General features: G+C 65.3%; 132 protein-coding genes and 1 pseudogene (1 of these 133 cut by a window edge). 67 read left to right on the forward strand and 66 right to left on the reverse strand.

Annotated features, from left to right (window positions below; all coding sequences use genetic code 11):
* Window positions 1-2,529: the 3' portion of a glycoside hydrolase family 97 N-terminal domain-containing protein gene (locus ABXH26_RS03255; RefSeq protein WP_353565600.1), read on the forward strand. The gene continues 1,170 nt to the left of window position 1, outside the view; 2,529 of the gene's 3,699 nt are visible here — the last part of the coding sequence; the start codon falls outside the window, past its left edge; it ends in the stop codon at window positions 2,527-2,529.
* A gap of 62 nt (window positions 2,530-2,591) precedes the next feature.
* On the opposite strand, the gene ABXH26_RS03260 is transcribed toward ABXH26_RS03255, so the two are convergent.
* On the reverse strand, window positions 2,592-3,293 hold the full coding sequence (locus ABXH26_RS03260; RefSeq protein WP_353565601.1) for a fibronectin type III domain-containing protein: 702 nt from the start codon (window positions 3,291-3,293) through the stop codon (window positions 2,592-2,594).
* A gap of 205 nt (window positions 3,294-3,498) precedes the next feature.
* Between ABXH26_RS03260 and ABXH26_RS03265 the strand changes: the two genes are divergently transcribed.
* Window positions 3,499-4,134, forward strand: a complete 636-nt coding sequence (locus ABXH26_RS03265; protein WP_353565602.1) for a peroxiredoxin — start codon at window positions 3,499-3,501, stop codon at window positions 4,132-4,134.
* Between the two features lie 88 nt (window positions 4,135-4,222).
* Here the strand turns inward: ABXH26_RS03265 and ABXH26_RS03270 are convergent, their stop codons facing one another.
* From ABXH26_RS03270 to ABXH26_RS03310, 9 genes are all read right to left on the reverse strand, one after another.
* Complete coding sequence (locus tag ABXH26_RS03270) at window positions 4,223-4,576, reverse strand: hypothetical protein (protein ID WP_353565603.1); 354 nt, start codon at window positions 4,574-4,576, stop codon at window positions 4,223-4,225.
* Window positions 4,577-4,788: 212 nt separating this feature from the next.
* Complete coding sequence (locus ABXH26_RS03275; protein WP_353565604.1) at window positions 4,789-6,822, reverse strand: discoidin domain-containing protein; 2,034 nt, start codon at window positions 6,820-6,822, stop codon at window positions 4,789-4,791.
* A gap of 88 nt (window positions 6,823-6,910) precedes the next feature.
* Window positions 6,911-8,257 carry a hypothetical protein gene (locus ABXH26_RS03280; RefSeq protein ID WP_353565605.1) on the reverse strand — a complete coding sequence of 449 codons (1,347 nt, stop codon included), beginning with the start codon at window positions 8,255-8,257 and terminating at the stop codon, window positions 6,911-6,913.
* A gap of 71 nt (window positions 8,258-8,328) precedes the next feature.
* Window positions 8,329-9,639: a Fe-S cluster assembly protein SufD gene (sufD, locus tag ABXH26_RS03285; protein ID WP_353565606.1), complete on the reverse strand. Its 1,311-nt coding sequence runs from the start codon at window positions 9,637-9,639 to the stop codon at window positions 8,329-8,331.
* Window positions 9,640-9,660: 21 nt separating this feature from the next.
* Complete coding sequence (locus tag ABXH26_RS03290; RefSeq protein WP_353565607.1) at window positions 9,661-10,116, reverse strand: nucleotidyltransferase; 456 nt, start codon at window positions 10,114-10,116, stop codon at window positions 9,661-9,663.
* 165 nt (window positions 10,117-10,281) lie between these two features.
* On the reverse strand, window positions 10,282-11,718 hold the full coding sequence (sufB, locus tag ABXH26_RS03295) for a Fe-S cluster assembly protein SufB (RefSeq protein WP_353565731.1): 1,437 nt from the start codon (window positions 11,716-11,718) through the stop codon (window positions 10,282-10,284).
* A gap of 47 nt (window positions 11,719-11,765) precedes the next feature.
* The gene (gene sufC, locus ABXH26_RS03300) at window positions 11,766-12,518 is read right to left on the reverse strand and encodes a Fe-S cluster assembly ATPase SufC (RefSeq protein ID WP_353565608.1); all 753 of its coding nucleotides are present in this window, start codon (window positions 12,516-12,518) and stop codon (window positions 11,766-11,768) included.
* Between the two features lie 34 nt (window positions 12,519-12,552).
* Entirely contained in the window at window positions 12,553-12,987 is a 435-nt protein-coding gene (locus tag ABXH26_RS03305) for a Fur family transcriptional regulator (protein ID WP_353565609.1), read from the reverse strand.
* 105 nt (window positions 12,988-13,092) lie between these two features.
* Entirely contained in the window at window positions 13,093-14,514 is a 1,422-nt protein-coding gene (locus ABXH26_RS03310) for a PQQ-dependent sugar dehydrogenase (protein WP_353565610.1), read from the reverse strand.
* A 116-nt stretch (window positions 14,515-14,630) separates the two neighbouring features.
* Between ABXH26_RS03310 and ABXH26_RS03315 the strand changes: the two genes are divergently transcribed.
* A complete protein-coding gene (locus ABXH26_RS03315; RefSeq protein ID WP_353565611.1) occupies window positions 14,631-15,905 on the forward strand; it encodes a hypothetical protein in 1,275 nt (424 codons plus the stop codon).
* Between the two features lie 6 nt (window positions 15,906-15,911).
* Entirely contained in the window at window positions 15,912-17,192 is a 1,281-nt protein-coding gene (locus ABXH26_RS03320; RefSeq protein ID WP_353565612.1) for a hypothetical protein, read from the forward strand.
* On the opposite strand, the gene ABXH26_RS03325 is transcribed toward ABXH26_RS03320, so the two are convergent.
* The 4 genes from ABXH26_RS03325 to ABXH26_RS03340 form a co-directional block, all read right to left on the reverse strand.
* Window positions 17,193-18,614 carry a PQQ-dependent sugar dehydrogenase gene (locus tag ABXH26_RS03325; protein WP_353565613.1) on the reverse strand — a complete coding sequence of 474 codons (1,422 nt, stop codon included), beginning with the start codon at window positions 18,612-18,614 and terminating at the stop codon, window positions 17,193-17,195. It lies immediately after the preceding gene.
* A gap of 47 nt (window positions 18,615-18,661) precedes the next feature.
* Window positions 18,662-20,692, reverse strand: a complete 2,031-nt coding sequence (locus ABXH26_RS03330; protein WP_353565614.1) for a TonB-dependent receptor — start codon at window positions 20,690-20,692, stop codon at window positions 18,662-18,664.
* Window positions 20,692-21,309, reverse strand: a complete 618-nt coding sequence (locus ABXH26_RS03335) for a hypothetical protein (protein ID WP_353565615.1) — start codon at window positions 21,307-21,309, stop codon at window positions 20,692-20,694. The genes ABXH26_RS03330 and ABXH26_RS03335 overlap by 1 nt, the downstream gene beginning before the upstream one ends.
* A gap of 94 nt (window positions 21,310-21,403) precedes the next feature.
* The gene (locus ABXH26_RS03340; protein ID WP_353565616.1) at window positions 21,404-21,859 is read right to left on the reverse strand and encodes a DUF5069 domain-containing protein; all 456 of its coding nucleotides are present in this window, start codon (window positions 21,857-21,859) and stop codon (window positions 21,404-21,406) included.
* Between the two features lie 82 nt (window positions 21,860-21,941).
* Between ABXH26_RS03340 and ABXH26_RS03345 the strand changes: the two genes are divergently transcribed.
* Window positions 21,942-23,372, forward strand: coding sequence for an SDR family oxidoreductase (locus tag ABXH26_RS03345; protein ID WP_353565617.1), 1,431 nt, complete (start codon window positions 21,942-21,944; stop codon window positions 23,370-23,372).
* 5 nt (window positions 23,373-23,377) lie between these two features.
* On the opposite strand, the gene ABXH26_RS03350 is transcribed toward ABXH26_RS03345, so the two are convergent.
* Together ABXH26_RS03350 and ABXH26_RS20585 are read right to left on the reverse strand one after the other, a co-directional pair.
* Entirely contained in the window at window positions 23,378-23,551 is a 174-nt protein-coding gene (locus ABXH26_RS03350) for a hypothetical protein (RefSeq protein ID WP_434783418.1), read from the reverse strand.
* Window positions 23,552-23,605 (reverse strand): annotated as a pseudogene (locus ABXH26_RS20585) (hypothetical protein); the annotation flags it as partial.
* Between the two features lie 112 nt (window positions 23,606-23,717).
* Here ABXH26_RS20585 and ABXH26_RS03355 point away from each other — a divergent pair.
* Window positions 23,718-23,942 (forward strand): hypothetical protein, encoded by a 225-nt coding sequence (locus ABXH26_RS03355; RefSeq protein WP_353565619.1) that lies wholly within the window; start codon window positions 23,718-23,720, stop codon window positions 23,940-23,942.
* 6 nt (window positions 23,943-23,948) lie between these two features.
* Here ABXH26_RS03355 and ABXH26_RS03360 read toward each other — a convergent pair whose 3' ends face one another.
* Complete coding sequence (locus tag ABXH26_RS03360; RefSeq protein WP_353565620.1) at window positions 23,949-24,932, reverse strand: alpha/beta hydrolase family protein; 984 nt, start codon at window positions 24,930-24,932, stop codon at window positions 23,949-23,951.
* Window positions 24,933-25,034: 102 nt separating this feature from the next.
* Here ABXH26_RS03360 and ABXH26_RS03365 point away from each other — a divergent pair, with 102 nt between their 5' ends.
* The 6 genes from ABXH26_RS03365 to ABXH26_RS03390 all read left to right on the forward strand — a co-directional run bounded on the left by ABXH26_RS03365 (window position 25,035) and on the right by ABXH26_RS03390 (window position 30,749).
* Window positions 25,035-27,359 carry an NPCBM/NEW2 domain-containing protein gene (locus ABXH26_RS03365; protein WP_353565621.1) on the forward strand — a complete coding sequence of 775 codons (2,325 nt, stop codon included), beginning with the start codon at window positions 25,035-25,037 and terminating at the stop codon, window positions 27,357-27,359.
* Window positions 27,360-27,526: 167 nt separating this feature from the next.
* Window positions 27,527-27,904 (forward strand): GntR family transcriptional regulator, encoded by a 378-nt coding sequence (locus tag ABXH26_RS03370; RefSeq protein ID WP_353565622.1) that lies wholly within the window; start codon window positions 27,527-27,529, stop codon window positions 27,902-27,904.
* Window positions 27,905-27,910: 6 nt separating this feature from the next.
* The gene (locus ABXH26_RS03375; protein ID WP_353565623.1) at window positions 27,911-28,816 is read left to right on the forward strand and encodes an ABC transporter ATP-binding protein; all 906 of its coding nucleotides are present in this window, start codon (window positions 27,911-27,913) and stop codon (window positions 28,814-28,816) included.
* Window positions 28,817-28,827: 11 nt separating this feature from the next.
* Window positions 28,828-29,838 carry a hypothetical protein gene (locus ABXH26_RS03380; RefSeq protein ID WP_353565624.1) on the forward strand — a complete coding sequence of 337 codons (1,011 nt, stop codon included), beginning with the start codon at window positions 28,828-28,830 and terminating at the stop codon, window positions 29,836-29,838.
* 147 nt (window positions 29,839-29,985) lie between these two features.
* Entirely contained in the window at window positions 29,986-30,114 is a 129-nt protein-coding gene (locus ABXH26_RS03385; protein WP_353565625.1) for a hypothetical protein, read from the forward strand.
* Window positions 30,111-30,749, forward strand: a complete 639-nt coding sequence (locus tag ABXH26_RS03390) for a DUF3109 family protein (protein ID WP_353565626.1) — start codon at window positions 30,111-30,113, stop codon at window positions 30,747-30,749. The genes ABXH26_RS03385 and ABXH26_RS03390 overlap by 4 nt, the downstream gene beginning before the upstream one ends.
* Here the strand turns inward: ABXH26_RS03390 and ABXH26_RS03395 are convergent.
* Window positions 30,715-32,253 (reverse strand): hypothetical protein, encoded by a 1,539-nt coding sequence (locus ABXH26_RS03395; protein WP_353565627.1) that lies wholly within the window; start codon window positions 32,251-32,253, stop codon window positions 30,715-30,717. The two genes, ABXH26_RS03390 and ABXH26_RS03395, sit on opposite strands and share 35 nt — an antisense overlap.
* Window positions 32,254-32,462: 209 nt before the next feature.
* Here ABXH26_RS03395 and ABXH26_RS03400 point away from each other — a divergent pair, with 209 nt between their 5' ends.
* The 3 genes from ABXH26_RS03400 to ABXH26_RS03410 all read left to right on the forward strand — a co-directional run bounded on the left by ABXH26_RS03400 (window position 32,463) and on the right by ABXH26_RS03410 (window position 40,434).
* Complete coding sequence (locus ABXH26_RS03400; protein ID WP_353565628.1) at window positions 32,463-37,463, forward strand: hypothetical protein; 5,001 nt, start codon at window positions 32,463-32,465, stop codon at window positions 37,461-37,463.
* A 101-nt stretch (window positions 37,464-37,564) separates the two neighbouring features.
* Window positions 37,565-39,349 (forward strand): alpha-L-rhamnosidase-related protein, encoded by a 1,785-nt coding sequence (locus ABXH26_RS03405; protein ID WP_353565629.1) that lies wholly within the window; start codon window positions 37,565-37,567, stop codon window positions 39,347-39,349.
* A gap of 287 nt (window positions 39,350-39,636) precedes the next feature.
* Window positions 39,637-40,434 (forward strand): glycoside hydrolase family 16 protein, encoded by a 798-nt coding sequence (locus tag ABXH26_RS03410; protein ID WP_353565630.1) that lies wholly within the window; start codon window positions 39,637-39,639, stop codon window positions 40,432-40,434.
* A gap of 6 nt (window positions 40,435-40,440) precedes the next feature.
* Here the strand turns inward: ABXH26_RS03410 and ABXH26_RS03415 are convergent, their stop codons facing one another.
* A complete protein-coding gene (locus ABXH26_RS03415; RefSeq protein WP_353565631.1) occupies window positions 40,441-42,246 on the reverse strand; it encodes a GAF domain-containing protein in 1,806 nt (601 codons plus the stop codon).
* A gap of 60 nt (window positions 42,247-42,306) precedes the next feature.
* On the opposite strand from ABXH26_RS03415, the gene ABXH26_RS03420 reads away from it, so the two are divergent.
* Window positions 42,307-42,894 carry a biliverdin-producing heme oxygenase gene (locus ABXH26_RS03420; RefSeq protein WP_353565632.1) on the forward strand — a complete coding sequence of 196 codons (588 nt, stop codon included), beginning with the start codon at window positions 42,307-42,309 and terminating at the stop codon, window positions 42,892-42,894.
* Between the two features lie 61 nt (window positions 42,895-42,955).
* On the opposite strand, the gene ABXH26_RS03425 is transcribed toward ABXH26_RS03420, so the two are convergent.
* Together ABXH26_RS03425 and ABXH26_RS03430 are read right to left on the reverse strand one after the other, a co-directional pair.
* Window positions 42,956-43,591, reverse strand: coding sequence for an AraC family transcriptional regulator (locus ABXH26_RS03425; RefSeq protein ID WP_353565633.1), 636 nt, complete (start codon window positions 43,589-43,591; stop codon window positions 42,956-42,958).
* A 124-nt stretch (window positions 43,592-43,715) separates the two neighbouring features.
* Window positions 43,716-44,336, reverse strand: a complete 621-nt coding sequence (locus ABXH26_RS03430) for an AraC family transcriptional regulator (RefSeq protein ID WP_353565634.1) — start codon at window positions 44,334-44,336, stop codon at window positions 43,716-43,718.
* A gap of 118 nt (window positions 44,337-44,454) precedes the next feature.
* On the opposite strand from ABXH26_RS03430, the gene ABXH26_RS03435 reads away from it, so the two are divergent.
* Window positions 44,455-44,859: a hypothetical protein gene (locus ABXH26_RS03435; RefSeq protein ID WP_353565635.1), complete on the forward strand. Its 405-nt coding sequence runs from the start codon at window positions 44,455-44,457 to the stop codon at window positions 44,857-44,859.
* On the opposite strand, the gene ABXH26_RS03440 is transcribed toward ABXH26_RS03435, so the two are convergent.
* From ABXH26_RS03440 to ABXH26_RS03460, 5 genes are all read right to left on the reverse strand, one after another.
* Window positions 44,782-45,411, reverse strand: a complete 630-nt coding sequence (locus tag ABXH26_RS03440; RefSeq protein ID WP_353565636.1) for a nitroreductase family protein — start codon at window positions 45,409-45,411, stop codon at window positions 44,782-44,784. The genes ABXH26_RS03435 and ABXH26_RS03440 overlap by 78 nt on opposite strands.
* A gap of 153 nt (window positions 45,412-45,564) precedes the next feature.
* Window positions 45,565-46,206 carry a ligase-associated DNA damage response endonuclease PdeM gene (gene pdeM, locus ABXH26_RS03445; protein ID WP_353565637.1) on the reverse strand — a complete coding sequence of 214 codons (642 nt, stop codon included), beginning with the start codon at window positions 46,204-46,206 and terminating at the stop codon, window positions 45,565-45,567.
* A gap of 14 nt (window positions 46,207-46,220) precedes the next feature.
* The gene (locus tag ABXH26_RS03450) at window positions 46,221-48,686 is read right to left on the reverse strand and encodes a ligase-associated DNA damage response DEXH box helicase (protein ID WP_353565638.1); all 2,466 of its coding nucleotides are present in this window, start codon (window positions 48,684-48,686) and stop codon (window positions 46,221-46,223) included.
* Window positions 48,687-48,742: 56 nt separating this feature from the next.
* A complete protein-coding gene (locus tag ABXH26_RS03455; RefSeq protein WP_353565639.1) occupies window positions 48,743-49,315 on the reverse strand; it encodes a PEP-CTERM sorting domain-containing protein in 573 nt (190 codons plus the stop codon).
* A complete protein-coding gene (locus ABXH26_RS03460) occupies window positions 49,312-49,479 on the reverse strand; it encodes a hypothetical protein (protein ID WP_353565640.1) in 168 nt (55 codons plus the stop codon). The genes ABXH26_RS03455 and ABXH26_RS03460 overlap by 4 nt, the downstream gene beginning before the upstream one ends.
* On the opposite strand from ABXH26_RS03460, the gene ABXH26_RS03465 reads away from it, so the two are divergent.
* The 3 genes from ABXH26_RS03465 (at window position 49,478) to ABXH26_RS03475 (ending at window position 51,200) form a co-directional block, all read left to right on the forward strand.
* Entirely contained in the window at window positions 49,478-49,768 is a 291-nt protein-coding gene (locus ABXH26_RS03465; RefSeq protein ID WP_353565641.1) for a DMT family protein, read from the forward strand. The genes ABXH26_RS03460 and ABXH26_RS03465 overlap by 2 nt on opposite strands.
* A gap of 200 nt (window positions 49,769-49,968) precedes the next feature.
* Complete coding sequence (locus ABXH26_RS03470) at window positions 49,969-50,343, forward strand: ArsR/SmtB family transcription factor (protein WP_353565642.1); 375 nt, start codon at window positions 49,969-49,971, stop codon at window positions 50,341-50,343.
* Between the two features lie 80 nt (window positions 50,344-50,423).
* Entirely contained in the window at window positions 50,424-51,200 is a 777-nt protein-coding gene (locus ABXH26_RS03475; RefSeq protein WP_353565643.1) for a 3-keto-disaccharide hydrolase, read from the forward strand.
* Window positions 51,201-51,210: 10 nt separating this feature from the next.
* On the opposite strand, the gene ABXH26_RS03480 is transcribed toward ABXH26_RS03475, so the two are convergent.
* A complete protein-coding gene (locus ABXH26_RS03480; protein WP_353565644.1) occupies window positions 51,211-52,362 on the reverse strand; it encodes a glycerate kinase in 1,152 nt (383 codons plus the stop codon).
* Window positions 52,363-52,572: 210 nt separating this feature from the next.
* Here ABXH26_RS03480 and ABXH26_RS03485 point away from each other — a divergent pair, with 210 nt between their 5' ends.
* Window positions 52,573-55,653 (forward strand): PVC-type heme-binding CxxCH protein, encoded by a 3,081-nt coding sequence (locus ABXH26_RS03485; protein ID WP_353565645.1) that lies wholly within the window; start codon window positions 52,573-52,575, stop codon window positions 55,651-55,653.
* Here ABXH26_RS03485 and ABXH26_RS03490 read toward each other — a convergent pair whose 3' ends face one another.
* The 5 genes from ABXH26_RS03490 to ABXH26_RS03510 form a co-directional block, all read right to left on the reverse strand.
* The gene (locus ABXH26_RS03490; RefSeq protein ID WP_353565646.1) at window positions 55,654-55,959 is read right to left on the reverse strand and encodes a DUF4235 domain-containing protein; all 306 of its coding nucleotides are present in this window, start codon (window positions 55,957-55,959) and stop codon (window positions 55,654-55,656) included.
* 47 nt (window positions 55,960-56,006) lie between these two features.
* Window positions 56,007-56,192: a YqaE/Pmp3 family membrane protein gene (locus ABXH26_RS03495; protein ID WP_353565647.1), complete on the reverse strand. Its 186-nt coding sequence runs from the start codon at window positions 56,190-56,192 to the stop codon at window positions 56,007-56,009.
* A 12-nt stretch (window positions 56,193-56,204) separates the two neighbouring features.
* On the reverse strand, window positions 56,205-56,489 hold the full coding sequence (locus tag ABXH26_RS03500; protein WP_353565648.1) for a hypothetical protein: 285 nt from the start codon (window positions 56,487-56,489) through the stop codon (window positions 56,205-56,207).
* A gap of 176 nt (window positions 56,490-56,665) precedes the next feature.
* Complete coding sequence (gene cls, locus ABXH26_RS03505; RefSeq protein ID WP_353565649.1) at window positions 56,666-58,195, reverse strand: cardiolipin synthase; 1,530 nt, start codon at window positions 58,193-58,195, stop codon at window positions 56,666-56,668.
* 85 nt (window positions 58,196-58,280) lie between these two features.
* Complete coding sequence (locus tag ABXH26_RS03510) at window positions 58,281-59,093, reverse strand: PP2C family protein-serine/threonine phosphatase (RefSeq protein ID WP_353565650.1); 813 nt, start codon at window positions 59,091-59,093, stop codon at window positions 58,281-58,283.
* A gap of 185 nt (window positions 59,094-59,278) precedes the next feature.
* Between ABXH26_RS03510 and ABXH26_RS03515 the strand changes: the two genes are divergently transcribed.
* Window positions 59,279-60,292: a glutamine synthetase beta-grasp domain-containing protein gene (locus ABXH26_RS03515; RefSeq protein ID WP_353565651.1), complete on the forward strand. Its 1,014-nt coding sequence runs from the start codon at window positions 59,279-59,281 to the stop codon at window positions 60,290-60,292.
* Between the two features lie 113 nt (window positions 60,293-60,405).
* Here the strand turns inward: ABXH26_RS03515 and ABXH26_RS03520 are convergent, their stop codons facing one another.
* Together ABXH26_RS03520 and ABXH26_RS03525 are read right to left on the reverse strand one after the other, a co-directional pair.
* Window positions 60,406-60,978 carry a hypothetical protein gene (locus ABXH26_RS03520; RefSeq protein WP_353565652.1) on the reverse strand — a complete coding sequence of 191 codons (573 nt, stop codon included), beginning with the start codon at window positions 60,976-60,978 and terminating at the stop codon, window positions 60,406-60,408.
* A gap of 21 nt (window positions 60,979-60,999) precedes the next feature.
* Entirely contained in the window at window positions 61,000-62,346 is a 1,347-nt protein-coding gene (locus tag ABXH26_RS03525) for an LptF/LptG family permease (RefSeq protein ID WP_353565653.1), read from the reverse strand.
* Between the two features lie 102 nt (window positions 62,347-62,448).
* Between ABXH26_RS03525 and ABXH26_RS03530 the strand changes: the two genes are divergently transcribed.
* Window positions 62,449-64,446, forward strand: a complete 1,998-nt coding sequence (locus tag ABXH26_RS03530; RefSeq protein WP_353565654.1) for an ATP-dependent DNA helicase — start codon at window positions 62,449-62,451, stop codon at window positions 64,444-64,446.
* A 4-nt stretch (window positions 64,447-64,450) separates the two neighbouring features.
* Window positions 64,451-64,888: a polysaccharide biosynthesis/export family protein gene (locus tag ABXH26_RS03535; protein ID WP_353565655.1), complete on the forward strand. Its 438-nt coding sequence runs from the start codon at window positions 64,451-64,453 to the stop codon at window positions 64,886-64,888.
* Here ABXH26_RS03535 and ABXH26_RS03540 read toward each other — a convergent pair.
* On the reverse strand, window positions 64,882-65,616 hold the full coding sequence (locus ABXH26_RS03540) for a type I 3-dehydroquinate dehydratase (protein ID WP_353565656.1): 735 nt from the start codon (window positions 65,614-65,616) through the stop codon (window positions 64,882-64,884). The genes ABXH26_RS03535 and ABXH26_RS03540 overlap by 7 nt on opposite strands.
* A 168-nt stretch (window positions 65,617-65,784) precedes the next feature.
* On the opposite strand from ABXH26_RS03540, the gene ABXH26_RS03545 reads away from it, so the two are divergent.
* From ABXH26_RS03545 to gyrA, 11 genes are all read left to right on the forward strand, one after another.
* Window positions 65,785-66,411: an Amuc_1102 family pilus-like protein gene (locus ABXH26_RS03545; protein ID WP_434783417.1), complete on the forward strand. Its 627-nt coding sequence runs from the start codon at window positions 65,785-65,787 to the stop codon at window positions 66,409-66,411.
* Between the two features lie 71 nt (window positions 66,412-66,482).
* Window positions 66,483-68,315 carry an Amuc_1101 family PilM-like pilus complex protein gene (mul2B, locus tag ABXH26_RS03550; RefSeq protein WP_353565657.1) on the forward strand — a complete coding sequence of 611 codons (1,833 nt, stop codon included), beginning with the start codon at window positions 66,483-66,485 and terminating at the stop codon, window positions 68,313-68,315.
* Between the two features lie 18 nt (window positions 68,316-68,333).
* Window positions 68,334-69,326 (forward strand): Amuc_1100 family pilus-like protein, encoded by a 993-nt coding sequence (locus ABXH26_RS03555; protein WP_353565658.1) that lies wholly within the window; start codon window positions 68,334-68,336, stop codon window positions 69,324-69,326.
* Window positions 69,327-69,350: 24 nt separating this feature from the next.
* The gene (locus ABXH26_RS03560) at window positions 69,351-70,436 is read left to right on the forward strand and encodes an Amuc_1099 family pilus-like system protein (protein WP_353565659.1); all 1,086 of its coding nucleotides are present in this window, start codon (window positions 69,351-69,353) and stop codon (window positions 70,434-70,436) included.
* A 92-nt stretch (window positions 70,437-70,528) separates the two neighbouring features.
* Window positions 70,529-73,138: an Amuc_1098 family type IV pilus outer membrane protein gene (locus ABXH26_RS03565; protein WP_353565660.1), complete on the forward strand. Its 2,610-nt coding sequence runs from the start codon at window positions 70,529-70,531 to the stop codon at window positions 73,136-73,138.
* A 37-nt stretch (window positions 73,139-73,175) separates the two neighbouring features.
* The gene (gene coaE, locus ABXH26_RS03570) at window positions 73,176-73,826 is read left to right on the forward strand and encodes a dephospho-CoA kinase (RefSeq protein ID WP_353565661.1); all 651 of its coding nucleotides are present in this window, start codon (window positions 73,176-73,178) and stop codon (window positions 73,824-73,826) included.
* Window positions 73,816-75,144: a transcription termination factor Rho gene (rho, locus tag ABXH26_RS03575; protein WP_353565662.1), complete on the forward strand. Its 1,329-nt coding sequence runs from the start codon at window positions 73,816-73,818 to the stop codon at window positions 75,142-75,144. The genes coaE and rho overlap by 11 nt, the downstream gene beginning before the upstream one ends.
* A 58-nt stretch (window positions 75,145-75,202) precedes the next feature.
* Entirely contained in the window at window positions 75,203-76,795 is a 1,593-nt protein-coding gene (locus tag ABXH26_RS03580) for a hypothetical protein (RefSeq protein ID WP_353565663.1), read from the forward strand.
* Window positions 76,796-76,826: 31 nt separating this feature from the next.
* Window positions 76,827-77,936, forward strand: coding sequence for a ribonuclease D (locus tag ABXH26_RS03585; protein WP_353565664.1), 1,110 nt, complete (start codon window positions 76,827-76,829; stop codon window positions 77,934-77,936).
* A gap of 125 nt (window positions 77,937-78,061) precedes the next feature.
* A complete protein-coding gene (gene gyrB, locus ABXH26_RS03590) occupies window positions 78,062-80,614 on the forward strand; it encodes a DNA topoisomerase (ATP-hydrolyzing) subunit B (protein WP_353565665.1) in 2,553 nt (850 codons plus the stop codon).
* Between the two features lie 28 nt (window positions 80,615-80,642).
* Window positions 80,643-83,249 carry a DNA gyrase subunit A gene (gene gyrA, locus ABXH26_RS03595; protein ID WP_353565666.1) on the forward strand — a complete coding sequence of 869 codons (2,607 nt, stop codon included), beginning with the start codon at window positions 80,643-80,645 and terminating at the stop codon, window positions 83,247-83,249.
* Between the two features lie 430 nt (window positions 83,250-83,679).
* On the opposite strand, the gene ABXH26_RS03600 is transcribed toward gyrA, so the two are convergent.
* Together ABXH26_RS03600 and ABXH26_RS03605 are read right to left on the reverse strand one after the other, a co-directional pair.
* On the reverse strand, window positions 83,680-84,051 hold the full coding sequence (locus tag ABXH26_RS03600) for an NADH-quinone oxidoreductase subunit A (protein ID WP_353565667.1): 372 nt from the start codon (window positions 84,049-84,051) through the stop codon (window positions 83,680-83,682).
* Window positions 84,052-84,322: 271 nt separating this feature from the next.
* The gene (locus ABXH26_RS03605; RefSeq protein ID WP_353565668.1) at window positions 84,323-84,631 is read right to left on the reverse strand and encodes a hypothetical protein; all 309 of its coding nucleotides are present in this window, start codon (window positions 84,629-84,631) and stop codon (window positions 84,323-84,325) included.
* 178 nt (window positions 84,632-84,809) lie between these two features.
* On the opposite strand from ABXH26_RS03605, the gene ruvA reads away from it, so the two are divergent.
* Both ruvA and ABXH26_RS03615 read left to right on the forward strand, forming a co-directional pair.
* Entirely contained in the window at window positions 84,810-85,403 is a 594-nt protein-coding gene (ruvA, locus tag ABXH26_RS03610; RefSeq protein ID WP_353565669.1) for a Holliday junction branch migration protein RuvA, read from the forward strand.
* A 77-nt stretch (window positions 85,404-85,480) separates the two neighbouring features.
* Window positions 85,481-86,671 (forward strand): hypothetical protein, encoded by a 1,191-nt coding sequence (locus ABXH26_RS03615; RefSeq protein ID WP_353565670.1) that lies wholly within the window; start codon window positions 85,481-85,483, stop codon window positions 86,669-86,671.
* Between the two features lie 56 nt (window positions 86,672-86,727).
* Here ABXH26_RS03615 and rpmB read toward each other — a convergent pair whose 3' ends face one another.
* Both rpmB and ABXH26_RS03625 read right to left on the reverse strand, forming a co-directional pair.
* Window positions 86,728-86,991 carry a 50S ribosomal protein L28 gene (gene rpmB, locus ABXH26_RS03620; RefSeq protein ID WP_353565671.1) on the reverse strand — a complete coding sequence of 88 codons (264 nt, stop codon included), beginning with the start codon at window positions 86,989-86,991 and terminating at the stop codon, window positions 86,728-86,730.
* Between the two features lie 108 nt (window positions 86,992-87,099).
* The gene (locus ABXH26_RS03625; protein ID WP_353565672.1) at window positions 87,100-88,026 is read right to left on the reverse strand and encodes a DUF6807 domain-containing protein; all 927 of its coding nucleotides are present in this window, start codon (window positions 88,024-88,026) and stop codon (window positions 87,100-87,102) included.
* A 275-nt stretch (window positions 88,027-88,301) separates the two neighbouring features.
* Here ABXH26_RS03625 and ABXH26_RS03630 point away from each other — a divergent pair, with 275 nt between their 5' ends.
* The 3 genes from ABXH26_RS03630 to ABXH26_RS03640 all read left to right on the forward strand — a co-directional run bounded on the left by ABXH26_RS03630 (window position 88,302) and on the right by ABXH26_RS03640 (window position 90,015).
* Complete coding sequence (locus ABXH26_RS03630; protein WP_353565673.1) at window positions 88,302-88,490, forward strand: hypothetical protein; 189 nt, start codon at window positions 88,302-88,304, stop codon at window positions 88,488-88,490.
* Window positions 88,491-88,565: 75 nt separating this feature from the next.
* Window positions 88,566-89,114 carry an RNA polymerase sigma factor gene (locus ABXH26_RS03635; RefSeq protein ID WP_353565674.1) on the forward strand — a complete coding sequence of 183 codons (549 nt, stop codon included), beginning with the start codon at window positions 88,566-88,568 and terminating at the stop codon, window positions 89,112-89,114.
* Window positions 89,107-90,015: a hypothetical protein gene (locus ABXH26_RS03640; protein WP_353565675.1), complete on the forward strand. Its 909-nt coding sequence runs from the start codon at window positions 89,107-89,109 to the stop codon at window positions 90,013-90,015. The genes ABXH26_RS03635 and ABXH26_RS03640 overlap by 8 nt, the downstream gene beginning before the upstream one ends.
* 8 nt (window positions 90,016-90,023) lie before the next feature.
* Here the strand turns inward: ABXH26_RS03640 and ABXH26_RS03645 are convergent, their stop codons facing one another.
* Genes ABXH26_RS03645 through ABXH26_RS03660 form a run of 4 tightly spaced genes read right to left on the reverse strand, consistent with a single transcriptional unit; the run spans window position 90,024 to window position 100,706 of the window.
* On the reverse strand, window positions 90,024-90,779 hold the full coding sequence (locus ABXH26_RS03645; protein WP_353565676.1) for a sulfite exporter TauE/SafE family protein: 756 nt from the start codon (window positions 90,777-90,779) through the stop codon (window positions 90,024-90,026).
* 44 nt (window positions 90,780-90,823) lie between these two features.
* Window positions 90,824-91,723, reverse strand: a complete 900-nt coding sequence (locus ABXH26_RS03650; RefSeq protein WP_353565677.1) for a hypothetical protein — start codon at window positions 91,721-91,723, stop codon at window positions 90,824-90,826.
* Window positions 91,720-98,937 carry a PA14 domain-containing protein gene (locus ABXH26_RS03655; protein ID WP_353565678.1) on the reverse strand — a complete coding sequence of 2,406 codons (7,218 nt, stop codon included), beginning with the start codon at window positions 98,935-98,937 and terminating at the stop codon, window positions 91,720-91,722. The genes ABXH26_RS03650 and ABXH26_RS03655 overlap by 4 nt, the downstream gene beginning before the upstream one ends.
* Before the next feature lie 23 nt (window positions 98,938-98,960).
* Entirely contained in the window at window positions 98,961-100,706 is a 1,746-nt protein-coding gene (locus ABXH26_RS03660; protein ID WP_353565679.1) for an MbnP family protein, read from the reverse strand.
* 171 nt (window positions 100,707-100,877) lie between these two features.
* On the opposite strand from ABXH26_RS03660, the gene ABXH26_RS03665 reads away from it, so the two are divergent.
* A complete protein-coding gene (locus ABXH26_RS03665) occupies window positions 100,878-101,501 on the forward strand; it encodes a tetratricopeptide repeat protein (RefSeq protein ID WP_353565680.1) in 624 nt (207 codons plus the stop codon).
* Window positions 101,502-101,507: 6 nt separating this feature from the next.
* On the opposite strand, the gene ABXH26_RS03670 is transcribed toward ABXH26_RS03665, so the two are convergent.
* Both ABXH26_RS03670 and ABXH26_RS03675 read right to left on the reverse strand, forming a co-directional pair.
* Window positions 101,508-102,479: a KpsF/GutQ family sugar-phosphate isomerase gene (locus ABXH26_RS03670; RefSeq protein WP_353565681.1), complete on the reverse strand. Its 972-nt coding sequence runs from the start codon at window positions 102,477-102,479 to the stop codon at window positions 101,508-101,510.
* Window positions 102,480-102,529: 50 nt separating this feature from the next.
* A complete protein-coding gene (locus tag ABXH26_RS03675) occupies window positions 102,530-103,030 on the reverse strand; it encodes a hypothetical protein (RefSeq protein ID WP_353565682.1) in 501 nt (166 codons plus the stop codon).
* Window positions 103,031-103,247: 217 nt separating this feature from the next.
* Here ABXH26_RS03675 and ABXH26_RS03680 point away from each other — a divergent pair, with 217 nt between their 5' ends.
* The 5 genes from ABXH26_RS03680 (at window position 103,248) to leuD (ending at window position 110,762) form a co-directional block, all read left to right on the forward strand.
* The gene (locus tag ABXH26_RS03680) at window positions 103,248-107,258 is read left to right on the forward strand and encodes a CheR family methyltransferase (RefSeq protein WP_353565683.1); all 4,011 of its coding nucleotides are present in this window, start codon (window positions 103,248-103,250) and stop codon (window positions 107,256-107,258) included.
* Window positions 107,255-107,638: a response regulator gene (locus ABXH26_RS03685; RefSeq protein WP_353565684.1), complete on the forward strand. Its 384-nt coding sequence runs from the start codon at window positions 107,255-107,257 to the stop codon at window positions 107,636-107,638. Before ABXH26_RS03680 ends, ABXH26_RS03685 begins: the two co-directional genes overlap by 4 nt.
* A gap of 129 nt (window positions 107,639-107,767) precedes the next feature.
* A complete protein-coding gene (leuC, locus tag ABXH26_RS03690) occupies window positions 107,768-109,186 on the forward strand; it encodes a 3-isopropylmalate dehydratase large subunit (RefSeq protein WP_353565685.1) in 1,419 nt (472 codons plus the stop codon).
* A 14-nt stretch (window positions 109,187-109,200) separates the two neighbouring features.
* Window positions 109,201-110,139 (forward strand): TraB/GumN family protein, encoded by a 939-nt coding sequence (locus ABXH26_RS03695; protein WP_353565686.1) that lies wholly within the window; start codon window positions 109,201-109,203, stop codon window positions 110,137-110,139.
* Between the two features lie 20 nt (window positions 110,140-110,159).
* Complete coding sequence (leuD, locus tag ABXH26_RS03700) at window positions 110,160-110,762, forward strand: 3-isopropylmalate dehydratase small subunit (RefSeq protein WP_353565687.1); 603 nt, start codon at window positions 110,160-110,162, stop codon at window positions 110,760-110,762.
* A gap of 130 nt (window positions 110,763-110,892) precedes the next feature.
* Here leuD and ABXH26_RS03705 read toward each other — a convergent pair whose 3' ends face one another.
* From ABXH26_RS03705 to ABXH26_RS03725, 5 genes are all read right to left on the reverse strand, one after another.
* On the reverse strand, window positions 110,893-114,234 hold the full coding sequence (locus ABXH26_RS03705) for a lamin tail domain-containing protein (protein WP_353565688.1): 3,342 nt from the start codon (window positions 114,232-114,234) through the stop codon (window positions 110,893-110,895).
* 71 nt (window positions 114,235-114,305) lie between these two features.
* A complete protein-coding gene (locus ABXH26_RS03710) occupies window positions 114,306-115,772 on the reverse strand; it encodes a hypothetical protein (protein WP_353565689.1) in 1,467 nt (488 codons plus the stop codon).
* A gap of 38 nt (window positions 115,773-115,810) precedes the next feature.
* Window positions 115,811-116,503 (reverse strand): hypothetical protein, encoded by a 693-nt coding sequence (locus ABXH26_RS03715; protein ID WP_353565690.1) that lies wholly within the window; start codon window positions 116,501-116,503, stop codon window positions 115,811-115,813.
* Window positions 116,500-117,966, reverse strand: a complete 1,467-nt coding sequence (locus ABXH26_RS03720; protein WP_353565691.1) for an SUMF1/EgtB/PvdO family nonheme iron enzyme — start codon at window positions 117,964-117,966, stop codon at window positions 116,500-116,502. Before ABXH26_RS03720 ends, ABXH26_RS03715 begins: the two co-directional genes overlap by 4 nt.
* A gap of 9 nt (window positions 117,967-117,975) precedes the next feature.
* Entirely contained in the window at window positions 117,976-119,118 is a 1,143-nt protein-coding gene (locus ABXH26_RS03725) for a hypothetical protein (RefSeq protein ID WP_353565692.1), read from the reverse strand.
* Window positions 119,119-119,331: 213 nt separating this feature from the next.
* Between ABXH26_RS03725 and pabB the strand changes: the two genes are divergently transcribed.
* Complete coding sequence (pabB, locus tag ABXH26_RS03730; RefSeq protein WP_353565693.1) at window positions 119,332-120,591, forward strand: aminodeoxychorismate synthase component I; 1,260 nt, start codon at window positions 119,332-119,334, stop codon at window positions 120,589-120,591.
* On the opposite strand, the gene ABXH26_RS03735 is transcribed toward pabB, so the two are convergent.
* The 3 genes from ABXH26_RS03735 to ABXH26_RS03745 all read right to left on the reverse strand — a co-directional run bounded on the left by ABXH26_RS03735 (window position 120,575) and on the right by ABXH26_RS03745 (window position 122,406).
* Window positions 120,575-121,294 (reverse strand): hypothetical protein, encoded by a 720-nt coding sequence (locus tag ABXH26_RS03735; RefSeq protein WP_353565694.1) that lies wholly within the window; start codon window positions 121,292-121,294, stop codon window positions 120,575-120,577. The genes pabB and ABXH26_RS03735 overlap by 17 nt on opposite strands.
* Before the next feature lie 61 nt (window positions 121,295-121,355).
* Window positions 121,356-122,024 carry a ribulose-phosphate 3-epimerase gene (gene rpe / locus ABXH26_RS03740; RefSeq protein ID WP_353565695.1) on the reverse strand — a complete coding sequence of 223 codons (669 nt, stop codon included), beginning with the start codon at window positions 122,022-122,024 and terminating at the stop codon, window positions 121,356-121,358.
* Between the two features lie 7 nt (window positions 122,025-122,031).
* Complete coding sequence (locus tag ABXH26_RS03745; protein ID WP_353565696.1) at window positions 122,032-122,406, reverse strand: VOC family protein; 375 nt, start codon at window positions 122,404-122,406, stop codon at window positions 122,032-122,034.
* A 127-nt stretch (window positions 122,407-122,533) separates the two neighbouring features.
* On the opposite strand from ABXH26_RS03745, the gene ABXH26_RS03750 reads away from it, so the two are divergent.
* Genes ABXH26_RS03750 through ABXH26_RS03765 form a run of 4 tightly spaced genes read left to right on the forward strand, consistent with a single transcriptional unit; the run spans window position 122,534 to window position 124,507 of the window.
* Window positions 122,534-122,968, forward strand: coding sequence for a universal stress protein (locus ABXH26_RS03750; RefSeq protein WP_353565697.1), 435 nt, complete (start codon window positions 122,534-122,536; stop codon window positions 122,966-122,968).
* A gap of 51 nt (window positions 122,969-123,019) precedes the next feature.
* Window positions 123,020-124,018 (forward strand): glycoside hydrolase family 43 protein, encoded by a 999-nt coding sequence (locus tag ABXH26_RS03755; RefSeq protein WP_353565698.1) that lies wholly within the window; start codon window positions 123,020-123,022, stop codon window positions 124,016-124,018.
* Between the two features lie 56 nt (window positions 124,019-124,074).
* Entirely contained in the window at window positions 124,075-124,386 is a 312-nt protein-coding gene (locus ABXH26_RS03760) for a hypothetical protein (RefSeq protein WP_353565699.1), read from the forward strand.
* Window positions 124,373-124,507: a hypothetical protein gene (locus ABXH26_RS03765; protein ID WP_353565700.1), complete on the forward strand. Its 135-nt coding sequence runs from the start codon at window positions 124,373-124,375 to the stop codon at window positions 124,505-124,507. The genes ABXH26_RS03760 and ABXH26_RS03765 overlap by 14 nt, the downstream gene beginning before the upstream one ends.
* A 6-nt stretch (window positions 124,508-124,513) precedes the next feature.
* On the opposite strand, the gene ABXH26_RS03770 is transcribed toward ABXH26_RS03765, so the two are convergent.
* Complete coding sequence (locus ABXH26_RS03770; RefSeq protein WP_353565701.1) at window positions 124,514-126,691, reverse strand: tetratricopeptide repeat protein; 2,178 nt, start codon at window positions 126,689-126,691, stop codon at window positions 124,514-124,516.
* A 164-nt stretch (window positions 126,692-126,855) separates the two neighbouring features.
* Here ABXH26_RS03770 and ABXH26_RS03775 point away from each other — a divergent pair, with 164 nt between their 5' ends.
* The gene (locus ABXH26_RS03775) at window positions 126,856-127,404 is read left to right on the forward strand and encodes an ECF-type sigma factor (RefSeq protein ID WP_353565702.1); all 549 of its coding nucleotides are present in this window, start codon (window positions 126,856-126,858) and stop codon (window positions 127,402-127,404) included.
* Window positions 127,405-127,411: 7 nt separating this feature from the next.
* Complete coding sequence (locus tag ABXH26_RS03780) at window positions 127,412-129,634, forward strand: serine/threonine protein kinase (RefSeq protein ID WP_353565703.1); 2,223 nt, start codon at window positions 127,412-127,414, stop codon at window positions 129,632-129,634.
* Here the strand turns inward: ABXH26_RS03780 and ABXH26_RS03785 are convergent.
* The 6 genes from ABXH26_RS03785 to ABXH26_RS03810 all read right to left on the reverse strand — a co-directional run bounded on the left by ABXH26_RS03785 (window position 129,607) and on the right by ABXH26_RS03810 (window position 139,593).
* On the reverse strand, window positions 129,607-134,007 hold the full coding sequence (locus tag ABXH26_RS03785; RefSeq protein ID WP_353565704.1) for a TIM-barrel domain-containing protein: 4,401 nt from the start codon (window positions 134,005-134,007) through the stop codon (window positions 129,607-129,609). The genes ABXH26_RS03780 and ABXH26_RS03785 overlap by 28 nt on opposite strands.
* Window positions 134,008-134,086: 79 nt before the next feature.
* Window positions 134,087-134,782 (reverse strand): PEP-CTERM sorting domain-containing protein, encoded by a 696-nt coding sequence (locus ABXH26_RS03790; RefSeq protein WP_353565705.1) that lies wholly within the window; start codon window positions 134,780-134,782, stop codon window positions 134,087-134,089.
* A 140-nt stretch (window positions 134,783-134,922) separates the two neighbouring features.
* The gene (radC, locus tag ABXH26_RS03795; RefSeq protein ID WP_353565706.1) at window positions 134,923-135,633 is read right to left on the reverse strand and encodes a RadC family protein; all 711 of its coding nucleotides are present in this window, start codon (window positions 135,631-135,633) and stop codon (window positions 134,923-134,925) included.
* A 141-nt stretch (window positions 135,634-135,774) separates the two neighbouring features.
* The gene (locus ABXH26_RS03800; protein WP_353565707.1) at window positions 135,775-136,725 is read right to left on the reverse strand and encodes an ABC transporter permease; all 951 of its coding nucleotides are present in this window, start codon (window positions 136,723-136,725) and stop codon (window positions 135,775-135,777) included.
* A 9-nt stretch (window positions 136,726-136,734) separates the two neighbouring features.
* Window positions 136,735-137,652 (reverse strand): ABC transporter permease, encoded by a 918-nt coding sequence (locus tag ABXH26_RS03805; RefSeq protein ID WP_353565708.1) that lies wholly within the window; start codon window positions 137,650-137,652, stop codon window positions 136,735-136,737.
* A gap of 6 nt (window positions 137,653-137,658) precedes the next feature.
* A complete protein-coding gene (locus tag ABXH26_RS03810) occupies window positions 137,659-139,593 on the reverse strand; it encodes a peptide ABC transporter substrate-binding protein (RefSeq protein WP_353565709.1) in 1,935 nt (644 codons plus the stop codon).
* Window positions 139,594-139,802: 209 nt separating this feature from the next.
* On the opposite strand from ABXH26_RS03810, the gene ABXH26_RS03815 reads away from it, so the two are divergent.
* From ABXH26_RS03815 to ABXH26_RS03850, 8 genes are read left to right on the forward strand one after another with little or no spacing between them, the layout of a single operon-like run.
* The gene (locus tag ABXH26_RS03815) at window positions 139,803-141,089 is read left to right on the forward strand and encodes an ABC transporter permease subunit (protein ID WP_353565710.1); all 1,287 of its coding nucleotides are present in this window, start codon (window positions 139,803-139,805) and stop codon (window positions 141,087-141,089) included.
* A gap of 1 nt (window position 141,090) precedes the next feature.
* Entirely contained in the window at window positions 141,091-142,644 is a 1,554-nt protein-coding gene (locus ABXH26_RS03820; RefSeq protein WP_353565711.1) for an ABC transporter permease subunit, read from the forward strand.
* Entirely contained in the window at window positions 142,641-144,809 is a 2,169-nt protein-coding gene (locus ABXH26_RS03825) for an ABC transporter substrate-binding protein (protein ID WP_353565712.1), read from the forward strand. Before ABXH26_RS03820 ends, ABXH26_RS03825 begins: the two co-directional genes overlap by 4 nt.
* Window positions 144,802-145,794, forward strand: a complete 993-nt coding sequence (locus tag ABXH26_RS03830; RefSeq protein WP_353565713.1) for an ABC transporter ATP-binding protein — start codon at window positions 144,802-144,804, stop codon at window positions 145,792-145,794. The genes ABXH26_RS03825 and ABXH26_RS03830 overlap by 8 nt, the downstream gene beginning before the upstream one ends.
* Window positions 145,791-146,810: an ABC transporter ATP-binding protein gene (locus ABXH26_RS03835; protein ID WP_353565714.1), complete on the forward strand. Its 1,020-nt coding sequence runs from the start codon at window positions 145,791-145,793 to the stop codon at window positions 146,808-146,810. The genes ABXH26_RS03830 and ABXH26_RS03835 overlap by 4 nt, the downstream gene beginning before the upstream one ends.
* 31 nt (window positions 146,811-146,841) lie before the next feature.
* Window positions 146,842-147,246 carry a hypothetical protein gene (locus tag ABXH26_RS03840; protein WP_353565715.1) on the forward strand — a complete coding sequence of 135 codons (405 nt, stop codon included), beginning with the start codon at window positions 146,842-146,844 and terminating at the stop codon, window positions 147,244-147,246.
* Complete coding sequence (locus ABXH26_RS03845; protein WP_353565716.1) at window positions 147,243-148,250, forward strand: chorismate-binding protein; 1,008 nt, start codon at window positions 147,243-147,245, stop codon at window positions 148,248-148,250. Before ABXH26_RS03840 ends, ABXH26_RS03845 begins: the two co-directional genes overlap by 4 nt.
* 29 nt (window positions 148,251-148,279) lie before the next feature.
* Complete coding sequence (locus ABXH26_RS03850) at window positions 148,280-149,182, forward strand: DUF808 domain-containing protein (protein WP_353565717.1); 903 nt, start codon at window positions 148,280-148,282, stop codon at window positions 149,180-149,182.
* Window positions 149,183-149,209: 27 nt separating this feature from the next.
* On the opposite strand, the gene ABXH26_RS03855 is transcribed toward ABXH26_RS03850, so the two are convergent.
* The 6 genes from ABXH26_RS03855 to ABXH26_RS03880 form a co-directional block, all read right to left on the reverse strand.
* Window positions 149,210-149,626: a SufE family protein gene (locus ABXH26_RS03855; RefSeq protein WP_353565718.1), complete on the reverse strand. Its 417-nt coding sequence runs from the start codon at window positions 149,624-149,626 to the stop codon at window positions 149,210-149,212.
* Window positions 149,627-149,668: 42 nt separating this feature from the next.
* Window positions 149,669-150,877 carry an aminotransferase class V-fold PLP-dependent enzyme gene (locus ABXH26_RS03860; RefSeq protein WP_353565719.1) on the reverse strand — a complete coding sequence of 403 codons (1,209 nt, stop codon included), beginning with the start codon at window positions 150,875-150,877 and terminating at the stop codon, window positions 149,669-149,671.
* Window positions 150,878-150,883: 6 nt separating this feature from the next.
* On the reverse strand, window positions 150,884-151,675 hold the full coding sequence (locus tag ABXH26_RS03865) for a hypothetical protein (RefSeq protein ID WP_353565720.1): 792 nt from the start codon (window positions 151,673-151,675) through the stop codon (window positions 150,884-150,886).
* A 286-nt stretch (window positions 151,676-151,961) separates the two neighbouring features.
* Entirely contained in the window at window positions 151,962-153,872 is a 1,911-nt protein-coding gene (gene rpoD, locus ABXH26_RS03870; RefSeq protein WP_353565721.1) for an RNA polymerase sigma factor RpoD, read from the reverse strand.
* A gap of 99 nt (window positions 153,873-153,971) precedes the next feature.
* The gene (gene dnaG / locus ABXH26_RS03875; protein WP_353565722.1) at window positions 153,972-155,873 is read right to left on the reverse strand and encodes a DNA primase; all 1,902 of its coding nucleotides are present in this window, start codon (window positions 155,871-155,873) and stop codon (window positions 153,972-153,974) included.
* A 51-nt stretch (window positions 155,874-155,924) separates the two neighbouring features.
* Window positions 155,925-156,317, reverse strand: coding sequence for a hypothetical protein (locus ABXH26_RS03880; protein ID WP_353565723.1), 393 nt, complete (start codon window positions 156,315-156,317; stop codon window positions 155,925-155,927).
* Between the two features lie 162 nt (window positions 156,318-156,479).
* Here ABXH26_RS03880 and ABXH26_RS03885 point away from each other — a divergent pair, with 162 nt between their 5' ends.
* The 6 genes from ABXH26_RS03885 to ABXH26_RS03910 all read left to right on the forward strand — a co-directional run bounded on the left by ABXH26_RS03885 (window position 156,480) and on the right by ABXH26_RS03910 (window position 166,788).
* The gene (locus ABXH26_RS03885; RefSeq protein ID WP_353565724.1) at window positions 156,480-157,538 is read left to right on the forward strand and encodes a M42 family metallopeptidase; all 1,059 of its coding nucleotides are present in this window, start codon (window positions 156,480-156,482) and stop codon (window positions 157,536-157,538) included.
* 1,060 nt (window positions 157,539-158,598) lie between these two features.
* Window positions 158,599-159,693 (forward strand): ribonucleotide-diphosphate reductase subunit beta, encoded by a 1,095-nt coding sequence (locus ABXH26_RS03890; protein ID WP_353565725.1) that lies wholly within the window; start codon window positions 158,599-158,601, stop codon window positions 159,691-159,693.
* Window positions 159,694-159,767: 74 nt separating this feature from the next.
* Complete coding sequence (locus ABXH26_RS03895) at window positions 159,768-160,172, forward strand: four helix bundle protein (RefSeq protein ID WP_353565726.1); 405 nt, start codon at window positions 159,768-159,770, stop codon at window positions 160,170-160,172.
* A 118-nt stretch (window positions 160,173-160,290) separates the two neighbouring features.
* The gene (locus tag ABXH26_RS03900) at window positions 160,291-163,566 is read left to right on the forward strand and encodes a ribonucleoside-diphosphate reductase subunit alpha (RefSeq protein ID WP_353565727.1); all 3,276 of its coding nucleotides are present in this window, start codon (window positions 160,291-160,293) and stop codon (window positions 163,564-163,566) included.
* Between the two features lie 103 nt (window positions 163,567-163,669).
* Window positions 163,670-166,198 carry a hypothetical protein gene (locus tag ABXH26_RS03905; RefSeq protein WP_353565728.1) on the forward strand — a complete coding sequence of 843 codons (2,529 nt, stop codon included), beginning with the start codon at window positions 163,670-163,672 and terminating at the stop codon, window positions 166,196-166,198.
* A gap of 119 nt (window positions 166,199-166,317) precedes the next feature.
* Complete coding sequence (locus tag ABXH26_RS03910; protein WP_353565729.1) at window positions 166,318-166,788, forward strand: transposase; 471 nt, start codon at window positions 166,318-166,320, stop codon at window positions 166,786-166,788.
* Window positions 166,789-167,034: the final 246 nt, after the last annotated feature.

Genomic DNA, 167,034 nt, shown 5'->3' on the forward strand with positions numbered 1-167,034 from the left:
GCGTCGAAGGAGCGGGTGAGGTTGGCCGAGCGGATTCTCAAGGACGCGGCGAGGTATCAGTTGGTGGTGGATCTGCATGGCATCGGGAAGCCGATGGGCCAGTTCCGGACGTTTCCCAATCTGCTCAGCATCGAGGGAATTCATGGCAAGGAGCAGTTCCCCGGCGCGGGAAGCACGGTCTTCCAGCCGTTGACCCGGCTGCTCGCGGGGCCGGCCGACTTCACGCCGCTCGGCTTGCAGGGGCGCCTGCAGGGCGACCAGACGCAGGCCTTCGAGATCGCCACGGTGGCGACGATGGCGGGGCCGCTGATCACCTTCGCCGAGCGGGCCGACCGGATCGCGCAGAGCCCGTTCGCGCCGGTGATCACGGGCATTCCCTGTCTGTGGGACGAAACGCGGGTGCTGGGCGGGACCACCGTGGGCGAGACCTGCGCGATGGCCCGGCGGAAAGGCAGCACCTGGTACGTGGCGGTGATGAACTCCGGCATGTCCCGTACTTGGAGCTTCGACCTCGGCTTCCTGGACGCGGGGCGAGACTATCAGGCGGAGATCGTCCGCGACGGCAGCACGGAGCTGGAGCGCCGGGTGGTCACCCGCGAGGGCTTCCTGGCCGCGGAAACGCAGGCCGGCGGGGGATTCGTGGCGCGGCTCACGGTGCCGGCGGGCGAGCCGGTGCGGGAGCTGCCCTTCGAAACGTCCTTTTCGCCCGGCCGGGGCGCGTTTTTCGCCGAACAGGGCGTCGTCCTGTCCACGGAGCCCTGGGCGGAGCCGCTGCTCGCCGACCGGCTGCCGGACCTGATGTGGGCGATGACCGGCGATGGCGGGCTGACGCCCTCGCTGGAGGAATCCGATGCCTGGAACGGCGGCAGCTCGCTTCTCGTCGAGGGAACCCTGCACGGAACCACCGACCTCGCGCTGTTCGCGACCGATCTGGTGCCCGGCAGCGACACGCGGCTGACGATCGCTTTCAAGTCCGCCCAAGGCGGCGCGTCCCGGGCAAGCATCGGCCTGAATTTCGAGTCGGGCCCCCCGGCCTGGCTGCCGTTTCCCGACGCCGCGGCGGGGGCGTGGATGCGGCCGGTCTTCGACCTTTCGCCGTACGCCGGCCGGCGCCTCACGGCGGTGTCGCTGCGGTTCGAATCGGGCGCGGAGGTGGCGGGCTACTCGCTGCGGCTCGGCAGCCTGGCGATCGGCGATGAACCGGTTGCGATCCCCTTCGCGCCAGGCGGGTTCGTTTTGGAAAACGTCGGGACGACCGGCCTCGACTCGATCGAGGGGGAACTGCGCTGGGAGGCATCGCCGGGCGCGGTTTCCTACTACACGATCTATCAGGTGAGCGAGGCGAGCGGGACCCGGCGCTGGCTCGGCGTCACCGCGGGGACGAGCTTTCCGGTCGCCGCGAGCCGCCTCGACGACGAGGCGGAGATGGTGTTTCAGATCGCGGCGACGGGTCCGCAAGGGACGTCATCCGGGCTGCGGGAAATGCGGATCGCCTTGCCGGCGCGGCCGTCGTTGGGCCCGGCGCTGAGCGGCACGGTGATCGGCACCGAGGGCTCTTATCAGGACTCCGGCGCGACCCGCGAGAAGGTCTTCGATGGCGATACGGCGACGTTTTTCGATGCCCCGCAGGAGAACGGCGCGTGGGCCGGCCTGGATCTGGGCGAGCCGCGCACGATCCGGGCGGTGCGGTTTTATCCCCGTGAAGGCTGGGCGATCCGCATGGTCGGAGGCTTGTTCCAAGGCTCCGACTCTGCGGGTTTCGGTTCGCCGGTGACGCTGGCCTCGGTCTCCGCCGAGCCGGGCGATGGGCAATTCAAGGTGCTGACTTTCGAGACTCCGCAGACGTTCCGCTACGTGCGATACCTGTCGCCTGCGGGCGGTTGGGGAAATGTGGCGGAAGTCGAGTTCCTGCCTCCTGGCGCACCGTCCGCTCCCACGGGCGTCGAGGCCCAGCGGTCGGGGGCGACGGCGCTGGTGGAGTGGTTCCCGAGCGCGAGCGTCGATCGCTACCGGGTCCGGCGCGCGACCGTGTCGGGCGGTCCCTATGTCGAGGTGGGCGAGTCCACCTCGGGCGGATATTTCTACGACGATGGCCTGGTGGCAGGGGTCGACTTCTTTTACGTGGTGACCGGCATTTCGCCCGATGGCGACGAAGGCCCGCCGTCCGGGGAAGCGGCAGCGAGGGATGACTTCGCGCTCTGGGCGGAGCAAACCGGCAACGCCTCGGCGGACTTCGAGGGAGATGGAAACGGGAACGGCCTGCCCGACGGGATCGACTACGCGCTTTCCGGCGCGCCCGAAATCGAGACGGCGCCGGAGGGCAACCGCCTGAGGGTGGAGCTGCGGGACGATCGCCTGCTCGATGTGCGACTGTTCCGCTCGTCCGACCTGAGCCTGTGGGAAGAAGTGCCTGCCGGGCCGCTGGTTCCGGAGCCGGGGGGTTCCGATGGCTTCCAGCGCTTCGTTTTCGAAGACAGCGCTCCACCGGTCGACGGTCCGGTTTTCTACCGGTTCCGGCTTTCCCGCTGACAAAAAAACCTCCGGCCCCGCAGAAAGGAGGCCGGAGGTGGGAGGCAAGACAAGAAGAAGGATCAGTGGCTCCGCCTGCGCCGAAGCGGGATCAGCCCGAGCAGGCCGAGCATCGCGACGCCGGGCTCCGGAACCGAAACGATCTGGAAGCCGTTGATCGCGGCGCGCGGAAGGTCGTCGGTGTTGTCCCCGTTGAACGTCAGATCGTAGCTGGTGGAACCCGAGACGGTGAACACGGTGTAGTTCCCCTCGGCGTCACCTCCGGCGGGCACCTCGACGAAGGTCCCGGCGAAGTTTCCAGGGCCGTCGATGATGGTGGTCGTCGTGCCGCCCATCGTGTAGTGACCGCGCCGGGTGTTGGTGCCGTTGTCGCCGTCGGCATACACGTAGATCTCGTAGGTGGTTCCCGCATCGAGCCCGCTGAAGGTGACGGTTCGGGTCTGGTCGAAGTTGTCGAGATAACCGTTGTAGAGGGCGAAGTCGCCGCCAGCGCCGGTGTTGATCGACCATGCTCCGATGGAGGTCCAGGAAATGTCGATGGTGGTCGGGGCTCCGGTGGAGTCGTTGAGGTCGTTGACCGTGATGTCGTTGCCGGTGTTCGGAATGTTGTTCCAGTTCGCCACCGCCACGACACCTGCGACTTCGACGGATCCGAGGGTGCCATTGGCGCCGGCACCGCCGACGATGTTGGCGCTGACGACGACGGCCTGAGCCGCCGGTGCCAAGCAGGCAAGAATTCCAGGGAGGGCAAGGTAGTGTTTCATATGGGATTGATGATGTGGTTGGATCGGCTCCAAATCCTGAGGGTCGGTATTGAGTCCATGGAGAATTTGGAGTCCATGGGGAAGTGTCGCTCCTGACGGAAGCTGACGATCTTTTCGAAAAACATTCGGCCGTCGGAGCCGAGGATCTTGACCAGGCGGACCCGCTGGCCTACCGCGGCGGCGGCTTCAACCCGCCGCTCTCATCATGCCCGTACTTGTAGGAAAGAAAGCTCCCGTCTTCCGCGCCAAGGCCGTCCAGCGCGAAGCGATCATCGAGGACTTCTCGCTCGAGCAGTTCCTCGGCAAGAAATACGTCGTGTTCTTCTTCTACCCGAAGGATTTCACCTTCGTCTGCCCGACCGAACTTCATCGTTTCCAAGAGGAACTCGCCGAGTTCGAGAAGCGCGACGTGGCGGTGGTCGGCTGCTCGACCGACTCGGAATTCTCGCACTGGGCGTGGCTGAACACCCCGCGGGAAAAGGGCGGCATCGAGGGTGTGAGCTACCCGCTCGTGGCCGACATCAACAAGACGATCTCCGAGGACTACGACGTTCTCGCCGGCGAGCCGACCATCGACGAGGACGGCAACTACACCGTCGAGGGCGAACTGGTCGCCTACCGCGGGCTGTTCCTGATCGATAAGCAGGGAATCGTCCGCCACCAGGTCGTCAACGACATGCCGCTCGGCCGCTCGATCCGCGAATGCCTGCGCGTGGTGGATGCGCTGCAGCATTTCGAAGAGTTCGGCGAAGTCTGCCCGATGGATTGGCAAAAGGGCGACCGCGCGATGAAGGCCGACCACAAGGGGGTTTCGGACTACCTCGGCGGTCAGGAAGGCTGATCATCCGCGACTTCCACCAAATCGCCGGATACGCCTTGGGCGCGTCCGGCCTTTTTGTGTCGGGGGAGGAAGGTCGACGACGGGAAATCTAGTAGGCGGCGAATTCCTGGACGGGTTCGTCCGTGGCCAGGGGCGGCAAGCCCATTCGGGTGCGTTGCCAATCGACCAGCAGGCGGGTCAGCTCGGGGACCGCCTTGGCGGCACGGATGCGGTCGATCTTGGCGCGGGCGAGGGCGGAGAAGGCCTCACGGATCGCGGCTTCATTTCCGGAAATATTGGCCTGGCAGAGGATCAGGCGGGCCAATTCTTCGGTCCGGTTGGGCACCTTCATCTTCGGGTGTTTCGCCAGGGCTTCGTCAAGGCGCTGGAAGGCGGCGTTCGCGTGGATCGGAGCTTGCGGCTCATCGGCGCGGGCCGGGGCGGCCCACAGAAGAGCGGTCATCAGGGTCGGCAAAAGGTTGCGCGGGGACATGCCCTAACCGTATCCGCATTTTTTCATCATGCGCACTTCCACGAATGCGGAGGGGGCTCATACGTGATCGCGGGGGAGCGATTCCCGCAAGGAAGGCGGGAGGTTGGGGCTCTCGCCGGCCGCGTGGGGGACGATGATCCGCCTACCGGAAGAGAACTCCGGTGTCGCCACACCGGCGCGGTTCAGCGGGAGCCGTAAATCTCGGCGTCCGCCAGGCTTCCCGGCATGCCGTCGGCGGTCTTGAGGACGAGCCGTGCGTAGCGGGCGCGCTGCGGGTTGAAGCTCGCCTGCGTCACCGGCGGCGTCGGTTTCCGCTGCACGTCCACGGTTTTCCAGCGGGTTCCGTCGTCGCTGGTCTGGAGGGCCACGCCCCGCAGGCCGTCGCTTTCAGAATGTCGCACCACGTAGCGCCGCAGCGTGCGCGGGCTGCCGAAGTCGAATCCGAGCCAGGCCTCGCCGCCATCGGTGCATTTCCAGTGGGTGGCCGGCGTGCCGTCGATGGCCCGTGCGGCGTCGCCCGAAGACGCCCGCACCTTGGTCTCGGGATCCAGGCAGAGGTTGTAGGGCAGGCTCTCCGCCTGGTTGCGGAGGTTGAAATAGTGGTCGGCCCGCACGAACTCGATCTGGTCGGGAAACTCGCGCTGGAGGTTGTCGTGCAGCTCGACGATCCGGCCGGGCTTCATCTCGTGCCACACGTCCATCTGGTAGGCGAGGAATAGCGGCTCCTTGCCGTTCCAGCGGCGGATCGCACGCTCGAGATCGCCGTGGATGTGGTCGTAGGAGCCGGCGTAGGGGATGCGCAGCTTCTCGAAGCGCAGCCGGTCGTTCTCGACGCTCGCGGAAACGGAGGGCACGTCCTTGAAGTTCTGCACGGTCAGGCCGTAGAGCTGCGGGCAGTTCCGCTCGTATCCCGCCCGTTGCTCGGGCGTGGCGTGGTCCCAGATGGTCACCACGCGCAGCCCGGCGCGGTCGGTGTAGCGGCCGGTGAGGCGGGTGTAGCCGTTGATGCGATCGGCCGCGGTCATGGTCGGTCCCACCGGCGCGCCCTCTTCCTCCAGGGTGTTGTAGGGAATCAGGTAGCCCATGCCGGACGGGCCGGAAACGAAGCAGTCGTTCGAAGTCGCAGAGTCATAGTAGTAATTCAGCAGCCCGGGTCCGATGTCGACCAGGCCCGGCGAGATCGTCCAGTTCAGCGCCACCCGTCCGCGAACCGACTCGCTGCGTTCCCAGATGTCGCGCATGGCGTGCTGGACGTACTGGATGTTGTCGCCATCGCTGATGAACATGGCGACGTAGATCTTGTCCTCCAGCGGTGGCATTTTCGGCACCGCCGGCACCTGGATCTCCCGCGGGCCGCCGGCGAAGACGGTGGAGCCGTTGTAAAAGTCCGAGGGGATGGTCCCAATTCCGAACTCCGAGGCCGTGGTGATCCCGGAACGTTCGGTGGCATACCAGCCGAGCGCGACCGCGTCGCCCGCCGGCATGTCCTTGAAGAAGGAGGCCAGCAGCTTGCGCTCCGCCTTGTCCCGCGGGTCGAGCCACACCACCGCCGCCCCGCAGGCCGCCGCCATGTCGCGGGTGTGGTGGAGGTCGCCGCCGCGGGTGAAGGGCCGGGCGCTGACGATCAGGCGTTTGGTGCAGCGCGGCCAGTATTCCTTCCGCAGGTGCTCGTAGATGTCGGTGGCCGACTTGAAGGGCAGCTCGGTCAGGTCGGACACCACCTTCGGGTCCCAGCCGCGCGGGAGGATCTTCGCCAGCACCTCGCGGGTGACCGGCAGCGCCTTCTCCAGCCCCGCCACCGTGCAGGCGAGGTTGCGGTAGTGCTCGCTACGGGATGGATCGTAGATCACCACGCCGGAGAGCTCCTTGCCATACTTCGCGATGATGTCGTAGCGCGAATCCGACGGATGAAGGGTGAACTGATCGACGCCGCTGCCGGGCGTGTTCAGCCAGGTGTCGCGGCCCTCGCCAGCGCGCTCGTCCAGCAGGATGAGGCGCGGCTTTGTCCGGTTCACCTGACCCTGGAGGGCGGAAAAAGTGATCTGCTCGTCGGGCAGGAGGTCCTGCACCACCAGCGCATCGAGCTTTTCCGCGGGAGCGGGAAAGGCCGGCAGGGGACGGCCCTCGGGCCAAGCGAGGTCCGCTACGGCGGGCGGTGCCAGCGCCGGTAGGCTGACGACGAAAACAGCTCGGAGGATGATGGATAGGCTTGGCATGGGTGGGGCGAAACCGCGGCGCTGCCCGCGGGCCCAAGCTACGCCGCCGGGCTCAGGCCGCTTTCAGCCGATCGGCATCAGCGACGATTCAGAGATCGAAGTGCAAGTAAGCCGGAGTTCCCGAGACCGCGATCCGTCCCGATTCCCGGTCCTCGCGGCTCAGGGAGGGCGTGGGCGGCTCGCCCTCGGCGCAGGGCATGATTTCGATCTTGGAAATGCGGCCGGGCAGCCCTTCGAGCTGCACGTTCCGGGTCTCGTCCCCACCGGTCGCCAGCCAAGCGACCCAGATCTTCCGGCGGGGGTTGTCGCCGGCCGAGAATTCGAGCAGGTGGAGCCCGTCGGTTTCCTGCCTCACGACGCGGGTGAGGCGGTAGTCGCCGAGCGTCCGATGAAGATGGCGCACCGCGAAGTAGGCCGGCTTGGGCACGAACTTCCGTGTCAGTCCCGAGGCACCGTGGACCGAGGCACCGTCATCGTCGTTGTAGAAATAGAGATAGGCGCGGGCGACATCGCGCATGGCGAACACGAGATAGGATCGAACCAGATAGCGGGCCTGCTCCTCTTCGCTCACACCGCGCCAGTCGAGCTTCTCAAACCATCCGGTGCGGCGCTCCAAGGCCTCCGGGGTGGGGGCATCGTAGCCGAATTCGGTAACCCAGACCTCCTTGCCGGGCGCGTGGTGGTCCCGCCAGTCGATGGCTTCATCGACGACCTTCAGATAATCGATTTCCGGATCCTCGGGAAAAGACCGCGCCCACGGACTGCGACCCTCCTTCTTCGGCAGCATCGCATAGGTGTGGACGTTGATGACATCATACAGTTGCCGCAGCTCCGGCGAGGCGAAGCTTTTCCGGAGATCGAGGCTGTATTTGTCCGCATCGCGCGCATGGGCGGTGGCGGTCAGAATCTTCATCTCCGGGTCACTCCTCCGGATACCTTTCGCCATGTGGGTGAAAACCTTCGCATAGACATCGGGGTCGATATCGGTGCCCGGCTCGTTGCCGATTTCCATCGAGCTCACCAGCTTTTCCCCGCAGCTGCCCAGCGTTCCAGCCACAGCGCTGCCATAGCTCTCCAGCCAGGCCGGGGAGGCCTCCGCGAGGGCCTGGTTGCCATCGTCACCCCCGAAGCCGGCGAACTGGATGCAGACGTCGATTTCGTAGCCCGCCTCATGCCATGGGCGATAGACCTGCGACACCCACCGCACGCCGTTCTTCGCGGTGGGAAAGGTGAGCTCGTCGCCGGGAGCCTGGGCGTCCCAGTTGAGATTGTGGTAGTTCCGCACCAAGCGTGCGGTCGGGAGATAAAGCTCCGGCTTGAAGGTGAAGTGCCCGTTGATGCCCATGTAGTCCCGGAACAAGGGGCGCTCGCGCTCCGCGGCCGGGGCGTTGACGAGAAGCGCAAGGAGGATGCCGAATCGGGCGAGGAATTTCACGAACTCCCTTCTACGATTCAAACCCGTCCGGTCATTTCAACCGGTTGTGCCATCGTTTGCCGCTCAGGCGGTCAGGCTCCGCCGCTGGCGATGTGGGCGAACTTGTCGTCCAGGAAACGCAGCACCATTTCCTCGACCTTCTCGTCGCCGAGGCGCTCGATGACCTCCACCGAAAAACCGCGGGCGATGAGCTGGCGGGCGCGGTGGGCATCGATGCCGCGGGCTTGGAGGTAGAAGATTTCCTCGTCGCTGATCTGGGCACTGGTGCTGCCGTGGGAGCACTTCACGTCGTCGGCGTTGATTTCCAGGCCGGGCATCGAGTTGGCCTCGGCCTCGTCGCTCATGAACAGGTTGCGGCAGGTCTGGTAGGCGTCGGTGCGGTGCGCGCCCTCGTCGACGAAGATGAGCCCGGAGAAAATGGTACGGGACTTGTCGTAGAGCGAGTTCTTGTAGAGGAGGTCGCTGTAAGCGCCGGGGGAAACGTGGTGCTGGAAGGTGCGCTGGTCGTACTCCTGCCCGCGGGCGGGGACGCTGACGCTGAGCATGTCGGAGTGCGAGCCCTCGCCGGTGAGCCGGCACATCGCCTCGTTGCGGGCCCAGGAGGCGCCGGTGTTGAGGACGAAGGCGGTGGCGGCGGCGTCCTTCTCGACGCCGGTCTCGTTGATCTGGACGACTTTCGTTTCCTCGTTGAAAGCTTGGATCGCGAGGTAGTTGAGCTTCGAGCCGGGACCGGCGCAGAGGTCGTTGAAGGCGATGCAGAGGCCGGCGTCGGTGTCGCCGGCGGACTGGAAGTAATCGACCACGCGGACCTTTGAGTTCGCCCCGGTGACGATGAGCGTGTGCGGGAAGATCGCCGCCTTGTCGCCGGCGATCCAGTGGAAGACCTCGATGGTGCCCTCGACCTCGACGCCCTCGGGAACGTGCACGAAGAGCCCGTTCGAGACACGCGCCTCGTGCAGGGCCGCCCATTTGGCGGAGCCGAGACGGGTGTCCTCGCGCATGAAGTTTTTCTCCACGAGATCACTATGCAGCAGCAGTGCCTCAGCGAGCGGCAGGCAGATGACGTCCGGGGGGAGCTTCGAGTCGATCTCGATCAGCGTCTCGTTGACGAAGATGAACTTGGCGACCGGAGCCTCGACGCCCTTGGAGCCTTCGATGATGGCCCCGGTATCCTCCGGCACCGGTACGTCGGCGAGGTAGCTGGAAAAGTCGAGCTGCTTGAGGTTGGCGAAGCGCCAGTTCTCGTCCTTGCGGGTCGGTGCGGGCGTTTCGAGGAAGCGCTGCCAGGCGGCGCGCTGGCGCTCGGCGAACCAAGCGGGCAGGTCCGGTGCGGTTTCCGGCGCGGAGTCGAGGATGGCGGTGGATTCGAGGGTGGCGGACATGGGAAAAAATGGTGAGGGCAGTCAGGCGTCTTTGAGTTTCTCAAGGGCTTCGGCATCCCCCAAGTCCTTGTGGCGTCCAGTGGCCCGCTTGTTTTTCAGGAGATCTTCAAGGGAAATGAAGGGAACCGGGGTGTCGGCGAGAAGCAGCATCTCCCGACGGGGATAGGCATCATTGAAATCGACGCCCGGAATGCTGACGAGAACGTCGATGCGATAAGGCGGGACACCGAACTGGCTCATGCGTTTGTCGTCGAGATAGCTCTCTTCGGTGACATTGCTCAGCGGGCCGAAATAGTCGTGGACCGCGGCAACCATGCGTTTGGCATTTTCCGGGGACTTCTCGATGAAGAAGTCGATATCCCCCGTATAGCGAGGATGACCATGAGCGGTAACGGCATAGCCACCGATCACCATGAATTTAACTCCATGGGACATCAACGACGCGGCAAACTCTTTGAATTCTTGGTCCGGTTCCATCGGTGTCGTGATGTCTCTGGGAGCGAAGCAGTGCGAGGGCGGCAAGGCGTTCGGTAGGCGTCTTCGACTTCCAATGCCGAGCCGTCGCGAGTTCGTCTTCCTCGTGGGTGACAAAGGCAACATGGACGGGGGTACGGCTGGAACGGTTCATCGCGGGGCCGGATCTTATCCCACCGAGCCCTCCATTTCGAGGTCGATGAGGCGCTTGAGTTCGACGGAGTATTCCATCGGGAACTCGCGGACGAGGTCGTTGATGAAACCGTTGACGGCGAGCGACATGGCGTGGCCTTCGTCGATGCCGCGCTGCTGCATGTAGAAGAGCATTTCCTCGGACACCTGCGAGACGCTGGCCTCGTGCTGGGTGGCGTGCTGGTTGCCCTTCACGGTGATCGCCGGGTAGGTGTCGGTACGGCTGCGGGTGTTGATGAGCAGCGCGTCGCACTCGGTGTTGTTCTTGCAGCCCTTGAGGTGCTTCGGGATGTGGACCTGGCCGCGGTAGGTCGAGCGGCCTTCGCCGACGGAGATCGACTTCGAGACGACGTTCGAGGTGGTGTTGTTCGCGGCGTGGATCATCTTCGCGCCGGTGTCCTGGTGCTGCCCGGAGTTGGCGAGGGCGATCGAGATCACCTCACCGCGGGCGCGTTCGCCCTTCATGATGACGCCGGGATATTTCATCGTCAGGCGGGAGCCGATGTTGCAATCGATCCAGCGGACCTCGGCGTCCTCCATCGCGAGGCCGCGCTTGGTGACGAGGTTGTAGACGTTGCTGCTCCAGTTCTGGACGGTGACGTACTGGATCTTCGCGCCCTTGAGCGCGACCAGCTCGACGACCGCCGAGTGCAGGGTGGAGGTCTCGAATTTCGGCGCGGTGCAGCCTTCCATATACATCACCTCGGCGCCTTCGTCGGCGATGATGAGGGTGCGCTCGAACTGGCCGAAGCTTTCCGAGTTGATGCGGAAGTAGGCCTGGAGCGGCTGCTTCAGCTTCACCCCTTTCGGGATGTAAATGAAGGATCCGCCGGAAAAGACGGCGCTGTTGAGCGCGGAGAACTTGTTGTCGCCGGTCGGGATGACCTTGCCGAACCAAGGGCGGAAGATGTGCTCGTATTCCTTCAGACCTTCGGTCGAGTTGACGAAGATGACGCCTTGCTTGGTCAGCTCCTCCTTCATGTTGGAGTAGGCGGCCTCGGAATCGTACTGGGCCTCGACGCCAGCGAGGAAGGCTCGCTCCTGTTCGGGGATGCCAAGGCGGTCGAAGGTCTTGAGGACCTCCTCGGGGACTTCGTCCCACGAGCGCTTCGGCTTCTCGCCATCCGAGAGGTAGTAGCGGATGGTGTCGAAGTTGATGTTGTTGAGGTCCTCGGTGGCCCAGTTGGTGGGCATCGGCTTTTCGAGGAAGGTCTTGAGCGCCTTGTGGCGGAACTCGCGGACCCAGTCGGGGTCCTGCTTGACGTCGGAGATGTAGTCGATCGTCTTTTCGGTCAAACCACGGCCGGCATCGTACTTGTGCTTCTCGGGGAAAAAGAAGTCGCCCTTCGAGCGGTCGATGTCGATCGCGCTGCGGGTTTCCTGATCGATGGTGGTGGAAGAATCGTAGCTCATGGCGGGTGGAGTGTTGGGCATGGCGGATGCAATCCGCCGCCACGGGTTCAGGCGGGGGCGAGTTCCTTGAGGAAGTCGTAGCCCTTTTCCTCGAGTTCGAGGGCGAGGTCCGGGCCGCCGGTTTTGACGATGCGGCCGGCGGACATGACGTGCACGACGTCCGGTTTGATGTAGTCGAGCAGCCGCTGGTAGTGGGTGATGAGGAGCATGCCGCGGTCGGGCGAGCGCATGGCGTTGACGCCCTTGGCGACGATCTTCAGCGCGTCGATGTCGAGGCCGGAGTCGGTCTCGTCCATGATGCAATACTTCGGCTCAAGCATCAGCATCTGGAGGATCTCGTTGCGCTTCTTCTCGCCGCCGGAGAAGCCTTCGTTGACGGCGCGTCCGGTGAATTTCCGGTCCATTTCGAGGAGGTCCATCTTGTCGTAGAGGGACTTGTAGTAGCCGACGGCGTCGATTTCCTCGCCCTTCGGCAGGCGGGCCTGGAGGGCGGCGCGGATGAAGTTGGCGTTGGAGACGCCGGGGACTTCCGCCGGATATTGGAAGGCGAGGAAAATGCCGGCGCGGGAGCGTTCGTCGATGCCCATCTCGAGGATGTCCTCGCCGTCGAGGGTGACGGAGCCGGCGGTCACCTCGTAGCCTTCGTGGCCGGCGATCACCTTGGAAAGGGTCGACTTGCCGGAGCCGTTCGGGCCCATGATGGCGTGAACTTCGCCGGCGGGGATTTCCAGGGACACACCCTTGAGGATTTCGGTGCCGTCTTCGAGTTGAGCGTGGAGGTCGGTGATGACGAGGGACATGGAATTGCCGATTGGAGATTGAAGATTGTCGATTTCAGGAAGTGGGGAGTTCGCCGCGGAGGGTGATTTCGATGTCGGTGATGACGGTGCCGGCCGGAAGGTCGAGGACATCGGCGAGGTTGACGCCGGGTTTGAAAACGATGTCGTGGATGGTGCCGGATTTCTTGTCGTGGAAATGGCCGTGCTCCTCGAGGTTCGGGCAGAAGCGCGAGGGCTCGCGGTCGAAGTTCACCTGGCGGACGATGCCGTGCTGGGTGAGAGCCTCCAGACAGTTGTAAACGGTGGCCAGCGAGATGTTCGGCAGCCGGTCCTTGATCCGGATGAACACCTCGTTGGCGGTCGGGTGGTCGCGCTGGCCCACCAGCAGGCGGTAGACCTCCCAGCGCTGTTTGGTCATGCGCAGGCCCGAGATCTCCGCCGGCATCTCGCCGCTCGGATCGGGCTTGCTGTTTTGAATGGGTGCGACCATAGGACGGCCGAAAGCTAAAACGACCTTTCCTGCGATCAAGAATTATTCTAATTTTTGTCCCAAGCTCTTCTGAAAGCGTGGCTTTTGGGACCGAAAAGCGGGCCGTCAGCGCCGTTTTTCGCGGAGGAAGTCGGCGAGGATCCGGATCTGGCTTTCATTGAGGACCTCCTTCGATGGCGGCATCCCAAGCGCGGGCAGGCCCTCCGCGATGACCCGCTCCAGATCTTCGTCGGAACCGGCGTGCTGCCATTCCCCGGCGAGGAGATTCCGTTGCAGTCCTCCCTCCAGCGTGGGGCCGTGGCAGGACGCGCAAGCGACGGAAATGAGGACGTCTGGATCCCGGGTCTTGGAGGTCAGCGACACCGCCGGTGCCGTGATTTCCCGGGCAGGAGACTCCACCGTGCCCGCGGGATCGGCGGTGATGCGGATAATGAGGTCGTTCGGCCCGGCGCCGTGCGCTTCGGGCGGGTCGAACATGGAAGTGGAGAGCCATAGCGAGCCGTCGGGAGCTTCGTTGATGAAGCGGATGCGACCCCACTTGTTATGCCACAGCCGGTCGACTGCGGTCGGTCGGCCATCACCATCCAGGATGATCCGCTCGACGGCGGATCCCCGGAGGCAGGCGAGGAGCAAGGTGCCGCGGAGTTCAGGGAAGGCCGAACCTTGATAAAACAGGAGCCGGCCGGGGCCGACGGCCGGTGAGAGCTCGATCAAGGGCGCCCGCATGCCCTCGGCCTCCCGCGAGTGCGAAATGACCGGCCAGCCGTAGTTGGCGCCTTTCTCGATGCGGTTGATCTCGTCGCCGTGGTTCGGCCCATGCTCGGACTCGAAAAGCCGGCCGGTGCCGGGCTGGAAGGCGAGGCCCTGGGGATTGCGGTGGCCGTAGGACCAGATCTCGGTGCGGACGTCCGCCTGGCCGACGAAGGGGTTGTCCTCGGGAATGGTGCCGTCCGGGTTGAGCCGCAGGATCTTGCCGTTCAGTCGATTCAGCTGCTGGCTGGGCGGCGGGTCGTTCGCATCGCCGGTGGTGATCCACAACTTGCCGTCCGGTCCGAATTCCAGGCGGCAGCCGGTGTGGTTTTCCCAGGCGGGGATGCCCTCGATGATCGTCTTCGGCTCGACCAGTTCGGAGCCGTCCAGCCGATAGCGTTCCACCCGGAGCTCGTAACGGCCGCGATCGACCTCGCGATTCCACGCCAGAAACACGTAGTCGTCGTTTTCAAAATCCGGCGAAAGGGCCAGGCCCAGCAGGCCCATCTTCACGCGAGCGGCAACATCGAGGGTGAGGGCGGGCTTTTCCACCAGCCGGCCCTCGTCGATGAGGCGGACGCGGCCGATCCTTTCCGTGAAAATCTGGCGCCCGTCCGGCAGGAAACGAAGCTCCCACGGGACGCGGAGATTGGTGGCGATGGTCTCGATCCGGTGGGGCGTGACCAAGGCGGCGTTCACCGGATCGGCGATCACCATCGGGGCACTCCAGGCCGGCGGGGGGGCGAGGGAGAGAAGCAACAGGACCCATCGGCTCATGACGAAATGTTCCATGGCAAGGGCGATTCTTCGATCCCAAAAGCGTCGTGGTGCAACTCCCCCGAAAGAATGTAACGGACGGGCGGCGTTGGTTTTGTTGTGATGCGACCCAAGTCATGAAAACCCGTCACTTGCTTCCGCCCCTCCTCGCCGTCCTCGTCGTCGGACTCTGGCTTGGATCCACCCAGGCGCGGCTCAAACGAGTGCAGACGGAAACCAAGCTCCTGCAGGAGCGCATCGAGAAAAAGGCCCAGGCCGGAGCCAGCCCGCACGGGGCGGACGCTCAGGCCGGAACCACCCCGGCGGCGGAGGCGAAAAAGCCGATCGACTGGAAGGAAATCGGCGAGGCCCTGTCGGCCGGCCAGCGGGGTGGGATGCCGGACCTCCGGGTGCTGATGAAAATGCAGGCGCGGCTGCTGGAGATGGACCGCGATGAACTGGTCGCGGCTTTGGACGAAATCGCGGCCCTCGATTTGTCCCCGGAGATCCGTCAGGGCCTCGAGCAGATGTTGGTTTCCAATCTGGCCGAAAAAGAACCGCAGCTGGTCCTCGAGCGTTATCTCGACCGGGTGAACGACTCGCGCAACATGGGTGTCACCTGGAGCCTCGCGCAGGCCTTCGGCCGCTGGATGGAGAAGGATCCAACGGCGGCGCAGACTTGGTTCGATGCCCGGATCGCGGCGGGGGATTTCGACAGCAAGTCGCTCGATGGTCGCAGCGATGCCCGCTTGCGCTTCGAAAGCGCGCTCATCGGGAAACTGCTGAAGTCCGATCCGGCGGCGGCCAGCGAACGCCTGAAGACGCTCCCGGAGGACCAGCGGGCTGACATTTTCCGGCAGGGCGGCTTTTCCACGCTGGCGGACGGGACCGAGAAGGACTTCGCCGCGCTGGTGAGGGACAACATTCCTGAAGGCGAACGGGGCGAGCTGCTGGCGCAGGGCACCACCATGAAACTGCATCAGGGCGGCTATGAATCGGTCAGCGCGTTTCTCGATAAAATCGACGCCACCGCCGGCGAGCGGCAGGATGTGGCCAAGCATGCCGCCATCCAGAAGCTCCGGACGCTGGCCCCACCCGGGCAAGAGGTGAAGCGGCGGGACGTCGATGAAATGCTGGCTTGGCTGTCGAAGGAAGCCCCCGAGAAGGCCGACCGGATCACCGGCGAGGCGCTGGGAAGCCTCTGGACCAATGACATCGAGCGCCGCGCCGACATGGTTGAGAAGCTGAGCGAGGAAGGAGGCGGCGATGAGGTGCTGATCGGCTTCCTTGATAACGGGCGGCTCCATCAGCAGCGCGATCTCGCCCAACGGCTGGCGGAAAAAATCCAGGACGCCGGGGAGCGCGAGCGACTGCTGAAGCGCATCGGGCCGGCGGAAACCGAACAACACTGAATCGACATGAAGGGGTCCCTCATCATCACCGTGATCATCCTCGGCGTCGGCCTCACGGCCGGCTGGCGCAAGCAAGTGGAGTATCGAAAGGCCCGCGAAATCCTGACCCGCGTCGAGGCCGAGGCCGCTGCCGCTGGAATCTCGATAGACGGCGACGCTGGAGCCGCGGAGCGGGCCGCCAAGATCGCCGAGCGCGACGACCACCGCGAGGAAGTACGGCAGTTCAGCCGGGAGTTGATCGCCTTCGCCCGGGATATGGAAGAGGCGCAGAAAGGCGGAGAGCCGGACGAGGGCATGAAGAAGCGCATGCTCTCGGTCTTCCAGCGGCTGCTCGACCTGAGCGGCTCCGACTTCAAGATCCTGATCGAGGAAGTACGGGAGTCACCGGATTTGACCGATCAACAACGTCAGCAGCTGGTGATGATGTCCGTGATGATGCTTTCCCAGCAGCAGCCGCGCACCGCCCTGGAGCTGCTCACCGAGTCGGGCGACCTGGTGGAACTCGGACAAATGGAAAAACACGCCCTGTCGATGGCCCTGTCCTCCTGGGCCACCGAAGATCCGCAGGCGGCGCTGAAGTGGATCGAGGATAATGCCGACAAGCATGGCGACCTGATCAACAACGATACCCGTCGGGCGGTGGTGACCGGAGCCGCCATTCAGGATCCGAAGTTGGCGATTGAGATCGCACGGAAATTAAAGATGGGCGGGGAAATCGGGCACTCATTGGCTGAGGCGGCCAAGACTCCGGAACAGCGGTCGCGTCTTCTCGCGGTCTTGCGCGAAAACGGAGATAAAGAGCTTCAAAGAAACGCCCTGGCATCGCTCGGGGCCGACCTGAGCCAGGCCGGATTCGAGGCTGCAAGAACATGGATGGAGGGGGCAAACTTGAATGATCAGGAGAGGGACTCGGTTTCCCAAGGCCTCCAATACTGGCAGACCGGAAAGGAAACCGGCCGATGGATCGAGTGGATTGACACGGCATGCGGCAAGGAGGGAGAGGGTAAGGTGAAGGATCTGATGCAGCAATGGACCCGCAACGACTACCGCGCCGCCGGCGAGTGGTTGGCCGAGGCTGACGACGGACCGACCAAGCCCCAGGCCGTGGCCGGCTATGTGCAGGCGGTGGCCCCGTATGACCCGGCTGCCGCCGCCAAATGGGTGGACACCCTGGCTGAGGGCGACCTCCGCCAGGAATCGGCGCGGGAGCTCTACCAGCAGTGGAGAGGCGAGGATGAGGAAGCCGCCAAGGCTTTCGCCGAAAAGGAGGGCATCAGCACCGACTGATCACTTGGCCGGGACCAGCCGGATGACGCGGTGGGGGTCGTTGAGGATGATGTAGAGGTAGCCGTCCGGACCGCTGGCGACGTCGCGGACGCGGCCGATGTTTTTCAGGACGATCTCCTGCTCGGTGACCTGGTGGTCGACGATCCGCAGGCGGCGGACCTCCTGCTGGGCGAGCGCGCCAGCGAAGAGGTCGTTTTTCCACTCCGGAAACTGGTCGCCGGTGTAGAAATCCAGACCGCAGGCGGCAATACTAGGTTGCCAGTAGATGACGGGCTGCTCCATTCCCTCCTTCTCGGTCTCGCCGGTGATCGGGGTGCCGTCGTAGTTCATGCCGTAAGTGATGATCGGCCAGCCGTAGTTCTTGCCGCGCTCGATCACGTTCAGCTCGTCGCCGCCGCGGGGACCGTGCTCGGTTTCCCACAGCGATCCATCGCGCGGGTCGAGGGCGAGGCCCTGCGGGTTGCGGTGGCCGTAGGTCCAGATGCCCGGGATGGCGCCCTCGGTATCGACAAAAGGATTGTCGTCAGGCACGCGGCCATCCTCGAACAGCCGGTAGATTTTGCCGTTCGGCCGCTTCACGTCCTGCGCCTGCTTCCAGCCGTAGCGCTCGCCGATGACGAAGTAGATGTAGCCCTGGTCGAACACCAGGCGGGTGCCGAAGTGGACGCCCTGGTCGGTGTAGAACTCCTTGTCGGCCTTCCAGATCTCTTCCTCGTCGACCCATTGGTGGTCCTTGATGCGGCCGCGGACGTATTTGGTGATCGTGCGCGGTTTGTCGTCCTCGGTGCGCCAGCCGTCGGCGAAACCGAGGTAGATCCAGCCGTTGTGCTCGTAGTCGGGATGGATGGCGACCTCCATCAAGCCGCCCTGGCCGTGGTGGATCACCGCGGGCGTGCCTTGGATCGGCTCGGGATCCAGCTTGCCGTCGGTGCCGATGACGCGCAGCCGCCCGGGGCGCTCGGTGACGAGCTTGCGGCCATCCGGTAGGAAACCGATGGCCCACGGGATGTCGAGACCGTCCTCGACGACCATTTCGATCTTGTAGTCCTCGTGGTCGGTGTGGGTGATCTTGCCGGGCTCGGGTTTCGGATACTCGATGCCCTTAGCGAGCGCGTCCTTTTCCTTCTCGCGGATGTAGATGACCAGCATGCGGATCTGGTCGTCGTTGAGCACGGTCTTGAACGGCGTCATGCCGAGCTGCAAGTTGCCTTCTGAAATGCTCTTCCGGATCTCGGCATCGGTGGCGCCGTGTTTCCACTGGCCATCGACGAGCGAACCGCCGAGACCGCTGTTGAGATCCTTGCCGTGGCAGCTCGAGCACAGCGTCTCGAACAGTTGGTCCGCCTTCATCTTCGAGTAGTCCGGTGCGTCCTCGGCGGAAGCGGCGAGCGTGAGGGCGGCAATGGGGAGCAGGCGTTTCATCGGATGTCCGATACACCTAGCGGACGGGTTTCTTTCTGCAACCTCGATCAGAACGCCCACTCGGCGGTCAGCCAGAAGGCGCGGGGCTGGCCGTAGGAGCGGAGGCCGTTGCCGGCGAGGGCGGTGGGGATGTCTTCGTCGAAGAGGTTCTCGATCCGCCCGTGGAGCGTGAGGCGGTCGCTGGCGCGCCAGCTCGCACCGAGGCGGACGGTCGTGTAGCTCGGCAGCTCGCGTTGGCCGAGTTCGTCATCGAAGCGTGAGGCACCGTATTCGAGGCCGGTGAAAAAGCTCCACCGCTCGCTGGGGCGGAACTCGAGCTGGCCGATCGCCCGCAGCTCGGGAGCCAGCGGAAACGGCCGGCCTTCCAGCAGCGGCTGGCGCTTGGAGGAGGAGAACTCGGTTTCCGACCACAGCGCATCGAGGCGGAGCGTCCAGCAATCGTCCGGCGACCAGGCGGCGGAGGTTTGGAGGCCGTAGACGCGGGCTTCATCGACATTCTGCCGCTGCGCGCCGGTGCCCCCGGGCGGGAGCGTGCCGAAGATCGCGGCGATCGCGGCCGGATCGGTGACCGGCACGTTGGCGATGGCGTCGTGGATCCAGTGGTGAAACGCGGTCGCGCCGAGGGTCAGGCAGGAGACGGGCGTCCACTCGATCCCGCCCTCGATGCTGTAAAATCGCTCGGGGTCGAGCGCCGGGTTGGCCTCGGTGAGGTCGTTGCGGACGCGGTAGGGGCGGTGGAGTTCGTTGAGCGTGGGCAGCCTGAAGCTGGTCGAGAGGGAAAGGTCGGCCCGCAGGCTGTCGGTGAGGTCGTGCGCGATGGACAACGCGGCGGAGGGCTCCCAGGCATCGCGGTTCGTCGGGTAGTCGGAGAGGAGCAGGGCGCCGGAGGAAAGCGAGCGCTCGATCCGCTTGGCATCGCCGAGCGACCAGTGGTCGAGCCGCAGGGAGCCATCGAGGCGCGTGGTGGGAGCAGGTTCCCAGCTTGCGGTGCCGAACAGGCCGGCGAGCGACTGCGATCCGCCGGCCAGACGGCGGCGGAAGGTGCCGACGTCTTCGTTCGTTTCGCCGCGCAGCAGGCGGAGGTCGGTGCCGAGGGTGAAGTCGAAGGTGTCGCCGACCTCCTTGCGTATCGTGAAGGCGCCGCCGACGCCCTCGCCGGGCACGTCGAATTGGTTGAGGGCGATCGTTTCCGCGGAGCGGGTGGCGTCGACCGAGGTGAAGGTGGAGCCGAACCTACGACGTTGGTAGTAGCCGAGCAGCTGCCAGGAGAGGCCGGCGTCGTCGGAGGTGATCCGCAGCGAGGCGTCGACGGCCTCGGTGCGGTTGAAGGCGAGCGGGGTGCCGTTGTTACGGCGTTCCTCGTAGTAGGAAAACGCGGGCTCGACGGTGAGCCAGCCGTCGGGCCGCCAGACGGCGCGCAGGTCGGCGCCTGAGAGGTCGAGCGCCAGCCGTTGGTCGATGGGCCCGCGCTGCCACTCGGGCAGGACCTGGAAGCCATCGCTGTGCAGGCCGAAGGCGTGGAAGCCGATGCCGAGAGTGGCGTCGTCGTTGACGAGATCGGCCGAGAGCGAGCCGCCGTAGGTGCCGTGAGACCCGGCGGTGAGGCGGAGCAGGGCGCGGTTGGCATCGAGGTCTCGACGGGTGAGCTGGATGCTGCCAGCCGGGCTCAGGTTTCCCCAGGCAGCCGAGCGGGCGGCGGGGACGAGGGCGGCGCTTTCCAGCGACCAGGGATCGAAGCGGGCCCACTCGACCCAGCCGCCGAAGGGGTCGTTCTGCGGGATGCCATCGCGCAAAACGAGCGTGCGCGAGGCGGCGGTGGCGCCTGTGTTGCGCAGGCTGACGCCGGCCGAGGTCGGGTGGGAAAGCAGGCCGGACTGGCCGCGGTAGGTGGAAAAGGACGGGTCGGTCGCGAGCAGCTCGTCGAGGGTCCGCGGGGCGAATTCGGCGATCGTTTCCGCCGACCACTCGGCGGCGGGGGAGACGTCCCGCCGATCGGCGAGGACGAGGGTGGGCGGGAGATCGGCCGTCTCCGCGGCCAGCGGAAGGATGAGGATCGCGGCTGGGAGCCCGCGTTTCATCAGTAGCCGCGCCAGAATAGCAGCGCGCAGAGGACGATGGCGGCCCCGTAGGCGAGGCCGACGACGCTGAGCGCCTTCCAGCGGGCCTGCCTGGCGGTCGCCCAGCTGACGAGATCGCGGAAGAGATAAGGCATGCCCACCCAGTAGAGCGAGGCGATGATCAGCGCGTAGGTCCAGAGCGGGATGAGAAGCCGGCTCTGCGGGTCCTTGAGAAAGGCGGATTCGAGCAGGGGCGCGGCGGCCATCAGGCCGAGCAGGCCGAGGGCGCGGACGGCGAGGAATTCCTTGATGGCGATGCCGAGGGCGACGATCAGGACCGGCACCAGGATACGCAGGAGCGGCTTGGTGGCGTTGAACTGGTCGCCCAGATCCATGGCCAGGTAGTGCAGCGGTCCGCGACCGGGCTTGGCGACGAGCAGCCAGAACCAGATCAGCCCGACGCCCATCAGGACCTGCCCGAGCTGCTGGTTGCGGGGGAATTTTTTCAGGAAACCCTGAACCGGCTGCGCCTTGAGCAGCATCACGAGGTGGAGACCGATGAGGAACAATCCGAGAACCAGACCTGTGCCGAAAAGCGGGAGCTTCTCGTAGGGGTGCATCGCTTGGGCGGGATCCATGTGGGACGGGGATTAGGGCACCGGCCGGGTGCGGACAAGGCGGAAGTCCGGGCGGGAAAGGACGGCCCGGCCGGATGTCGGAAGATGCAGGGGATCAGGCGGTCGGCAAGGGGAGACGGCCTTCGTCGAGATCGATGAACTCGAACATGGTCGCGACCGTGCCCGCCGGCAGGCCGATCTCGCCCAGCCGGATGTCGACGCGCTCGGTATAAACGTCGCGCCAGCCGAGCTTGGTCATGAAGGCGTTCCAGATCTCGATTTCTTCGTCGCCCGGTCGGCGGCCGTGCTCGAAAGCCCACTCCAGCAGGTCCTCGTCGCGGCCACCCTCCCGCACGCGCTTTTCGAACGCGGCGTAGTCGATGCCGAGGAAACGGCAGCAGCGGTTGTCGAAGGCGTTCGGATAGGCGGTGCCGCGGGATGCCTCCCAGGCCTCGGGCAGTTTGCCTTCAGCCGCGAGGCGGACCTTGTCGACCATGCGGCCGAAGTAAACCAGGCCGGCCACCTTTTCCGAAGGGCCGCGGAGTCCGGGAATCAGCGTGGGGAAACTCATGCCGCCGATGCTCCACAGCCCGCCCGGCACGTCGAGCCCGATCGCTGCTGGCCGGATGGCGAAAGGGTGGCATGTTAGGCCCGTGCGGATCTTGCTGACAGGGGCGACGGGATACATCGGGCTGCGGCTGCTGCCGGCGCTGCTCGAGGCCGGGCACCACGTCACGGTGCTGGTGCGCGATCGCCGCCGGTTCCCAGAAAACGAGTTCTCGAAGGCCGCCGCGCGGCTGGACGTGATCGAGGGCGACCTGCTCCAAGCCGATTCGCTGCCGGACTTTCCGCCCGACACCGAGGCGGCGTTCTACCTGCTGCACTCGATGACCGGCGGCGGTGACTTCGCTGAAAAAGAACGCCGCATCGCGGAGCACTTCGTTTCCAAGCTCGACGCCACCGGCTGCCAGCGCGTGGTGTATCTCAGCGGCCTGACCGACTCCGACGACGGCCTTTCTCCGCATCTCTCGTCACGGCTCGAAACGGAGAAAATCCTGCGCCGCGGCAAGGCCGGGGTGACCGTGCTGCGGGCGTCGATCATCGTCGGCTCCGGCTCGGCCTCGTTCGAGATCATCCGCGATCTCGCCGAGAAGCTGCCGGTCATGGTCTGCCCGAAGTGGGTCCATACGAAGTGCCAGCCGATCGCAATCCGCGACGTGATCGACTATCTCACCGGCGTGCTGGGAAAGCCGGAGACGGCCGGGAAAACCTACGACATCGGCGGTCCGGAGGTGATGACCTATCGCGAGCTGCTGGCGAGATATGCCGAAGTCCGCGGCCTGCGACGCTGGTTCGTGCCCGTGCCGGTGCTCAGCCCGAAGCTCTCGTCATGGTGGCTCTATCTCGTGACCTCCACGCCTTTTCCGCTGGCGCGGGCGCTGGTCGATTCGCTGCGCCATCCGACCGTGTGCCAGGACGTGGCCATCCGCGAGGTCTTGCCCGCCGATCTGCTCAGCTACCGCGAGGCGGTCGGGAGGGCGCTGGCCCGGATCGCCCAGAACCGCGTGCCCTCGCGCTGGCTCGATTCGCTCCAGTCCGGCAAGCTCGACGCGCGCTTCATCGATGCCGTCAAGATGCCCGAGCATGGCGTGTTCCGCGACTCGCAGAGCGCCGAGCTGAAAATGCCGCGCTCGTGGGTCATCGACTCGGTCTGGGCGCTCGGCGGCGAGCGCGGGTGGCCCTCGATGAACTGGGCGTGGAAGCTGCGCGGCGCCATGGATCGCGCGATCGGCGGCATCGGGCTGCGGCGCGGGCGGCGCTCGCCGTATGACCTGCGGCCAGGCGACTCGATCGACTTCTGGCGTGTGCTGGTGGCCGACCGCGAGTCGGGGCGGCTGATGCTTTACGCGGAAATGAAAGTCCCCGGCGAGGCGTGGCTGGAGTTCCGCGTCGGCGAGGAGCGGCTGGAACAGACCGCCACCTTCCGGCCGCAGGGGCTGCTCGGACGGCTCTACTGGTTCTCGGTGCTGCCTTTGCACTGGCTGCTTTTTCCCCGCATGGCGGAAAGGCTGGCCGGGCACTGATCGGGTCAGCCGCGCAGGAGGTTCCGGAGCCGCCCGGTGGTCGCATGGCGGTCGAGCTTCGAGGCGGCGACGTCGAGGACGAAGGCTTCCCAAGCAGAAGAGTCCTGGGTCACCTTGAAACCGTTGGTGTTGAGAAAGACCAGACACGTTGCGAGCGCGACCCGCTTGTTCCCATCCACGAAGGGATGGTTGGAGCAGAGATAAAACAAGTAGGCGGCCGCGATCTCGACCAATCGGGGCGGGCCGGCTCGGCGAAATCCTCCTCACCGTCTCGCGTCCGCCGACCTTGGCCCGCCGACGCCTTGATTGACTCCGGACGGACGGAGGGATACTTCATTCTCCATCATGTCCGCCATCAGCCGCATCATTCTGGGGATCGCCGTGTTGATCGGCGCCTTCGTCATCAAGGCCAAGGCCGCTCCCGCCATGGACGGCGGGTCGGAGGTCCTCCTCCTGTTCGGCAAGGAGGTCTCTGCCACGACCCTGACGCTGATCGTGGCCTTCTTTTCCATCGCCGGCATCGTGATGATCGTGGCCGGCGGCATCGGCCTGATGAAGGGGCGGAAGTAGCACCACCTATCTCACGGCATCGAGCAGGAAACGGCACATCTCGGGATAGAGATGTCCGGCATCGGTGGCGAGCACGCGGCCGTGGGTGCCATCGACGACCGGCCGCAGGATCTTGGTTTCCGCGGGGATCCTGTCGAAGATCTCACGGGCATCGGCGAACGGGATGAAGCGGTCGTTTTCCCCGTGGATGATCATCACCGGCATGGTGAGTTTTTCCGCAGCCTTCGCCGGTCGGATCTGCCACGGAGCGTAGCCGGCGCGGAGCCACGAGCCGCAGCCCACGGAAAAGGCGGCCACCGGGGCGAGGCCGGCGTATTTCGGGGCCAGCTCGGCCGCCGAGCGTTCGACCGTCCGCTCCAGCGAGGCGAAGGCGGCGGCGCTGATCACGCCCGCCCAACGCTGCGGCGAGCGGGCCGCGGTCTGGAGGGCGATCGCGCCGCCCTGCGAGACGCCATAGAGGAAAACGGGCTGGGGTTTCAGGGAAAACCGGCCGGGCAGGTCATCGACCAGCGCCTCGATCAGCTCGCACTCGTCCTTGCCGAAGGTGGCGTGCGGCGCGGGATGGTCACCATGGCCGGGCAGGTCGGGAACCAGGCAGCGGAAGCCGGCGGCGGTGAAGCGTTCGCAGCTCGGCAGGTGGTCCTCCTTGCGGCCGCCGTGGCCGTTGAGCATGACCACCGTGCCGAGGATCTCGCCCCAGGGGGGCGGGCGTTTGAGCGACTTGCGGAGATCACGCGCCCGCCAGCCGCGGCCGCCGGGTTCGGGCTCGACCAGGAGGCAGGGTGTCTTTTCCGGGCCGGTGTAGGCGGTGATTTTCAGGCCGAAAGCGGCGGGATGTTCGAGGCGCTCAAGGTGATAGTCCTGCAAGGCCCGGCGCTTCGGCTCGACGAGGTGCCCGGAGCCGAGCCAGCCGATGGTGCTCAGGGCGGCGAGGGCGAGCAGCGAGGAGGTGAAGGCGATCCGTTGAAGCCAGCGGCGGAGGCGTTTCATCGTGACGCGGGAGCCTGGATGGAGGCGATGAAGGGATGATGAACGGCGGATGAAATGATCCGGGCGAAGGTTTCGGTGCCGAAGCGCCGTATGGGGGGCAACATGTCCTTGCTCCGCGCGCTCCTCATTGCCTCCGTGCTGTCGCCCCATCTCCACGCTGCCGAGTCTTACCGGCTCGATGAGCTGGACCTGGGCGACGCGACCACCGGCTTCGGCTGGATCCAGAAGAACCGGGCGGTGAGCGAGAAGCCGCTCACGATCGGCGGCCAGAAGTTCGAACACGGGATCGGGGCCCACGCACCGAGCGAGATCGGTTTTCGGCTCGACGGAGGTCGGGCCTCGTTCCGGGCCATGGTGGGCGCCGATGATGGCGCGGACGAGCAGGGCTCGATGGTCTTCCAGGTGCTGGCGGACGGAAAGGTGGTTTTCGACAGCGGCGTGATGAAGACCGGCGACCGGCCCAAAGAGGTCGAAGCGGATCTGACGGGGGCGAAAAGCGTGCTGCTGAAGGTGACGGATGCGGGTGACGGCAGGAACTACGACCATGCGGACTGGGCCGAGGCCGTCATTCTCACCGACGGCGCGGAGCCCGCGGCCGGCCAGTGGTGGAAGCGCGAGGTGCCGGTGGCCGATGGGAAAATGGAGGCCCGGCCGGCGCTCGAAAGTCCCGGAGGAAAGCGGAAATGCGCGGTGGCCGAGTCCGCCGGACGGCTGTTCGTGGTGATCGATGGCATGGAGCCGATGCCGCTCGGGATCACCGTGGATGGCCTCGACTACGGAGCGGCGGCGCGGATCACCGGATCGGAGGACTACGAGATCGACGGAACCTACCCGTGGTTCGGCAACGTCCGGCAACTCACGAATCACGCCGCGGGCCGTCGTTTCCACTGCCGGACGGATGGCAAGTCATGGACGCTGGACGTGCGCGCCTACGATGACGGGATCGCCTGGCGCTATGTCATTCCCGGATCGGGAAAACGAACGGTCCAGGGCGAGGCGACGGCCTTCGTCCTGCCGGAGGGCGCGAAGTACTGGAGTCACCATAATACCGCCAACTACGAGGCGAACTTCGAGCCCTTCATGGCCACCGCGGACACCGCGGGACGGCCGCTCGCCATGCCGGTGACCGTGGAGCTGCCGAAGGGCGGGTTCGCCTGCATCACCGAGGCGCAAACGATGGGCTACAGCGGCATGTCGCTCGGCCCCGAGGGCAAGGCGCTGTGCGGGATTTTCGAAGACGACCGGGACGGCTGGGAGATGTCGGGCGAGATCGTGAGCCCGTGGAGGGTCGTGATTTTGGCGGACAGCCTGACCGGTCTGGTCAACCAGAGCATTGTCTACAACCTCTGTCCGGCGCCGGATGAGAAGCTGTTTCCCGAAGGACGCGCCGCCGCGTGGATCCAGCCGGGGCGGGCGTTCTGGACGTGGGGTTTCGGGCTGTGGGATTCCGCGAAGTGGGACAAGATCATGGGCTTCGTCGATGACGCCGCGGACCTCGACTGCCGGTATTTCACGATCGATGATCCCTGGCGCGACCCGAGGTCGGGCTGGCACCGCAACGGCGGCGACGAGTGGGACAGCCTGAAGGAAGTCTGCGACCATGCCGCCACGAAGGGCGTCAAAATCATGGTGTGGGAGCACTGGGAAAAGATCCGCGACGAGGAGGCGAGGAAGGAGTTTTTCGAAAACGTGGCCAAGGCCGGCGCGGCGGGAGTGAAGCTGGACTTCATGGACAGCGAGAGCCACGAGCGGCTGGAGTTCTATCACTCGTGCCTGGAGCTGGCGGCGAAGCATCACGTGCTGGTGAACTTCCATGGCGCCAACAAGCCGGCCGGCGAGGAGCGGACCTGGCCGAATCTGATGACCCGCGAGGGCATCTTCGGCGGCGAGCAGCGCGGCAGCGTCGAGCGGCGTCACCTCGCGGCGTTGCCGTTCACCCGGCTCGTCACCGGGCCGGCCGACTACACGCCCGGCGCTCTCCGTGCGGACCCGTTGGGAAACACCACGGCCGGATCGCAGCTGGCGGTCTCGGTGGCGCTGAATTCGCCGATCTGCCACTGGTACGAAAGCGCGGACACTTATCATGCCCAGCCGCCGGAAGTGCTGCAGTTCATCCGCACCAAGCCCGTCGTCTGGGACGAGTATCGGGTGCTGCCGCAAAGCAAGATTGGCGAAATGGCGGTGGTCGCCCGGCGCGACGGCGACGACTGGTGGGTGGCCGGCATCAACGGCACCGACGAAGTCCGCGACTACCAGCTGGGCCTCGGTTTCCTCGCCAAAGGGGGCTGGACCTCGGTGGTCTATCAGGACCAACGCGGCGATCAAACGAAGCTTGAAATCTCCAAGCCCGATCTTCAAGCGGGCGACTCCATGCCGATCACCATGCAGCCCGGCGGAGGCTTCGTGGTGGTGCTGAAAAGGAAGTGATCGGGCGGCGGGGAGAGCGGGCAGCGGTCTCCATGCCGTCTCCCGGAGGCGCTTCAAAGCCCCCGCTCTCACCGGCCTGAAAGCCATCCTCTCCCGACTGGAAAGAATTATGTGGACGGTGTTACACGAATACTGTAACACCAAGGACGCAAGTTCATGAAGCCCTGATGCTGCCCTTCCTTTTCCAGCTCCGCGATGGCGAACCGGTCTCCGATCAGATCGTGAGGGCGGCGCACCGAGCGCTGGCGAATGGCGAGCTGCGCGCGGGCGACCTGTTTCCCTCGGTCCGCGCGTTGGCGCAGGAGTTGAAGATTTCCCCGACCACCGCTTTCAAGGTCGTCCAGGAGCTGAAGGACCTCGGTTTCCTGATCAGCCGACCGGGCGTGGGCATGGTCGTCCAGGCCCCGCAGCTGCCGCCGGTCGCCAAGCGCCTGGAGATGCTCGAACCGGCCGCCCGCCGCTTTCTCGACGAAGCCCGCGCGCTCCACCTGACGGCCGGCGAGGTCGAGGCCCTGCTGCGCCGGCTTTCCGATCCCGAACCCTGACCCTCCATGATCACCATCCGTGGACTGAAGAAACATTTCCGCCGCACCGATGCGCTGCGCGGCGTGGACCTCGACGTGCCGGAGGGCAAGGTGACCGCCTTCCTCGGCCCGAACGGCGCGGGGAAAACCACCACCATCAAATGCACGATGAACCTGCTCCCGCGCGACGGGGGCGAGATCGAGGTGATGGGCGTCGATGCCGCCCAACTAGCATCCGAGCAGTGGCGGCGGATCGGCTACGTGTCCGAAAACCAGCTCATGCCCGAGTGGCTGACCGTGCCCAAGCTGCTCGCCCACCTGCGGCCGATGTATGGCGGGCTCTGGGATCGCGATTTCGAAAAGCGGCTCTTGCGCGAGCTCGAACTGCCGTTGAAAACCCCGCTGCGTTCGCTTTCCCGCGGCCAGCGGATGAAGGCGGCGCTGGTGTCGTCGCTGGCCTACCGGCCGCAGCTGGTGGTGCTCGACGAACCTTTCAGCGGGCTCGATCCGCTGGTGCGCGACGAGTTCCTGACCAGCCTGCTGGAGCTCACGGAAACGGAGGGCTGGACCGTGTGGATCTCCTCGCACGACATCGAGGAGGTGGAACGTTTCGCCGACCGCGTGGCGATTCTCAACGGCGGCCGGGTCGACCTGCAGGAGGACGTCGGCTCGCTCCAGGCGCGCTTCCGCCGGGTCGAGTTGGTGGCCATGGACGAGATCGCCGCTCCCGCGGAAACCCCGGCCGGCTGGCTGAACCTCCGCACCGAGGGCCGGTCGGCGAAGCTGGTTCACACGAACTACGACGAAAGTCGTAGCCGACCCGAGCTTGAGGCCGCGTTTCCCGGCCTGATCCGCACCGACATCCGACCCATGACCCTGCGCGAGATCTTCGTCGCCCTCGCCCGCAGCTTCCGCAGCACCCCGAACTCCTGAATCCCATGCTCATGGCGGGCATCGCCTTCACCCTGTGGCTGGGAGCATTGATCCCATGGATTTGGATCTATGGAATGTATTGGCCCGTTCAGGTGAGCTTGTATCAATCGGCGGTGCCCATTTTGGAAAAGATACGGATCACCCGCCTGCCCTACGAGAATCGTGGAGATGAAAACCGGATTCCCGTGCATGACCTCCTGCAAGTGGAGGGACTTGAACGCGGATCGGTGGGGGCGATCACCTCCGTGTTCGTCCCGGATGATCGCGTCTATCTCAGCGTGGTTCCTGAGGATTTGGATGGCGATCCCTTCGGTTGGACGGAAGTGCTGTTCAGGGACCCTGCCACCCGAGCAGCAGAGCACGAACCTGATGATCCCTGGTGGGACGTGAAGCAGCTGGCCCCGCAGTCTTTCCCGACCTCTCCATGGGTGGGTGACGAGGACGAGCATGCGACCGCGTGTTTCATCGCACCCGGGGCCTCGCTACAGGTGCGGGCGCCGAACGGGGAGCAGCGAACCTTGGAGGCTCCCGAGGATTATTTGGAGAAGACGTGGCGAGTCAGGTGCTCGGCGCGCCGCTTTGAGAAGCTGGGGGAAGTGGATCTATCCCGTGGTGGGCGGTTGCCGTTTCCCACAGGGGGAATTCTTGAGATCGGGCCCATGGCTTCGACGGATGAAGGTAAAGAATATCTGAAGCTAACCATCGTTCACGGAGATCTGGACAACTGGATCTTTCAGGGATTTGAGGCGAGGAGAATACCCTTCGAGTTCGTGCTTTATGCCATCATCCAGGATCCGGAATCCGGTGAGCGATTCAGGGTAAGAACCACCTATGGCGGCTCCGAAGAACGAGACATGTTTCTCGCCAAGCGCGTTCCCTTGCGAATCGAGCTTACAGGGACACCGGCGGATCAACAGCGTCAGCGCCACCTGCTGACCCAGGGCCACATGACCGTTTTCTGGCCGCGGTTCATGGGCATCTCCCCGGACCATGAGCTGGCGCCATCCACCGGGCGGGAATGATCATGGTCGGTCAGGATGATTCAGCCATCGCCGGCGGGAGCGCCATCGTGCCGACAACGAAGCGCCCGCGATTCATCGCCGCAGTCCAAGTTCGCTTTACGTCCGGCGCGGTCGTCTCCCATGCTCACCGGCGTGCGGTTGAGAATCATGGGTGCGGCGTTCGTTGAAGAGGTAGGGATCGGATCCGACCTGCTGGCCTATCTTTCCTGCGATTTGGCCGCCCTCAGCTCGCCGACCGCGCTGCGGAACTTCCAACGGCCGGAGGAAAAAGGATGACTGCCTACCCCGGCATCGAGCGCGAACTCGCGCGCCAGATCCGTGAGGCGGCGCTCGACCACGAGGCGTTCGAGCTGCCGCTGAAAGTCTGTGAGCTGGCCACTTGCCGCGCGACCTGTTGTCACGATGGCGCCATCCTGGAGGCCGAGCAGATGGCCGGCATCCGCGAGGTCGTCGGGGCCCGCCGCGATCACCTCCGCCGTTACGGTTGGGACCATGATCGTTTCCTCGAAGAAAACCGCACCGCCACCCTGCAGGCCGCCGACTCGGAGCTGGCCGACGGTTTTCCCGGCCACTTCCCGCGGACCCGCTGCGTGTTTCTCGATGCCGAACACCGCTGCGTCCTGCAGCGTCTAGCCATGGATGAGGGCCGCCACCCGTGGTTCTGGAAACCGGTTTCCTGCTGGATGCATCCGCTCCTGCTGCGGCCCCGCGAGCGCGGCGGGCGACCCGTCCTCACCCTCGCCCGCTCCGGCGACGATCCTGCGGGAAAGCCCGGCTACCCCGGCTTCGGTTCCTGCACGCCCTGCGGCCTTCCCCGCGCCGGCGGCGAGCCCGCCTGGCAGGTTCTGCGCGGCGAACTGGAGCTGCTGTCGGAAATCAGCGGCCGGGATCTGCTACGGGAGTTGTCGTAGGTTCTTGGCCGGTCACGGCCGTCCATTTGGGCGAGTCCGGCGGGAGCGATTCGATGAGGCCCCATGAGCCCCATTTCGATGGCCGGGAGGAAAGGCTGAACCAGAAGAGTTTTTCGCGGCGGGGATCGGCGACGGCGCGGTCCCAGATGCGGCGGTATTCCTCGTAGAGTGCCTTCATGCCGGGCTCGCGGTTGGTTTGGATGAAGAGTCGGGTGAGGGCGTCGTCGTTTTCCGCGCCGCCGTGACCGGCGAGGTGTTGGCCGCCTTCGTAGCCGAGCAGGGCGAGCTCGAACTTGCGGGCCAAGGCGGCTTGTTTGGTGATCATCTTGGGCACCGACTTGGCCAGCGACTCGTCTCGCAGGCGGGCGATGAGTTGTTTCGGTTCCAACCGGCGGATCGTGTCCGCGGTCTCGGGGCTGCCGAATTCGCCGCCGAAGTAGGGGGCGATGGCCAGCGCATCCACGTCCTTGTAGGCATCCTGCCAGGTGAGCACCTGCTCGGAAACCCACGGGTTGGCCGACTGGCTGGCCATGATGCGGGTCAACCGGGCCTGCTGGTTTTTTTCGGCAAAGACCTCCTGCCAGATGCGGCAGACGGCGACGGTGCGCTGCGAGTAAAAGCGGAGCTGTGCCTGGAAATCGTTGTCGGACAAGGCGGCTTTGCGGCCTTGTTCGAGGCACCAGCGTGCCTGCTCGAACATGCCGTTCCAGCATTCGTTGGAGAACTCCACATACACGTGGCGGGCGGGATCGAGCGAGTCGCGGATCAGGACGGCCATGCGGCGGACGGTGTCGTCGGTGGCGAGGTGCGGGACGCAGAACCAGGCATCGACCCCGGCGCGGTTGGCGAGTTCGACCTGCACTTCGAGCGGCACGCCGAGCTTGCCGGAGAAGCGCATGCTGCCGGGCTTCGAGCGGGATTTCCAATCGCTCACGGCCGAGCCGTTGGTGTGTGCCCAGTCCATGAAGCGGACGGCGGAGAAGTTTTTGACGAGGTCGATGAACCGCTGGTCGAACGAGCCGGCGGCCTTCACGGGGCGCATCAGCTTGAGGTTCCCGAGGCCCCGCTGGCCGAGGCCGGTGAACTTGAGGAACAGCGACTGCGGTTCTTCCGAGGGCGGGATGGTGAGCGTGGCGGTGGTGGTGCCGCCCTGGTGGTCGGGACCGGCCACCCGGATGGAGCCGGGCATGGCCTCGACGCTGCCGTTTCCGGAAAAGGACAACGGGTAGCGGCCATCGATCCCGTGCTGGTCGGCGAAGACGACGAGGCCGAGGTCGCCTTGGCCGGTCGGCCAGCCCGCGGCATCGACCGGGGCGGATTCATCCCACGGCTGGTGGGCGCTGCCGAAGTGGCGGGCGGACTTGATGGCATCGGCGAAAGGCAGCACGGCCGACCAATCGGCGATGCCTTCCAGGTTCACCGCGGGGAGGTCGCGCGCGGGCGGCGGGGCGGCTCCGACGGGCAGGGTGAGGCAGGCGGCGACGACGAGCTTCGTCCATTTCATGCGGTGGAGGGTAGAGGGGGCGCGGGCGGCGTCGATGGCATTTCGCGCGGGATGCCGGGGCCGGCGGGATCGCCCCCCCTTTTGGTGGAGTTTGGAGGAAAGCCCTTGAGGGAGGGGCGCGGTGGATGCGATGGGAACCTGTAAGAATCGTTCACTGTGCCGCTCTTGGCGGTGACGTTTTGTTTTCCTGAAAACCCAGATCCAACCCCATGACGAAATCCTTGCTCTTTCCGGCGGCCCTGCCGCTGCTGGTCTTCGCGGTGCGGTCGCAGGCGGCCGACGTTACGATGAACGCCGGCGACGGCTTCGGCAGCACCTCCTTCAATGCGGCGGGCCAGTGGAACAACGGGGCGGCCCCGACGGCAGCCAACCAATACTTCAACGGCGGCTTCCTGTTGCGGACGCCGGCGGACGGCAATTCGTATACTTTCGCCGGCGCTTCCCTGACCATCACCGGCCCGGGAACCTTCGCCGCCGCTGCCAATGAGGCACTGATGTGGAAGGGCACCGGCACCACGGCCGTGATCACGGTGCCGAACCTGATCGTGAACGGAGGCCAGGTCCGCCACGGGCAAGGCAGCGGGGATTCCTTCACGCTCGCCGGCAACATCTCGGTCGGTGCCAACGGGGCGGGGTTCGCCGCTCAGGGCGGGTTCAACGTCGCGGCTCCGATCGCCGGAACCTCGCGGATCGTGGTCCTCGCAAACGGCAGCGGCGAGGCGGCGCGGATGGTGACCTTCAGCAGCAGCGCCAGCACCTTCACCGGCGACCTCGATCTCAACGCGGCGAACAGCCTGGCGACGCTGGCCGATGATGCGGTGTTCCATTTCGTGGCCGGCGCGTCCGGCGACAGCAACCAGATCGTTGGTACGGGAAGTATCGTACTCAACGGGGATTTCGTGATCGATCTCAGCGGCGCGGCCGCGACCGCCGGCAGCTCGTGGCCGCTGGTCACCGTGACCACCCGGACTTTCGGGGAGACCTTCACCGTGCAGGGGTTCACCGCCAGCGGTACGGCGGGATCGCGCATCTGGTCGAAGGAGGCCAACGGCGTGAACTACCAGTTTTCCGAGGCCAGCGGGGTGCTGGCGGTGATCGACAACGACTCCGACGGTGACGGCCTCGACGACGCCTTCGAGCAGGTGATCATCGACTTCGACAGCGGCGATGCCTATGCAGCCTTGGCCGACGTGCTGCCCGGCGATGACTTCGATGGCGACGGCTCGACCAACCTGCAGGAGTTCCTCGCGGGCTCGGATCCCACGGACTTTTACTCGACGGCCGCGGATACCGACGGCGACGGGATGACGGACACCTGGGAGGTCCAGTATTTCGGCGACCTCTCGCATGACGGCACCGCCGATGCGGACGCCAACGGCGGGCCGGACGGGCTGACCGACTACGATGAATTCCTCGAAGGCACCGACCCGACCGACTCGGACACGGATGACGACGGCTTGAACGATGGCGACGAGATCAGCGGAGACCTCAACGTGGACTTTTTCAACGAGCCGACCGTTCCGCTGCTCGCCGATACCGACGGCGACGGGCTCACCGACGGGGAGGAGATCTCCGGCAGCCTGAATGCCGGGTTTGGTGGGGCGGCGACCGACCCGAACCAGCAGGACTCCGATTTCGATGAGGAAACGGATGCCTCCGAGCTGGCCTTCGGAAGCAATCCGAATGACGCTGCCTCGCTTCCCGCCAAGGCGGCGATCATCGCGCCGGGCCTGCGCAACGGCGGCTTCGAATCCGTCAATGGTGTGCCCGGCACCCTGGGTGAAACCTACAACGACCTCGGCTGGGACAACGCGACCCACAACGTGGACAGCTGGACCGATTGGCTGAACACGACCGCCAACACCGGCGGCTTGCGGCCCGCTCAGCCGGACCACAATGGCTTCGGCCTGAACGTCGCCGAGTTCGAGGATCTCACCAACGACGCGACCAAAAACATGACCTCCTACGTCGTGCAGCTGAACGACGTGATCGAGGTGACCTGGTTCCACACCCAGGACGATACCGGCAACTCGTCGCTCACGCTGCTTGTCGATGACGGCTTCGGCGGCGTCACCAACACCGGCATCACCAAGGCCTCGGCGCTGCCGAGTGCCACGGTGCCGAACTCGCTCGTTTACACCGCCGTCACCGGCAGTCCGCTGATTGGCCGCAAGCTCGGCATCGGAGTGACCGGCGATGGCGGCCACAAGATCGACAACGTGATCCTGTCGCTGAAGGACCGGGACGCCGACAGCGACGGCCTCAGCGACTTCGCCGAAGACCGTTACTGGGGAAACAACGATGGCAATCCCGATGCGGCCGAGCTGCTGGTCACCACCGGCGGGGCCGACTGGGACAGCGACACCTATACCAACGCCCAGGAGGTCAGCGGGGGATCCGACCCGACCGATGCGGGCTCGGTCCCGGCCGACAGCGATGGCGACGGCCTCGACGACCTCTGGGAGGACCAGTATTTCGGCAACAACGACGGCATCGTGGACGCCTCCGACCTCGTGCAGGATGGAAACGGCGACCCGGATCGTGATTTCGCGACCAACGAGGCCGAGGAAAGCGCCGGGACCGCACCGGATGACGCGAGCGATTGGCCGGATGCCGACGGCGATGGCATGAGCGACGCCTGGGAAGCCGCCAACGGGGTGAGCGATGCCGGTGCCGACGACGACAGCGACGGCAGTACCAACCTTGAGGAGCACGATGCCGGCTCCGACCCGAACGACCCGGCCTGGTCCGCCACCAAGGCGGTGCTGCGCCATCGGTGGAGCTTCAGCGGCAGCCTCGCGGACTCCGTGGGCGGCTCGGATGCGCAGGCGATCGATCCCGATGCCAATGCCGCCACCGGTGGCGGCTTCACCCAGGATTCGGCCAGCGTGACCCTGGGAGGCGGGGTGAAGGCGGAAAGCCACTACGTGCTGCTCGGCAACAACCTGCTCAGCGGGCTGCAGGCGGATCGCATCTCTCCGGTGACCATCGAGCTGTGGGCCACACCGCATGCGGTGCAGAACTGGAGCCGCATCGTCGCCTTCGGCACGGACAACGGCGCGCCGGCCGGCAACCAGGCGTTTTCGATGTCGTGGAGTTTCGGCACCGATGCGAACAGCGATCGCGTGCTGTGGAACGGCGAGCAGCAGAGCGACGGCTCGAACGCGCCGTATCTACTGGATGTGCCGTACCACGTGGTCCTGTCCGTCACGCCCGCCTACTACGCGGGCACGGCTTCGGGAGCGGTGGTGAAATGGTATGCCTCGCCGGCGGTGGCGGGTCATCCGCTGTTCGCGGCCAAGGGGCAGTTCGAAACCGGAGCCGACCTGACCGACCTTCAGGACGCCGTCGCCTACCTCGGACGCTCGATGTGGGGCGACAACACCGCCAGCGCGTCCTGGGACGAGGTGCGCATCTGGGCGGGCGAGCTGACGGAAACCGAACGCGAGCTGTTCCAGATCCTCGGCCCCGACAGCATGGATCGCAGCGATTCGGAGCCGGATGGCTTCCCGGATGCCTGGGAAATGGCCTACTTCGGCAACCTGACCACTGCCACCGTGGGGGCGGACAGCGACGGCGATGGCGCCAACGACGAGGTGGAGCTGGCCGCGGAAAGCAGCCCGAACGACATCGACTCCGTGCCGGCCGACGTGGATGGCGACGGCCTCGACGACGAATTCTTCGAGCTGGTCTATTTCCGCAACCTTTTCCAGAGCGGCACCGATGATCCGGATGGCGACCTCTGCGACAACGAGTATGAGGAAACGGGCGACGCGCTCGGCAGCTCGGATCCGACCGATCCGCTGTTGATGCCGGATGTCGATAATGACGGCCTGCCGGACGGCTGGGAGTTCCGCTACTTCGGGGCGGGTAATCTTTCCCCAACCGATCTGGACGATGGTGACGCGGACAATCGCGACAACTACGCCGAGTTCCTCGCCGGCACCAACCCGACGCTGGCGGACACCGACGCCGACGGGCTGGACGATGACGAGGAGGAAACGGCGGGCACCAATCCGCTGGACCCGGACTCGGATGACGACGGCCTGACCGACGGGCAGGAGGTCAACACCTACCTGACCGATCCACTGCTGGCGGACTCCGACGGCGACCTGTTCGGCGACAAGTATGAGATCGACCACGGCAGCGATCCGAAGAACGCCGCGAGCGTCCCAAGCCAGCCGACGGGCTTTGCCTTGCTCGAGGATTTCGACGGCCCCGGGATGACGCCCGGGCAGACTTTCAACGGCATCAATGGCTGGTCCGTCGATGCCGCCAACGTGGTGGTCGCCAATCCGGCGGGTGCCGACCGGTCCGGCCACTGGGTGAATGGTGCGATGCGGCGCTCGCTGACCGCCAGCGGGCTGCAGGTGCTCCATGGCAACACCGGCACCCTGTTCATGCAGGTCTACATCGAGGACGCCGATCCGCAGCTGATCGATCATTCCCTCAGCTTCAGCGACACCACGGGAACCGGAACGGGCGACCACGAGGCGCAGACCGGCATGATCAGTGGCAATCTGACCGTGCGCAACGGCGCGACCAACTACGACTCCGGCTACGACTTCGTGCAAGGTGCCTGGTACAACCTCTGGCTGGTGGCGGACAATCAGAACGACATCACCCGGGTGTTCGTCGAGAGCCCGGCCGGCCAGACCGGACAAGTCGAGATCACCGCCGGTCAGACCTGCACCTTCCGCAACGGCACGGCGGCGAATGCGCTGATCCAGCTGCTGTTCCTCGAGTTCGACACCGGCTCGGTCCTCATCGACAACCTCTACGTCGATCCCACCGCCCGGAACCTCGCCAACCCGCTGGGCAGCAGCTCGGATGGCGATGGCGACGGCTTGGACGACGCCTGGGAAACCGCCTACTTCGGCGGCACCAGCGCGACGAACGGCGGCCCGGCCGAGGACTTCGACGGCGACGGCACCGACAACCTGACCGAGTTCCGACTGGGCCTGATCCCGGACGATGCGGCCTCGCGCTTCGCCATCGCGGTGACGGACACCAACGGCCCGGCCGGCGGTTTCAGCCTCCAATGGCCCAGCAAGGAAGGCGTGACCTTCACCATCCGCCGCTCGGCGAACCTGAGCACCTGGACGGACATCGCGACCGGCGTGCTGGCGGCCACGGGCGGGGCCTCCACCAGCTACTCCGACGCGGCGGCCCCTGCGGGCAAGGCCTTCTATCAGGTCGAGCTTGAGTGAGCGGATTCCCCGGGCATCGTAGCTGCCGGGCCGACCGCAAGAAATCATGACGGCCCGGGGCACCTCCCGGGCCGCTTCATATCAAGAACCCTACGATTTCCATGCATCCTCTCTCCCGACCCTCGCGGAAACGAATGGCGGGTCTCGTGTTGGCGATGGTCGCCGGGTTTCCCCTGGCTTCCCCGGCGGCTCCCGTCCACCAGGTGCCCGAGCGCCCGGAATCCATCGTGCGTCTGGGTGGCGGGGAGTGGCTGGTGGATTTCGGCCGGGTCACCTTTGGAAACCTCGAACTCGAGCCGCCCGCGGAGATGGAAGGGAAGGTGGTCGTGCGCTTCGGCGAGGCGTTCAAGAACGGCCGCATCGACCGCCATCCGCCGGGTTCCGTGCGCTTCGCCGAGGTGGCCGTGGACCTCGCCCCGGACGAACCCCGCCCGCTGCGCGTGGCCCCGCCGGCCGACCGCCGGAACACCAAGCAGCCCGAGGCCGTCCTGACCCCGCCCGACTGGGGCGTGGTGCTGCCTTTCCGCTGGGTGGAAATCGACGGCTGGAAGGGCGACCTGAAGCCCGATCAGATCCGCCGCCAGTCGGCCTTTTCCTCCACCTGGGATGACGGCGCGGCTTCCTTCCACTCCTCCGAGCCCGCGCTCGACCGGATCTGGGAGCTGTGCCGGCACTCGATCAAGGCCACGACCTTCGCCGGCATCTACGTCGATGGCGACCGCGAGCGCATCCCCTACGAGGCGGATGCCTATCTGAATCAGCTCAGCCATTATTACACGGACGACGACATCCAGATGGCGCGCGATACCTTCGACCACCTGATGGAGCATCCGACCTGGCCCTCGGAATGGGCACCGCATCTGGTGTTCATGGCCCACGCGGACTGGATGCGCACCGGCGATTCCGGTTGGCTGGGAGCGCGTTACGATTTGCTCAAATCGAAGCTCCTCACCGAACGGGTGGGCCCGGATGGCCTGGTTCACAGCAATGCCAGGCAGCAGAGCTGGAATGACATCATCGACTGGCCCGAGGCGGAGCGTGACGGCTATGTCCGCACCGGGGTCAACACGGTGGTCAACGCCTTCCACATCGCCGCCCTGCGGCAAATGGCCGACCTGGCGCGTGCAGTCGGCCGTGGGGACGAGGCCGAGGATTTCGCCCGGCAGGCGGAGAGGAAGCGCGCGATCTTCAACCGCGAGTTCTACGATAAGTCGAAGGGGGCCTACCACGACGGCCTCGGCACCCGCCACACCGCCCTGCACGCTTCGCTGTTTCCCCTGGCCTTCGGGCTGGTGCCCGAGGAGGAGGAAAAGCGGGTGGCGGATTTCGTGGAGGAGCGTGGCATGCGCTGCTCGGTCTATGCCGCGCAGTATCTGCTCGAAGGCCTGTTCCGGGCCGGCCGGGGCGGGGCGGCGCTCGATCTCATCCTGGCTGATGGCGACCGCAGTTGGCGCCACATGCTCGACAGCGGCACCACCATGACCTGGGAGGCCTGGGACCAGAAATACAAGCCGAACCAGGACTGGAACCACGCCTGGGGGGCCGCACCGGCCAATCTGCTGCCGCGTTTCGTGCTCGGCGTGCAGGCGGCGGAGCCGGGCTGGAGAACGGCGCTCGTCCAGCCGCATCCGGGTGGCCTCAGCTCGGCCGGCGGCCGGGTTCCGACGCCGCGGGGACCCATCGAGGTGGAGTGGAAACGGCGCCGCGGGACCTTCGGTCTGAAGCTCGATTTGCCCGGCGGGATGAAGGCCGAAGTCCGGCTTCCCGCCGGGCCCGCATCGCGGCGGGTGCTGGTGAACGGTGCCGAGATGCCCGCTCGCAGGCAGGGGCCATGGCTCGTGCTCGGTCAAGCCATTGAGGGAAAAAACACGCTGATCGTCCGGTGATGGACATGGATGCCCGTCCGAAGCCTTTCCTGCCTATGCGTATTTTATCGAATCAAGACTCGACGAGCCCGATGGAATGGCATAACACCTTCATCGTCGCCAACGCGGCCTGCGGTTCGCGCCGCGGTCGCCGAGGTCCGGCAAAGATTTTACCGTCAACCCCCGGCTCCGGCCGACCACGGAACGGTTCGATTTCCCTGCATCTTGGGTTGATACAAGGGATACTTGGCGGCCCGGATCGGATCCATCCGGGTCGCCTTTTTTCCGCCCTGGGGGTCGCGCTCCTGATGGCTGGCGGTGCTGGCCGGGCGGAGGAAAACACGCCGGCTCCCCCGGCGGGATGGACGCGGGTGTGGGCCGACGAGTTCGATCGGGACGGGGTGCCGGATCCGGCCAGGTGGGAGTTCGAGCACGGCTTCCAGCGCAACCACGAGCTGCAATGGTACCAGCCCGACAACGCCGTGGTTCGAGACGGGCGGTTGGTGATCGAGGCCCGCCGCCAGCAGGTTCGCAATCCGGGCTTCCGGGAGGAGTCGCGCGAGTGGCGAGCGAGCCGGCGTTTCGCCGAGTACACCTCGGCTTCACTGATCACCCGGCCCGAGGTGGCCTGGACCTACGGCCGGTTCGAGATCCGCGCCCGTTTTCCCGCCCGGGCGGGGCTGTGGCCGGCCATCTGGACCACCGGCAAGGGCCGCTGGCCGCAGGCGGGCGAGATCGACATCATGGAATTCTACCGCGGCCAGCTGCTCGCGAACTTCGTCCAGGCCGGACCGGACGGGCGCGATGTGTGGAACGATTCGCGGCATCCGCTGGCGGACTTCGAACCGTGGGAAGGAAAGGACCACCTGTGGGTGATGGAGTGGGATGAGGAGAAGATCGAGATCCGCCTTGATGGACGCCTGCTCAACCGCCACGACCTTTCCCGGCCCTTCCCCGGTGCGGACCCGGCGCTCCGGCCTTTTCACGCCCCGCAGCGCCTCAGGCTGAACATGGCCGTCGGCGGCCAGGGGGGCGATCCCTCGGGCACGACTTTTCCCCAGCGCTACGAGATCGACTTCGTGCGCATCTATCAGCGGGAAAAGTAGGCCGTTTCAGGTGGGGTTGACCCGCAGGCTGTAGCCGAGGAATTCGCCGTCCTCGCACAGCCGGGCCAGCTCGAAGCGCCGCGCCTCGAAGGCGAAGCGCAGGGGTTCGGGCTGGTCGTGAAGGCCGGCCAGGCGGCGGGGAAGGTCCTCGAGGTCGGTCTTCCAGAGCGACAGCTCGTCGAGATTGACCACGCCGACGATCGAGTCCTTCTTCGCCGCCCGGTTCTGGTAAACCACGCGGCCGTCGGGATCGGCGAAGATCAGCGGATGCTCGACTTCCTGGTGGGCGATGCGGAACCGCCGCGCGGTCGGCGTTTCCACCAGCTCGCGGAAGCCCTGGCTGGTGATGACGATGTCGATGAGCGTCGAGCGGACGGTCTCCGCCATGCTTCTTTCCGCCTCCGACCACGGCCGGCTGCGGCCCCGGACCTGCTCGCTCCACTCCGCGAACGAGTGGCGCGGTCCGATCCGACCGTCGGCTTTGACCACGGTGGCCTGGCCGGGGTTTCCCGCCCACCGGACCAGCTCGCGCTGCTCGCGGCGGAGCAGCAACAGGCAGTCGTTGCGGAAGGCCGAAAGCGAGACCCACAGAACCCCGGCGTAGGGCTCCAGCTGGTCGCTTCCCGCGAAATCCTCGCCCAGCTGGTGGCTCGAAGTCACTCGATTGCGGCGCTCGGCGGCGTGCTGGCCGATGAAGGTCTCGACCCGCCCGGCGGACAGTCCGGGATCGGACAAATAGGTGCGCCCGTCGAGGTGGAGGACCAGCGTGTCGGATCGCATGGTGCGCAGGATTTCCTGCGAAATGGACATCATGACGGGTGCCCAGTCGGTGGTCAGGGTCACGCACTGGACCAGCTTGTTGGCCAGCCGGGCGCAGGCCAGCTCATCGCGCAGCCGCTGTTCGCGGGCGGCCCCGGCGAGGTCGACCGCGAGGTGGCTGGTCAGGGCGGAGACGCGCGATTGATCGCGCATCGTCAGCGCCCGCGCCGTGCCGTGGTGGCAGGAAATGAGGCCCCACAGCTTGTGATCGACCCGGATGGCGGCCACCAGGCTGGCCCCGACGCCCATGTTGGTGAGGTATTCGATGTGGACCTCCGCGGGCTGGCGGTAGCGGGACAGGGAAAGGTCGAGTTCGTCCCCGCCGCGGATCTCCAGCGGCCGGGCGGACACGTCGCCGATGAGCCGCAGGTCGTTGCGCAGGAAAAGCTCGCGGGCCGGCCGCGGAATGTCGCCGGCCGGGTAGCGCAGGCCGAGGTAGGGCTCCCAGTCCTCGCGGCAGTCTTCGGCCACCACTTCACCGGTGCCATCTTCATGGAAGCGGTAGATCATGGCGCGGTCGAAGTCGGTCAGCCCGCGGATCCGCGAGACCACCCGGGCCAGCTTTTCATCCAGCGATTCGAGCATCTCGATTTCCTCGAGACATTCCTTCACTTCGAGGTCCCACTCGTCCGTCATCGAGGGCATCGCTTGTTCCGTGTCCCACTCGATCACCAACTGCGGGCCGGCGAGATAAACCCACACCTGGAGCGCGGGGCCGTGGAGCGGCTCGATCGTGGCAGGCATCGGCCCGCGGCCGCGCCAGGCGGTGGCGCGGCGCAGCAGCGCGGCGATGCGGGGGACCGGCAGCCACGAACCGGGCGGCTTTTCGAAGTCGCTGCCGGTGATGGATTCCGTGCCTGCGCTGCCATGCGTGAAACGGCCGGCGGCGAGGTCGAGCGCGACCAGCGCCTTGCCGGCCTGGATCTGGCCGATCAGGTGGATGGCCTGCTGCTCGCACGACTGGTGGGGATCGGGTGAAAGGGAAGTGCTCATGGAAAAACGCGGGGGGCCGCTGGATTGTCGGAAAAGGGTTCGAAGTTAGAGTGGGCGAACATGGACATCAGAAACGCCCTCCAAGCCGCCACGCGGGAGTCCCACCAAGCCCTCGACCAGCATCCGGTGATCGTGGGCCTGGTGCGGGGTGATCTTTCCCCCGGCACCTACACGGCGCTGCTGGCGGAGTATCACGGGTGGTTTCAGGGATGGGAAACGAGTGTCCGCCAGATCCATCCGGACGTGGTGGACGAGCTCGGGGCGTTCCGCTTCGGAAAGTCCGACTGGCTGGCGAGCGACTTGAGCCGCCTCGGCCAGCCGCCTGCCTCCGCCCGAAGCGACGTCCGGGCCCCCGCCGAAGTGGCCGGGCTGGCCGGCGCGCTGTATGTGATCGAGGGCTCGACCCTCGGCGGTGCGGCGCTGGTACGCGCGGGGGCGGGTTTTCCCGCCGGGGCCGACCGTTTCTACCGCGGTTATGGCGAGCGCACGGGTCCGGCGTGGCGGGAGATGGTGGAGTGGCTGGAGAGGACGGTGGATCATGCTCGGCTGGACCTTGCCCGCCATCAGGCCGCCCGGGTGTTTGCGGAGTTCCACGCCATGGTGAATCGCGCGGCCGCCGGTGTGGCGAAGCGGGAAACCGCAGTCTAACACCAACCCGGCGGAGCGGAACCGCGCGTTCTCCGCGAAATTCGGACCGTGGGGGTGCCGCTCAGCCGTCGGTCGGCGCGAAGGCCTCGCGGAAGTCCCGCGGGCTCTGGCCGGCGAAGGCCAGGAAGTTCCGGTTGAACTGGGAGATCGACTGCGGCGAGCAGCGGGCGGCGATTTCGCCGATGGTGCGCGCCGGTTCTTCGACCAGCAGGCGCGAGCCGGTCGCACACCGCTCGGAGCCTAACCATTGCCGGAACGGCATGCCGGTGGCGCGCGTGAATTCATCGCCCAGACGCGCCGGGCGCACCCCGAGGTGGCCTCCCAGGGAACCCAGGTCGAGCGACCGTGAGGAGTGCTGGGTCAACAACTTCCACACGACTTTCACCGGGCGCGGCCATGGCTGCTCCTCGGCCGCCGGGTCTCCGTCGATGGCCGTCCAGCGGATCATCGCGCCAGCCAGCGCCAGGACCGAGCCCCGCCGCCAGGCGAGATACGGCTCCGCCGGGCCCGGGATCACCAGCATCAACTTCGAGCCCGCATGGGGAATGACAAGGGAATCGGGCGGGGCCGTGGATGCGTGACGAGTGAAGTCGACCGGACGCCCGGCAACGTGCTCGAATGCCGCCTCGTAGTCAGGCCAAGCGGGGTGCGAGCGGATGTCGGGGTGGTGGAGCGGGCCTACTTCGTCAGATCTCATTTTTAAGGCAAAACCGCGGGGAGCGAGCAACCCGACAAGCCCATCGCTTCCGCGAGCCTTAGAGAATCGTATTCTATCCGCATAATTGACTTGAATGCGCGAAATTCTGCGTATGACGAGTTAGTTATACATGAGATGTCCGGCGGAACTGGCGCGGAGTTGAGCCAGTGGCTGATAGGAAGTTGCGGTTGAACTGCGACACGGACTGGGCCGAGCAGTTCGAGGCGATCTCGGCGATCGGCTGCTCGGGATTCTCCAACAGCATCATGGCGGCGCGGGCGCAGCGCTCTTCCCCGAGCCAGCGGCGGAAGCTGGAACCCGTCGCCAAGGTGAACTGTTCCCCAAGCCGCGCGGGCGCGAGGTCGAGGTGCTTGGCGATGGAACCCAGATCAAGCGCCTGATCCGAGTGGTTCTGGATCAGCCGCCAGACGACGCGCGAAGGCTTGGGCCACGGACCGCGGCCTTGGTTGATCCACTGGATCATGGCCTGCGTCAGCAGCATCATCGACTTCCTGCGCCACTCCAGCGGCGAGGGAGGGGAGGGAATCCAGAGCACCGGGCGGTCCCGGTCGGTGGCGCGTACCACGAGGGGCTCCTCGCCCGTGTGGGCGAAGTCCGCATACTCGGCGTCGCCCGTCACCGGCGGTCTGCCGGCCAAGTGCTCCAGAGCGGCCGCGTAGTCCGGCCAGGCCGGGTGCGAGGTCACGTCCGCAACGGCCAGTCTGCCCGTGGGTTGGTGCATCATTGATTGTGGGTTCTTGGGTTGAATCACGTCTCAACAGACACTCGATTTGAAAAACCGCAAAAAATTTTCCGGTATTTCGCTTCCGTAGTTTTCCGGAGCCGCTTAGCTTGCCTTTGGCATGAAACGACGAACCTGGAATTTGCTGAGCAAGCACGGCCAAGCGCTGGTGAGTATTTCCCGCCGACCTGACATCCGGTTGGTGGATTTGGCGGAGGAACTTGGCATGACGGAGCGCTCGATCCGTCTCGTGCTTGCGGCCCTGAAAACGTCGCAGGCCCTCCGAGTGAAGCGCCGCGGTCGCAACAACCGCTACGAGGTGGACCTGGACTACGCCCTCACGCATCCCCTCGAGGACGGCATTTCCCTGAGGAAATTCCTCGCCCTTTACGGGATGATCGAGGCCGCGGAGGAGAGGGGGGAGAGCGGCACGGCGGAGCTTGCGGATTCATTGGAAAAGGGGGCTGGCCTCGCCCCAGACGGAACCGAAGAAGGTTCCGGAGAGGCTGCGCCGGCGGTCCGGTGACTGATCGCGTTCCACCAGCTCGGCCATGTCGGGACCGGGCGCGGTTTCGAGATAGCCGATCGCGATGGCGGTGACGGGCTCGTGGGTGTCGGGGATGTCGAAGGTCTGCCGGATTTTTTCCCGATCGATCCCCGCCATCTGGTGGACGAAGAGCCCGTGGGCCGAGGCCTGGAAGGTCATGTGGGCCGCGGCGCCACCAAGGTCGTGGACATGGTGCGGGTTCGGCTTGCCGTTCTTGGAAAAGTTCTTTCGGGCGAAGGAAAGCATCAGCACCGCCACGTTTTTGGCCCACGCTTGGTTCGCCTCCACCAGGCAGGAGAGGATTTTTTCAAACGGCTCGCCCTCTGACCGGCGGGCCATCAGGTAGGCCCATGGCTGCTCGTTGTAGGACGAGGGGGCCCAACGTCCGGCCTCCAACACGGACTTCAGCTTGTCCGCCTCGATTTCGCGGTCGGAAAAACAGTAAGGGCTCCAGCGCTCGCGCAGGAGCGGCAGGATCTCGGCTTCCTCGCCTTCGTGGCGGGTGGTGGCTTCGGGCGGATTGGCTTCCATAACCCCTTCACCCCGCACACTTCGTTCCGCTCACAAGAGCTTGCCCGCCACCCTCACGGTCATGGGTTTACGCATCATTTCGGTTTTTGGGGCGGATTGCATCGTGCAACTTTACGCCCGGCTCGGTGGCAAATCGCTCCCGCGGGCGTCCTCTCACCGCCACCCCCGCGGGATTTCCCGCACCCTGCTGGCGAGCGGGATGAAAACCCGGTCGGCTTCCTCGGGGCGCACCGGATGAGTCCCGGTGAAGGTGCCGAAGGCGGGCAGAACGAGAGTTTCCCCCTGCAGCCAGAAACACGGATGGCGATGGCTCCGCCGCGGCGAGGTAGGAAGCCGGATCGAGGGATGCAGGTGGCCCGCGATCGACGGCCCGGAGGCCTCGCAGGGGTCGTGGACGATTCGCAGGGTGCCGGTTTCCAGATCGGGGAAAGCCGGGCATCGCAGGTGTCGCAGCCCGGCGCGGCGGTCGTGGTTGCCGGCGATGAGGACCAGCTCCGCCGGGCAGTCGGCTATCCAGCGGGCGAGCCGCTCGGGCAGGTCGTGGCGCAGGGCTTCGGGAGCGTGGACAAGGTCGCCGGCGACGAGGATGCGGCGGGCCTGGGTGCGCGCGGCGAGTTGGGCGAGGCGCTCGAGGTCGTCGGTCGTTTCGCCCTCGGGCACCGGGATGCCGCGGGCGCGGAAAGTGGCGGACTTGCCGAGGTGGACGTCGGCCACGACCAGGTCGCCGGTTTCCGGCAGGAAAACGGCGCGCTCGGGCAGCAGGTCGATGTCGGTTCCGGCGAGGGTGAGGCGCATGGCGGCGATGCGACCTAAAGGTCGCGTTCCAAGGAAGCCTGTTGTTCGAGTTCGAGGAGCATGGCCTCGAGACGGGTGTGGGCGTCGGCGGCGGGGAGGTGGGCGGAGAGGCGGTCGGCCCAGAGGGGGAAGGCCATGGGGGTGAGGCGCTCGGTTTCGACGAGCTTCAGCGGGCGCTCGGCGATCTCGTCGAGGGTGGCTTTGAGGCGGGTCCACTCGAGCTGGCGTTCGAGGATCTCGCGGCGGGCCTGGGTGAGGAGGAGGTTGTCAGGATCGTAGCGGGTGAAGACCTCGAACAGCAGCGAGGAGGAAACCTGCAGGTCGCGGTTGCTGCGGCGCTTGCCGGGGAGGTCGGGCGCGAGGAGGCCGGCGACGCGCGCGATTTCCCGGAACTGACGCCGGGCCATCTCGGCGGAGTTCATGGCGGCCAGAAGATCATCCAACAGGGCGTCGGTGGTGAGCAGCGAGCGGATGAGGGGCTCATCGAGATAAAGCCCGCGGCGGGCGATGAGGGAGAAGCCGTAGTCGTTTTGCGTGAGGTCGATCGACTCGCCGACCTCGCGGCTGAGGCGGGCGGCGGCGAGGGTGGCGAGGCCTTCGTGGACGAGCCGGCCGGCGAAGGGGTAAAGAAACAAATGCTCGCCCTCGCGGGTGCGGGTGAACTCAACGACGAGTTCGTGTTTTCCGGGCAGCACCGACCAGCGGCGCTGGATGTCGAGGATGGGGGCGACGGCGGTGTGCTCCCTGGCCGGCGAGGGCGGGTGGTGGAGGCGGCGGGCGATGGCGGAGGCGAGTTCGTTGGAGAGCGGCGACTTGCCGCCGTTCCAGATGGGGACCTGGCCGCGGTGCTTTTTGGTGGAGGGGCGGACGGTCGCGGTGAGTTTGTGAAAACGGACGAGTTCGAGCTGGCGGCCGGAAAAGATGAAGGCCTGGCCGACCTTGAGGCGGGTGATGAAGTCCTCCTCGACGGTGCCGAGCGTTTTGCCGGAGGCGAACTTGAGCGTGATGGCGGGATCGCTGACGATGGTGCCGATGTTCATCCGGTGGAGACGGCCGGCGGGCTTGTCGTCGAAGTGGAGCAGGCCGTCCTCGCGCAGCTCGGCCTTCCGATACTGCGGGTAGGCTTTCAAAGCGGAGCCGCCGGAGGTGATGAAGCCGACGACCCAGTCCCAGCTTTGTTCGTCGAGATCGCGGAAAGCTCGCGTGCTACGGTATTCGTCGTAGAGCGCCCGCGGCGAGTCGGGCTGGCCGAGCAGGCAGGTGAGCGTGTGCTGGACGAGGACGTCGAGCGGCTGGCGCAGCGGCACGCGGCTTTCGATTTCGCCGGCGGTCCAGCCATCGCGGGCGGCGGCGAACTCGACCAGCTCCATGGCGAAGGTGGGCACGCCGACGATGCGGCTGGTGGCGCCGGGCTGGTGGCCGGAGCGACCGGCGCGCTGGGCGAGGCGGGCGATGCCCTTGGGGCTGCCGACCTGGATCACCTGATCGACCGGCGCGAAATCGACGCCGAGATCGAGCGACGAGGTGCAGACGACGCAGCGCAGCGAGCCGTCCTTGAGGCCGGCCTCGACGCGTTGTCGCTCGTCGCGGTCGATCGACCCATGGTGCATGGCGATGCGGCCGTCGAGGTCCGGCAGGGCGGCCTGGATCTCCTGGAACCACATCTCGGTCTGCGAGCGGGTGTTGGTGAAGAGGAGCGTGGTGCCGGCGGAGCGGATTTTTTCCGCCACCGGCGCGGCCATGCGGGTGCCGAGGTGGCCGGACCAGGGGAAGCGCTCGATGTCCTTGGGGATGAGCGTTTCGAGGGTGAGCGGTTTTTTGAGGTCGGCGGAAACGGTAACGCCGTCGGGATCGCGATCGCCGAGCAGGGCGCTGCGGGCCTCGGCGAGGTTGCCGATGGTGGCGGACAGGCCCCAGGTTTTCAGGTGGGGAAACCAGCGGCGGAGGCGGGCCAGGCCGAGCTCGGTCTGGACGCCGCGCTTGGTGCCGAGGAGTTCGTGCCATTCGTCGACGACGACCGCTTTCAAGTCCGCGAGTCGCTCGCGGAAGTCATCGTGGGTGAGCATGAGCGACAGGCTCTCGGGCGTGGTGACGAGCACGAAAGGGAGGCGCTGGCGGAGCTTGGCCTTGCGATGGGAGGAGGTGTCGCCGGTGCGGGCGCCGGTTTCCCATGGGAGGCCGAGGCCCTCGATGGGATCGGCGAGCGACTTCAGCGTGTCCGACGCGAGCGCGCGCAGCGGCGTGATCCAGAGCACGCGGCAGGGGGCGGACTTGTCGTGGGGGAGTTCGCGCAGGGCTTCATCGAGCGGGCCGAGCCAAGCGGCCATGGTCTTGCCGAAGCCGGTGGGCGCGTGGAGCAGGCCGGATTTTCCCGCGGCGTAGGCGGCCCAGGTTTCGCGCTGGAAGGCGAGCGGGGTGCCGCGGTGGTCGGCGAACCAGCGGTCGAGGGCGGGGGTGAGGATGGGCTTCTTGCGCGGCACCGTGGACTAGGGTTCCGCGAGGAAGGGCGGGAAGGCCAGTGGGAAAACCCGGGCGCTCAAGCCCGGCGCCGGCGCGAAAACGCCAGCAACGAGCCCGCCAGCAGGCAGGCGGTGCCGGGCTCGGGGACGACCACGGTGGTCACCTCACCCCAGGCTGTGTCGGCGAAAACGTAGGTGCCGGCGATGAATTGCGAGAAGCTCACGTCGACCGTCGAGGCCAGCGGGTGGGTCAACGCGATCTGATGGGACTGGCCGGGGCCCAGCTCGATGGAGTTCTCCAGTGCGAGGAAGGGTCGGTAGGAGCCGGACACGGACTCGAACAGGAACGAGAACTCGTGGAAGGTGGAACTGGCGCCGGTCATCAGATCGGTGACCGTGCCGGGCGAGGGGACGAAAAAGTCCGACTCGTTGAGGATGCCGCCGCTCTGTTCGAGCGCCGCCGCCGGCAGGAGCAGGCCTGGCACGAAGCCGACGGTGACCTGATCGAGCCCGAACACCGGATTGGGCGAAGTTTGCCGGATCTCGACCTGCGTGCCGCTGCCGGCCGGCGACAAGGTGACCGTCACGGCGGCCGTGGCGGGGTGGATCATTGCAAGGACCGAGGCGGAAAGGATGAGGCCTGCTTTCATGGATCGAACCGTTTACCGCCGAATGGAACGGCAACTTGCGTTCGACGGCAATGGCCGAAGCGAGGCAGTTTTGTCGGCTTGCCGGAGTCGCGGATCGCGACGAGATGAACGGTCATGATCGGCTGGAAAACGGTGGCGATGCTGGTGGTCTCGAACGTGTTCATGACTTTCGCCTGGTACGGGCACTTGAAGGAGCTGCGGGAGAAGCCGTGGCTGGTGGCGGTGCTGGTCTCGTGGAGTGTCGCGTTTTTCGAGTATCTGGTGCAGGTCCCGGCGAACCGGCTGGGGAACCAGGTCTTCTCGCTGGGCCAGCTCAAGATCCTGCAGGAGGTGATCACCCTGTCGGTCTTCGTGCCCTTCGCGGTGTTCTACATGAAGGAAAAGCTGACCTGGAACTACCTCGGCGCAGCCTGCTGCCTCGCGGGCGCGGTGTTTTTCATGTTCCGGAAATGAGCGCATCGGCGGCGAAAGCGGGCGTTGCAGAGCCCGACCGGCTCGATGCGTGAGATGACGGGGAGATGGACGGCATCTTCCAAGACGAAGCGGTCACCGACCGGGAAATTGCCATCATCGAAGAAGCCGATGAGGGGAAGTTCCAGGAGATTGCGGAAATGGAAGAGGTCGATGTCATCACGTAAGATGCGGTTGCGGTCATGAAAGAAGTCGTTGTGATCCCCAAAGAGGAGATTGAGATCGACATCGGGGATGTTGTCGTCATGTTACGAGACGGTATGGCGAATGAGAGGACGGTTTCGGTGGTGCAGATGTCGCAGGCCTTGGGGCATCCTTTGCGTTGGGGGGTGCTCGGCGAGCTGGCAGCCGGCGAGCCGCGGATGACGGTGGAGCTGGCGGAGCGACTGCGGGTGCGGGCGAACACGCTGTCGAAGCATCTCAAGGTGCTCAAAGACGCCGGGCTGCTGGTCCAGAACCGGGCGGGGCTCTACTCGATCCCGCCGGCATTTCCGGTGGATCCGGAGCAGCGCGAAATTGACCTGGGGCGCTGCGTGCTGCGGTTCGGGGAAGATTAAGGTGACGGGCGGCGTTTTTCCCTGCGCGGGAAACAAAGGACCTGAAACGCTCCGGCGATCCCCCCCGTAGTCCGATGTCCATGAAACACCTGACGACCCTCTCCGCCCTGCTGCTGCTCGCCGTTTCCGCGCATGCGGAGGAAGGCTGGATCTCCCTCTTCAACGGCAAGGACCTGAGCGGCTGGATCCCGAAGATCACCAAGCACCCGCTCGGCGAGAACGCGATGAACACCTTCCGGGTCGAGGACGGCATGATCAAGGTGAGCTACGATGACTATGGCGGGAAGTTCGACGGCCAGTTCGGGCACCTCTACTCGGAGCTGGCGTATTCGAGCTACATCCTGCGGCTGGAGTACCGCTTCGAGGGCAAGCAACTGCCGGACGGGCCGGGCTTCGCGCTGCAGAACAGCGGGGTGATGTTTCACTGCCAGCCGCCGTCGAGCCTGAAGCTGAATCAGGATTTTCCGGTGTGCTTCGAGTTCCAGTTCCTCGCCGCGGCCGGCGAGGGCGAGCGTGCGACGGCAAACCTCTGCACGCCGGCGACTAACGTGTGGATGGACGGCAAGCTGGTCACCAACCATGTGATCCCGTCATCGGCACCGACCTTCCAGCCGGGCGAGTGGGTGACCATGGAGCTGGAGGTCCACGGCTCGAAGGAGGCGATTCACCGGATCAACGGCAAGGAAGTGCTGCGCTACCAGCAGCTCGAGCTGGATCCGGAAAACGGCGTGGGCGACGCGCAGGCGCTGCTGAAGAGGGGCGCACCGAAGGCGGTGGCTTTCGGGCACTTGGCGCTGCAGTCGGAAAGCCAGCCGGTGTGGTTCCGCAACATCGAGATCAAGCCGCTCGAAGAATGAGCGGCGGGGCTCAGCGGGTGGGCAGCTCGCTGGGCTGCGAGTAGGCGTCGGGATCATACAGCCCGGGCTGCGCGGCGGCCTGGGCTAGCTCGTTGGAGGCGTTGGCGATCAGCTCGGGGATCGACTTGCCGGTATCGGCGAGTGCGACGAGGAAATCGAACTCGCCGGACCCGCGCGCGACCTCATCGGCCAGGCCGCAGAACGCGCCGGCGATCTTTCCGCGGGCGCGGGCCATGCGGGCGATGCAGATGGGCCCCTTGCCGGACAGGCTCTGGTGATCGATCGAGCCCTCGCCGGTGATGACGATGTCGGCGGCAGCGACGCGTTCCTCGAGTTCGAGGAGTTTCGCCAGCAGGTCGAAGCCGGGCACCAGCCGCGCGCCGGTGAAATGGAGGAGCCCGAAGCCCAGTCCGCCGGCCGCGCCGGAACCGGGATCGAGCGAGGCGTCGGTGGCCTTGGTGACCTCCACCAAACGGGCGAGCGCGGCCTCGAGCAGCGGCCGGGTTTCCTCCGTGGAGCCTTTTTGGGGAGAGAAAATCGCGGTGGCCCCCTTGTCGCCGAGCAGCGGGTTCTCGACGTCGCACGCCACCGTGATGGGCGGCATTTTCACCACGCGGGAGTCGTCGATGCGGGCGAGCTTCGACAAGCGGGCGGGCAGCGGATCGAATTCCGCGCCGTCCTTGTCGAGGAAACGATAGCCGAGCGCGTGGGCCATGCCGCAGCCGCCGTCGTTGGTGGCGCTGCCGCCGATCCCGAGCACGATCCTGTCGACCCCGCGCTGCTGGATGGCGTGGAGCATCTGGATGCCGACCCCGCGGGTGGAGGCGCGCAGCGGGTCGCGCTCGTCCTCCGCGAGGCGCCACAGGCCGGCGGTTTCCGCCATCTCGATGACGGCCACGCGGCCCTGGCGGGTATCGGCCAGCAGGTAGGTGGACTCGATTTCGCGCTCCAGCGCATCGAGCGACGGGCAGGAAACCCAGCGGCCGCGCATGGCGGGTGCGAGGGTGGCCATGAAGCCCTCGCCGCCATCGGCGATGGGGCACAGGTCGAGCGCCGCGGAGGGCAGCACGCTGCGGATGCCGGAGGCCATGGCTTCGGCCGCCTGTTGGCCGGAGAGGGCGCCTTTGAACTTGTCCGGGGCGATGAGGATGCGGAGCGACATGGAAAACGGGAAGAGACTAACGATTAAGCGCCTTTGGAGGACGGAAATGAAGATGAATTTCGCGATTTGCGCGGATTCAGGGTGCGGTTTGAAATTCCCGCCGGTCCGGGACGGTAGATCAGCCGGCCCGGCCGGCTACGGGCTGAACCCATGCGATCCTGCAACATGCTTCGAGTTATCCTGCTCATTCCTCTGCTTTTGTCATCCTTGATGGCTCAGAACGACCGTCCGCGGCGCCTGGAAGTCCTGTTTTTGGGCGATGACCGAGGCCACAACCCGATCGAGCGCTACCGCTACCTCAAGCAGGCGCTGGGCCCGCGCGGATATAATCTCACTTTCACGGAGGATCTCGGAGATATGCGGACCGAGGTTCTTGAACACTACGATGCACTTCTTGTATACGCCAACCACGAGCAGGATGCGGTGCCGCCGGCGATTTTGCCGTGGGTGAGGAATGGCGGCGGCCTGGTGGCGCTGCACAGTGCCTGCGGATGCTTCCATCCTTCGCCCGGCTGGTTCGCGCTGGTGGGCGGAAAATTCAAAAGCCACGAGGGTCATGTGTTCGCGCCCGAGAACGTCGACAAGCGCCACCCGATCACCCGCGACCTGCCGAAGCTGGAAGCCTGGGATGAAACCTATGTCCACCAGGACCTGACCGATGACCGCCATCTGCTCCAGGTGCGGCCGCCGATCAATGCCGGGGAAACGAAGCCGGAGCCGTGGACCTGGCTGCGCAGCGAGGGCAAGGGCCGGGTTTTCTACACCGCCAGCGGCCACGACCTGCGGACCTGGAAAAACCCGGCCTACCAGGAGCTGGTGGCACGCGGGATCCTGTGGGCGGTGGGGGAAAAGACCGCCAACCTGTTCGCGAAATACGAGATGCCGGAGCTGACGCTCGACGAGCCGCGCGTCCGCAAGCGCGACCGGGCACACCCGGAAATTCCGATGATGCAGCTGCAGGAGCCGCTCACCCCGTATGGCAGCGCCCGCCATGCGCAGGTGCCGGTGGGCACGAAACTGGAGCTTTTTGCCTGTGAGCCGATGATCGTGAACCCGATCTCGCTCGACTGGGACCCGCGCGGTCGTTGCTGGGTGGTCGAGGCGCTGGATTATCCGAACGACGTGCCGATGGAAGAGGGCAAGGGCGAGGACCGCATCAAGATCCTCGAGGACACCAACGGCGACGGCAAGGCGGACAAGATGATCGTGTTCGCCGACCGCCTGCGGCACTGCACGAGCATCGTCTTCCACCGCGACGGCGTGATCGCCACCGACGGACCGGAGCTGGTTTTCCTGCGCGACACCAATGGCGACGACAAGGCCGACAAGCGCGAGGTGCTCGGCTCGGGCATCCACATGGGCGACACCCACGCCTCGATGTCGCACATGATCTATGCCATGGACGGCTGGATTCATGCGACGGTCGGCTACAGCGGCATCGACATGCAGGTGGCCGGGAAGCAGAAAAAGTTCGGCCAGGGGACCTTTCGTTTCCGGCAGGACCTGTCGCGGCTCGATTTCATCCAGCCGACCACCAACAACACCTGGGGCATCGGCCTGCTCGAGGACGGCTCGGTTTTCGGCTCCACGGCCAACAACAACCCGTCGTGGATGGTGTCCATCCCCCGCCGCGCCTACGCCGGCAGCGGCATGGAGCAGCCGCGCACGCCGCAGCTCGACGATCAGCCGTTCATGTATCCGAACACGGACGACATTACGCAGGTCGACCAGATCGAGAAATACACGGCCGCCGCCGGACACATGTTTTACAACGACACCGTGTTGGGCACCGGGATCATCCCCAAGGATACCGCGCTGATCTGCGAGCCGACGGGCCACCTGGTCGCCATGGGCCGCGTGACCGACAAGGGCTCGATCAAGACCACCAACCTGCGCGGCCAGAACCTGTTCGCCAGCGCCGATGCCTGGAGCTCGCCGGTGGTCGCCCGGCCCGGGCCGGACGGCGCGGTGTGGATCGCCGATTGGTACAACCCGATCATCCAGCACAACGTCGTGTTCCGCTTCTGGAATCCGGCCCGGGGCTACGACTACCCGCACAGTCCCTTCCACACCGGCGGCACCGGGCCGGGGAAAGGAAACGCCTACGTCACCCCGCTGCGCGACCGCGAACATGGCCGGATCTGGCGCGTGGTGCCGATCGACAAGCCGGTCCGCAAGATCCCGGTGCTGTCGGTCGACGAACCGCTCGAACTGGCTCGCCAGCTGAATTCGCCCTCGCAGGATCTCCGCCTCGAGGCGCAGCGCCTGCTGATCGAGCGCGGCAAGGCCGACGCGGTGCCGACGCTCGTTTCGCTGCTCCAGCTCAATGCCACGCCGGAAGGCCTCGACCGGCCGCTTGGCGCATACCACGCCGTCCGCGTGCTGGCCGGCCTGCCTGGCGATGAGGCAAAGAACGCCCTGCTGGCCGCGATGGGCCATGGCGACGGGGGCGTGCGTCTGCAAGCCGCCGAGGCGATCGATCCGCGTGATCCATCTCTCCTCGCCGGCCTGCCTCAGGTGATCGGCCAGGTCAGCACGCCGCGCGAGCGGTTGCGGATCTTCAACGTGATCGCCGATGCGGCGGAAAACGACGACGTCGCCCTCGCGCTGTGGTTCGCGGTGAAGGACGGCAACTTCGCCGATGACATCGAGCGCGATGCCGCCACGCTGGCCATGCTCCGCCAAGGGGCGGCGGTGCTCAAGGCTGCGGCCGCGGACTACCAGGGTGCCGAGTTTTGGGCGAAAACCACGCTCAAGCAGGTGGCGACGAAGCTGGCCGGCGGCGAGATCGATCCCGCACTCATTTCCGCCCTGGATCCGATGCCGGAACCGGACCGCTCCGAGCTGATTGCCGCGCTGGGCGAAAAGCCGACGCCGAAACCGAAGCAGCCCGAGCTGCCGCCTCATCTGGTCAAGGGCAAGGGGCTCTACGAAAAGACCTGCATCGAATGCCACCAGTCGGACGGCAAGGGGGTGGCGGGGACTTTTCCGCCGCTGGCGGGATCCGAGTGGGTGAAGGGCGACCTCGACACCATGCTGCGGATCATGCTCGGCGGCCTGATGGGGCCGATCACCGTGAAGGGCGAGAAATACGAGAGCGCCATGCCGGGTCACAGTCACGCCTCGGACGAGGATCTGGCGGCGATCGCCAGCTACGTGCGCCGGGCATTCGGCGGGCTCGACGAGGCCGCGGTGAAGCCCGGGCAGCTGTTGGAGCTCCGCCCACAGGTGGACGAGCGCAAGTTCATGCCCTGGACGGTGGCGGACCTCGAGGCGGCCGGGAAAAAGTGATCAGTCGAGGGCGTCGGCCTCGTCTTCGAGGTCGTATCCCTCCGCCGGCAGGCCGATGAGTGGCAAGGAGCGGCGGGCGACGAGCCGCGCGAAGGCTCCGGTGACGCCGGCCAGCGCGGTCCAGGCGATGGCCTCCTTCCAGCTCACATCGACGCGGGCCGGATTGCGGGGCGGATCGATTTTCGAAACCCGCCGGTAGAGCGATCCCGCGCCCATCCGGGCGAGCTTGGCGGCGATGGCCGGCAGGACGAAACCCGCCCCGACGGCGGTCATGCGGAGCAGGCGGCTGGAGCGATGGAGGCCCATGGGAAAAAGAATCGCGGACCCGGTGGGGCCCGCGATTTCATAGCGGCTTACAGCACGACCAGAAGCGCGTGAATTATCCCCGGGATGAAGAAGATCAGCGTCAGGACGAGGTTGAGCCAGAAGGTTCCGGTGAGGCCCTCTTTCAGCGCCACGGCAAGCGGCGGCAGGAAGATGGCGATGATGGCGAGCAGCAGCTTGTTGCTCGCACCGGTGGAGGTGGTGGGAGTGGCCATATGCTGGTGGGGTTATTGGTTGTCGTTGGGCTCCGTGTTCGGCTCCGTCGCCGGAGCTTCGTTGTCCTCTTCTTCAGGGAGGTCGACATCAATGGTGGGAACTTCCATTTCCACCTTCTTCTTCTCGACCTTCACGTCGGGTCCTTCGACGTCATACTTGGGAAGCTTGGTTTCCCCTTCGACTTTCACATCGGGGAGTTCTCCGTCCTCGACCTTGTCCACATCGCAAGCGGCGAAGGTGAGGGCAAAAGCAGAAACGGCGGCAAGACTGAGACCATGAATCAGGTTTGGTTTCATAACGCCGATCGTTTTCGCAGGGCACATACCAGCGGGCCGGAGTCTGTTGCAAGTATCTGAAGTCCAGTGAAAGACTCCGATTGGTGGGGCCGGGCGATGCGCCGAAAAATCGAGAAATAATAAGCAACTTGCACGGAATGGGTGTGAAGTTGCAATTCGCAGTGCAATCCGCGGTCTTACTGGATGGGAGCCAGGAGGCGGGCGACCCGCACGCCGACCTTGAATGGCATCGATTTCTCCGCCAGATCGTGAGCGGAGGTGGCACGGCTCCTCAGAAAGTCCGCCGTCAGCATGTCCTCGACCTTGCCGGCGAAGCCGCGATCAAGGATGCCGACCTGGAGCTCGAAGTTGAGGCGGAACGAGCGGTTGTCGAAATTGGCGCTGCCGATCAGGGAGAAATCGTCGTCCACGAGCATGACCTTCTGGTGCATGAAGCCGTCCTGATAGCGGCGGATTTCCGCGCCGGCCATTTCCAGCTCGCCGATGTAGGAGTAGGAGGAAAACTCGACCAGTTTGCTGTCGAAAAGCTCGGGCATGAGGATGCGCACCTCCACCCCGCGGCGGGCGGCGAGCTGAAGGGCCTGGATGATCGGCTCGTCCGGCACGAAGTAGGGCGTGGCGATCCAGATCCGCTCCTTGGCCGCGCTGATGGCCGCGAGGTAGGTGAGTGAGCAGGTCTCCATGGGATCGGCGGGGCCGGTGGGAATGCTGACCGCCTCGAGCCCACGGGCGTCGCCTTCGTTTCGCTGGGAAATGGACCAGTCCAGGTCGGTGAGCATCTGTCCGGTCGCCCAGTGCCAGTCCTCGGCGAAGGGCACCTGCAGGCAGGTCACCACGGGTCCGGTGAGGCGCATGTGGGTGTCCCGCCAGGGCGAAAGCCGCGCGTGCAGGCCGCGGTATTCGTCGCCCACGTTGAGGCCGCCGACGAAGGCGGTTTTGCCATCGACGATGACCAGCTTGCGGTGGTTGCGGAAGTTGAGCTGGAAGCGGTTGGCGCCGCCGACGAGGTTCAGGAAGGGCTGAACCTCGATGCCGGCCTCGCGCAGGGCGGCGAGGTAGTCGTCGGAGAGTCCGAGGCAGCCATAGTCGTCGTAGAGGACCTTGACGCGGACGCCTGCCCGGGCTTTTTCGATCAGGCGCCGGGCCAGCTCGCGGCCGGTGTCATCGGCGCGGATGATGTAGAACTGGACGAGGATGTAGGCCTGGGCGGAATCGATGGCTTCGAAGATGGCGGGAAAAGTCTCCTCGCCATCGACCAGCAGCTCGGCGGTGTTGCCGAAGGTCACCGGCATGGAGGAGAGGTTCGAAAGGGTGCCCATCAGGCCGGTCAGGTCGGTGCGGGCGACCTCGGCCTCGTCGATCGATTGGACCAGCCGCTCGGCCATCGGGCGGACCTCCTCCAGCCCGGCCTGGCGGGTGGCGATGTAGGAGCTGAAGTCGCCATCGCCGAACACCGCATAGGCCGGCACCGCGACGAAGGGGAAGGTATTGAGCGAGATCGCCCAGGCGATCGCCCCCTGCGAGGTGCGCGTGTCCATGACGGCGGAGATCGACATGAAAAAGCCGATCACGTGCATGATCAGCTGCAGGACGCGGAACAGCGGGCGGCGCCGGGCGTGAGCGAAGCCGAGGGCGCGGGCCAGCCGGGGATGACGGAGGCTCAGCCAGGTGGCGAAGCGGCGGGCGTAAACGCGGGGACCATGCATGGGTGGAAAAGCCGTGACCCCCTCCGGCAGGGAGCGGGCGCTTGGCCAACATGCCGATGTTCGCCCGCTCCGCAAACCGCGGGCTTCAGAGCGCTTCGATCAGGATCGCGGTGGTGTTATCCCGGCCGGACTCGGACACGGAGTAGTCGATCAGGCGGCTGATGTCGAATTCACCGCGCGCCATCTCGTCGATCCGGCGGTCCCACAGGCCGTCGCAGAGGCCGTCGGAGCAGATCAGGAAACGATCGCCCGCCGCCCAGCCGACACGGCCGATCTGGGGCTCCAGCTCCCGGGTTTTTCCGCCCAGCACCTGGTCCAGCATGCTGCGCTGCGGGTGCGTCCTGGCCTGCCGCTCGTTGAGTGTTCCGCGGCGCAAAAGCCGGCCGACGTAGCTGTGATCGTGGGTCACCTGGACCATTTCGCCGTCCTTCGGCAGGTAGTAGATGCGGCTGTCGCCGACGTGGCCGAAGGCCATCCAGCCGGGCATGAACCAGCAAAGGCTGAGCGTCGCGCCCATGCCGCGGCACTCCTCGTAATGGTGGCTCAGCTCGAGCAGCGACTCGTGGGTGCGGGCGAACACTTCCCCGAGCACGTCGGTGAAGCCGGAATCGATCCGCGAGGCTCCGAGCTGGAAGCTGGCGGGCAGCAGGCGGGTGATTTTTTCCACCGCGATGCGGCTGGCGACCTCGCCCGCCTTGGCGCCGCCCATGCCATCGCTGACCGCGAACAGGTAGTCGGCCCCGGCCATCGAGCCCTCGCCTTCCTTGCCGAGGTAGCGGACCTCCTGGGCGTCGAAGGTCAGCGCCAGAAACGCGTCCTCGTTGTTTTTCCGGAAACGTCCGACATCGGTCCGTCCGGACCAGCGCAGTGAGGAAAAGGTGGCGTCCGGAACTTCCATGGGCGGGCTCAAGGCTGGGTCGCGGCCGAATGTCACTCTAGCGAAAAATTTTGGTTTCTCGGTTGCCGGTGGCCCGTTATGTGCTCCTTGCCTGTGCGGGAAGCGCGTCGTCCCCCAAGGATGCCGGGTTTCCCATGCGTCCACGCGACTCAACGTCCATCCAACTACCAAACCAACCAACAACGATGCCCAAGTTCAAATTGGAGTATATCTGGCTCGACGGTTACACGCCCGTCCCGAACCTCCGCGGAAAGACCCAGATCAAGGAATTCGACAGCTTCCCCAGCCTGGAAGATCTCCCGCTGTGGGGCTTCGACGGCAGCTCGACGCGGCAGGCCGAAGGTCACAGCTCCGACTGCGTGCTCAAGCCGGTGGCCGTCTATCCGGATTCGACCCGCAACAACGGCGCGCTGGTGATGTGCGAGGTGCTCCTCCCGGACGGTACCCCGCACCCGACCAATGCCCGCGCCACCATTCCGGACGATCCGGACACCTGGTTCGGTTTCGAGCAGGAATACTTCCTCGTCGAGGACGGCCTGCCCCTTGGTTTCCCGAAGGGTGGCTACCCGAATCCCCAGGGCGAATACTACTGCGGCGTCGGCTTCAAGAACGTCGGTGACGTCGCCCGCCAGATCGTCGAGGAGCACCTCGAAATCTGCCTCGATGCCGGCATCAACCACGAAGGCATCAACGCCGAGGTCGCCAAGGGCCAATGGGAATTCCAAATCTTCGGCAAGGGTTCGAAGAAGGCCGCCGACCAGATCTGGATCGCCCGCTACATCCTCAACCGCCTGTGCGAAAGCTACGGCGTGGACGTGGAATACCACTGCAAGCCGATCACCGGCGACTGGAACGGTTCCGGCATGCACGCCAACTTCTCGACCAAGTTCATGCGCGAGACCGGCGGCGAGGAGTACTTCACCAAGCTCATGGCTGCTTTCGAAAAGAACCGCGACGAGCACATCGCCGCCTACGGCCCGGACAACCACCTGCGCTTGACCGGCCTGCACGAAACCCAGTCGATCGACCAGTTCTCCTGGGGCATCGCCGACCGGGGTGCGTCGATTCGCGTGCCGCACAGCTTCAAGAACAACGGCTGGAAGGGCTACCTCGAGGACCGTCGTCCGAATTCCCAGGGCGATCCCTACCAGATCGCCTCGCGTATCCTCAAGACCATCGAGGAAGTGCCGACCGCCTGAGCCGGCCCCTGACTCTCCGAGCCGTCCGTCCCTCACCGGGGCGGGCGGTTTTTCATTTCAGGGGCGGGCTTGGGGGCGGTGGAGTCGGATAGGTCCCATAGGTCTTATAAGTCCTATTTCCCTTCTGGCTCGCCTTCCGCTGGCTCCACTTCCGCCTCCGCTTCCGCTTCCGGCAGGCGGCCGCCGGTCTCGAGGAGCATGATGACTTCCTCCTGCACTTTCTCGACCTCGCTCAGCGGGATGTTCGGATCCCGGACCAGGTAGGCCTCGCCGGTCTTGCGGTGCTCGTAGACCCGGAGGATGCCGCCGGGGACGGGCTGGGCGTCGGTTTCGCGCAGCAGCTTCTGGCGCTCGAGCATCACGGCGAGGATGTAGCGGACGTTTTCGGTGTGTTCCTCGTCCTCATCGACCAGGCGCCGGAGCAGCGTTTCTGGATCCTCTTTCTTCATCGGGTCCACCTTTTCCTCCTGCTCCGGGGGGATGTAGGTGGTGCGCCACGAGGAAAACGGCACCGCCGCGTCCTCCTCCCGCGCGTCCCACGAGGCGAGCGAGAAGTCCTTCCGCAGATAGCCCGAGGATTCCGGGTCGGGGAACAGCGCGGTGACGATGGTTTCGCCCTCCGTGAAAGGTTCGCCGGAAAGCGCGCAGTGGCGCGAGCGGGAGCGGATGTGCCAGGATTGGAGCATGGGCGGGAAAGGCGGCGCGCGTCAGGTTTCGTTCGGAATCAGGCGGCGGATCGTCTGATAGATCGGTCGCCCCGCCAGGCGGCGTTGGAACAGGAATCCCGCCAGCAGCCCGAACAGCACGTTCGGCAGCCAGGCGGCGAGGGAGGGCGGCAGGTGGCCGGAATCGCCGAGGGTCAGCGAGATGGTGGTGGCGAACATCAGGCCGGCGGAAAGGAACACCGCCAGCGCCACGCCGCCACTGGCCCCACGACGGGAAAAGACAACCCCCAACGGGGTGGCCAGCAGGACCATGATCAGGCAGTTGAAGGGCTGGGCGAAGCGGTGGTGCCACTGGGTGCGGTGGCTGGCCCGGGCGCGGGCGGCATAGCCCTTGGCCCGCAGCCAGCCCGCCAGTTCCGGGATGCCGAGCTGGTCGGCGGGCAGGCTGGGCTGGACGATTTCCGCCGGCGTTTCGCGCCAGCCGGTGACCACATAGGGCTCGGGCAGGTCGTGGACGAACTTCGGCGGCTGGTTGGCGGTGATCTCGCGCAGCTTCGCGCCGGCGAAGCTCCATTGCTTGGTCTCCGGCTGCCAGCTCGCGGTCTCGGCGGCCAGGGTGCTCTTCAGGCTGCCGTCGGGGTTTTCCTCGATCACGCGGACGTCCTGCAGCGGCTCGCCTTTCATGTAGCCGATCGGCACGGTGCCGACCATCCACGTCCGGCGGACCCGCGGGTTGCGGAAGGGTTCGCTGAAGGGGACGGTTTCATCGAGCCCGCGGGCGAGGTCGAGGATGCGTTGCTCCTTGGCCACCGAGGCCGGAGCCCAGTGGAAATCCAGCCCCATGCAGAACAGCGTGGCCAGCAGGCCGGTCATCAGGAAGGGCAGGGTGATGCGCGCCAGCCCGCGGCCGGTCTGGATCATGGAAACGATTTCCCGGGAGGCGGAAAGCTTGCCCAGGCTGAAGAGAAGCGAGAGCAGCAGGGCGTAGGGGAGCAGCAGCGTGACCATTTCCGGCAGCCGCGCGGCGTAGAGGGCGATCATCGTGCGGCCGACGTGGCCGGAGGCCTGGATCTCCGTCAGGTTGTCCTGGAAATCGACCAGCAGCCAGATGACCGCCAGGGCCGCAAAGGCCACCCCGAGCAAGCCCAGGAACTGGCGCGTCACGTAGCGGGCCATGGTGCCGGCGAAGCCGTAGATGAGCGCTCCCACAGCCGGCAGCAGGCACAGCCCGGCCAGCACCAGAGGCCGCAACCGGTGCATGGATCCATCCGCATCCGGAAAGCTCGCCAGATGCTCGGCCACCGCCGCCTGTTCCCGCGGCACCCACACCGCCGCGAGAGCGGCGCCGCACACGAATAGCAGGATGCTGGGAAGAAATCGCCGGAGCATGGGTGGTCTCGGGGCGGAAGTGTGGCCGGATCGCACGCCTTGTAAAGGTCGCGGCAACTTCGCGCTTGGATCGCGGCCCGCCCCGGCGCGGAATGGCGCCGGATGATCGGACTCGCGGGAGAGCAGGCGGCGCCGGGCGGCTTGGCCGAGGAAATCGCGCGCGCGTTTTCCCCGGGCGGCCTGCTGTCGAAATCGCCCGACTTCGAGTTCCGCCCCGAGCAGCTCGAAATGGCCGTGGCCGTGGCGCGGGCGCTGGAGGCCCGCGAGTCGCTGGTCGCCGAGGCCGGCACCGGCGTCGGGAAATCCCTGGCCTACCTGCTGCCCGCCGCCCGTCATGCGCTCTCGACCGGCCGCAAGGGCATCATTTCCACCCACACCATCAACCTCCAGGAGCAGCTGGTGCGGAAGGACATCCCGATCGTCCGCAAGCTGCTCGATGCCGAGCTGCCCGCGGTGCTGCTGAAGGGCCGCGGCAACTACCTCTGCCCGGCCCGCCTCAAGCGCGCCCGCGAGCAGACGCGCGACCTCTTCACCGCCGGCGAGGCCGAGGAGCTGGAGGCGATCGCGAAATGGTCGGAAGCCACCCGCGACGGCACGCTGAGCGACCTCGACTTCCAGCCCTCGATGAAGGTCTGGCTGCAGGTCTGCTCGGAGGCCCACATCTGCACCGCGCGCTACTGCGGCCCGCGGGGAAACTGCTTTTTCCAGGAAGCCCGCAAGCGAGCCGCCGAGGCGCGGCTGGTGGTGGTGAACCACACGCTCTTTTTCGCGCTGATGGACACCGGCGAGCTGTCCGAGGACGGCCGCACGGCGGGCTTTTTGTTTCCCGACGACTTCGCGGTGCTCGACGAGGCGCACACCGTCGAGCAGGTCGCCGCCGTCCAGCTCGGCCTGCGGGTCAGCCAGGCGGGCCTGCGCTTCGACCTCCAGCGATTGTACGATGGACGCCGTAGAAAAGGCCTGCTCAAGGGCTACGGCAACGCCGCCGCGCTGCAAGCGGTCGAGAACGCGCTGATCGCCTCCGAGAAACTCTTCGACTCGCTCGGCGGCGCGGCCAGCTTCGGCCAGTGGTCGAAGGAATGGCGCGTGCGCGAGCCCGAGGTGGTGCCGAACCTCGCCGCCGGGCCGCTGCGCGAGCTGTGGCAGCGCATCGATGCGATCGCCGCGGAAACCGAGCACGAGATGAGCCGCAGCGAGCTGCAGGACGCCTCGCGCCGGCTGCGCGAGGCTCACGGGTCGATCACCGCGTTTCTCGATCAGGCCGACGAGGCCTCGGTCCACTGGGTGGCGAAGTCGGGTCGCGACGAATCGCTCATCACCATGCACGCCGCGCCGGTGAACGTGGCCGACCGGTTGCGGCCGCTGCTTTTCGGCGAGGGAAAAACCTGCGTCATGGCGAGCGCCACGCTCGGGGTGGGGGATCCCGGCCTGAGCTGGTTCCGTGGCCGGGTCGGTGCCGAGAAAGTCCACGCGCGCAGCATCGGCAGCCCCTTCGACTACCGCAGCCAGATGCAGCTGAAAATTTGGAAAAACATGCCCGAGCCGAGCGCGCGCGACTACGGCTCGGCGCTGATCAAGGCGATCGGTGAGGCGGTCGCGATGAGCCGCGGGCGGGCCTTCGTGCTCTTCACCAGCTACCGGATGATGCGCGACGCGGCCACCGCGCTGCGCGACAAGTTCGACTTCGAAGGCTGGAGGCTGCTGGTCCAGGGCGAGGGCATGCCGCGCCACAAGATGATCGAGATTTTCCGCGAGGAAACCGACAGCGTGCTGTTCGGCACCGACAGCTTCTGGACCGGCGTCGACGTCCCCGGCGAGGCGCTCTCGAACGTCGTCGTCACCCGCCTGCCCTTCGCCGTGCCGGACCACCCGCTGACCCAGGCGCGGCTCGAGGCGCTCGAGGCCGCGGGCGGAAATCCCTTCATGGACTACTCGGTGCCGGAGGCGATCCTCAAGCTCCGCCAGGGCGTCGGCCGCCTGATCCGCACCGCGCGTGACGAGGGCCTCGTCTGCCTGCTCGACAACCGCGTCCTCACCAAGCGCTACGGCAAGCTCTTCCTCGACGCCCTGCCCGACGCGCCGCGGGAGATCATCGGTTGACGGAGTGGCATCGGGATTGCTGCGCACCGGGACCATGCGAGCTCCCTTCATCGCTTCCTTTGCTGTCGCGGCTCTTATCACCGCTTGTGAAAAGAGCACGGACACCGCGTCCTATCAGAAGCTGGACGAGCGGTTGACGCGCATCGAGGCGCAGCTTTCCAGCATTGAGAAAACCGTTGCCAAGACGGCGGTTGAGATGGGCCCAGACGAGGAAGGCTTCACCGTTTATTTGTCGGGATGCGTGGCCAAACCCGGTGCCTATCAGGTTACTTCTGACATGCCGCTTCTGGCCGCCGTCACCCTTGCCGGTGGCTTATCGGAAAAGGCCAACGTTAAAAAAATCACGATCCATCGGCAGGGAGAGAAGTTCGTGATAGGGACGCCGGAGAAGATCTTCCTGCACGAGGGGGACATCGTTGAGATTCCGGAGAAATTCTATTGATCCGCCGGTGTCGGGTCGTAGGTCGCCGAACAACTCACCGAAGCGATGGCCTCGCGCAGCTGGCGGGCGCTCCATTGGCCGGGCGCGGTCGGCGTGTCGCCGAGGTAGCCGTAGTTGAGCACCGAGCCGAGCTGGGCGAACATCACCCGCGACATCGGCGCGAAGGGGCCCATGCCCATCAGCGAGGTGGGAAAATCCGAGCCGGCGACGAACTGGGCCAGCGCCGGCAGCGAATCGAGCTGCCACCCGAGCTCGAAGGCCGCCTTGAAGGCCGCCGCACCGCTGTTGCGCGCGTTTTCGCGGGACGCATGCAGGAGGGCGAGGTCGGGCACGCCCCTAAAGTCGTGAAACGAGGCGATCCACGGCACGCCGGCGTCATGCAATTTGATGCGCAGCCCGGCCATTTCGGGGATCGATGCCACTTCGATGTCGATGGCGGCAGCTTCGGCGATCACATCGATCAGCATCGCCTCGCGCTGCTCGGCGGAAAGGTCGCCGGCGCCGCCCTCCGACGCCCGGCGGGCCGTAAAAAGAAGCGGAATTTTTTCAAAAACCCGCCACCCGCGCGCTTGTCGCTCCTTGGCGCTCAGGAGATCGAGGCGGATCTCGACCACGTCGCAGGCCGATGCCACGTCCGCGGGGTCGAGACCGGCCAGCACCTCGCCGGAGCCGATGCTGCCCACGACCAGCGGCCGGCGGCGGTGAAGCTCAAGCGGGGACCGGTTCATCGGGCAAGCCAACCCGGACGGCATGACGGTGTCAATCGGTGCGTGGTCGCCATCGGCAAGAAGCGTCGCAGTACGTAGCTTCGCGCGCAAAAATTCCTTCCGAGAACGTCCTTTTATCTGGTCAATGCGGTGCGTGAACTTCTAGTTCTCAAAAAAACCTCAGGATTCATGAAACCCGATCTTTTTCCCTCCTCGAAACCCCTCCTCGCGATGGCCCTCGCCGCGGTCTTCGGATTGGCCGGCATGGCCCAGGCCCAGCGGGCCAAGGCGGACGTCGCCGAACCCACCTTCGACGCGCTGCCGTCTCCCCAGTTCGAGGGCACCAAGAACAAGAGCTTCAAGCCGAAGGATTGGCTGGAGGTCGAGGCCGGCATCACCATCCCGGCCATGTCCCGGGAGCAGGACGAGATCGGCTTCATCGACGAAGTGACCGTCAAATGGTACGTGGCGGTCAAGGACAAGGCGACGCGCAAGAACGTGCTTTTGACCACGGATCTCAACCACATCAATGTCCCGGTCGGTGAGGAGTTCTACTCGTCGGTCTACATTTCGCCCAACACGCTCAAGCGCCTGACCGGTGCGGATCGTGCTTCGAAGGGGGCGATCGAGGTGGTGGCGCTGGAGGTCCTGGTCAATGGCCAGAAGGTCGGCGAGGCGACCACCAAGTTCGACTCGGGCTGGTGGAATGCTGGCAGCCTTTCCCGCACCGACCAGTTCCCGCTCCTCAACAAATACCAGACCCCCTTCAAGAACTTCTGGTGGGATCGCTACGCCGAGATCGAGGAGGAGCGCTGAGTTTCCTCGAACCCCACCCCCGTGCCGCGGGCATTCCGCGCCACCCACCGGTTTTTTAGAAAAGATCCACTATGGCTGACAACCAGTCCACCATCGCCCTGAACATCGGGACCCAACGGGTCAGCATGGCGGTCTTCGAGCCTTCGAAGTCCGGCGCGCTGGTCCTCAAGGCCTACGATGCCGAGTCCATCCTTGCGGATCCCGCCTCCGAGGCGGTCCGTGCCGCCCAGATCAGCAACGCCATTTCCTCCCTCGTCAGCCGTGCCGGCGTGAAGGGGAAGGTCCGCTATTCGATCTCCGGCCAGTCCGTGTTCATTCGTTTCGTGAAGCTGCCTCCGCTCGATGACGACGATGTCGAGCAACTGGTCGCCTTCGAGGCCCAGCAGCACGTGCCCTTCCCGCTCGACGAGGTGGTGTGGGACTACGAAATCCTCGAAGCCGCGGGCGAAAAGGAGGTCGTGATCGTGGCGATCAAGGGCGATGCCCTCGATGAGATCAACGAGAGTGTCAACGACACCGGGCTCGGTACCGCCGAGGTGGATGTGGCCCCGATGGCCCTCTACAATGCCTTCCGAGCGTCCTACCCGCAGCTTGATGAGCCGGTGCTCCTGATCGATGTCGGCGCCAAGACCAGCGATCTCCTTTACATCGAGGGCGATCGCTTTTTCACGCGCAGCGCGGCCGTCGGCGGCTCGGCGGTGACCACGGCGATCTCGAAGGAGTTTGATGTTCCTTTCTCGGAGGCTGAAGCCCACAAAACCCAGAACGGCCTGGTGGCTCTGGGAGGCGGCCACACCGAGCAACTCGACGAGGCCACCGCGGCGCTGGCGATGAGCATCCGCAACGCGATGACCCGCCTGGCCACGGAAATCCCGCGGACGACCAACTACTACCGCAGCCAGCACAACGGCAACGCCCCGAAGCACGTCTACCTCGCCGGGGGCGGCGTGAACCTGCCGTACGCCAAGGAGTTCTTCGAAGAAAAGCTCCGCCTGCCGGTGGACTACTTCAATCCGTTGGCGGCGATTTCCCTCGGCAAAGGTGTCGATGGGGACCGCGTATCGAAGGAAGCCCACATGATGGGTGAGCTGATCGGCCTCGGACTGCGGGGCGTCGGCAAATCCAAGCTCAACATCGATCTCGTCCCGACCAAGGTCGGCGAGGCTCGTGCCGCCGAGAAGCGCAAGCCGTTCCTGATCGGTGCGGCCGCACTGCTCGTGGGCGGTGCCGCGCTGGCGGGGCTGTTCCGCATGCAGGCCGCTTCGAAGGCGGAGAAGCAGGCGGCCAGCGCCGACGCCCAGTTCGAGGAACTCAAGCCGCTGGCCAAATCGATCAAGGACGCGGCCGACAAGGAAGTGGCACTGAGCAAGATCGCTTCCCAATACGTCAATGCCGAGGAGGCCCGGAACTACTGGTCGGACGTCTACCGCGAGCTGAGCACGGCTTTCGCCAGCGAGGCGATCTGGTTCACGGACTTCAGCCCGGTGGCTGGCTACAGTCCTTTCGGTGACAAGGCGCAAACCGGTGAGCCGGTGATCAAGGACGAGTTCCCCTCGCTGCCCTACGGCCAGTCGGCGCTCAACGACATCACCGTCGAGACCGGCCGCGACTCCCGCGGCAAGACCGCGCCATCCGCCCAGGTCAACGCGATCCACGTGCGCGGCTACTGGCTCAACAAGAAGGGGGTGACCTCGAACATTGTCTTCGAGATGATCAAGCGCCTGCAGGAGAACATCGACGACGGAAACAGCCACTTCACCTTCACGATCAAGAACAAGGGCAAAGCCCAGAAGCTCGAGCCCTCCCAGATCGCCCCCAGCGTGCAGTCCGATCCCGCCGAGGGTGCCTTCGCCGCGGCCTTCGAGTTGGTCCTGCCGCTGGCTGAACCCATCGATTACCGTTAATCCGATTTTTCCTGAAACATGAGTGAGCAGAAGTTTCCCATCATCCTGGGCACCGTCACCGTCGTGCTGACCGGCGCGCTCGTCTGGTGGGGCCTCCAGAGCGGCTCCCGCTACAAGGCGGCCAAGGAGCAGTATGACAAGGCGGTGCGATCCATCGACACCGTCAATGGCTGGAAAGCCCCCAAGGCGCCGCCGACCGAGGAAAACCGCCGCGGCAAGGAAAAGGCCGTCGCCGATTTCGAGACCAGCGTCGAGGAATTGCAGAAATCCTACGACAAGTTCCGCGCCCCGACCCTTGAGGACACTCCGCCGACCGCCTTCAGCCCGACCTTGCTGGAAGCCACCAAGCGGGTTTCGAGCAAGTTCGAACAGGTCGGCACCGAGCTGCCTCCCGGTTTTTACCTGGGCTTCGCCCGTTATGTCGACCAGGCCCCGAAGCAGAACATCACCGGCTTGCTGGGCTATGAGCTCGGCGCCAGCGAGGAGCTGTTCATGAAGCTTGCGGAATCCGCTCCGGCCAGGCTTCTCAACGTCTACCGCCGGATCATGCCGGAGGAGGTGAACAAGGCGTCCGACCTCAAGGGCCAGGCCTTCCGCGTTCATTCCTTCGAGGTGACCTTCTCCGGCCGGGAAGGCAGCCTGCGTGAGTTCTTGTCGACCCTGGATGACTCCGAAAAGTATTACTACGTCGTCCGTACCATGCGGGTGAAGAACGAGCGCGAGACCGCGCCGAGCGCGAACGACGCCAAGTTCGAGCAGGCGGCGGCTGCCGCGGCTCCGGCCGCGGACGCCAATCCGTTCGGCGGCGGCGGCTTCGTATTCCCCGAGGAAAACAGCGGTGGCGATGCCGCGGCGGAGGAGGAAGCCCCGGCTGAGGAGGCCGCCGTTCCCGAGGAGCCCGTCGACAGCGGTGAGATCCTCAAACAGGTGCTTGGTTCGGAAAACATCCGCGTCTTCCTGCGCATCGATGTCCTCCAGTTCCTCGAGCCGCAAACCTCGCCGAAAGGTTGAGCAACCCGATTTTTGATCTGACCCATGTCCAAAGCTCCTAAAAACATCGAAAAGATCCTGCTCGGCGTCGGCGGCGTCGCCGGCCTCGCCTTGGTGGCGTTCGGTTTCATGAAGAACGCCGGTGCCCAGGAGGATTTCGGTGCCTCCATCGGCCAACCCAAGGATGATTCCACCGATGTGGCGATCGCCAACGATGTGACGGCCACCATTTCCTCGGTGACCAGCGAACACGAGGTCCAGGCCGCCACCGTGCCGGCCCCGAATCTTGAAGGCGGAACGCGCCCGGTGGATCTCTTCGTCGGCGTGCCGCTCTACGGCAGCCGGGATAATCCGAACGAACCCGTCGACCCGGTGACCGCCGAGGACATCCATCCTCCGATCCCCAATGCCTGGTGGCTGAAATGGGGGGCCAAGCTCAACTACGCGGACTCGCCCTCGCGCGACGACGACAATGACGGCTTCACCAACGCCGAGGAATACAAGGCGGACACCAATCCGACCAATGCGGCCAAGCATCCGCCCCTGATCGCCAAGCTGTCGTACGTGACGGATGATTCGTTCCGCTGGATCATCATTCCGGGAACGCCGATCAATGGACAACTGACCCCGAAGCTGGAAGCCGGCGAGCCCGTGCTGAGCCCGCCCGTCAAGTTGCGGGTCGGTTTTGCCGACGCCCTCAAGGAAGGAGACATCTTCTTCAAGGAGGGGGACGAGCGCTTCGTGAACCGCTTCAAGTTCCTTGGCACCGAAAACCGCAAAGTTCGCAACGAGCGCCTCAATATCGACGAGGATGTCGAGTTTGTGAAAATCGAGGACCAGAAGGATAACAAGAAGGGAATGGTCTACGAGTTCCCGACCCGCTTCCCTCGGGCGGAGTATGAGGGCCTGTCCGAATACGACCGGACCGCGGTCCTCGATCTGCGCGCCCTCGGCATGGAGGGCCAGTCCTTCAAGGTCGAAGAGCGTCGCAATTTCGCGCTTCCTCCAGATGATGCTAACAAGGACTACTATCTCAAGGAAGTGACTCCGGAAAAGATCGTCGTCGAATGGAAGGACGGTGACCAGACCCAGTCGGTGGAGATCCCCAAGGGGGGGCTGCCAGAAATGTAATCCGGTCAATGACGAATCACTGAGCCTTTCTTTCCACGGGGAAAAATTCGCTTTCCAAACGCCGGCGTGGCCGGCAGAACCAAGCACCAACCATGCAAAAAACGCCAATGCTACCGCATCGCACGACCGTTGCCGCTCTTCTGGCAGCGGCCGCCGTGACGCCGGTCTTCATGACGGCGGCCCATGCAGGCGAGGGATCCTACGGCGGCTACAGCAGCCTTGCCGAGAAGGAGATGATCCGTCGCCAGCAGCAAGTCGCCGAATCCGACCAGCTTCGCGACGAAGCCCGAGAAGCCTACGCCAAACAGGAATACAAGGAGGCCTACGACAAATACAACCAGGCCCTCCAGCTCCTGCCGGATGCTCCCCTGCTCTCCGACCGGCGCGATTTCCTGAAAGCTTCGCTGGCCGATGCCGCGGTGGCGCTTTCCGAGGAATACCGTCGCTTCGGGAAGTACGATGAAGCCCGTAGCATGCTCAACGACGTCCTGGAGGACGATCCCAACAACTTCGAAGCCAAGCGCGAGCTGGAGTGGATCGATGATCCGATCCGCACCAACCCGGCGCTCACCGAGGAGCACTCGAAGAACATCGACGAGGTGCGCCGCGGTCTCTACACGGCCCAAGGCTACTACGATCTCGGACAGTTCGACGAAGCCCACGACGCCTATGAGCAGGTGCTCCGCGTCGATAAATACAACACCGCCGCGCGCCGTGGCATGGAGCGGGTGGCTGCCGCCAAGACGAGCTACTATCGCGCCGCCTACGACCACACCCGCGCCGAGCTGTTGGCGGAAGTCGACAAGGCATGGGAACTCACCGTTCCGCCGGAAGCCCCGGCCATTGATGTGACCACCGGAAGCCCGGTGCAGAAGTCGGCGGGCTCCACCTACATCCTCCAGAAATTGAAGAACATCATCATTCCGGTGATCGACTTCGAGGATACCTCGGTTGAAGAGGCGATCGACTACCTCCGCGTGCGTTCGATCGAGCTGGACACTTCCGAGGTCGATCCTACCAAGAAGGGGGTCAATTTCTTCATCCGCAAGCCCCGCTCGGGTGGTGGCACGGCGGATGCCGGCCTCGATGCCGGAGGCGGGGGTGCGGATGCCGCACCCGGGTCCCAGAGAATCGCCGAGCTGCGCCTGCGCAATGTTCCGCTGTCCGAGGCACTGACCTACATCTGCGAGGCCACCCGCCTGCGCTGGTCGGTCGATGACTTCGCGGTGACCATCAAGCCCGCGACCGAAGTCGGCGAGGATCTGTTCACCCGCACCTACGATGTTCCGCCTGACTTCCTGGCCCGCATCAGCGGTGGTGGCGACAGCGAGGGTGGCGGCACCAACATGGATGACCCCTTCAGCACCGGAGGTGACGAGGGGGCCAGCTCGCTTGCCCCGCGCATGAGCATCACGGATGCGCTCAAGGCGAACGGCGTGAAATTCCCGCCGGATGCCTCGGCGCAATTCTTTGCAGCCAATTCGACGCTGCTCGTCCGCAACACTCCCACCAACCTCGACCTCGTCGAGCAGATCGTCTCGAACACGGTCGGCAAGGCTCCGAAGCAGGTGAAGATCTCGACCAAGTTCGTCGAGGTCCAGCAGGAGAACACCGACGAGTTGGGCTTCGACTGGATCCTCACTCCGTTCAACACCAACTATGCCCGCGACCTGTTCCTGGGTGGCGGCACGGTGGGAAGCGGTCAGTCCCGCACCAATGCGGACTTCCTCAGCCCGATCGGCGGCGTGGCCATTCCCGGGATTCCGGCAGCGAGCGCTCAGGACGTCTCGAACATCATCGGAGCGAGCAACCGCTCCGGCGACGGTGCGATCAATCGCGACAGCATCGCGGCCCTGCTCAACAATCCGAACCGCTCCGCGGAAACGGCAAGCGTCGCCCCCGGCATCCTGTCGCTGACCGGATTGTTCACCGACGGTCAGGTCCAGCTGATCATGCGCGGCCTGAGCCAGAAGAAGGGCACCGACCTGATGACGGCCCCGAGCGTCACCGCACGCTCGGGTGAGAAGGCCACCATCGAGATCATCCGCGAGTTCATCTACCCGACGGAATACGAGCCGCCGGAACTTCCAAACTCGGTCGGCACCGGCACCACTCTGGGTGGCGGCGGTCTGTTCGGGACCGGGGGTTCCTCCTCGTTCCCGGTGACTCCGGCGACGCCGACTTCCTTCGAAACCCGGAACACCGGTGTGACGCTTGAAATCGCGCCGAACATCGGTTCCAACGACTTCGTGATCGACCTCAACTTCGCTCCCGAAATCGTCGAGTTCGAAGGCTTCGTGAACTACGGCAGCCCGATCCAGTCGCCCTCCACCGACCTTCTGGGCAATCCCACCACCGTGGTGATCACCGAGAACCGCATCGAGATGCCCGTCTTCTCCAAGCGGAGTGTGAACACCGCGCTGACGATCTTCGACGGCTATACCGTCGCCGTCGGTGGCCTCATGCGTGAGGATGTGCAGAACGTCGAGGACAAGGTGCCGATTCTCGGTGACCTTCCGATCATTGGCCGTCTGTTCCAGAATAAGGCTGAGAATCACATCAAGAGCAACCTGATCATCTTCGTGACGGCTGAGATCATTGATGCGACCGGTCGTCCGATCAATCGGGGCCCGAGTGCCGCTCCGGCGGAGATGGGCATGGATCCGAGCAATCCGACGATGCTCCCCGATCTGCCGCAGTAAGCTGCCTTGCAATTGGTTGAAATTCACGGGCGGAGGGGTGTTTCCCTCCGCCCGTCTTTTATGGGACGATACGGGAGTGAAAAACCTTGCCCTCACCGGAGGCATCGCCAGCGGCAAATCCTTTGCGGCTGACGAGATGGTGCGCCTGTGCGCCCGCGCGGTCCGGTTCGATTCGGATGTTTCCGTTCGTGAACTGCTGCGCGGCGATCGGTCGGTCATCGAGCAGATCGGTGAAAAGTTCGGTCCGGCTTGCATCGCGGCGGACGGGCAAGGCGTGGACCGGGGCGGGTTGCGGGCGAGGGTTTTCGGCGATGCCGCGGCGAGGAGGGATCTGGAGCGATTGCTCCACCCAAAGGTCCGAGAGGAATGTCTTGAAGTTCAAGCCAAGGCCGCCAAGCTGGGCGCGCCGCTGTTTCTGGCCGAAGTTCCTCTGCTGTTCGAAGGCGGATTCGATTTCGGGCAGGATTTGAATCTGGTCGTTGCCGTCAGCCGGGAGACCCAGTTGAAACGACTGTCTGCCCGCGACGGGTTCGATACCGGGTTGGCCGCATCCATTCTCGCCGCCCAGCTGCCGATGGAGCGGAAGGTGCTTCTTGCCGACGTGGTGTTCTGGAACGAGGGACCCAGGTCGGTGTTGACGGGCCAGATCGAGCGATTTCTTCATACCCTGCTGCCACATGAGCGATGACGCCGAGGAGGCGCTCCAATCGAGCGCGACGACCACCCCTGAGCCGGAGGCCGCAAAGCCTGTGGTTGTGATGGATATCAACGAATTCCGGGCCAAGCCGCTCGGGGAACTCCAGAGCATGGCGGAGGTACTCCCGCGGCGCCTTGCGGTCGCTCCAACGAAGGCCCAGTTGGTGTTTGATCTCCTGAGTTTCCAAGCCCGGGAGGGGGCCGAATTGGTCGGGGAGGGGGTGATCGAGCAGGCGAAGGAGAACTATGCCATGCTCAGGGATCCGCTTCGCAGCTTCCGCACCTCTCCCGACGACATTCACGTTTCCGGGCACCTGTTGAGGGAGTTTGGCATCAAGCCCGGCCAACGGGTGAAGGTCAAAGTCCGCAATCCTCGCGAGCGCGACAAGTTTCTGACGGCGACCGAGATCCTGGAGATTGAAGGGATCCCGGCGGCGGATTTCAAAGCGGGGCCGGATTTCGAGAAGCTGACTCCCTTGTTTCCGAACGAGCGCCTGATGCTGGAAGGCAAGGGTCCGGACTCGCTGGCTCCCAGGGCGATCGATCTGGTCGCTCCGTTGGGCAAAGGCCAGAGGGGGTTGATCGTTGCTCCACCCCGAGGAGGGAAGACGATCCTTCTCAAACAGATCGCCAAGGCGATCCGAAGCAATCATCCGGAGGTCGAGCTGGTGATCGTGCTGCTTGATGAGCGGCCCGAGGAGGTGACCGATTTCGAGGAAACTGTCGGAGCCACCGTTTTCGCCTCAACCTTCGACGAGCCCGCCAAGCGGCACGCCCAGGTGGCGGACCTCGTGATCGAGCGCGCCCAGCGCCTCGTGGAGATGAAAAAGGACGTGGTCCTGCTCCTCGACAGCCTCACCCGGCTGGCGCGGGGCCACAATTCGGCGCTCCAAGGAGGGCCCGTCGGCAGCGGCGGCATCAGTCCCAAGGCACTCCAGCAGTCCCGCAAGTTCTTCGGCTATGCCCGGAATGTGGAAGAAGGGGGTAGCCTGACCATCCTTGCGACGGCGTTGATCGAGACCGAAAGCCGGATGGACGACGTGATTTTCGAGGAATTCAAGGGAACCGGAAACATGGAGGTGAAACTCGACCGCGAACTGGCCGAACGGCGCATTTTCCCGGCGATCCACATTCCTCAAAGTGGAACCCGCAACGACGACCGCTTGTTCCACCCCGATGAATTCGCGAAGGTGCTTGAGATCCGTCGCCAGCTCGCCCAGCTACCCGTGGGGGAGGCGATCGAAACCCTGATGACCAACCTGGCAGCTACGCAAACCAACGCAGAATTGCTTCTACGGGGTTTGCGATGAGGTTTCGCCCGAGAAAAACTCTTGCCAGCCCCTACCCGAAATCGGAATTTCCCAGCCAATGAAACCCTCTGTTTTCCTTCCAGCTCTGTCGGCTGCGGCAGCTCTTTCCTGTACGGTGGCCGAAGGCCAGGTCGTGCTCAACTTCACAGGGGCCAAGGAATTTCTGCAGTCGGGTCCATCCCCTCTCCAGACCGTTTTCCGCCGCGGTGCGCTCGACATCCTGGTGCGGGACGGCGGGGTGGAAAAGGTAAGCTGCTATGGGCTCTCCGGACTCCCGGAATGGTATCCGGCAGGTTATGATCCGATCCTTTGCCCTCTTGGCACGTCGGGCTACATCACCCGTGGGGATGCGAACGGCGATGGCAACTTGGACGAAATGGGATTCTTCTCGTTGACCAATGTGTCCCCCGCTTCGCTGATCGATCCTTACCGGGAGGATGAATGCGCCATCGTCGCGGCTCCTCCCTCAAAACTCCCTCGCCCATATTCGAACTTCAAGGACGACAGCTGGCTGGTTTATTACAACCTCCTGACCTCTCAAATCTACCAATTCGAGGTTACCGAATACAACTCGCTTCGTGAATATGGAGCGGGTCCGTTCGAGTGGGAGCGGATGGACAAGGAAATTGTCGAGGGCCAATACGTGTTCGAGTTTCCGTTTTTGGATCACCCCGGGCAGACCTTCAATCTGGCGGTGGCCCACCGCCAGCTGCCGGAAGGGGCTGGTCCTCACCATCGCTACCCTCAAAACGATTTTTACTTCAATTCCGGGGTTTGGGATGAGAACGGCTTTTATTTGCTGGATCCCAACCTTCCCAATCACATCACCTGGCAGGGGAACGACGTGAGCAATACCTTCCAGGGTATTGATGTATGGCGGTTCATGGTTCTCGACACCTTGCCTCTTCGGGATCCCGCAAATCCGTTCCGCACCTTGGCATTGGGCAACTACGACCAACGGCCGGCCGTGGGAGCCCCGCCCCGACAAGCGGATGACTACTTGCCCTTCGTCTTGTTTCCTCCGAGTGGAGTTCCCCTGCAGCTCCCCTCCGTTTTTACTCAGGAATTTGTTCTTGCCGGGAATTTCTTCGACCCAGGCGAGCAGGTGGTGCTGGCGCTTCGTTTGGATCGCATCCTGGGAACCAGTTCGGTTGCCTATGATACCTCGGCGCGGATCTTCCTTGCAGAGGCCCGATTTGTCATCACCTACCCTTCGTATCGGGTAACGAACTTCCCCGGCGAAACGGTCCTAACGGGCCCGGGTGATGATTTCGATGGAGATGGCTACAGCAACATCGCAGAGATGGCCATGGGTACGGATCCGACGGACGAAACGGAATTCCCGATTGATCCGGTGGCCGTTCAGAACGGGGACGGAACCGTGAGTTTTACCTACGACACCGCTTATGATGTGTATCTTCGCAATGAGTTGATCATCACCAACACGGTGACAGGCCGAGTCTATAAGGTGAATCGCAACAGTCCCGATTGGGTGATTGAGTCGGTACCGGAAACGATTCCGGGCGTGGATGGAGGCGGTGACGCGACGACTCACACCGTCACCCACGTGACGGTGACCAGCCGCGATACGCTGGAGGCGGCCAATGTCACTGCGAAGATCAGTGGCCAGCAGCTGATCGTCAACGAATGATCGGTCGGAGGTCGGCCGGAGAAGCGGGGCGGTGGGCGCATTGTTGTTGAGGAAAAATCACGAATGTATGGATGCGAGGATTGATGGCTTCGTCAGTTCCGAAGAGGAGTTGGCCGAAGTTCTCAAGTCCGCGTCCGCTCAGAAGGTTTGTGCCGTCGATACCGAGGCCGACAGCCTTCATCGCTACCGGGAATCGCTTTGCCTGATCCAGTTCGCTTGGGACGATCAATCCGTGCTGATTGATCCGCTGGCGGTTCAGGATCTGAAGCTCTTGGTCGATTACATGCGGGACCGCGAGGTGTGGATGCACGGCGCGGACTACGACATGACGATGCTGCGGCGCGAGTTCGACGCCTTGCCTGGCGACGTGTTCGACACCCAGATCGGCGTCAGGCTCCTCGGGCTGCGTCAGTTCGGACTGGCGAATCTGGTGGAACACTATTTCGACGTCAAGCTGTCGAAATCGTCGCAGAAGGCGGACTGGGGCAAGCGGCCACTTTCGGAGAAGATGATCGAATATGCGCTGAATGATGTGCGCTATTTGCTGCCGATGGCGGAGAAGATCGTCGAAGAACTGAAGGAGCTGGGGCGCTACGAGTGGTTCGTCGAAAGCTGTGAAGTCGCCAAGGAGCGCGTCTTGGAGAGGGACGAGACGAAGGATGATCCTTGGCGCATCCAGGGCTCGGGACGCCTTGACCGGGCCGGGCTTCATTTTCTCAACGCGCTCTGGTACTGGCGTGACAAGGAGGCGATGCGCTGGGACCGGCCGACCTTCATGGTGGCCACCAACCGGCAGCTGATCGACTGGGCGCAGGTGCTCGCCGATGACAAGCGGCTGGAACTGCCGCACCATTATCGCCCTGATCGACGCCGCCGGTTCGAAGCCATGGTCAAGGACGCCCGGGAAGTTTCCAAGGAGCATTATCCACACCGGCTGCGTGGCCTCAGGCGGAGACGCGACAAGGACTTCGACTCGCGCTTGGACGAGCTTTTGAAACGGCGGAATTCGGTCGCCGAGGATCTCGGGATCGAAGGTTCGGTGATCGCTTCGAGGGGCATGTTGGAGGCCTTGGCGGCGCGCGACGAAGGTGCGGTCGATGCCTTCATGAACTGGCAGCGGCAGTGCCTTGATCTGGGATAGCGACAGGCTCCGGCTGTCATTGGAAATCAGCGTCTTGAGCGAAAGCCCGCCATTTCCCGGATGGCGGTCTTTTCCGTCAATCGGCCTTGCCTCGACGGGGGGGATTTCAGACCCTCCCCGGGTTCATGTCCGACGAGCCCCAAGAGCCTGAAGAAGGCCACACCAAAGTCAGCGGCGAGCAGCAATATGGCGCCGAACAGATCGACAAGCTGGAAGGTCTGGAGGCGGTTCGGAAGCGCCCTGGGATGTACATTGGCGATCCCGACGTGCGGGGTCTCCACCATTGTGTATTCGAGGTGCTCGATAACTCGATCGATGAGCACTTGGCAGGCTACTGCGACAAGATCCGTATCGCGATCCATGTCGATGGCTCGATCAGTATTATCGACGACGGCCGCGGGATCCCGGTCGATGTCCACCCGAAGTTCGGCATTCCGGCGGTCGAGCTGGTGCTGACCAGCCTGCATGCGGGCGGAAAGTTCGGCCAAGGCGCCTACAAATATTCCGGCGGCCTCCACGGGGTGGGGGCGAAGTGCGTGAACGCCCTTTCAGATTGGTTCAAAGCCGAAGTGAAGCGGCAGGGGAAAGTGCATGCGATCATGTTCGAGCGTGGCAAGACGGTGAAGCCGCTGGAGGTGATCGGGGAGGTTCCTGAAACGCAGACCGGGACGACCATTACCTTCTTCCCGGACGCCACGATCTTCACGGACACCATCGAGTTCGAGTTTGAGCGACTGGCGAAACGGCTGCGGGAGCTGGCCTTCCTGAATCCCGGCCTGACCATCGAGCTTGAAGATGAGCGCCCGGAGACGAAACAGAAGGGAACTTACTTCTACGCCAAGGGCATCGAGCAGTTCGTGCGCCAGCTCGGCGAGTCGAAGACGCTGGTCCACGCCGACCCGGTGATCCTGAAGGGCAAGCGCAAGGTCGAGGTGGAGTACGACGGCAAGGTGATGGAAGATGACGTCTTCGCGGACGTCGTTTTCCAATACAACGACAGCTACAACGATCACATCCTGTGTTATGCCAACTCGATCCCGAACGCGGATGGCGGCACCCACCTCACGGGTTTCCGCACGGCGCTGACGCGGGCGATCAACCAGTATGCGAAGGCCAACAAGATCCTGAAGGACAAGGATCCGGCGCTGAGCGGCGACGACGTTCGCGAGGGCATTATCTGCGTGATCAGCGTGAAGATGCCGAATCCGCGCTTCAGCTCGCAGACCAAGGACAAGCTGGTCAACGTGGAGATCGAGGGCGTGGTGTCTTCGATCGTCTACGAGGGCTTGCAGACCTATTTTGAGGAGAACCCGAATCTGGCCAAAACCGTCATCGACAAGGCGGTCAATGCCGCGCGCGCCCGGGAGGCGGCGCGCAAGGCGCGCGAGACGGTCCGCAAGTCGGTGATGTCCGGCGGCGGTCTGCCCGGGAAGCTGGCCGACTGCTCCGAGCGCGATCCGGCCAAGTCCGAGCTCTTCATCGTCGAGGGCGACTCCGCGGGAGGCTCGGCGAAGTCCGGGCGCAACCGCTTGAACCAAGCGATCCTGCCGCTGCGCGGAAAGGTCATCAACGTCGAGAAGGCGCGGCTTCACAAGGCGCTCCAGAACAAGGAAATCCAGGCGATGATCACCGCAATCGGCGCGGGGATCGGCGAAGGCGACCAGGAAGGAGCCTTCCTCCTGGAGAAGGTGCGCTACCATAAGATCGTCATCATGACCGATGCCGACGTGGACGGCGCGCACATCCGGACCCTGCTGCTGACCTTCTTCTGCCGCCACATGGCCGAGCTGGTGAAGGCCGGCTACCTCTACATCGCCCAGCCGCCGCTCTATAAGGTGACCCGCAAGAAGCGCGAGGAATACGTGGCTGACGAGCCGCAGCTGCAGAAGATCCTGATCTCGCTCGGCAGCGACGACGTTTCGCTCCGAAAGCCCGGAGGGGGCGAGGTGGTCGCGCCCGACATGCTGCGCAGCGTGCTCGATACGCTGGCTCACCTGACCCGCTACACCAAGGCGCTTGAAGGGCATGGCGGCAACTTCAAGGAACTGCTCGCCGCCCGTCAGGACGGCAAGCTGCCCGAGTACATGGTCCGCGTGCGCGAGGGCAACGACGAAGAGGTGCTCTACTTTCCGAGCGAGCGCGAGCTGCTCAGCTACGCTGCGGAAAACCGGGACCTGCGGCTTTTCGACGAGGAACTCAGTGAAACCGAGATCGAGGAGCACCGCGAAAAGTTCGCCGGCGTGATCCGTCGTGCGGTGAAGTTCGAGCTGCACGAGGCGACTCCGATCTCGAAATTGCTCGCCCGGCTCTCGGAGTTCGGCCTCGAGACCGATCCGTTCTTTTCCTCTGATGGAAAGCCGCTCTACGAGCTGGCGGAGGGCGACGAAGGTGACCCGCTGCCGGTGATGAACCTGTTCGAGATCCTTGAGCGAGTGATGGACATCGGCCAGCGCGGCGTGCGCATCCAGCGCTTCAAGGGCCTTGGTGAAATGAACGCCAAGGAGCTGTATTCGACCACCATGGACCCGGAGACCCGGAAGCTGTTGCGGGTCCGGCTCGACGAGGAGAACGACCTCGAGGCCGACCGCATGTTCGACGTCCTGATGGGCGACGTGGTCGAACCGCGCAAGCGCTTCATCGAGGACAATGCGCTGAACGTCCAGAACCTCGACGTCTGAGCCCGCGGCAACGCCAACCCATTTTTCCATGTCCGACGATTCGATCAAACCGATCAATGTAGCCGACGAGATGTCGAGGTCCTTCCTGGACTACTCGATGTCCGTCATCATTTCCCGCGCCCTGCCCGACGTGCGCGACGGCCTCAAGCCTTCTCAGCGCCGGATCCTGCTGGCGATGAACGACCTCGGCCTCAGCCCCGGCAAGCAGCACCGGAAGTGCGCCAAGATCTGCGGCGACACCTCCGGTAACTACCACCCGCACGGCGAAGGCGCCATTTACCCGACCCTCGTCAACATGGCGCAGCCGTGGACAATGCGGGAAACGCTCATCGACGGGCAGGGCAACTTCGGCTCGGTCGAAGGCGACCCGCCGGCGGCCATGCGTTACACCGAGGCCCGCCTGACCCACATGGGCGTGGCGATGATGTCCGACATGGAAAAGGACACCGTCGATTTCATCCCGAACTACGACGGCACCACCACCGAGCCCGTCGTTTTCCCCGCCGCCATCCCGAACCTGCTGGTCAATGGCGGCACCGGCATCGCCGTCGGCATGGCGACCAACATTCCCGCCCACAATTTGGGCGAGGTGATCGACGGCGTCTGCGCGCGGATCGACCACCCGCAGATCTCCATCGAGGAGATGAAGACCCACATCAAGGGGCCGGACTTCGCCAGTGCGTGCGAAATCCGCGGCTTCTCGGGCATCGACAGCTACTTCCGCACCGGTCGCGGCAGCATCAAGATGCGCGGTGTGATGGAGGTCGATGAGTCCGGCAGTGGCGCGGCCATCATCACCATTCGCCAGGTCCCCCACGGGGTGAACCGCGCGGTGCTCCAGCAGCGGATCGCCGAGCTGGTCCGGGAAAAGGTGCTCACCGACATCTCGGGCATGCGCGACCTTTCCGACGAGGAAACCCGCATCGAGATCACCCTCAAGCGCGATGCCCGCCCGCAGGTGGTGGTCAACCAGCTCTTCAAGCTCACCTCCATGGAGACCTCGTTCGGGGTCAACATGCTGGCCATCCACGAGCGCCGTCCGAAGCAGCTGTCGCTGATGGATGCGATCGACGCCTTCATCGAGCACCGCCGCGAGGTCGTCGTCCGCCGCACCCGCTACCTCCTGCGCAAGGCGGAGGACCGCGCGGAAAACCTCGAGGCCTTCCTGCTCGCGCTCGGTCATCTCGATGAGTTCATCAAGATGATCCGCGACTCGAAGAACCGCGAGGAGGCCCGCGAGAAGATCCGTAGCCGGCATTTCGACCTGCCGGTCGCCGAGCAGCTCGGCATCCTGATCCGCAGCCAGCCGAGCATCCGGGGCGACAAGTATGTTTTCACCGAGCGCCAGGTGAACGCCATTCTCGAACTCCGGCTCTATCAGCTCACCGCGATGGAGCAGGACAAGATCAAGGCCGAGTACGACGCCGTGCTCGAGGAGATCAAGGACCTCCTCGACATCCTCGCCCGCGAGGCGCGCGTTCTCGGCATCATCAAGGACGAGCTGCAGGCGATCAAAGAAAAGCACGCCACGCCGCGCCGTTGCCCGATCCTGCCCGACGAGGGCGAGATCGCCATCGAGGACCTGATCGCCAACGAGGGCATGATCGTCACTCTCAGCCACCGCGGCTACGTGAAACGCACGCCCGCCAGCGAGTACCGCGTGCAAGGGCGCGGTGGCAAGGGCGTCCGCGGCATGGAGACCCGCGGCGCGAACGACGAGGACGAGAAGGACTTCGTCGAGCAGCTGTTCTCGGTGCAGGCGCACGACTACCTGATGTTCTTCACCAACACCGGTCGTGTGTATGTCGAGCGGGTGTATGAAATCCCGGAAGGCTCGCGTGCCTCGAAGGGCCGCAGCATCAAGAACGTCCTCAACCTCCAGCCGGAGGAGACGATCGCCGCCATGCTGCGCCTCGAACGGGTCACCGACGAGGATGGCAACGACATCACCTTCCGCGAGGACGCCGGCTACGTGTTCTTCGCGACCCGCAGCGGTCGGGTGAAAAAGACGGCCCTTAACGATTTCCGCAACTACCGCAAGGACGGCATCATCGCCATCAAGCTCGAGGAGGAAAACACCCTCATCGGCGCCTGGCTGACCAGCGGCAAGGACGAGGTGGTGCTGGTGACCCGCAAGGGCATGAGCATCCGCTTTCCCGAAGAGCAGGCGCGGCCGATGGGTCGCGCGACCGCGGGCGTCACCGGCATCCGGCCGGTGGAGGGCGACTACGTCGTCGCGCTATCGCTGGTGTCCGAGGAGTCGACCCTTCTGGTGGCCTCCGAGAACGGCATCGGCAAACGCACGCCCTTCCCCGAGTACCGCGTCCAGAGCCGCGGCGGCAAGGGCATCATCACCATGAAGGTCGGCGACAAAACCGGCGAGGTGGTCCGAGCCGTGGCGGTGACCGAGAGCGACGAGCTCATGCTCATGACCTCCGGTGGTCAAAGCATCCGCATCCGCGTCTCCGAGGTCCGCGAGGCCGGACGGAACACGATGGGTGTGAAACTCCTCAGCCTGCGGGGCGGCGAGAAGCTCCAGGACATCGCGCTGGTGATCCCAGATGACGAGGAGAGTGAACCGGAAGATGTCGGAGAAGGCTCCGACGGGGATGAAACGACCGATGGCGAAGCCTGATGGCATGGAGTGGCTGAGGTGATGGGAGAATCATCCCGAGCGTGGTTGAACCTTTGGATCAAGGCGTTCGATTCGAAGGGCCAACGGCCCGGGACCAACCATCCCGGCCTGAAGGCCGGGATGTAGCTGCATGGTAAGGCTGCGGACTCCCCAAAGCACGGACCGGGCTTTCAGCCCTCCATGGCTCCGCGACGGAACCCGGGCGTTCAGCCCGGGCTGGTATATTTCAGGCCGTTGGCCTGAAGCATGAAGCTCCCGTCCAAAAGGAGGGCGCGGATATGAAATATGGCCAACTTTCAGCCCCCGTGGCTCCGTGACGAATCGTAACCCGGCGTTCAGCCCGGGCTGGTGAGGCAGTCGGCTCGAAGTATGAGCCTTCTTCCAGAAAGGAGGTGCCGATGGTTTCCTCGCGAGGAGAGCGGGCCGGAAATCACTTCCAAGTCAGCGCGCCCTTCTTGAGCGCGTAGACGTAGGCGAAGGCGAGGATGCCCGCGAAGCCGGCGATGCTGACCAAGGCGGTCGGGTCGCCGTGGTGGACGAGGTCGCGGAACTGGACCGCCCACGGATACATGAAGACCACCTCGATGTCGAAAATGACGAAGAGCATCGCGACCAGGTAGAATTTCACCGAGAAGCGCGGGGCCCCATCGCCGATCGGCAGCATGCCGCACTCGTAGGCGGTGTCCTTCATCGCATTGCGGCGCGCGGACTTGCCGAGGGCGACGCTGAGACCCAGAGCCACGGCGGCGAAGCCGACCGCGCACACGATCTGGATGAAGACGGGGAGGAATTGCTCGTTCATCGGACGACCGGGGATAGCCCGCAGGCCCGGGACTGCCAAGTGCGAACTTGGTTACCTCAGGGTGGGGAGCGCTGCAGGGAAAAGGGGAGCCGGATGAATCGGATAGTGAGGGATGAACGGGATGAAAACTGGGGAGGAGAATCCCATCCGGATCCCATTCATCCCTGCTTGATCCTACGGATGCTGCGACGAATCCGTGGGGGTGATACCAGGGCGCAAAAAACCCGCTTCCGGATGGCCGGAAGCGGGTCCCAGGGAAAGCGGTTCAGCTTCAGTTTTCCTGTTGCTGCGCGAGCCACTCGCTCGACGCTTCGTGGACACGCTTGGTGCCCTTGTATTCCTTGCCGATCTTTTCGACCAGACCGCGGGTCACCAGGTTCTGAAGTTTCTCGTAAGCGCGAAGGCGAAGCATTTCCTCGCCACCGCTGACGGCGTTGCGCACTTTCAGGTTCTCAAAGACGCGTTCGAAGAGGTCATTGAAGCCAAAGACCTTGTCTTCCGCGAGGACGTTGCAGAGTTCATCCGTGACGTGATCGGGAAGCCGGCGTGAGAACCGAGTGCGTTTCGTGGTGGTTGCCATAGCGGCGAGAGGATAGCAGCAACCTGTCACAAAAGCGACCCCAAAAAGCCCATGCTTTAAAAAAACGCTACTTATTCGATCAACTAAAAAATTCAAGAAACATGAAATAAATGCTTGGTGGCGCCCGGGTTCGCGTCGGGAATTGACGGATCCCACGCCCTCGCCAAGCTGCGCTGCAATGATTGTTCGCTTGCGGGGCACCGTGTGGGAAAGTTACCCGAACCGGCTGGTGCTGGATGTGGCCGGAGTGGGTTACGAGGTGATGGTGCCGCTTTCGAGCATGGATCGGCTGCACCCGGTTGAGGGCCAATCGATCGACCTGCGGACCTACCACCACCAGCGGGAAAACGGGCAGACGCTCTACGGCTTTGCCGGCGACGAGGATCGGGACGTATTCATCCTGCTGATCGACCGGGTGAGCGGGATCGGGCCCTCGATCGCGATGGCCGTGCTCAGCGGCATGCCGGTCGAACGTTTCAAGGGCTGTGTGGCCAAGGGTGACATTGCCGCCCTTTCCAAGATCAAGGGTCTGGGCAAGAAGACCGCGGAGCGGATCGTGCTGGAGCTGAAGGACAAGGTGGGGGTGGCCGAAACCTGGCGCGAGGTGGAGGCGGGAGGCATGCAGCCGGCCGCGGCGGACGCCGAACTGGCCTTGGTGGCCTTGGGTTACAAGCAGGTGGATGCAAGGAAGGCCGTGAAAAAGACGCTGGAGGAAAAACCGGACGCCACCACCGAGGAATTGGTGCGCGGCGCGCTTCGGGCGATGGCATGAAGGCGGATTTTGAAACCTTGCGCGAGGCCGGAGGGGGGGACCGCTTCGGGCGAAGTTGGCGACTTTCTCCCCAGCCGTTGGCGCTCTCCAAAAGCGAAGCAAGGGCGCTGCGGGGGATGGGGCATGTGCTCGCGCGCTTCCAGCAGACCTGCGACGAGGTCTACCGGCGCAGTGCAGCGGGTTCGCTGCCTGGCTGGATCGCGGAACTCCTGGACACGGGCAAGCCGACCTGGATGGTGGAGATCCAGCGGGAGGCCGGGCGTCAGGGGCAGCTTCCGCGTGTGGTGAGGCCGGATCTCCTGTTGGGAGAAAACGGGTTTTCGCTGACGGAGATCGATGCGGTGCCGGGCGGGATGGGCATCACCGGCTGGCTGGCCCGGACCTATAGCGCGGCGGGGTTCGACGTGCTGGGCGGAGCCGAGGGGATGGTTGAGGGCTTCCGCTCCATCACGGCGCGCGGGAATATCACGGTCGTGGCCGAGGAGGCGGCTGATTATTTCGAGGAGATGCGCTGGTTGGCGAGCGAGGCCGGAGGCGATCGGCGAGCGCTGATGGCGGAGGATTTCCGCTCGGCGGAGGAGGTCTACCGCTTTTTCGAGTGGTTCGACTGGGAGTCGATGGACGTGTTCCAGAAGCTGGCGGAGGACTCGGTTGCCGGCGGGCTGAAGCTTTTGCCGGGCTGTCTTCCCCACCTGGAGGACAAGCTGTGGCTGGCGCTGCTGTGGACGCCGGCGCTGAAGCCGATGTGGGAATCGATGATGCGCGGAAGTCACTTGCAGCGTCTGCGGGAGTGGGTGCCCTTCGGCTGGGTGGCGGATCCCGAGCCCCTGCCGCCGCAGGCCGCGTTGCCGCGATTGGAGGTGCACGGGTGGGACGAGGTGGCCGCCTTCAGCCAAAAGGAGCGTCAGCTGGTGCTCAAAATCAGCGGCTTTCACGAGACTGCGTGGGGGTCGAGGGGCGTCCACATCGGCCACGACCTCTCCGCCACGGAGTGGAAGGCGTCGCTCGAGCAGGCGCTCGAGGATTTCAGCCAGCAGCCGTGGATTTTACAGGAATTCCGCGACACGCGACTGGTCGAGCACCCGGTGTATCGCGAGGATGGAAGCCTTGAGACCGTGCCGATGCGCGCGCGTCTGTGCCCCTATTATTTCACCGACGACCTCGGCCAGACGGAGTTCGGCGGCTGCCTGGCGACGCTCGTGCCGGCGGATAAAAAGAAGATCCACGGCATGGATGACGCGGTCCTCGTGCCTTGCATCGAAGCATGAAAAAGCCCGGGTCGGAAAACCCGGGCTTCATCAAAAAACCAATGCTCGCCCTCGGATCAGATGATCCCGGCTTCCTTGAGGGTGGCGAAGGCGCCGTTCTTGTTGACCGTCTTCAGCGCGCGGGCGGAGAGCTTCACGCGGACGTAGCGGCCCAGTTCGGGAACCCAGATGCGCTTGGTCTGGAGGTTCGGAGCGACCTTGCGCTTCACGACCTTGGTGACGTGACGGCCGATGCCGCCCTTTTTCTTGGCGAGACCGGAACGGTTGATGCGGCCGCCGGAGCGGACTCGGCTTCCTCGGATGCTGCAAACGCGGGCCATGGTGGAAAAATGGTTGGAGATTGGGGTCCGGTCGTCGGACGGGCGGCGAAGAATGCACGCCGGCGACCACCGGTCAAGGGAAAACCCGGCGATTTCCCGCTCGCGGTGCTACTTTGAAAAATCCTCCCAACAGGCGCCGAGCTTGGCGCCTTGGGGGGTGCCGTGGTGGAGCAGGATTCGATAGCGCAGGGTGAGGGTGTCTCCATTTTTCAGAACAAAGTCGCCGCTCCCCGGGGCCTTGCCTTTTTCGAAATCGTGGATGCCGAAGGGGTTCGCGGCCAGCAGACCGTAGTCGCGCGCATGCCACCAGCCGGGGAAACGAAGGTTGTCCGGGTGATCGAACATCGCGACCACGGCGGGCTCGCCCTGTTCATCGGGTCCGACGAACGCCACCCATTTCGAACGCTTGCCCCAGCATTGGTCGTCCTTCCGACCCTCGCTGTCGAGAATGCCCCCCTTGGCCATGGGACCCTTGAGGCGCAGGGTGCGATCCACACGGAGGGCGCAGGTGCCCTCCTTGGTGTCGCCGAATTTCACCTCGCCATCGCTGGCCTTGAGCCGGGACGTGAGGTCGATCCACAGCGTTTCCGGATCGGCCCGGTGGAATTGATAGGTCCGGGTCTCGGCGAGCTGGCGGTGACCGTCGGCAATCCACTCGAGGTCGACGGTGAAGGCGGCTCCGTCGGCTTCTTCCTTCACGTCGTGCGTCCGCAGGTGCTTGATCTGCGGCTCGCCCTTGCCGGTCCAGGCCCAGAAGTCGAATCCATTCACGGCGCCATGGGAGAGCCACATCGACCGGTGGTGGGGGTGGTCGTGCTCCTCCCCTTCGGCATCGTCCTCGATCGGCCAATGACGGGCGAGATTCGCGCCCGAACTGCTCGGAAGCGGATAGAGATAGGGCACCCTGCCGGCATGATAGGCCGTTAAAAAGTGACCGTTCTCCTTCACCTCCATCCCGTCCGGCGTCTTCGCCACTTCCATGGCGCCCGCGACCGCTCCAAAACCTGAGACGACTCCGATCAACCTGCGTAACATGCAGGCATTCAAGGTCAGGCAGCGAGTTTCGCAAGCACGGGGTGATGACCTCAACGGGGGAGATCTCCGTTTCTACAAGGTGGAAAGCCGAAAAAACCATATATTTAAGATATTAAAAGTATCTCAGAATCAGTGAATTATGGCTTGATCGAAGGTGAGACCATGGTTTTTATCAACACCGTTCACCCACACCCCATGGTCATGCCCGTGCCCCCCAAGGCCAGGCCGTAGGGAGTAGTGGTTCTCACCCAACCTCTATTCCACACCCACCCACCATGAGCCGCGAGGCCGTACTGAAGCTGTCCCGTCTCGGGAAAGCCCCCACCGACCGTAATGATCTGTTCCGCATCCTCGACCTGGCCGAGAAGGTGCTGGATGGCGAACAACGTCTTGAGCTGCCCGGCGGGTCCGACCCGCCGGACAACGTGATCCCGTTTCCCCTCGTGTGCGCGGCGGGGGGATGAAGGAGGAAACCGGTGGCATCCCGGGCGACAAGATTCCGGGAATAGACTCGTTGGAGCTGTCTCCCAATAGCGTTCATGAGCGAGTTCGAGGAGTTGGTCGATGCACACTACGAGGCGCTTTACCGCTTCGCCTTGTCGCTGGCCAAGCAACGCGAAACCGCCGCGGACCTGGTCCAGCAGACCTTCTGCATCTGGGCGCGGAAAGGCGACCAGCTGAGGGATCGGAGCAAGGCCAAGACCTGGCTTTTCACCACCCTCCACCGCGAATTCCTGTCGCATGCCCGGCGGCGGAGACGCTATGCCGACGGTGAGCTGACCGAAGAGCTCATCGAGCGCACGGGAGCCGAGGAGGACGATCCCGATCGCCAGCTCGACGGCCAACGCGCCCTCGAGCTGCTCGGCGAACTCGATGAGACCTTCCGCGCCCCGATCACGCTCTTTTACCTCCAGCAGCACAGCTACAAGGAGATCGCGGAGATCCTCGACATCCCGATCGGGACGGTGATGTCGCGCATTTCCCGGGCGAAGGACATGCTGAAAAAGCGCATGACTCAGGAGCCCGCGAGCGCCCCGAAGAACATCCTCCAACTGCAACCCGAACACCTGCGCAAGCACCATGGATAGGGAACAGGCACGTTTTATTCTCAAGTCCATCCGGGCCGACGGCTCGGATGCCTCCGATGCCGATTTCGCCGAGGCCCTGGCCGTCGCGGCCTCGGATCGTGAATTGGGCGAATGGTTGGGGCGCGAGCGGGCCCGCGATGCCGCCTTCGCCGCCGCCCTCGGTCGCGTGGACCTGCCGCCGGAGCTTCGGGAGGAAGTGCTGGCCTGCTTCGATGTCCACGCGGCCATCGAGTTCGACGAGGCCGACCATGCGCTAGCCTCGGGCCTGGGATCGATCCGTCCGCCTGCCGGCCTGCGCCAGGAAATCCTGATCGCGATGGAAAAGTCGGAGCCGGCGGAGGTGGTTCGTCCGTCCCGCTGGAAATATCTTGCCATTCCCCTTGCCGCCGCCGCCGGAATCGTTCTGGCCATGGTCCTCTCCAAGCCGGGAGAGACTTCATCCACCGTGCCGATCGCGGGCGTGGTACCGGCCAACTCGGGAACGGCGGTGCCAATCTCCCATGTCGAAAACTCGGCCATCTCGACGCTCGAATCACCCGGCTTCACGCTGGACCTGAGCAATCCGGACCACGAGGTCCTGTTCAATTTCATCCGCAACTCCGGCCGCGCCTGTCCCGGAGGCTGCGTGCCCAAGGGCCTGGAGGACATCCCCGGCATCGGCTGCCGGACGCTCGACGTCGATGGCAAGGAGGGCGCCATCGTGTGCTTCCGCCGCGGCGAGGGCGATGCGGTTCATCTCGTGGTCTTCCGCGAAGCGGACGTGAAAGCCTCGCTGCCCACCTGCGGCCACCCGAAGCTGGGCAAGCACGGCGACTGGACCGTGGCGCGCTGGCAGCAGGACGGGCGCGTGTTCCTGCTGCTCGGCCACCTGCCGGAGGAGCAGCTCGACCAGCTCTTCTGAGGCGCCTGCTACGAGGAAAATAGGAGTTTGGCCGCGAGGCCGATCCCGATCGCCGCCACGATCACGCGCACCACCTTCGCCGGGATCCGCTGCGCGAAATGGGCGCCGATGAAGTAGCCCGGAAAGGCGCCGGCCAGCAGGATCAGCGCATGAGGCAGGTCGTAGCGGCCGCTGACCAGAAAGCCGATTGTCGCGGCCGTGTTGCACAGCGCGCCGAGCAGGTTTTTCAGCGCGTTCATGCGGTTCACGTCGCGGAAACCCAGGATTCCCAGGCCGGCGAGCATCATGATCCCGATCCCGGCCCCGAAGTAGCCGCCGTAGATCGCCACCACGCTTTGGAAGGCCAGCGCCTTGGGGCTCGGACCTTCCGGTTCCCCGGCGTGGGCGCGGGCCCAGCGACGCAGCGGTTCGTTGAAAAGGAAAAGTCCCGTGGCGAGCAGGATCAGCCATGGAATGGCGACCTCGAAGATGCTCTCCGGCATGGCCAGCAGCAGCCACGCGCCGACCCCGCCTCCCACCAGCGACACGAGACCCATCGGCCAAATCCAGGCGCGAACCTCGCGCAGACGATGGCGGAACGACCACACCGAGCCGGGAATGCCGAACCACAAAGCGATCGTCGAGGTCGTGTTGGCCACCACCGGCGACAAGCCCGCTGCGAGCAGCGCCGGGAAGGTCAGCAGCGTCCCGCCCCCGGCGATGGCGTTCACCGCCCCGGCCGCAAGACCGGCGAGGAGGACGAGCCAGGGAAAAGGGTCGGGCACGCCCTACTAGCGGCCTGCCCGGCCGTGCCGGCAAGGCGCAATCATCAGCGGCGGGTGACTTTGACGCGGAAAAATCCGCAGCTTTCGGAGGGCGGGGGAAACGCAAGCCGCAGCCGCTCCCATTCCGGCTTTCCGGGCACCGGAGAGGTTTCGGCTTCGAGCTGTTCGGGCTGCCATTCCTCCCAAGCCGCCAGATCGGTCGAGTGTTGGATCTCATAATCGAAACCCGCGGCGGAAAAGCGGGTGGCGTCTCCGCTCGCACCCGACCGTCGGACCATCTCGAAGCTTCCCGGCATCGCCATGATGGGAGCGGAATCGGGCACGTCCGGATCCGTTCCGGTCGCGAACTCCATCAAGGCGATCCTTCCATCGTGGTCCTTGTCCGACTCGTCGGGATGATCCAGGGGAACGGCTTGGAGCAGGGTGCCCCCCAGCGTCGGCGAGGTAATCGCGGGGTCCCGCGTGACGATCGCGACCGCTCCGGGATCGGCGAGGTCGGGATCGCTTGTCTGACAGGAAACCGACAGAATCGAGGGCACGACCCAGTCCGCCGCGGAAAGCACGAGATGACTGGTGGCGGTGCCGAAGCCGGACGCGTCGAGGATCCACAGGTAGATCCGCTTTCCCGCATGGGCCTCCGTTTCCACCACGACGCTCCCGGAGAAGGCACCCGGAGCGGGCTGCGGCGTGCCATTGAAGCTCCCGATGACCGTCGTGGCGAAGGTTTCGAAATGGTCGAGCAGGTAGAAATGATCGCCACCGCGGGTGATCACTTCGGCCGGCGTCAGGTCGAAGCTGCCGACGAGGACCCGGCAACCCGGCTGCAGCTCGATGCCATGGAAGTCGCCCACACCGCCGCCTGCGGACTGGGCGCCGAAGTTGATCGTGACCTCGGCCGAGCGGGCCATCCCCAAGGTCAGCAGGAGCAGGACGAGAAACCTCATTCCGGATAGCTGAAGGGTTGCGGCCGCTCCCACACGGCCTCTTCGCCGAAGCGGAAAAACAGCCAGCCGGACGCGGGATCGATCGCCTTGCCGCCGACCTCCGTCACGTCGTCGGGGATCGCCCTCCAGCCGCTGCCGCCGGGCAGGGTGTCGTCCTTTTGGTAGTGGCCCTGATAGCCCCACGGGCTTTCCAGATAGACGTGGCTGTGGTTGTTCGAATCCGGGCTGACCAGGAAGTAGGGATCGAGCCCGAGGGTATCGAGGGTGGCATGGTCGACCGGCGTCTGGCTGCCGAGGATGCGCGTGCCCTGGCGGACGATGCGCAAGCGCTGCCCCAGCACCACTTCGCCGTAGAACCACAGCGTCACCGGATCGCTGGAGGAGTGGCGGAAGGTGAATCCGTCTCCGGGTGCGATGACGGCCCCGGCCATGTCGGCGAAAGGATCGGCCGTGGAGCGCCAGCCGGCGCCCCCGAGCCCGCCACTACGGAAATAGTAGTCGCCGAAGACTCCGGCGGGGCTGTCGAAGGAGATGAGATCGCCTCCGTCCGGAGTTCCCGGGATGACTCCGTCTTCATTCAATCCTCCGAACAGCGAGGCAAGCGTCTGGCTACGGCGGATGACGTAGTTTCCCGATGCCGCGTCCGCCAGCCGGCCGGCCAGCAAGGGATGAGCATGCCCGAAGTTGAGGGTGTCCGCGGTGTTGCCAGTGATGACCAGCAGCGCGCCGGCGGCATCACCCGAGGTGATCTGGACTTCGTGGTCGAGCCACTGGTCCGTGGTCCAGGCGGCCGACGGATCGGTGAGGGAAAAGCCGTCCGCACTCGTGAAGTTTCCACCCGCGACCGCTTCCCGTGCGAACGGCGGCGCGAACATCTTCTGGCTGCGATCGATGGGTCGCTTGAGCCAGCCGAAAGGCGCGGAGCTCAGCGTATCTCCCGCGATGTCCACGGATAGACGCAGGTAGCCCTGGTCGAAGGCATACAGGCTGGAGTGCACTTCCTCCGTGCCGTCTCCGAGATCCCGTACCTCGAGGCTCAATACGCCGGGATCGATGTCCGTGCCGCCGCTGCCGTTGAGATGCGCGATGACGCCCCAGCCGTCCTCGAGATCGAGCGTGCCCTCCAGCCAGTAGCTGACCCCGTCCGGCGTCTCCGCGGGGCGGGTGAACACGAGGTCGAAACGCCGGGATCCATCCGGGAAAATGACGGGCTCGATCCTCGGAGCGCGGAGCAGGCCGGGATCGGCGCCGGCTACGGTGGAAACGTTGGCATCCCCGGCGGTCGGATCCATGCCGAGGGAAAACTCGATGCCGTCGCTGAACGAGTCGCCGTCATGATCGTCGGCCGGGTCGCCGCTCAAACTGTAATTTTGCACCCAGTCCGACCAGCCTCCGGCCGGAGGCGGGGAAGCTATGGTGATGGTCAGGCTGGCGGTCGCCGTGCCGGCGGAGCTGGTCGCCGCGAGGGTGTAGGTCGTCGTGGAGACCGGATTTACGGTGAACGTCGTAGATCCGAGCACGGATGCGCCGTTGAGCTTGAGCTCGGTGAGCGGCGAACCGCCGTCCACGACCGTCCACGAAAGCGTCGATGCGCCGCCAGCCGGGATGGTGGTCGGCGAGGCGGTGAACGAAAGAATGGCCGGCGCGCCGGGCGTCGGGGCGGCAGCTTCGCTGTCCTCGATTTGCAGCAGGTAGGACACGAGGTCGTCGAGGTCCGCGCCGGCAAGGTCCACGCCTTCGTGCGCCTGCACGGCCTCGGCGAGGGTGGCCGCGGAGCCATCGTGAAGATAGGGGGCGCCGTCGTGGAGGCCGCGCAGGGTCGGAGTATCGAAGCCATCGAGCACGCCGCCGAGACGTGAGCCGCTGGAGGGCTTCAGCGTGCCGATGTCGTGGAGCGGCCCGCTGCCGGAATCGGTGAAGTTCACGCCGCCGTGGCAGGAGGCGCAGTTTTCCGAAATGAACACGGTCCTTCCGCGTTGGGCCGACGGGGTGAGCTCGCCGCCCGGCTGGCGGTGGGGGCTTTCGGCGAAGCCGGAAAGCGAGGTCACGTAGGCCGCCAGCGCGTCGAGGTCGGCACTGCGACCGGCGTTCGGTTCGCCGAGCGGCGGGTGCGGCAGTCCGTCGATCAAACCGTCGCCCCCGGCCAGGTCGCGGACCTGGTTGTCGAAATCCTGGACCTCGTCGAAGTTCGCCGACCAGTGGAGCGGGCCGTGCCCGGTGCCGGCGCGGCCGCGGAGGTCGATGGTGTTCCGCAGCCCCTCGCCGAAGCCGGTGAAGTCCCACACGCGGCCATCATGCCCGCCCTCGTTGTGGCAGGCGGCGCAGGAAATGTAATCCTGGAGGCCCATGCGGTCGTCCTTCGCATCGTAGAACAGCTGCTTGCCCTTCAACACATCGGCGGGCAGCGCGTCGCGGGCGACGGTGCCGAGCGTGGCCAGCAGGTTGGCGCGCGGCAGGCCGAAGTTGACCAGGTCCGCGACGGCCACCAGCGAGACCGAGCGGCTCATGAAGTTGTGCACAAACAGCACGCTGCCGTCCGGCGAAAGCGCGAGCCCCTGCGGCGCGAAACCGACCGGGATGCGGAACAGCTCGGCCCGCGCGTAGGCGTCGATCACGGCCACCTCTTGCGAGCCTTCGAGCGCGACGAAGAGGAACAGCCCGAAGGGATCGAACAAGGCCGTGGACGGCACCGAGCCGTCGTCGTGGTCGATGCGGGCCTCGACCTCCTCGGCACCGGTCGAAAGGTTCACCAGGGAGGTGATCGCACGGACGGTCGAGTCGTGCGTGAGGTCCTTGCCGTCGCGCAGCATGCCGCGCTGGATGTTGTCCTGCTTCGAGGGCACCCAGGCGAAGTCGCCGGCGGGCGAAATGACGGCGGGGCCGAGGTAGTTCGGGATGCCGCGGCCGCCGCCGCCCGAGTCGGGTTGCTGCGAGGGCACCAGCACGATCGTGTTGCCGATGGCGAGGTCGGAAACGGAAACGCTCACGATTTCCCCGCCGCCCTGATCGGGTGACGGATCCCCCGTGGCCTCGCCGGGGACCAGCGGGGTGATGAAGCGCGAGACCAGCACCGTGGCGCTGTCCGCCGTGATCGAGAGGTGGCGCGGGTGGGGTCCGACCTCCGCGAGGCCGAGGATTTCCCGGGTGGTCGGGGAAAGCTTGGCCAGCTGGCCGGAAGCCTCGAGCGCCACGAACGCCGCCGAGCCGTCGGGCGTGAACGCCAGCCCGAACGGAGCGGAGCCGCGCGGCAGGGCGATGGTACTGGAAACCTCGTAGGTGGCGGGATCGATGACGCTGATCGTCGATGAGCTTTGATTGGCGACCCACAGGGAACCATCCGGGGCGAAGGCCAGCGAGTGCGGCTTTTCACCGGTGGCGATCTCCGCATTGATGCCGCCGGTCACGAGGTTCAGCGTCGAGACGGACCCGTTGTCCGGATTGACCGTCCACACGCTGCCCGCGCCCACGGCGATGGCTTGGGAAACGGTGGGCCGCGCCCCCGACACGTGGGGGCGGATGTTTTGGTAGAAGGTGGCGGTGGTTTCGGTGCCGTTGGCGTCGATGCCGGTGAGGGTGATCGTGTAGCGGCCCGGGGTGGCGAAGGTGTGCTGGTTCACCGGCTCGGTCGTGGTTTCCTCCTCCGAATCGTCGCCAAAGTTCCACACATATCGCACGCCGGTGCCTCCGCTTGCCTGCACTGAGAAGCCGGGCGTCGCGCCGGCCCAGTCGACGCCATTCAGCGGGGGTTCCAGCGCGAGCGCCGCGTGGATGGTCCACTGGAAACTCTGCGAGGCGGTGGCGCCTTCGGAGTCGGAGACCGTCAGGGTGACCGTCATCGCGCCCGGTGAGACCGGAGTGCCGGTGATGTCGCCGTTTTCCGGATCCAATGAAAGCCCGGCGGGCAGTCCGCTGGTGGTGAAGGTGAGATCGTCGCCGTTCGGATCACTGGCCCGCGGGTGGAAGGTGATCGCACCACCGACCGTGTGCTCGAGGTCGCCGATGGCGGCGAGGACCGGAGGCAGGTTCGGGTTGTAGGGCGAAAGGAAGGAGCCCTCCATGACCCCCATTTCGGCATCGCCCGGACCCTGCCAGGCGAGGTTGATGTGGTCGCTGCCGGTGCCTTCCTTGTGAAGGATCTCGAGATAGTAGCGCCGGCCTCCGACCAGTGGGATCGGAGCGGATTGTTGGGAGGTGAATTTGTTCCACTCCGTGACGCCCGCCTTGCCGTTCGTGATGCCGGCGATTTCCACCGCGCTGAAAGCCGACTCGTCGGTGCTGAGCAGCAGGCGGCTGCTGTCGTCGCTGGAAATCCAGAACGTGTAATCGCCGCTCACGGGGGCGTGCAGGTAGCCGCGCAGCCGGGTGCCGTAGTTGTCTCCGGAATTGGCGGCCACGGGAAATGCGGTGATTTCCCCGCTGAGCGACGGCGAGGCCGGGTAGCGCGGATCGCTCGTGAGGGCTTCGATGGTGCTACCAGAAACATCGTACCAAACTTCCCGCAGCAGCGAGCCGTCTCCCTGGCCCGGTAGGCGGATGGTCCAGGTGAAGTGCGCCGTGTCGGCGATCGCGCCGTCGGCCAGCACGGTCAGCGTCACGGTGAAAACGCCGTGCTCCGAGGGCGTGCCGGAGATCGTGCCGCTGGCGGGATCGAGGCTCAGGCCCGCCGGCAGACCGGTGGCGGCGAAGGTGATGCCTCCGAGGTCGGAGTAGGTGATCGTCGGAGTGAATGAGACCGTGCTGCCGATGAGCCCGACACGGTCGCTGATCGCTGAAAACTCCGGCATGCCGACCATCAGCCGGAGGAAGACCTCATCATCCGCCTCGCGGTCCGCCGACCAGATCCAGCGCGCTGGCGTGTCCACGGGCATGCCGGTCACCTCGCCATTCCAAGGCGATGCCGTGAGCGCGCCGTAGTCGGTGGCGGAGGCCCATCCGGAGTCGTCGAAGCCCGGCTTTTCCCAACCCGCAGCGGCCGAAGTGGACACCTTCCAGCCCGCGTCGGTGATCACCGGATGGCCGCCGATGGTGAAGTCGCCGATCACGCCGCCGATGCCGTCCGCATCCGTGGCATGGATGGCCAGCGTCGCCCGCTGACCCGCGCTGAAGGCCGAGCGCAGCGCTTTTTTCCAGTCGGTCCCGATCGCGACCAGATGTCCATCGACGTAGAACTCGTGACGGTTGTCCGCGGCGATGACCGCCTCGTTTTCCGGCTGGGCGGCGCGCAGGGTGCGCGAGGGGATGATGGCTTTGGCGGTCCGCGGCGACGACCAGCGGAGCTGGATGATGGCATCGCCCCCGCCCTGGTAGTGTTCGAGCTGGATCGGCACCGGCACGCCGGCGGTGAGCGCGATGCTGCCGGTGTGCTCGGTGGCGGCCTGGGCGGTCCAGTCATCGACCAGCTTCTGCCCGTCGACCCACAGTCGCACGCCGTCGTCCGAGGTGGTGGAAAAGGTGTAGGTCTCCGTGTAGTCGGGGATCACCCAGCCGGTCCAGCGGGTCGACCAGTTGTCCGCGCCGAGCTCGGCGGGCAGCGGGCTCTCGGCCTCGTAGTCGAAATCCACGACCGCATCCGTGCGGGTCAGCTTCGGGTTCGCGAGCGCGGTGCCGTCGTGATAGGTCGCCTGCAATCCGCTCGTGGGAGCATCGATCGTTTCCCGCACGTGGAGGATCTTCGCCTTCGAATAAACGCCGTTTTCATCGAGACCGAACAGCATCCAGTAGCCCGGCACCATCACGTTGGCATTCGGGTGGGCGACCAGCCGGTAGTGGCCATCGGCTTCCTCGGAAAAGGGGATGTCGAGAAAGCGCTGGTCGGTCGAAAGCCCGTGGGTGGTGGCCATCAGGCGGATCATCGAAAAACGGTGGAGCCCGGCGGTGGCATCGACCGCAAAGACCGAGCCGAGCGTCACCGAGTCCGGCGCCGAGCCGATGACCGGCCGGGTGGCGGCGCTGCCGTTGCTGTCGAACAAGGACGGCGGCGTGTAGAGCTGGGCGTCGGTGTGGGTGATGGACGAGTTCGGATTTCCCGACTCATACCCGCCGCCGCCGGAAAACACGCGGCCGTCCGGCAGCAGCAGGGCGGTCGAGTGGTAGTTGCGCGGGATCGCCATGTCCGCCACTTCGCGCCAGGTGCCGGTGGCCGGGTTCCAGATTTCCGGCGTGAGGATGGTGCCCTGGTCGCTGAACTTCACGCCGGAGGTGTTGCCGCCGACGATCAGGACTTCGCCGGTCGGCAGCACGATCGCGTTCTGGAACCGCCGCGGGTAGCGCATCGGGGAAGTCAGCGCGACGGTCGGCGGCGTGGTGTTGAGGTCGACCGTGTAGCAGGTCGTCGACGAAGTGTTCGAATCGGTCGCGGACGACGCCCCGCCGGCGACGAGGAATTTTCCCGAGGCATACATCACCACGCCGGCGTGCTTCGAGTAGTAGTTGCCCGGCACCTGCAGCCCGGCGGAGACGCGGGTGCCGTTGCCGTCCGGGGAAACCCAGTGCATTTCCTTGGTCGGGCCGAAGTGGAACAGCCGGCCATCCGGCGCCACGAAGACATACGGCCACCAGTCCGACTCGAAGCCCTCCGCCTGGGCCACGGGCTGCCAGTTGATGCCGCCGAGCCGCTGCCAGATGTCGGTTTCCGGGTGATAGCGCTCCGCCGTGTTCGGCCCGCCGCTGCCGGAGACGGTGAACACGTCGCCATCCGGCAGCGCCACGCTGGTGGTGTACCAGCGCGGATCGAACATGTTCTTGTTCCGCGACCAACGGTTCTCGCGCCAGTCGTAGGTCGAGGAGTCGCGTACCGTGTAGCGGCCGCCCATGCTCTGCACGTTGCCGTCGGTGCGCATCACGAGGTGCGCGCAGAACATCTCGTGGTCGAGGTAGAGGTCGTTGGAAAACGTGTTGCTCGCCGGGTCCCAAACCGCCCAGTAGGTCTGGGTTTTCGTGCCGGGCCAGTGTTTCGGCTCCTGGCCGGAAAAGGTCAGGATCTTCCCGGTCGGCAGCGTGGCCGCGGAAACGGGCGTGTGCGGCCACGTCATCACCGAGCCCCACGAGCCGTCGTCGTTCGAGGGTCCGGGCGCGGCCGGCGTGCCGTCGAAGCCCGGCAGCAGCGCGGCGGCATCGGCCCAAAAGGCGTCGTCGGCCGCGTGTTCGTTCGGGTCCGCCAGCACGGGAATGGTGCAGGCGGCCACCAGCGGGAGAAGGAGGCGTCGGGGGGACATGAGGGGGAGGGGAGGTGGGGAGATTACGGACTGGGCCGTGATCGCGTACTACGCGATGACGTAGGGAGGATGGCCGGGTCGCTGAGCGTGCGGAGAAAGGCGGTCAGGTCGGCCTTGTCCTGTGCGCTGAGGCCGAGGCCGTCGTGCTTGGAAAGATTGGGGTCGAGCGTGGCCGACCTGCGCACGCCGGAGTCGTAGTGCTCGATCACTTCCTCGAGCGTGGCGAAACGGCCGTCGTGCATGTAGGGCGCGGTGAGGGCAACGTTGCGCAGCGAGGGCGTCTTGAACTTGCCGAGGTCGGCGTCGTTTCCGGTCACCTCGGCGCGTCCGCGATCGTGCTCGAAGGTCTCGTCGAGCCCGTTGTTGTGAAAGTCGTGGTCGGTGAAAAGCGCGCCGCCGTGGCAGTGGAAGCAGTCGGCCCCGCGCAGCCCGCGGGCCGGGTCGTTCTCGGTCACGAAGAGCTGGAAGCCACGCTTTTCCTGCGGCGTGAACTCCGTTTCGCCGGCCAGCGCGCGATCGAATCGCGAGTGCTGCGAGACCAGGCTGAGCAGGAACTGCTCGAAGGCCAACCCGAGGCGCTCGTTCGTCACGCCCGGCGATCCGAAGGCCGCCGCGAACCGCGGGCCGTAGGTTTTTTCCAGGTCGGCGGGCAGCTTGGCGAGGTCGTGCCCCATCTCGTCCGGGTGCCCGATCGGCACCAGCACCTGTTCGCGCAAGCTCGGCGAGCGGCCGTCCCAGAAGAACGATTTCGCCCACGCCAGATTGAACAGCGGCATCCCGTGACGGGCGGTCGGGCGGCCGCCGATTCCGAGGCTGCGCGCTTTTCCCGGATCGGAAAACGCGGCCTCCGCCTGGTGGCAGGAGGCGCAGGAAACGGAGCCATCGGCCGACAAGGCGGGATCGAAAAACAGGTCCCGACCGAGCGCCACGCCCTCGCGGGTCAGCGGGTTGTCGGCCGGCAGTTGGACTTGCGGGAAACGGTGAGAAATCTCCAGCCGGTAGGGCGTCGTGCCGGGCGGTGCATTCACCGCCGGCGCGGCGGCATCCGGCTGGACCAGTTCCCGGCGGGTGCCGAGGAAACGGAAGGCCCGGGTCGTGTTGGCGGCCAGCTCCGCAGCCAGCGGATCGCCCTCGCGCGAGTGCGTACTGGCCGGCGCGGCGGTCAGGTCGAAATCGAGCACCGCATCGAGGTCCAGCCCGAGCCGGAGCGTTCCGTGGTCGGCCGGCAGCTCGATCGGCACCGTGATCTCCCGGCGCTGCGGGTCGTTGCCGAGGTGGTAGGAAAACCCGCGGCCGTCCTGGTTTCCCCCGACCAGCCTGCCCTCGAGCGCGAGGAAGATGAAGCCCGACTGCCACTCCCAGTGCATGTTGTGGCGCGCGGGGTTGAGCGGATCATCGGCCGCGAAGCTGGCGGGATCGGCGTGGTTGATGGCCTCCGGCGGCCCGACGAAAAACCGCACCGCCTTCATTTCCTGGACCGGCAGGCCGCGCAGCGGGGGCGATAGGTCCTCGGCCGTGGCGCTGAAGAAGCCATCCCAGCGGGCCGGCGGCAGCCAGCTCCCGTCCGGGCGCTGGAAGGAAACATCGGAGAGGATCAGGTCCGCCCGCGAGATCGCCGCGCCGCGCATGGCGGCCGAGGTGAGCGGGTCGCTGCCGCGCAGGAAGTCGACCTCGATCCGCAAGTCCCTCGTGGCCGTCGGTTCGGCCATGGCGAGAGGGGGGAGGATGAGGGTGAGGGCGAGCAGGTGGTGGGAGGAAACCCCCGGCATGGCTCCGAGCCTAGCATGGTCGTCAATTTTTCAAGGAAACATCGGGACGGCCCCGTGTTCGTCGATGACTTCGGCTTCGCAGACTTCCTGCGCTTCGGCGCGGTCGGCGGAAGCGCTGTCGCTCTCTCAGCTTCCGTTCGCGCTCGGGTTCGGCTAAGGATGGCCGATTCCATGAAAACGAAAACCATTTTGGCCGCCGCCCTGCTGGCGCTGCCGGTGACCGCGCCGGCCAGCCTCGAATCGCGGGTGGCCGAACTCGAAAAAAAGGTCGCCGAGCTGGAAAAGAAGCTCGGAGACGCACCCGCCGCCGACGAGGGCAAGGCCACGGAAGCGGTCGAGAAAAACAAGCAGGCCGCCCGCGAGCGCGGACGCCGCGACAACGAGGTCTACAGCATCGAGGACCGGCGCGACATCGAGTCGCTCTATCAGGTCGCCAACAAGAACTGGCGCAGCAACGAGGCGGTCGACAGCCTCGAAAAGCTCATCCAGAAATACAAGAAGTCCAACCGCACCGGCTGCGCGACGCTCTATCTCGGGCAGATGAGTGAAGGCGAGCAGCGGCTCAAGTATCTGCGCAGGGCGGTCGAGGACTTCAGCGATTGTTATTACTACGATGGCTGCCAGGTCGGGGCCTATGCCCGCCTCATGCTCGGCGACACGCTGGCGCGAAACGGTGACCTGAAGGAGGCCAAGGAACTGGCCGCGGAGATCCGCAAGGACTACCCGACCGCGACCGATCACAAGGGCCAGCTGGTGGTGGCAGTGCTGGACGGCCTCGATTGGGCGAAGCCCTGAGCGCCATCAGACGATCTTCAGCCGCGCCAAGTCCTGGGTGTCGATCAGGCCGACCGGACGGCCGTCGGCATCCAGCACGACCACGTCGTCGACCCGGTGCGAGCCGATCGTCTGCACGGCCTCGGCGGCGAGGGCGTCGGCGGCGACGCTGATCGGGTTGCGGGTCATCAGCTCGGCCACCGGCCGGTTGCCGACCATGGCGTCCTGCTGGTAGGAGCGCGCGAAGTCCCCGTGGGTGAAGATGCCGGCCAGGCCGCCGTTTTCCCGCAGGATCACGCAGGCACCCGAGCGGGCGGCGGACATGGCGGTGAGGGTGTCGCGGACGATCGCGCTCTCCGGCACCGCGGCCAGCGCCGCGCCGGCGCGCATGATGTCGGAAACCTTCAGCAGCAGCGCGCGGCCAAGCGCCCCGCCGGGGTGGAAGCGGGCGAACTGCTCCTCGGTGAAGCCGCGGACATCGAGCAGGGCCATGGCCAGCGCGTCGCCCATGACCAGCATGGCGGTCGAGGACGAGGTCGGGGCGAGGTTCAGCGGGCAGGCCTCGCGCTCGACGGAGGTATCGAGGGTGACGTCCGAGTGTCGGGAAAGGGTGGAGCCGGGCTTGCCGGTCATGGCGACCAGGGTGATGTCGAAGCGCCGCAGGTGCGGCAGCAGATCGAGCAGCTCGGAGGTTTCGCCGGAGTAGGAGAGGGCGATGACGGCGTCGCCATCGCAGACCAGTCCGAGGTCGCCGTGGAGCGCGTTCTGGGAGTTGAGCACGACCGCGGTGGAGCCGGTGGAGTTGAGCGTGGCGGCGATCTTGTGGCCGATGTTGCCGCTTTTGCCGATGCCGACCACGACGATCTTGCCGCGGCTGTCGATGGCCTGGCGGAGCAGCTCGACCGCCCGGCCGAACGAGCCGTCGAGCCGCTGGCCGAGGGAAATCAGGGCGGCGGCTTCCATTTCGATGACCTGCTTGCCACGGGCGATCGCGTCCATGGGCGGAGCCTGATGCCGGCGCCGCGGCGGTCCAAGCGCCAAACGCGGAATCATCGGACCTCGATGCGATCGCCCAGCGCGGCCTCGAACAGTTGGTGGAGCCGGTAGGTTTGCTGCGAGCCGATCTTTTGCCCGAACTGCGCCAGCACGTAGAGCCCCGCGGCGATGGCCAGCGCGGCCCAGAAGATCCACAGCCCCCACGGCGTCTTGCCGAGCGCGTGCTGCGCCCAGCCGAAGGAGCCGCCGAAAAGCGCGGCGCTGCCGACGAGGAGGTAGCCGTAGAGAAACAGCGACCAGACATTGGCGTTCGGGCCGTAGATGCCTTCGAGGCAGGTTTTGCCGGCCTCGCCGGCCTCGAAGGAAAGATGGAGCCGCGGCGACCAGAAGTGGCGGTCGGAGGGCGGGATCCGCAGGCAGAGGAAGCCGGGAAAACTCTTCACCTCGAAGCTTCCGCCCGCCGCGCACAGGGCGTCGAAGAGGCGCTGCTGCTCCTCCGCCGGAGCGCCGGGGAGGAGGTAGGAAAAGTGCGGTCGGAACCCGAAACTGCTCACGGTCTGCCATTCAAGGAATTCGGCGCGAGCCCTGTCAATTCCGCCGTGGAGGATCGGCCGCATGGCCGATCGGCGGGCGGGGGAAAAAGCGGTTGAACTTTTGCGGATAAAATCCGTCGTGGCCCGCCCCCGGCGGAACCCTTGCGCCTTTACATGCGCGTGCATCCACTTATGAGAGCAATGACTTAATGCAGCTCAAGAATTGATCAAAGAATCGGTGGGAAAACATAAAGGGATTCATGTGGTCGCCCTTGCTGCCTCGGCAGGCGGATTGGACGCGCTCAAGAGCTTCCTTTCCGGCTGCGAAAAAGACGGCGGGGTGGCGTATGTGGTGATCCAGCACTTGGATCCCACGCACGAGAGCCTCATCGCCGACCTGCTCCAGCGGGTGACAGAGCTGCCCGTTTCCGAAGTGGATCGGATGACCCGGCTGCGGGTCGATCATGTGCATGTCATCCCACCCGGGAAGTATCTCGAAATCCGGGGCGACGAGTTGCACGTGACCGCCCCCACCGAGGCGCGCGGGCCGCGGATGGCGGGCGATCATTTCCTCCGCTCGCTGGCGGCATGCCACGGCCCGCGGGCGATCGGCTGCATCCTCTCCGGCAGCGGCTCGGACGGCAGCATGGGGGCGAAGGCGATCCGGGAGGCCGGGGGGGTGATCCTGGTGCAGTCGCCGGAAGAAGCAGGCTCCGGGGGCATGCCGCGGAGTGCGATCGATGCCCGCCAGGCCGATGCCGTGATGCCGGTCGGGGAAATGCCGGACTTCATCCGCCGCTACATCCGCGGCGAAGCGGGCGGCATTTCCAACGAATCCGGCGACGACGACCGGCTGGCGGACATCCTGGAGAAGGTGCGCGACCACACGGGCTATGATTTCAGCCCCTACAAGGAGCCGACCCTGCGGCGCAGGATCCATCGTCGAATGCACCTTAAGCATCTGGATCAAATTTCCGATTATCGGGCGCTGCTGGAGCGGGATCCGGACGAGGTGACGGCGCTGCGGAAGGATCTTCTGATCTCAGTGACCCATTTTTTCCGCGACCGTGGAGTGTTCGCGGCGATCGAGCAGACGCTGCTGCCATCGCTCTGCGCCGAGAAGGAGGATGACACGCCGGTGCGGGTGTGGGTGCCCGGAGTGGCGACGGGCGAGGAGGCCTACTCGCTGGCGATCACGATTTACGAGCAGCTGCAGAGGCGGAGCGGGGGCTGCAAGGTGCAGCTGTTCGCCACCGATGTGGACGAGGCGGCGCTGAAGCAGGCGCGGGCGGCTTGGTATCCGCGGTCGATCGAGGCCGAGGTGTCGCCGGAGCGGCTGCGGAAATGGTTCATTGCGGAACGCGGCGGTTACCGGCTCAAGAAGGAGATCCGGGAGCGGGTCACCTTCGCCCGGCACAACCTGCTCGAAGACCCGCCGTATTCGCGCATCGACCTGGTCAGCTGCCGCAACCTGATGATCTATCTGGAGCAGGAGGTGCAGCAGCAGGTTGCCGCGGTGTTCCACTTCGCCCTGCGGCCGGAGGGCTATCTGGTGCTCGGCCCGGCCGAGGCGATCGCTCAGCGCAGCGGTCTTTTCAAACCGATCGACAAGAAGCTGCGGATCTACCGCCGGCTGGACGTGCCGCGGCAGGCCATGCGTTCGATTTCGCGCTCGCTTTTCCTCGGCGGCCGGGCGGATTTCAGCCCGCCCGCGCCGGAGCGGAAACGCCTGCCGGCCGATGTCCTGGCCGAGGCCGCGCAACGCATGCTGATCGAGCACGACCGGCTGTGCGTGGTGTTGGTCGACCGCGAGCTGAGCATCCGCTACGTGATGGGAAATCCGGCGCCTTATCTGGAGTTGGCCGAAGGGATGGTGGAGCGCCACATCGCCCAGTTCGCCCGCGAGGGCTTGCGCGGCAAGGCGCGGATGATCCTGCACCACGTGATCGAGGGCCGCGACGCGCGGTCGGAGACCACCGCCCGGCTGAAGCTGCCGGAAGGTGAATTCCGGGTGCGGATGCTGGCCCGCCCGGCGGATGGCGAGGCGGAGCTTTACGCCTGCGTGTTCGAGTGCACCGAGCGCATCTCCGAGGTGGCGGGCGATCCCGATCTCCAGGCGGGCGAGGCGGCAAGGGCCCGTATTTCCGGCCTCGAAAGGGAGCTGACCGCCGCGCGCCATGACCTGAACTCGACCATCCAGCAGCTCGAAAACGCCAACGAGGAGCTGCGCGCTTCCAACGAGGAGGTCGTTTCCGTGAACGAAGAGCTGCAATCAACCAACGAGGAGCTGGAAACCTCGAAGGAGGAGCTGCAGAGCGTGAACGAGGAGCTGACCACCATCAATCAGCAGCTTCAGGACAAGATGGGCGAGGTTTCGCGCTCGCGCGATGACATGGCCAACCTGCTGGCGAGCACGCGGATTGCCACGGTGTTCCTCGACCGCGGGCTGTGCATCCGCCGGACCACCGAGGCGGCGGACCGCTTGCTTCACACGAGGCCCACGGATGCCGGCCGGGAGCTGGCGATGTTCGCTCCGGTGCTGAAGGACGTGGACCTGGTGGCGGAGGCCGGGCGGGTGCTTGAAAGCGATGAATCTTTCGAAGGGGAGGTGCAGACCCAGGACGGCCGATGGTTTTCCCTGCAACTGCTGCCGTATCAGAATGCCGACGGCTGCGTCGATGGGGTGGTGATCACGCTGATGAGCATCGACCGCATGAAGCGCACCCAGGGCAAGTTGGAGCGCAGCGAGGACCGGCTGCGGGTGGCGATCGAGGCCACGCGGCTGGGAACCTTCGAGTATGACCTGAGCACCGGAGAAATCCGCAGCTCGCCGCGCAACAACGAGATCCTCACGGGGGATCCCGGGCGCTCCACCGGCTATCTGGATTTCGTGAAGCAGCTGCATCCCGAGGACCGGGCGATGGTCGAGGAAACCGTGGCGGAAGCCCTGCGGCCCGACGGCAGCGGCGAGTACAGCGTGGTCTACCGTGTCTTGCGGGGCGATGGCTCCGAGCGCTGGGTGGCGGCGGAGGGGCGGACGGTCTTCGAGGGCGAGGGCGACGGGCGCAAGGCGGTGCGCATGGTCGGCACCACCCAGGACATCACCCGCCAGATCGCAGCCCGCCATGCCCTGGAGGAGAGCGAGCAAAAGTTCCGCCTGCTGGCCGATAACATCTCGCAGTTCGCATGGACCGCCGATGCCACCGGGGCGATCCACTGGTATAACAAGCGCTGGTTCGACTACACCGGCACCAGGCTTGAGGAAATGGAGGGCTGGGGCTGGAAGGCCGTGCATCATCCCGACCACGTGGCCCGCGTGGAGGCGCGGTTCCGCAAGGCGATCGAAACCGGCGAAGACTGGGAGGATACCTTCCCGCTGCGCTCGGCGGAGGGCGAATACCGGTGGTTCCTCTCCCGCGCGATGGCCATCCGCGACGCCTCCGGACAGGTCGTTTCCTGGTTCGGCACCAATACCGACATCACCGAGCAGCGTGAAGCCGAGCTGGCTCTGGAGGAGGAGCGGCAGCGCCTCGATGAGCGCGTCCGCGAACGCACCGAACAGCTGGATCGATCGCAGCAGGAAATCCGCCGCCTCCACCACATGGCGGCTTCCGCCGAGCAGCACGAGCGGCGCCGGATCGCCGAGGGGCTGCACGACGACGTCCAGCAGCTCCTCGCCGCCGCGCGGCTGGGGCTGGCCTCGACCATGGCGGTGACCGACGACGATCGCGTGCTGAAACCCCTCCGCCAGGCCGAGGACTGGACCTCCAAAGCGCTGGCCGCCACCCGCTCGCTGATCTTCGACCTCAGCCCGGCCGTGCTTTACGAACTGGGGCTGGAGCCCGCCCTCAAGCACCTCGCCGAGCAGATGAAAAAGCGCTTCAACCTCGACGTGGAGGTCGAGATTGGCGGGGCGCTGGACCCGATCGAGGAAAATGTCCGCGTGTTCGTCTACAGCTCGACGCGCGAGCTGCTTTTCAACGTGGCCAAGCACGCCGGCACCGAAGCCGCCCACCTGCGGCTCGCCCGTCGGAACCAGCAGATCCACGTGGAGGTGGCGGACGGCGGATGCGGTTTCGACAGCGAGGCCCTCGAGGAAATGACCGGTCATCCGGGGCCAAACGGCGGTCACGTCGGAATCAAGCTGGTGCGCGAGCGCATCCGGCAGTTCGGTGGCGACATGACGATCCGCTCCGCACCGGGAAACGGCTGCGAAGTGAGCTTCTGGGCCCCCGTTTCCGAATCATGACCCCGCCTCAGCCATCCCTGCGCGTCCTCTTCGTTGAGGACCATCCGCTGTTTCGGATGGCCTTGGGCATGCTGCTGGCCAGCACCGGCAACGTCGAGATCGCCGCCGAGGCCGATCGCGGAGCGGACGCGCTCGCGCGGGTGGAGGAACAGGAGTTCGACCTCATCCTGCTCGACATCCGGCTGCCCGACATGTCGGGGATCGATGTCGCCCGCGAGCTGCGCGAGCGCGGCTGCGACACGCCCATCCTGGTGCTTTCCATGCGCGACGAGAGCGAGGTCCGGCGCCTGCTGCCGGCCGGCGTGAGTTTTTTCAGCAAGGCCGCGCCGCCGGAGGAAATCGCTGCCGCCGTCCAGCGCGCGGCCCAGCCGGCTGGCTGATCGGAGAGGCGGGAAAGACGGTTCGAGCCGGGTTTTTCCGCTCGCGGAAAGCCCGCGACATCCCGCTTTGACATTCCCGGGGCGCTGACCCAATTTCCCTGCCCCCGGCGACACCGGGCGACGCAAATCATGGGCAAAAGTCTCTACGAGAAAGTCTGGGAGGCCCACAAGGTGGGCACGCTGGCCGACGGCCGGACGCAGCTGTTCATCGGCACCCACCTCATCCACGAAGTCACCTCTCCGCAAGCCTTCGGCATGCTCCGCGATCTCGGCCTCACGGTGAAATACCCGGGCCGCACCTTCGCGACGATCGACCACATCGTGCCGACCATCAACCAGGACGCGCCGGCCGACCCGCTGGCCGCGGAAATGATGCAGGCGCTGCGGCAGAACGCCGACGATTTCGGCGTGACCTACTTCGACCTCGCCTCTGGAAAACAAGGCATCGTTCACGTCGTCGGACCCGAGCAAGGCATCACCCAGCCGGGCACCACGATCGCCTGCGGTGACTCGCACACCGCCACCCACGGCGCGTTCGGCGCGATCGCTTTCGGGATCGGCACCACCCAGGTGCGCGACGTGTTGGCGACCCAAACGATGGCGATGGAGCCGCTCAAGGTCCGCCGCATCGAGGTCAACGGCCGCCTCCGTCCGGGCGTTTACGCCAAGGACGTGACGCTGCACATCATCCGCAAGCTCGGTGCCAAGGGCGGCATCGGCTTCGCCTACGAATACGCCGGCGAGGTCTTCGACGCCATGACCATGGAAGAGCGGATGACCGTCTGCAACATGGCCATCGAAGGCGGCGCGCGCTGCGGCTACGTCAATCCCGACCACAAGACCGTCGAGTATCTCAAGGGCCGCCCGTATGTCGACATGAGCGACTTCGAGGCCACCGCCGCCAAGTGGCTGTCGTTCGCCTCCGATGCCGACGCGCACTACGACGACGTGGTGAAAATCGACGCCGCGGAGATCGAGCCGACCGTGACCTGGGGCATCTCGCCCGATCACGGGATCGCCGTTTCCGAAAGCATCCCGGATCCCGCCTCCGCCACCTCGCCCGATGAAAAGGCGACCATCGAGGAAGCCCTCGCCTACATGAAGCTGCCGGCCGGCACGCCGATCAAGGGCGTGAAGATCGACGTCGCCTTCATCGGCTCGTGCACCAACGGCCGCCTCTCCGATTTCCGCGAAGCGGCGAAGTTCCTCAAGGGCCGCAAGGTCGCTGCCGGCGTGCAGGCGATCGCCGTACCCGGCTCGCAGATCGTCGCGATCCAGTGCGAGCAGGAAGGCCTCGACAAGATCTTCGAGGAAGCCGGCTTCGAATGGCGCGGTGCCGGGTGCTCGATGTGCCTGGCGATGAACCCCGACAAGCTCGTCGGCGATCAAATCTGCGCCTCGTCCTCGAACCGCAACTTCAAGGGCCGCCAAGGCTCGCCGACCGGCCGCACGATCCTGATGTCGCCCGTGATGGTCGCCGCTGCCGCCGTGAGCGGATCGGTGGCCGACGCCCGCGAGGTGTTCGAGATCGCCACCGCCGCCGCCTGAGTTTTCCCACGGAAATGAAGCGCCTGCTCCGACTTTGCCTCGCCGGGCTCGCCATCGCGGGCCTGACCGCGCCCGCATGGAGCGCGGACGAGGCCCCCGAGCACCCGGCCAAGCCGATGCTGTGGAGGGTCGAGGGCGGCAAGCTCGCCAAGCCGTCGTGGCTCTTCGGCACGATCCACCTCGGGACCGGCCCGGTCGGGACGCTCCACCCGGCTGCGGAAAAGGCGCTGGAAAGCTCCGACGCGCTCTACACCGAGCTGGAAATGGACCCGGTCACCCAGCTCGGACTGGCCAAGCATTTCATCCGTACGGATGGCCGGAAGCTCTCCGACTCGATCGGCGAGGAGATGACCGAACAGCTCGAAGCCGAGCTGAAGAAGATCATGCCCGCCCTCAACTCGGCGGTACTGCAGAGCTTCAAGACCTGGGCGGTGGCGATCATGCTGCCGACCCTGAAACTCCAGCTCGAGGGCGCCCCGCCGCTCGACATGATCGTTTGGAAAAAGGCCGAGGACGCCGGCATCGCCACCCGGGCGCTGGAGAAGCCCGAGGACCAGTTCGACATCTTCGACGACCTGACCGAGGACGAGCAGGTCATCATGCTTTCCGAAACCCTCCGCCAGCTCCGCGAGGCGCGCGACAAGGACGAGGACCTCAACGACGAACTCATCGCCGCCTACGTTTCCGGCGACGACCAGGCGGTGCTCGACTGGATGAACCGCTACTACCAGGAAATGATCGAAGGCGAGCACGCCGAGCTGGGCAAGAAGCTCATGAAGCGCATGCTCGACGACCGCAACGCCAAGATGGCCGCGACCATCATCAGCGCGCTCCAGACGGAGCCCGATCAGTCCCACTTCTTCGCCGCCGGCACCGCCCACTTTCTGGGCAAAAACAACATCGGCGGTTACCTCACCAAGCAGGGTTACAAGGTGACCCGCGTGACCGAATAACTCTCCCACTCGACCGAACCATGGCACTCGACAAGATCACCCAAGTGGCCGGCCGCGGCGTTTTCGTCCCCGGCGCCGACATCGATACCGACCGCATCATCCCCGCGCGTTTCATGAAATGCGTGACCTTCGACGGCCTCGGCGAGTTCGCGTTCTACGACGTCCGCTTCGACCCCACCACCGGGGAAAAAACCAGCCACCCGCTGAACGACCCGCGCTTCGACGGTGCCACGATCCTGCTGGCCGGCGTCAACTTCGGCTGCGGCTCCTCGCGCGAGCACGCCCCGCAGTCGCTCAGCAAGTACGGCTTCAAGGCGGTCATCGCCGAGTCCTTCGCCGAAATCTTCTTCGGCAACTCGACCACCCTAGGCATGCCCTGCGTGACGCTCCCGCACGACGCCATCGCCCAGCTCCGCGCCGCGGTCGAGGCGGATCCGGCCACTGAAATCACCATCGACCTCGAGGCCAAGCAGGTCCGCTCGTCGGCCGGCCACGAGTTCGCCCTGAGCATCCCTGAATCCGCCCGCGACGCCCTCGTTTCCGGCCGCTGGGACCCGATCCAGGAGCTCATCGACCACAGCCCGCAGATCGAGGCCGTGGCGGAGAAGCTGCACTACGTCTGAGGAGAGCGGGCAATCCTGCCAGCACTCACGGTCGCGGGACCACGATCGGATTGCAAGCCACTCCGAAGAATGCCGGGGTGCCCGGAACCTGATGATGTTGTTGGGGCGTCGATGTCCGATGCCCTTCCGCTCAGGGCGTTTCCTGCACCTGCGCCCGGAAGAAATATCGGTCGGCGCTTTCGGGGGCGATCGCCTGCACCCTCTCGAGGTTCGGCTGAAGCGGGGTCACCGCGTTCCCTGCGGGCTCCCAGGTTTCAAGGTTTTCACTGCCGAGGATCGTCACGGCCACGTCGCTCCGTCCCGGGTCGCGGAAGATCGTGAACGACCGGTTTTCTACTAGAAATGTAGGAGCGGGATCGGGTGCGGCGGGGTCGAGCAGCAGGCCGTACTCGACGAGGGCCGGGATGCCGTCGCCATCCGAGTCGTCGTCCGGGCCGCTCAGGCCGAAGCGCTGCGACCAGCTGGCGAAGCGGTCTTGCACCCAACCGGATCCGGGGGAAGCGGCGTCGGCGAGCCAGGAAATCGCCAGATGGCCATCGGAGCCGATCCCGAGGCGGTTCAGGCTGGGACCTCCGCCGTCCGGCTCCGTCGGCCACGGCGCTTCGTCGTCATAGCGGAAGTCGTCGATGAGGTTCCCATCGGCATCGACGAGCGTGATGGCCTCCCCACCGTTGTCCAGAGCGCCGGACCACTGCCCGGCCGGGGGGATGCTGGCGGGGAAACGCAGGGGAAGCATCCGCAGATCCTCGGCCACGACGACCCGCTCGCCCGGCGCCAACGTGTAGGGAGGAAACACGAAGTCAATCCCGTCGGCGAAGCGGCAGCCGTCGAGGTTGACGCTGTCGCCGCCGACATTGAGCACCTCGATGAATTCGAAGTCGTCGTCCGACAGGTTCGGCGCGCCCGGCAGCCCGGAGGCGGCGAGGATTTCCGCACCATCGGGATCCGCGGGATGGTAGGAGATCTCGGAAACGACCAAATCGCCCGGCCCGGCGAGTCGATCGGTGGCAAAGCGGGCTTCGTTCAGGGCAGACCACTGCGCGCCGGTGAACCAGCGGGCCTTCACGATGCCCTCGCGCTGCGGCGTGATCGGTGTGCCATTGTAGGGGGTGAGCCCCGGCTGGAGCGTGCCATCCGGGGCCCGCGGGTCGCTGCCGTCGGTGGTGAGGTAGATCCGGCGGGCGGTGCTCCCCGCTGCGGTGAGCGCGGAGCCGGCAGGCAGCCGTCCGCCGTGCTGCGGCAGGCCATCGACGAAGAACTGCGGAGGATCGACCGCCGGCAGGTAGGTCTCCGAGCTGCCGGGCCAAGTGTGGTTTTTCCACGCGGCGATCAGGATCTCCGTGCGATTCTCGCCCGTTTCCGGAAACCAGCCGCCGGCTCCGAGCAGGCCGTGGTGCGGTTCGGTATCGAGCGGACCGAAGATCGCCGGCAGCCAGTTGTCGGCGCGCGTGAAGTCGCCGTCCGGGCCGTCGCCGCCGCTGCGGTCGTCGCCCCAGCGGGCCGACTCGCCGACGATCGCCCGGTCCAGCTCGTCCACCCGATCGAGCACCTTCAGACGGTTGCGCGGGTTGGTCAGCGCGCCGTCGTGGTGCAGGTGCCGGTAGGCGCGGTCGGCGAAACGGAGGCGGAACCCGGGCAGCTCCGAAAGCTCGTCGAAGAGCCCGGCGCCGTCCTGGGAAACGGCCAGCGAGCCGGTGTCGCCCGGGTCCTCCAGGCAGCGCTCGCTGTCCCACAGGTAGAATCGCCACGGGGCCTGCGCCGGCCCGCCGCCCGCCGCGCGCCAGTTGTCCGTGGGCTTGAGGTCGTCGTTGTGACCGAAATGCTGGGCGATGTAGAAATCGATGTAGCTGTCGACGTCAAGGCGGGCCTGGATTTCCTCCCAATCTCCGCCCGCGACCGCGGCCTTCATCGCCTCGAAGCTGGCCTGCTCGGCGGCGCTGTGGTTGCCCGGGTGGTAGCTCGTCACATCTTCCGAGTTGTAGTTACTATAGTCGGCGTAGTGGTCGGCATCGACGCGTTCGTGGAGATTGTAGACGCCCCAGTAGAGACCGTTCAGAAACAGGTGGACGTAGCGGCCCGCGCAGCCGTCGGCGTGGCCCATGGCGATGAACGAGTCGCGCATCCACTGGTCGGTGAACTGGTTGGCACGCTGGCGCTGGTTGGCGTCGGGATGGATCCAGGAGTTGTTGTAGTTGGCGCGCAGGTGGAGCGAGTCGAACGATCCGGCCGCCGGCGGCGGGAAAAGGTCGGCCCGGAGGCGGCCCGGACCGTATTCCGCGCGGAACCGCAGGCTGAACGAGTGCTTGATCGCCTTCCCCGGCTCGCGGCTCGCGCCGCCTTGCATCCGCAGGCCGCAGTTGATCTGGAAGGCGACCGGCCCGTTGGCGCCGTCACCGCTCTCCAGCGGCTCGAAATACTCGGCCGAGACCGCCTTTTCCTGGTCGCCGAGCGGGTCCGCATACAGTCCCGTGCTGCCGAAAAGGTCCTCCATGTCGGCGCAGACCGAGATCGTCGGCAGGTCGCGCAGCCCGGCGAGGAAACGCTGGCCGTCGGTGGCGCTCTGCGAGATGTCGGGATCGACCGCGTAGTCGGCGTGGCTCTCCTCGCCCCATGTGGTCGGATAACCTGTCGGCCGGACCTGGCTGGCGACCGCGGCGGGGAAAACGTAAGTCTGGGTCGCCACCGCCGAGGGCGTCGCCCCCTCGCGGATCGCCGCGGCGCGCAGGACGGAGGTGCTCGCGATGGGGATCGGGCCGCTGTAGGCGATCGATCCCGCCACCGGCGTGCCGGCGGCATCGATCGGCGGGCGGCCATCGAGCGTGTAGCGGATCTGCGCGCCCGGGTCCGGCGTTTCCAACACGACTTGGAAGGGCGAGGTGAAGAATCCCCGCTGGTGCGAGAACCCGACGGCACCGACGAGCCGGATGTCCGAGGAGTTGGCCGCGCCGGGAGTCGGCGTGCCGAAAAACACGGCCGCGCCGCTGGTGGGATCCAGGCCGTATGACACGTCCGCCACCTGCGGCGGGTAGTCGGTTCCCGCCGGGCCGAACTCGCTGACCACGGCCGCCGAGGGATCACTCAGCGCCACGTATTCGCCGCTGGCGCCGAGGGCGAAGTTGGTGCGCGGCAGGCCGTCGGTTTCCGGCACGCCGCTGCCGTCCGCCAGCACCACCAGGAACCCGCCGGCGGCGATGACGGAGCCTGCGGAAAAGGTCCACTTGGTCGGCGAGTCAGCCCTGTCCGTGAGGTGCCATCCGGCGAGGTCGACGGCGGCCGGGCCCGTGTTTTCCAACTCGATCCAGTCGTGGAATCCCGCGTCGGCCTGGCCGGGCACGACGATCGAGTCATTCGCGGCGAGGAACTCGGAGATCCGGACATCCGCCGGTACGGGGGTGATCGTCAGTCCGGCGAAAAGCAGGACGACGCGAGCGTTCGGGTAGATCATGGGTTGGGCGCCGGAGCGCGGCAGCATCCGCAGATCCGGGTCCGCACTTCCAAGTCCTTATGGCGCTCAATGCCGCTGAAACCCGTCAGCCATTTCGTTCAAGGCCGCGGCACGACGATCGGCCGCAGATCGAACTCCGAAAACTCCGGCGTGTCCGGCGCGCGGAGTTCCCGGGTTTCCGGATTCCAGCGGTAGGGCTGCCCGAAGAAGGGATCGTAGGGAACCGGCTCGCCCTTCATCAATGAGTAGGCGGCCCGCTGCATGGCATCCTCGGCCACCGCCCGCCGCAGGCCGCGGCACCAGGCGTTGGCTCCGATGAAGAACGTCCCGACCGCCTCCCTGCTCGTGCTTGAGAGGTGCGAGAGATCGGGTTCTCCGTTGGAGGTGTCACCAAGTTGCGCCCAGTCCGAGACCTTGTCCGATGAAAAGCGCTCGGCGAGGCGGAGGTTGAGCAAGGCATGGGTGTCGAGCAGGTCGGCGACATCCGGCGGATAATAGGGATCCGTGGTGTCGGCCAGCATCGGCAACAGCAAGGCCTGGCTGCTGATCCGCCACTCGGCCTTCATGAGTTCGGCGAAATGGGACGGCGGGGAAACGGGCGGATCGACCACCTGCTCCCAAGTCACCGGATCGATTTCGCCGGCCGGAAGGGCGGGCAGGATCTGGTCCATCGTATAACCCGCCACGGTACGGATGAGCAGGATGTTGACGGTCTCGTTCAGCAGGGTCGGTGATTCAATGTCTCCGAGGTGATGGGCCAGGCCACGGGCGGCCTGCACCGATTGCATGGCGTCGGCCGTCCGCCCCTCGTCGGCCGCCAGGTGGGCCTCTGCCAGCAGCGCCTGAGCGGCGGAGCGGTAGACCTTGCTGGAGATGACGAACCAACGTGCCAGGTCGATGCCGGTGACCGATTGATCCGGCAGCAGCCCAATCGCGCGGATTTCCTCCATCAGGTCGGCATGCTCGGCGAGCCACTGACGGGCCTCGGCAGGGTTCCATTTCCCACCATCATCGAAATGATCGCGGAGGGTGGGGGACAGTGGCAGATCCGGCTGGAAACTTCCGGTTCCCTCGGCTTCGAGCCGCTCGGCGAGTTCGAGCATTTTTAAAAAACCATTCTGCTCCGGCGGCACGTCACGGAGTTCGATGGCAAATTCCGGGTAGCGCTCGAGCATCTGCCGGTACCATTCCTGGGCCCGTTCCCGGAGTTCAGCGGCCATCGCCTGATCAGCGGGATCGTCAGATTTACAAAGATCCCAGAAGTGGGCTCCGAAGCTGCGGCGCTGGCGGCGCCACGGGTTGAGGTCCCATGACATCAAGTCTTCGAAGCGGGCATGGAACCAACCCGCCAGCTTCCACGAGGTCATGGGCCGCTGGGCTCCGATCGCGAAGCCGCCATCATCCTTTGAAAGGGGCGGGCGCTTCGCGGAAAAGACCAGCCGGCCATCCTCAGCGACTTGCCGGCAGGCGGGATCGTGCATCCAGACCAGCGAAACGATCAGGCCGGCGACCAGCACCGGAACCACCGCCCATGCCGCGGCCTTCCACGGGAGACGACACTTCATGTTTGCTGATTATCCGAATCTTTCGTCGGGAGCAAGTTTCACCCGATGAAATCCCCCTCGACGCGGCGGTCGGTGATGTGGAGGTGCTTTTCGATCTGCTGCTCGATGAAGATGGCCTGGTCGGCCTGCTTGAGGCCTTTCAGCAGGGTGCGGCGGTGGTTGCCGTCGAAGATCGCCTCGACCTCGTAGGTGGTGCTGGCGCCGTTTTTGCCGTGCTTGACGGTCTGGCGGCAGAACAACTGCTCGAGGCGCTGGGCGTCGAGGCGTTGGTTGCCCTTCCACGGCACCGGGCTGTGGATGACCTCGAGCTCGCCGTTTCCGGCGCGGAGGGTGGTGGTGTTGAAAAAGGTGGCGGCGAGGAAGTAGAGGATGCCGATCCCGATGGCGGTGTGGATGAGGGCGAAGGCCGACATGAACCACATGCCCTGGCTGAGCGCGATGGTGTGCCACACGACCAGGAAGCCGTTCCAGACGATGGCGAAGAACACCAGAAACCACGCGCTGGGGTCGAACCACCGGCGGCGCAGGACGAGCTGGCCGCCTTCCTCGTCCATCGTGAAGCGGGCCGGCATTTCCACCTGCCCGCGCGGGATCGGCTGGCTGGTGGTGGCGGGCAGCGCGAAGAGCGAATGGCAGTGGCGGCAGCGCGCGGCGGCGATCTGCGGCGAGATATCTGCGGGATCGAGCACCGAGCCGCAGTTGGAGCACTTGAGTTCGATCAGCTCGCTCATGGTTCGTCGATCGGGGTCAGGAGGCGGAAACCGAGGTCCTCGCGGCGCTGGAGCAGGTCATCGGTCCAGTCGCGGTTCCACGCACCGGTGCCGGCGTGGAGGTAGGAGCCGCCGACGATGACGTGGGCGGGCGCGGCGGCGGGGTTGGCGGGATTGAGGGCGGGTGCCAGCGTCCACTCGCTGACCGAGCCGGCCATGCCGCGGAAGCCTTCCTTGGAAATGTCGCGGGCACTGGTTTCCGTGACGGGTCCCCACGGGCTGGGAAGCAGGGTGGACGGCTGGTCGATGGCGGCGAACCATTCTTCCTGCGTCGGCAGACGACCGCCGGCCCAGCGGCAGTAGGCGCAGGCGTCCCACCAATCGACGTTCACCACCGGGCAGTTGAGCGCCATGGCGAGGCCGTTCCAGCTGCCCTGCTCGCGGGCGGCGGCGAGCATCGCGGACCAGTCGCCGGGGCGGTGGTCCGGTTTTTCCTCGGGCTGGCCCTGGTGGTCGAAGACATCGCGGTCCTCGGCGGGCAGCTGCGCGAGGACATCGAGGAAACGGGCGTACTCACCGATGGTCACCTCGCCGCAGCCGAGGTCGTAGGCGGGCAGTTGGACGCGTTCGCCATCTGGCGTGACGTGTTCGCCCGTCGGCACCCGGACGGGCGCGGGCAGGGCGGCCTCCGCGGGCGGGGGCGGGACCTTTTTTTCCCGGTGCATCAGCAGGCCGGCGAGCCCGAGACCGACCACGGCGACCAGGCCGCCGATGACGACGGGCAGCAGCGATTTCCGCGGCCGGATCGGGCGGGTGCGCGGACCCTGAGTGGGCGTGGGGCCTTCGAGGAGCTGGCTTTCCACCTGCTCGCTGTAAACCCGGACTTGATCCCACTGCAGCGGCTCTTCGAGCCCCTCGCCGCGCATCCAGGCGAGCACGGTGTGGACCCGCCCGGAGCCCGATTGGTGGGTGGCGACGAGCGGTGCCAGCGAGTCGCCGAGGCGGGCGACGTCGATGCGTTCGCGGTCGGGATCCGCCTCACCGTCGCAGGCGAGGTTTTCGAGGCGCACGGAGCCTTTGCCATCGATGTGGATGGCGGCCGGGGTGAGCGGCTCGGTGGCGCGGCCCTGCATCATGCCCATGGCCTCGGCGGTACGGCGCAGGGCGTGGGCGAGGCGCACGGGGGGCAGCTTGATGTGGTCGCGCAGGTGGACTTCCAGGCTGGCGCCGGGCAGGTGCTCGAGGGCCACGAAACAGTGTTCGTCATCGCTCACCGCCTCGTAGACGGAGCCGATGAGCGGGTGGGCCACGGCGGCCTTGGCGCGGACGTGGGCGAGGAATTCCTCACGGCAGGAAAGATCGGTGAGCTCGATGATGATGACCTTGCGGCCGATCGAGGTCTGTTCCGCCAACCAGGTGGTCTGGGCGGGGTGGGTGGCGAGCTCTTCAAGCAGGCGGTAGTCGCCCAGCTGGCGGTGTTCCATGGGACTCACTCAGTGGTCGTCGAGAGGGGGCAGATCGAGCGGCTCCTCCACCGGGATTTCGTTTTCGAGGGTGGGCAGCAGCGGCATGTTGGGATCGAAGGCCGGCATGTCGCCCTCGTTCAGGAACAGGGGGTCGGGGTTGCCGGAGGTTTGCTGTCGGACGTTGGCCTCGGAGGCCAGGTGGCGCGGGTTGGCTTGGGCATCGATGAGTTCGTTGCGGTAGAAAAGCTCCACGGTCTGGCCGTAGTACTTCCGCCGGCCGAAGAGCTGGAGGTCGCTGCCGGTGGCCTCGGGGATGGTGTAGGTGACGCGCAGCATTTCCTGGCCACCCACCCAGTCGATCGCGCCGCTGACCCAGTCGAACTCGGTCTGCGAGCCGGTGCTCATGGGCAGGATGTTGCCCTGCGGATCCTGGTCGTAGAGGTTCACCTGGACAAAAAAGTCGTTGGCCGACGGCTCGGAACCGGGTGCGGCGGAGACGGGGATCGTCAGGATGACGCGTTCGCCGTGGTGGTAGGTGTTGTCGGGAAAGATGATGACCCGACCGAGCGACAGCTTGCCGCGCATGTCCTTGGGCAGGGCGATGCCTTCGGTGAGTTTTTTGGAGGCCAGCTGATAGAGCGCCCCGGCGCCGGTGGCCCCGAGACTCCGGACCTTTGCAAAGGCATCGGCGGCCTTGGCGGCAAGGCTGGTGTCAAAGCCTGCCATCGTCTCGTAAACGAGCCCCAGCTCATACAAGGCGTTGGGCTCTTCCGGACTGCGGGCGATGGCTTCCTCAAGCTTGGGGATCGCGGAGCCCATGTCCTCCGCCACGCGGGCTTCACGGGCTTCGTTGACGAGTCGCTCGACCACCGGATCGGCGATCGGAGGGGCCTGGAACGGCCGCGGAGCGGGCAGGTTCTGGTCGTAGGGAATCGGCTCGGGCGCGGGCGGCAGGGCGACGATCGGCTTGGCTGGCTGCGCCGGCACCTGGGGTGCGATGTTGACCAGCTTGGTGACGATTTTTTCCTCCACCCGCACCTCGCGCGCGCTCTCGACGCGCAGGGCGAGGGCCACGCCGCCGATCAGCAGCTGGATGAAAGCCACCATCCCCAGCACCCAGCAGGAAAGCTGGAACAGGAGACCGGAACGGGCATGGACGGCTTCAGCCATGCGGCGAAACCTAGGGAGTGCCGCCGGAAGTTCAAAGTGCGAAGTTGGAGCGAGATCTCAGATCTCAGATCTCAGATTGAAGATTGAAGATTGAAGATTGGAGATTGAAGATTGAAGACTGAAGGGCGGGGAGTCTGGAACTTGGCGTCCTCCTTCGCCAAGGCATCGGCAGGGCAGGCTTGAAACTTGGAACTTGGGCGCTAGGGGTGCGGCGTGAGTTCGACCGAGGTGCAGCCGCGCCCCGACCTCGACGGGATGTCGCCGTTGGAGGTGGCGGGCCAGCTGCGCCACCTGCCGGGCCTGGTGTTTCTGGATTCGGCGGGAAACCTGCCGGCGGACGAGGCTTCGCCCGCATCGATCATCGCGGCCGGGCCGGTGGAGGTGCTGAAGGGCTCGATTTTCGACGAAAACGACCGCGCGCGGCTGGAGGCCCGGATCGCCGCGCGGGGCGGCCGGCCGGCGACGGATCTCGGTTTCCCCACCGGCGGGCTGTGCGGATGGATCGGCTACGAAGGCGGGTTCGTGTTCGGCGACTATCCGCGGATGCTGGTCCACACCGAGGCCGGCGGCTGGGCGGACGTGGGGGGGCTGGCCGGAGAAATGCGGACCCACCCGCCGCTCGAGCGGCCGTGGATCGGTCCGGTCGAGGCGCAGTGGACGCGCCGGCGCTTCGTCGATTCGGTGGCGCGGATCCGCGAGTGGATCGCGGCGGGCGATATCTACCAGGTGAACCTGGCGCAGGGCTTCGCGGCGGAAGTACGAGGAGCATCGTTGTTCAGCCTCTATGAACGGTTGCGCGCGGTTTCCCCGGCACCGATGGCGGCGTGGCTCTCGCTGGATGGAACGGAAGTGCTTTCGTCCTCGCCGGAGACTTTCCTGCGGATTTCCGGCCGCGGCATCGAGACGCGCCCGATCAAGGGCACCCGCCCGCGGTTCGCGGAGCCCGCGGCGGACCGGCGCTCGGCCTACGAGCTGCAGACTTCACCGAAGGAGATCGCCGAGCTGGTGATGATCACCGACCTGCTGCGCAACGATCTGGGGCGGATCTGCGAATTCGGCAGCGTGGAGGTGGAGGAAATGCTGCGCCTGGAGACGCTGGCGCAGGTCCACCATCTGGTTTCGGTGGTCCGCGGGCGCTTGCGGGAGGGCGTTTCCGCGGTGTCGGCGGTGGCCTCGTGCTTCCCGGGCGGGAGCATCACGGGGGCGCCGAAACGGCGGGCGATGGAGATCATTTCCGAACTCGAGCAGGCACCGCGGGGCATCTACTGCGGGGCCATCGGCTGCTTCGGCTACCACGGCGAGAGCCGCTTCAACATCGCCATCCGGACCATGGTCCGCGAGGGAAACCGGCTGCATTTCCACGCCGGAGCAGGAATCGTGGCCGACTCGGACCCGGAAAAGGAGTTCGAGGAGACGCTGCACAAGGCCGAGGGCATCCGCCTGGCGCTGCAGGACTTCAGCGGACGGGCTTGAGCGAACCCATCGGCGGCAGGTTGTTATCGACGACGCTGTGGTAGTAATCCTTGAGCCGGACGGCTTCCTCGAGGTCGAAGTCCTTGGTGTATTCCTTGACCCAGTCCGGCGACACGCCGGGCGGGAGGCCGGGATTGTCGACCACCTCACCGCCGTCGCCGGAGTCGTCGCCACCGGGATCGGTCGGGGTGGTGCCGGGGTCGGTGGTGCCGCCCCCGCCGCCGAACATGCCGCCCACCGGGCTGCCGAAGGTGTCGCGGTGCTGTTGCATGACCGAGTTGTAGGTATCGACCCAGCCGTCGGGGTCGCTCTGGACGGCGGCGGCGAGCTTTTCCCGCACCTTGGCCATGTCCTTGGCGGCGGCGACCTGGCGGTTGGCGCGCTCGGTCTGCTCGGGAGTCGGATGGTTCTTGGCCCGGCCTTCCATGTAGGCGGCCCGCAGCTCGGGCGACATGGAGTCCTCCATCTTGGCGACCGCTTCCGCGCTCAGGGGAACGCCGGGAGTCGGGCGCCGGCCCATGACGGGCGCGCGCTTGTCATCGGTGGCCGCGTCGCCGCCGTGGCGCTGGGTGAGTTTCGAGGCGGTGAGTTCCTCGGGCAGCAGGCCGTTTTCCTCCCCGCCGCGATCGGGCAGGGAAATGAACACGGCGAGGCCGGCCGCGACCACAAGGGTGGCGCTGGCGATGACGACGGTGGGTTTCATGGTGGGAATGGTTATCCTTGATACGCCGCGGGGGAAAGAAATTGTCTCCGGCGGAATTTTTTCAGGCGCGGCGGATGTCTTCGATGGCCGCGGCCATGTCCGGGGCGCGGAAGGTGGACGAGCCGGCAACCATCACGTTGGCCCCGGCGCGGGCGCAGCGGCCGGCGGTTTCGGCGACGATCCCGCCATCCACCTCGATGTGAAAGCCGAGGCCGCGGTCGTGGCGGGCGGCGGCGGCGGCCTGGATTTTCGGCAACACCTCGGCCATGAACGACTGGCCGCCGAAACCGGGGACGACCGTCATGCAGAGCAGCAGGTCGATCTGCTCGAGAAATGGCTCGACCGCCTCGAAGGGCGTGGCGGGGTTGAGCGCGAGACCCGCGTGGCGGCCGGCGGCGCGGATCCGGACGAGGGTTTCGGCCACGTCATGGTCGGCCTCGACGTGCACGGTGACCATGTCGGCGCCGGCCTCGATGAAGCGGTCGAGGTAGTGGTCCGGCCGGCTGATCATGAGGTGGACGTCGAGGAACACGTCGTCGAGCGCATCGACCGTCTGCACCATGGCGGGGCCGAAGGAAATGTTGTCGACGAAGTGGCCGTCCATGATGTCGAGGTGCATCCAGTCGGCCCCGGAACGGACGGCGCGGGCGACTTCCTCGCCGACTTGGGTGAAATCGGCGGCGAGCAGGGACGGCGCGACGACGCGGTCGCGGCAGGTGGGCGTGCTCATGGGCGGTTCAGCGTTCGAGGATCTCGACTTCGTAGCCGTCGGGATCGGTGACGAAGGCCATCTTGCGCTCGCCGGAGGAGAACTTCTCGCGCCAGCCGGACGGCCAGATCTCGATGCCGGCCTTTTCCAGGGCACCGCAGTACTCGATGATGTCCGGCACGCCGACGCAGGTGTGCATGAGGTCTTCGGGACAGGTGGTCTTGTAGTCCTCGGACCAGGTCAGCTCCAGGAACACGTCGTTTCCGGGGAGCTCGAGAAAGGCGAGCTGGTTGCCCTGCGGCGAGGCCTTGCGCTCCTTTTCGGCGTAGCCGAGCTTGGTGTAGAAGGCGATCGAGGCGTCGAGGTCCTGGACACGGATGCGCGTGTGGAGAAATCGGATCATGTCGGGGCGACCATGGCGCGGGAGCGGCGGGCTGTCAGCGGCGAATTCGGCCGCGGCGGGCGATTTGCGACAGCAGACGGCACGAAGGCTGGCGCCGGCGGGGGACCGGTGTTAGGGTGCCAGCACCATGAAAACGATTGTTGCAGCAGTGGATTTCTCGGATTCGACCCCCGGCGTGATGGAAGCGGCCAAGGCCCAGGCGGCGGCCTTCGGGGCGGCGCTGCACCTGGTGCACGTGCTGGAGCCGGAGCCGTCCTACACCGCCTACGGGTTCACGCCGGACGAGTTTCCGGCGATGCATGTGTTTCAGGAAGAGGCGCGGAAACGGGCCGGGGCGAAGCTCACCGAGCTGGCCACGGCCTGCGGGGCGGAGGCGAAGCTGCTGGAAGGCAGCCCGCTGCACGCGCTGATGGACCTGGTGAAGGAAGTCGGCGCGGAAATGGTCATCCTGGGATGCCACGGCCACGGCATGGTGGCCTCGCTGCTGCTGGGCTCGGTGGCCGAGGGCATGGTGCGAAAAGCGGTCGTGCCCACCATGATCGTGCCGGTGCGCAAGGAATGAGCCGCGGCGATTCGCGAAACAATCCGCGGCACCGGACGTAGAGTGGCCGCGATGCGTTGGTGTTGGCTGTGGGTTCTCGGGGTGCTGGTTTTCGCCGCCCGGCTCGGTGCGCGCGAGCGCTTCGAGAACCCGGTGGCCAAACACGGCGCCGACCCGTGGGTCATCCGCGAGGGCGACCGGTATTACTACTGCCACGCCGGACGCGGAGCGGTGTGGGTATCCTCGTCCGAATCGCTGCTCAAGGTCTTCAGCGCGAAGCCAGTCGAGGTGTGGCGGCCGCAGAGCGGAATGAGCTGGTCGAAGGGGCTGTGGGCGCCGGAGCTGCACCGGATCGATGGCGCCTGGTACATCTACGTGGCGGCCGACGATGGCGAAAACGCCAACCACCGCATGCAGGTCCTGCGGCGGCGCGATGACGATCCCTGCGGGCCCTTCGAACACGTCTCGCCGCTGGCGCTGCCGGGCGATTGCTGGGCGATCGATGGCACCGCGCTGCAGGTCGGCGGCCAGCTCTATCACGTCTGGTCGGGCTGGGAGGGCCGGGAGAACTCCGAGCAAAACCTCTACATCTGCCGCATGAAGGACCCGGTGACTCCGACCGGCCCGCGGGTCCTCATTTCCCGACCGGAATACGACTGGGAGCTGCGAGGCGGGAGCCCGAAGGTCAACGAGGGTCCGACCGCTCTGCAGCACGGCGGCGATACCTTCATCGTCTACTCGGCCAGCGGTTCGTGGTCCGATCACTACTGCCTGGGTGTGCTGAAGCTGGTCGGCGAGGACCCGATGGCGCCGGAATCGTGGGTGAAAATGAAGGACGCCTGGTTCGAGGGCAGCAGCAAGGTGATCTCGCCGGGCCACGCCTCGTTCACCGTGTCTCCGGACGGGCGGGAGCACTGGATCGTCTACCACGTGGCGCGCCACGCCGGAGCGGGCTGGGACCGGCAGATCCACATCCAGCCGTTCGATTTCAATTCCCGCCACGGCGCGCCGGAGATCCGCGGGCCGGTGCGCGCGGGCCAGAAAATCTACAAACCCTCCGGCGAGTGGTGACTTCCCGGGAGATCGCCCTCGCGGATCCGCGGGATGGCGGTTAGAGTGCTCCGCCCATGAACGAGACTCCCGATTTTGTGGCCGAGCTGAGGCAGGTGAAACGCGCGCTCATCGCGCTGGCGGCCTTGGTGGCGGTGGGGATCGGCGTGAAATACGGGGTCGACTGGGCTCCCGGCTTCCGCGGATTCATCGGTGACCTCGCGTTTCTCGCAGGCGTCATCTTTTTCGCCGTGATCGGCTGGAAAGCGGCGGTGAAACACGTGTTCCCCGCGGCCGGGAAAGTCTTCGCCGGCGCCAAGGATGTGATCGACAAGGACCTGGAAATGGTCCGCGAGTCGAAGAAGCACCGCTCCGATGACCACCACTGAAGAGACCCCGCGCTGCGATCGGTGCGGCGCGCCGACCGAGCTGCAGTTCGGCGAGCGCTGGATTTGCGAGGACTGCTACGTTTCCGGCGGTGCCTGCTGCGCGGGCGAGGACGAAGGCTGAGGCAGATCAGGGCAAGGCGCCGATCTTGGACTCGAGGTCCGGGTTCGGCGGGGCGCCGAGTTGGAGCGCCTTGCCATAGGCTTCCGCGGCGTCCTGCTTGCGCCCCAGGCGGTTGAGCAGGATGGCCCGGTTGTAGTGGGCTTCGGCCAGGTTCGGATTGCAGGAAATCGCCATCTCGTAGGCGTCCTCGGCGCCCGCCAGGTCGCCGCTCTTGAAAAGCAGGTCGCCGAGCTGGAAGTGGGACAGGCCGTGGGTCGGCGCCAGCTCGATCGCCTTCCGCGTCTCGCTGATCGACTCGCCGAGGTCGCCCAGGCTGCCCAGCACGTAGCCAAGCATGCGGTGGGCGAAGGGGTTCTTCGGATCCAGCTCGGTGGCGCGGCGGAACAGGTCCGCGGAGGCGATCGGCTCGTTGAGCTTCAGCTGCACCAGGCCCAGCTTGCACATCGCCGAATCGTCGCCCGGGTTACGATCGATCATGATCTCGAAGGCCTCGCGCGCGGCGTGCAGGCGGCCGTTTCGATAGGCCCGCAGACCGGCGGCTTCGTAAGGCTGCAGCTCGCGGGTCAGATCGGCCAGGTTGCGCTCGACTTCCGACCGTGGTTTCGCCCACGGCGAGATGATGGTGCCATCGACCACCTGACCCTCGATCACCTGCAGTTCCTCGGGGGAAAGATTCAGCTCCGCGCCCTGGAAAATATCGAGCGCGCGGTGGATTTCCGGATCCTGCTTGGCTGAATCATCAAGGGCCTGCATGAGCAGGTCGCGGGCCTCGCTGCGTTTCTCCTGCACCTTGAGCTGCCGTTCGAGGATGCCGCGCAGCATGGTGGCCTCGTCCGGGTTCACCGCGTGCTCGTCCACTGAGGCGACCTCGTGGCGCAAGCGGCTCTGGAGGTCGGCGAGGCGTTGTTGCTGCTCCCGGTTTTCCTGGCGGTACTCCTGGATGCGCATCTTGGAGATGGCGAGGTCGCGCAAGGCCAGCGTGAGGTCTTCCTTGGTGGCGTCGTTGTCTTCCTGAAGCGTCTCGAAGCGCTTCTTCGTCTCGCGCAGCTCGCGGTCGAGCGCGAGGTTCTGGTCGATGACCTCCTGCAGCTGGCCGGCTTTGTTGAGCTTGAGCAGGGCGGCCATCTGGTCGCGCTCGCGCAGCAGTTCGTTGCGTTCCTCCTGCACGTCCTCGTAGGAGGCGCGGAGTTCGGTCAGCTCGGACTGCAGGCGGTCGATGGTCTTGTCCGCCTCCACCAGCAGGGCGTCCTTTTCGGAAATGGTCTTCTGCAGGGACTGGATCTGCTTCAGCTGGCCGGCGACCACCTGGTTGGAGGCGGCGCGCTCGGTCTCGAGGTCGCGTTTGGTGTCGGAAAGCTCCTGCTTGATCTGGTCGATCTGGCCGAGCAGCCGGGCGCGCTCGTTGGTCAGCGCCTCGACCTGGCCGCGGGCCTCCTCGGTTTCCTTGCGGCTGGCATCGAGCGCGCGGCCCATCACCGCCTTTTCGGCTTCCAGCTTGTCGATCCGGCGGGCAAGGGCCTCCACCTCGCCCTGCATCGGGGCCTCGGCGGTCTGGCGGCGCAGCCGGTCGAGCTCCGCGCGGGCACCCTGCAGCTCGGCCACCGCCTGATCGCGCTGGTGGTCGGTCTGGCCGTTGGCGCTGCCGTCGGCGATCTGTTTCTTGAGAGTTTCGACCTGGCTCTGCAAGTCGCGGATCCGGCGGGAGGCCAGCGTTTCCACCGGCTGGGCGGACTCGATGGGTGCCACCGGCAGCGTGTCGAGCGTGCCTTCGTCATCGGGCGTGCCGCTGCGCCAGGTGCCGCCTTCCAGCTCGGCCATCACGCTGTCCTTCTTTTGCTGCTCGCGTCGGGCATCGGGAAACACCGCGGCGATGCCGTCGGAAACCTTGCGGCGGCGGCTTTCGACCATGTTCTTTTTCCACTCCGGGAAGGTGCGGGAGATGGTGTCGAACAACTCGGCGGCGCGGCGGTATTTCTCCAGGGACTTGGTGGCCTGGCCCTGCTTGGCGAGCTTTTCGGCGTCGTTGCAGAGCAGCCAACCCTGGAAATACACGTCGGACGGGTCGAAGGAAGCGGGCGCGCTGGCCGGCGGCGCCGGCTGCTGGGCCGTGAGCGGAACCTGCGAGACCGCCAGCGTGGCCAACGCGAGCGTAGCGGCGATCGGGCGGTGGAGTTTCCGGCTCATAGCGGGCGGAGGCTAGGAGGCCGGAAGCCCAGCGGCAAGGGGAAAGCCGGCTGGTTAGGAGGGGCGGAATTCCGCGCCCCCAAGGTGATTCGCTGGAGGCTCTGAGAAACTCGCGGACCCGGAATTACCTTGCCGGCGGCAGCCGCGAATTCTAGGGAAATTGTATGCACGATCCGGAAAAATCCGCGCTCGGGGCGGTGGAGCAGCCGCTGACGACCGAGGAGATCCTTCCTCTGGTCTACGAGGAGCTGCGCCGGATCGCCTCCGACCGGCTGCGGCGGGAGAGCCGCCAGTTCACGCTGCAGCCCACCGCGCTGGTCCACGAGGCGTGGCTGCGGCTCTCGGGCGGACGCCTGGTCACCTGGGAAAACCGGGCTCACTTCTTCGGCGCGGCGGCGCAGGCGATGCGTCGCATCCTGGTCGACCGCGCCCGCGCCAAGCAGGCCGCAAAGCGCCAGCGCGACGAGGTGGAGCCCGACGAATCGATGGAATACGGCGACGACCGAGTGCTCGCGATCCACGATTGCCTGACCGAGCTGGAGCGCGTCGATCCGCTGTCGGCGAAGATCGTGCTGCTGAAATTCTACGGCGGCCTCGACAACAAGGAGGTCGCGGAAATCGTCGGCCGCAGCCTGCGCTCGGTGGAGCGCCAGTGGATGTTCGCCCGCGGCCGGCTCTATCAGATGATGGCCGCGGACAGCACCCGGGCCTAGGTTTCCCATGAACGACGAGGACCGCCGCGACGAGGTGGACCACGCCATCCTCGAGGTGGCGTTGTCGATTGACGATCCCGTGGCGCTGGAGCAATTCCTCGACCACTGCCTGGGCCACGACCCGGGTGCCCGCCGGGCGATGGCCGAGCTGGTGGTGGCGAGCCGGGAGTCGATGCAGTTCTTCCTCGAAGCCGACGAGGAGCGCGGCGAGCTGGCGGTGGAGTGGTGCGAGGGCCGGGACACTCCGGGCCGGGCGCGGGGCGGAAACGAACAACCGGGAGACGAGGTCGGCGGCTACCGGCTGATCTCGCGGCTGGGCGAGGGGAGCAGCGGCGTGATCTACGAGGCCGAGCAGAGCGTGCCGATCCGCCGCCGGGTGGCGCTGAAAATCCTGCGCGCCGGCATGGACACCGAAACCATGATCGCCCGCTTCGAGTCGGAGCGCCAGACGCTGGCCTTGATGGACCACCCGAACATCGCGCGGGTCATCGATGCCGGCGCGACGGCCTCCGGGCGGCCGTTCTTCGTGATGGAACTCGTGGCGGGCGAGAGGATCACCGACTACTGCGATCGCAACCGCCTCGGCATCCCTGAGCGGCTCGAGCTTTTCACGCAGGTGTGCGAGGCCATCGAGCACGCCCACCAGAAGGGCATCATCCACCGCGACATCAAGCCGTCGAACGTCCTCGTTGGCACCGATGGCGGCCGGCCGCACCCGAAGGTGATCGACTTCGGCATCGCCAAGATGGCCGATCCGGCCGGCTCGCGGCGCAAGGTCATCACCTTCCACGGCCAGCTTTTCGGCACGCCGGCCTACATGAGCCCGGAGCAGATCGACTTGGCCGGGCTCGATACCGACACGCGCAGCGATATCTACAGCCTGGGCATCCTGCTCTATGAGCTGCTGGTCGGCCGCACGCCGCACGCGGCCGACGAGCTGGCGGGCCTCGGCGTCTCGGCCATCCGCGAGCGGATCCTCCACCAGGAGATCGCGCCGCCCTCGAAGATCTGCGCGAAGATGGAGCCGGCCCGCCTGGAGCAGGTGGCCGCGGCGCGAAATCGCGAGCCGCGGCAGTTGATCGCGGCCGTCGCCGGAGACCTCGGCGGCATCGTCATGAAAGCGACCGAGCGCCAGAGGTCGCGGCGCTACCAGACGGTCCACGGCCTGATGCTCGACATCGGGCGTTTCCTCCGCCACCAGCCGGTCACCGCCCGCCCGCCGAGCCGCACGTATTTGCTGCGGAAATTCGTCCGCCGCAACCGCGCGGCCTGTGCGGTGGGCCTGCTGCTGGCGGTGCTGCTGGTGACCGGCTTCGCCGTCACCGCCGCGCTCTACAAGCGTGAGCGGATGGCGCTCGACGAGCAGTCACGGCTCAAGGTCGAGGCCGAGCACGCGCGCAACGAGGAATCGCGCCTGCGCCGCCAGGCCGACGCGCGCTCGAACCTGGCGCGGGTCGCGTTTTTGCTCGACCAGGACCGCGTGGCGGAGGCCGACGATCTGCGGCAGCGCTACCCGCTGTCATCGATCGAGCCCTCGCTTGAGGCGGCCACCGTGTTCCGCGCGCTGGGCGACTGGAATGCGGCGCACGACCGCTGGGACCAGGCGCTGCAGTGCTTCCTGCTGCTGATCCAGGCGAACCGCCTCGAGCAGCCGATCCGCATCCTCGAGGGCTCCGACCTGATGGCCTGCGGGCTGGGGCTGCTGCACTGCAACCACCCGGACTACTATAAGTTTCGTAGCGAGATCGTCGACCGCTACGCGCCGGCCACGACCCAGTACGGGGCCGAGCATTTCCTGAAGGTCTGCTGCGCCGTGCCCGCGGAGCCGGAGATGATGGCGAAGCTGGCCGAGTCGGCCGAGGTGCTGGGCGATCCGCGGACCACGCCCTACCCGTGCTGGTCCTCGCTTTCGCTCGCGCTCTACCACCTGCGGGCGGGGAACTTCGACGAGTCGGCGAAGTTCTGCGCCATCGGCCTGAACTGCACGGATGCCAAGACCTCGTGCCTCACCTCGCTGCGCGCCACGCTGGCGCTGGCGCTGCAGAAAGCCGGCAAAACCGCCGAGGCGGCGGCCGAGCTCGACGAGGCGAAGCGCATCGAGGTCGGCTGCGCGGGCAACGATTTCGTCAATGGCCGGCCGGCCGACTCGGCGTGGTTCGACTGGGCGCTCGCCCGGCACCTGATCCGCGAAGCCTCGGGCGATCAGGGCTCGGAAGCCTCCACGCGATAGAAGCGGGACTTGGCCGCGATCGGCATCTCGAAAACGAGCTGTGTGTTGTCGGCCAGCGGCCCGTGGGGCTCGCCGAGCATGTCCCAGGTGTCGGTGGCCATGGTGGGCGATTGCTCGATCCGGTAGATCCGCCCGGCTTTGCCGGAAAGGATGATCTTCACCATCTCGGTGTTGCTTTTTTCGAAGGTCTCGATGCGGAACCACTCCGCCGGATCGAGCGGGTTGGTGCCGGCGGCGGCCTCGGTCTGGTCGTCCTGGCCGTCGCCATCGGAATCGGTGTCGAGGTAGTTCGGGATGCCGTCGTGGTCGGCATCGCCGCTGCCTTCGACCGCGTCGGGAAGGCCATCGCCATCGGCATCCGGGGGTCCGATCTTCACCAGCTGCTCGCGGGCTACCGGAGAGGCCGGGATTTCCACCTCCACCACCGGGCCGGACAAGGAGCGTGAATCCGCGCCTTCCAGCGGCATCGAGTCGTCGGCATCGCCACCGCCGGGGATCCAGCGCGCCACGCCGCCGTCCCAGTCGAGCCGCTCGCCGTTCAGCATCGCGCTGCCCTGCGGGGTGCCGGCGGGCAGGTGGATGCGCACCGTCCACGCGCGCTCGGTGATGGCTTCCGGGAAGCCGCCTTCCGCCGGCGTGATCTTCACGGTCAGGAAATCCCCGGCCTGGCGGGTGGTCACCGTGGTCCGCCGGCACGCGCCGGAAAGGTAGTCGACCGAATGACCCTCGTCCTCGTACATCACGCGCTTCGTTTCGCCATCGGCGGCGGGGGCGAAGGCATCGACGAGGACGTGGTCCCAGGGTTTTTCGCCGGTGTATTGCATGGTCGGCACGGTCAGCACCGCGCCGCCGGCGCGGGCGAAGATGGGACAACGCTCGAGGACGTAGGGTTTCTCGACCGTCTGCGGGCCCGTCATGCGCTCGCCGGTCCACAGGTCCTCCCACTCGCCCGGCGGCAGCCAGAACGAGGTCGGTGCCGGCACCGCCTGGCCGAAGCGGACGGACGCCTGGCCCGCACCCTCGTAGTACTCGACGCGCACCGGCAGTGTCTGGCCGGCGGTCACGGCGATGCTGCCGGTGCGGTAGGTGTTTTCCTGCGGCATCCAGGCATCGACCAGCAACTGGTCGCCGATCCACACGCGCACGCCGTCATCCGAGGTGGCGGCGATGGTGAAGTCGCCCGTTTCCGGAAACGGACCGAGGAAGCCGGTCCAGCGGACCGAAAATCCGTCGGCCGGCACATCGGGTCCGGGCGCGCCGGTGCCCCAGTCGAAGTCGACCGCGGCGTCGATGCGCTCCAGCGCCGGGCTGCCCTCGAGGTCGGTGTTCGAAAAGTAGGCCGCGTGAAGTCCCGGCTGGCCTCCGTTTTCCTCGCTGTGCAGCAGGCCGCCCGCGAACCCGGCCAGCTCGGTGCCGGGCTGGGTGACCGGCGCGACCAGCAGGTCATCGCCGAGCAGATACTGGTGCGGGTCGGAGGCTTCCGGCTCGTCGGGCCATTCAAGATCGCAGCGGCGCAGGATCGGCAGGCCGGTCGTGCGGGCGTGGTCGGCGGCCGAGTAGAGCGTCGGCAGCAGGCGGTAGCGGAGCTGCGTGTAGTCCTTGGCGATCGCCTCGGCGCGCTCGCCGTAGGCCCACGGGTAGCGGATTTCCCGCGCGCCGCCGTGGAGCCGGAACACCGGGCACAGCGAGCCGAACTGGACCCAGCGGGCGTAGCCCTCGGGCGTCGGGTTGGTGTTGTGGCCGCCGCAGTCCGGGTGGACGTAGGGCATCATGCGCTCGATGCCGCTGTTGGTCGAGTTGGCCACCGCGCGGGCCATATCGGACCACGGGCTGTAGATGTCGCCGGTCCACCAGATCGGGAAACGGTGTGCCGCGGGGTGCGACGGGGCGTTCCAGGCACCGTTGTCGATGCCGTCCACGTTGGTCATGATCAGCGGCCGGCGTTGCGGCGCGAAGCGCTCGGTCATGTCGTGAAACAGGCGCATGCCCCACACCTCCTTGCTGATGCCGGGCATCGGTTCGGGCAGGGTGGTGTGCCAGTTGCGGTCGTACCACCAGACGTCGCCGCCCATGGCCAGGATCGAGCTCAGGCCGTCCCAGCGGTAGTCGAGTTCGTGGGGATCGAGCGCGGTCGGGGCGACCGGTTCGGGGTGGTCGTTGAACATCACGCCGACGTGCCGGGCGTGGGCGCTGTCGAGGAATCGCTCCATGTCCGGAAACAGGTCGGTCGCCACGCCGTAGCCGTCCGAGGCACCGACCCGCCAGTCGGTATCGACCACGAACATGTCGAGCGGGATCTGCTTCTCGCGATAGGTATCGATCACCTCCAGGGCCGAGGTTTCCGAGTAGGGGAAATAGCGGCTGTCCCACAGGCCGAAGGTCGACAGCGGCGGCAGCGGGACCGGGCCGGTGAGGTGCAGGAAGTCGGCGCGGAAGCGGTCGTCCACGCCCTCCGGCAGCAGGAAAACGTAGGCGTCCGGCGCGTTGTTCGAAAGGTCCCAGCCGGATTGCGGATCCGAGTGATCCGGCGGCGGCGTGGCGCCCCAGGCTGGCGGGACGAGGCGCGGGTGGTCGGCCATCCACCAGCTGGATTCGTGCTGGGCAGGCTGGGGAAGATAGCGGGAAGTCGGCAGCTCGCCGGTGAACTCATGCAGCAGCTCGCCGGCCGGCGTTTCCACCCGGATGCCCTCCAGCGAGGTCGCGTGGTCCGGGATGCGGACCTTGTAGAAATCCGTGGCGACCACGGTTTCGCCGTCCGCGTGGGTGGTCGTGGTGGGGATCTCGGACCAGTCGCGGCCGACCACGGTGAAGGTCTCGCGATCCTCGAAACCCTCGGGTCCGCGGAGTTCGACGCGCACCAGCCGCTCGCCGAGCGCCTGCACGCGGACCAGATCGCCCTCGTAGGTCGGCGGCATCACCGAGGCCCAGGTGGTGCCCATCCGCAGCTCGTCGAATTCCCACGCGCCGGCGTTGCCACTGCGCAGGTGGACGGCATCGAAGGCGAGATCCTCGAAGGCATCCGTGTGGCTGGTCAAAACGGCGGCCTGGCCGGCTTCGGCGACCTTCGGGTCGGGATCGAGCCACACCGTCAGGTCGTCCGGCGCGCCGGCGTGGAAGTCGATCCGGCCGACGAACAGGTGGCTGTCGGCATCGATCGCTTCGTAGCTGCCGGCGTCCGCCTGCGCGCTGGCCAGCGGCATCACGGTCGCCGACTGTTCGGCGGAGGCCACGAAGTTCGCTTCGGGCCAGGCGTTTCCGACCAGCAGCCGCTCGTCATCGCCGAGGTAAAAGTGCAGCCCGCCGAAGGCATTCTCGCCGGCGCCGGTGCGCGAGCGGCCGAGGAAGGTGAAGTAGAGCGTGCCGTCGACCTCCGCGCCGCCGATCCTGCCATCGTTTCCCAGCAATCCGGCGCGGTCGAAGGCCCCGGTGTCGAGCGGAGCGGTGGAGCCGCTGCCGCCGTTGCCGGAGGTCACCAGCATGCCGCCGCCGGGCAGCACGCCGGCGTGAAACAGCGAGCTGGCCTCGATGCGCGACTCGTCGGAGCTGTCGCCCGCCCAGGTGGAGCCGACGCCGAACCCTTCGCCCTGCACGGCCTGCCCGGGAAGATCCGCGATGGCATAGCCGGCGAAGGTTTCCGCCATCAGCGGACCGGTGGCGGGAGCGAGGCCGAGGTCGGACCACGAGCTGGCGACCTGCAGGTCATCCCAGTCGGTCACTCCGCCCGACGCGAGACGGACGGAAGTCGACCAATGGCTGCCGCTGCGGTGCTTTTCCACTTCCGGCGCGGCGTTGCCATCGACCGGATCCACCCACAGGCGCAGGGTGTTCGAGCGGTGGTTGATTTCCGCCACCAGGTCGTAGCTGCGGTCGGTCTCCGCCTCCTTCACGCCGAGCGCCGTCTGGCCGCCCTGCACGATGCCGAAACGATGGAAGTTCCCCTGACCGCCCGGCTGGCCGAAAAAGATCCGCTCGCTGCCGAAGTCGAACGAGCTGAAGCCCGACCACATCTGCTGGGCGCGCTGGGTGGACTTTACGCGAAAGTAGAGCAGCCCGGAGTCGCGCAGCGCGCCGAGGCCTTCGTCGCTGCCGAGGCCCTCGCCGGGTCCGTTGAACTCGCGCAGCGCGCCGGAATCGTCCGTGCGCAGCGCCCCCTCGGTGACCTGCGGCGAGCCGAAGGCGGCGTTCCAGTCCGAGTTCGTGCCGGTGTGGCTGGCGGTGACTGCGTTCCAGTCCCAGGATTCGCCGCCCGATCGTCCGGCGATCGTGCCAGCGGGGTAGTCGAAGAAATCCGAGCCGATCTCGGCCGCGGGCGAAGGGGAAAAAAGGGCGGTCGAAACGATCGCGCAGGCGACGGAGGTGTGGGTGCGGGTCATGGAAAAAGCGCTGGATGCGGCGGAAAAAAATCGCCGGCCAGGACGGAACCCGGCCGACGATGGGAGAACATCATGAAACTCAGGCACGGCGGCGGCGCAGCCCGATCCCGGCCGCGGAGAGGCCGAGCAGAAGGGCGGCCGAAGGCTCCGGCACGGCGCTGATGTCGACCATCAGGTTGTCGACCCTGATGTCGCCGCCGTTGCCGTTGGCGATGCGGAGCTGGTCGAATGCCACGCCGCTCACGCCCGTGCCGGAAAGGTTGGCGCCCGAGAGCGTGGTGAACGACCACGCGCCGGTGTCGAAAAAGTAGGTCAGCGTGGCGGTCGTTGCCGCGGTGTTGTCGGTGCTGGCATGGGCACCGCCCACCGCCGGTTGATCGACGCCCCAGAAGGTGTCGATGCCGAGGTCGCCGGTGAAAACCTGCTCGCTGCCGCCGGCGTAGAGGCTCACGCCCGCATAGCCGCCGGTGAAGAACGCCCCGCCCGCGGGCAGGAGGGTGTCGTAGGTCAGCGTCAGCACCTGGCCGGCGCCGAGAGCGACGCTGAAGTTGGCAAAGGCCGCGCGGCCCGCACCCGTGGTGTCGAAGGTGCCGGCGCTGATGGTCGGGGCGGTTCCGGTCCAGGCCGAGCCCACGTCGGGGGCCTTGCCGATGATGGTGGTTCCGTCGGGTTCGCTGAAATCATCGGCAAACACCGTGGCGGCGTGGCCGGTGGAGAAGCAGAGCGGTGCCAGGATGGCTGGCAGGATCCGCGTCATTCGGTGGGGAGGTTTCATCAGGTTGTAGCGTTTTTGGTTGGAGAAGGGGGTCACGACAGGGACCGCCCTCTTCTCGACATGCGGGGCGGACCGACGCCAACCGCCAAAAAATTTGCCGCTGCACCCGGGAAATCAAACGGCTCCCCGCTGCCCGAGGGTCAATCCCCGGACTTCTTGCGGTCGAAAAGCCCGGCCTCGCGGAACGAAAAGTAGGGCTCCCGGAAGTCCGACGGGCGGCCGATGATGAGGTGATCGAGCAGCCGGATCTGGAAAATGCCGGCAGCCTCGTCGAGGCGGCGGGTGAAGTCCAGGTCGGCCGTGCTCGGGCGCGGGTCGCCGGAGGGATGGTTGTGGACCAGCACGAAGCCCCAGGCGTGGTGCAGCAGGACGGGCCGCAGCACCTCGCGGGCGTGGGCCGAGGTCTCGGTGAGCGTGCCGCTGGTGATTTCCGCGGTGGCGATGTGTTCCAGCCGCGAGTTCACCATGGCGACGAGGAGTTTCTCGTGCGGCAGGTGGGCGAGCTGCGGGGCGAAGGCTTCGTGGATGCGCTCCGGGCAGTCGAGCGGCACGGCGTTCATCCGCTCGCGGGCGAGGCGGGCACCGAGCTCGAAGGCGGCGGCGAGCTGGCTGGCCTTGGCCAGGCCGAGGCCGGGGCAGGACTGGAGGGCGGGCAGGCCGGCCCCGCCGAGGGCGTGCAGCGAGCCGAAGTGACGGAGGATGTCGCGCCCGATCTGGATCGCGCTCTTTCCCTTCACGCCGGTGCGCAGGAAAAGGGCGAGCAACTCGGCGTTGTCCAGCGCCGCGGGGCCGAGGCGGGCCAGCTTTTCCCGCGGACGCTCATCGTCCGGCATGTCGCGGATCAGGCTCATGAAGAAGATGGTGGATAGTGGATGTTAGATGGTAGATGAGCCGGTTCGGGGCCCGGGGACAAGGACGGAAGTCCTCGGGAGGGGCGAGGTCTCCGACTCCGCGGTGCCGACCAGCAATCTAAAATCTTCCATCCACCATCTTCAATCCTTCGACGAGCGCGGGTCGAGGGCGTCGCGGAGGCCGTCGCCGAGGAAGTTCAGGGCGAACAGGGTGGAGGAGAAGAACAGCGCCGGGAAAAAGAGCAGCAGCGGGTTGGTCTCCATGCGGTCGGCACCTTCCTTGATCAGGATGCCCCACGAGCTGTTGGGCGGCTTGACGCCGAGGCCGAGAAAGGACAGCACGCTTTCCAGCAGCATGATCCCAGGTACGGCAAGCGTCGTATAAACGATGACCGGCCCGATGACGTTCGGCAGGATGTGGCGGAACAGGATGCGCCCGTTGCCGAGGCCCAGCGAGCGGGCGGCCTCGACGAATTCCTGCTTCTTGTAGGTCATGACCTGCGCGCGGACGATGCGGGCGATGGTCAGCCAGCCGATGGCCCCGATTGCGATGAAGAGCGGGATCAGGGTGGTGATCGGGGCGACGTCGTCGCGCGGCCAGCCGGTGGTATCGATCACCCACTCGGTGAAGGTGGAGGCGGGCTCATCGACCACCAGCGAGAAGAGGATCACGAGCACCAGGAAGGGCAGCGCGAAGAGGATGTCGACGCAGCGCATCATGAAGTCGTCGAGCTTTCCCCCGACATAGCCGGAAATCGCACCGTAGATGAGGCCGATGACGACGGCCACGCTGGTGGCCACGAGGCCGACCAGCAGCGAGACGCGGCCGCCATAGAGCACGCGGGCGAAGAGGTCGCGGCCGAGGTAGTCGGTGCCGAACCAGTGCGCGGCGGAAGGCGAGCCGGCCGGCTGGTCGAGATCGATGACCGAGGGCGAGGGCAGCGGCAGCACGGCGGGGCCGAGGAAACACAGGGCGGCGATGATGATGATGATCCAGAAGCTGGCCATCGCGGCCTTGTTGCGGCCGAGGCGGTGCCAGGCATCGCGCCACAGCGAGGAGCCCTTTTCGATCTTCGGAGCGGGTGAGGACATGGGGAAAAATCAGGCGCCGCGCAGGCGGGGGTTGAGGGCCATCTGGGCGAGGTCGGAAAGCAGGTTCGCGGCGATGATCAGGAAGCCGTAGAACAGCACCAGGCCTTGGAGCAGCGAGTATTCGCGGTCGGTGGTGGCATTGATGAAGTGCTGCCCCATGCCGGGGACCTGGAAGATGGTCTCGATGACGAAGGAGCCGGAGATCATGCCGGCGAAGGCGGGGCCGACGAAGGCCACCGCCGGAATCAGGCCGCCGCGCAGGGCGTGGCGGACGACGATCCGCGGGCCGGGCACGCCTTTCGCCTTGGCGGTGCGGATGTAGTCCTGGTTGAGCACGTCGAGCATGCCGCCGCGGGTGAGGCGGGCGATGTAGGCGGCATTGACCATGCCCAGCGTGAAGGCGGGCAGGATCCAATCCGCCGGCGTGTTCCAGCCGGCGACGTGGAGTACGCCGAGATTCAGCCCGGCGGTGACGGCGAGCAGCGGGCCGATGACGAACGAGGGCAGGCAGATGCCCGTCATGGCCGCGGCCAGGCAGGCGTAATCGAGCGGGCCGTTCTTTTTCACCGCGGCGATGACCCCCGCCGGCAAGCCGATCATGAGGGCGATGCCGATCGACATGAGGCCCAGCCAGGCGGACACGGGGAAGGACTGGCGGATCACCTCGGCGACCTGCACGCCGGGTTTGCGGAAAAGCTCGCCGAGGTCGCCGTGGAGGACGTTTTTCAGGTAGAGCGCGAACTGGACGGGCGCGGGCTTGTCGAGGCCGCCCTGTTCCATCTGCTTTTCCTTGATGTGCTGCGGGACGGCTTTTTCGTCCGTGTAGGGATTGCCCGGCATGAGCCGGACGAGGAAAAAGGTGAGCGTGACGAGCACGAGCAGGGTGATGAGTCCCTGGCCGAGGCGGCTGAGGATGATGCGGAGCATGGCGGATCAGCGGGCGACCGGCTCGAGCCGGATCTTGTCGTAAGGGTGATTGTCGAGAAGCAGCGGGTTCCAGCCCTTGACGGCGGGGTCGATGAGGTAGTTCCGCGAATACCACGCGATGATGAGCACGGGTTTTTCATCGAGGAAAAGGTTCTCGGCGCGCTTCAGCAGCTCGTAGCGCTTGGCCGGGTCCGGCTCCTGGTGGGACTGCCGCAGCAGGTCCTCGAAGTCCGGGCTCCACCAGCCGGTGTTGTTGTTGCCGTTCCCCTTGGTCCACATTTCCAGGAAGGTCAGCGGGTCGAGGTAGTCGCCGATCCAGCCGCCGGAAGCGAGGTCGTACTCGCCGGTCTGGGTGGCTTCGAGATAGGCGGTCCATTCCTTGTTCTCGATCTCCACCTGGATGCCGAGGTCGCGCGCCCACATCGCCTGGACCGCCTGGGCCACCGTGGCCGCGGTCTCGCGGCTGGCGAGCAGGACCTTGAGGCGGGGAAATCCCTGCCCCTCCGGGAAATTGGCTTCCGCGAGCAGCTTGCGGGCCTTCTCGACGTTACGGGTCTCACGTTCGGCCACCTCGTAGCCGACCATCGGCGGCGTGATCCCCCAGGCCGGCTTGTAGCCTTTCAGAATCTTGCCGCAGATCACCTCACGATCGATCGCCAGCGCCAGCGCCTCGCGCACCTTCGGGTTGTCCAGCGGCTTGCGCTCGGTGTTGCAGCGGTAGAAAAAGGTCCCGACGTATGGCTCCTGCCGTAGCACGGTGGGGTCGATCTCCTTCATCAGGTCGATGACCTCCGGCGGGGCGGTGTAGGAGATGTGCAGCTGCCCGTCGCGGAACATGCGGGCCTCGGTGTAGGAGTTGGTGATGGGCAGGAAGCGCACGCCATTGAGCGTGACCTCGGCGGCGTTCCAGTAGAGCGGGTTGCGCTCGACCTCGATGTGGTCGGTGAGCTGCCACGACTTGAGCTGGAACGGGCCGTTGGTGACGATGTTCTCGAGCTTCGCCCACGGGTTGCTCTTGTCGCTCATCTTGCCGTGCTGGAGCACCACGTGGCGGGGCACGGGGTCCCAGGTGTAGTGCTTGAGGATCTGGGGAAAGTAGGGCGTCGGCCCGCGCAGCGTGATGGCGAAGGTGAGGTCGTTGATTTCCTCCACGCCGACCTGGGCGAGGTCCCAGAGGTCCTGCCCCTGGTGGGCGAGCAGGCGATCGATCACCTCCCGCCCGCGGCCGAAGCCCTCCGGCCAGGGGAAGCGGGTGGCGGGATCCGCGGCGATCCACTCCAGCTGCTCCTTGCCCAGCGAATCGAGCCCCTTTGCCAGGGCGATGAGCTTGCGATCTCCATCCGGCGCGGTGGCCCACTCGATGCCCTTGATTTCCGCGAGGCTGCGGCCGCCGCCCAGGCCCTCGGGCCATTTTTCCAAGGGGCGGAACTGAACGGCGCTGACCTCGTCCCAGCTCGGGCCGCCCGCAGGCGGGGAGATGCGGAACAGGATCTCACCGCGCTGGTCCTCATTGTAGGCGGCGGCGTTTTTCATGAAGTAGAGCATTTCCGCGTACTTCGCGCCGAACTCCGGGTGGAGCATCCGGTGATAGGAAAACACATAATCGCGCGCGGTGACCGGGATGCCATCCGACCACTGGGCCTCGGGGCGGAGGTGGATGGTCCAGCGGGTCGCGGTCTCGTCGGGCTCGAGCGACTCGGCCCCGGTCAGGCGGTAGGCGGCGTCATCGACGGGGTCGAACGACACCGGCCCCTCGAACAGGGCGCGCATCAGGTTGCTCTCCGCCACGCCGGAGACGACCTGGGGATCGAGGCCCTTGGGCTCCACGGAATTGCCGACGATGAGGACGCCCTCGCGGGTGGCGCGTTCCACCTGGGATTCCCGGGAACACGAAGCGAGGGCGAGGGCAGCGACGGCGAGGGTGAAAAGGCGACGTGGCATGACTCGGCCGTGAGTTAGCGGTCCGCGGGCCACCTTGGCAGGGAAAAAGTGGCGAAATGGCGGTTCGCCGGGTGGATGGGAAGCTCGGTGCCTCTCGCCTCTTCCCGGGGACCCGCGGTTTCCCTCCCCCGGCATCGCTGGCATCCGCGGCTTGCAAGGGCGGGGATCGAGGCTAGAAGGGCACAGCCGCTGCTTCATCGCCCGCCCTTTTGAAAGCCTACTTCCTCCGACGCCTGCTGCTCATCCCGGTCACGCTGATCGGGATCACCTTGCTGGTGTTCGCGATCATCCGGGTGACCCCCGGCGGACCCGTGCAGCAGGCGCTTTCCCGCATGATGGGGGACAACGCCAAGCGCAGCCGGGCGGAGACGAACTTTTCCCTGACGGCCGCGCAGGTGTTGGAAATCGAGGAGTCCTACGACCGCGACAAGGGCATCGTGCGGGCCTATCTCGAGTGGCTGGGCGTGCTGCCGCGGGACACCAACAAGCTCGGGAAGGAATTTCCGGCAGGAAAGAACGAGGTGAAGATCCCGCTGCCGGGGACGATCGACGAGGTGACGATCGTCAACGAGGACGGCGACGCCCGGCTGGTGGCGCCGAAGGGGATCGACATCAGCGGCTGGGAGGCGCGGATCATCTCGCCGGAGGATCAGGAAAAGCGCTGGAGCCGCTGGGTCGAGGGCATGGAGCTGGGGAAAATGCCGGAGCCGAGGGCGGTGCTTTACCAGCCCCGCTACGCCGGCCTGCTGGAGGGCAGCCTGGGTTTCTCCCGCAAGTATCAGGATCCGGTGTGGAGCATGATTCTCGACCGCATCCCGGTTTCGCTGGCCTTCGGCGGCATCTCGCTGGTGCTGGTGTATGCCATCTGCCTGCCGCTCGGGGTGGTGAAGGCGATCAAGCACCGGACGTGGCTCGACAGCCTGAGCTCGCTGGTGGTCTTCGCCGGCTATGCGATCCCGGGCTACGCGCTGGGCGCCCTGCTCGTCGTCTACCTGGCGGCGAAGTGGCGGTGGTTCGCGCTCGGCGGCTTCACGGGCGACGATTTTTCGCAGCTTTCGCTGACGGGAAAGGTCGAGGACCTCGCCTACCACATGACTCTCCCGCTGGTCTGCTACCTGATCAGCTCGTTCGCGATGATGACGATGCTGATGAAGAACAACCTGATGGACAATCTGGCCGCCGACTATGTGCGGACGGCGATCGCCAAGGGAACGGGCTTCCGCACGGCGGTGTTCCGGCACGCCTTCCGGAATTCGATCATTCCCATCGCCACCACCATCGGAGGCAACCTGTTGATCTTCGTCTCGGGCAGCCTGCTGATCGAGAAGGTTTTCGACATCAACGGCTTCGGGCTGTTGGGCTTCAGCTCGATCCTCGAGTTCGACGAGCCGGTGATCATGGGTGTGCTGTTCGTATCATCGCTGCTGGTGCTGGTGGGAAATGTGATCTCGGACCTGTGCGTCGCGATGGTCGATCCGAGGGTGAGCTACAAGTGAGATGAATTTCCCGCGGAGAACCGGACTGCTGTTGATTCTCGCCGCTTTGGTGGCGACGGGTGCCCACTTCAGGGGGATCGAGGTCCCGACCCTGCGCTGGCTGTACTCGTTTTCGGCGAAGCCGGAAACCTACGAGGCCGGAAGCTGGCGCGAACATCAGGCGATGATCATCGGGCTCGGGTTTTCCGTGCTGATGTTGGTCGCGGGGCTGGCCTTCCTCGTCCGCAGTTTCAGGTTCCACTGGAACCCGCTGACGGTGCGGAAAATGGAGCGCTTCCGCTCGATCGGCCGCGGCTATGGATCCTACGTGCTGTTGGTGGTGTTGCTGGTGGTGGCGATGGCCGACCAGGTGCTCGTCGGCAAGCGGGCGTTGGCGGTGCGCTACCAGGGGGAGTGGTTTTTCCCGGCCTTCGTGACGAAGATCTACACCGCGAACGACTTCGGCATGGAGGGCCAGGACGAGGCGAACTATCGCTCGCTGAAGGAGGCATCGAAGGAGGGCGACACGCTCGTCTTCATGCCGCCGGTGCCGTGGGATCCGACCTTCGATTCCGACGAGTGGATGGAGAAGCCGCTGGAGATGGAGAACGGCTTGCTGCGGGAAGAAGGGGAATCGGAACTCTACGAGGGCTTCGCCTACGCCTACGATCCGGACGAACCGGAGCACCTCATTCGCACGGCGCGCATCCGCGACGGCCAGCCGGAGGGGCCGGCGGAGGTTTACGGCAAGGACGGGGCCACCCTCGGCCGCGAGGTCTGGGAGGATGGCGTGAAGGTCGAGACCAGCGTGCCCTCGCGATACGAGGTGCCGGACGAAGGTGTGTGGAGGCGGAGGACCTACATGCCGCTGCCACCGAGTCTGGACCGCGGCCACCTGCTCGGCACGGATTCGAAGGGCTGGGACCTGCTCGCCCAGCTCTACGGCGGCTTGCAGGTGGTTTTCAAGGCCTCCTGCCTCTACCTGCTGCTGACCTATCTCCTGGGTGCGGCGATCGGCTCGATGATGGGCTACTTCGGCGGCTGGTTCGACCTGGTGATGCAGCGCGTGCTCGAGGTGATGAGCAACGTGCCCTTCCTGCTCGTCGTGCTCATCATCACCGCCAACCTCGGCCGCGAGAACATCAACCTCGGCACCATCATGCTGGTGTTCTGCATCTTCTCGTGGATCGGCGTGGCCATCTATCTGCGCAGCTCGACCTTCAAGGAAAAGGCGCGTGACTACGTGAGCGCCGCCCGCGTTCTCGGCGCGGGCACCGGGCGGGTGATCTTCCGCCACATCCTGCCGAACACCATCTCGACCATCGTCACGCTGGTTCCCTTCAGCGTGTCCACCGTGGTGGCCTCGCTGACCGCGCTCGACTTCCTCGGTTTCGGCGTGCCGGACACCTACCCGAGCTGGGGCCGCATCCTGAACGACGGCGTCGAGAACCTCGGCGCACCGTGGATCGTGACCTCCGTGTTCGTCAGCATGGTCGTGCTGCTGCTGCTCATCACCTTCGTCGGCGAGGCCATCCGCGAGGCCTTCGATCCGAAAAAATTCACCACCTACCAATGATCCGGAACCTCGCCGTCATCCTCGTCGCGGTCGTGCTGCCGCTGCTGACCGCCTGCCGGAAAGAGCGGGAATTTCCGCCCTACGACAACACCGCCGAGCGCGAGGCCTTCTACCAACGCTACAACGCGGAGACGCGGGAAAAGCTGGCGGAGAGGAAGAAGGAGCTGGAGGAAAAGCTCGCTGCCGACCCGGACAACGCCGAGACCCGGCGTGATCGGGACGACCTCGAACGACGGCTCCAGCGGCCGGATTACTTCGAGGAGTTGCAGGAGTCCGACCTGCCGCAGGACCTCACCTGGGAGACCGGCATGGACCAGCCCGAGCTCGGCTCGGAAAAGGCGGTCAAGGGCGGCACGCTCCACACCTACATCCAGGGAAATGCCTACCCTCCGACCCTGCGCATCGTCGGCAAGGAAGCGAACAACTCGTTCCGCGCCTTCCACTGGGACTACGTGGAAATGGCGCTGGTCGGCATCCATCCGAACACCGGCGCGATCATCCCCGGCCTGGCCGACCGCTGGGCGGTGGCCGGGGACGGGCAGACGGTCTACTACCACATCGATGACGCCGCGACCTGGTCCGATGGCAGGGAGGTCACCTCCGGCGACTTCATGATGGCCTACTACGTGTCGCTTTCCCCCTACCTCACCGAGCCGTTTTACCGCACCTACTACAGCGAGCAGTTCTGGGGCATCGCGACCTACGGCAAGGACTACGTCTGCATTCGAAATGCCTTCCCCAAGCCGATGGCCGCCTATTTCGCCGCGGCCACGCCCTATCAGGAAGAGTATTACCGCGAGTTCGGCCCGGACTTCGAGGAGCGCTACAACTGGCGGCCGCGGCCGACCACCGGCGCGTACGCGATCCACGAGGAGGACATCGTGAAGGGGCGCTCGATCTCCCTGAGCCGCGTCAAGGACTGGTGGGCGAAGGACCGGAAGTACTATAAAAACCGTTTCAACGTCGATCGCATCGAGTACCGCCTGGTGCGCGACGAGGAAAAGATCTTCCAGATGTTTCTCCGCGGGGACATCGACATCTACTGGCTGAACGACGCCAAGAAATGGTACGAGCGGACCGAGGTGGAGCCGGTGTTCAAGGGCTACATCGAGCGCGCCACCTTCTACAACGACTACCCGCGCCCCTCGCGCGGCCTCTACTACAACTTCGCCCGTCCTCCCCTCGACAACCTCGATGTCCGCACCGGCCTGTGCTACGCCACCAACTGGGGCAAGGTCATCGACCTCGACCTGCGTGGCGACGCCGAGCGGCTCAACCTGCTCAGCGAAGGCTTCGGCGAGATCTCTCCGACGGACGTCCAGGCCCGGCCTTTCTCCGTGCCCAAGGCGCTGGAGGCCTTCGCCCGGGCCGGCTACACCCGGCGGGGAAATGACGGCATTCTGAAAAACGACAAGGGCGACCGGCTCTCCTTCACCATCACCTACGTCAAGCACCCGGTGCTCGATCCGATGATGCTGCGGCTCAAGGAGGAAGCGAAGAAGGCCGGCGTCGAATACAAGCTCGAGGGGCTCGACGGCACCGCCGCCTTCCAGAAGACCGCCCGCAAGGAGCACGAGATCGCCTTCGCCGGATGGGCGATCACCCCACCGTTTCCCGACTACTTCCAGCAGTTTCACTCGAGCAACGCCTTCATGGACGATGGCAAGACGCCGCGGCCGATGACCAACAACCTCTCCAGCTTCGCCGACAAGGACGTGGACAAGATCCTCGAGGACAACCGCAACGCCCGCAGCCTGGAAACCGTGATCCGCACCAGCCACGAGCTCGAGCGCATCTTCCACGACCGCGCGGTGTGGTCGCCGGCCTACCAGCGGCCGTTCTACCGCGTCGGCTACTGGCGCTGGGTCCGCTGGCCGGATGACTTCAACGTCAAGATCGCCGACGAGCCGGAGATTGCTCAGGTGTTCTGGATCGATGAGGAGGTGAAAAAGGAAACCCTCGAGGCGATGCGGACCGGCAAGTCCTTCGGCGAGGTCAACCGCGTCTACGATCAATATCGTATTTCCAGCGAATCTGAGGAAACCGAAGCCCCGCCCGTGGAGGAAGGCGCCACCCCGGAGGAGGGGGATCCACAGCCCGCTGCGGAGCCCGATCCCATGCCGACGGAGGATGAGTCGAAGGAGGAGGGAGGCGGCGATGAGTGAGACCGTCCTCGAAGTGCAGGGCCTGATCACCGCCTTCGACACCGAGCGGGGCCTGATCCGCGCCGTCGATCAGGTCGGCTTTTCGGTGGAAAAGGGTCGCACGCTGGGAATCGTCGGCGAGTCCGGCTGTGGCAAGAGCGTCACCGCCATGTCGATCGTGCGCCTGCTGCCCCAACCGGCCGGCCGGATTCTCGGGGGCCGCGTGATGTTCCAGGGCCGCGACCTGACCAAGATCAGCCCGAAGGAGCTGCGCAAGGTCCGCGGTGGCGAGATCGGCGTCGTTTTCCAAGAGCCGATGACCGCGCTCAATCCGGTGCACCGCATCGGCCGCCAGCTGGTGGAAGCCCTGCGGCTGCACAAGAAGATCAGCCAGCGGAAAGCCTGGGCCGAGGCCATCGAGCTACTGCGGCTGGTGCGCATCCCGGCGCCCGAAATGCGGATGGGCGACTACCCGCACCAGCTCTCCGGCGGCATGCGCCAGCGGGTGGTCATCGCCATGGCGCTCTCCTGCCGGCCCGACCTGCTGATCGCCGACGAGCCGACCACCGCGCTGGACGTGACGGTGCAGGCGCAGATCCTCGACCTCATCAAGCGTCTGCAGCAGGAGATGGGCATGGCGCTCATCCTGATCACCCACGATCTCGGCGTGATCGCTGAAAACTGCGATGACGTGGTGGTCATGTATGCCGGCCGGGTGGTCGAGCGGGCGCCGGTGAAGGAGCTTTTTGCGAACCCGCTCCACGCCTACACCAAGGGCCTGCTGGCATCGATCCCGCGCCTGGAAACGCCGCCCAAGACGGTGTTGCCGACCATTCCCGGCATGGTGGCGACCTTGTCCGAGTTCGTGCCGGGCTGCCGCTTCTGCCAGCGCATGGGGAGGAAAGGACCGACCCTGCGCGAGCGCCCGCCCTTCGAGCAGGTGAAGGCCGGCCACTGGGTGGAGATGTGCCCGGTGTGCTACGAAGGAAAGGAGGCGGGGGCATGAGCAAGCTGCTGGAAGTCCAGGACCTGAAGGTGCATTTCCCGATCCACGGCGGCCTGCTGATGCGGCGCAAGGCGGTGGTCAAGGCGGTCGATGGCGTGTCGCTCTCGATCGCCCCGGGCGAAACGGTGGGCCTGGTCGGTGAGTCCGGCTGCGGCAAGTCCACCGTCGCCAAGGCGCTGGTCCGGCTGGTGCCCCCGAACGCCGGCAGGATCGTCTTCAATGGCAAGGACATCACCCGCGCCGGAACGCTCGGCATGCGGCCGATCCGGCGCGACCTGCAGATGGTTTTCCAGGATCCCGTGGAATCGCTCAACGCCCGCCACAGCGTGCGCGAGATCCTCGAGGAGCCGTTCCGCATCCACGGCGGGTACTCCGCCGCCGACCGCCGCAAGAAGATCGCCGGGCTGCTCGATCGAGTGGGCCTGCCCGCCGCCAGCGCCGATCGCTACCCTTTCGAGTTCTCCGGAGGCCAGCGCCAGCGCATCGGCATCGCGCGGGCGATCGCCTTGGAGCCGAAGCTGATCATCTGCGACGAGCCGGTCTCCGCGCTCGACGTCTCCGTGCAGTCGCAGGTGCTGAACCTGCTGCTGGAGCTGCAACGCGAGCTTGGACTGTCCTATCTTTTCATCGCCCACGACCTGGCGGTGGTGAAACACATCTCCGACCGCGTGGCGGTGATGTATCTGGGGAAAATCGTCGAGACCGCCGGTTCGGAGACGATCTATCAGAATCCCAAGCACGCCTACACCAAGGCGCTGCTGTCGGCGATCCCGCACCCGGACCCGACGCGCGAGGTGAAACGCGTGCTGCTGGAAGGCGACGTGCCCTCGCCGATCGATCCGCCGGCCGGCAGTGCCTTCGGGCATCGGCTCGGGCATCCCAAGTATGAGGAAACCATCGGCCTCGAGATGCCGCTGGTGGAAATCGAACCCGGCCACCGCGTGGCGGCGGATCCCTGCTGTCTCGAAGAGGCGGACTGGCGCAAGCTGAAGCTGGCGAAACCGGCCGGAAGTTGACCACCGGCCCGGCGTTTCCTAAATCGTGGTGATGAACTCGATGCTTTTTGGAGGGCTTTTCGGCAGCCTCGCCTCGCTTCCGGTGCTGATCGCCTACTGGGTGGGAGTCGTGGCCTGGGCCAAGGCGGGCCGGACCCCCGGCTGGTGGTGCATGCTGATCGGCGTGATGCTGTCGACGCTGGGCATGGTTTTGGCGGTTGTTTCGATGTTCCTCGTGTTTCCCATCATGGCACCGGGTCCGTCCGCGCCGTCGAGTTTCTCCCACCTGGCGGTCTGGATGACGGTCACCGGCGGCTTCTCCGGACTGGGTAGCCTGTTGTTCGCGATCGGCTTCGCCATCCACGCCTTCCGCGCCCGGCGGGTCGGTGACCGGGTGACGGATCTGGAAACCATCATCGCCGCGCAGAACGAGCAGCTCTCCCGGCAGGTCCCGTGAGCGACTCGCTGGCTTTTCTCGGCTGGTCCGGCGGCAAGGTGCTGGTCGGGCACGGTCCGTTCCTCGACGTGGCGGAACCGCCTTCGAGCGGCGCGGCCTTTTATCGGAACGAGTTCGGCCTCGGAGACCCGAAGCCGTGGCGGGTGCCGGCGGAGTGGCAACTCGTCGAGCCGGCGGAGGCCATGGAAGCACTCGGTTCGTCCGACATGCCGTTGATTTCCTGGGAAACGCTGGAGGCCACCCTGTTCGCCGGGGTTTTCCAGGAAATCACCACCTCCATCCGCTGGGGCATCTTCGAAAAGACCGTGCCCGTGGTGGTGGAGCGGGGGAGGATGGAGGGCGGCGGCGGAGCAGCCTTCGCCCGCCGGGCGCTGGCGACCGCACCGCCGCTGGTGCCTTATGGATTTCTCGATCCCAGCGGGGGCTTCGCGGGCATGTCGCCGGAGCATCTGCTGCGGCTCGACGGCCGGACGCTGCGCACCATGGCGCTGGCCGGCACCGCCCGGGCCGAGGAGCGCGAGGTGCTGGCCGTCGATGAAAAGGAGATCCGCGAGCACGAGTTCGTCGCCCAGGCGCTGGTGTCGAAGCTCGGCGATCTCGGACGCCTCGAACGCGGCGCCCGCGAGGTGCTCGACCTCGGGCCGATCGTTCATTTCCACACCCCGATCGAGGTCGCACTGGATCGCGACGAATCCATCGACTCCCTGATCCGCCGCCTGCATCCGACGCCCGCCCTCGGACCGCTGCCGCGCACGCACGAGACGATGTCCCGCCTGCAGACCTGGCGCGATCGCCTCGGCGCGCCGCCGGAGTTCGGCGCTCCCTTCGGCGCGGTGGTCGATGGCGTGGCGCGCGTGCTGGTGGCGATCCGCGGGCTGTGGTGGCAGGGCGATGAACTCAAGCTGCCCGCCGGCTGCGGCGTCATCGAGGCCAGCCGTCTGGTCAACGAGTGGCGGGAATTGCGCCTGAAACGCGAGGCGGTCAAGGCCCGCTTTGGGCTTTGATGTCCGGCGAACACGGCTAGAAAACGCGCATGGCTGGAGGCAGTTTGCTCATGCTCCTGGACGACATCGCGTCGATCCTCGATGACGTGTCGGTGATGACCAAGACGGCGGCGTCGAAGACCGCCGGGGTGCTCGGCGACGACCTCGCGTTGAATGCCCAGCAGGTCAGCGGCGTGGTCGCGAAACGCGAGCTGCCGGTGGTGTGGGGGGTGGCCAAGGGCTCGCTGGTCAACAAGCTGATCCTCGTGCCTTCCGCGCTGGCGCTCGACTACTTCGCGCCGTGGGCGATCCACCCGCTGCTGATGCTCGGCGGAGCCTACCTCTGCTATGAGGGCGTCGAAAAGCTGCTCCACTGGTTCCAGCACCGGCGACGGAAATCCAGCGAGGAAGCCAAGGCCGAACTCCAATCACTCGAAAGCGGCGCCCTTGACGAAAAGGCCAAGATCAAGGGCGCGATCCGGACCGACTTCGTGCTCTCGGCGGAAATCATCGTCATCACCCTGGGGGTCGTGACCCGGGATCCGGAAACGAGCTTTGCTACGAAGGCCATCGTACTTTCAGCCATCGGGCTGGTGATGACCGCCGGCGTTTACGGTCTGGTGGCGTGCATCGTGAAGCTGGACGACTTGGGACTTTTCCTGAGTCAGAAATCCGGAGCGGCCCGGAGCATCGGGCGCGGGATTTTGTCGGCGGCTCCGTTTTTCATGAAGACCCTGTCGGTGGTGGGCACGGCGGCCATGTTCCTGGTCGGCGGGCAGATCCTCGTGCATGGAATTCCGGCGGTGCATCACTGGATCGAGCACCTGCTGCACGGCGCCAACGGCTTCGTCCACTTCGTGGCCACTTATCTTTTCAACGGCGTCTTCGGGATCGCCCTCGGGGCGGGGGTGCTGACGGTGCTGCACCCGATCCTGAAAAAGTTCGGACACTAGGGAGTGCCGGCGGCCCGCCCGCCCTCGCTACTTGCCAGCCAGCTCGAGGGCCCGCTGCTTCATCTGCGTGGCCATCAGATTGAGGGCGTTGGCGCGGGTCGGCGCAAGGTGCTCCTTGAGGCCGGTCTGGTCGATGAAGCCGAGGTCGGCGGTGAGGATTGCGTCGGCCGGTTGGTCGTCGAGAACCCGCACGAACAGAGCGATCATGCCTTTGGTGATGACCGAGTCCGAGTCGGCGGCGTAGCGGACTTTTCCGTCCTCGGCGGTGGCATCGAGCCAGACCTGCGACTGGCAGCCCTTGATCAGCCGGTCCTCGGTCTTCAGCGCGTCATCCATGGGCGGCAGCTTCTTGCCGAGGCTGATGACGTATTCGTAGCGCTCCTGCCAATCCTGGAAGAGCCCGAGTTCGTCGAGGACGGCCTGTTGGTTTTCCGCGATGCTCATGCCGCCGGGATGGGAAGGCCGGATCCCGGGAAATGCAAATCCTCAACGCAGCATCGTGGCTGCCTTCGACACGGCGGTGGCGAGGACATCGACCTCGTCCAGCGTGTTGTAGCAGGCGAAGGACGCGCGGGTGGTGCCGGTGATGCCGAAGCGGGCCATCAACGGCTGGCAGCAGTGATGGCCGGTGCGGCCCGCCACGCCCATCTGGTCGATCAGCGTGCCGAGGTCGTAGTGGTGCACGCCCTCGAGCTTGAAGGAAAGCGCGCCGCAGCGGTCGGCCGGGCCGTAGAGGTGGATGCCGTCGATTTCCGAAAGCGTGTCCGCGGCGTGGCGAATGAGCTTTTCCTCGTGGGCGTGGACGGCTCCGAGACCGAGCGCGTTGACCCAGTCGAGCGCCGCGGCGAGGGCGATGGCGCCCTCGATGTTCGGCGTGCCGGCTTCGTATTTGAAGGGCGGGTCGTTGTAGGTGGTGCCGGAGAAAGACACCTCCTTGATCATCTCGCCGCCGCCGCGCCAGGGCGGGAGTTTTTCGAGCAAATCCCGGCGTCCCCAAAGTACGCCAATCCCCGTAGGCGCGTAGACCTTGTGGCCGGAGAAGGCGAGGAAGTCGGCACCGAGGGCCCGGACGTCGATCGGGAAATGCGGCGCGGCCTGGGCGGCATCGATGACGACATACGCCCCGGCCTGTTTCGCGGCGGCGGTCATTTCGGCCACGGGATTCACGGTTCCGAACGAGTTGGAAACCCAGCCGACCGAGAGGACGCGGGTTTTTTCCGAAAGCAGCGAACGGAACGCGTCCTGATCGAGCACGCCGGAGTCATTGCAGGGGATGACCTTCAGCTCGGCGCCGGTGCGGTCGCAGAGCAGCTGCCACGGGACGATGTTCGAGTGGTGTTCGAGGGTGGAAATGAGGATCTCATCGCCCGCGCGGACCGGCAGGATGTGGGCGAGCAGGTTGATGCCATCGGTCGTGCCACCGGTGAAGATGATCTCGTCGGGCGAGGCGGCGTTCAGATGCCGGGCCACCGTTTCCCGCGCGTGTTCGTGCGCCTCGGTGGCGGCGCGGGCGAGGTGGTGGGTGCCGCGGTGGATGTTCGCATTCAGCGCCTCGTAGTAGTGGCGCGAGGCGTCGAGCACGGCCTGCGGCTTCTGGGTGGTCGCGGCGTTGTCGAGGTAGACGAGCGGCCGCCCGTTGACCTCGGTGGCGAGGATCGGGAATTCGCTGCGAATGGTGGCCGGATCGAAAGGCATGGCGGTTCAGGGCTTCGCGGATTCGGGGAGGTGCTCGACGCAGAACTCGGTGCCGTCCTCCATGGTGCGGAAGTCGAGCTGCGGGTCACTGATATCGGTGCGGCCGCAGGTTTCACAAACGTGGAAGGCCTCCTTCTTGGGGAGGGACTTGGCCTTGAATTCGCGGCGTTTCACGGCGGCCGTGGCGAGGCCTTTGCGGGCCTTGAGGAAATCGGGCAGCACCCACAGGAGGTAGGGTAGCGTGACGGCGAGGACCAGCAGCAGGGCGGGGGGAAACATCAGGGCGGAGAGAACCAGGCCACCCAGCATGATCCACGCGAGGAACCGAACCTGGACCGGGAGGATGAAGAAAAGCAGGAATTGGTAGCGGGGAAAATAGGTCGCGAAAGCGAGGAACATCGACATGTAGAGGAATCGTCCGGCTCCTGCCATCGGGATGGGGAGAATCCACAGCGCGACCGCCAGTGAAAACCAGCTGAGCAACACGTAGAGCGTCAGGCGAACCGTCGGCCAGATGGACTCCAGCGAGTTGTCGATCAGAAAGGCGATCATCACCGCGAAGTAGAAGAACAAGGCGCTGACGGGTCCGAACGGGATCCCGGGATCGAGGATGAAGGTGATCAGCCGCCACCATTCGCCGTTGCGGATGGCGGTCTGATCGAAAGCGAGCGTCCTCGCGATGTCCGGCTGGGCGAGTTGGCCGGCGAAGACGATGGCACCCAGGATCGTGATCCACTTGAAGAGGCCGGGAAATCCCAGCCAGTGGAGTCGGTCTTCAAGCCGTTCGAGCCAGCGCATGCCCGGAGTCTCCGGGGAGACCGACGGAGGGCAAGGGAAATAGGAAGCTCGCAAGGAGCACTGATCATGAGATCGGCATCGCCGCGGCTTCCGGGAGCGGGGTGGCCTCGATAGAATGCCCGGAAGCTCGCAAGGAGCGCCGATCATGAAATCGGCATCGCCTCGGCTTCCGGGAGCGGGGTGGCCTCGATAGAATGCCCGGAAGCTTTCTATCGAGAAGAAAGAGAGCTGCGCCCGACAGGCGATGCCGATTTCATAATCGGCGCTCCGTGAGGCGCTTCGCGCCTTACATCCCCGGCAGCTCGATGAAGCCTTCCAGCTTCCGGATCCGGGTGGGGTGGCGCATTTTCCGCAGGGCCTTGGCCTCGATCTGGCGGATCCGCTCGCGCGTCACCTGGAACTGCCGGCCGACCTCCTCGAGCGTCCGGCTGTAGCCGTCCTTGAGGCCGAAACGCTGCTCCAGCACCTCGCGCTCGCGCTCGGTGAGCGTGTCGAGCACGTCTTTGATCTTCTCCTTGAGCATCGCGAAACCGGCTTCCTCCATCGGGTTCTCGGCGGCCTTGTCCTCGATGAAGTCACCAAACGACGTGTCGTCGGAATCCCCGACCGGCGCCTGCAGCGAGATCGGCTGCTGGGCCATCTTGAGCACCGCGCGGACCCGTTCGACAGGCAGGTGGATTTCCTCGGCGATTTCCTCCGGGGAGGGCTCGCGGCCGTATTCCTGGACCAGCTGCTTCTGCACGCGCATCAGCTTGTTGATGGTCTCGATCATGTGGACCGGGATGCGGATCGTCCGCGCCTGGTCGGCGATCGAGCGGGTGATCGCCTGGCGGATCCACCACGTCGCGTAGGTCGAGAACTTGTAGCCGCGGCGGTATTCGAATTTCTCGACCGCCTTCATCAGGCCCATGTTGCCTTCCTGGATCAGGTCGAGGAAAGAGAGGCCGCGGTTGGTGTATTTTTTCGCGATCGAAATCACCAGCCGCAGGTTGGCCTCGACCATTTCGGTCTTGGCCTTCAGGGCCTCCTTGAGCCAGTGGCGGAGTTCCTTGTTGGTCTTTTCGAAGTCCTCCATGACGTGCCAGCAGTTCTGCTGGAGTTCACGCATCTTGGTGTCGAACTCCTTGTCCTCCGGATCCGCCTGGAGCTTGCGACCGTATTTCCAGAACTTCTGCTGGTAGTCCTCCACCTGCTCGCAGAAATCCTCGGTGACCTTCTGCTTGTAGTAAAAGCGGGTGTAGGTGCGGTGGAGCGTCTGCAGGTTCTTGGCGAACTGCTCCTCGAGCTTCTTCTTGCCGCGCGGGGCCTTGGCCTGGAGCTGGCGGAAAATGTTGTCGTTCTCCTCGTGGAGCTGCTTGAGCTGGTCGCACAGCTTCGGCAGCGTCTTCATGTAGCGCTCGCGGGACTCGATCTTCTTGTCGAGGATCACGCGGTCGAAGCGCTCCTTGCCCTTGGTCAGCTTGTCGGCGAGCTCGAGGTAGCTTTCGGCCACGAAACCGAAGAGGTGCAGTTGTTTCGCGACCTCGATCTCGGCGTCCTCGATGCGCTTGGAGATTTCGACCTCCTGCTCGCGGGTGAGCAGCGGGACCTGGCCCATCTGCTTGAGATACATGCGGACCGGGTCATCGAGGATGTCGAGCTTCTGGTCCTTCGGCTCCGGCTCATCGTCGTCGGAATCGCGCTTCTTGTCCTTGAAGCGGTCGACCTCGGAGGCGTCGATGATGTCGAACTCCATGTCGCGGAGCTGCTGCATGATCGCCTCGACGTCGGATGGATCGACGAGGTCGTTCGGCAGAACCTCGTTGATGTCATCGTAGGTCAGGTATTCCTGCTCCTTGGCCAGTTTGATGAGCTCGCGGATCTTCTCCTGGATCTCCGGGGTGTCGATCCGGCGCTTGACCTCCTCGGTCTGGGCGGATTTGGCGGCATCGCCGGCCTTGGTGGCGGCCTTCTTCGGCTCCTCGGCGGCCGGTTTCTTCGATGCCTTCGGCTTCGTGGCGGTCTCCTTGTCAGCCGCCTTCCCGGTTTCGGCCTTCTTGGCAGCGGCAGGGGCTGCGGCTTTCTTCGGTGCCGTTTTCGCGGCCGGGGAGGTCTTGGCGGGCGTCTGGGCGGCGGCTTTCTTGGCCGGAGCCTTGGCCTTCTTGGGGGCGGCGACCTTCTTGACGGCCTTTTTCGCAGGAGATTTCTTCGAGGACATGAGCGGGACTGGCTGGCTGAGGATAGACCTCACCCATTAGCTGGGCGCCCCGGCGGGAGCCGAAACGCGGGCGGACCATTGTTGGCCTTTCATAGGCCGTCAAGGTTTTCTTTTGTCGCGGAAATCCTTGGAATCTCGGGGGTCCCAGCGCTTCGGCCGACGGGCGTTCGGGGCAAAGCGGTCGTTGGTGAGCGCCCGACCGCTCATCCCGCGCATCAACTCCTCGATCTCCTTGGCGCGCTTGAGCAGGGCCAGTTGCTCCGCGAGCGCCAGGTTCGGCGCCCCCAGCGCGGCCTTGATTTCCGCGTCCTCCTTTTCCAGCGCCAGCGCCGACGCGTCGGCCAGGGTCAGCTCGGCCGCCGCCACCGGATCCTCGGGCAGGGGATCGGAAAACGACGGCTCGGCACGCAAGGCGAGCTGCTGTTCCTCGGGCAGGCCGGCCAGGAACGTGTTCACGGAGGCGGGCGACTCGGGATCGGGCCGACCGGTCAGGATCGCCTGCAGGATGGGCACGCCATCGAGATGGTCGGCCAGCTCGTGCAGGGTTTCGAACTGCTCGCCCAGCCAATCCCGCACCGCCGCCGAGCCCAGCGCCAGCGAGCACAGGGTCCCGATCCGGCGGTCGAGCGGCGCCGGCGGCACGACTTCCGGCTTTTCCGCCTGCGGATCCCCGTAGGATCGCCGCTGCGGGAAACGGGCCGCTTTTTTCGCCCGCGCGACCGCCGCCTGCACATCGGGCGCGCCGATCCGCAGGCGGGTGGCGAGGTGCTGGACGAGCGCCTCGCGCGAGACGTCGTCCTTGATCACCGCGAGGTGGTCGGCACATCCCTCGATGAAGCGCGCCTTCTCGATCGGGTCGCCGAGGTTGGTCGTGGCGGCTGCCAGCTCGAACTTGAAGTCGATGAAGCTGCCCGCCTTTTCCAGCAGGCCTCGGAAGGCATCGATGCCATGCCGGCGGATGAACGAATCGGGGTCGTCGCCTTTTGGCATCGCCACCACCTTCACCGCCAGGCCCTCGCCGGCCAGTGCCTTGAACGCGCTCTCCGCGGCCTTGTTGCCGGCCGTGTCCGAGTCGTAGCAGAGGATCGCCGTTTTCGTGTAGCGCCGCAGCGTCCGCGCGTGCGGCTCGGGAAACGCCGTGCCGAGCGGCGCGATCGCGTTCGGGATGCCGCGCTCCTGGCAGACGATCGCGTCGATCTGGCCCTCGCAGATCAGCACCGACTTCTCGTCGAGGATCCCCTTGCGAGCCTTGTCGAGGCCGAACAGGACGTTCGATTTCTTGAACAGCCGCGTCTCGGGCGTGTTGACGTATTTTCCCTCCCGCGGGTTCTCCTCCAGCTGTCGTCCGGAAAAGCCGATCACGTCGCCGTAATCGTTGGCGATCGGGAACATCAGCCGGTTTCGGAAATAGAAGTAGGTCGAGCCGCGCTCGGTTTTCTTGAGGATTCCGGCCTCGGCCAGGTCGCGACCGCGCAGGCCCTCATTTTTCGCCCAGGAAATGAACATCTCCTTCGGCGGTGCCCAGCCGATCTTCCAGCGCTCGGCCGTTTCGCGGGTGAAATCCCGGCCCTTCAGGTAGTCGCGGGCGTGCTGGGCCTCGGGCGCGCGCAGCAGGAGATCGTGATAATAGGCGGTGAGCTTGCGGTGCAGGTCCAGCAGCGCGCCGCGCCGACGCCGGTCGGCCTCCTCCTTCGGATCGAGCGCCTGCTCGACTACCGCGATCCCCGCCCGCTCGCCGAGCTTCCGCACGGCGTCGCCGAAGGGCAGGCCCTCGTATTCGCGGACGAAGCTGATCGCATCGCCGCTCTTCTTGCAGCCGAAGCAGTGGAAGAACTGCTTCACCGGATCGATCGAGAACGACGGCGTCTTCTCGTTGTGAAACGGGCACAGCGCCTGGAACCGCGTGCCCGCCCGCCGCACCGGGATGTACGAGCTGATCAAGTCCACGATGTCAGTCGCGGTCAGGATCTGCTCGACGGTTTCCCGGGAAATCTGGGGCACCCGGCAGGTGTAGATTTCCCGCCGGAAAGACCAAGCGCCAAACGTCCGGACCTACCTCAGGCCGGCCAGCCACCTGGCACCGTCCGCGTCATTTGGCTGGAAATACGGGCGCTGCCAGGAGGTCGGATCCGGCAGCGGGTAGGCGGACGCCGGCAGGTCGCTGAGATCACGCCAGGGATCGAACCTCGGCCGTGTCGGCAGCCTGCTGAAACGCGCCTGGCGGACCTTGCGGACGCCCGCCGGGGGGATCGGGCATCTCGAGTAGCCGACGAGCATCGGCATCAACCGCGGCCGCGGTTTTTCCGGCACCCTCACGCACCACAACATGCCCGCCATCCCCATCAGGATCCCGAAGGCGATCATGCCCGACAGGATCACGGTCTGCCTGCGGGCCTGGGCCAGCGCGGCCTCGGTATGGGGGGAAGTCGCCGCGGGTCTCGCCATGTCAGGGAAACGCCCGGGTCCGCCGCAATCTTGGGTCCGTCCCGTCCGTATGGCCTTGCCGAAGCCCGCCCAGGACCCGGAAAAACCTGCCAGCGCGGCGTTTTTCAGCCTCTCCGGCACCTTCACCTCGCCAAATCCGGCTCCCTCCGCTCCCTTCCCGTCATGGCCATCGACGTCGAACTCCTCGCCCGCATCTGCAAAGCCCCCGGAGCTCCCGGTTTCGAAAAGGAAATCCGCAAGCTCGTCCTCGCCGAACTCAAAGGCCTCGCCGACGAAGTCCGCATCGACAACATGGGCAACGTCATCGCCCTGAAAAAAGGCCGCTCTTCCGAAAAGACCTCGATGGCCGCCGCGCACATGGACGAGATCGGCTTCATCGTCACCCACATCGACGACCACGGCTTCGTCCGCTTCAATCCCGTCGGCGGCTTCGACCCCAAGACCCTCACTTCCCAGCGGGTGCTCATTCATGGGAAAAAGGACATCCTCGGCGTGCTCGGATCCAAGCCGGTCCACATCATGAGCCAGGAAGAGCGGGGGAAGAACATGAAGATCACCGACTACTTCATCGACACTGGCATGCCCAAGAAGCAGGTCGAAAAAGTCATTTCGGTCGGCGACTCCGTCACCCGCTACGTCGAGCTCAACGAACTCGGCGACTGCGTCACCTGCAAGTCGCTCGACAACCGCGTGTCGGTCTTCGTCCTCATCGAAGCTTTGCGGGCCATGAAAAAATCGAAGTCCAAGCCCGCCTACGACTTCTACGCCGCCTTCACCGTGCAGGAGGAAGTCGGCCTCCGCGGCGCCAATGTCGCCGCGCTCGAGGTCAAGCCGACCTTCGGCTTCGGGCTCGATACCACCATCGCCTACGACGTCCCCGGCTCCCAGCCGCAGGAGCGCTGCACCTCCCTCGGCGGCGGCGCGGGCATCAAGCTCATGGATTCCTCCGTCATCTGCGACTATCGCATGGTCGCCTACATGAAGGAGGTGGCGAAGCGGAACCAGATCGCCTGGCAGCCCGAAATCCTCGCCGCCGGCGGCACCGATACCGCCGGCCTCCAGCGCATGGTCCCCGGCGGCTCCATCGCCGGTGCGGTTTCCATCCCCACCCGGCACATCCACCAGTCGATCGAGACCGCCCACAAGGAGGACATCCAGTCCTGCATCGACCTCCTCGCCGCCTGCGTCTGCGAGCTCGACCAAGGCGACTGGAACTTCTGACCCCACCGGGAAAGCCCCACGTTCGCCCAAAAGCGCGCCGCTTCTCACCCAGAGTCGCGCCTCCGCCTGCCTGCAGTCCTCGCTTCAGCGAGTCGCGCTGCCCGAGCCCCGCGTCCCGGGAGCCCACCCCATCAGCCCGCCTCCGCCTGCCCGCAGTCCTCGCTTCAGCGAGTCGCGCTGCCCGAGCCCCGCGTCCCGGGAGCCCACCCCATCAGCCCGCCTCCATCTGCACGTAGTCCTCGCTTCAGCGAGTCGCGCTGCCCGAGCCCCGCGTCCCGGGAGCCCACCCCACCAGCCCGCCTCCATCTGCACGTAGTCCTCGCTTCAGCGAGTTGCACTGCCCGAGCCCCCTCGCAGGGAGCCCACCCCACCAGCCCGCCTCCATCTGCACGTAGTCCTCGCTTCAGCGAGTTGCACTGCCCGAGCCCCCTCGCAGGGAGCCCACCCCACCAGCCCGCCTCCATCTGCATGTAGTCCTCGCTTCAGCGAGTCGCGCTGCCCGAGCCCCTCTCGCCCGGAGCCCACTCCACCAACCCACCCCCGGCTGCCCGAGCACCTCGCCCCAGCAAGTCGCCCTACCCGAGCCCCCTCCGGACCGACACCCACACTCCGCATATTCTGCGTAACTCCCTGATACCCCGAACTCTTCCGCACCGACCTCTAAAAATTTATCCCATCCCCCCCCCGCAAAACCGTCTTCCCCCACCCATCACACGGAAATTTCAAAATTTCCCTCCCTCCCTCCATCACCCCGGCCCCCCCGAAAAAAAACCCACGCCTATCTTGGGCCACCTCGGAAATTTCGTCACCGCGGCAATCCCTTGAAAGACCGGCACTCCTGTTTTTCGGTGAACCGAGTCAAGCCGTCGCTTCCAAATAATTCATACCACATGTAGTGGTGTGAATAATTTGTGGATACCATATGGGCAACAAACGACTTGTCGGACACGGCCGGTTTGGGGCACTCTCGCCAACGCTGCGCCTCAGCCGCCCGGGCCGGAAAATACGGGCGGCGATCACCTGAAGACTTCCTGTTTTTTCCCTGCTTCCCACACCCACCATGGCCGCCACCACCACCATCACCGTCGGAACCCGCACCTTCGTCCTCGATAAGGAAAAAGCCGAGCAGGCCTACGCCGCCAAGAAGGTCATCAACGGCAAGGACACGATGTTTTTCAACATCCTCCCGCTCAAATACAACTGGGCCTACGACCTCTACAAGACGATGAAGTCGAACCACTGGGAGCCCGAGGACATCGGCATGCAGAAGGACGTCGAGCAGTGGCGCGACACCACCGGCGAGATCTCCGACGTCGAGCGCTGGATCATCAAGATGGCCATCGGCTACTTCTCCGCCGCCGAGGGCATCGTGGGCGACAACATCCTGCACGTCGTCCGCGAACTCGTCACCGCGCCCGAGCTCAAGCTCGTCCTCGGCCGCCACGCCCACGAGGAAAACATCCACGCCGACAGCCTCGTCTACATGGTCTCCTCGCTCGGCCTCAACCCGCACGAGTGCGAGGCGATGTTCGAGGACATCCAGTCGATCAAGGACAAGACCGCCTACAACGTCTCCAACTCCCGCGAGCTGCGCACCGGCGTCGACATGACCAAGACCGAGAACAAGCAGGCGCTCGCCAAGAACATGTTCCTCTTCGGCCAGTGCATGGAAGGCACCCAGTTCTACGGCCTCTTCGGCATGGTCCTCAGCCTCTACCGCCAGAACAAGTTCCCCGGCATCGGCCAGATGTTCCGCTACACCCTGCGCGATGAAAGCAACCACATCGAGCTGCTGCGCAACCTCCTCATGGATCTCGTCGACGAAAACCCCGACGTCTGGACCGAGGAGTTCCGCGAAGACCTCCGCGCCACCATGGCCGAGGGCATCCGCTTGGAAAAACAGTTCATCCGCGACTGCCTCCCCGTCGCCGGCCTCGGCCTCAACGCCGACGATTTCGAGACCTACATTGACTACATCGCCAACCGCCGCCTCGAATCCTGCGGCCTCAAGCCCCTCAAGGAAGACGTCAGCAATCCCTTCCCCTGGCTCGCCGAAATGATGGACATCAAGAAGGAGCAGAACTTCTTCGAAGGCCGGGTCACCGAATATCAGAAAGCCAGCGCGTTGGGCGACGTCGATGATGACGATCTGTAAAGCCGGTTCGGGCCTTGTCCTCGGCGGAGCCGGGGAGGGGCTGGGATAAAGGAAAAAGGATAAAGGGTACGAGCATGAGTGAGATCGAGAGTTTCGAGGATCTGGAAGTCTGGAAGCGTGGCTGTCAGCTGGCGGTTGAGGTGCACGTCGCCCTTGCCGACTCCAAGGACTTCGCCCTCCGCGGCCAGATGGAGCGCTCCTCGCTCTCGATTCCCTCCAATATCGCCGAGGGCTTCGAGCGCGAGAATACTGCGGAATACATCAACTTCCTCCGCTACAGCAAAGGCTCCTGCGGGGAACTTCGCACCCAGCTCTTCGTTTCCGAAGTCGTCCGCCGGCGCTTGGGGGCTCCGCCCATCGAAGGCGCCCGTGCCATGATCCAGGAAACCCGCGAAATCTCCCGCATGCTCGCCGGCCTCATCAAGTCCCTCAAACACCACCTCAAGCTCCAAAAGCGCCGCCCCTCCAACGAGTCCTAAGCCCGCAGTCAACTTCGCCCCGCCCACACCCTTTCTCCTTTTTCCTTTCCCCTCGCGCGCAGCGCGAAACCGCCGGCCTCCTCACCCACTTTCTTCAAAACCTCACCGCCTCGCCACCATGTACACCAACCTGACCCTCGACGAAGACCTCTTGCTCAAGCAAGTCATCACCGACCGATTCGCCAACGCCGCCGCCGGACCGGGTCAGGAACGAAGCTTCGACTGGCGCGCCGTCCTCACCGAGGACCGCCGCAAGCCCATCCCCGACATCGTCGTCCTCCGCGGCAACAAGGAATCCCACTTCACCCTCGACGACGTCGCCGACGCCATCGGCCACTCGCTCACCGACCTCCTCATCGCGCGGAAGGAAAAGGACGACGCCATCTTCACCGAGGAAAACCGGAAGTTCGTCTCCGACGTCGCCCACGCCGTCGCCAACTCGCTCACCAAGTCCCTCGACGAGGGCGGCCGGCTCCGGCTTTCCGAAGGCGACCTCTACCTCCTCATCGAGAAGGCGCTCCTCGAGAACGACGCCTACGACGTCGCCAAGTCCCTCGCCTTCCGCCGCTCCATGGAGCAGGGCGGCTCCATCGCCGTCGGCACCCAGCCGCACGCCCTGCCCGTCCGCCTGATCCGCAGAAATGGCAACGTCGTGCCTTGGTCCGAGACCAAGATCGAGATCGCCGTCAGAAAAGCCTTCCTCACCATCCACGAGGACCCCGAGCCCGCCGCGTCCGTCGCCCACGCCGTCACCGAAGCCGTCCGCAAGGGCGACCAGTCCTTCGTCCACATCGAGGACGTCCAGGACCTCGTCCAGGAGGAACTCATGCGCCAGGGCCACTTCAAGGCCGCCGCCCACTACATCCGCTACCGCGACGAGCGCGCCCGCGTCCGCATCCACGACGAGGCCTCGCCCGACGAGTCCGCCCAGGACCTCTTCATCACCGTCATCACCGACGATGGCGACACCCGCCTCTGGGACGGCATCGAGCTGAAAAAGCGCATCCAGTTCGCCTCCATCGGCCTCCAGCTGGAAATGCCCGAGGCCGAGATCGAGCGCGAACTCCGCCGCTCCATCGGCGCCGAAATCAAGGAGAAGGACCTCAAGTCCACCATCATCCTCAACGCCAAGTCGCTCATCGAAAAGGATGCCGACTTCGCCAAGTTCGCCGGCCGCATCCTGCTCTCCTACATTTACGAGGAAGTCCTCGACTGGAGCATCCAGAAGGACGGCATCGAGGGCCTCAAGGCCGCCCACCAGGGAGCCTTCAAGCAGTACCTGAAACACGGCGTTGCCATCAAACGCCTCCACCCCGAGCTGCTCGAAACCTACAACCTCGACCGCCTCGCCGAAGCCTTCGATCCCACCGCCGACCTCGACTTCGACTACCTCGGCATCCAGACGCTCTACGACCGCTACCTCATCGTCGACAAGACCGGCGCCAGGCCGCGCCGTCTCGAAACGCCCCAGTTCTTCTGGATGCGCGTCGCCATGGGCCTCTTCAAGCGCGAGGAGACCGATGCCGAAGGCTGGGTCATCCGCCTCTACAATCTCTACAAGGGGCGCCGCTTCTGCTCGTCCACCCCGACGCTCTTCAACTCCGGCACCCTCCACAGCCAGCTCTCGTCCTGCTACCTCTACAAGGTCGACGACTCCATCGAGTCCATCATGCAGCGCGGGATCGCGGAAAACGCCTACCTCTCGAAATGGGCCGGCGGCCTCGGCGGATCGTGGACCGCGGTCCGTGGCACCGGCTCCTACATCCAGGGCACCAACGGCGAATCGCAGGGCATCATTCCTTTCCTGAAACTCCACAACGACCAGCTCGTCGCCGTCAATCAGGGCGGCAAGCGCCGCGGCTCCGGCTGCGCCTACCTCGAGAGCTGGCACAACGACATCGAGGACTTCCTCGAGCTGCGCAAGAACACCGGTGACGACCGCCGCCGCTGCCACGACATGAACACGGCCAACTGGATCCCCGACCTGTTCATGAAGCGCATGGAGGCCCGCGAACACTGGACCCTCTTCCGCTCCAACGAGTGCCCCGACCTCCACGACCTCTACGGCAAGGCCTTCGAGCAACGCTACACCGAGTACGAAAAAATGGCCGCCGAGGGCAAGATCTGGTCCCGCCAGATGCCCGCCATCGACCTCTGGAAAAGCATGCTCAAGATGCTCTTCGAGACCGGCCACCCGTGGATCACCTTCAAGGATCCCTGCAACGTCCGCTCCCCGCAGGACCACGCCGGCGTCATCCATTCGTCGAACCTCTGCACCGAGATCACGCTCAACACCTCGGATGAGGAAACCGCCGTCTGCAACCTCGGCTCGGTCGTCCTCGACACCCACGTGACCCCCAGCGGCGCGCTCGACCACGAGATGCTCAAGGAGACGATCACCGTCGCCATCCGCGCGCTCGACAACGTCATCGACATCAACTTCTACCCGACCGAAGCGGCCAAAACCGCCAACTCGCGCCACCGGCCGATCGGCATGGGCGTCATGGGCCTGCAGAACGCGCTCTACAAGCGCGGCCTGTCCTTCGCCTCGGATGCCGCGGTCGAGTTCAACGACGAGTTCATGGAAGCCATCGCCTACTACGCCTACAACGCGTCGAGCGACCTCGCCGCCGAGCGTGGCACCTACTCCTCCTACCAGGGTTCCAAGTGGAGCCGCGGCCTGCTCCCGCAGGACACCCTCGACCTCCTTGAGGACGAGCGCGGCAAGGACCTCGACGTCCCCCGCGGCGGCAAGATGGACTGGAGCGTCGTCCGCGAAAAGATCGCCAAGCACGGCATGCGCAACTCCAACGTCCTCGCCATCGCCCCCACCGCCACGATCTCGAACATCATGGGCACCACCCCGTGCATCGAGCCGAACTACAAGAACCTCTACGTGAAGAGCAACCTGAGCGGCGATTTCATCGTCCTCAACGGCACCCTCGTCAACGACCTCAAGAAGGAGGGCCTGTGGAACCAGGAAATGCTCGACCAGCTGAAGTACTTCGACGGCGAGCTCGACGCCATCGACGACATCCCGGACGCCATCAAGGCCAAGCACAAGACCGTCTTCGGCGTCGGCTTCGAATACATCATCGATGCCGCCGCGCGTCGCCAGAAGTGGATCGACCAGAGCCAGAGCGTGAACCTCTTCCTCGCCCAGCCGGACATGAAAACCCTGTCCCACATGTATCGCCGCGCCTGGGACAAGGGCCTCAAAACCACCTACTACCTCCGCACCCTCCAGGCCTCCAACATCGAGAAGGCGACCATCTCGGTGAAGAAGGAGACCCGCGGGCTCGTCGGCGGGAAAAAGGAATTCACCGAAGCCGAGAAGAACGCCTGCAGCCTCGATGCGATGCTGAACGGCGGCACCTGCGAGGCGTGCCAGTAACAATAAATCCAGACATTCGAACTAAGCAGCAACACATAGAACTCGTGCTTGACTCTAAACTGGCTGGGGTGAAAAGGGATTAACGTGGATTCTTGTTAAGACGATGCAAACATTCGAATCCGCCCAAAAGATTCTGAGTGAGTATAGCGCACGCGATCGGAATGAGGCTGATACGCGGCATCAAATCATCGACCGGGTGATCCACGATGTCCTCGCTTGGCCTCGGGATCGCGTCCGTGTCGAGAATTATGCCAACGACGGATATGCAGACTATCTTTTACTTGATACAGAAGACTCACCAATCCTGATCGTCGAGGCCAAAAAGGAAGGAGCTGACTTTGATTTGCCTCAAAAGATTCGAAGCGATGCAAAGAAGATCCACCGATGTAAGCTGAGAGTTCTCATTTCGGTGCCAGAGATCAAGGCGGCAGTCCAGCAAGTGGCGGGCTACTGCCTTCAGCTAGGATCTGAGTATGCTGCAATCTCGAATGGACATGCACTGATCGTATTCAAGGCTTTCACTAAGGGTCGTCAGTTTCTGGATGGGCGAGCGATCGTAATCCCTTCCCTCGATTGCCTAGTTGATTCCTACGTTGATGTAGAAAAAGTCCTTTCATATGCGGCTCTTTTCAAGGACCGGAGTTTGGCAACCGAACTTGCAGAGCAGTCCGACAAGGAACGGGATCTGTTTTACCCAAAGAACGCCATACCTCATTACGATAGTCCACTTGCAAAGAATGAGTTGGCGCGTTACTTGGAGCCGCTTGCCAGGCGCTACTTTCAAGATATTTCACCGAACGATGTTCGGCTCATGAAAAACTGCTATGTCTACTCGAGTGGCAGCCCGATTGTCGAAGAAGAAATCAGAAATGAGATTCGCGATCACATCACTCCGTTTTTTGAGCAAGATGGAGGAAAAGAAGTGGAGCGCACACGGTCCGGGGGGTTTCTTACTGCAAGGATAGCGGAGTCGATCGCACAGAAACAGAGTGATGTGGTGATTCTCTACGGTGGGAAAGGAGCTGGTAAATCTACCTTCCTGAAGCGGATCTTCTATTTCGAGCAGCCACCAGAGTTCCGGATGTATGCTTTTCCCATCTTGGTTGACTACTTGAGGGCACCTCAGGATAAGCAGGGACTTAAGGATTTTGCTTGGGAGACCCTCGTTAAAGCGCTGGACCAAGATCAGATCCTTGAAGGATCACTTGAGGGGCTGGAAAAGCTCTTCGGTGACCGAATAACGATTGCGGAGCGGCAACAGCTGTCTGTATTCGAAGGGCGGGACCGTGAAGTCGAGAAGGCGAAGTTGCTGTGCGCGTGGAAGGGGGATATCCCTTATGTGGTGTCCAGGCTTGTCGAATACTGGAACGAGCGCCAGAAAAGCGTCGTCATAGCTTTCGATAATACTGACCAATTGGCGCCGGCTCTTCAGGATCATTGTTTTTTGGTGGCGCAGAATATTGCTCAGGAGCTTGGTTGTATTGCGCTGATCTCGATGCGAGAGGAGCGGTATTGTCGAGCTCGTACGAACGGTGTTCTGGATGCGTATCACAATGCCGGTTTTCATCTCTCTTCCCCCGATTTGGGGATGGTGTTTGAGAAACGAATTAAGTTTTTGCTGAGTGAGCTTTGGGTTGAGCAGAAAAAGGGCGTCGCTAACATGCTCCCTTCGGAAGCGCCCCGAGAAGATGTCTTCAAGTTCTATGCGCAGTGCCTCAAGCAATTTAAGACTGAGCGAAACGCGCTAAGTGATTTTCTGAGTCAATGCGCACACGACAACGTGAGGCAAGCGCTCCAATTCTTCAGGCAGTTCACGACATCTGGTTATACTCATACGGACGATCTTGTGAGAAACAAGCGATGGACGGTCGCCACCCATCAGGTCATCAAGCCTATGATGATACCGGAGCGCTACAATTACAATGAATCGAAGAGTTTGATTCCCAATATTTTTCAGTGCCGTAATACGCGGCGAGGCTCCCATTTCACCGGTCTTCGATTGCTGGAGCTTCTTAAATTCGAAATGAAGACTACGCCTGACAAAGCTGGATATCGCGACGTTGTGGGATTGTGCGATCACTTCGAATCTAGATTCGGCATGCGCGAGGACGCGGAGATTTGCATTGATATATATTTGCAGCACGGATTGATTGAGGCAAATAACAGGCTTGATGAATACTCTGCTGAATATGAGGATCAGGCTGGCAACAGGCAGGTGATATTTGCGGACAGGGTGAGAATAACGTCATTTGGGATCTACATGATGGAGTTTATCACCAAGACCTTCGCCTATCTTGATTTGGTTTCGCTGGATACCGGAATTAGTGATGAGTCGGTCTATAATTCATTTTGCGAGCGTTCTAGAACAGAGAGAGATTGGGCGTTGTCGGGCGACCGTGCCTCCAAGTTGCAGAGTAGAATTGAACGGACGTCTGACTTTGTTGCATATCTCCTTAAGGAAGAAGAGCGCGAGGTTGGTATCTATCCCTTTTTGAAGGAAGCGACGATAGTTCCTCCAATTCGCGAAGCTCTTCAGATTGACTTGATGCGTGTTCGCAAGAGCGCCCAGCGGAACCTTAAGGATGATCATCATACGGGCGTGAATATCGGCGATGTTTGGGATGCCCTGTGACACAATGAGAGGGGTCAGTCCGTGAATAATGGCATTGACCCGATCGGACTTGGATTTGATGGTTGGCGCCGATGGCGCGTGCTCCCCGATACGAGGCTCCCGGAGCGGTTTACCACGTGATGGCACGCGGTGACGGGGGACGGGATGTTTTTGAGGACGACCGGGATCGGTTCGGTTGGCTGGAGCGGTTGGAGGAGGCGTGCGGGAAGCATGGTTGGCGTGTGCACGCCTACGTGATGATGGGCAATCACTTCCATGTCCTGCTGGAGACGCCGCAAGCGAATCTGGTGGCGGGAATGAAATGGTTGATGGGCGTCTATTCCCAAGACTGGAACCGTCGTCGGAAGCGCCGCGGGCACGTGTTCCAGGGGCGCTACAAGGCGGTGGTCGTGAATGGCGAGGGAAGGGGCGAGTATTTCCGGATCGTGGCGGACTACATCCACCTCAATCCGGTCCGCGCCGGGTGGGTTGGGGGATCGACCGGAAGGACGTTGATGGCGTGGGCGTGGAGCAGTTTCCCGCTGTACGGCCGTCGCAAGGCCCCGGAGTGGCTGGAGACGGGGCGGGTGCTGGAGGCGTTCCGGTCGTGAAAGGGGCCGGTCCTAGAAAACGTGAAAGGGGTCGGTCCGAGAAAACGCGCATTGACGTAGCACGGTTCAGGTTGATAGGAGAGAGCCATGGCTCGACCCCTACGCTACGAGGCGGCTGACGCCGTTTATCATGTGATGGCCCGCGGCGAGGGCGGGAAAGACGTTTTCGAGGATGATACGGATCGGAGGGTCTGGCTGGATCGACTGGCGGAAGTATGCGGGAGCCATGGTTGGCGGGTGCATGCG

The sequence above is a fragment of the Haloferula sargassicola genome (assembly GCF_040362925.1).
GTDB classification, from domain to species: Bacteria; Verrucomicrobiota; Verrucomicrobiia; order Verrucomicrobiales; family Akkermansiaceae; genus Haloferula; species Haloferula sargassicola.

What these genes read in the sequence shown, in the direction of transcription:
- ABXH26_RS03260 (WP_353565601.1), bottom strand. Translation starts at nt 3,293, where the DNA reads ATGAAACACTACCTTGCCCTCCCTGGAATTCTTGCCTGCTTGGCACCG.
- ABXH26_RS03265 (WP_353565602.1), top strand. Translation starts at nt 3,499, where the DNA reads ATGCCCGTACTTGTAGGAAAGAAAGCTCCCGTCTTCCGCGCCAAGGCC.
- ABXH26_RS03270 (WP_353565603.1), bottom strand. Translation starts at nt 4,576, where the DNA reads ATGACCGCTCTTCTGTGGGCCGCCCCGGCCCGCGCCGATGAGCCGCAA.
- ABXH26_RS03275 (WP_353565604.1), bottom strand. Translation starts at nt 6,822, where the DNA reads ATGCCAAGCCTATCCATCATCCTCCGAGCTGTTTTCGTCGTCAGCCTA.
- sufD (WP_353565606.1), bottom strand. Translation starts at nt 9,639, where the DNA reads ATGTCCGCCACCCTCGAATCCACCGCCATCCTCGACTCCGCGCCGGAA.
- ABXH26_RS03290 (WP_353565607.1), bottom strand. Translation starts at nt 10,116, where the DNA reads ATGGAACCGGACCAAGAATTCAAAGAGTTTGCCGCGTCGTTGATGTCC.
- sufB (WP_353565731.1), bottom strand. Translation starts at nt 11,718, where the DNA reads ATGAGCTACGATTCTTCCACCACCATCGATCAGGAAACCCGCAGCGCG.
- sufC (WP_353565608.1), bottom strand. Translation starts at nt 12,518, where the DNA reads ATGTCCCTCGTCATCACCGACCTCCACGCTCAACTCGAAGACGGCACC.
- ABXH26_RS03305 (WP_353565609.1), bottom strand. Translation starts at nt 12,987, where the DNA reads ATGGTCGCACCCATTCAAAACAGCAAGCCCGATCCGAGCGGCGAGATG.
- ABXH26_RS03310 (WP_353565610.1), bottom strand. Translation starts at nt 14,514, where the DNA reads ATGAGCCGATGGGTCCTGTTGCTTCTCTCCCTCGCCCCCCCGCCGGCC.
- ABXH26_RS03315 (WP_353565611.1), top strand. Translation starts at nt 14,631, where the DNA reads ATGAAAACCCGTCACTTGCTTCCGCCCCTCCTCGCCGTCCTCGTCGTC.
- ABXH26_RS03320 (WP_353565612.1), top strand. Translation starts at nt 15,912, where the DNA reads ATGAAGGGGTCCCTCATCATCACCGTGATCATCCTCGGCGTCGGCCTC.
- ABXH26_RS03325 (WP_353565613.1), bottom strand. Translation starts at nt 18,614, where the DNA reads ATGAAACGCCTGCTCCCCATTGCCGCCCTCACGCTCGCCGCTTCCGCC.
- ABXH26_RS03330 (WP_353565614.1), bottom strand. Translation starts at nt 20,692, where the DNA reads ATGAAACGCGGGCTCCCAGCCGCGATCCTCATCCTTCCGCTGGCCGCG.
- ABXH26_RS03335 (WP_353565615.1), bottom strand. Translation starts at nt 21,309, where the DNA reads ATGGATCCCGCCCAAGCGATGCACCCCTACGAGAAGCTCCCGCTTTTC.
- ABXH26_RS03340 (WP_353565616.1), bottom strand. Translation starts at nt 21,859, where the DNA reads ATGAGTTTCCCCACGCTGATTCCCGGACTCCGCGGCCCTTCGGAAAAG.
- ABXH26_RS03355 (WP_353565619.1), top strand. Translation starts at nt 23,718, where the DNA reads ATGTCCGCCATCAGCCGCATCATTCTGGGGATCGCCGTGTTGATCGGC.
- ABXH26_RS03360 (WP_353565620.1), bottom strand. Translation starts at nt 24,932, where the DNA reads ATGAAACGCCTCCGCCGCTGGCTTCAACGGATCGCCTTCACCTCCTCG.
- ABXH26_RS03365 (WP_353565621.1), top strand. Translation starts at nt 25,035, where the DNA reads ATGTCCTTGCTCCGCGCGCTCCTCATTGCCTCCGTGCTGTCGCCCCAT.
- ABXH26_RS03370 (WP_353565622.1), top strand. Translation starts at nt 27,527, where the DNA reads ATGCTGCCCTTCCTTTTCCAGCTCCGCGATGGCGAACCGGTCTCCGAT.
- ABXH26_RS03375 (WP_353565623.1), top strand. Translation starts at nt 27,911, where the DNA reads ATGATCACCATCCGTGGACTGAAGAAACATTTCCGCCGCACCGATGCG.
- ABXH26_RS03380 (WP_353565624.1), top strand. Translation starts at nt 28,828, where the DNA reads ATGGCGGGCATCGCCTTCACCCTGTGGCTGGGAGCATTGATCCCATGG.
- ABXH26_RS03385 (WP_353565625.1), top strand. Translation starts at nt 29,986, where the DNA reads ATGGGTGCGGCGTTCGTTGAAGAGGTAGGGATCGGATCCGACCTGCTG.
- ABXH26_RS03390 (WP_353565626.1), top strand. Translation starts at nt 30,111, where the DNA reads ATGACTGCCTACCCCGGCATCGAGCGCGAACTCGCGCGCCAGATCCGT.
- ABXH26_RS03395 (WP_353565627.1), bottom strand. Translation starts at nt 32,253, where the DNA reads ATGAAATGGACGAAGCTCGTCGTCGCCGCCTGCCTCACCCTGCCCGTC.
- ABXH26_RS03400 (WP_353565628.1), top strand. Translation starts at nt 32,463, where the DNA reads ATGACGAAATCCTTGCTCTTTCCGGCGGCCCTGCCGCTGCTGGTCTTC.
- ABXH26_RS03405 (WP_353565629.1), top strand. Translation starts at nt 37,565, where the DNA reads ATGCATCCTCTCTCCCGACCCTCGCGGAAACGAATGGCGGGTCTCGTG.
- ABXH26_RS03410 (WP_353565630.1), top strand. Translation starts at nt 39,637, where the DNA reads ATGGCTGGCGGTGCTGGCCGGGCGGAGGAAAACACGCCGGCTCCCCCG.
- ABXH26_RS03415 (WP_353565631.1), bottom strand. Translation starts at nt 42,246, where the DNA reads ATGAGCACTTCCCTTTCACCCGATCCCCACCAGTCGTGCGAGCAGCAG.
- ABXH26_RS03420 (WP_353565632.1), top strand. Translation starts at nt 42,307, where the DNA reads ATGGACATCAGAAACGCCCTCCAAGCCGCCACGCGGGAGTCCCACCAA.
- ABXH26_RS03425 (WP_353565633.1), bottom strand. Translation starts at nt 43,591, where the DNA reads ATGAGATCTGACGAAGTAGGCCCGCTCCACCACCCCGACATCCGCTCG.
- ABXH26_RS03430 (WP_353565634.1), bottom strand. Translation starts at nt 44,336, where the DNA reads ATGATGCACCAACCCACGGGCAGACTGGCCGTTGCGGACGTGACCTCG.
- ABXH26_RS03435 (WP_353565635.1), top strand. Translation starts at nt 44,455, where the DNA reads ATGAAACGACGAACCTGGAATTTGCTGAGCAAGCACGGCCAAGCGCTG.
- ABXH26_RS03440 (WP_353565636.1), bottom strand. Translation starts at nt 45,411, where the DNA reads ATGGAAGCCAATCCGCCCGAAGCCACCACCCGCCACGAAGGCGAGGAA.
- pdeM (WP_353565637.1), bottom strand. Translation starts at nt 46,206, where the DNA reads ATGCGCCTCACCCTCGCCGGAACCGACATCGACCTGCTGCCCGAGCGC.
- ABXH26_RS03455 (WP_353565639.1), bottom strand. Translation starts at nt 49,315, where the DNA reads ATGAAAGCAGGCCTCATCCTTTCCGCCTCGGTCCTTGCAATGATCCAC.
- ABXH26_RS03465 (WP_353565641.1), top strand. Translation starts at nt 49,478, where the DNA reads ATGACTTTCGCCTGGTACGGGCACTTGAAGGAGCTGCGGGAGAAGCCG.
- ABXH26_RS03460 (WP_353565640.1), bottom strand. Translation starts at nt 49,479, where the DNA reads ATGAACACGTTCGAGACCACCAGCATCGCCACCGTTTTCCAGCCGATC.
- ABXH26_RS03470 (WP_353565642.1), top strand. Translation starts at nt 49,969, where the DNA reads ATGAAAGAAGTCGTTGTGATCCCCAAAGAGGAGATTGAGATCGACATC.
- ABXH26_RS03475 (WP_353565643.1), top strand. Translation starts at nt 50,424, where the DNA reads ATGAAACACCTGACGACCCTCTCCGCCCTGCTGCTGCTCGCCGTTTCC.
- ABXH26_RS03480 (WP_353565644.1), bottom strand. Translation starts at nt 52,362, where the DNA reads ATGTCGCTCCGCATCCTCATCGCCCCGGACAAGTTCAAAGGCGCCCTC.
- ABXH26_RS03485 (WP_353565645.1), top strand. Translation starts at nt 52,573, where the DNA reads ATGGCTCAGAACGACCGTCCGCGGCGCCTGGAAGTCCTGTTTTTGGGC.
- ABXH26_RS03490 (WP_353565646.1), bottom strand. Translation starts at nt 55,959, where the DNA reads ATGGGCCTCCATCGCTCCAGCCGCCTGCTCCGCATGACCGCCGTCGGG.
- ABXH26_RS03495 (WP_353565647.1), bottom strand. Translation starts at nt 56,192, where the DNA reads ATGGCCACTCCCACCACCTCCACCGGTGCGAGCAACAAGCTGCTGCTC.
- ABXH26_RS03500 (WP_353565648.1), bottom strand. Translation starts at nt 56,489, where the DNA reads ATGAAACCAAACCTGATTCATGGTCTCAGTCTTGCCGCCGTTTCTGCT.
- cls (WP_353565649.1), bottom strand. Translation starts at nt 58,195, where the DNA reads ATGCATGGTCCCCGCGTTTACGCCCGCCGCTTCGCCACCTGGCTGAGC.
- ABXH26_RS03510 (WP_353565650.1), bottom strand. Translation starts at nt 59,093, where the DNA reads ATGGAAGTTCCGGACGCCACCTTTTCCTCACTGCGCTGGTCCGGACGG.
- ABXH26_RS03515 (WP_353565651.1), top strand. Translation starts at nt 59,279, where the DNA reads ATGCCCAAGTTCAAATTGGAGTATATCTGGCTCGACGGTTACACGCCC.
- ABXH26_RS03520 (WP_353565652.1), bottom strand. Translation starts at nt 60,978, where the DNA reads ATGCTCCAATCCTGGCACATCCGCTCCCGCTCGCGCCACTGCGCGCTT.
- ABXH26_RS03525 (WP_353565653.1), bottom strand. Translation starts at nt 62,346, where the DNA reads ATGCTCCGGCGATTTCTTCCCAGCATCCTGCTATTCGTGTGCGGCGCC.
- ABXH26_RS03530 (WP_353565654.1), top strand. Translation starts at nt 62,449, where the DNA reads ATGATCGGACTCGCGGGAGAGCAGGCGGCGCCGGGCGGCTTGGCCGAG.
- ABXH26_RS03540 (WP_353565656.1), bottom strand. Translation starts at nt 65,616, where the DNA reads ATGAACCGGTCCCCGCTTGAGCTTCACCGCCGCCGGCCGCTGGTCGTG.
- ABXH26_RS03545 (WP_434783417.1), top strand. Translation starts at nt 65,785, where the DNA reads ATGAAACCCGATCTTTTTCCCTCCTCGAAACCCCTCCTCGCGATGGCC.
- mul2B (WP_353565657.1), top strand. Translation starts at nt 66,483, where the DNA reads ATGGCTGACAACCAGTCCACCATCGCCCTGAACATCGGGACCCAACGG.
- ABXH26_RS03555 (WP_353565658.1), top strand. Translation starts at nt 68,334, where the DNA reads ATGAGTGAGCAGAAGTTTCCCATCATCCTGGGCACCGTCACCGTCGTG.
- ABXH26_RS03560 (WP_353565659.1), top strand. Translation starts at nt 69,351, where the DNA reads ATGTCCAAAGCTCCTAAAAACATCGAAAAGATCCTGCTCGGCGTCGGC.
- ABXH26_RS03565 (WP_353565660.1), top strand. Translation starts at nt 70,529, where the DNA reads ATGCAAAAAACGCCAATGCTACCGCATCGCACGACCGTTGCCGCTCTT.
- rho (WP_353565662.1), top strand. Translation starts at nt 73,816, where the DNA reads ATGAGCGATGACGCCGAGGAGGCGCTCCAATCGAGCGCGACGACCACC.
- ABXH26_RS03580 (WP_353565663.1), top strand. Translation starts at nt 75,203, where the DNA reads ATGAAACCCTCTGTTTTCCTTCCAGCTCTGTCGGCTGCGGCAGCTCTT.
- gyrB (WP_353565665.1), top strand. Translation starts at nt 78,062, where the DNA reads ATGTCCGACGAGCCCCAAGAGCCTGAAGAAGGCCACACCAAAGTCAGC.
- gyrA (WP_353565666.1), top strand. Translation starts at nt 80,643, where the DNA reads ATGTCCGACGATTCGATCAAACCGATCAATGTAGCCGACGAGATGTCG.
- ABXH26_RS03600 (WP_353565667.1), bottom strand. Translation starts at nt 84,051, where the DNA reads ATGAACGAGCAATTCCTCCCCGTCTTCATCCAGATCGTGTGCGCGGTC.
- ABXH26_RS03605 (WP_353565668.1), bottom strand. Translation starts at nt 84,631, where the DNA reads ATGGCAACCACCACGAAACGCACTCGGTTCTCACGCCGGCTTCCCGAT.
- ruvA (WP_353565669.1), top strand. Translation starts at nt 84,810, where the DNA reads ATGATTGTTCGCTTGCGGGGCACCGTGTGGGAAAGTTACCCGAACCGG.
- rpmB (WP_353565671.1), bottom strand. Translation starts at nt 86,991, where the DNA reads ATGGCCCGCGTTTGCAGCATCCGAGGAAGCCGAGTCCGCTCCGGCGGC.
- ABXH26_RS03625 (WP_353565672.1), bottom strand. Translation starts at nt 88,026, where the DNA reads ATGTTACGCAGGTTGATCGGAGTCGTCTCAGGTTTTGGAGCGGTCGCG.
- ABXH26_RS03630 (WP_353565673.1), top strand. Translation starts at nt 88,302, where the DNA reads ATGAGCCGCGAGGCCGTACTGAAGCTGTCCCGTCTCGGGAAAGCCCCC.
- ABXH26_RS03635 (WP_353565674.1), top strand. Translation starts at nt 88,566, where the DNA reads ATGAGCGAGTTCGAGGAGTTGGTCGATGCACACTACGAGGCGCTTTAC.
- ABXH26_RS03640 (WP_353565675.1), top strand. Translation starts at nt 89,107, where the DNA reads ATGGATAGGGAACAGGCACGTTTTATTCTCAAGTCCATCCGGGCCGAC.
- ABXH26_RS03650 (WP_353565677.1), bottom strand. Translation starts at nt 91,723, where the DNA reads ATGAGGTTTCTCGTCCTGCTCCTGCTGACCTTGGGGATGGCCCGCTCG.
- ABXH26_RS03655 (WP_353565678.1), bottom strand. Translation starts at nt 98,937, where the DNA reads ATGTCCCCCCGACGCCTCCTTCTCCCGCTGGTGGCCGCCTGCACCATT.
- ABXH26_RS03660 (WP_353565679.1), bottom strand. Translation starts at nt 100,706, where the DNA reads ATGCCGGGGGTTTCCTCCCACCACCTGCTCGCCCTCACCCTCATCCTC.
- ABXH26_RS03665 (WP_353565680.1), top strand. Translation starts at nt 100,878, where the DNA reads ATGAAAACGAAAACCATTTTGGCCGCCGCCCTGCTGGCGCTGCCGGTG.
- ABXH26_RS03670 (WP_353565681.1), bottom strand. Translation starts at nt 102,479, where the DNA reads ATGGACGCGATCGCCCGTGGCAAGCAGGTCATCGAAATGGAAGCCGCC.
- ABXH26_RS03685 (WP_353565684.1), top strand. Translation starts at nt 107,255, where the DNA reads ATGACCCCGCCTCAGCCATCCCTGCGCGTCCTCTTCGTTGAGGACCAT.
- leuC (WP_353565685.1), top strand. Translation starts at nt 107,768, where the DNA reads ATGGGCAAAAGTCTCTACGAGAAAGTCTGGGAGGCCCACAAGGTGGGC.
- ABXH26_RS03695 (WP_353565686.1), top strand. Translation starts at nt 109,201, where the DNA reads ATGAAGCGCCTGCTCCGACTTTGCCTCGCCGGGCTCGCCATCGCGGGC.
- leuD (WP_353565687.1), top strand. Translation starts at nt 110,160, where the DNA reads ATGGCACTCGACAAGATCACCCAAGTGGCCGGCCGCGGCGTTTTCGTC.
- ABXH26_RS03705 (WP_353565688.1), bottom strand. Translation starts at nt 114,234, where the DNA reads ATGCTGCCGCGCTCCGGCGCCCAACCCATGATCTACCCGAACGCTCGC.
- ABXH26_RS03710 (WP_353565689.1), bottom strand. Translation starts at nt 115,772, where the DNA reads ATGAAGTGTCGTCTCCCGTGGAAGGCCGCGGCATGGGCGGTGGTTCCG.
- ABXH26_RS03715 (WP_353565690.1), bottom strand. Translation starts at nt 116,503, where the DNA reads ATGAGCGAGCTGATCGAACTCAAGTGCTCCAACTGCGGCTCGGTGCTC.
- ABXH26_RS03720 (WP_353565691.1), bottom strand. Translation starts at nt 117,966, where the DNA reads ATGGAACACCGCCAGCTGGGCGACTACCGCCTGCTTGAAGAGCTCGCC.
- ABXH26_RS03725 (WP_353565692.1), bottom strand. Translation starts at nt 119,118, where the DNA reads ATGGCTGAAGCCGTCCATGCCCGTTCCGGTCTCCTGTTCCAGCTTTCC.
- ABXH26_RS03735 (WP_353565694.1), bottom strand. Translation starts at nt 121,294, where the DNA reads ATGAAACCCACCGTCGTCATCGCCAGCGCCACCCTTGTGGTCGCGGCC.
- rpe (WP_353565695.1), bottom strand. Translation starts at nt 122,024, where the DNA reads ATGAGCACGCCCACCTGCCGCGACCGCGTCGTCGCGCCGTCCCTGCTC.
- ABXH26_RS03745 (WP_353565696.1), bottom strand. Translation starts at nt 122,406, where the DNA reads ATGATCCGATTTCTCCACACGCGCATCCGTGTCCAGGACCTCGACGCC.
- ABXH26_RS03750 (WP_353565697.1), top strand. Translation starts at nt 122,534, where the DNA reads ATGAAAACGATTGTTGCAGCAGTGGATTTCTCGGATTCGACCCCCGGC.
- ABXH26_RS03755 (WP_353565698.1), top strand. Translation starts at nt 123,020, where the DNA reads ATGCGTTGGTGTTGGCTGTGGGTTCTCGGGGTGCTGGTTTTCGCCGCC.
- ABXH26_RS03760 (WP_353565699.1), top strand. Translation starts at nt 124,075, where the DNA reads ATGAACGAGACTCCCGATTTTGTGGCCGAGCTGAGGCAGGTGAAACGC.
- ABXH26_RS03765 (WP_353565700.1), top strand. Translation starts at nt 124,373, where the DNA reads ATGACCACCACTGAAGAGACCCCGCGCTGCGATCGGTGCGGCGCGCCG.
- ABXH26_RS03770 (WP_353565701.1), bottom strand. Translation starts at nt 126,691, where the DNA reads ATGAGCCGGAAACTCCACCGCCCGATCGCCGCTACGCTCGCGTTGGCC.
- ABXH26_RS03775 (WP_353565702.1), top strand. Translation starts at nt 126,856, where the DNA reads ATGCACGATCCGGAAAAATCCGCGCTCGGGGCGGTGGAGCAGCCGCTG.
- ABXH26_RS03780 (WP_353565703.1), top strand. Translation starts at nt 127,412, where the DNA reads ATGAACGACGAGGACCGCCGCGACGAGGTGGACCACGCCATCCTCGAG.
- ABXH26_RS03785 (WP_353565704.1), bottom strand. Translation starts at nt 134,007, where the DNA reads ATGACCCGCACCCACACCTCCGTCGCCTGCGCGATCGTTTCGACCGCC.
- ABXH26_RS03790 (WP_353565705.1), bottom strand. Translation starts at nt 134,782, where the DNA reads ATGAAACCTCCCCACCGAATGACGCGGATCCTGCCAGCCATCCTGGCA.
- radC (WP_353565706.1), bottom strand. Translation starts at nt 135,633, where the DNA reads ATGAGCCTGATCCGCGACATGCCGGACGATGAGCGTCCGCGGGAAAAG.
- ABXH26_RS03800 (WP_353565707.1), bottom strand. Translation starts at nt 136,725, where the DNA reads ATGTCCTCACCCGCTCCGAAGATCGAAAAGGGCTCCTCGCTGTGGCGC.
- ABXH26_RS03805 (WP_353565708.1), bottom strand. Translation starts at nt 137,652, where the DNA reads ATGCTCCGCATCATCCTCAGCCGCCTCGGCCAGGGACTCATCACCCTG.
- ABXH26_RS03810 (WP_353565709.1), bottom strand. Translation starts at nt 139,593, where the DNA reads ATGCCACGTCGCCTTTTCACCCTCGCCGTCGCTGCCCTCGCCCTCGCT.
- ABXH26_RS03820 (WP_353565711.1), top strand. Translation starts at nt 141,091, where the DNA reads ATGAATTTCCCGCGGAGAACCGGACTGCTGTTGATTCTCGCCGCTTTG.
- ABXH26_RS03825 (WP_353565712.1), top strand. Translation starts at nt 142,641, where the DNA reads ATGATCCGGAACCTCGCCGTCATCCTCGTCGCGGTCGTGCTGCCGCTG.
- ABXH26_RS03830 (WP_353565713.1), top strand. Translation starts at nt 144,802, where the DNA reads ATGAGTGAGACCGTCCTCGAAGTGCAGGGCCTGATCACCGCCTTCGAC.
- ABXH26_RS03835 (WP_353565714.1), top strand. Translation starts at nt 145,791, where the DNA reads ATGAGCAAGCTGCTGGAAGTCCAGGACCTGAAGGTGCATTTCCCGATC.
- ABXH26_RS03840 (WP_353565715.1), top strand. Translation starts at nt 146,842, where the DNA reads ATGAACTCGATGCTTTTTGGAGGGCTTTTCGGCAGCCTCGCCTCGCTT.
- ABXH26_RS03850 (WP_353565717.1), top strand. Translation starts at nt 148,280, where the DNA reads ATGGCTGGAGGCAGTTTGCTCATGCTCCTGGACGACATCGCGTCGATC.
- ABXH26_RS03855 (WP_353565718.1), bottom strand. Translation starts at nt 149,626, where the DNA reads ATGAGCATCGCGGAAAACCAACAGGCCGTCCTCGACGAACTCGGGCTC.
- ABXH26_RS03860 (WP_353565719.1), bottom strand. Translation starts at nt 150,877, where the DNA reads ATGCCTTTCGATCCGGCCACCATTCGCAGCGAATTCCCGATCCTCGCC.
- ABXH26_RS03865 (WP_353565720.1), bottom strand. Translation starts at nt 151,675, where the DNA reads ATGCGCTGGCTCGAACGGCTTGAAGACCGACTCCACTGGCTGGGATTT.
- rpoD (WP_353565721.1), bottom strand. Translation starts at nt 153,872, where the DNA reads ATGTCCTCGAAGAAATCTCCTGCGAAAAAGGCCGTCAAGAAGGTCGCC.
- ABXH26_RS03880 (WP_353565723.1), bottom strand. Translation starts at nt 156,317, where the DNA reads ATGGCGAGACCCGCGGCGACTTCCCCCCATACCGAGGCCGCGCTGGCC.
- ABXH26_RS03885 (WP_353565724.1), top strand. Translation starts at nt 156,480, where the DNA reads ATGGCCATCGACGTCGAACTCCTCGCCCGCATCTGCAAAGCCCCCGGA.
- ABXH26_RS03890 (WP_353565725.1), top strand. Translation starts at nt 158,599, where the DNA reads ATGGCCGCCACCACCACCATCACCGTCGGAACCCGCACCTTCGTCCTC.
- ABXH26_RS03895 (WP_353565726.1), top strand. Translation starts at nt 159,768, where the DNA reads ATGAGTGAGATCGAGAGTTTCGAGGATCTGGAAGTCTGGAAGCGTGGC.
- ABXH26_RS03900 (WP_353565727.1), top strand. Translation starts at nt 160,291, where the DNA reads ATGTACACCAACCTGACCCTCGACGAAGACCTCTTGCTCAAGCAAGTC.
- ABXH26_RS03905 (WP_353565728.1), top strand. Translation starts at nt 163,670, where the DNA reads ATGCAAACATTCGAATCCGCCCAAAAGATTCTGAGTGAGTATAGCGCA.
- ABXH26_RS03910 (WP_353565729.1), top strand. Translation starts at nt 166,318, where the DNA reads ATGGCACGCGGTGACGGGGGACGGGATGTTTTTGAGGACGACCGGGAT.